This window comes from Halospina sp. K52047b, assembly GCF_008709855.1.
Lineage (GTDB): Bacteria > Pseudomonadota > Gammaproteobacteria > Pseudomonadales > Oleiphilaceae > Halospina > Halospina utahensis_B.
Genome location: NZ_VYJH01000001.1, coordinates 283,448 through 484,160 on the forward strand (window position 1 = coordinate 283,448; position 200,713 = coordinate 484,160).

At 60.9% G+C, this 200,713-nt stretch carries 198 protein-coding genes, 3 tRNA genes and 6 pseudogenes (1 of these 207 only partly in view); 116 read left to right on the forward strand and 91 right to left on the reverse strand.

Annotation, left to right across the window (positions count from 1 at the left end; translation table 11 throughout):
• The 5 genes in view from guaB to F3089_RS01405 are tightly spaced (at most 23 nt apart) and all read left to right on the forward strand, a layout consistent with a single transcriptional unit that may run on beyond the window.
• Positions 1-354: the final stretch of an IMP dehydrogenase gene (gene guaB, locus F3089_RS01385; protein ID WP_151439066.1), read on the forward strand. Its footprint begins 1,110 nt before the window's first position; the window shows 354 of its 1,464 coding nt (coding positions 1,111-1,464); its start codon lies off the left edge, out of view; its stop codon occupies positions 352-354.
• 23 nt (positions 355-377) lie between these two features.
• Positions 378-1,955, forward strand: coding sequence for a glutamine-hydrolyzing GMP synthase (gene guaA / locus F3089_RS01390; protein WP_151439067.1), 1,578 nt, complete (start codon positions 378-380; stop codon positions 1,953-1,955).
• 12 nt (positions 1,956-1,967) lie between these two features.
• Positions 1,968-2,471, forward strand: a complete 504-nt coding sequence (gene tadA, locus F3089_RS01395) for a tRNA adenosine(34) deaminase TadA (RefSeq protein WP_151439068.1) — start codon at positions 1,968-1,970, stop codon at positions 2,469-2,471.
• Positions 2,468-3,472 (forward strand): UDP-glucose 4-epimerase GalE, encoded by a 1,005-nt coding sequence (gene galE / locus F3089_RS01400; RefSeq protein ID WP_151439069.1) that lies wholly within the window; start codon positions 2,468-2,470, stop codon positions 3,470-3,472. The genes tadA and galE overlap by 4 nt, the downstream gene beginning before the upstream one ends.
• Positions 3,473-3,483: 11 nt before the next feature.
• Positions 3,484-4,827, forward strand: coding sequence for a UDP-glucose dehydrogenase family protein (locus tag F3089_RS01405; RefSeq protein ID WP_151439070.1), 1,344 nt, complete (start codon positions 3,484-3,486; stop codon positions 4,825-4,827).
• A gap of 120 nt (positions 4,828-4,947) precedes the next feature.
• On the opposite strand, the gene fabR is transcribed toward F3089_RS01405, so the two are convergent.
• Positions 4,948-5,559 (reverse strand): HTH-type transcriptional repressor FabR, encoded by a 612-nt coding sequence (gene fabR / locus F3089_RS01410; RefSeq protein WP_095617427.1) that lies wholly within the window; start codon positions 5,557-5,559, stop codon positions 4,948-4,950.
• Between the two features lie 200 nt (positions 5,560-5,759).
• On the opposite strand from fabR, the gene aspS reads away from it, so the two are divergent.
• The 15 genes from aspS to nadA all read left to right on the forward strand — a co-directional run bounded on the left by aspS (position 5,760) and on the right by nadA (position 17,322).
• Positions 5,760-7,544 (forward strand): aspartate--tRNA ligase, encoded by a 1,785-nt coding sequence (aspS, locus tag F3089_RS01415; RefSeq protein WP_151439071.1) that lies wholly within the window; start codon positions 5,760-5,762, stop codon positions 7,542-7,544.
• Positions 7,545-7,556: 12 nt separating this feature from the next.
• Positions 7,557-8,309: a YebC/PmpR family DNA-binding transcriptional regulator gene (locus F3089_RS01420; RefSeq protein ID WP_151439072.1), complete on the forward strand. Its 753-nt coding sequence runs from the start codon at positions 7,557-7,559 to the stop codon at positions 8,307-8,309.
• On the forward strand, positions 8,306-8,821 hold the full coding sequence (gene ruvC / locus F3089_RS01425) for a crossover junction endodeoxyribonuclease RuvC (RefSeq protein ID WP_151439073.1): 516 nt from the start codon (positions 8,306-8,308) through the stop codon (positions 8,819-8,821). The genes F3089_RS01420 and ruvC overlap by 4 nt, the downstream gene beginning before the upstream one ends.
• A gap of 12 nt (positions 8,822-8,833) precedes the next feature.
• The gene (gene ruvA / locus F3089_RS01430) at positions 8,834-9,457 is read left to right on the forward strand and encodes a Holliday junction branch migration protein RuvA (RefSeq protein ID WP_095617423.1); all 624 of its coding nucleotides are present in this window, start codon (positions 8,834-8,836) and stop codon (positions 9,455-9,457) included.
• A gap of 110 nt (positions 9,458-9,567) precedes the next feature.
• On the forward strand, positions 9,568-10,587 hold the full coding sequence (ruvB, locus tag F3089_RS01435; protein WP_151439074.1) for a Holliday junction branch migration DNA helicase RuvB: 1,020 nt from the start codon (positions 9,568-9,570) through the stop codon (positions 10,585-10,587).
• A complete protein-coding gene (gene ybgC / locus F3089_RS01440; protein ID WP_151439075.1) occupies positions 10,584-11,009 on the forward strand; it encodes a tol-pal system-associated acyl-CoA thioesterase in 426 nt (141 codons plus the stop codon). The genes ruvB and ybgC overlap by 4 nt, the downstream gene beginning before the upstream one ends.
• Positions 11,010-11,018: 9 nt before the next feature.
• Positions 11,019-11,705 (forward strand): protein TolQ, encoded by a 687-nt coding sequence (tolQ, locus tag F3089_RS01445; protein WP_151439076.1) that lies wholly within the window; start codon positions 11,019-11,021, stop codon positions 11,703-11,705.
• Positions 11,706-11,723: 18 nt separating this feature from the next.
• Positions 11,724-12,161 (forward strand): protein TolR, encoded by a 438-nt coding sequence (gene tolR / locus F3089_RS01450; protein ID WP_225741634.1) that lies wholly within the window; start codon positions 11,724-11,726, stop codon positions 12,159-12,161.
• 34 nt (positions 12,162-12,195) lie between these two features.
• Positions 12,196-13,128 (forward strand): cell envelope integrity TolA family protein, encoded by a 933-nt coding sequence (locus F3089_RS01455; protein WP_151439077.1) that lies wholly within the window; start codon positions 12,196-12,198, stop codon positions 13,126-13,128.
• A 6-nt stretch (positions 13,129-13,134) separates the two neighbouring features.
• Complete coding sequence (gene tolB / locus F3089_RS01460; protein ID WP_202405520.1) at positions 13,135-14,448, forward strand: Tol-Pal system beta propeller repeat protein TolB; 1,314 nt, start codon at positions 13,135-13,137, stop codon at positions 14,446-14,448.
• A 78-nt stretch (positions 14,449-14,526) separates the two neighbouring features.
• Positions 14,527-15,117: a peptidoglycan-associated lipoprotein Pal gene (pal, locus tag F3089_RS01465; protein WP_151439078.1), complete on the forward strand. Its 591-nt coding sequence runs from the start codon at positions 14,527-14,529 to the stop codon at positions 15,115-15,117.
• 4 nt (positions 15,118-15,121) lie between these two features.
• Positions 15,122-15,901 (forward strand): tol-pal system protein YbgF, encoded by a 780-nt coding sequence (ybgF, locus tag F3089_RS01470; RefSeq protein ID WP_151439079.1) that lies wholly within the window; start codon positions 15,122-15,124, stop codon positions 15,899-15,901.
• A gap of 51 nt (positions 15,902-15,952) precedes the next feature.
• Positions 15,953-16,028 (forward strand) — tRNA-Lys (locus F3089_RS01475).
• Positions 16,029-16,055: 27 nt separating this feature from the next.
• Positions 16,056-16,131 (forward strand) — tRNA-Lys (locus F3089_RS01480).
• A gap of 129 nt (positions 16,132-16,260) precedes the next feature.
• On the forward strand, positions 16,261-17,322 hold the full coding sequence (gene nadA, locus F3089_RS01485) for a quinolinate synthase NadA (RefSeq protein WP_151439080.1): 1,062 nt from the start codon (positions 16,261-16,263) through the stop codon (positions 17,320-17,322).
• A gap of 9 nt (positions 17,323-17,331) precedes the next feature.
• Here nadA and F3089_RS01490 read toward each other — a convergent pair whose 3' ends face one another.
• Positions 17,332-18,771, reverse strand: a complete 1,440-nt coding sequence (locus F3089_RS01490) for a M48 family metalloprotease (RefSeq protein WP_151439081.1) — start codon at positions 18,769-18,771, stop codon at positions 17,332-17,334.
• Positions 18,772-18,880: 109 nt separating this feature from the next.
• Here F3089_RS01490 and F3089_RS01495 point away from each other — a divergent pair, with 109 nt between their 5' ends.
• From F3089_RS01495 to bamC, 4 genes are all read left to right on the forward strand, one after another.
• Positions 18,881-19,138, forward strand: coding sequence for a sulfurtransferase TusA family protein (locus tag F3089_RS01495; RefSeq protein WP_151439082.1), 258 nt, complete (start codon positions 18,881-18,883; stop codon positions 19,136-19,138).
• On the forward strand, positions 19,138-20,208 hold the full coding sequence (locus F3089_RS01500; protein ID WP_151439083.1) for an AI-2E family transporter: 1,071 nt from the start codon (positions 19,138-19,140) through the stop codon (positions 20,206-20,208). Before F3089_RS01495 ends, F3089_RS01500 begins: the two co-directional genes overlap by 1 nt.
• A 72-nt stretch (positions 20,209-20,280) precedes the next feature.
• Positions 20,281-21,156 (forward strand): 4-hydroxy-tetrahydrodipicolinate synthase, encoded by an 876-nt coding sequence (gene dapA / locus F3089_RS01505; protein WP_151439084.1) that lies wholly within the window; start codon positions 20,281-20,283, stop codon positions 21,154-21,156.
• Positions 21,147-22,208 carry an NlpB/DapX family lipoprotein gene (gene bamC / locus F3089_RS01510; protein ID WP_151439085.1) on the forward strand — a complete coding sequence of 354 codons (1,062 nt, stop codon included), beginning with the start codon at positions 21,147-21,149 and terminating at the stop codon, positions 22,206-22,208. The genes dapA and bamC overlap by 10 nt, the downstream gene beginning before the upstream one ends.
• Before the next feature lie 12 nt (positions 22,209-22,220).
• Here the strand turns inward: bamC and F3089_RS01515 are convergent, their stop codons facing one another.
• The gene (locus F3089_RS01515; RefSeq protein ID WP_151439086.1) at positions 22,221-23,516 is read right to left on the reverse strand and encodes an MgtC/SapB family protein; all 1,296 of its coding nucleotides are present in this window, start codon (positions 23,514-23,516) and stop codon (positions 22,221-22,223) included.
• Positions 23,517-23,659: 143 nt separating this feature from the next.
• Here F3089_RS01515 and purC point away from each other — a divergent pair, with 143 nt between their 5' ends.
• From purC to F3089_RS01530, 3 genes are read left to right on the forward strand one after another with little or no spacing between them, the layout of a single operon-like run.
• Positions 23,660-24,379, forward strand: a complete 720-nt coding sequence (gene purC / locus F3089_RS01520) for a phosphoribosylaminoimidazolesuccinocarboxamide synthase (protein ID WP_151439087.1) — start codon at positions 23,660-23,662, stop codon at positions 24,377-24,379.
• A gap of 58 nt (positions 24,380-24,437) precedes the next feature.
• Positions 24,438-25,187 (forward strand): TIGR04219 family outer membrane beta-barrel protein, encoded by a 750-nt coding sequence (locus F3089_RS01525; RefSeq protein WP_192497241.1) that lies wholly within the window; start codon positions 24,438-24,440, stop codon positions 25,185-25,187.
• Positions 25,188-25,202: 15 nt separating this feature from the next.
• Positions 25,203-26,210, forward strand: a complete 1,008-nt coding sequence (locus tag F3089_RS01530; protein WP_151439089.1) for an NAD-dependent epimerase — start codon at positions 25,203-25,205, stop codon at positions 26,208-26,210.
• 5 nt (positions 26,211-26,215) lie between these two features.
• On the opposite strand, the gene F3089_RS01535 is transcribed toward F3089_RS01530, so the two are convergent.
• Positions 26,216-27,751 (reverse strand): SLC13 family permease, encoded by a 1,536-nt coding sequence (locus F3089_RS01535; RefSeq protein ID WP_225741635.1) that lies wholly within the window; start codon positions 27,749-27,751, stop codon positions 26,216-26,218.
• A gap of 86 nt (positions 27,752-27,837) precedes the next feature.
• Between F3089_RS01535 and F3089_RS01540 the strand changes: the two genes are divergently transcribed.
• Positions 27,838-27,914 (forward strand) — tRNA-Val (locus F3089_RS01540).
• A gap of 304 nt (positions 27,915-28,218) precedes the next feature.
• Positions 28,219-29,661 carry a M20 family metallopeptidase gene (locus F3089_RS01545; protein ID WP_225741636.1) on the forward strand — a complete coding sequence of 481 codons (1,443 nt, stop codon included), beginning with the start codon at positions 28,219-28,221 and terminating at the stop codon, positions 29,659-29,661.
• Positions 29,662-29,847: 186 nt separating this feature from the next.
• Here the strand turns inward: F3089_RS01545 and F3089_RS01550 are convergent, their stop codons facing one another.
• Both F3089_RS01550 and F3089_RS01555 read right to left on the reverse strand, forming a co-directional pair.
• A complete protein-coding gene (locus tag F3089_RS01550; protein ID WP_151439090.1) occupies positions 29,848-30,696 on the reverse strand; it encodes an SAM-dependent methyltransferase in 849 nt (282 codons plus the stop codon).
• A 75-nt stretch (positions 30,697-30,771) separates the two neighbouring features.
• A complete protein-coding gene (locus tag F3089_RS01555; RefSeq protein WP_151439091.1) occupies positions 30,772-31,542 on the reverse strand; it encodes a class I SAM-dependent methyltransferase in 771 nt (256 codons plus the stop codon).
• A gap of 150 nt (positions 31,543-31,692) precedes the next feature.
• Here F3089_RS01555 and F3089_RS01560 point away from each other — a divergent pair, with 150 nt between their 5' ends.
• From F3089_RS01560 to F3089_RS01570, 3 genes are all read left to right on the forward strand, one after another.
• Positions 31,693-33,132: an aminotransferase-like domain-containing protein gene (locus tag F3089_RS01560; RefSeq protein ID WP_151439092.1), complete on the forward strand. Its 1,440-nt coding sequence runs from the start codon at positions 31,693-31,695 to the stop codon at positions 33,130-33,132.
• Positions 33,133-33,260: 128 nt separating this feature from the next.
• The gene (locus F3089_RS01565) at positions 33,261-33,647 is read left to right on the forward strand and encodes an antitoxin Xre-like helix-turn-helix domain-containing protein (protein WP_225741637.1); all 387 of its coding nucleotides are present in this window, start codon (positions 33,261-33,263) and stop codon (positions 33,645-33,647) included.
• Positions 33,637-34,335, forward strand: coding sequence for an RES family NAD+ phosphorylase (locus F3089_RS01570; protein WP_225741638.1), 699 nt, complete (start codon positions 33,637-33,639; stop codon positions 34,333-34,335). Before F3089_RS01565 ends, F3089_RS01570 begins: the two co-directional genes overlap by 11 nt.
• Before the next feature lie 470 nt (positions 34,336-34,805).
• Here the strand turns inward: F3089_RS01570 and F3089_RS01575 are convergent, their stop codons facing one another.
• Positions 34,806-35,705, reverse strand: coding sequence for a LysR family transcriptional regulator (locus F3089_RS01575; protein ID WP_151439094.1), 900 nt, complete (start codon positions 35,703-35,705; stop codon positions 34,806-34,808).
• 162 nt (positions 35,706-35,867) lie between these two features.
• On the opposite strand from F3089_RS01575, the gene F3089_RS01580 reads away from it, so the two are divergent.
• From F3089_RS01580 to F3089_RS01605, 6 genes are all read left to right on the forward strand, one after another.
• Positions 35,868-36,323 carry a DoxX family protein gene (locus F3089_RS01580; RefSeq protein ID WP_151439095.1) on the forward strand — a complete coding sequence of 152 codons (456 nt, stop codon included), beginning with the start codon at positions 35,868-35,870 and terminating at the stop codon, positions 36,321-36,323.
• 107 nt (positions 36,324-36,430) lie between these two features.
• On the forward strand, positions 36,431-37,378 hold the full coding sequence (locus F3089_RS01585; protein WP_151439096.1) for a glutathione S-transferase family protein: 948 nt from the start codon (positions 36,431-36,433) through the stop codon (positions 37,376-37,378).
• 21 nt (positions 37,379-37,399) lie between these two features.
• Positions 37,400-38,227, forward strand: a complete 828-nt coding sequence (locus F3089_RS01590) for a DODA-type extradiol aromatic ring-opening family dioxygenase (RefSeq protein WP_151439097.1) — start codon at positions 37,400-37,402, stop codon at positions 38,225-38,227.
• Positions 38,228-38,422: 195 nt separating this feature from the next.
• Positions 38,423-39,481 (forward strand): flavin monoamine oxidase family protein, encoded by a 1,059-nt coding sequence (locus tag F3089_RS01595; RefSeq protein ID WP_151439098.1) that lies wholly within the window; start codon positions 38,423-38,425, stop codon positions 39,479-39,481.
• A 30-nt stretch (positions 39,482-39,511) separates the two neighbouring features.
• A complete protein-coding gene (locus F3089_RS01600; protein WP_151439099.1) occupies positions 39,512-40,063 on the forward strand; it encodes a DUF2058 domain-containing protein in 552 nt (183 codons plus the stop codon).
• Between the two features lie 197 nt (positions 40,064-40,260).
• Positions 40,261-42,363 carry a putative bifunctional diguanylate cyclase/phosphodiesterase gene (locus tag F3089_RS01605; protein WP_192497242.1) on the forward strand — a complete coding sequence of 701 codons (2,103 nt, stop codon included), beginning with the start codon at positions 40,261-40,263 and terminating at the stop codon, positions 42,361-42,363.
• Between the two features lie 18 nt (positions 42,364-42,381).
• Here the strand turns inward: F3089_RS01605 and F3089_RS01610 are convergent, their stop codons facing one another.
• The 3 genes and pseudogenes from F3089_RS01610 to F3089_RS16140 form a co-directional block, all read right to left on the reverse strand.
• Entirely contained in the window at positions 42,382-42,603 is a 222-nt protein-coding gene (locus tag F3089_RS01610; protein WP_151439101.1) for a hypothetical protein, read from the reverse strand.
• Positions 42,604-42,619: 16 nt separating this feature from the next.
• Positions 42,620-43,441, reverse strand: a complete 822-nt coding sequence (locus tag F3089_RS01615) for an enoyl-CoA hydratase (RefSeq protein ID WP_237416604.1) — start codon at positions 43,439-43,441, stop codon at positions 42,620-42,622.
• Positions 43,427-43,852 (reverse strand): annotated as a pseudogene (locus tag F3089_RS16140) (CoA-binding protein); the annotation flags it as partial. The pseudogene F3089_RS16140 and the gene F3089_RS01615, both read right to left, overlap by 15 nt.
• A 501-nt stretch (positions 43,853-44,353) precedes the next feature.
• Between F3089_RS16140 and F3089_RS01625 the strand changes: the two are divergent.
• Positions 44,354-44,857 (forward strand): MOSC domain-containing protein, encoded by a 504-nt coding sequence (locus tag F3089_RS01625; RefSeq protein ID WP_225741640.1) that lies wholly within the window; start codon positions 44,354-44,356, stop codon positions 44,855-44,857.
• Here the strand turns inward: F3089_RS01625 and F3089_RS01630 are convergent.
• Together F3089_RS01630 and F3089_RS01635 are read right to left on the reverse strand one after the other, a co-directional pair.
• Positions 44,850-45,194, reverse strand: a complete 345-nt coding sequence (locus F3089_RS01630) for a DUF6482 family protein (protein WP_151439102.1) — start codon at positions 45,192-45,194, stop codon at positions 44,850-44,852. The two genes, F3089_RS01625 and F3089_RS01630, sit on opposite strands and share 8 nt — an antisense overlap.
• A gap of 51 nt (positions 45,195-45,245) precedes the next feature.
• A complete protein-coding gene (locus F3089_RS01635; protein ID WP_225741641.1) occupies positions 45,246-45,929 on the reverse strand; it encodes an SOUL family heme-binding protein in 684 nt (227 codons plus the stop codon).
• Between the two features lie 101 nt (positions 45,930-46,030).
• Between F3089_RS01635 and F3089_RS01640 the strand changes: the two genes are divergently transcribed.
• On the forward strand, positions 46,031-46,504 hold the full coding sequence (locus F3089_RS01640; protein WP_151439103.1) for a nucleoside deaminase: 474 nt from the start codon (positions 46,031-46,033) through the stop codon (positions 46,502-46,504).
• A gap of 19 nt (positions 46,505-46,523) precedes the next feature.
• Here the strand turns inward: F3089_RS01640 and F3089_RS01645 are convergent, their stop codons facing one another.
• The gene (locus F3089_RS01645) at positions 46,524-47,132 is read right to left on the reverse strand and encodes a trimeric intracellular cation channel family protein (protein WP_151439104.1); all 609 of its coding nucleotides are present in this window, start codon (positions 47,130-47,132) and stop codon (positions 46,524-46,526) included.
• 110 nt (positions 47,133-47,242) lie between these two features.
• Between F3089_RS01645 and F3089_RS01650 the strand changes: the two genes are divergently transcribed.
• Positions 47,243-47,728, forward strand: a complete 486-nt coding sequence (locus F3089_RS01650; RefSeq protein WP_151439105.1) for a GNAT family N-acetyltransferase — start codon at positions 47,243-47,245, stop codon at positions 47,726-47,728.
• 14 nt (positions 47,729-47,742) lie between these two features.
• On the opposite strand, the gene F3089_RS01655 is transcribed toward F3089_RS01650, so the two are convergent.
• From F3089_RS01655 to pobA, 6 genes are all read right to left on the reverse strand, one after another.
• Positions 47,743-48,465 (reverse strand): ABC transporter permease, encoded by a 723-nt coding sequence (locus F3089_RS01655; RefSeq protein ID WP_151439106.1) that lies wholly within the window; start codon positions 48,463-48,465, stop codon positions 47,743-47,745.
• A gap of 3 nt (positions 48,466-48,468) precedes the next feature.
• The gene (locus tag F3089_RS01660) at positions 48,469-49,173 is read right to left on the reverse strand and encodes an ABC transporter permease (RefSeq protein ID WP_151439107.1); all 705 of its coding nucleotides are present in this window, start codon (positions 49,171-49,173) and stop codon (positions 48,469-48,471) included.
• An 18-nt stretch (positions 49,174-49,191) separates the two neighbouring features.
• A complete protein-coding gene (locus F3089_RS01665) occupies positions 49,192-49,944 on the reverse strand; it encodes a transporter substrate-binding domain-containing protein (RefSeq protein ID WP_151439108.1) in 753 nt (250 codons plus the stop codon).
• Between the two features lie 90 nt (positions 49,945-50,034).
• Entirely contained in the window at positions 50,035-50,823 is a 789-nt protein-coding gene (locus F3089_RS01670; protein WP_151439109.1) for an ABC transporter ATP-binding protein, read from the reverse strand.
• A 175-nt stretch (positions 50,824-50,998) separates the two neighbouring features.
• Positions 50,999-51,793, reverse strand: a complete 795-nt coding sequence (locus F3089_RS01675) for an IclR family transcriptional regulator domain-containing protein (protein ID WP_151439110.1) — start codon at positions 51,791-51,793, stop codon at positions 50,999-51,001.
• Positions 51,794-51,899: 106 nt separating this feature from the next.
• Positions 51,900-53,084, reverse strand: a complete 1,185-nt coding sequence (pobA, locus tag F3089_RS01680; protein WP_151439111.1) for a 4-hydroxybenzoate 3-monooxygenase — start codon at positions 53,082-53,084, stop codon at positions 51,900-51,902.
• A 172-nt stretch (positions 53,085-53,256) separates the two neighbouring features.
• Between pobA and F3089_RS01685 the strand changes: the two genes are divergently transcribed.
• The 9 genes from F3089_RS01685 to F3089_RS01725 all read left to right on the forward strand — a co-directional run bounded on the left by F3089_RS01685 (position 53,257) and on the right by F3089_RS01725 (position 63,114).
• The gene (locus F3089_RS01685) at positions 53,257-54,153 is read left to right on the forward strand and encodes a helix-turn-helix domain-containing protein (RefSeq protein ID WP_151439112.1); all 897 of its coding nucleotides are present in this window, start codon (positions 53,257-53,259) and stop codon (positions 54,151-54,153) included.
• An 86-nt stretch (positions 54,154-54,239) separates the two neighbouring features.
• On the forward strand, positions 54,240-55,574 hold the full coding sequence (locus F3089_RS01690) for a class-II fumarase/aspartase family protein (RefSeq protein WP_151439113.1): 1,335 nt from the start codon (positions 54,240-54,242) through the stop codon (positions 55,572-55,574).
• A gap of 124 nt (positions 55,575-55,698) precedes the next feature.
• Positions 55,699-56,529 (forward strand): CoA transferase subunit A, encoded by an 831-nt coding sequence (locus F3089_RS01695; RefSeq protein ID WP_151439114.1) that lies wholly within the window; start codon positions 55,699-55,701, stop codon positions 56,527-56,529.
• The gene (locus tag F3089_RS01700) at positions 56,529-57,308 is read left to right on the forward strand and encodes a CoA-transferase subunit beta (RefSeq protein ID WP_151439115.1); all 780 of its coding nucleotides are present in this window, start codon (positions 56,529-56,531) and stop codon (positions 57,306-57,308) included. The genes F3089_RS01695 and F3089_RS01700 overlap by 1 nt, the downstream gene beginning before the upstream one ends.
• Before the next feature lie 9 nt (positions 57,309-57,317).
• On the forward strand, positions 57,318-58,520 hold the full coding sequence (gene pcaF / locus F3089_RS01705) for a 3-oxoadipyl-CoA thiolase (RefSeq protein WP_151439116.1): 1,203 nt from the start codon (positions 57,318-57,320) through the stop codon (positions 58,518-58,520).
• 12 nt (positions 58,521-58,532) lie between these two features.
• Complete coding sequence (locus tag F3089_RS01710) at positions 58,533-59,717, forward strand: alpha/beta fold hydrolase (protein ID WP_151439117.1); 1,185 nt, start codon at positions 58,533-58,535, stop codon at positions 59,715-59,717.
• A 40-nt stretch (positions 59,718-59,757) separates the two neighbouring features.
• Positions 59,758-60,480 carry a protocatechuate 3,4-dioxygenase subunit beta gene (gene pcaH / locus F3089_RS01715; protein WP_192497244.1) on the forward strand — a complete coding sequence of 241 codons (723 nt, stop codon included), beginning with the start codon at positions 59,758-59,760 and terminating at the stop codon, positions 60,478-60,480.
• 14 nt (positions 60,481-60,494) lie between these two features.
• A complete protein-coding gene (gene pcaG, locus F3089_RS01720) occupies positions 60,495-61,130 on the forward strand; it encodes a protocatechuate 3,4-dioxygenase subunit alpha (protein WP_151439118.1) in 636 nt (211 codons plus the stop codon).
• Between the two features lie 16 nt (positions 61,131-61,146).
• Positions 61,147-63,114, forward strand: a complete 1,968-nt coding sequence (locus F3089_RS01725) for an FUSC family protein (RefSeq protein ID WP_192497245.1) — start codon at positions 61,147-61,149, stop codon at positions 63,112-63,114.
• Here the strand turns inward: F3089_RS01725 and F3089_RS01730 are convergent.
• Positions 63,109-64,821 carry a sigma-54-dependent Fis family transcriptional regulator gene (locus tag F3089_RS01730; protein WP_151439120.1) on the reverse strand — a complete coding sequence of 571 codons (1,713 nt, stop codon included), beginning with the start codon at positions 64,819-64,821 and terminating at the stop codon, positions 63,109-63,111. The genes F3089_RS01725 and F3089_RS01730 overlap by 6 nt on opposite strands.
• A 308-nt stretch (positions 64,822-65,129) precedes the next feature.
• Here F3089_RS01730 and F3089_RS01735 point away from each other — a divergent pair, with 308 nt between their 5' ends.
• From F3089_RS01735 to F3089_RS01760, 6 genes are all read left to right on the forward strand, one after another.
• Positions 65,130-65,507 (forward strand): c-type cytochrome, encoded by a 378-nt coding sequence (locus F3089_RS01735; RefSeq protein ID WP_225741642.1) that lies wholly within the window; start codon positions 65,130-65,132, stop codon positions 65,505-65,507.
• Positions 65,508-65,511: 4 nt separating this feature from the next.
• Positions 65,512-66,051 (forward strand): twin-arginine translocation signal domain-containing protein, encoded by a 540-nt coding sequence (locus F3089_RS01740; protein ID WP_192497246.1) that lies wholly within the window; start codon positions 65,512-65,514, stop codon positions 66,049-66,051.
• Between the two features lie 28 nt (positions 66,052-66,079).
• A complete protein-coding gene (locus F3089_RS01745; RefSeq protein WP_151439122.1) occupies positions 66,080-67,627 on the forward strand; it encodes an FAD-binding oxidoreductase in 1,548 nt (515 codons plus the stop codon).
• Between the two features lie 21 nt (positions 67,628-67,648).
• On the forward strand, positions 67,649-69,115 hold the full coding sequence (locus F3089_RS01750) for an aldehyde dehydrogenase family protein (RefSeq protein WP_151439123.1): 1,467 nt from the start codon (positions 67,649-67,651) through the stop codon (positions 69,113-69,115).
• A 72-nt stretch (positions 69,116-69,187) separates the two neighbouring features.
• Positions 69,188-70,114, forward strand: a complete 927-nt coding sequence (locus tag F3089_RS01755; protein ID WP_151439124.1) for a SphA family protein — start codon at positions 69,188-69,190, stop codon at positions 70,112-70,114.
• Between the two features lie 74 nt (positions 70,115-70,188).
• Entirely contained in the window at positions 70,189-71,277 is a 1,089-nt protein-coding gene (locus F3089_RS01760) for an NAD(P)-dependent alcohol dehydrogenase (protein ID WP_151439125.1), read from the forward strand.
• Between the two features lie 326 nt (positions 71,278-71,603).
• Here F3089_RS01760 and F3089_RS01765 read toward each other — a convergent pair whose 3' ends face one another.
• On the reverse strand, positions 71,604-71,978 hold the full coding sequence (locus F3089_RS01765) for an ArsR/SmtB family transcription factor (RefSeq protein ID WP_202405740.1): 375 nt from the start codon (positions 71,976-71,978) through the stop codon (positions 71,604-71,606).
• A gap of 135 nt (positions 71,979-72,113) precedes the next feature.
• Between F3089_RS01765 and F3089_RS01770 the strand changes: the two genes are divergently transcribed.
• From F3089_RS01770 to F3089_RS01780, 3 genes are all read left to right on the forward strand, one after another.
• Positions 72,114-72,734, forward strand: a complete 621-nt coding sequence (locus F3089_RS01770) for a protein tyrosine phosphatase family protein (RefSeq protein WP_192497247.1) — start codon at positions 72,114-72,116, stop codon at positions 72,732-72,734.
• Between the two features lie 237 nt (positions 72,735-72,971).
• Entirely contained in the window at positions 72,972-74,027 is a 1,056-nt protein-coding gene (locus F3089_RS01775) for a maleylacetate reductase (RefSeq protein ID WP_151439127.1), read from the forward strand.
• Between the two features lie 43 nt (positions 74,028-74,070).
• Positions 74,071-74,916, forward strand: a complete 846-nt coding sequence (locus F3089_RS01780; protein WP_151439128.1) for an intradiol ring-cleavage dioxygenase — start codon at positions 74,071-74,073, stop codon at positions 74,914-74,916.
• Between the two features lie 106 nt (positions 74,917-75,022).
• On the opposite strand, the gene F3089_RS01785 is transcribed toward F3089_RS01780, so the two are convergent.
• From F3089_RS01785 to F3089_RS01800, 4 genes are all read right to left on the reverse strand, one after another.
• Complete coding sequence (locus tag F3089_RS01785) at positions 75,023-76,885, reverse strand: FAD-dependent monooxygenase (protein WP_151439129.1); 1,863 nt, start codon at positions 76,883-76,885, stop codon at positions 75,023-75,025.
• Positions 76,886-76,928: 43 nt separating this feature from the next.
• A complete protein-coding gene (gene catA / locus F3089_RS01790) occupies positions 76,929-77,870 on the reverse strand; it encodes a catechol 1,2-dioxygenase (protein ID WP_151439130.1) in 942 nt (313 codons plus the stop codon).
• Between the two features lie 62 nt (positions 77,871-77,932).
• Positions 77,933-78,223: a muconolactone Delta-isomerase gene (catC, locus tag F3089_RS01795; RefSeq protein WP_151439131.1), complete on the reverse strand. Its 291-nt coding sequence runs from the start codon at positions 78,221-78,223 to the stop codon at positions 77,933-77,935.
• 12 nt (positions 78,224-78,235) lie between these two features.
• Positions 78,236-79,360, reverse strand: a complete 1,125-nt coding sequence (locus F3089_RS01800; protein WP_151439132.1) for a muconate/chloromuconate family cycloisomerase — start codon at positions 79,358-79,360, stop codon at positions 78,236-78,238.
• A 106-nt stretch (positions 79,361-79,466) separates the two neighbouring features.
• Here F3089_RS01800 and F3089_RS01805 point away from each other — a divergent pair, with 106 nt between their 5' ends.
• A complete protein-coding gene (locus tag F3089_RS01805) occupies positions 79,467-80,369 on the forward strand; it encodes a LysR family transcriptional regulator (protein ID WP_151439133.1) in 903 nt (300 codons plus the stop codon).
• 66 nt (positions 80,370-80,435) lie between these two features.
• On the opposite strand, the gene F3089_RS01810 is transcribed toward F3089_RS01805, so the two are convergent.
• Together F3089_RS01810 and F3089_RS01815 are read right to left on the reverse strand one after the other, a co-directional pair.
• Entirely contained in the window at positions 80,436-80,747 is a 312-nt protein-coding gene (locus F3089_RS01810) for a monooxygenase (RefSeq protein WP_151439134.1), read from the reverse strand.
• 54 nt (positions 80,748-80,801) lie between these two features.
• Positions 80,802-81,749, reverse strand: coding sequence for a sensor domain-containing diguanylate cyclase (locus F3089_RS01815; RefSeq protein ID WP_151439135.1), 948 nt, complete (start codon positions 81,747-81,749; stop codon positions 80,802-80,804).
• 229 nt (positions 81,750-81,978) lie between these two features.
• On the opposite strand from F3089_RS01815, the gene F3089_RS01820 reads away from it, so the two are divergent.
• Positions 81,979-82,551, forward strand: a complete 573-nt coding sequence (locus F3089_RS01820; protein WP_151439136.1) for an acyl carrier protein phosphodiesterase — start codon at positions 81,979-81,981, stop codon at positions 82,549-82,551.
• A gap of 9 nt (positions 82,552-82,560) precedes the next feature.
• On the opposite strand, the gene F3089_RS01825 is transcribed toward F3089_RS01820, so the two are convergent.
• On the reverse strand, positions 82,561-83,442 hold the full coding sequence (locus tag F3089_RS01825; RefSeq protein WP_151439137.1) for a LysR family transcriptional regulator: 882 nt from the start codon (positions 83,440-83,442) through the stop codon (positions 82,561-82,563).
• Between the two features lie 113 nt (positions 83,443-83,555).
• Here F3089_RS01825 and F3089_RS01830 point away from each other — a divergent pair, with 113 nt between their 5' ends.
• From F3089_RS01830 to F3089_RS01845, 4 genes are all read left to right on the forward strand, one after another.
• Complete coding sequence (locus F3089_RS01830) at positions 83,556-84,665, forward strand: S-(hydroxymethyl)glutathione dehydrogenase/class III alcohol dehydrogenase (protein ID WP_151439138.1); 1,110 nt, start codon at positions 83,556-83,558, stop codon at positions 84,663-84,665.
• Positions 84,666-84,674: 9 nt separating this feature from the next.
• Positions 84,675-85,517 carry an S-formylglutathione hydrolase gene (fghA, locus tag F3089_RS01835; protein ID WP_151439139.1) on the forward strand — a complete coding sequence of 281 codons (843 nt, stop codon included), beginning with the start codon at positions 84,675-84,677 and terminating at the stop codon, positions 85,515-85,517.
• A 198-nt stretch (positions 85,518-85,715) separates the two neighbouring features.
• Complete coding sequence (locus tag F3089_RS01840; protein WP_151439140.1) at positions 85,716-86,090, forward strand: DUF6746 family protein; 375 nt, start codon at positions 85,716-85,718, stop codon at positions 86,088-86,090.
• Positions 86,091-86,126: 36 nt separating this feature from the next.
• The gene (locus tag F3089_RS01845; RefSeq protein WP_151439141.1) at positions 86,127-86,501 is read left to right on the forward strand and encodes an ankyrin repeat domain-containing protein; all 375 of its coding nucleotides are present in this window, start codon (positions 86,127-86,129) and stop codon (positions 86,499-86,501) included.
• 27 nt (positions 86,502-86,528) lie between these two features.
• Here F3089_RS01845 and F3089_RS01850 read toward each other — a convergent pair whose 3' ends face one another.
• From F3089_RS01850 to F3089_RS01860, 3 genes are all read right to left on the reverse strand, one after another.
• The gene (locus F3089_RS01850; protein WP_151439142.1) at positions 86,529-87,788 is read right to left on the reverse strand and encodes a sensor domain-containing phosphodiesterase; all 1,260 of its coding nucleotides are present in this window, start codon (positions 87,786-87,788) and stop codon (positions 86,529-86,531) included.
• Between the two features lie 484 nt (positions 87,789-88,272).
• Complete coding sequence (locus F3089_RS01855) at positions 88,273-89,265, reverse strand: zinc-dependent alcohol dehydrogenase family protein (protein ID WP_151439274.1); 993 nt, start codon at positions 89,263-89,265, stop codon at positions 88,273-88,275.
• Between the two features lie 98 nt (positions 89,266-89,363).
• Positions 89,364-89,690, reverse strand: coding sequence for a DUF6522 family protein (locus tag F3089_RS01860; RefSeq protein WP_151439143.1), 327 nt, complete (start codon positions 89,688-89,690; stop codon positions 89,364-89,366).
• Between the two features lie 185 nt (positions 89,691-89,875).
• Here F3089_RS01860 and F3089_RS01865 point away from each other — a divergent pair, with 185 nt between their 5' ends.
• A complete protein-coding gene (locus F3089_RS01865; RefSeq protein WP_151439144.1) occupies positions 89,876-91,519 on the forward strand; it encodes a methyl-accepting chemotaxis protein in 1,644 nt (547 codons plus the stop codon).
• A 3-nt stretch (positions 91,520-91,522) separates the two neighbouring features.
• Positions 91,523-93,262, forward strand: coding sequence for a bifunctional diguanylate cyclase/phosphodiesterase (locus F3089_RS01870; RefSeq protein WP_151439145.1), 1,740 nt, complete (start codon positions 91,523-91,525; stop codon positions 93,260-93,262).
• A 22-nt stretch (positions 93,263-93,284) separates the two neighbouring features.
• Here F3089_RS01870 and F3089_RS01875 read toward each other — a convergent pair whose 3' ends face one another.
• The gene (locus tag F3089_RS01875) at positions 93,285-94,151 is read right to left on the reverse strand and encodes a LysR substrate-binding domain-containing protein (protein ID WP_151439146.1); all 867 of its coding nucleotides are present in this window, start codon (positions 94,149-94,151) and stop codon (positions 93,285-93,287) included.
• Positions 94,152-94,262: 111 nt separating this feature from the next.
• On the opposite strand from F3089_RS01875, the gene F3089_RS01880 reads away from it, so the two are divergent.
• The gene (locus F3089_RS01880; RefSeq protein WP_151439147.1) at positions 94,263-95,147 is read left to right on the forward strand and encodes an EamA family transporter; all 885 of its coding nucleotides are present in this window, start codon (positions 94,263-94,265) and stop codon (positions 95,145-95,147) included.
• A 21-nt stretch (positions 95,148-95,168) separates the two neighbouring features.
• Here the strand turns inward: F3089_RS01880 and F3089_RS01885 are convergent, their stop codons facing one another.
• From F3089_RS01885 to galU, 8 genes are all read right to left on the reverse strand, one after another.
• Positions 95,169-95,366: a hypothetical protein gene (locus tag F3089_RS01885; RefSeq protein WP_151439148.1), complete on the reverse strand. Its 198-nt coding sequence runs from the start codon at positions 95,364-95,366 to the stop codon at positions 95,169-95,171.
• Positions 95,363-96,511: a PepSY-associated TM helix domain-containing protein gene (locus F3089_RS01890; protein ID WP_151439149.1), complete on the reverse strand. Its 1,149-nt coding sequence runs from the start codon at positions 96,509-96,511 to the stop codon at positions 95,363-95,365. Before F3089_RS01890 ends, F3089_RS01885 begins: the two co-directional genes overlap by 4 nt.
• Before the next feature lie 15 nt (positions 96,512-96,526).
• Positions 96,527-98,695 (reverse strand): TonB-dependent receptor, encoded by a 2,169-nt coding sequence (locus tag F3089_RS01895; RefSeq protein ID WP_151439150.1) that lies wholly within the window; start codon positions 98,693-98,695, stop codon positions 96,527-96,529.
• Between the two features lie 111 nt (positions 98,696-98,806).
• The gene (locus F3089_RS01900; protein WP_151439152.1) at positions 98,807-99,040 is read right to left on the reverse strand and encodes a hypothetical protein; all 234 of its coding nucleotides are present in this window, start codon (positions 99,038-99,040) and stop codon (positions 98,807-98,809) included.
• A 5-nt stretch (positions 99,041-99,045) separates the two neighbouring features.
• Positions 99,046-99,375, reverse strand: coding sequence for a hypothetical protein (locus F3089_RS01905; RefSeq protein ID WP_151439153.1), 330 nt, complete (start codon positions 99,373-99,375; stop codon positions 99,046-99,048).
• A complete protein-coding gene (locus F3089_RS01910; protein WP_225741644.1) occupies positions 99,372-101,861 on the reverse strand; it encodes an efflux RND transporter permease subunit in 2,490 nt (829 codons plus the stop codon). The genes F3089_RS01905 and F3089_RS01910 overlap by 4 nt, the downstream gene beginning before the upstream one ends.
• Before the next feature lie 4 nt (positions 101,862-101,865).
• Positions 101,866-102,879 carry a hypothetical protein gene (locus F3089_RS01915; protein WP_151439155.1) on the reverse strand — a complete coding sequence of 338 codons (1,014 nt, stop codon included), beginning with the start codon at positions 102,877-102,879 and terminating at the stop codon, positions 101,866-101,868.
• 20 nt (positions 102,880-102,899) lie between these two features.
• Positions 102,900-103,745 (reverse strand): UTP--glucose-1-phosphate uridylyltransferase GalU, encoded by an 846-nt coding sequence (gene galU / locus F3089_RS01920; protein WP_151439157.1) that lies wholly within the window; start codon positions 103,743-103,745, stop codon positions 102,900-102,902.
• Positions 103,746-103,888: 143 nt separating this feature from the next.
• Between galU and zwf the strand changes: the two genes are divergently transcribed.
• From zwf to F3089_RS01940, 4 genes are read left to right on the forward strand one after another with little or no spacing between them, the layout of a single operon-like run.
• Positions 103,889-105,328, forward strand: a complete 1,440-nt coding sequence (gene zwf, locus F3089_RS01925; RefSeq protein ID WP_151439160.1) for a glucose-6-phosphate dehydrogenase — start codon at positions 103,889-103,891, stop codon at positions 105,326-105,328.
• On the forward strand, positions 105,312-107,120 hold the full coding sequence (gene edd / locus F3089_RS01930) for a phosphogluconate dehydratase (RefSeq protein WP_151439161.1): 1,809 nt from the start codon (positions 105,312-105,314) through the stop codon (positions 107,118-107,120). The genes zwf and edd overlap by 17 nt, the downstream gene beginning before the upstream one ends.
• Before the next feature lie 9 nt (positions 107,121-107,129).
• The gene (locus F3089_RS01935) at positions 107,130-107,621 is read left to right on the forward strand and encodes a GNAT family N-acetyltransferase (protein WP_151439162.1); all 492 of its coding nucleotides are present in this window, start codon (positions 107,130-107,132) and stop codon (positions 107,619-107,621) included.
• Positions 107,622-107,644: 23 nt separating this feature from the next.
• Entirely contained in the window at positions 107,645-108,751 is a 1,107-nt protein-coding gene (locus F3089_RS01940) for a glutathione S-transferase family protein (protein ID WP_151439163.1), read from the forward strand.
• 4 nt (positions 108,752-108,755) lie between these two features.
• On the opposite strand, the gene F3089_RS01945 is transcribed toward F3089_RS01940, so the two are convergent.
• Both F3089_RS01945 and F3089_RS01950 read right to left on the reverse strand, forming a co-directional pair.
• The gene (locus tag F3089_RS01945; protein WP_151439164.1) at positions 108,756-110,054 is read right to left on the reverse strand and encodes an NAD(P)/FAD-dependent oxidoreductase; all 1,299 of its coding nucleotides are present in this window, start codon (positions 110,052-110,054) and stop codon (positions 108,756-108,758) included.
• A 67-nt stretch (positions 110,055-110,121) separates the two neighbouring features.
• Positions 110,122-111,072, reverse strand: a complete 951-nt coding sequence (locus tag F3089_RS01950) for a DegV family protein (protein WP_151439165.1) — start codon at positions 111,070-111,072, stop codon at positions 110,122-110,124.
• A gap of 257 nt (positions 111,073-111,329) precedes the next feature.
• Here F3089_RS01950 and F3089_RS01955 point away from each other — a divergent pair, with 257 nt between their 5' ends.
• The 5 genes and pseudogenes from F3089_RS01955 (at position 111,330) to F3089_RS01975 (ending at position 114,831) form a co-directional block, all read left to right on the forward strand.
• Complete coding sequence (locus tag F3089_RS01955) at positions 111,330-112,337, forward strand: zinc-dependent alcohol dehydrogenase family protein (RefSeq protein ID WP_151439166.1); 1,008 nt, start codon at positions 111,330-111,332, stop codon at positions 112,335-112,337.
• Positions 112,338-112,732: 395 nt separating this feature from the next.
• A complete protein-coding gene (locus tag F3089_RS01960) occupies positions 112,733-112,996 on the forward strand; it encodes an SHOCT domain-containing protein (protein ID WP_151439167.1) in 264 nt (87 codons plus the stop codon).
• Positions 112,997-113,037: 41 nt separating this feature from the next.
• Positions 113,038-114,108, forward strand: a complete 1,071-nt coding sequence (locus F3089_RS01965) for a DUF2157 domain-containing protein (RefSeq protein WP_192497248.1) — start codon at positions 113,038-113,040, stop codon at positions 114,106-114,108.
• Between the two features lie 302 nt (positions 114,109-114,410).
• Positions 114,411-114,620 (forward strand): annotated as a pseudogene (locus F3089_RS01970) (GNAT family N-acetyltransferase); the annotation flags it as partial.
• Positions 114,574-114,831, forward strand: a complete 258-nt coding sequence (locus F3089_RS01975) for a hypothetical protein (RefSeq protein ID WP_151439168.1) — start codon at positions 114,574-114,576, stop codon at positions 114,829-114,831. The pseudogene F3089_RS01970 and the gene F3089_RS01975, both read left to right, overlap by 47 nt.
• Here the strand turns inward: F3089_RS01975 and F3089_RS01980 are convergent.
• The 5 genes from F3089_RS01980 to F3089_RS02000 are packed head-to-tail and all read right to left on the reverse strand — an operon-like array spanning position 114,776 to position 120,302.
• A complete protein-coding gene (locus tag F3089_RS01980) occupies positions 114,776-115,630 on the reverse strand; it encodes a M90 family metallopeptidase (protein ID WP_151439169.1) in 855 nt (284 codons plus the stop codon). The genes F3089_RS01975 and F3089_RS01980 overlap by 56 nt on opposite strands.
• Entirely contained in the window at positions 115,624-116,568 is a 945-nt protein-coding gene (gene arcC / locus F3089_RS01985) for a carbamate kinase (protein ID WP_151439170.1), read from the reverse strand. The genes F3089_RS01980 and arcC overlap by 7 nt, the downstream gene beginning before the upstream one ends.
• 15 nt (positions 116,569-116,583) lie before the next feature.
• A complete protein-coding gene (gene argF / locus F3089_RS01990) occupies positions 116,584-117,585 on the reverse strand; it encodes an ornithine carbamoyltransferase (protein WP_151439171.1) in 1,002 nt (333 codons plus the stop codon).
• An 18-nt stretch (positions 117,586-117,603) separates the two neighbouring features.
• The gene (locus tag F3089_RS01995) at positions 117,604-118,833 is read right to left on the reverse strand and encodes an arginine deiminase (RefSeq protein ID WP_151439172.1); all 1,230 of its coding nucleotides are present in this window, start codon (positions 118,831-118,833) and stop codon (positions 117,604-117,606) included.
• A gap of 23 nt (positions 118,834-118,856) precedes the next feature.
• A complete protein-coding gene (locus tag F3089_RS02000; RefSeq protein ID WP_151439173.1) occupies positions 118,857-120,302 on the reverse strand; it encodes a YfcC family protein in 1,446 nt (481 codons plus the stop codon).
• A gap of 161 nt (positions 120,303-120,463) precedes the next feature.
• Between F3089_RS02000 and F3089_RS02005 the strand changes: the two genes are divergently transcribed.
• Positions 120,464-121,384 (forward strand): DMT family transporter, encoded by a 921-nt coding sequence (locus tag F3089_RS02005; RefSeq protein ID WP_151439174.1) that lies wholly within the window; start codon positions 120,464-120,466, stop codon positions 121,382-121,384.
• On the opposite strand, the gene F3089_RS02010 is transcribed toward F3089_RS02005, so the two are convergent.
• Positions 121,385-122,125, reverse strand: a complete 741-nt coding sequence (locus F3089_RS02010) for a siderophore-interacting protein (protein WP_151439175.1) — start codon at positions 122,123-122,125, stop codon at positions 121,385-121,387.
• 112 nt (positions 122,126-122,237) lie between these two features.
• Here F3089_RS02010 and F3089_RS16145 point away from each other — a divergent pair, with 112 nt between their 5' ends.
• The 3 genes from F3089_RS16145 to F3089_RS02020 all read left to right on the forward strand — a co-directional run bounded on the left by F3089_RS16145 (position 122,238) and on the right by F3089_RS02020 (position 125,224).
• Entirely contained in the window at positions 122,238-122,372 is a 135-nt protein-coding gene (locus F3089_RS16145) for a hypothetical protein (RefSeq protein WP_286202755.1), read from the forward strand.
• 103 nt (positions 122,373-122,475) lie between these two features.
• On the forward strand, positions 122,476-123,534 hold the full coding sequence (locus tag F3089_RS02015; protein ID WP_502707319.1) for a 3-deoxy-7-phosphoheptulonate synthase: 1,059 nt from the start codon (positions 122,476-122,478) through the stop codon (positions 123,532-123,534).
• A 97-nt stretch (positions 123,535-123,631) separates the two neighbouring features.
• A complete protein-coding gene (locus tag F3089_RS02020; protein WP_151439176.1) occupies positions 123,632-125,224 on the forward strand; it encodes a BCCT family transporter in 1,593 nt (530 codons plus the stop codon).
• A gap of 57 nt (positions 125,225-125,281) precedes the next feature.
• Here the strand turns inward: F3089_RS02020 and F3089_RS02025 are convergent, their stop codons facing one another.
• Positions 125,282-126,427 (reverse strand): fatty acid desaturase, encoded by a 1,146-nt coding sequence (locus tag F3089_RS02025; protein WP_151439177.1) that lies wholly within the window; start codon positions 126,425-126,427, stop codon positions 125,282-125,284.
• Positions 126,428-126,709: 282 nt separating this feature from the next.
• Between F3089_RS02025 and F3089_RS02030 the strand changes: the two genes are divergently transcribed.
• Both F3089_RS02030 and F3089_RS02035 read left to right on the forward strand, forming a co-directional pair.
• Positions 126,710-127,345, forward strand: a complete 636-nt coding sequence (locus F3089_RS02030) for an HAD family hydrolase (RefSeq protein WP_353623140.1) — start codon at positions 126,710-126,712, stop codon at positions 127,343-127,345.
• A gap of 17 nt (positions 127,346-127,362) precedes the next feature.
• The gene (locus F3089_RS02035; RefSeq protein ID WP_151439179.1) at positions 127,363-130,638 is read left to right on the forward strand and encodes a carboxyl transferase domain-containing protein; all 3,276 of its coding nucleotides are present in this window, start codon (positions 127,363-127,365) and stop codon (positions 130,636-130,638) included.
• Positions 130,639-130,650: 12 nt separating this feature from the next.
• On the opposite strand, the gene F3089_RS02040 is transcribed toward F3089_RS02035, so the two are convergent.
• On the reverse strand, positions 130,651-130,836 hold the full coding sequence (locus tag F3089_RS02040) for a DUF2897 family protein (RefSeq protein ID WP_151439180.1): 186 nt from the start codon (positions 130,834-130,836) through the stop codon (positions 130,651-130,653).
• Positions 130,837-130,939: 103 nt separating this feature from the next.
• Positions 130,940-132,118, reverse strand: coding sequence for an NO-inducible flavohemoprotein (gene hmpA / locus F3089_RS02045; RefSeq protein ID WP_151439181.1), 1,179 nt, complete (start codon positions 132,116-132,118; stop codon positions 130,940-130,942).
• A gap of 174 nt (positions 132,119-132,292) precedes the next feature.
• Here hmpA and F3089_RS02050 point away from each other — a divergent pair, with 174 nt between their 5' ends.
• Positions 132,293-133,639: a DUF445 family protein gene (locus tag F3089_RS02050; RefSeq protein WP_151439182.1), complete on the forward strand. Its 1,347-nt coding sequence runs from the start codon at positions 132,293-132,295 to the stop codon at positions 133,637-133,639.
• Here F3089_RS02050 and F3089_RS02055 read toward each other — a convergent pair.
• Both F3089_RS02055 and recQ read right to left on the reverse strand, forming a co-directional pair.
• Positions 133,636-133,899, reverse strand: a complete 264-nt coding sequence (locus F3089_RS02055; protein ID WP_151439183.1) for a hypothetical protein — start codon at positions 133,897-133,899, stop codon at positions 133,636-133,638. The genes F3089_RS02050 and F3089_RS02055 overlap by 4 nt on opposite strands.
• 3 nt (positions 133,900-133,902) lie before the next feature.
• Entirely contained in the window at positions 133,903-135,756 is a 1,854-nt protein-coding gene (gene recQ / locus F3089_RS02060) for a DNA helicase RecQ (RefSeq protein ID WP_151439184.1), read from the reverse strand.
• Between the two features lie 327 nt (positions 135,757-136,083).
• On the opposite strand from recQ, the gene F3089_RS02065 reads away from it, so the two are divergent.
• The 5 genes from F3089_RS02065 (at position 136,084) to F3089_RS02090 (ending at position 139,251) form a co-directional block, all read left to right on the forward strand.
• Positions 136,084-136,737, forward strand: coding sequence for a hypothetical protein (locus F3089_RS02065; RefSeq protein ID WP_151439185.1), 654 nt, complete (start codon positions 136,084-136,086; stop codon positions 136,735-136,737).
• Positions 136,738-137,104: 367 nt separating this feature from the next.
• The gene (locus tag F3089_RS02075; protein ID WP_151439187.1) at positions 137,105-137,710 is read left to right on the forward strand and encodes a hypothetical protein; all 606 of its coding nucleotides are present in this window, start codon (positions 137,105-137,107) and stop codon (positions 137,708-137,710) included.
• 261 nt (positions 137,711-137,971) lie between these two features.
• Positions 137,972-138,601 (forward strand): LysE family translocator, encoded by a 630-nt coding sequence (locus F3089_RS02080; RefSeq protein ID WP_151439188.1) that lies wholly within the window; start codon positions 137,972-137,974, stop codon positions 138,599-138,601.
• Positions 138,602-138,811: 210 nt separating this feature from the next.
• The gene (locus tag F3089_RS16220) at positions 138,812-138,925 is read left to right on the forward strand and encodes a type II toxin-antitoxin system RelE/ParE family toxin (RefSeq protein ID WP_502707320.1); all 114 of its coding nucleotides are present in this window, start codon (positions 138,812-138,814) and stop codon (positions 138,923-138,925) included.
• Positions 138,926-138,936: 11 nt separating this feature from the next.
• Positions 138,937-139,251 (forward strand): HigA family addiction module antitoxin, encoded by a 315-nt coding sequence (locus tag F3089_RS02090; protein WP_151439189.1) that lies wholly within the window; start codon positions 138,937-138,939, stop codon positions 139,249-139,251.
• Between the two features lie 111 nt (positions 139,252-139,362).
• Here the strand turns inward: F3089_RS02090 and F3089_RS02095 are convergent, their stop codons facing one another.
• The gene (locus F3089_RS02095; protein ID WP_192497249.1) at positions 139,363-139,812 is read right to left on the reverse strand and encodes an oxidoreductase; all 450 of its coding nucleotides are present in this window, start codon (positions 139,810-139,812) and stop codon (positions 139,363-139,365) included.
• Between the two features lies 1 nt (position 139,813).
• On the opposite strand from F3089_RS02095, the gene F3089_RS02100 reads away from it, so the two are divergent.
• On the forward strand, positions 139,814-140,113 hold the full coding sequence (locus F3089_RS02100; protein ID WP_151439190.1) for a hypothetical protein: 300 nt from the start codon (positions 139,814-139,816) through the stop codon (positions 140,111-140,113).
• Between the two features lie 110 nt (positions 140,114-140,223).
• A complete protein-coding gene (locus F3089_RS02105) occupies positions 140,224-140,622 on the forward strand; it encodes a GFA family protein (protein ID WP_151439191.1) in 399 nt (132 codons plus the stop codon).
• A 27-nt stretch (positions 140,623-140,649) separates the two neighbouring features.
• On the opposite strand, the gene F3089_RS02110 is transcribed toward F3089_RS02105, so the two are convergent.
• Both F3089_RS02110 and F3089_RS02115 read right to left on the reverse strand, forming a co-directional pair.
• Positions 140,650-141,954: a ferredoxin reductase family protein gene (locus F3089_RS02110; RefSeq protein WP_151439192.1), complete on the reverse strand. Its 1,305-nt coding sequence runs from the start codon at positions 141,952-141,954 to the stop codon at positions 140,650-140,652.
• 118 nt (positions 141,955-142,072) lie between these two features.
• Entirely contained in the window at positions 142,073-143,251 is a 1,179-nt protein-coding gene (locus F3089_RS02115; protein ID WP_151439193.1) for a magnesium transporter, read from the reverse strand.
• 185 nt (positions 143,252-143,436) lie between these two features.
• On the opposite strand from F3089_RS02115, the gene F3089_RS02120 reads away from it, so the two are divergent.
• The 3 genes from F3089_RS02120 (at position 143,437) to F3089_RS02130 (ending at position 146,859) form a co-directional block, all read left to right on the forward strand.
• Positions 143,437-144,537, forward strand: a complete 1,101-nt coding sequence (locus tag F3089_RS02120; RefSeq protein WP_225741645.1) for a GGDEF domain-containing protein — start codon at positions 143,437-143,439, stop codon at positions 144,535-144,537.
• Between the two features lie 88 nt (positions 144,538-144,625).
• Positions 144,626-145,663, forward strand: coding sequence for a sodium:calcium antiporter (locus tag F3089_RS02125; RefSeq protein ID WP_151439194.1), 1,038 nt, complete (start codon positions 144,626-144,628; stop codon positions 145,661-145,663).
• An 80-nt stretch (positions 145,664-145,743) separates the two neighbouring features.
• Positions 145,744-146,859 (forward strand): site-2 protease family protein, encoded by a 1,116-nt coding sequence (locus tag F3089_RS02130; protein WP_151439277.1) that lies wholly within the window; start codon positions 145,744-145,746, stop codon positions 146,857-146,859.
• A gap of 7 nt (positions 146,860-146,866) precedes the next feature.
• On the opposite strand, the gene F3089_RS02135 is transcribed toward F3089_RS02130, so the two are convergent.
• From F3089_RS02135 to mltF, 4 genes are all read right to left on the reverse strand, one after another.
• Positions 146,867-149,974 carry an efflux RND transporter permease subunit gene (locus F3089_RS02135; RefSeq protein WP_151439195.1) on the reverse strand — a complete coding sequence of 1,036 codons (3,108 nt, stop codon included), beginning with the start codon at positions 149,972-149,974 and terminating at the stop codon, positions 146,867-146,869.
• Positions 149,971-151,191 carry an efflux RND transporter periplasmic adaptor subunit gene (locus tag F3089_RS02140; protein WP_151439196.1) on the reverse strand — a complete coding sequence of 407 codons (1,221 nt, stop codon included), beginning with the start codon at positions 151,189-151,191 and terminating at the stop codon, positions 149,971-149,973. Before F3089_RS02140 ends, F3089_RS02135 begins: the two co-directional genes overlap by 4 nt.
• Positions 151,188-152,567: an efflux transporter outer membrane subunit gene (locus F3089_RS02145; RefSeq protein WP_192497250.1), complete on the reverse strand. Its 1,380-nt coding sequence runs from the start codon at positions 152,565-152,567 to the stop codon at positions 151,188-151,190. The genes F3089_RS02140 and F3089_RS02145 overlap by 4 nt, the downstream gene beginning before the upstream one ends.
• A gap of 90 nt (positions 152,568-152,657) precedes the next feature.
• Positions 152,658-154,052 carry a membrane-bound lytic murein transglycosylase MltF gene (mltF, locus tag F3089_RS02150; protein ID WP_225741646.1) on the reverse strand — a complete coding sequence of 465 codons (1,395 nt, stop codon included), beginning with the start codon at positions 154,050-154,052 and terminating at the stop codon, positions 152,658-152,660.
• Between the two features lie 125 nt (positions 154,053-154,177).
• Here mltF and F3089_RS02155 point away from each other — a divergent pair, with 125 nt between their 5' ends.
• Positions 154,178-154,684 carry a DUF2244 domain-containing protein gene (locus tag F3089_RS02155; protein ID WP_151439198.1) on the forward strand — a complete coding sequence of 169 codons (507 nt, stop codon included), beginning with the start codon at positions 154,178-154,180 and terminating at the stop codon, positions 154,682-154,684.
• Between the two features lie 51 nt (positions 154,685-154,735).
• On the opposite strand, the gene F3089_RS02160 is transcribed toward F3089_RS02155, so the two are convergent.
• Positions 154,736-155,362: an Npun_F0296 family exosortase-dependent surface protein gene (locus F3089_RS02160; RefSeq protein ID WP_151439199.1), complete on the reverse strand. Its 627-nt coding sequence runs from the start codon at positions 155,360-155,362 to the stop codon at positions 154,736-154,738.
• 279 nt (positions 155,363-155,641) lie between these two features.
• On the opposite strand from F3089_RS02160, the gene F3089_RS02165 reads away from it, so the two are divergent.
• Positions 155,642-155,800 carry a YqaE/Pmp3 family membrane protein gene (locus F3089_RS02165; RefSeq protein WP_151439200.1) on the forward strand — a complete coding sequence of 53 codons (159 nt, stop codon included), beginning with the start codon at positions 155,642-155,644 and terminating at the stop codon, positions 155,798-155,800.
• Positions 155,801-155,853: 53 nt separating this feature from the next.
• Positions 155,854-156,426 (forward strand): NnrU family protein, encoded by a 573-nt coding sequence (locus F3089_RS02170; RefSeq protein WP_151439201.1) that lies wholly within the window; start codon positions 155,854-155,856, stop codon positions 156,424-156,426.
• A gap of 37 nt (positions 156,427-156,463) precedes the next feature.
• Here the strand turns inward: F3089_RS02170 and F3089_RS02175 are convergent, their stop codons facing one another.
• The gene (locus F3089_RS02175) at positions 156,464-156,862 is read right to left on the reverse strand and encodes a glutaredoxin family protein (RefSeq protein ID WP_151439202.1); all 399 of its coding nucleotides are present in this window, start codon (positions 156,860-156,862) and stop codon (positions 156,464-156,466) included.
• Positions 156,863-156,990: 128 nt separating this feature from the next.
• Between F3089_RS02175 and modA the strand changes: the two genes are divergently transcribed.
• Genes modA through F3089_RS02195 form a run of 4 tightly spaced genes read left to right on the forward strand, consistent with a single transcriptional unit; the run spans position 156,991 to position 159,941 of the window.
• Positions 156,991-157,746: a molybdate ABC transporter substrate-binding protein gene (gene modA / locus F3089_RS02180; protein WP_151439203.1), complete on the forward strand. Its 756-nt coding sequence runs from the start codon at positions 156,991-156,993 to the stop codon at positions 157,744-157,746.
• Complete coding sequence (modB, locus tag F3089_RS02185) at positions 157,746-158,426, forward strand: molybdate ABC transporter permease subunit (RefSeq protein WP_151439204.1); 681 nt, start codon at positions 157,746-157,748, stop codon at positions 158,424-158,426. The genes modA and modB overlap by 1 nt, the downstream gene beginning before the upstream one ends.
• Positions 158,423-159,490, forward strand: a complete 1,068-nt coding sequence (gene modC, locus F3089_RS02190) for a molybdenum ABC transporter ATP-binding protein (RefSeq protein WP_151439205.1) — start codon at positions 158,423-158,425, stop codon at positions 159,488-159,490. The genes modB and modC overlap by 4 nt, the downstream gene beginning before the upstream one ends.
• 4 nt (positions 159,491-159,494) lie before the next feature.
• Entirely contained in the window at positions 159,495-159,941 is a 447-nt protein-coding gene (locus F3089_RS02195) for a DUF2784 domain-containing protein (protein ID WP_151439206.1), read from the forward strand.
• Here the strand turns inward: F3089_RS02195 and amrA are convergent.
• Both amrA and amrB read right to left on the reverse strand, forming a co-directional pair.
• Positions 159,905-160,450, reverse strand: a complete 546-nt coding sequence (gene amrA / locus F3089_RS02200; protein WP_286202756.1) for an AmmeMemoRadiSam system protein A — start codon at positions 160,448-160,450, stop codon at positions 159,905-159,907. The genes F3089_RS02195 and amrA overlap by 37 nt on opposite strands.
• 28 nt (positions 160,451-160,478) lie before the next feature.
• Positions 160,479-161,273 carry an AmmeMemoRadiSam system protein B gene (amrB, locus tag F3089_RS02205; RefSeq protein WP_151439208.1) on the reverse strand — a complete coding sequence of 265 codons (795 nt, stop codon included), beginning with the start codon at positions 161,271-161,273 and terminating at the stop codon, positions 160,479-160,481.
• A gap of 130 nt (positions 161,274-161,403) precedes the next feature.
• Between amrB and amrS the strand changes: the two genes are divergently transcribed.
• Positions 161,404-162,498, forward strand: coding sequence for an AmmeMemoRadiSam system radical SAM enzyme (gene amrS, locus F3089_RS02210; protein ID WP_151439209.1), 1,095 nt, complete (start codon positions 161,404-161,406; stop codon positions 162,496-162,498).
• A 210-nt stretch (positions 162,499-162,708) separates the two neighbouring features.
• On the opposite strand, the gene F3089_RS02215 is transcribed toward amrS, so the two are convergent.
• The 3 genes from F3089_RS02215 to F3089_RS02225 form a co-directional block, all read right to left on the reverse strand.
• The gene (locus F3089_RS02215) at positions 162,709-163,908 is read right to left on the reverse strand and encodes a bifunctional alpha/beta hydrolase/OsmC family protein (protein ID WP_151439210.1); all 1,200 of its coding nucleotides are present in this window, start codon (positions 163,906-163,908) and stop codon (positions 162,709-162,711) included.
• An 18-nt stretch (positions 163,909-163,926) separates the two neighbouring features.
• Positions 163,927-164,796, reverse strand: coding sequence for a bile acid:sodium symporter family protein (locus F3089_RS02220; RefSeq protein ID WP_151439211.1), 870 nt, complete (start codon positions 164,794-164,796; stop codon positions 163,927-163,929).
• 161 nt (positions 164,797-164,957) lie between these two features.
• Positions 164,958-166,214, reverse strand: coding sequence for a M20/M25/M40 family metallo-hydrolase (locus F3089_RS02225; RefSeq protein WP_151439212.1), 1,257 nt, complete (start codon positions 166,212-166,214; stop codon positions 164,958-164,960).
• Between the two features lie 184 nt (positions 166,215-166,398).
• Here F3089_RS02225 and F3089_RS02230 point away from each other — a divergent pair, with 184 nt between their 5' ends.
• Positions 166,399-167,184, forward strand: a complete 786-nt coding sequence (locus tag F3089_RS02230; RefSeq protein WP_151439213.1) for a substrate-binding periplasmic protein — start codon at positions 166,399-166,401, stop codon at positions 167,182-167,184.
• Positions 167,185-167,233: 49 nt separating this feature from the next.
• Here the strand turns inward: F3089_RS02230 and F3089_RS02235 are convergent, their stop codons facing one another.
• The 4 genes from F3089_RS02235 to gltS form a co-directional block, all read right to left on the reverse strand.
• Positions 167,234-167,806: a nucleotidyltransferase family protein gene (locus F3089_RS02235; RefSeq protein ID WP_151439214.1), complete on the reverse strand. Its 573-nt coding sequence runs from the start codon at positions 167,804-167,806 to the stop codon at positions 167,234-167,236.
• The gene (locus tag F3089_RS02240; protein ID WP_151439215.1) at positions 167,806-170,151 is read right to left on the reverse strand and encodes a xanthine dehydrogenase family protein molybdopterin-binding subunit; all 2,346 of its coding nucleotides are present in this window, start codon (positions 170,149-170,151) and stop codon (positions 167,806-167,808) included. The genes F3089_RS02235 and F3089_RS02240 overlap by 1 nt, the downstream gene beginning before the upstream one ends.
• Positions 170,152-170,153: 2 nt before the next feature.
• Complete coding sequence (locus F3089_RS02245) at positions 170,154-170,621, reverse strand: (2Fe-2S)-binding protein (protein WP_151439216.1); 468 nt, start codon at positions 170,619-170,621, stop codon at positions 170,154-170,156.
• Positions 170,622-170,693: 72 nt separating this feature from the next.
• Positions 170,694-171,914, reverse strand: a complete 1,221-nt coding sequence (gltS, locus tag F3089_RS02250; RefSeq protein WP_151439217.1) for a sodium/glutamate symporter — start codon at positions 171,912-171,914, stop codon at positions 170,694-170,696.
• 145 nt (positions 171,915-172,059) lie between these two features.
• On the opposite strand from gltS, the gene F3089_RS02255 reads away from it, so the two are divergent.
• The 3 genes from F3089_RS02255 (at position 172,060) to katG (ending at position 175,949) form a co-directional block, all read left to right on the forward strand.
• Complete coding sequence (locus F3089_RS02255; protein ID WP_151439218.1) at positions 172,060-172,971, forward strand: glutathione S-transferase family protein; 912 nt, start codon at positions 172,060-172,062, stop codon at positions 172,969-172,971.
• Between the two features lie 75 nt (positions 172,972-173,046).
• The gene (locus F3089_RS02260; RefSeq protein ID WP_151439219.1) at positions 173,047-173,568 is read left to right on the forward strand and encodes a cytochrome b; all 522 of its coding nucleotides are present in this window, start codon (positions 173,047-173,049) and stop codon (positions 173,566-173,568) included.
• 203 nt (positions 173,569-173,771) lie between these two features.
• Positions 173,772-175,949, forward strand: coding sequence for a catalase/peroxidase HPI (gene katG, locus F3089_RS02265; protein ID WP_151439220.1), 2,178 nt, complete (start codon positions 173,772-173,774; stop codon positions 175,947-175,949).
• Between the two features lie 84 nt (positions 175,950-176,033).
• On the opposite strand, the pseudogene F3089_RS02270 reads toward katG, so the two are convergent.
• The 5 genes and pseudogenes from F3089_RS02270 to F3089_RS02295 form a co-directional block, all read right to left on the reverse strand.
• Positions 176,034-176,300, reverse strand: a pseudogene (locus F3089_RS02270) (CDGSH iron-sulfur domain-containing protein); the annotation flags it as partial.
• Positions 176,301-176,509: 209 nt separating this feature from the next.
• Entirely contained in the window at positions 176,510-177,658 is a 1,149-nt protein-coding gene (locus tag F3089_RS02275; RefSeq protein ID WP_151439222.1) for an OmpA family protein, read from the reverse strand.
• 77 nt (positions 177,659-177,735) lie between these two features.
• A complete protein-coding gene (locus F3089_RS02280; RefSeq protein ID WP_151439223.1) occupies positions 177,736-179,082 on the reverse strand; it encodes a hypothetical protein in 1,347 nt (448 codons plus the stop codon).
• 136 nt (positions 179,083-179,218) lie between these two features.
• Positions 179,219-179,545, reverse strand: a complete 327-nt coding sequence (locus F3089_RS02285; protein WP_151439224.1) for a hypothetical protein — start codon at positions 179,543-179,545, stop codon at positions 179,219-179,221.
• Positions 179,546-179,770: 225 nt separating this feature from the next.
• Positions 179,771-180,328: a DUF421 domain-containing protein gene (locus F3089_RS02295; RefSeq protein ID WP_151439225.1), complete on the reverse strand. Its 558-nt coding sequence runs from the start codon at positions 180,326-180,328 to the stop codon at positions 179,771-179,773.
• A gap of 170 nt (positions 180,329-180,498) precedes the next feature.
• On the opposite strand from F3089_RS02295, the gene F3089_RS02300 reads away from it, so the two are divergent.
• Complete coding sequence (locus F3089_RS02300) at positions 180,499-181,911, forward strand: wax ester/triacylglycerol synthase family O-acyltransferase (RefSeq protein WP_151439226.1); 1,413 nt, start codon at positions 180,499-180,501, stop codon at positions 181,909-181,911.
• 45 nt (positions 181,912-181,956) lie between these two features.
• On the opposite strand, the gene F3089_RS02305 is transcribed toward F3089_RS02300, so the two are convergent.
• Positions 181,957-182,682 (reverse strand): NYN domain-containing protein, encoded by a 726-nt coding sequence (locus tag F3089_RS02305; RefSeq protein WP_151439227.1) that lies wholly within the window; start codon positions 182,680-182,682, stop codon positions 181,957-181,959.
• Positions 182,683-182,759: 77 nt separating this feature from the next.
• The gene (locus F3089_RS02310; protein WP_151439228.1) at positions 182,760-184,211 is read right to left on the reverse strand and encodes a DUF3336 domain-containing protein; all 1,452 of its coding nucleotides are present in this window, start codon (positions 184,209-184,211) and stop codon (positions 182,760-182,762) included.
• Between the two features lie 155 nt (positions 184,212-184,366).
• Between F3089_RS02310 and arfB the strand changes: the two genes are divergently transcribed.
• Entirely contained in the window at positions 184,367-184,780 is a 414-nt protein-coding gene (gene arfB, locus F3089_RS02315; protein WP_151439279.1) for an alternative ribosome rescue aminoacyl-tRNA hydrolase ArfB, read from the forward strand.
• A gap of 48 nt (positions 184,781-184,828) precedes the next feature.
• On the opposite strand, the pseudogene F3089_RS02320 reads toward arfB, so the two are convergent.
• Positions 184,829-185,173 (reverse strand): annotated as a pseudogene (locus F3089_RS02320) (NYN domain-containing protein); the annotation flags it as partial.
• Positions 185,174-185,265: 92 nt separating this feature from the next.
• On the reverse strand, positions 185,266-186,192 hold the full coding sequence (locus F3089_RS02325) for an isoaspartyl peptidase/L-asparaginase family protein (protein ID WP_151439229.1): 927 nt from the start codon (positions 186,190-186,192) through the stop codon (positions 185,266-185,268).
• A 190-nt stretch (positions 186,193-186,382) separates the two neighbouring features.
• On the opposite strand from F3089_RS02325, the gene F3089_RS02330 reads away from it, so the two are divergent.
• Together F3089_RS02330 and cphA are read left to right on the forward strand one after the other, a co-directional pair.
• Positions 186,383-187,243, forward strand: a complete 861-nt coding sequence (locus F3089_RS02330) for a cyanophycinase (protein ID WP_151439230.1) — start codon at positions 186,383-186,385, stop codon at positions 187,241-187,243.
• Entirely contained in the window at positions 187,230-189,881 is a 2,652-nt protein-coding gene (gene cphA, locus F3089_RS02335; RefSeq protein WP_151439231.1) for a cyanophycin synthetase, read from the forward strand. The genes F3089_RS02330 and cphA overlap by 14 nt, the downstream gene beginning before the upstream one ends.
• A gap of 241 nt (positions 189,882-190,122) precedes the next feature.
• On the opposite strand, the gene F3089_RS02340 is transcribed toward cphA, so the two are convergent.
• Positions 190,123-190,587 carry a methyltransferase family protein gene (locus tag F3089_RS02340; RefSeq protein ID WP_225741647.1) on the reverse strand — a complete coding sequence of 155 codons (465 nt, stop codon included), beginning with the start codon at positions 190,585-190,587 and terminating at the stop codon, positions 190,123-190,125.
• An 84-nt stretch (positions 190,588-190,671) separates the two neighbouring features.
• Between F3089_RS02340 and F3089_RS02345 the strand changes: the two genes are divergently transcribed.
• Positions 190,672-191,109 (forward strand): DUF4174 domain-containing protein, encoded by a 438-nt coding sequence (locus F3089_RS02345; protein WP_151439232.1) that lies wholly within the window; start codon positions 190,672-190,674, stop codon positions 191,107-191,109.
• Between the two features lie 89 nt (positions 191,110-191,198).
• Here F3089_RS02345 and F3089_RS02350 read toward each other — a convergent pair whose 3' ends face one another.
• Positions 191,199-191,645 (reverse strand): GNAT family N-acetyltransferase, encoded by a 447-nt coding sequence (locus tag F3089_RS02350; protein ID WP_225741648.1) that lies wholly within the window; start codon positions 191,643-191,645, stop codon positions 191,199-191,201.
• 221 nt (positions 191,646-191,866) lie between these two features.
• Entirely contained in the window at positions 191,867-192,082 is a 216-nt protein-coding gene (locus F3089_RS02355) for a hypothetical protein (RefSeq protein WP_151439233.1), read from the reverse strand.
• Between the two features lie 244 nt (positions 192,083-192,326).
• On the opposite strand from F3089_RS02355, the gene F3089_RS02360 reads away from it, so the two are divergent.
• Positions 192,327-193,462 (forward strand): IS3 family transposase gene (locus tag F3089_RS02360; RefSeq protein WP_151439234.1). Its coding sequence is split into 2 segments (ribosomal slippage): positions 192,327-192,600 and positions 192,600-193,462, totalling 1,137 coding nucleotides; the frame shifts between segments, so codons are not numbered across the junction.
• Between the two features lie 18 nt (positions 193,463-193,480).
• On the opposite strand, the gene F3089_RS02365 is transcribed toward F3089_RS02360, so the two are convergent.
• Together F3089_RS02365 and F3089_RS02370 are read right to left on the reverse strand one after the other, a co-directional pair.
• Entirely contained in the window at positions 193,481-193,936 is a 456-nt protein-coding gene (locus tag F3089_RS02365) for a class IV adenylate cyclase (RefSeq protein ID WP_192497251.1), read from the reverse strand.
• Between the two features lie 206 nt (positions 193,937-194,142).
• Positions 194,143-194,439: a hypothetical protein gene (locus F3089_RS02370; RefSeq protein WP_151439236.1), complete on the reverse strand. Its 297-nt coding sequence runs from the start codon at positions 194,437-194,439 to the stop codon at positions 194,143-194,145.
• 364 nt (positions 194,440-194,803) lie between these two features.
• Between F3089_RS02370 and F3089_RS16010 the strand changes: the two are divergent.
• A pseudogene (locus tag F3089_RS16010) lies at positions 194,804-194,971 on the forward strand (helix-turn-helix domain-containing protein); the annotation flags it as partial.
• Positions 194,972-195,072: 101 nt separating this feature from the next.
• On the opposite strand, the gene F3089_RS02380 reads toward F3089_RS16010, so the two are convergent.
• From F3089_RS02380 to F3089_RS16015, 3 genes and pseudogenes are all read right to left on the reverse strand, one after another.
• Positions 195,073-195,639 carry an AMIN-like domain-containing (lipo)protein gene (locus F3089_RS02380; protein WP_151439238.1) on the reverse strand — a complete coding sequence of 189 codons (567 nt, stop codon included), beginning with the start codon at positions 195,637-195,639 and terminating at the stop codon, positions 195,073-195,075.
• Positions 195,640-195,776: 137 nt separating this feature from the next.
• A complete protein-coding gene (locus F3089_RS02385; protein ID WP_151439239.1) occupies positions 195,777-196,091 on the reverse strand; it encodes a HigA family addiction module antitoxin in 315 nt (104 codons plus the stop codon).
• Between the two features lie 10 nt (positions 196,092-196,101).
• Positions 196,102-196,185, reverse strand: a pseudogene (locus tag F3089_RS16015) (type II toxin-antitoxin system RelE/ParE family toxin); the annotation flags it as partial.
• Between the two features lie 228 nt (positions 196,186-196,413).
• Here F3089_RS16015 and F3089_RS02395 point away from each other — a divergent pair.
• Positions 196,414-197,202 carry a cobalamin-binding protein gene (locus tag F3089_RS02395; protein ID WP_151439240.1) on the forward strand — a complete coding sequence of 263 codons (789 nt, stop codon included), beginning with the start codon at positions 196,414-196,416 and terminating at the stop codon, positions 197,200-197,202.
• 56 nt (positions 197,203-197,258) lie between these two features.
• Here the strand turns inward: F3089_RS02395 and F3089_RS02400 are convergent, their stop codons facing one another.
• A complete protein-coding gene (locus F3089_RS02400; protein WP_151439241.1) occupies positions 197,259-197,555 on the reverse strand; it encodes a hypothetical protein in 297 nt (98 codons plus the stop codon).
• Positions 197,556-197,856: 301 nt separating this feature from the next.
• Here F3089_RS02400 and F3089_RS02405 point away from each other — a divergent pair, with 301 nt between their 5' ends.
• Both F3089_RS02405 and F3089_RS02410 read left to right on the forward strand, forming a co-directional pair.
• Positions 197,857-198,198, forward strand: a complete 342-nt coding sequence (locus tag F3089_RS02405; RefSeq protein WP_095617224.1) for a hypothetical protein — start codon at positions 197,857-197,859, stop codon at positions 198,196-198,198.
• Positions 198,195-198,689 (forward strand): hypothetical protein, encoded by a 495-nt coding sequence (locus F3089_RS02410; protein ID WP_151439242.1) that lies wholly within the window; start codon positions 198,195-198,197, stop codon positions 198,687-198,689. The genes F3089_RS02405 and F3089_RS02410 overlap by 4 nt, the downstream gene beginning before the upstream one ends.
• 83 nt (positions 198,690-198,772) lie before the next feature.
• On the opposite strand, the gene F3089_RS02415 is transcribed toward F3089_RS02410, so the two are convergent.
• Both F3089_RS02415 and F3089_RS02425 read right to left on the reverse strand, forming a co-directional pair.
• Entirely contained in the window at positions 198,773-199,468 is a 696-nt protein-coding gene (locus F3089_RS02415; protein ID WP_151439243.1) for an abortive infection family protein, read from the reverse strand.
• Positions 199,469-200,141: 673 nt separating this feature from the next.
• A partial coding sequence (locus F3089_RS02425) for a nucleotidyltransferase domain-containing protein (RefSeq protein ID WP_151439245.1) occupies positions 200,142-200,713 on the reverse strand: 572 nt, incomplete at its 5' end.

Consider the following 200,713-nt stretch of genomic DNA (forward strand, 5'->3'; position numbering starts at 1 on the left):
GGCGAAGTGGAGCTTTATCAGGGGCGCACCTACAAAGCGTACCGCGGCATGGGATCGTTGGGCGCCATGGGGCAGGGCTCCAGTGACCGCTATTTCCAGGACGCAGCCGAAGGCATCGACAAGCTGGTGCCGGAAGGCATCGAAGGCCGTGTCGACTGCAAGGGCCCGATGAAGTCGATCGTTCACCAGCTCATGGGTGGGCTGAAAGCGGCGATGGGGTACACCGGCTGTGGGGATATCCAGGAGATGCGCACCAAGCCCCAGTTCTCGCGCATTACCAATGCTGGCGTCCGGGAAAGCCACGTCCATGACGTGACCATCACCAAGGAAGCACCCAACTACCGCATCAGCTGAGTCCGCCACAACCAGAGGCCCGCATGACCCGGAACATCCATGATCACCGCATACTGATCCTTGATTTTGGTTCCCAGTACACTCAGCTGATTGCCCGCCGGGTCAGAGAGATCGGCGTCTACTGTGAGATCCGGCCCTTTGATGCCACCCCGGAGGAGGTGCGTGAGTACGCGCCGAGCGGGATCATCCTGGCCGGAGGACCTGAGTCCGTCACCGAGATGGGCAGCCCCCGGGCACCCGCCGGGCTGTTTGAGCTGGGCGTGCCGGTCCTGGGCATCTGCTATGGCATGCAGACGATGGCCGAGGAGCTGGGTGGGCGTGTTGCCGGCTCTGACAAGCGGGAGTTCGGGTATGCCCAGGTCCGCGTGACAGCGGAGAGCGATCTTCTGCATGGCATCTCCGATCACGTAACGGATGCTGGTGAACGCCTCCTGGATGTCTGGATGAGTCATGGTGACCAGGTTGTCGAGACACCAGAGGGCTTCGAGGTCCTGGCAGCGACCGACAGTGCGCCTGTGGCCGCGATGCAGAACCCGTCGCACCGGCTCTACGGCGTGCAGTTCCATCCGGAAGTGACCCACACGCTCCAGGGGCAGCGCATTCTCTCCCAATTCGTGCTGGACATCTGCGGCTGCGAGGCGCTCTGGACGCCGGCCGAGATTGTTGAGGACGCCATCCAGCAGATCCGCGATAAGGTTGGCAGCGATAAGGTCCTGCTCGGCCTTTCGGGCGGCGTGGATTCCTCCGTGACGGCGGCGCTGCTGCACCGGGCCATCGGTGACCAGCTGACCTGCGTGTTCGTCGACAATGGCCTGCTGCGGCTCAACGAGGGCAAGCAGGTGATGGATATGTTCGCCCGCAACATGGGCGTCAACGTCATCCACCACAATGCCGAGGATCGCTTCCTGTCCCGTCTCGAGGGTGTTCAGGATCCGGAAGAGAAACGGCGCCTCATCGGCAATACCTTCATCGAGGTCTTTGACGAGGAGGCGGCGACCATCACCGATGTGGATTGGCTGGCCCAGGGCACCATCTACCCGGATGTGGTTGAGTCCGCCCAGTCCCGCAGCGGCAAGGCCACCGTCATCAAGTCCCACCACAATGTGGGCGGGTTGCCCGAGACCATGAAGCTCAAGCTGGTGGAACCCCTGCGCGAGCTGTTCAAGGACGAGGTGCGGAAGATCGGGCTGGAGCTGGGGCTGCCCTATGACATGGTCTACCGGCATCCGTTCCCGGGGCCGGGGCTGGGCGTCCGGATTCTGGGCGAGGTGAGGAAGAATTACGCGGATATGCTGCGCGAGGCGGACGCGATCTTCCTTGAGGAACTGCACCGCTATGACTGGTACCACCACACCAGTCAGGCCTTTGCTGTTTTCCTGCCGGTCAAGTCCGTTGGCGTGGTGGGCGATGCCCGCCGTTATGAATACGTGATCGCCCTGCGCGCTGTGGAGACGCTGGATTTCATGACCGCCCGCTGGGCGCATCTGCCCTATGAGCTGCTCGAGACGGTCTCGAGCCGGATCATCAACGAGATTCCGGGCATCTCCCGGGTCACCTACGATGTATCCTCCAAGCCACCGGCGACCATTGAGTGGGAATAACCGGGTCCATCCATGACCACCGAAGGGGCTGATGAAGCCTGGATGGCCCGCGCGCTGGCGCTCGCGGAACAGGCGGAAGCGCGGGATGAGGTGCCCGTGGGGGCAGTGATCGTTCTCGACGGGGAGGTTGTGGGCGAGGGGTTCAACCAGCCCATTTCCGGCCATGACCCGACTGCGCACGCGGAGGTTCGGGCGCTCAGGGATGCCGCGCAGCGGATTGGTAATTACCGGCTGACCGATGCCACCCTCTATGTGACCCTTGAACCCTGTACCATGTGTGCGGGTGCGCTGGTGCACGCCCGTATTGGAACCCTGGTTTTCGGCGCCCGTGAACCCAAGGCCGGTGCCATCCGTTCCCGGGCCCGAATGCTGGAAGCGGAGCATCTGAACTGGCAGGTTGGGGTCCGCGAGGGCATCCGGGAACCGGAGTGTCGCGACCAGCTTACGGCCTTCTTTGCCCGCCGCCGGGCTGAGAAGAAAAAACGCCGGGATGATTCAGAAGGAGAGGATGAGTGACAGACAGGGTGTTGGTGACCGGCGGTGCCGGCTACATCGGAAGCCATGTGGTACGCCAGCTGGGTGAAGCGGGTTACGACGTGGTGGTGTTCGACAACCTCTCAACCGGCCATGAATGGGCCGTTACGCACGGGAAACTCGTGGTGGGTGACCTGGCGGACCCGGAGGCCCTGGAGGCGCTGTTTGCGGCCAACGAGTTCGCCGCCGTGCTGCATTTTGCGGCCCACATCATTGTGCCCGAGTCGGTCTCGGACCCGCTCAAGTACTACCGCAACAATACCCGTAACACGCTGAACCTGCTGGGGGCGATGAGCCGCCATGGCGTGAACCGCATCGTCTTCTCGTCCACCGCGGCCGTCTATGGCATGCCGGATCAGCAGGTTCTGACCGAGGACCTGCCATTGGCGCCGATTAACCCCTATGGCGCCTCCAAGATGATGAGCGAGCGCATGATCATGGATCTGGCGAGCGCCAGTGATCTGGACTATGTGATCCTGCGCTACTTCAACGTCGCCGGGGCGGATCCCCAGACCCGCCTCGGCCAGGCTACGCCGGAAGCCACGCACCTGATCAAGGTGGCCTGTGAATGCGCAACAGGCGCGCGGGATGGCATGCAGATCTTCGGAACGGATTACGGCACGCGGGACGGTACCTGCGTCCGGGACTACATCCATGTCGAGGACCTGGCCAGTGCCCACGTGCGGGCCCTGGAGCATATGCAGCAGGGGAACGGCTCCGAGATCCTCAACTGCGGTTATGGGCGGGGGTTCACCGTGCGTGAGGTCATTGATGTGGTAAAACGTCTCTCCGGCGCCGACTTCCCTGTGACGGAGGCGGAGCGCCGTGCCGGTGATCCGGAGGCGCTGATGGCGGATAACCAGAGGATCCGCCGGCGCCTTGACTGGGCGCCGGCCTACGACGACCTGGACACCATCGTGCAGACCGCGCTTGACTGGGAACGCCACTGGCAGGCGCGCCAGAACAACCCAACGGATCAGTAAGGAACAGCAGCATGCGCATCACCATTTTCGGAACCGGCTATGTGGGCCTTGTCACCGGCGCCTGCCTGGCCGAGGTGGGGCATCACGTCATGTGCATGGACGTGGACCAGGCCAAGATTGATCGCCTGCGCGAGGGCATCATCCCCATTTACGAGCCCGGCCTGGAGCCGATTGTCGCGCACAATACCGCCGCGGGCCGCCTGCAGTTCACCACGGATGTTGTTGAGGCTGTCGATTACGGCGAACTGCAGTTTATCGCTGTGGGCACGCCCTCGGACGAGGATGGCTCGGCGGATCTGAAGTACGTGCTGGCGGTGGCGGGCAGCATCGGCGAGCACATGAACGACTATAAGGTTGTGATCGACAAATCCACGGTGCCGGTGGGGACCGCGGACAAGGTGCGGGAAGCCGTGCGTGGCAAGCTCCTGGAACGGAGCGCCGACATCGACTTTGACGTGGTCTCCAACCCCGAGTTCCTGAAAGAGGGCGCGGCGGTTGATGATTTCATGAAGCCGGACCGCATCATCGTGGGCACCGACAGTGACCGCCCGCAGGAGCTGCTGCGTGAGCTCTATTATCCGTTCAACCGCAACCATGAACGTGTCATCTTCATGGACGTACGCTCGGCGGAACTCACCAAGTACGCCGCCAATGCCATGCTGGCGACCAAGATCAGCTTCATGAACGAGGTGGCCAACCTGGCCGAGCGCCTGGGGGCGGATATTGAGCATGTTCGCCGTGGCATGGGCTCGGACCCGCGCATCGGTTACCACTTCATCTACCCGGGCTGTGGTTACGGCGGTTCCTGCTTCCCCAAGGATGTGAAGGCGCTGGCCTGGACCGCCCGGGAATACGACTACGAAGCACGCCTCCTGGATGCCGTTGAGGCGGTGAACAGTGCCCAGAAGCATGTACTCTTCGACAAGGTCAGCCATTACTACGGTGGCGATCTGGCAGGGAAAACCGTGGCGCTCTGGGGACTGTCGTTCAAGCCCAAGACTGACGACATGCGCGAGGCGCCCAGCCGGGTGCTGATGGAGAAGCTCTGGGCGGCCGGAGCCAGTGTGCAGGCATTTGATCCGGAAGCCATGGAGGAGACCCAGCGCATCTATCCGGACCAGCCCGGTCTGCAGCTGTGCGGGACCAAGGAGCAGGCGCTCAAGGGCGCGGACTGCCTGGTGATCTGTACCGAGTGGAAGGAGTTCCGGTCACCGGACTTCGCCCAGATCGCGGCCGCCATCCGCTCGCCAGTGGTCTTTGACGGGCGCAACCTGTACGACGAGAAAATGCTGGGGCGTCACGGGCTGAGTTACTACGCCATCGGGCGAGGGCTCAACCAGTTCGGTACACGCTGAAAAAAAACGCCTGGTGCGGCGAATTTCTGCGTTGCGCGGTGCTCGCGAACTCGCCTACCAGGCAGGTATGTCTCCTTCGCTGCGCTCCGTGCGCCTTGAACTTCGCCGCACTAGGCGTTTTTAAGTTTCAGCCATGGTCTGGGCGCCAACCAGCACCATCCTGAGCTGGATCTTGAGCTTCTCCTTGAGGTTGGCGCGCTGCTTCGCCGGCGCGTCCAGCGCTTCCGCGCCCAGGTGGAAGACCAGTACCACCATGGATTCGGCAACCAGATGAGGGTCGGACAGGGGGCGCTGCTTGCCCGTGGCCAGCTTCTCCAGATCTTCCGCCAGCTCCGTGACGAAATGATCGATCTCGGCCTGGACCGCCGTGCGGAAGATGCGTGATACCCCGGTGCGCTCGCGCAGCAGAAGGCGGAAGAGGTTGGCGTTGTCCGTGAGGTACTCCATGAAGGTTTCCACGGACGTATTGATGGCCCCGCCCTCGCGCTCGATGCGCTTGCGGGCCTGGCGCATGAGCTGGCGCAGGGCTACCCCGGCCTCATCCACCAGTGCCAGCCCCAGTTCATCCAGATCCGTGAAGTGGCGGTAGAACGACGTGGGCGCAATGCCGGCTTCGCGGGCGATCTCGCGCAGACTCAGGCTGCCGAAACCCCGGTCGGCACTGAGCTGGCGCAGCGACGCGTCCATCAGGGCACGGCGGGTCTTGAGTTTCTGTTCGGCGCGGACGGACACCCTTAAGCCTCTCCTTCAAACGGGATGAATCGCCGGTAATGGTAGCCGTTGCGGGGGCCCGCGTCACGGATACAGGGGCGCTGGCTGTGCGCGTGCACCGGATCACGCTGTCATGGTCTGACTTCGCGGCCTGATGCCGTTATAATACCGGCCCTTTAACCACATCGGCGGAAGCCCCAGGCAAACAGGAACCAATGGGTATGCGCAGTCACTATTGCGGCGGAATCAACGAATCCCACATTGACGAGACAGTGACCCTCTGCGGTTGGGTTCACCGGCGCCGGGATCACGGCGGCGTGATCTTCCTCGACCTCCGGGACCGGGACGGCATCGCGCAGGTGGTGTTTGACCCGGATACCCCGGACAGCTTCGCCCAGGCCGACCGGGTGCGCAACGAGTACGTCATCCAGATCACGGGCCGTGTGCGTCGGCGTCCGGAAGGCACCGAGAACGATCATATGGCCACGGGCCAGATCGAGGTGCTGGGCAAGGAGCTGACGATTCTCAATGAGTCCGCCACACCGCCGTTCCCGCTTGATGAGTACACGGAAGCGGGCGAGGATGTGCGTCTGCGTCACCGCTACGTGGATCTGCGGCGCCCGGAGATGGCCCAGCGGCTGCGCTTCCGTTCCCGCGTGACCAGCTACCTGCGCAACTTCCTGGACGGCGAGGGCTTCATGGACGTGGAGACACCCGTTCTGACCCGCGCCACGCCGGAAGGCGCCCGTGACTACCTGGTGCCGAGCCGTACGCACGCTGGCAGCTTCTTTGCCCTGCCGCAGTCGCCCCAGCTGTTCAAGCAGCTTCTGATGGTCTCCGGCATCGACCGCTATTACCAGATCGCCAAGTGCTTCCGCGACGAGGACCTGCGGGCGGACCGCCAGCCCGAGTTCACCCAGGTGGACGTCGAGGCCTCCTTTGTCACCGAAGAGGACATCATGAACGCCATGGAACGCATGGTGCGCAACCTCTTCAGTGACCTGCTGGGCGTGAACCTGCCCGAGTTCCCGCGCCTGCCGTATGCCGAAGCCATCCGCCGCTTCGGCAGCGACAAGCCGGACCTGCGGATTCCGCTGGAGCTGGTGGACGTTGAGGATCTGGTCCAGAACGTGGACTTCAAGGTCTTCTCGGGCCCGGCCAAGGACCCGAAAGGTCGGGTTGCGGCCCTGCGCGTGCCGGGCGGCAGTGAGCTGACCCGCAAGCAGATCGACGACTACACCGAGTTCGTCGGCATCTACGGCGCCAAGGGTCTGGCCTACATCAAGGTCAACGACCGCTCCGCCGGTATCGAAGGCCTGCAGTCGCCCATCGTCAAGTTCCTGGGCGAGGAAGCAACCATGGCCATCATGGACCGGGTCGAGGCAGCCGACGGCGACCTGGTCTTCTTCGGTGCCGACAAGGCCAGCGTGGTGGACGAAGCCCTGGGCGCGCTGCGTGTTCGCCTGGGCCATGATCTGGGCATGGTGGAAGGCGAGTGGGCCCCGTGCTGGGTGGTCGACTTCCCCATGTTCGAGGAAGACGACGACGGCAAGCTGCACGCGCTGCACCACCCGTTCACCGCACCGGTCTCCGCCGAGGAGCTGCAGAACAACCCGGTGGGTGCATTGTCGCGGGCCTATGACATGGTGCTCAACGGCACCGAGCTGGGTGGCGGCTCCATCCGTATCCACGACGAAGCCACCCAGAACGTGGTCTTCAACAGCCTGGGCATCGGCAAGGAAGAAGCACGCGAGAAGTTCGGCTTCCTCCTGGATGCCCTGCGCTTCGGCGCGCCGCCCCACGGTGGCCTGGCATTCGGGCTGGACCGGCTGGTGATGCTGATGACCGGTGCCGGGTCCATCCGTGACGTGATCCCGTTCCCCAAAACCCAGAATGCGACCTGCCTGATGACGGATGCGCCTGGCGAGGTGGACGAGAAGCAGCTGCGTGAGCTGCACATCCGCCTGCGCCGCAGCGCCAAGGGTGATCAGGAAGGTAACAACTGAGCGAGGCAGGGCATGGCCGGACACAGCAAGTGGCACAACATCCGACACCGCAAAGCCGCGCAGGATGCGAAGAAGGGCAAGATCTTCACCAAGCTGATCAAGGAGCTCTATGTTGCCGCCAAGGAGGGTGGCCCCGAGCCGGAGGATAACCCCCGGCTGCGCAGTGCCGTGGACAAGGCGCTGAGCAACAACATGAAGAAGGACAGCATTGACCGCGCCATCGAGCGTGGGGCGGGCAATGCGGACGGTGAGAACTACGAGGAACTGGTCTACGAAGGCTATGGTCCGGGTGGCGTTGCCATCTACGTGGAAGCCATGACGGACAACAAGAACCGTACCGTCTCAGACGTGCGCCATGCGTTCAGCAAGTTCGGCGGTAATCTGGGCACGGACGGTTCCGTTGGGTTTCTCTTCAACCGTCAGGGCACGCTGAGCTTCAGCCCGGAGCATGATGAAGACACCATCATGGAAGCGGCACTGGAAGCCGGCGCCGAGGACGTGCGGGTGAACGACGACGGATCCAAGGACGTCATCACTACGCCGGAACAGTACATGGACGTTAAGGACTCCCTGAAGTCGGCAGGCCTGGAGCCGGACCATGCCGAGGTGAGCATGGTGCCCATGACCACGGTGGCGCTGGACGAGGATGGCGCTGATACCAACCTCAAGCTGATCGACTGGCTTGAGGATCTGGATGACGTCCAGAACGTCTACACCAATGCCGACTTCCCCGAGGCGGCGCTGGAGCGCTTCGGGTACGCATGACCATCATCCTGGGCGTGGATCCCGGCTCGCGGATCACCGGCTACGGCGTGATCCGCAGCAACGGCCGCCACCTGGAATACCTGGACAGCGGCTGCATCACCATGGGCGAGAAGGCCATGCCGGAGCGCCTGCAGACGATCCACGCCGGGCTCGCCGAGATCATTGAGACCTACCGGCCGGAAGAAATGGCCATCGAAAAGGTCTTTCTATCCCGTAATGTCGACTCCGCCTTAAAACTTGGACAGGCGCGTGGCGTTGCTATTGTGTGTGGCGCCAACGCGGGTCTGCCCGTGGCTGAATACTCTGCCCGCCAGGTCAAGCAGGCGGCGGTGGGCAAGGGCAGTGCCGACAAGCATCAGATCCAGCACATGGTTCAGGCCATCTTCAAACTCACCCGCCAGCCCCGCGAGGACGCCGCCGACGCGCTGGCCATCGCCTTGTGTCACGCGCACCTGCGCCAGGGGCTGGCCCGCACCGGGGCGACCGAAAGCCGCAACGGGCGCGCACGCTGAAGGAGACTCGCCATGATCGGTCGCATCCGCGGCATCCTGATTGAGAAACAGCCCGGTGACGCCCTGATCGAAGCCGGGGGCGTGGGTTACGAAGTGGACATTCCGTACACCACTTTTTTCCGCCTTCCGGATACGGGCCAGGAGGCTGTGCTCTACACGCACCTGGCCGTGCGCGAGGACGCCCAGCAGCTCTACGGCTTCGCCAATAAGGGTGAACGCGAGCTATTCCGTCTGTTGATCCGTACCAGTGGCGTCGGGCCCAAGCTGGCCCTGGCCATCCTCTCCGGGCTGGAGGCGGACGCCTTCATCCGGGTGGTGGAGGACAACGACGTGGCCGCCCTGGTCAAGGTTCCCGGCGTGGGCAAGAAGACCGCGGAACGGCTGCTGATCGAGGTGCGCGACCGTATACGCCAGCTGGAGAAGAGTCCGACGGGCACCACGCGCGAGGAGGCGGTCAGCGAGCTGCCCGGTATCGAGCCGGTGTCCGCCAGCCCCATGGAAGAGGCGGAGGCGGCCCTGATCGCGCTGGGATATCGCCCGCAGGAGGCGGGCAGGGCGCTGCAGGCGGTGGCCGAAGAGGGCATGACCAGCCAGGAGCTGATCCGTCTGGCGCTGAAGAATATGATGAACCGTTAACCCCCTTTAATTCTGGCTCCACAGCTGACATTCACGTAACGTGACCGTCTGATCAAAGTTTGTAAAATGCAGGCGCTGAACAGGGCGGCCTGGATGGGCTGAAAGGCGTTATGATTGAATCCGATCGACTGATCTCCGGCCAGTCAGGGCCGGGCGAGGACAACCAGGACCGGGCGATCCGTCCCAACACGCTGCGCGAATACGTGGGTCAGCCCACGGTCAGCGAGCAGATGGAGATTTTTGTCGGTGCTGCCCGTGGTCGGCGCGAAGCACTGGATCATGTCCTCATCTTCGGGCCGCCCGGCCTGGGCAAGACCACACTGGCCAATATCATTGCCAACGAGATGGGCAGCACCATCAAGGCGTCCTCCGGGCCCGTGCTCGAAAAGGCCGGGGATCTGGCAGCACTGCTGACCAACCTGGAGGAAGGCGATGTGCTGTTCATCGACGAGATCCACCGGCTCAGTGCTGCCGTTGAGGAAGTGCTGTATCCAGCCATGGAAGACTACCAGCTGGACATCGTCATCGGTGAGGGGCCAGCGGCTCGTTCCATCAAGCTGGATCTGCCGCCCTTCACGCTGGTCGGGGCCACCACCAGGGCGGGTCTGCTGACCTCACCGCTGCGGGACCGCTTCGGTATTGTCCAGCGCCTGGAGTTCTACAGCACCGAGGACCTGACGCACATCATTGAACGGTCGTCGGCGCTTCAGTCCATTGAGATCGAAAATGGAGGCGCCCGCGAGATCGCGCGCCGCTCGCGGGGGACACCGCGCATCGCCAACCGCCTCCTGCGCCGTGTGCGGGACTTTGCGGAAGTACGTGCGGACGGCCGGGTGACGGAAGCCATTGCGGATCAGGCGCTGAACATGCTCAAGGTGGACTGTCAGGGCTTCGACCACATGGACAGGCGCCTGTTGCTGGCGCTGATCGAGAAGTTCGGCGGCGGGCCCGTGGGGGTGGAGAGCCTCTCGGCGGCCATCAGCGAGGAGCGGGGCACCATCGAGGACGTGCTTGAACCTTTCCTGATCCAGCAGGGGTTCATGATGCGCACACCGCGGGGGCGCATGGCGACCCAGCACGCCTATCTCCATTTTGGGTTTGATGCCCCGGAAGGAGAGGCAGCCCGATGAGCGGTTTCCAGTGGCCGGTGCGGATCTATGTCGAGGACACGGATGCCGGGGGCATCGTCTTCTACGCCAATTATCTGAAGTATTTTGAGCGAGCGCGCACTGAGTGGGTGCGCTCGGAAGGTGTGGCCCTGCGTGGGCGACTGGAGAGCGAAGGGGTGGCCTTTGTGGTGCACAGCCTGAACGTCCAGTACCACCAGCCGGCCTTCCTGGATGATGAGCTGATGGTCTCAGCGGATCTCATTGCCGGTACTCGAACGGCCATGACATTCCGCCAGCAGGCGCACCGGAAGGCGGATGACGCACTGCTGGTCGACGGCGAGGTCAAGGTGGCCTGCGTTCAACTGCCCGCCGGGCGGCCGAGGCGCATGCCCGAAGACATCCAGGCCCTGGTGAACAGGACACTGCAACCCAACAACGAATAGGAGCATTCCGTGGAGGGAGATCTTTCGGTCTGGTCGCTGATCGCCAATGCCGGGATCATTGTGCAGCTGGTCATGCTGCTGTTGCTGCTGGCATCCATCGGATGCTGGGGGCTGATCTTTCAGCGTATCCGGATCTATCGCCAGTCCCGGCAGGAGCAGGCGGCTTTCGAGGAGCGCTTCTGGTCCGGCATGGACCTGGGGCAGCTCTACAAGGAGGTGACCGGAAGCCCGGCGCCCCATGGTGGTGTGGAGAATGTCTTCCGGGCGGGTTTCAAGGAGTTCACCCGGCTGCGCCAGCAGAGCCACGATGCCGAAGCGGTGATGGATGGCACCCAGAGGGCGATGAAGGTGGCCCTGGCCCGGGAGCTGGAGCGCCTGGAGTCCAATCTGCCGTTCCTGGCCACAGTTGGCTCCACCAGTCCCTACGTGGGTCTGTTCGGCACGGTCTGGGGGATCATGAACAGTTTCATCGGGTTGGCGCAGGTACAGCAGCCCACGCTACAGACGGTGGCGCCGGGTATTGCTGAGGCGCTGATCGCCACGGCAATGGGGCTGTTCGCAGCCATTCCGGCGGTGGTGGCCTATAACCGCTTCACCGCCCAGACGGATTCTCTGATCAAGAACTATGAGACCTTTGCCGAGGAATTCGCCAGCATCCTCCATCGGAGAGTGCACAGCCACGGAGCCAGCGGTTGACCGCCGGGAGGTGATGCCATGGATATGAGTCCACGCCGTTCGCGCCAGGCGCCGATGTCCGAAATGAACGTGGTGCCCTACATTGACGTCATGTTGGTACTGCTTGTGATCTTCATGATCACAGCGCCCATGCTGACCCAGGGGGTGGACGTGGATCTGCCGAGCACTGAGGCGGAACCACTGCCGGTGGATACTGAAAAAGAGCCGGTGATCATTTCGGTGGATTCCAACGGCGGTTATTTTCTGGAAGTCGGGGATGACCGGGGAAAGCCCAAGTCCCTGAGTACGGTTGTGGACGAGGTGGCCGCCATTCTTGCTGAGCGCCCGGATGCGGACGTCTTTGTGCGCGGTGATCAGCATGTGCGCTATGGCACTGTGATCCGCCTGATGTCGTCCCTCCAGAGTGCCGGGGCAAGCCAGGTGGGGCTGATTACCGAGCCACCGGAGGACGAGTGATGGTCGGATTCGGTCAGGGCGGTGCGTCAGCACGATGAAACGGGACTGGCAGCGCATCATCCAGGCCGCGGGCGCTCTGGGGGACCGGGCGATTCCGCTTTGGAGCCGGATTCTCGGGATGGACGAAGCCGAGCTCCGGGAGTGGAAGTGGCCCTTTATGGGGTCCGTCGGACTGCACCTGTTGATCGTGCTCCTGGCGGTGGCCGGCTGGGACTGGCAGACCCAGGAGCCGGAATTTCAGCAGCCCCAGGCCGTACAGGCCAGGGTTGTGCAGGCCCAGCAGCAGGAACCGGAGCCTGAGCCACAACCGGAGCCTGAGCCGGGACCGGAACCAGAGCCGGAGCCAGAACCAGAGCCGGAGCCGGAACCAGAGCCGGAGCCAGAACCTGAGCCGGAGCCAGAACCTGAGCCGGAGCCGGAGCCGGAGCCGGAACCAAAGCCAGAACCGGAACCAGAACCAAAGCCAGAGCCGGAACCGGAGCCGGAACCAGAGCCGGAGCCAGAGCCGGAGCCAGAGCCTGAGCCGGAAAAGGAACAGCAGGCGGACGAGCAGCGGGCTGAGCGTGAACAGCGGCTGGAGCAACTGGCACAGCAGGCCGAGGAGGCTGAAGCCCAGAAGGATCAGAAGCCGGAAGAGGGGGCTGATGTTGAGGCCTCGAGTATGGAGGGCGTTAACATTGCCGATGAACGTAAACGCTTCAACGCCCTGATCCAGCAGGAAGTACAGAACAGCTGGTACATACCACCGGGCAATGAAGACCGGGTGGTCAGACTGCGGCTTGAGATCCTGCCCACGGGCGAGCTGCGCTCAGTGGAACTGGTGGAAGGCAGTGGCAGTCAGCAACTGGACGAATCAGCGATGAGTGCGGTCAGGCGGGTCGACAGCTTCCCGACCCCGGATGAGTCGGCGCTGTTCGATGAACTGTTCCGTGGTGGTATCACAATTGAATTCAGCCCCGAGGAGTAGGCGAGCATGACCATGATCCATTGCCGAGCCGGCCAGGTGCTGACACTGATCTTTCTGATGCTGGCGTCCTCAGTGGTGCAGGCCGACATGGTGGTGCGCGTCACCGAGGGCGCGGATCGGCGCATGCCCATTGCCGTGGTGCCGTTCGGGGTCAACCACTCACAGGATGCCCCCGAGGACCTCGACAGCATCATCCGGGATGACCTGACCATGAGTGGTGACCTCAAGCCCCTGGAACCCTCCCGTATGCTCAGCCTGCCGACGTCCGGGGATGACATCCATTTCCGCGACTGGCGGGTTCTCGGCCAGCAGTTCGTGTTGGTCGGGGAGGTGGATTTTGATGCGGAACGCAATCGTTACATTCTCAGCTATGAGCTTTTCGACGTCAGCCAGCAGGAACGGCTGCTCGGCTCGCGGGCGTCGGCCGCGCCCTCGGAGCTGCGGACGCTGGCACACCATGTGAGCAACCGGATCTATGAGCGGGTTACGGGGATCCCCGGTATCTTCAACACCCGACTGGCCTTTGTGACGCGCACGGGCAGTGGCGAGGATGTTGAGTACCGGCTCAAGGTCAGTGACGTGGATGGGTACCGGGATCAGGTCCTGCTACGCTCCAGTGAGCCGATTCTGTCTCCGGAGTGGTCACCGGACGGTAAGGAGCTGGTCTACGCGTCGTTCGAGAGTGGTCGGCCTGCCATCTACCGGCAGGTGGTGAGCAGTGGCGAGCGGCGCCGGATCGCTCACTTCCGGGGGCTCAATTCGGCGCCGGACTGGTCGCCGGACGGGGAGTCGCTGCTTCTGACGCTGTCGAAGGACGGGAGCGCGGACATCTACGAGATGCCGCTGGACACACTGGAGCCGCGCCGGCTCACCCGCCACTATTCCATCAACACAGAGCCAAGCTGGTCACCGGACGGTGAACGCTTTGCCTTCACTTCCGACCGCTCGGGCAATCCCCAGGTCTACATCCAGTCACTGGGTGGTGGTGATCCCGAACGCCTGACCTTTGAGGGCAACTATAACGCCCATCCGATCTATGGGCCGGAGGGCGAGGAAATCTTCTACATTCACCAGGCCGACGGGCGCTTCCTGCTCGGCTCGGTGGATCTGGAGACCGGTGAGGAACGTGTGCTCTCCGGCTCCGAGATTGACGAGGCACCTGCTATGGCGCCCAATGGGCGTCTGGTGCTCTACGTCACCAATGCCGGCGGACGGACGGGAGCGTTGGAGATGACCACCGTTGACGGGAATGCGCGTTTCACGCTGCCTGTCAGGCACGATGGCATCCGCGATCCCGCCTGGTCACCGCTGGCTGAGTAGATCCTGATGTTTGCAGTATTATCAGGAACATCATACATTAAACGTAATCCAAAACCGGAAAACCAAAAAGGAAGGCCAATGACCGATCTTCTCAAGAACCGTGTACTGATGCTGGGCTTTGCCCTGCTCTTCGTAGCGGGTTGCAGTTCAACAGCAACCGAACCGGAGGGCTCCGGGGCCAACGGTATGGATGAGACGGATATGGAGCAGCAGAGCGATTCCGATGCTGACACCAGTGATGCCTACGGTGCTGGTGACGGCAGCGGCGTCTCTGAAGAGGCCATGACGGCGGAAGAGCGCGCGCGGAAGTCTCTGGAGCAGGCGAAGGAAAAAGCCATGCAGGCTGCTTCCACCATCTATTTCGATTTCGACAGCTCCGAGATCCGTCGCGAATCCCAGTCCATTCTGGAAGCGCACGCGGCATACCTGGCTGAAGACGATGACGTCACCGTCGTGCTCGAAGGTCACACCGACCAGCGTGGCAGCCGTGAGTACAACATGGCCCTGGGTGAGCGCCGTGCGGAATCCGTGGCCCGCTTCCTGCGTGTGAACGACGTGTCCTCTGACCAGATCGAGACCGTCAGCTACGGCGAGGAGCAGCCCGCGGTTGAAGGCAACAACGAAGAAGCCTGGGCTGAGAATCGTCGGGTTGAGATCAACTACGAATAAGCCCATGCGGAGTCTGTTGACAGCAGGCCTGATCCTGGCAGTGGTCGGAGCCTCTCCGGCCATTGCCCAGGATGACGGCGAAGCACCGCTGGTTTCCGGGGGTGACCCGGAACGTTCAGGGGGGAGTTCTGCCGGTGAGCTGTTTTTCCTGGTTGAGGATCTGAGGGTGGAAGTGCAGCACCTGCGCGGCCAGCTCGAGGAAACCACCCATCAGGTGAAACGCCTCAGGCAGCAGGCCCGTGAACGTTACATTGATCTCGACGAGCGACTGGTTGACCTCAATTCACGTCTGTCCGAGCTGGAAGAGGGCTCCGGGGAAACCAAAGACGGTGAGACTGCCAGTGACAGCGGTAATGACGGCGATGGAAACGGAAACACGGAATCCACGTCCTATCGCCAGCCTGATAAGGCTGAGCGTGAAGCCTATGCCTCGATCCAGTACCTGATCCAGGAAGAGCAGGACTATGAGGCCGCCATTGACGAGATCTACAGTTTTCTTGAGGAGTACCCGGAAGGGGATCTGAGCGTTAATGCCTATTACTGGCTGGGGGAGCTCTACCTGAGTCAGGGCAAGCATGAGCAGGCACAGCAGGCGTTCACGATCGTCACCTCGAAACACGGATCCCATCGCAAGGCACCGGACGCGCTGTTCAAGCTTGCGGTTGCCCATGATCGTGCCGGTAACAGCGAACAGGCCCGCAGAATTCTGGATCAGCTCGGAGAGCGTTACCCGGAATCCGAGGCTGCTGCCCTGGGACGTGAATACCGCAATGAAATGGGTTGATTCGAACGGGTTGCGAAAACCGAAAATTTAAGTACCATATGCGCCTCGTTTGGGTCGTTAGCTCAGTTGGTAGAGCAGTTGGCTTTTAACCAATTGGTCGCAGGTTCGAATCCTGCACGACCCACCACTATTTGTCGCTTCCCGGTTTTGTCAGGGGTCGTTAGCTCAGTTGGTAGAGCAGTTGGCTTTTAACCAATTGGTCGCAGGTTCGAATCCTGCACGACCCACCATTCCCACCCCCCGCTTTAACCCCCGCAGCCCGGCCGTTTGTATCCGACCATTGAAAAATGCGGGTGACAGAGGCATAAACGGGTAGGAGACAACCTTTAAACGGCTTACTCAAAGGGTGGTCAGAGTCCATGACGTACAGGCAGGACCGCATTCTGGTTCAGGAACATCTGGCGCACGAACAGGAAGCGCCAACGCTCGGCAGCGCCGAGGCGGAGGAACTGCGCACTGCGATCCGGCGTGAGCTTGAGGCGCAGGATGCGGTCCTGGTGGCTCATTACTATACCGATCCCCTGATCCAGTCGCTGGCTGAGGAGACGGGTGGCTGTGTCGCGGATTCACTGGAAATGGCCCGTTTCGGTAACGCGCATCCGGCTTCGACACTGGTGGTCGCCGGGGTGCGTTTCATGGGTGAAACCGCCAAGATCCTGAATCCGGAGAAGCGGGTGTTGATGCCGACTCTGGAGGCAACCTGCTCGCTGGACATCGGGTGCCCGGCCGATGAATTCGCGGCCTTCTGTGACCAGCATCCGGAAAGAACCGTGGTGGTGTATGCCAACACCTCGGCGGCGGTCAAGGCACGCGCCGATTGGGTTGTGACCTCCAGCTGCGCGGAGGCCATTGTTGATTACCTGGACTCGAAGGGTGAAACCATCCTGTGGGCGCCGGATAAACATCTGGGCGCCTACATCCAGCGCTCAACCCAGGCGGATATGCTGCTCTGGGACGGCTCCTGCATCGTGCACGAGGAGTTCAAGGGGCAGGGCGTTGAGGATCTGCGGGCCACCATGCCCGGAGCCGTGGTCCTGGCGCATCCGGAATCGCCGGCGGCCGTGGTTGAGCAGGCGGATGTTGTCGGCTCCACGTCCCGGCTGATTGAAGCGGTGCGGACCATGGACGCTGAGGACTTCATCGTGGCCACGGACAGCGGTATCTTCCACAAGATGCATGAAATGGCCCCGGAGAAAAACCTCATCGAAGCGCCCACCGCCGGGCAGGGCGCAACCTGCCGCAGCTGTGCCCATTGCCCCTGGATGGCGATGAACGGTCTGGATAACGTGCTGCGCGTGCTGCGCAAGCAGGATGAAGAAATCCATGTGGATGCCGCCACGCGGGAGAAAGCGCTCATCCCGCTGCAGCGCATGCTGGACTTTACTTCTGACCGCCAGCTCCAGGTGGCCGGTAACGCCTGAGGCTCCCTCTCAGCGCTGGCGGTTGGCACTGACCTGCCGGTTGGCCTCTTCCAGTCGGTCCCTGAGCAACGCCTTGCGGGTGTGGTTGGCCGGCGCCCGTTCCAGTGCCTGGCGGAACTGACGTGCCGCCGCCTCCGCATCTCCCAGAAGCAGCAGCCGTTCGCCCCGGGCGCGATGAACCTCGATCAGGTTGCCCGCACGCCCGGCGGCCTCGGAAAGGTCGTTCCAGAGCGTGGCGTCCCCGCCGTAATCCCGGGTCAGCTTCTCGTAGAGCCGTGCTGCGGCTTCCGGTTCGTTCAGCTCCATGCGGGTATCCGCCAGTGTCCGGCTCAGGGTCAGGTTGCCAGGGTGGCGCTGGAGGTGGCGCTCGAGCAGTTCCGCAGCTTCACCGGCCCGGCCATCGCCGCGCAGAGCCCTTGCCAGTTCCGCGACCAGGAAGATGTCGCCCTCGTAGTCCTCCAGCAGTTTCCTGAGATGCGGAATCGCCTCGCCCGCCCGGTCAGCGGCAATCAGTGCGGCTGCCAGGCCGTGGCGTGCCGCATCAGCCTCAAGCCCGGTCTGTGCCGCCTGTTTTTCCCGGAAGCGTGATATGAAGGCTTCCGGGTCCTCGCCGTGGTGCAGTCGGACCCGGTTGCGCACCAGGTGGTAGGCGAGCCGTTCGTCGTAACGGTCCCTGTCCCGGAAATCGGAAACCCGTGCCCGCGTATCCGCAACCCGGGATTCGGTGAGCGGATGGGTCGAAAGGTATTCCGGTGGGCGGTTCCCCTGCAGCCGGGCCTGGCGCAGCATACGCTCGAACATGGCTGGCATGCCCGCCGGGTCGTAGCCGGCCCGGGCCATGATCTCGATGCCAAGGCGGTCAGCCTCCTGCTCATGGGCGCGGCTGTGTCGCAGCATCTGGTCGATGGCCAGTGCCTGGGTGCCGGCAATGGCGGCAATACCGGCTTCCGAGCCGGTTGCAGCGGTGAGGATGAGACCGGCCAGCATGCCGGCAATGGTCAGGGGGGTGCTGCGTTCCTGCTGTTCCAGGCGGCGGGCGTAATGGCGCTGGCTGAGGTGAGCGATTTCGTGAGCCACCACGCCCGCGAATTCATGTTCTGTCTCGGCGGTGCGCAGCAATCCGGTGTGGATCCCGATGATGTTGCCGGGGACGGCGAAGGCATTGAGTGACGGTTCGTTAATGATCACGGGTGTGATGTCCCTGTCCTGCAGGGGGGCGTGAGGAATCATCCGGTGCAGGGTATCCTCGAAGTACTCCCGGAGCATGGGGTCCGATACCAGGGGGGCGCTGCGACGCAGCTGGGTGAGCACCTGCTGCCCTATGGCGCGCTCCTTCTGGCCCGCGATCAGCCCGCCACTGCCAATGGCCGGCAGTCTGTTGTCCTCGGCCGGTAGAGCCGGCAGGGCGATCAGGCAGAGGATCAGGAAAAAGACAATGGCGCGTCGCATGCTTTAACAATGCCAGATCGGAGGGGGTGGGTACAGGCGGTCACTCTCCGGTTTAACGCGCCATCCATGCTAGGATATCGGCCAGCGTCAAACCGAACGGAACCAGCCCATGAGCGACAGCGTGGACCAGCATCTTGATGCCAGCGGTCTGCAGTGCCCAATGCCTCTGCTCAAGACCAAACTCTGTCTCAATGGCATGAGTCCCGGTCAGTGCCTGCGGGTTGTTGCCACGGATCCGGGGTCAGCCCGGGATATCCCCGCCTTTCTCGCCCTCTCGAGCCATCAGCTTGAGCACCAGGAGGAGGGCGACGGCCACTGGGTCTTTGTCATCCGGTGCGGCCCCGCCAGTACGGGGGGGCAGGGCTGATGGTCCGGATACTGCGTGATTTCACCGCGCGTTACTTCTCGAATGAAGAAGCCCTCATCATCGTTCTGCTCCTGGCAGCCTCTTTCCTGGTGGTCGCGTTTCTCGGGCGGGTTCTGGCGCCCTTCATCGCCGGCATCATCATCGCGTATATCCTGCAGGGACTGGTTGCCAAGCTCTGTCGTCTGGGGGTGCCGCATCTGCTGTCCGTCACCCTTGTGTTCGTGTTTTTCATCGGCCTGTTCATCGCCTTCATCCTGGGCCTGCTTCCCCTGGTCTGGGGGCAGGTGTCCGGCCTGGCGTCGGAACTGCCCAGAATGATGCGGGCAGCCCAGCAGTACATTGAGACCCTGCCGCAGGAATACCCGCAGCTGGTCTCCATGGAAGAGGTCAATACCCTGTTCCGGCAGGTGACGGCGGAAATGGGCCAGATCACGCAATGGCTGGTGTCGCTCTCGCTCGAGAGCATTCCCGGACTCATCACGCTGCTGGTCTATCTGGTGCTGGTGCCGATACTGGTGTTCTTCTTCCTCAAGGACCGTCGGCTGATCCTGGAACGTCTCGGCAGCTTCCTGCCCCAGCAACGGCCGTTGATGGATCGCATCTGGCGTGAGGTGAACATACAGTTCGCCAATTTCGTCCGGGGCAAGGCCATAGAGATCCTGATCGTCGGGGGTGTCACCTACTTCGCCCTCAAGATGATCGGGCTGGAATACGCAGCACTTCTGAGTCTGCTGGTCGGTTTCTCAGTGGTCATTCCCTATGTGGGCGCCGCCGTGGTGACCATTCCCATTGCCATGGTGGGGCTGTTCCAGTTCGGTTGGAGCGAGGAGTTCTTCTGGCTCATGGTGACCTACCTGATCATCCAGGCGCTGGATGGCAATGTGCTGGTACCACTGCTTTTCTCCGAGGTCGTGGATCTGCATCCGGTCACCATTATGCTGGCGGTTCTGGTGTTCGGTGGCATCTGGGGCATGTGGGGGGTGTTCTTCGCCATCCCGCTGGCGATTGTGCTCAATGCCATCATGAAAGCCTGGCCGGTCCATGAAAGCCCCGGGACAACAGAAACCTGATGGCGCGGCGCAGCTCTTGTCTCGCCCTGATGCCGCGATTACCATTGCCCTTTTAACCGGTTCGGAGCGGATATGATCACTGGGAGTCTGGTTGCGCTGGTAACCCCAATGGACGCCGAAGGGCGTATCGACTGGGAATGCCTGGATAAACTGGTGGACTATCACGTCGATGCCGGTACGAGCGCCATTGTGGCCGTGGGTACGACCGGTGAGTCCTCAACGCTGAAGCCGGATGAGCACATCAGTGTGATCCGCCGGGTGGTGAATCATGCCAATGGCCGGATTCCGGTCATTGCCGGCACGGGTGGCAACTCCACCCATGAGGCGGTGGACCTGACCCGTGAGGCGGCCGAGATCGGTGTGGATGCCTGCCTTCTGGTGGTGCCGTACTACAACAAGCCCACCCAGGAGGGGCTCTACCAGCACTTCCGTACCGTGGCCGAGGCAGTCGACGTCAACCAGATCCTGTACAACGTGCCCGGCCGCACCTCCTGTGACATGCTCAACGAGACCACGAACCGCCTGGCCGACATTCCCAATATCGTTGGCATCAAGGATGCGACGGGTAATGTCAGCCGCGGGGAAGAGCTGGTTCGGATGGTGGGTGACCGTATCGCGGTCTATTCCGGGGACGACGGGACCTCGCTGGAACTGATGCTGCGCGGTGGCAGTGGCAACGTCTCGGTGACGGCCAATGTGGCACCGAAGCTGATGGCACAGACCTGTGCCGCCGCAGTGAGCGGCGATGAGGCGGAAGCCCGCCGGCTGGACGAGATTCTGACCCCTCTCAACCGCAAGCTGTTCCTGGAAGCCAACCCGATTCCGGTGAAGTGGGCCATGTGGGAGATGGGGCTGATCGGGCCGGGCATACGCCTGCCGCTGACGCCCCTGAGCGAGGAATACCGCGAGGATGTGCGCGAAGCACTCAGGGCTTCAGGATGCCTCTGAACCAGACAAACCGCCGACTGCGCCTGACAGCTGCCATAGCCGTTCTGCCACTTGCGGGTGGCTGCGGCCTGTTTCCGGACAGGTCGCTGGATTACCGTGAGGAACCGCTGGGCGAGCCGCTCCAGGTGCCGGAAGACCTTTCCAGGGCATCTTTCGAGAGTGAGTACGTGATTCCGCAGGTCCGCGGTGATGCCACCGTGGAGCAGGACGGGGAGTTTGAGATCCCGCGCCCGCCGGATCTGACCGGCCAGATCATGGAAAACAACTACCAGGTTTCCCGCTCCGGCGATCTGAGCTGGTTGATTGTCAATGATGTGCCGGGCCGCGTCTGGCCCGCCATTTCGGATTTCCTGAACGACCGTGGGGTTGAGGTGGCCTATGGCGATCCGCGCGCGGGCGTGCAGCAGAGCGGGGTTCTCAACCGTTCGGCCCGGGTCCGTGAGTGGCTCGGGATTGATCGGCTGGATCAGGAGCGCCCTCTGATTCTGCAGGTGCGGGTTGCGTACGGTGTTCAGAGCCGCAGCACCGAAGTCCAGGCCCGGCTGCGGGTTGTGGAGGGCAGCCCCGGGGAACGCCTGGAGTGGCGTGAAGACGTTGAGTATGCCGGGCGTGAACAGAGAGTGCTCAAGGACCTGGCGGATTACCTGGAAGCCAATGCGGATACCAAGACGTATTCCCGTGTGGCGCTGGATCTGCCCCGTGATGAACGCGTCAATCGTGATCGTGAAGGCGGAGAGACACAGGCGCTGGAGCTTGATCTGGCCTTTGATCGCAGCTGGGCCGAGGTGGAGCAGGTGCTGGGCAGCATGGAGCTGACCGTGGTGGACCGTAACCGCAGCGAGGGCGTCTGGTATCTGGATCTGCGTACCGAGGAACAACGCAGTCGTGGCTGGTGGCTCTGGCGTTATCAGGCGGAGGCCGAAATCAATGCGGAACTGCGGCTGCAGCAGAGCACAGGGGGTTACCGGCTCACCCTCGTTCCCCGTGAGACTCTGGAACAGGCGGATCGCCCCGCACAGGTGCTCGACAGCCTGTACGAAAGCCTGCGCTGAGCAGCTGCCCTGTCAGCCTGTGAGGCCTGCCTGAAGGCCGGCGACTGTCAGGCCGGCCACCAGGGACAGGCCCATGGGGACCGCGACCCGGGTGCCCAGGGCTGCTGGGCCGATCACGCCCGCCATTCCGGCTTTCACGATATTGTTCACGGCCGAGGCCAGAACGATGCCGATCACGGCAGTCTCCGCGGTGATGGCCGACTGGGACATACGCGTCAGTGACAGGGTGATGGCGTCCACGTCTGCAATGCCTGAGACGGTGGCCAGCGCATAGACGCCCGCATCACCGAACCATGCCTTGAGCCACTGCCCGACCAGCAGGATCAGCGTGAGCAGGAAACCGAACAGCAGCGCCGGCTTAAGGTCCAGCGGGTTGCGGTTGAGGATGGGCTGATCCACGTTCAGTGCGGCCCGGTTGCGGTGCCAGATGAGAACAGCTGGAACGTAGAGCAGTAACGCCATGGCCAGAACGGGCTGAACCAGGCTCGGCAGCAGGGCCGGGTTGATCACGGCGCAGTAGACCAGAATCCGTGGGAACATGGTACCGCAGGCGATCAGGATGCCGGCGGCCAGCTGTGGTGAGAGTGTCTGTGCGTCGCGTGCCTGGCGGGCGAACTGCAGCGTCAGTGCCGTCGATGAACTCAGGCCCGCGAAAAGGCTGGTAAAGAGAATCCCCTTACCGGTGCCGGCCACCCGGATGGCGAAGTAGCCTACGAAAGAGATGCTGGCAATCATCACCACCAGCCACCAGATTTCGTAGGGGTTGAGCACGCCGCCCGGGCCGAAGCCCTCATTGGGCAACAGCGGCAGCATCACCACGGAAATCAGCAGCAGCTTGAGCCCGGCATCCAGCTCACCGGCCTGGAGTTTGCCCAGCAGGCCGTGGATTTCCGCCTTGTTATCCAGAATGAGGGTGGTGACCACCGCCGCTGCGGCTGCCAGAGTGATATCCAGGCTCACGGCCATAACCCCGAAGCTGAAGGTCAGCATCAGTCCGATGGCGCCGGTGATGCTGTAATCGCCGCTGCGCGGTGCCCGGACCCAGTAGGCCAGCAGGTTCAGTGCTACCAGCCCCAGGAATACTGCGGGCAGAAGCCAGGGCGAGACCTCCCGGGCAAGCAACGCCGTGATACCACCGAGCAGACCGGTCAGCGCATGGGTGCGGATGCCGGCGATACGCTGGCCGGGATCACGGTCGCGAGCCTGCCACCCGCGCTGCAACCCCACCAGCATGCCCAGAAGCAGTGCCACCCCGAGGTGGAGGGCATCGCCATTGGCCGTGATAAACTCATTGAACAGTGACTGCATGCGGATCCTCCCTGCATGCAGAGTATAGGGGCCTGAGCGGTTACACGCATTGAGCAATCATGGCGTCGACTGGCGCTGATCGGCTATCATTCGCGCGTTCAGGGTCGGGTGCCGGCCCCGCAACCGCAATCTGGGAGAGCGTGATGGAAAAAGGCAGCGAACTCTACGCTGGCAAGGCGAAATCCGTATACCGGACGGACGATCCGGAGCGTTTCATACTGGCGTTCCGGGATGATACGTCCGCCTTCGACGGTGAAAAGGTCGCCCAGCTTGATCGCAAGGGGCGGGTTAATAACCTGTTCAATGCCTTCATCATGCAGAAGCTGGAGGACGCGGGCATTCCCACCCATTTCGAGCGTGTCCTGGCGCCCAATGAATCCCTGGTGCGTAACCTTGAGATGCTGCCGGTGGAGTGCGTGGTACGCAATTACGCTGCGGGCAGCCTGTGCCGGCGCCTCGGGGTCCAGGAAGGCCAGGAACTGTTGCCGCCGACCTTTGAGCTGTTTCTCAAGGACGACGCCCTCCACGACCCCATGATCAATGAATCCCTCGCGGAGACCTTTGGCTGGGCCCAGGCGGACGAGCTCAGGGAGATGAAGGAACTCACCTACGCGGTGAATCGTGTGCTCAAGCAGCTGTTCCTGGACGCGGGGATGCTGCTGGTTGATTACAAGCTGGAGTTCGGGCGTGCTGGCGGCGGTCTGGTGCTGGGTGACGAGTTCAGCCCGGACGGTTGCCGCATCTGGGATGCCGAAACCCGCCGTAAGATGGATAAGGACCGCTTCCGCCAGGACCTCGGTGATGTCATCGAAACCTATGAGGAAGTGGGGCGGCGCCTGGGGATCGACTTTGAAAGTGTCTGACTTCAGGTCGATACTGGGTGTGACTTTCTTCAAACGCCGACAGCAAGAGGATTCCGCAATGAAGACAACAACAAAAGCCGCTCTCGGTGCCCTGCTGATGACCAGTGCCGGCGCCGCCAATGCCGTGGTACCGCTGGTCGACGTGGATGTGACGGCAGGTTACTGGAATGCGGATGCGTCCGGGACTCTCCAGTCAGGAGGCGATCCGATCGATGTGGAGAATGACCTCGGTTACGACAGCGAGGGGCACAATAACTTCTCCATCCGTTTTGCCCATCCAGTTCCGGTGATTCCGAATCTGCGGCTGCGGTATAACGATATCGAGCACAAGGGTCAGGGAAAGATTGCCGAACAGTTTGAGGGGACAACCTACACCGGAGATGTCAGCAGTCGGGCCGACCTTACGCACTATGATTACACTGCGTTCTATACGGCACCTATCCCTGTTGTAACTCTGGATCTGGGTTTGAACGTAAAGCACTTCGATGGCGAGGTGTTCATTGAAGGGGATACGCCCACAGGCAACGAGACAGAAAGGGTCGAGGTGGATGAATTCCTCCCCATGGGCCACGTCCGAGCTGATGTGGATCTCCCCCTGACCGGCCTTGGCGCGGGCGCGGAGCTCAACTACATCTCCTATGACGGCGACTCGGCCACCGATGTGGAAGGCTACATCAGCTATAACGCTGATCCGGTCTATATTCAGGGCGGTTACCGCCAGTTTGATGTGGATGTGGACGCCTCCGGCGATCTCAACGTGGACACCGAGCTGAGCGGCCCCTTCGTACGCCTCGGCGTCGGCTTTTAATCAGGGAGAACGGAATTGCGGATACTGGTAACGGGAACGGCCGGGTTCATCGGCTCACACGTGGCCCATCGCTTGCTGGATCGCGGCGATGAGGTCATCGGCGTGGACAATGTCAATGACTATTACGACGTGTCCCTCAAGGAAGCCCGGCTGGCCCGGCTGACGCGCCGTGAAGGGTTCACGGAGGAGCGCCTGGACATCGCGGACCGCGAGGGCATGGCCCGGCTATTCAGCGAGTACCAGCCGCAACGGGTGGTGCATCTCGCCGCCCAGGCCGGTGTCCGCTATTCCATCGAGAACCCCAACGCCTATGTGGATGCCAACCTCGTTGGCCACATGAACATCCTTGAAGGGTGTCGCCACAATGGCGTGGAGCATCTGGTCTACGCCTCCAGCAGTTCGGTCTACGGGGCCAACGAGAGCATGCCGTTCTCGGTCCACGACAACGTGGATCATCCGCTCAGTCTCTATGCGGCCTCCAAAAAGGCCAACGAGCTGATGTCGCACACCTACAGCCATCTCTACCGGCTTCCCACCACCGGCCTGCGGTTCTTCACCGTCTACGGGCCCTGGGGCCGGCCGGACATGGCGCTGTTCATCTTCACGAAGCGGATCCTGAACGGCGAACCCATCGACGTGTTCAACCACGGTCATCACCAGCGGGACTTCACCTACATTGATGACATCGTGGAGGGCGTGATCCGCACGCTGGACCACGTGGCCACCCCGAACCCGGAATGGAGTGGGGCGGACCCGGATTCAGGCACCAGCAACGCGCCCTACCGGCTCTACAACATCGGCAGCAACAATCCGGTTGAGCTTTCCCGGTTCATCGAGGTGCTGGAAGAGTGCCTGGGCCGCAAGGCGGAAAAGAACTACCTGCCGATGCAGCCCGGAGACGTACCCGCCACCTATGCCGATGTCCAGGATCTGATCGAGGATGTGGGCTATCGGCCGGAGACCCCAGTGGAAACCGGGATCCGCAACTTCGTGGACTGGTACCGGGACTTCTACCAGGTCTGAACCACTCAGTAGCCGGTGACCCAGCCCAGCACCGGCGCTGCCACCAGCCATACCCAGAGCGCGATCAGCAGAAGTGTGATGCCACTCAGCCAGGCGCCCGCATGGGCCATCTGGCCGACGCTGATGCGTTCGCTGCTGAAGATGATGGCATTCGGCGGCGTGGCGACCGGCAGCATGAACGCGCATGAGGCAGCCATAGCCACAGGCACTGTCAGGTGGATCAGCGACAGATCCTGAGCAAGCGCAAATGAAGCGGTCAGAGGCAGCATGGTCGCGGCCGTGGCGGTGTTGCTGGTGACATGGCTCAACGTCATGATCAACGCCGCCACCGCGAGCATCAGTAGCAGAAGCGGCCAGTCCGCCATCCCGGAAAGCAGTTCCGCGGCCGCGGCTGCCAGGCCACTGGACTCAATGGCCGACCCCAGTGCCAGCCCGCCTCCCACCAGAATCAGGACACCCCAAGGCAGATTGCGTGCCTGCTCCCAGCTCAGCAGAAAGCTCGGGCGGCGCCAGTCGGACGGTATAAGGAACAGCAGCAGGGCGCCGGTGATGGCGATGCCCGCATCCGTGAGCTGTAGCGATTGGAAGAGAGTGTCGAGAAGCGGGCGCGTGAGCCAGGCCAGCGCCACCAGAAGAAACACGACCGCAACCATGACCTGCGGGAGCGTCATTGGGCCGAGGCTGTGGCGTTCCCGGTCCAGCAGGGATTCAAGCCCGTCAATGGGAGTGTGGCCCGGCTGGTAGAGCTTCCGGGTAAGAAGCCACCAGGCGGTCGCCAGCAGCGTGAGCGCCAGAGGTAAGGCAACGGCCATCCAGGAGAGGAAGGTGATATCCAGATTATGGCTGTCCCTCAGATAACCCGCCAGAAGGGCATTGGGCGGCGTACCGATGAGCGTTGCCATGCCCCCGATATTCGCCCCCATTGCGATGCCGAGCAGCAGCGCTACGTTCAGACTCTGATGGTTGTGGTCCTGATCGCTTTCTTCCACCAGAGTCAGCACAGAGAGCCCGATGGGCAGCATGAGTGCGGCGGTGGCGGTATTGCTGACCCACATGCTGAGAAGGGCCGTTGCCGTCATGAAGCCGCCAACAACGCGATCCGGGCGGGTTCCTGAGAGACTGAGAACGAGCAGTGCCAGACGCCGGTGGAGATTCCAGCGCTGGATGCCCTCCGCCAGCAGGAAGCCACCCAGGAAGAGGAACACCAGAGGGTTGGCATAGGAAGCCGCCGCCTGATCAATGGGGGCCACATTCATCAGGGGAATCAGGGCAACAGGCAGCAGGGCGGTAACGGCAATGGGCAACGCCTCGGTCACCCACCAGATGGCCATGAGAAGGGTCAGTGCGAGCACGCGCCAGCTGGCCATATCCATGGAATCCGGCGGCCCCGCGATGAGCAGACCCGCGAACACCAGCGGACCGAGCACAAACCCCAGCTGCAATCGCCAGTGACTGAGCCGCGCCAGAAGCGTGGGTTCCGTGGAGGTGAGGGCCGTTTCAGAGCGTGAGAACCAGTGTTTCATGGCGCCATTGAAGCGCATCACACCGCCGGATGCCAGCGCAATCAGCCGTCATGGTTGACCAGCTCGGGCCGGATCGCTATATTACGCACCCTGTCGCGCACAGCAGGACCGTAGCTCAGTTGGTTAGAGCGCTGCCTTGACATGGCAGAGGTCGGCGGTTCGAATCCGCCCGGTCCTACCATTTGATTCCCTCCCCCTCCGTTTTCAGTTCGATCCCGCTGACTGACGCCTATAACAGGTTATATCGCGTATTCATTCATGGCTCGCTGGGCCAGGTGGCCTAACGACTGTCACCCTGATCGGAAGTGGCGAGTGTGTTCAGGCATACGTCTATGTGCTGAAGGCGGCTGATCAGGATCCTGCCCAGGTTTGACAACCTTCGATTTCCCTGTCTAAGTAGAAATGCGAACAGATCGTCGTAATACGAACAAATTACAGTTGAGAACGGCATGTCAGAAACACAGCACGTTTAGAAGGGGACAACCATGAGAGTGGCTTTCCGAACACTTGACTACGTGGAAGACATCACCTCGAAGGGCCGGTGTAAGTATCAGGCATACGCCTTTTGGAACGGAATGGCCAGGCGCTTTTCCATCCCGGCAATGCTGCTCGCTCTGCTAGTCCTGTTCTGTGTACCATCCGCGATCGCCCAGAATACCCCTGGTAACCAGACCGCTCTGCCCGGGCCGTCGGAAGATCTGCTCGGTCAGCTGGAGGGAATCTACAAGGACCTTCATGCCAATCCCGAGTTGGCGTTCCAGGAGGAGCGCACTGCCGGTATTGCCGCTGATTGGCTGAACGATTATGGGTATGAGGTAACGGAGGAGGTTGGCCGAACGGGGGTGGTTGGCGTCCTGCGTAACGGCGACGGCCCCACGGTGTTACTTCGTGCCGACATGGATGCCTTGCCGATGGCTGAGAACACAGGCCTGCCTTACGCCAGCGACAAGACCGTAACCAGAGAGTCCGGACAGACAACCCCGGTTGCACACTCCTGTGGCCATGACATGCACGTGACCTGGCTGATGGGGGCGGCACGCATCCTCGCTGAGAACACAGATCAGTGGAATGGAACGGTGCTGGCCGTATTTCAGCCAGCGGAGGAAACCGGCGAAGGGGCTCGCGCCATGATCGAAGATGGCATGGTCGACCGGTTCCCGGCACCGGACGTGGTGCTGGGCCAGCACGTACTGCCTATGCCCGCGGGTCAGGTGGGAACGCGGTCCGGGGCTTTTTTGTCCATGTCGGACACAATGGAGGTGACCCTTTTCGGGCGCGGTGGCCACGGTTCATCACCTGGGACAACAGTGGATCCGGTGGTGATGGGAGCCGCCTCCGTGATGCGCCTGCAGAGCGTTGTCTCGCGTGAGATTGGGATGAGCGACGATGCCGTGGTCACGGTTGGCTCGCTCCAGGCCGGAAGCAAGGCGAACATTATCCCCGAAAAGGCGGTTCTCAAGATCAATACCCGCACGTATGACGAGCAGGTGCGCGAAACCGTGCTGTCTTCGATCAAACGCATCATCAGGGCCGAGGCAACTGCATCAGGGGCACCCAAGCCGCCTGCCTTCGATATGCAGGGGCACTTCCCTCTGACCCTCAATGATGACGAGGCGACACGCAAAGTGGTGGATGCTGTCGATGCTCGTCTTGATGGGCAGAGTGTGAAAACAATCGGGCGCCAGTCCGCAAGCGAGGATTTCAGTGTCTTCGCCCGCGCGTGGGACGTGCCTTCAGTATACTGGGCTGTTGGTGGCATCGACCGGGAAAGCTATGCCAAAGCCAGAAAAGCAGGTGAGATGAACGAACTTCCTTCCAACCATTCGCCCGAATTTGCGCCGGTCATTGATCCTACCCTGCGAGTCGGCGTCGAGGCGATGCTCGCCGCGGCTGGATCCTGGTTGACGTCCCCTGACGAGGAGCCCTGACGTTGGGCAGTGGGCTCGCGGAACAGGGCTGCGAGCCGCATCTGCGTTTTAACATCCCAAACTCCAGTCTGCCGCTCTTCTGCATGGAGCGGCTCATCACCTGTCCGACCACTGGAAGAAGGCCCGACCGCAGCTGTTTCAGCATGTCCATGGAGAGGGCATCGCGCCGCTCGGTGTCATCCAGGGTCAGGCGCAGGATGCCTTGGCCGCCTGTTTTTCGGCGACGTAGTACACCCAGCCGATGCTGTCGGCCTCGGCCTGGTCCACCCAGAACTGCAGGGCCTGCGAGGTGGCGTCGACCACGTCCCGGCCCACACGGTGCTCGAATTCCACGCGTCGACGTTCCAGTTCGGACCGTACCCAACCGTAGGACAGCGCGACATTGAGCGACCAGTCCTCGTGGCGCTGGATGGTAAAGCCGAGGTTGGTCAGGGCGTGCTCGTAATCGCTGTCGTCCCACATCTCGGGCGCGCCCACGCGCTCATAGATGCGACGGCGGTCGGTCTCCGGTGTCCCCTTGCGGACCAGAAGTTCTGAGAAAACCAGCTTGCCGCCGGGCTTGAGGACACGATAGGCTTCCTGCAACACCTTGTACTTATCGGCGGCATGCAGGAAAGCCTCCTGTGACCAGTAGACGGAGAAGCTCTCCGCTTCGTGGGGCAGGGCATGGAAGTCCGCCCAGGCGAAATCGACCCTGCTGTCGAGGCCCGCTTCGCGGGTGAGTTCACGACCCCATTCGAGTTCCTTTTCGGAAATGTTGGTCGCAAGCACGGAGCAGCCGTACTCGCGCGCCAGGTAACGCGCCATGGCGCCATAGCCGCAACCCACATCGAGCACCCGGTCGCCGGCACTGAGGCCCAGGTTTTCGCTCATGGTGCGGTTGGTGCGCTCCATGGCCGTGGGCAGATCCTCGTTCGTGTCCGCGAACAGGCCCATGTGGATGTTCTCGCCCCAGATGTCCTTGTAGATGGCATTGGCGGCGCCGTCGTAGTAGTCGCGCGTCTTCGCCACCACGTCTTCAATTGCAGTGTTCATGGTTGTCCTCCGGATTGGTCGGATTGACGGAAAGCCCCGGGTGTGGACCCGGGGTGGTCAAAGCGGAAGCTGTGTTCAGGCTTTCGGCTTGAGCGCGATCTGCTGGACGAAATCCACGTCATTGCGGTCAAAGGGCCTCTCGAAATCACCGTACTGCGTCACATTGCTAAAGCCGGTCTGTTCCAGAAGCTCGGACATGTAGTCCTGGCGTAGCGGGAACATGTTGAGCTGGAAGTGCGCGCCGTCGGCGAATCTGTACTCGAAACGCGCCAGCGTTGACGTCAGCTCGGCGGGGTAGGCTTCCACGCCCTTGCCGGTGTAGTAGTGCTCGTGCTTGGAGCTGTAGCCGCCGTCGAGCATGGAGTCATAGTTGCGGTGGTCGATGATGATGATCCCACCGGGGCGCAATACCCTGTAGAAAGCCTGCAGGGCCTGCACGCGGGCCTCGTGCTCGAACAGGTGAGTGAAGGAGTTGCCCAGGCACACCAGGGCGTCAAAGCGTTCCTCGCCCAGTTCCTCATCCAGCTTGACCCAGTCGGCCACCTGGCTGTGCGCGAAGGTCACGCCCATCTTGCTGGCGTTCTCGCGTGTGCGGGCGAGCATGTTCTCCGAGCCGTCGGTGGCGGTCACCTCGAGGCCGGAGCGGACCAGATTGATGCTGTTGAAGCCGGTGCCGCTGGCGACATCCACTACGTTGCTCGCGCCGGCCTCCTTTAGCAGCTTCTCGTAGAAGCCGCCCTCGGATGCGGTACGGCCTTCCCAGCCCACAAGGTCGTCCCAGTAATCGACGAAGTCGGGTGTGTACTGGCCGTATTGATTGCCGGTTCCGAGATTCTGAATAGTCATCTTACCTCCGTTGGTTTCGACGGTCCGTCCGTCAACGAGGTGTAGTCTGGCGGTGATCCGGTTATCATTACAGATTCAATGGACGAGTGATGTATCGGTACAGTTTTGTATTTAAACCAACTGTACCGATTGAAGGGGGCGGTAACTGCCATGAATGATGCAACGGAACCCTGGCGCTACGAGACGGTGGCAAATGCACTGGAAGCCCAGATCGAGGCGGGAACCTGGGGTGCCGGCGCGCGACTGCCGGGAATGCGCAAGCTGGCGACCCAGTTCGGAGTCAGTGTTTCCACCATCGTCTCCGCTGAGCAGCTGCTGGAGGATCGGGGGGTGATCGAGGCGCGCCCGCGTTCAGGCTACTACGTGCGCGAACTACCATGGCAGCCACCCGAGGCGCCGGAACGATCCACGCCCGAGAGCGCCCCCACGGCGGTGACCGGGCAGGAGTTGGTGTTGCAGGTGGTCAAGGCGGCCAACGCGCCGGACCAGGTACGCTTGGGCGCGGCGGTGCCTGACGCCAGTTTTCTGCCCGCGCATGCGCTTCAGCGCTGTTTCGCCGGGGTGGCGAGGAACTGGGGCGATCGTGCTCTGGAATACGCCTTTCCGCCTGGACCGCCGGAGTTGCGCCAGCAGATCGCCCAGCGCATGGCCGATGCCGGCTGCCAGCACGCGCCCGAGGAGATCATCATCACCAATGGAGCCCAGGAGGCTCTTGCCCTGTCATTGCGGGTTGTGGCCAATCCCGGTGATGTGATCGCGATTGAGTCACCGACTTTCTACGGCCTTCTCCAGACCATCGAGGCCCAGGGGCTGCGCACGCTGGAGATTCCCACGGATCCCGACGAGGGCATTGCGCCCGAGGCGCTGGCTCTGGCGCTCGATCAATGGCCAGTCGCCGCCGTTATGGTGATGCCCAACTTCGGCAACCCTCTGGGGCACTGTGCGTCGGAGGAGCGCAAGCAGGCTCTGGTGGAGCTCTGCGAGGCCCGGCAGGTACCGCTGATCGAGGACGATGTCTACGGCGATCTCAGCTTCGAGGCACCGCGCCCCTGGGCGGCCAAGGCGTATGAAACCAGTGGTGGGGTGCTCTACTGTGGTTCTTTTTCCAAGACGCTCTCGCCCGGGCTGCGTCTGGGGTGGGCTGTGCCCGGGCGTTTCCATGAGCGGTTGGAGTACCTCAAGTACGCCCACAGTGCGGCCACCCCCGCCTGGCCCGGCTTTGCCGTGACGGATTTGCTGGAACGCGGGGGCTATGATCGCTACCTGCGTCGCGTGCGCAGCGACTATGCACGGGCGGTGGAGGCCATGCGCCGGGCCGTGGCACGCTACTTTCCGGCAGGCACCCGGACGACCCGGCCCGTGGGTGGCTTCGTGCTCTGGGTGGAACTCCCCGAGAGCGTCGACGCCATCCAGCTCTACCGTCGAGCGCTTGCGGAGCGTATCAGTATTGCCGCCGGGCCCATGTTTTCCCCGACGGGCAGGTTCCAGCGCTGTATTCGGCTCAATTGCGCCCAACCCCGGGATGCGCGTCTGGAACGTGCTCTGGCTCGCCTTGGAGAGCTTGCCGGTGATCTGGCCTCAGCGGTCTGAATCAGTTCCATGAAGGAGGTTGTTATCCTCTGTTTACGCATTAACGATTGTTTGGTCGGGTAATTCGATAAATCGATCATGTGGTGGTAGTCTGGCAACTACAGTTCATGTGCCGATCGGGTAACGACATGCAACAGATGACAGCGGAAAAACAACGCGAGCTTGGCGCAGCAGGTCTGCGCGCCTATCCCAATGTGGCACGGGCATGGGGTTTGACGGAATCGCAGGCTGCGCGGTTGCTGGGGACTCCAGAGAGTACCTATCGGCGCTGGAAACGCCAGCCTGAGCGCGCAAGCTTGGATGTCAATCATCTTGAGCGGTTGTCGTTAATCCTTGGGATCTACAAGAATCTGCATATTCTGCTCCCGCGTGAGGATGCGGCAGACACTTGGGTAAAGCGCCCCAATAGCAATCCGCTGTTCGAGCAGCAGACGCCACTTGACCGGATGCTGTCGGGGCAGGTCGCTGATCTGGTGGCAGTGCGGCAGCATCTGGATGGTGCCCGTGGCTGGTGAGCTGGATCAGTTCCCGGTATCGCCCGTCCACTGGCCACGCTCTTATCGGATCGTACCCGCGCGCTTTCCGCCTGTTGCCCTGTTTGAAGGAGTTGCGGGCAGTCCCGATGACCTGGATGCCTTGAACGAACTTGAGGGATTGACCTCCAGCCGGCTACGGGAAGAGGCAGGGGAGATCCACCTGATCCAGCAGCAGGATCGGCGGTTCGGTCCGGGATGGTCCCCTGTGATGGCGGCACTGTGCTATCCGCGGGCGAGCCGATTTACCGAGGGCGTTTTCGGCGTCTACTACTGCGCAGATAGCGAGCGTACTGCGGTTGCCGAGACACGCTATCACCGGGAGCGTTTTCTGGCCGAATCCGGCGAGCCGCCGATGGCGATTGAAATGCGCGTCTATATTGCTGAACTCCAGGCTCCGTTGGTTGATCTGCGCTCTGATGCGGACAACGCTGCCCCGTATCTCGATCCGGAGAACTACGCAGCTGCTCGTCACCTCGGCGGAGTGGCTCGCAGCCACGGCCATTTTGGGTTGGTGTATCCCAGCGTAAGGGATCCAGAGGGGGGTGACTGCGCTGCTGTTCTGCGCCCGCCGGCGTTGGGCCCAACCAGGCAGGGAAAGCACTTTGAGTATCGCTGGAACGGGCAGCGCATAACGTCGATTGTCGAGCTCCGTCAGTCCAGCTATTAGAGAATCGATAAGAATCCAGCACACGATCCAGCACACGCAGGAAGTAAAGTGGCGTAAGACGGCGGGTGAACCTCCTGTGTAGGTTAGCTATTCCGGCTTAGAGCTTTATGGAGACGAGGCAACGGTCTCGTTAAGCGATTCACTTGGGGAAATGCCTTTGAAGTTGGCTATGATCCAGTAACCTTTGACTTTTTCGATATTGTTTTGCCGGACTTTGGGATAGGAGGAGAGATCGAGGCCAGTCTAGCCTTTAGCCAACCTGAGTAACTCAGCGGAGAAGGCAAGGCCGGCATGGGGTACGGGTCCGTATCGCTGCTTGGGGAGGTCTCGGCGAGCGGCCTCCACTGGTATGACGAACCAGACTTGCTGAAAACAGCCAATGGATCTGAGCTCAACCTGGCGGTCAGGCGAGCAAGTACTGGCGCAGCCCTATTACTTCAGGCCTTCTAAAAAGGTGAGAAGGGCGCAGCTCAATCCCAGTAAGGGGGATCACCAAAGTAGCCATCGATAAAGTCGATAAAGCTGCGGACCTTGCTCGCCAGCAGCTGTCGGTGGGCATACACCGCATAAAGCGCCATTGGTTCAGGTTCATACTCCGGAAGAATCACCTGCAGCTTGCCTTCCTTGATGGCGGAACCCGAAATAAAGGTGGGTTGAAGGGCAATCCCCGCCCCGGCAATAGCCGCTTCTACCAGCACATCGCCGTTGTTACAGACCAGATCGCTGCTGGGGTCGTGACCACTGCTCTGCAGCCACTGGTGGATTGCCTGACCGCCTTCCTGTTCCAGATAGCTGTAGCGCAGGTAGCGATGGTCCCTGAGATCTTCCGGGCATTGCGGTGTGCCATGGTGCTCCAGGTAAGACGGTGAGGCGCACATCACCAGTCGTGCCGGTGCAATCCGTTTGGCGATCAGCGACGAGCTTCTCAGGTGGCCTACCCGCAACGCGATATCAAACCCTTCCTCCACGATGTCGACCTTGCGGTCGTTCAGTTGCAAATCGATGCCTACCGCGGGATGCGCCCTTTGGAATTCACTCAGTAATGGCGCCATGTGGCGGATGGCAAAGGAGACGGGAGCACTGATGCGCAGCAGTCCCCGGGCTTCGGTTTGCAGGTCACCAAGCTGATTCTCCGCATCATCAATGTCGTTGAGTATCTGCCGGGCTTTGTCGTGATAGCTCGCTCCCGCCTCGGTCAGATGGATCCTGCGGGTGGTGCGGTTGAGCAGGCGTACCCCCAGGTGTTGTTCAAGTTGGGATACATACTTGCTGACCAGTTGCGGGGACATCGCCAGCCGGTCGGCGGCATGAGTGAAGCTGCCTTCACTCACAACGGTGATGAACGCTCGCATGGCATCAATGCGGTCCATGAGATCTCCAGACGGTGAGATTATCTCCGAATAACAACATATCGTTGATAATAAGGAAATGATTGGCGTCTTAGTTTCTTTTCATGGCGATAGTACAGTATCCATATCTTCTGGGGGTGGCTCCGGAAGCAAACTCACAAAGAAAGATTCGAGGTGACACTCATGAATTCCAGATTCGCGCAGACATTGTTCAACTCCAGCGCCGGCGTTGCCGCACTGGTTCTCCGGGTCCCGGTCGGGCTGATTCTGGCCGCCCACGGCGCCCAGAAACTCTTTGGCTGGTTTGGCGGCTATGGGCTGACCGGAACCGGGCAGTGGCTGGCCAGTATTGGCTTGGAACCCGGCTACCTCATGGCCCTGATGGCGGGGAGCGCGGAGTTCTTCGGTGGCCTGGCACTGGTGGTCGGGTTGCTGACCCGCCCGGCAGCCGTGGTTGCGGCCTTTACCATGTTGGTGGCCATTTTCGCGGTGCACATTGGGAATGGTCTGTTCATGGCCAATAACGGTTATGAGTATGCCCTGACGCTGTTTGTGGTCACCCTGACATTGGCGATTCAGGGAGCTGGGCGGTTTGCACTGGATAACCAGCTGCTCAAGCGTTTCGGTGGCGTCAACTGAGGGCCGCAGGTTGTCTTGCGACAAGCCGCTCGCTGGACAGTACGCAGATAACAGCTGGACGGGGTGCTCCGAAAATGGGGACACCTCCAGCCACGGGAGGAAACGCTATGTTGGTTAACGGTGTCTGGCAGGAAAACTGGCAGCCAGTGCAGGCCAAGGACGACGCGGGGCGCTTTGTACGTCAGACCTCTCAGTTCCGGAACTGGGTAACGCCGGATGGTTCGCCCGGGCCTACAGGCTCTGGCGGTTTCAGGGCCGAGAAGGGGCGCTACCACTTGTATGTCGCCTATATCTGTCCCTGGGCCTCCCGGACGCTGGCGGTTCGTGAGCTGAAGGGCTTGCGGGATGTTATCGGGGTCACGGTGGTCAACCCGCGGTTGAGTGATCAGGGCTGGCAGTTCGGGGGGTACCCCGGCGCGGATGAGGATGTGCTCAACGGTGCGCACTACATGCACGAGTTATACACCCGCGCGGATCCTGAGATCTCAGGCCGCGCCACTGTGCCGATGCTCTGGGACAAGCGCACTGGAACCATTGTCAATAATGAGTCCGCAGATATTGTTCGGATGCTGAACAGCGCCTTTGCTTCAATCCTGAACCTGGGGCCTGACCTCTATCCGGATGACCTTGCAACTGAGATTGATGTCCTTAACACCACTATTTACGAGAATCTGAACAACGGGGTCTATCAGGCTGGTTTCGCGTCCACCCAGGAAGCGTACGTTGAAGCCTACAACAAGGTCTTTAAGTCGCTGGACGAACTTGAGTCACGGCTGGCTGATGGTCGGGTCTACCTGTTCGGTGATTGCCTGACGGAAACCGATGTTCGACTGTTCGTGACGCTGGTGCGTTTTGATGCCGCCTACCACGGCCTTTTCAAATGCAACCGTAATACTCTCCGGGACATGCCATATCTGCACCGTTACCTGCGGCGTATCCTTGCGCTGGAGGGGATCAGCAACACGGTGGACCTGGATCATATAAAGGCGGGGTACTATTCCATCAAGGCGTTGAACCCCAGTGGCATTGTGCCCGCAGGGCCCGATCGGATCTGAGGCTACCCAGGAGCGCTTGTCATGAGGAATCCTACAGATGTTCTGTTCATCTCCCATGGTGGCGGCCCGATGCCATTGCTGGGCGACCCAGACCACCAGGAAATGGTGGACCGTCTTACGGACATCGCGTCTACGCTGCGTAAGCCCTCGGCCATACTGGTAATCAGTGCCCATTGGGAGGAAGCGGTGCCGACGGTTACGTCGGGTGCTAACCCGCCGCTGATCTACGATTATTCCGGCTTTCCGCCGGAGGCCTACGAGATCCAGTATCCCGCGTTCGGTGAGCCTGAGCTTGCCCAGAAGGTCTTCCTGGCGCTGGATGAGGCCGGGATTTCCGCGCGGCTCGATAATCAACGGGGCTTCGACCACGGCCTGTTCGTGCCGCTCAAGCTGATGTACCCAAACGCGGATATACCCTGTGTGCAGCTGTCATTGGTGAACAGCCTGGGTGCCAGTGTGCATCTTGAGATGGGGCGTGCGTTACAGGCACTCGACTGCGATGACCTGCTGGTGATCGGCTCTGGCTTCTCCTTCCACAACATGCGTGCATTCTTTGCGCCGAACAGCCCGGACATTCAGGCGCGCAACGAGGCCTTCAACGACTGGCTGGAACAGACCTGTAGCGCCCCAGAGATGGCGGAATCAGAGCGTGCCGACCGTTTGATTCATTGGGAGAGAGCACCCCATGCCCGGTTCTGTCATCCACGTGAGGAGCATCTTCTGCCGCTGCATGTGTGTTATGGACTGGCAGGCAGGGCCAGCGATACACACCTTTCGGCAACGATTCTCGGGAAAAGGTCGGGGATGTTTTACTGGGGGTTGCCAGTACGTAGGGGAGGAAGGGAATAGGTGAGAGGTTCAGTGCCCGGAAAGACGATCTGCTGGTGGTAAAATACAGCACACAAGTTGGTGATTGGGCGTGCTGCAAGGGTCTTTGGGAAAGACCGCCACCATTGTTCGGATGCTATAATAGCGCCACCGTCAATGTAGAGTAGGAGGCCATGTGGACACCGACACAGCGCCTTATTCTGATATCGAGGCCCCATGAACCAGACAGATATCGCCATCGTCGGCGGCGGACTGGCCGGCGTCGCGCTTGCCGAACAGCTTCAGCGCGAAGGCGTGGATTATCAACTCTTTGAAGCTCGCGACCGGCTTGGCGGTCGGATCGAGTCCACAGCCTATGATGGGGCCCGTTTTGATCTGGGGCCTGCCTGGTTCTGGCATATCCAGCCCCGGCTCATGGCCGTCTGCGAGCGACTCGGCGTCGGCGTCTTTGAGCAGTTCAGCAAGGGCGAACTGCTGTTCGAGGATAGTGTAAGACAGGTCCATCGTGGTCTCGGTTTCGCCAGCATGGCCGGTTCTCTCCGCATTGAGGGCGGCGTTTCCGCATTGATTGATGCCTTTGCCCGCGACCTGCCGATGGCCCGGCTGCATCTCGACGCAGCCGTGCAGTCCGTGTCAGATCGGGGCTACCTGCAGTTGAAGAACGGCAGCGTCTGGCAGGCACGACGGATTGTCCTGGCGATTCCGCCGCGTATTGCGGCTCAGCTGTGGTTTGACCCGGAACTCACCGCTGACCAGCAACGACGGCTCACGATGACGCCAACCTGGATGGCCGGACAGGCGAAACTCGTAGCCATCTACGACGAGCCTTTCTGGCGTCAGGATGGTCTGTCGGGTGATGCGATGAGTCAGAGCGGCCCGTTGATGGAAATCCATGACGCCTCACCAGCGGCCGGGCGTCCAGGGGCGTTATTTGGTTTTTTCGGTGTGCCGGCATCGGCGCGCAATGCCAACCGGCAAGCGCTGGTCTCGGCCTCACTGGCGCAGCTGGGGCGCCTGTTTGGCAATCGGGCGGAAGAACCCGTCAGAACCGCTATAAAAGACTGGGCAACGGAACCGGAAACCGCCACCGACGCCGACCAGGCATTTGGCATGGAGCATCCGTCTGCAGAGATCACAGGCAGTATTCAAAGCATCTGGCACGGAAAGGTTCTTTTCGGCGCCTCAGAGATGGCACCCCAATTCGGCGGCTACATGGAAGGCGCCCTGGAACAGGCAGAGCGGATCGCTCAACACCTGCTCGGCGATACAATCTGATCCATCCACTCAACCGGGAGATCTTCAGGAATGCCGTCACTCCAGGACCAATTGCTGAAACAGGGACTGGCCGATGAGAAACAGGCCAAGGCTGTTAAAAAGGAAAAGAAACAGCAGCAGAAGCAGCGTAAGCAGCAGCCCAAGGGGACGCAATCGGTCAACGAAACCCGTGAGCGGGCCCGGCAGGCACGGGAAGAGCAGGCTGCCAGGGATCGGGAACTGAATCGCCAGCGCGAGGAGGAATCGCAACGGCGGGCGGTTCAGGCGCAGATTCGCGAGCTGGTGGAAACCAACCGTTTGAGCCGGGAAGGCGCTGAGACCCCTTATCAGTTCGTGCATAACAGCAAGATCAAGAGGCTGTATGTGGACGAACAGGCCGTGGATGCCCTGGCCCGGGGGCAGTTGGCGGTAGTCTGCCTTGAAGGCACCTACGATGTGGTTCCGGAAAATATCGCCCGCAAGATTCAGGAGCGTGACGAGTCAGTGGTCATTGTTCTCCATCAGCGTTGTAAAGCTAAAGAGGACGATGACGAGGAAGATCCCTACGCGGGGTTCGAGATCCCCGATGACCTGATGTGGTAGTTCCCGCGCCTGACCGCCAGCCCCCCCCCGCTATCCGCACGCTGCGAGGGCAAGGGCCATACCAGCCGCCAGGAGTAAAGCGAGGAGCAGGTACGGCAGTGTCGCAGGGAGGTCTCTCGCATGGAACGCCTGGCTCGAGGGGGGCGTGTATGCCAAGGTGGAATAATCAGTCCCGTCATGCGAGCTTTGATAAAAGAATGGATAAGATTCCGGAACTGTCAGGGACAAATCTGATCGAGGCCGCCTTTCTGGCTCAGGACCAGGCTGTTTTTGTTGTGGGGTGGCAGACGCGCCGTATCTTCGCGGCCAGTGAGGCCGTATACCGTGTTTTCGGCTGGCGGCCGGAAGATCTGCGGGGCTGTACCACGGAACTGCTGCATGTGGATGATGACAGTTTTCGGCGCTTCGGCGAGATATCCGAGAGAATACTCGAGTCGGAAAAGGACACCTTCCATTGCTCCTATCGAATGCGTCGCCGTGACGGCTCCACGTTCGATACAGAGAACATGATCGGTATTATACGGGGAGAGGGCGATGCGCCAGTCGCGGTGGTAAGCGTCGTCTATGAAATTTCGGAGGGACGCTCTTTTAAGCTTCCCACCGAGCATAACCTGGAGCCAAGTTGGTTCGGTGATCGCCTGCCTGGTGGCATATTTCAGCGTGTGCAGCGCCCGGATGGCAGCGTCGTCTATAACTTCATTCACAACGCCCTGGCGGAACAATTTGGGATCGATCCTGGGCAGGGAAGGGTTGATTCGAGCGTCGTTTTGGAGCGTATCCATCCCGAAGATCGGGAGCGGCTCATTGATTCCACGGAGAGGGCCCAGAAAAACCTCTCGTTACTCGATATCGAAGTGAGCGCTTATACCACCAGCGGGGAACTCCGGTGCCTGCGTAGTATTTCACAACCCCGGCGGCTGGATGACGGCTCCACCGTCTGGGATGGCTTGATTCTTGATCTCACCGAACAGCGCTCGGCAGAGAGTCGAGTCCAGCATCTGGTTATGTATGACCGTGTGACCGGGCTGCCGAATGTGGCGACCTTTGAAGAACGCCTTCAGGGCGCGATGACTCATGCCTTAGAGCAGGGCAGCCTGCTGGCGGTCGGCGCGCTGAACGTTAATCGCTTTTATACGGTCAATGAAAGCCTTGGTTTTAAATGCGGGGACGACGCACTACGCAAGGTGGGTGACCGCCTTCAGTCGATGCTCCACGGGAATGACATGGTGGCACGTTATGAAGGCGCTGAATTTTTGTTTCTTGTCCAGGGCCTGGAGACGTGGGAAAGCATTCGAGGGTTGGGGCAAGAGGCTGCAACCCTCTTTGACGTGCCGCTGCAACTGGACGATGGCACCTCTCTGTCTGTATCGGTGAAGGTCGGTCTGTCCGTTTTTCCGGATGATGCCGAAACACCGGATGGGTTGCGCCGGAAGGCCGATCTGGCGTTGCAGCGGGTGCGCAAGGATCCGGACGGGCGTTTCGAGTTCTATTCCGAGGAAATGAGCCGGGCTGTGCTCGACGCGGTTGCGCTGGAAAAGGATCTGAAAGAGGCTGTGCACAACGGTGTTATTGTGCCCCACTATCAGCCTCAATTTGACACGGTCAGCGGCAGCCTCCGCGGCATGGAGGTATTGGCCCGCTGGCCACTGATACAGGGCGGCATGGTGTCGCCCGGTCGCTTCATTCCCCTGGCTGAGGAAACCGGGCTTATCCATCCACTGATGGAACATCTGGTGGAGGCAGTGCTTGGTCAGGTATGGCGCTGGCGTCAGGAAGGTCTTTCGGTGCCGCCGGTGGCGATCAATGTGTCCGCTCACCAGATTCGTCGGCAGGGGTTTTTCGACTGGTTATTTGAACGGCTTGCGCACTACGGTCTGGGCATTGAAGTGTTGACCGTGGAGATCACGGAATCAGCCTTTCTGCTCGATTTTGTGCATGTGCGGTCGATTCTGGACAGTCTTGCGGAGAAGGGGGTGCGTCTGTCCATCGATGACTTTGGCACAGGCTATTCCTCGCTGAGTTATCTGAGCCAGTTGCCCTTCCGGGAACTGAAAATCGACCGGGCTTTTGTCTCGGAAGTCGATTTGAGCCGCCGGCAACAGGCGGTAGTGAAAGGCATTATCGAGCTGGCCCGTGCATTGGAGCTTGAAGTGGTGGCGGAGGGTGTGGAAACGGAAAGTCAGTTGTCCGAGCTCAATGCTCTTGGCTGCGATTCGGTTCAGGGGTTTTATCTGGGGCGCCCCATGGATGCTGCTGCCTTGACGGACCTCTTGCGGGCCATGACATCCCCTGAGTCATAACCGTTCGCGAAGGATCGGTCAGCAGCCCGCTAAAAACCTATAGCTTTCCAGATACTCCGCCGCCTGATCTTCCAGCGGCATTGCTTGCCAAGCGGTCGACTGGATACGCCATGCTTCGTTCAGATCCTCGACTTCCAGTCCTACAGCCACCAGCGCGTTAGAGTCTCCTTCCAGGTAGCGCGCAGCCGCTTGATAAACGGCTTCAGCACCATGTGTATCAATCGCTTGTTCTACCTGCATGGTCATTCCTCTCGCTTCATTGATCCGACCATTGTGGTCCACGCTTTTCGATAAAAGCGTTGATGCCTTCTTCGGCGTCAGGTTTCATAAGATTATCGACCATGACCCTGGAGGTGTATTCATAGGCGTCGGCGAGTGACATCTCCTGTTGCCGGTAAAACGCTTCCTTACCGGTTTTCAGGGTCATGCTGGATTTCGAGGCAATCGTCTGTGCAATCCCGTGGGTGTAGTCACTGAGCTGTTCTTCCGGCACTGCCCGGTTGATGAGGCCAATGTCCGCCGCCCGTTCCGCCTCAATCATCTCCCCTGTCAGGAGCATTTCCATCGCTGCCTTGCTTCCAACATTCCGGGACAGCGCCACCATCGGAGTTGAACAGAAAAGGCCAATCGTGACACCCGGGGTTGCGAAACGGGCGGAAGGGGAGGCATAGGCCAGGTCACAGCTGGCAACCAGCTGGCAGCCGGCCGCCGTGGCAACGCCATTAACCTCGGCGATTATGGGTTTGGGGTTGGTCACGATCCCCTGCATGACACCACAGCAGGCGGCCATGGTTTCCTCGAAGAAGGCCCGGCCGCCATCCGGGGCCAGGCGTGCCTGTGTCATCTCGCGCAGGTCATGGCCGGCACTGAATGCGCGACCGTTCGCTGCGAGGATGATCACGCGGACGGAGGCATCCTCTGCGGCTTGTTCCAGAGCTGTCCCCAACTGGTTCAGCATGTCCATGGAAAGGGCATTGCGCCGTTCGGTGTCATTCAGGGTCAGGCGCAGGATGCCTTCACTGCTGGTCTCCCGCAGAAGGATGGGATCAGCCAGTTCGATCTTGGGGCACCGGTCCATGACCACCTTCATGCCACTCTGTTCGGCAATGCGTTCCGCCTCTTCATCGTGGATTCCGAGTTGTGCCCAGAATACGTTGGCTCCGATCTGCTGAGCGTCACGGACGATCCCCTTCAGCTCACTGGATGGCCGGAAGACGTCCACCATATCCACGGGCCGCTCGATGGATTGCAGTGATGGATAGACTCTGAGGCCGCAGATTTCAGTTACATCCGGCCGGGGATTGACCGGTATCACCTCGTATCCGGCTCCAGTCAGGAACTGCAGCACCTGGTTGCTTGGTTTGGCTGGGTCAGCGCTGGCACCCACCATGGCAATGCTTCTGACCGATCCCAGAAGCTGCTGAATGTAGTCATCTGAATATTTGGTACCATATCGGGTATTCGTCATAGGTCCTCTCCCACCATTCATTGCCCGACCTTAGCCCTCTGGCAGGAATGCCACAAGGTCAGTGCCTACGGAAGCTGGGTTCCGGCTCGGAGTGCATGGGGCCCGGAGCAGTCAAAGCGGAAGGTGTGTTCAGACTTTCCGCTTGATCGCTACCTGCTGGATGATTTGCCAGAGATGATTTCAATCAGGAGGCGGATACTGAGAAAGAGGCGGCTGACGTGTGCAGGGTCAATTACGGGGTCAGCTTCACCATGATTGCTCCCACGCCGGTAACCGGAGACAATGCGAATCCGCTTTTCAACATGATCCGATCTCCAGGGAGAAGGGCCGGAATGGAACTTCTACAAGTACGTCCTAAATCCGGAAGGGGCGCTGACGGCCAGCTTCCCCAGCCGGGTTGCGCCCTCAGACGAGGAACTGGTCGATGCTGTTGAGTCAGTGCTGAAACAGTAGTGTCTGAGCAGGATGCTCTCTGCTGATCGGTGTCTGACAGGGTCTGTTACAGGATAGGGAATAGCCGTCGTGTCAAAGTCAGAGTCTCTCACAACGCTTCTTGATACCCTGCCTCAGGTGGGGAAAGTGGGCTGGATCGGCATTCGTCCGGCCAGAGGCGAGCCCATGGAGTCACTGGAACGGGTAAGGGTTCATCAGGGCAGTGGCCTTGAGGGCGACCGGTATAATGGGCGGGCAACCAGCCGCAGGCAGGTTACCCTGATCCAGCAGGAGCACCTTCCGGTGATCGCCTCGTGCGCAGGTCATGAAAGCCTGGAGGCAGCAGCTTTGCGGCGTAACCTGGTGGTCTCGGGCATCAATCTTCTGGCCCTGAAGGATAAGCGGTTCCACGTGGGTGAGGTGCTTCTGGAATATACAGGGCCCTGTGACCCATGCAGCAAGATGGAAGCCCTTCTGGGAGCAGGCGGATACAATGCCATGCGTGGTCATGGTGGTATTACAGCCCGGGTTCTGGAAGAGGGCGAAATCGCGCTCGGCGATGATGTATGGCAGGCTGGTTCATCGCCTACCTGAAAGAGATCCTTGTGCCATTGGCCAGAAGTTCTTCCTGGCTCTGCGCCTGGCCCTCAATGCCAATCATTTCGTCCCCGCACTGGTCGCGCCATGTCAGTACCCCATGGGTCAGCCCAATGCTGCCGAGCAGCTCCCGAATTTTGCCTGTGCCGTGAAACGTCAGAGTGCGACCCTGGTCGTTGCTGAGCTGTGTATTACTCTCACCGTCATGCAGGCGCACGGTATAGATGCCATCCATTGACTGAACCTCAACAAGAGGCGCTAGTCCATTGCTCATCGCCTGGGACAGTTCCTTGAGGGTCGCGTGATCGCCCAGTTCATATTTTTGAATTGCCATGGTTGTGCCTCAGCTGATTGTTATTGGGTAGACCTGATTGCACAGGCCCATTTATTCATTGTGGACTGGGATCATGATTTCATTTCGCCGTAAAAACCAGGGTGTGAATGGCGGATTATAGCGCGCCCACACTGGCTCGCCCTCTATCTCCAGATTCTCCTCAGCGATCCATTCCCGGAGTTTTTCAAGGTGGCGGCGGTAGCGTTCTCCCGTCCAGGTTCCCGAGTACTCGATCACTGCGACACGGCGTGCAGGAACAACCCTCAGTGTCACCTCCGGGTTAGTGGGTTCCGGCAGGCTTTCAAGGGTGTAGGAAGCTGGCATCACGAATGACACAGCCCAGCCTGTGCCCGTTTTCCGCTGTTCCACTGGCGCGGTCATATCGATTTCCACTGGATTCGCGGACTGCGTGACCGGTGCCGTCATTGAAATATCGGCGCGGGCCCTGTTGTCGCCGGATATGTAGCCGAACAGACGCTCGAACGCTTTGCCTCCGGCCTCTTCAAACGGAGTATCGACGATGGTTTCGGCGACGATGGTGCTGTCGTAGTCTCTGACCTGAAAGTCGCCCTTTCCCTGTACAACCCTGTAGGCGGGCTGATCCACAAACATTGAACACCCAGAGCCACAGGTAACAATCACGCCGAGTAGTAGAAGTTTTGAAACGTATCTCAAAGGCATTGCATCTTCTCCAAGAGTAAAGGTAAATACGTGGCCTGAGAGAATGTCGATCATTACGAATCCGGCCGATTGATCACTGGTGATATCCGTTTCTGTTGTGCACTATCGGTTTCATACCACTCCGACCCATGAGGTCTCCAGCTAAGGGGCATGCCATGTTGAAAGAAAGTGATACCCAGCACCTGAACCGATGCATTGAACTGGCCCGGGAGGCGCTCGAGGCGGGGGATCTGCCTTTTGGTTCAGTTCTGGTCGATGGCAGGGGCACTGTGCGGGCAGAGGCGCGAAACCAGAGCATTACCGGTGATCCCACCCGGCATCCGGAGTTTGATCTGGCTCGCTGGGCGGGCATCAACATGACGGCTGAGGAGCGGGCGGAAGCTACTGTGTACACTTCGGGAGAACATTGCCCCATGTGCTCAGCCGCGCATGCGTGGGCCGGCCTTGGGCGGATTGTCTTTGCCAGTTCCGGGGAGCAGCTGAAAGGGTGGCTATCGGAGCTGGGTGTTGAGGCATTCCCCGTGCATCTCCTGCCGGTTCAGGACATTGCACCCGGGGTTCGGGTGGACGGGCCGGTCAGCGGACTGGCAGAGCAGGTCCGTGAGCTCCATTACCGATGTCATGAGTAAAGGCTGGATCAATGGGGGTTTAACGGCCCTTGGGAATGGAGGGAAGATGCAGGCCGCGGCGGATCGCGACCAGACGCAGAGCAATAACAACCACCACACCGGCGGAAAATGCCAGCGTTCCCGGAGTGGATAGTGCCAGCAGTGTGAGATACACCGCGATCCCTGCGATCGCGGCAGTGGCATAGATTTCCTTCTGCAGGACCAGTGGCACACGGGCTGTAATCACATCCCGGAGCATCCCGCCCATGACGCCTGTCATTGCGCCCATGATGACCACAATCAGCGGTGAATGACCCGCTTCCATGGTCAGCTTTGCCCCGGACATCGCGAAAATGGCCAGTCCAAAGGCATCGGCAACCAGAAAGAGGAACCCGGGAGGCGGTCGCCTGGCAAGATACAGAACCGTGGCTGCAACAGAGGCCAGTATCGTAACCAGGTACCACTCGTTGACCACCCAGAAGATCGGATGGTGCCCGAGGATCAGATCCCGGAGTGTGCCACCGCCAATCGCCGTCAGTGTGGCGACAATGACCACCCCGAAAATATCGAGGTTACGGTCACGGGTAGCAAGTACGCCACTGGCGGCGAACACGGCAACCCCGGTCAGATCCAGGTAATAGAGAAGCATGGGGGCATCGTCATCAACTATGAAACTTGGCTCGGTCCGTTAGTATAATGCGCTCAACTGTCTACTGTATCAGGGTCCTGGCAGTGTTCTGTTGGTTACAGGAGTAGTAAGTGTCCGAAATAGAAATCCGCCCGGCCACCATTGAGGATGCGGAACTGATCCTCGGATTTGTCCGGGAACTCGCGATCTATGAAAAAGCGGAGCGAGAGGTATCGGCGACAGTGGCCGATATTGAAAAGGCGCTTTTCCGCAGTGAAACACCAACGCAAGCCTTGATCTGCAGCGCTGCCGGCAGGCCCATCGGTTTTGCGGTCTATTTCTTCAATTTCTCAACGTGGCTGGGCAAGCATGGGCTCTACCTTGAGGATCTCTATGTATCCCCTGAATACAGGGGGAGGGGAGCCGGCAAAGCACTTCTCAGGCACCTCGCTCAGATCGCCGTATCAAAGGGGTGCGGTCGCTTTGAATGGACGGTGCTGAACTGGAACGAACCGGCAAGACGGTTCTATGAGTCCATCGGCGCGGAACCCCAGAGCGAGTGGGTGAACTATCGGCTGGCGGGGCAGGCGCTGGCGGACTTTGCCGCCAGCTCGTAGGTCTGACGTAAAGGTTACTGGTTCAGAGGGCTCTGGTGCTTGAGCAGATGGCGCTCCAGACGCCGGAAGGCATAGACGATCAGGAATGTCAGCGCCATATAGATCAGGGCAACGGCAATGAACGCCGTGAATGGCGCGTAGAAGCGGGAGTAGATGTCCCGGGCGGCACCGGTCAGATCCACGATGGTGACCACGCTGGCAATGGCGCTGGCGTGGAGCATGAAGATGACTTCGTTGGAATAGGCCTGGATAGCCCGGCGGAACGCACTTGGCAGGATGATACGGCGCATGCGCAGGGCCCAGGACATCCCGTAGGCTTTGGCCGCCTCGACCTCGCCCGGGGGCGTTGCCATCAGCGCGCCGCGGATGATCTCCGTGGTGTAGGCCGCAGTGTTGAGTGTGAAGGCCAGAAGCGCCGGGTAGAACGGATCCCGGAAGATATCCCACCAGAAGGTCTCCTGGATGCCCTCAATCTGGCCAATGCCGTAATAGATGATGTAGAGCTGGATGAGCAGTGGCGTGCCCCGGAAAAGGTAGGTGTAGAGCCAGACCGGGCCTGACACGAACGGGTTTCTTACGGTACGCAGAATGGCCAGGGGGACGGCCATCAGCAATCCGATCACCAGCGACAGGAACACCAGCTGGACGGTCGTGGTCAGCCCGCCCCAGTAGTGCATCACCGTGGTCGCAGTGAAGATCTCGTTCTGGTTGAGCAGCTCCGAGAGGAATTCGGGCATGGCTCAGATGCCTCCCACGACGCCGGCATTGGCGCGCCGGTTCAGCCACTTGATGGCCAGCTCGGTGATGGCCGTCAGGGACAGGTACATCACGGCGACCGGAATGAAGAACTTGAACGGGGCGTGCTCCGCCTTGCTGGCCTGTTCGGCGATGCGGACCATGTCCGACAGACCAATGACCGAGACCAGGGCCGTGGTCTTGAGCAGCACCTGCCAGTTGTTGCCGATGCCGGGCAGGGCATGGCGCAGCATCTGGGGGAACATGATCCGGAAGAAAACCTGGAGGCGGTTCATGCCATAGGCCCGTCCCGCCTCGATCTGACCGGTCGGGACGGCCAGGAAGGCACCGCGGAATGTCTCCGTCATGTAGGCACCGAAGATCAGCCCTATGGTCAGCACCCCGGACATGAAGGGATCAAACTGAACAAAGAAGTCGATCCCGTGGTTGTAGTAGAGGTAGTCCGACAGCTGGTTCATCAGAACCTGGCCGCCGTAGTAGAACAGCATCATCATCACCAGATCCGGAATGCCGCGGATTACCGTGGTGTAGAAGGTAGCGACGCCCCTTGCTGACCGGCTGCCCGAGAGCTTGGCGGAGGCTCCGAGCAGCCCGATGGCGAGGGCCAGCGCCAGGGCGGCGAAGGCGAGCTCCGTGGTGACGATGGCACCGCGGAGCAGCTCCGGGCCATAGCCGTGGAAATCAAGCATGGATATGGCCATCCGTGACTACATCTTGATGCTGTAATCGAAATAGCGGTTCATGATGGCGTCATAGGTACCATCGTTTTTCAGCGTCTCAAGCGCCTTATTGATTTCTTTCGCCAGCGCCTTGTCACGCTTGCGCATGGCCACCGCCACGCCCTTGCCAAGCTTGACCGGTTCGCCGATTTCCTTGAAGTTGTCCCGGGTCAGGAAGTATTCCTCGCCCACCGGGTAATCCACGAACACCAGATCAAGCCGGTCGCTCTCAAGATCCAGCGCCATATCATCGGCGGTGGTATAGCGCTTGACCTCAACAATGTTGCCCAGGTTCTCGGTCACGTAGTTGTCCATGGTGGTGCCGCGCTGCACACCGACAACCCTGCCTTCCATCGCAGAGCGGTCGGTAACGTCCACACTGGTGCTTTTCTTCGCGAACCAGCCGCCCGGTGTACGGTAATAGGGCTCGGAAAACAGTACACGTTTCGCGCGCTGCTCGGTGATGGACATGGAGGACATGATGGCGTCGTACTTGCGCGCCATAAGGCCGGGAATCATGCCGTCCCAGGCCTGAACCACGAAGTCACACTCACGGTTCATCTCTTCGCACATGGCTTCTGCAAGTTCCACTTCGAAGCCGGTCAGTTCGCCTTCCGGCGTCCTGTACTCAAAGGGTTCGTAGGGAACGTCAAACGCGATGCGGAGCGGGCGCTCCTGGGCCTGTGCCAAGCCGGTCACCATGGCAAGGATACAGCCTGCGGCGATCAAGAATTGTTTCATGGTGGTGACTCCGTGGTTCTGTGATTGAGACGTTGAGTGATTGTTCGAAAAGCGCGCAGGATAGCAAGGATCAGGCCAGCCCGGGAAACATCAGAATGTCGATCTCTGAAAGTTGGGGGCCAGGAACTGCTTTACGCGCTCTGAGGACGGGTTGTTGAAGACCTGTTCCGGAGAGCCCTGTTCCTCGATCCGGCCCTGATGCAGGAACATGACCTGGCTGCACACATCCCGGGCAAAAGCCATTTCATGGGTGACCACGATCATGGTGCGGCCTTCTTCGGCCAGCTTCTGCATCACCCGCAGGACATCCCCGACCAGTTCCGGATCCAGTGCCGAGGTGGGTTCATCGAACAGCATGACTTCCGGCTCCATGGCCAGTGCCCGGGCTATGGCGGCGCGCTGCTGCTGCCCGCCTGAGATCTGGGCCGGGTAATAGTCCTTGCGTTCACGGATGCCCACTTTCTCCAGGTAGGCTTCGGCGCGCTCGATGGCTTCCTTCTTCGGAACCTTCAGAACGTGCACTGGCGCCTCGATGATGTTCTCCAGAACGGTCATGTGGGACCAGAGGTTGAAGTTCTGGAACACCATGGACAGGCGAGCGCGGATCCGCTCCACCTGGCCCTGATCCGCCGGAACGCGGACCCCCTTGCGGTTCTGTCTGAACTGGATGGGCTCCCCGTGGACGATCACCTCGCCGGACGTCGGCGTTTCCAGCAGGTTGAGGCAACGCAGGAAGGTGCTCTTGCCGGAGCCGGAGCTACCGATCATGGACACGACGTCGCCTTTGCGCGCCTCCAGGTCCAGTCCCTGAAGAACCGGCGTGTCCCCGAAAAACTTGTGGATATTGCGGCAGACGAGAGGCGCACTGTCATCGGCCATGGGGAGGCTCCTGAGTTTGTGGTAGGCGCTTTTTACGGACTGTGACGGCAAAAATCAATAGTGCATTGGCGAAGTAACGGGAGCCGGGAAGCCATCATGACTCTGAGCGTGAGGATGGTGGATTGACAGATGGCGACTGACGGACCTTCAGGTGGAGCCTGTGGCAGGCGCTCCGTTATGAGGAGATGGACGACTGGATCGCCTTAGCCTTGTCCCGGAGCAGCGTCAGGTACTCGCTGGTGAGTGTCTCCATATCCACCCGCGCTGCGTTGGTGCTGATGTTGATGGCGCCCAGGAGACGGCCATTGGCGTCGAACGCGGGTACGGCCAGGGAGCGCAGTCCGGAGTCCAGTTCCTGATCGGTGATGGCGTAACCGTGACGCCGCACCGATTCGATACAGGCTTTGAGCTCCCCTTTGTCCGTGATGGTTTTCGCCGTGTGGGGCTCCAGAGTGATCCGTTCGAGATAGGCATCGAGCTCCGGCTCCGGGAGTTGGGCCAGCAGGGCACGCCCCATGGAGGTGTAGGCCGCGGGCAGGCGCGTACCCACCGAAAGCGTGATGGCCATCAGCCGGTGCGGTGCGGAGGAGCGGGCCACGTAGATGACGTCATCGCCATCCAGTACGCCAAGGGACGATGATTCACCGCACTGGTCCGTGATCTCCTCGAGATACTTCTGGATGACGTTGCGGTAGCTGTTGGAAGCCAGATAGGAGTAGCCCAGCTGCAGGACCCGGGGCGTGAGCTCAAAGTAGCGCTGGGTCTTGCGCACGTAGCCCAGCGAGTGCAGCGTCAGCAGAAAGCGCCGGGCCTTGGCGCGGTTCATGCCGGTGCGCTCCGCCACTTCGCTCAGTGTCATGCGCGGATGCGCGTCATCAAAGGCCATGATCACATCCAGGCCGCTGGCCAGCGCCGTTACGTAATCGCGGTTCTCGGGCTTGATAACGTCGTCCGGTGAAGTATCAGGCATGGGTCTCCAGTCGCTGTCTGTGCAGGTTGATCATCAGGAACAGCGGATGGTAGCACGATGTTCGTATGGCGAACAAATGGTTGTGCCATACGAACCCCCGCGCTGGTTACTCCAGTGACTCGTAGGGCAGTCCCACGTAGTTCTCCGCGATGGTCTTCAGCCCTGCTTCGGAACTGGTGACGTAGTCGATCTCTGCCTGCTGCATACGCGTGGCGAAATCCTCCTCCTCCGTGAAGCGGTGGAGCATGCTGGTCATCCACCAGGAGAACCGCTCCGCCTTCCAGACGCGCTTGAGGCAGGTGGGGGAGTAGTTCGGGATCAGGTCCGTCCGGCCCTCGTGATACACCTTCACCATCAGGCGGTACAGGGTGTTCACATCACTGGCGGCCAGGTTGAGCCCCTTGGCGCCGGTCGGGGGTACGATGTGTGCTGCATCCCCGGCCAGGAACAGCCGGCCGTGCTGCATCGGCTCGGCAACGAAACTCTTCAGCGGCGCGATGCTCTTCTCCAGCGAGGGCCCGGTGACCAGGTTGGCTGCCACATCGCTCGGGATCCGGCGCTTGAGCTCTTCCCAGAAGCGTTCGTCCGACCAGTCCTCAACCTTTTCGTTTGAGGGCACCTGGAGGTAGTAGCGGCTGCGGGTTTCAGAGCGCATGCTGCACAGCGCAAAACCGCGCTCGTGCTGGGCGTAGATGAGTTCCTCCGTCACCGGGGGCGTATCCGCCAGCAGGCCCAGCCAGCCGAAGGGGTAGACCCGTTCGAACTCCTTCAGCCGGTCCTGCGGGATGGATTTGCGGGAGACGCCATGGAAGCCGTCACAGCCGGCCACGTAGTCGCAGTCCAGGCGGTGGGTCTCGCCATCCTTGTCGAAGGTCAGGTAGGGATGATCGGTTTCCAGATCATGGGGCTGGACATTCGTTGCCTCATAGATGCTGCGACCCCCGGTGGCCTCCCGGCCCTCCATCAGATCCCGGGTGATCTCGGTCTGGCCATAGACCATGACCGTGCTGCCTCCGGTCAGTCCCGCCAGATCAACCCGCACGCGGCGATTGTCAAAGGCCAGCTCCACGCCGCTGTGGGGCAGACCCTCGCGGTCCATGCGCTCGTGGACGCCCGCCTCCCGCAGCAGGTCCACCATGCCCTGTTCCAGAACGCCGGCCCGGATCCGACTGAGCACGTAGTCGCCGGATTTGCGCTCGACGATGACGTTGTCGATGCCCTGGCGGGTCAGAAGCTGGCCAAGCAGCAGCCCCGAGGGCCCTGCACCGATGATGGCGACCTGGGTTTTCATGGTGTTTGCTCCGTTGTGTCCCGGTTGATCGAATTAACGGACATTTGTTCGTTATGCGTATTGTATTTTTCAATGAAAACGATCGATAATTTAAGGCACAATCCCAATGGGATTTTGGACATTTCCAATATCCGGGGCGTTTCCTGCTCCGGATGGCTCAGACGGAGGTCCCATGGCCGGCGCCAGCGTTCCCGTTTTCAAACTCTATGGAGAAACCCATCACTGGCCCACGCCGGATCTTCTCCACTGCGAGTCCATCCCGGAGCGCAGTCAGCTGCACGACTGGCATATCCACCCGCACCGTCATACCGACCTGGTGCATCTGCTGTATGTCTCGGCGGGCAGACTCACGCTGGAAATGGAAGGTGAGAGTCGGGAACAGGTGGCACCGCTGCTGATTGTGGTTCCGGCCATGAGTATCCATGGGTTCCACTTCTCGCCGGATACCGATGGGGCAATCCTGACGCTGGCCCAGCCCATGGTGGAACAGCTTGAGTCACGCCTGGGATCCGTGGCCCGGGTGCTGCTGCGCCGGGGGGCTTACCCGGCCGGAGGTACTGTTCAGGGAGGGCGTATTGCGGCGCTGTTCCGCCAGCTGCGCGAAGAGTACCTCCAGCCAGCACAGGGCAGGGAACTGATTCTGGAGTCGTTGGCGTCAGCGCTGACCGTGGAGGCTTGCCGCCTGATGGAGACACAGGCGCCGCGGGGATCGGTCCATTCCGGGCCATCGGATCGCGCCGAGGAACACATTCACAACTACCAGGCGCTGATCGAGGGCCAGTTCCGGCAACAGCCCAGCGTGGAGGCTTTTGCGGGCCAACTGGGGCTGACCGGGGCGCACCTGAACCTGCTGTGCCGGCGGCTGGTGGGGCGCAGTGCCCTGGAGCTCCTGCATGAGCGGCTGCTGCTGGAGGCCAAGCGCCAGCTCACCTACACCAACATGGGCATCGGGCAGGTCGCTGAGAGCCTGGGGTTCTCGGAGCCTGCGTATTTTACCCGTTTCTTCAAGCGCCTGACCGGGTATGCGCCCCGTGATTTCCGTCAGCGTCAGCGTTCGCTGCCAGCCTGATTCCTGCCCGGGGGATGGCATCCGCAATCCGAACAAATGTACGCTATAAGTCTGTCCAGACACATCCGCCGCCCGGGAGGTTTGCAATGACGGCGTCTTTCCTGAAACACCCCTTCATGGGGCAGAGCGCGCTCAGTGAGTGTGATGATCAGGCCATGGTCTCGGCCATGCTGGAAGTGGAGCTGGCGCTGACCCGTGCCCAGGAGGACGCGGGTGCGTTTCCCGTCGGCGTGGCGGACCAGCTCAGGGAACATCTGGAAGGGGCGGATTTCGATCTTGCCGGTATTGCCCGGGAAACCCTCAATGGCGGCAATGCGGCCATCCCGTTTGTGAAGCAGGGCCGGGCGCTTCTGCCACAGGAGCTCAGGTGCTACTGGCACCAGGGCGCTACAAGCCAGGACCTGGTGGACAGCGCGCTGATGCGCCTGATGGTGCCCCGGCTAAGGGCGGTGGACGGGCTGCTGCAGCGCTGCGGCAGTGCGGCTCTGACGTTGATGGAACGGCACGCGGCAACGCCCATGGTCGGCCGTACCCTGATGCAGCAGGCACTGCCGATCACCTTTGGTGTGAAAGTGGCCCATTGGGCCGTCGGGCTGGAGCAGTGCCGTCGCCGGCTGATGGCTGTTGAACTGCCGGTGCAGTTCGGAGGTGCGGTCGGTGTGCATTCAGGCTGGGACAGCACAGGGCTTGGTTTGATGGATGCCATGGCCCGACAGCTTGGGTTGAGCGCTCCGGTGATGCCCTGGCATACCGATCGTTACCCCATCCACACGCTGGGCACCGCTCTGGACGCCGTTGCCGGTGCGGCCGAGAAGGTGGCGCTTGATGTGGCGCTTCTCACCCAGACCGAGATTGGTGAGGTCGCGGAACCGGCCGCCCCGGGGATGGGGGAGTCCTCCTCCATGCCGCACAAGCGTAACCCGGTACGCAGCGCCCTGATCCGCAGTGCCGCGCGTCAGGTCCATGGCCACGCCGGCACCCTGATGAACGCCGCAGCCCAGCCGCTCGAGCGGGGGCTCGGTGAGTGGCACGCGGAGTGGGCGCCGTTGATGGAAAGCGCTCTGCTTGTGGAGGGTGCCCTGGAGCAGCTGGTGCCGCTTCTGGAAGGCCTGGAGGTTCACCCGGAGGCCATGCGGCGCAACCTTGCGGTGACAGGGGGCGGCATCATGGCTGAACCGGTTGCCCGCCTGCTTACCCCCGCTCTGGGCGCGGAGGCGGCCAGGGCCGTGAGCGCCGAGGCCGCGGAAACCGCCCGCAGGGAGTCGCGTCCCTATGCGGAGGTCCTTGCGGCGCATCCCCGTGTTGCGGGCCAAGTGCCCGCAGAGGAACTGCACACCGCCTGTGATCCCGCAGCCTATACCGGGAGCAGCGGCGCCCAGATTGAGCGGGCCAGGCAGTGGCTCACGGCTCCAGCGCGCTGAGGGTCTTTTTTCGGCCATTTGACTTGGCAGGGTGTTCGGGAGTAACTTGTTCGTATAAAGAATATATGTTCGTTGAGCGAACTTATAGTCTGCGAGTCCCAACAAGTCAGAAGAGGCATCCACCATGGCCGAGTTTCTCAGCCTTCATGACGCGGTGGCGCGCTACGTTCAGGACGGTTCCACCGTGGCCATGGAAGGCTTCACCCACCTGATCCCCTTCGCCGCGGGCCATGAGGTCATCCGGCAGAAAAAGCGGGACCTTACCCTGATCCGGATGACGCCGGACCTGATCTATGATCAGCTCATTGGCGCCGGCTGCGCCCGGAAAGTGATCTTTTCCTGGGGCGGCAACCCCGGGGTCGGCTCACTGCATCGCCTGCGCGATGCCGTGGAAAAGGGCTGGCCGCATCCGGTTGAGATTCTGGAACACAGCCACGCCGCCATGGCCTGTGCCTTTGAAGCTGGCGCGGCCGGCCTGCCGATGGCGGTGTTGCGCGGTTACATCGGCAGTGAACTGCCGAGCGTGAACGAGCAGATCCGGTTCATCGAGTGCCCGTTCACCGGTGAGCGGCTGGCTGCCGTGCCCTCCGTCCGTCCGGATACTTCCATCGTTCATGCCCAGAAGGCGGACCGTCACGGCAATGTCCTCATCGAAGGCATTGTCGGGGTCCAGAAGGAGGCGGTGCTGGCGGCGAGTCAGAGCATCATCACGGTTGAGGAGATCGTCGATGAGCTGGATACACACCCGAATGCATGCGTGCTCCCCAGCTGGGCCATCGATGCCATTGCGGTTGCGGAGAAGGGGGCGCTGCCCTCTTACACTCACGGCTATTACGAGCGCGATAACCGCTTCTACAAGAAGTGGGATGAAATCGCCCGCGACCGTGACAGCTTCACCCAGTGGCTCAACGATCATGTGCTGAACAGCGCCGAAAGCGTGGGAGGTCAAGCCTGATGGGTTCCGAGTACACCAACTCTGAAATGATGACGGTAACGGCGGCCCGCGCGCTGGAGAACGGCACAACCTGCTTTGTCGGCATTGGTCTCCCTTCAGAGGCGGCCAATCTGGCCCGGCTGACCCATGCCCCGGACGTGGTGCTGATCTACGAATCCGGCACCCTGCAGACAAAACCCGACATCCTGCCCTTGTCGATCGGCGACGGCGAGCTCAGTGATTCCGCGCTGACCACGGTGGCGGTTCCGGAGATGTTCCGGTACTGGCTCCAGGGCGGCAAGGTCGATGTGGGCTTCCTGGGCACGGCACAGATTGATCGCTTCGCCAACCTCAACACCACGCTGATCGGCGACTACAGGGAACCCAAGGTTCGCCTTCCGGGCGGCGGTGGTGCCCCGGAGATCGCAACCAGTGCCGGGGAGGTCTTCATCACCCTCAAGCACTCGAAGCGGGCGTTCGTGAAGGACGTGGATTTCATCACCACGGTTGGCTTTGGTCGTGACGGCAAGGCGCGCGACGGTGTCCCGAACATCGGCCGTGGCCCGAGCCGTGTGATCACGGACCTGTGCGTGATGAAGCCGGACGCAGAGACCCGGGAGCTGGTAGTGGTGTCTCTGCACCCCGGCGTGACCCGGGAGGACGTCGTTGAGGCCACCGGCTGGGAGATCCGGTTCGCGGAGCAGCTGGAAACCACGCCGGTGCCCGATGAGAATGAACTGTCGATCCTGCGCGAGCTCAAGGCGCGTACGGAACGGGCCCACTCCGGTCAGCAGGAATAGGGAGGCATCATGGAAAATGTTTATCTGTGTCATCCGCGCCGCACGGCGGTCGGTCGTTTCGGCGGGACCCTGGCGAGTGTGCGCCCGGATGATGTTGCCGCCACTATTTTCAGGGCTGTGCTGGAGCAGGCGCCCGGGCTCGAGCCCGCGGCTATCGATGATGTCTTCATGGGCTGCTCCAACCAGGCGGGCGAGGATAACCGTAATGTGGCGCGCATGGCGTCGCTGCTGGCCGGCCTGCCGACATCGGTACCCGGAACAACCATGAACCGCCTCTGCGGATCCGGTATGGATTCCGTGGGCACCGCCTTCCGCGCCATCCGCGCCGGCGAAATGGGCGTGGCACTGGCTGGTGGCGTGGAGTCCATGTCCCGCGCGCCCTATGTGATGGGCAAGGCCGAAAGCGCATTTGCGCGCGGGCAGAAGATCGAGGACACAACCATCGGCTGGCGCTTCGTCAATCCGGTCATGAAGCGCGACTTCGGCATCGACTCCATGCCCGAGACGGCCGAGAACGTGGCCGAGGAATTCGGCATCGCCCGGGAGGATCAGGACGCCTTTGCCCTGCGCTCCCAACAGAAGGCCGCCAGCGCCCAGCAGTCAGGGCGGCTGGGGCAGGAGATCACCCCCATCGAGGTGCCCCGTCGCAAGCAGGACCCGCTGATCTTTGATCAGGACGAACACCTGCGCGAAACCAGCCTGGAGAAGCTGGCGGCCCTGCCCACCCCCTTCCGTGAGGGTGGGACCGTGACCGCCGGTAATGCCTCCGGCGTGAATGACGGTGCCGGTGCGATGCTGGTCGCCGGTGAGCAGGCCGTTAATACACACGGTCTCAAACCCATGGCCCGGGTCATCGGCATGGCGACAGCCGGGGTCGAACCGCGCATCATGGGCTATGGGCCGGTACCGGCGGTGAAGAAGCTGCTGGCGCGCACCGGCATGAGCCTGGATGACATCGACGTCATCGAGCTCAATGAGGCGTTCGCTTCCCAGTCGCTGGCGTGCATGCGCGATCTCGCCCTGGCGGACGACGACCCCAGGGTCAACCCGAATGGTGGCGCCATCGCCCTGGGTCATCCACTGGGGATGTCCGGCACCCGCCTGCTGGTGACCGCCATGCATGAACTGCAGAACACCGGCAAGCGCTACGCACTGTGCACCATGTGCATTGGCGTTGGGCAGGGCATCGCGACACTGATTGAGCGGGCATAAACGGAGGCTTCCATGGCGTTTCTTTCTCACAATGGCCGCAGCGTGGCCTACCGCCTCCTGGGCGCCGAGGCGAATCCACTGGTGGTGCTGGCCCATCCCCTGGGCATGACCCAGGCCGTCTGGGACGACATCCTGCCCATGCTGCTGCCCCGTTACCGGGTGCTGACCTGGGATCTGCCGGGCCATGGCGCCAGCGAGGCCGTGGGTGGCGATCGGGTGAGCCCGGAGGATCTGGCCGCCGAGGCACTGGCGCTGGTGGATCATGCAGGTGCTGGCCGTTTCCATTTCGTGGGCACCTCCATCGGGGGCGTGGTGGGTCAGCAGCTGATCGCCGCCCACAGTGACCGGCTTCTTTCCGCCACTCTGACCAACACCGGTGCGGTCATCGGTAATGCTGAACTCTGGAACACGCGCGCCCAGCGGGTGCGCACCGAGGGTCTGGCCACGGCGGCCGCTGACATCGTGCCCCGCTGGTTCGCGCCATCGGCGTTTGAGGTGGAACCCGGACTGGAAGCGGGGTGGTGTGTCCAGATGGGGCGTGGCGACGATGAATCCTACGCCCAGCTCTGCGAGCTGCTGGGGCGTGCCTCGTTCATGGGGCAGTTCAAGGGCGTTGCTTCCGATGCCGCGGCACCGAAGGTCTGCCTTTTCGGGGGCACCGAAGACCAGGCAACGCCCTCCGCGACTCTGGAAACCCTCGCGGGTGAGCTTAATGGGGCTCCCCTGGAGATCCTGCAAGGCGTCGGGCACGTGCCTTCCGTCGAGGTTCCCCGGCTCTTCGCAGAGAAGCTGGTGAAGGTTCTGGCGGTCGAGTGTGGGGATGTGGGCGCGAACGGCGTTGACTACGCCACCGGCCTGGAAACCCGCAAGCAGGTGCTGGGTGAGGAGCACGTGGCCCGCTCCACCCAGAACATGAACAGTCTCGATGCCCCCTTCCAGCAGATGATCACCCGCCTTGCCTGGGGCGAGCTGTGGGGCAATGAGGATCTTGGGCGCCGAGAGCGCAGCCTGATCACCACCGGCATCCTGGCCGCCCTGGGGCGTGAGGAGCTGGAGCTGCATCTGAAGACCGCGAAACGCATCGGCATCACCGAGGCGGAGATGCGCCAGGTTCTGATGCATGTAGCGGTCTACGGTGGGGTGCCCGCGGCCAATCATGCCTTTGCCATGGCGAAGGAACTGGGCTGGGGCGAGTGATCCCGGAGACCGTCAGACACAACGTTTGAGGATGATGACAATGCACGATGAGAAAACGCGCTTTGTGGAGCGCGACCGCAACTGGCACCCGCCGGCCTACGCACCCGGGTACAAGACCTCGGTGGCGCGGTCCCCCCAGCAGTCGCTGGTCAGTATGCAGAGCCCGAGTGTTTCCGAGATCGGCGGCCCGGATTTCAGCGGGCTGCGCATGGGCCGCTACGACAATGATCTGCTCCTGAACTTCACCCAGGGCCAGGCGCTGCCGGTGGGTGAGCGCATCATCATGTTCGGCCGCGTGATCGACCAGTTCGGCAAGCCTGTACCCAATACACTGGTTGAGATGTGGCAGGCGAACGCCGGCGGCCGCTACCGGCATCGCAATGACAACTATCTGGCACCGCTGGATCCGAACTTCGGCGGTGTGGGCCGGACCCTGACGGATGAGCAGGGCTGGTACCGCTTCCGCACCATCAAGCCTGGGCCCTATCCCTGGCCGAACGATCCCAACAGCTGGCGTCCGGCGCATATCCATGTCTCCGTAATGGGGCCGTCCATTTCGACCCGGCTGATCACGCAGATGTACTTCGAGGGCGATCCCCTGATCCCCCGCTGCCCGATCATCAACACGGTCAACGATCCGGACGCGGTTGAGACCATGATCGGACGCCTGGATATGGCGCACAGCAAGCCCATGGACTGCCTGGCCTACCGGTTTGATCTGGTGGTGCGGGGTAGACTTCAGACCTATTTTGAGAATCAGTGAGGGAGGGGAAACGCATGCAACAGCCCAACACCCAGTCCACCAGCGAGCTGATTCTGCGGGAGACGGCGTCACAGACCGCGGGTCCCTATGTCCACATCGGCCTTGCCCCATCCGTGGCCGGGCTCCCCGCCCGCGATGAGGAGATCTGGAACCGCATGGCCGGGCCGGAGGCTGAAGGCGAGCCGATTGAAGTCGTGGGCACCGTCATCGACGGCAATGGCGATCTGGTGCGCGATGCGCTGATCGAGGCCTGGCAGGCGGATGCGAAAGGGGTCTATCAGCCGTTCTTCGATCTGCGCAACGCCTTCAACAGCTTCGGACGCACGGCGACCACCTTTGAGGGCAGCAGTGAATGGTCCCTCCAGACCATCAAGCCCGGGCCGGTCGCCCATGCCAGTGGTCAGCCCATGGCACCGCACATCAACCTGTCCATCTTCGCGCGTGGCGTTAACGTGCACCTGCAGACGCGCCTCTACTTCGATGACGAGACGGACGCCAACGCGCACTGTCCGGTCCTGAGCCGGATTGAATCCCCGACACGGCGCCAGACGCTGATCGCCTCGCGGGAAGCGGGTGATGGCGATCGGGTACGCTACCGTTTTGATATCCGTTTGCAGGGTGATGGAGAAACCGTTTTCTTCGACTTCTGATGGTGGCCGATACAGCATGACCAGCCCACGGAGCCTGCCGGACTGGTTTGCCGGCAAGGGATTTGACGTTGAGCGTCTGCGGTTCGGTCTGCAGACTGCACTCACCGCCTGCCTTGCTCTGGCCCTGGCCTGGATCCTGGGGCTGGAGCATCCCCAGTGGTCCGCCATGACGGTATGGGCCGCCTCCCAGCCCCTGCGCCAGCAGCTGATAGCCAAGAGCCTCTACCGGATGCTCGGAACGGTGATTGGCACGGGCGTGGGGCTGGTGCTGCTGATGGCCGCCGGCGATCACCTGATCTGGCTGGTGGTGGGTCTTTCCCTGTGGGTGGGCCTCTGCGCCGCCGTCGGCAATGCCCTCTACAGCCTGCTCTCCTACGCAACCCTGCTTTCCGGCTATTCGGCCGCAATGGTTGCGCTGCTGGGGATGTCCGCCTCCATGAGTGTCACAGAGCTGGGCATCGACCGGCTCCTGACCGTTCTGCTCGGCGTTGTAATGGCCATGCTGGTGGGGCTGGTGTTCACGCCCAAGGCCTCCAGCAGTGAACTGATCATGCGCGGCCGGCGCCTGACCTCCGGGGTCCTGCATCAGCTCGTTGCCCGCCTGGACGGCATCTATGACGACGAACCCCGGGATCCGAACAAACTGGCGGTCGGGATCGCCTCCCTTGAGGTGAAGCTGGAAACCGTGGCAATCGGCCTCCGGAAAGCCTCGCATTCGGCGCGCTCCCAGCGGGCCATTCTCTCGGCGCTGATCGCGATTCTTCTGTGGCTCAGACGCGGTCGTCTGTCGCGCCTGCCGGGTCCGCAGACCCGGGATGCCGTGCGTGAGGCGGCGGTCGCCATGGACCGCGGGGCGCCACCGGCTGAAGTGGCGGCGGCGGTCCAGCGCGCCAGTGACCTTGCTACGGACACCACGCCGGCTCTGGCCGACGCACTGGGCCGGCTCGCCCATGCGCTCAGGGAGCGCCAGTATTTCCGGGATACTGGCCGGATCCGCCTGGAGAATGACCGGCGCCACATCATCCGCCACCGCGACTGGATCCATGTGCGCCAGGTGATGCTGCGCACCACCGGTGTGCTTCTGATTGTGGGTCTGTGCTGGATTGCCTCGGGGTGGTCCGCGGGCGCCTATGTGATGCTGGGGACCTCGGTCAAGGTGACCCTGTTTTCGACCTTCGAGAACCCTGCCTGGATCATGCGGCGCATCTTCGCCTGGCAGTCGGTGGGTGGCACTTGCGCGGTAGTGCTGCAGGCACTGGTCTGGCCGCTGGCGGGGTACGAGTGGGTCCTGGTTCTGTCGATGCTGCCGTTCATCCTGTTAACGGTGATCCCATTCTCCCATCGCAGGACCCAGAGTGGATCCATGGATGTGGTGATGATCTTCCTGCTGCTGTCCCAGCCGGATCTGCCGCTGACCGCGACCTTCGCGGAGTCCCTGACCAAGGCACTGGCGGTTGTGGCCGGGCCATTGCTCGCGCTTCTGGCATTCCGCACGATCTACCCGACAGACGCACGCCGTCGACAGCAGCAGCTGCACCGGATGATGACCCGCGAACTGGTGGCGCTCGCGGGTAAGGACAGCCGGGAGGGATTGCGCTTCTGGCAGGCCCGCTTCTATCACCGGGTCATGCGCCTGCTGTACTGGGCCCACCTGCGTGGCTTACCCACCCACCAGTTCCTGGATGGCAGTCTCGCCGCCCTGATCCTGGGGCAGGCTCTTCAGGCACTGCAGCAGTATCGGCTGAGTGCGGATGTGGACCCTGGGACTGCCAGGCGTGTGGAGGCGGTGTTGCGCCGGGTAGGGGATCTGCAGACCCATCCGCGGCAGGCGGCAAGGGCGCTTGAGCGCCTGGCGGATACGCTGGAGCGGCGCCAGCACCTGGAGCTGGCCCGGCTGACGCGCCACGCGGCACGGGAGCTCCAGCGCCATCAGGCCTTCTTCGTCAGTGAGGCGGACCCGGCGGAGGCGTTGCCTGCCTCATGAACGAATCCCGTATTTCTTAAGCCGGTAGGCATAGGCTGCCCGGGTCATCCCCAGGCGCCGGGCCGCTGCCGTGACGTTGCCGTTGGCTTCGGCGTGCGCGGTCTCAATGAGTTTCTGTTCCACCTCTTCCAGCGTCATGCCGGCGTCGAGCAGGGGCTGGATACGCTCTTCCGCGGTTGGCTCGGGTGTTGCAGTGCTGTCACCGCCGGTCAGCATGCCGGCGTTATCCAGTCCCTGTGCGTGGTCCCGTTCGACCGTGGGAACACGGTAGGCTCCGAACAGGGTCTTCTCGGTGATGTGCTTGGAGTCGGCGGTGAGTATGACCCCCCGCTCGATGGTGTTCTTCAGCTCGCGGACATTACCGGGCCAGTGGTACTGCTGCATGGTTGAGCGGGCCTGGTCCGAGAATCCCTGGGTGCGGCGCTGGTAATGCTGTTCGGCCTGCTGGAGGAAGTGCTGTGCCAATGGCAGGATGTCGTCCACCCGCTCGCGCAGTGGGGGCACTGTGACGGTGAAGGCATTGAGCCGGTAGAACAGGTCCTCCCGGAACTGGCCCTGGGCGACACGATCGGGCAGGTCGGTATGCGTGGCCGCAACAATGCGCACATTCACGTCGCGCACGCTCTCGCCGCCCACCCGTTCAATCTGGTGTTCCTGCAGCGTGCGCAGCAGAGCGGCCTGGGCACGCGGTGGGAGTTCCGCGAGCTCATCCAGGAACAGGGTGCCACCGTTGGCCCGCTCAAACCGCCCCATGCGTGACTGGTTCGCGCCCGTGAAGGCGCCCTTCTCGACACCGAAAAGCTCGGACTCGATCAGCTCCGGCGGTATGGCGGCACAGTTCATGGCCACAAAGGGGCCATCTGCCCGCGGGCTGTGGTCGTGCAGGCGCCGGGCCAGGATCTCCTTGCCGGTGCCGGTCTCGCCAAGCAGCAGTACCGGCACCTCGGAGGGTGCCGCACTGTCGAGCATGGACAGCATCTCACGGAAGGCTGGAGCGGTGCCGATCGGGCCCCAGCTCTCCTGGTCATGGCTGCGCGCCAGGTTGCTTTCCAGGGTCGCGATCCGGTCCTGGAGTTCATAGAGCTCGTCGATCAGAGGGGCTTCGCGCAGCATATCCGCGAATGCCTGGTAGTCGGACCACTCCCCGGCGAGGCGGCCCACGATGTGGCATTCATCGTGACCACAGGCCCGGCAGGCAACCTCCCGGTACTGGACTTCCCGCCCCAGAAGCTGGGTGGCGTAGCCCGAGGCATAGCCCAGCAGTGTCCAGCAGGCCGGCTCGTCCTGGATGCCCCGCTGGCGCGCGGCATCCGCCTCGAAGGAGCCTTCCCAGATGAACTCGCTGTAGAAACGGTCGTTGGCCAGATCCAGCTCGAGGTTGACCGGTACCGCCTTGACGTGCCCCTTGAGCGCATGCAGCTGCGGCCCCGCGAAGAACTGTTCCTCCAGACTCAGTGTCTGCCCCCTGAGGGACTCACTCAGTTCCGCGTCCATGCTCCCGGAGTAATAGCCGAGGCGCATGAACAGCCCCTTCGCGCGCTCCACGCCCAGTGTCTTGATCAGTTCATTACGGAAGAAACTGGATGCCGCAACCGGCATGACCAGCATGCGCTGCTCGCCCAGCCAGACCTGGCCCTGCTCGGGAAGAAAGCGCAGGGCATCCATCAGGTCCCGGGCACTGGGATAGTCGGAGGATGAGAGACGCATAGAACTCCGGTGCGTTGGTGAAGTGTGAAAGCCTACCACGGCGCTGCTGATAACAGGGATTTGATCATTTCGTTAAGTGTTGATCATATCATTGATCATGACAACGAACATGTGTTCGTAAAGCGTACCATAATAGGGTGAGGTCATAGCCAAGTTACCGCACAACGGACTGTTTCAGTTTTGTGGCATGGAGGTTGTATTCCCCTCAGGGGATGCGCAGTGCCTGCCTTCCGGAGCGTTCAGGCCGGTGCCGCACTGCGTGGACAAGCCGATCACATGCCCCTGGCGAAATGACGGGTGACAACGCTATGAAGAACACAACAACCGCACCACTGCGATCCATTTCCAGGATGAGGCCGCTACGCCTTGCCCTGATCAGCGGCGCCGCGCTCACCGCGGTGTTCTCAGCAACCGCTGCCATGGCTTCCGAGCCGCGCGAGCCGGCCGAGGTTTACGACCAGGTCTGTGCTCACTGCCATGACCCTGCCATGGGAGTCGGTCCGGTCATCACCCAGAAGGTACCCAAGTCATCAAGGGAAGAGCGCGCCTCCTTTATCCGGACCATGGTGCGCCATGGCAATGCCGCCATGCCCGCCTTCCGCAAGTCCGAAATCAGCGATCCGGAGCTGAAGGCGCTTGCCGAGGCACTGGCACGCGGTGAGTTCGCGCAACAGGATGGGGAGTAGAGCCATGACCATGACGCGCAGACAGCTTCTCCGCAATGGTGCTGCACTGGGAGCCGCCGTGCCGGTGTCACTGAGCACTGGCTGGGTTGGGCAGGCCATGGCGGAGGGCCTGGCAATCAACGGTGAGATCCGGGTTTTTGGCAGTGACCGCTCCAGCTCGGAGCTGGCCCGCGGGCTCCGTGGCGCCGGCTGGCGGCCCGTGGAAGCGGGGCGCTTTGACCCGCTGGTGCTGGCGGATCTGCCCAGGGGAACTCTGGCTGCCGGCTTTACCGACGAGGCGGGAATGGCTCTGCTGACCAGCCAGCTGGTGGGTCGCGGTCGGATTCTGGCGCTTGGTCGTCACGGCGCGGACGGTCACCAGTTGGTGAGCCAGCGCGGGGCCGTTGTCGACAGCCTCGCACAGGCGGACAGCAGCTGGCAGACGGCGCTGGGCCGCGAATACGCCCGCCTGGCGCAGAACCCGCCATCCGGACGCCGGGACCATAACCTCCGCGAAGCCGGCACAGCGGGTACCCGCGAACTGAGTTTTCTGGTCCGGGTCTGAGCCCAATCACAATAAAGAGAGATGAACCATGAGTACGCAGCGAATTCTTCCCAAAGGCGTATCCGAGGCGGACTTTGACAGGGCCCTGGCAGGCCTGCGCGAGGCCCTGGGCGCTGACAATGTCCTGACCGAAAGCGATGCACTGGCCCCCTACACCAAGATCATGATGGCAGGCGCGGACGAGGACTACATCCCGTCAGCGGCCGTGATGCCGGGCACCACCGAGGAAGTGCAGGAAATCGCCCGCCTCTGCAACGAGTACACCATTCCCATCTGGACGATTGGCACGGGCAAGAACCTCGGCTATGGTTCTGCCGCACCAGGCGAGACCGGCCAGGTCATTCTTGATATGAAGCGGATGAACCGGATCATTGATGTGGATCCGGAAGTCTGCACCGCCCTGATCGAGCCGGGCGTCACCTACCAGCAGCTTTACGACTACATCCAGGAGAAGGGCTACCGCCTGATGCTGGATCCGCCGGCGCCGTCAGCGATCGCCGGCCCCGTGGGCAACACCCTGGACCGGGGGGTGGGCTACACCCCCTATGGTGACCACTTCATGTTCCAGTGCGGCATGGAGGTGGTGCTTGCCAATGGCGAGAAGGTCCGCACCGGTATGGGCGGAATCGAGAACTCCAGCTCCTGGCAGGTGTTCAAGTGGGGTTATGGCCCCTACATCGATGGGCTGTTCACCCAGTCCAACTACGGCATCGTCACCAAGATGGGTCTCTGGCTCATGCCTGAGCCGCCGGCGTACCGGCCGTTCGTGATCCAGTACCCGGATCTCGAAGACCTGGACGAAATCGTTGAAACCCTGCGCCCGCTGCGTATCTCCCAGATCATTCCGAACGCTGTGGTGATTGTACATACCCTATGGGATGCGGGTACCCACGTTGAGCGCAAGAACTACTACACCGGTGATGGCTCCATCTCCCGCGAGGCGCTTGAAGCGATCAAGCAGGATGAGGGCATCGGTGAGTGGAACGTCTATGCCGCGCTCTACGGCACACCGGAGCAGATCGAGGTCAACTGGAAGATTGTCGAGCAGGCCTTTGGCAAGAGCGGCAAGGCCAAGATCATGTACGGCGAGGAGGCCGAGCAGCGCGGCGGTGGCTTCCGTTACCGCTCAGAGCTGATGAAGGGCGAGATGAACCTGGAAGAGTTCGGCCTCTACAACTGGCGTGGTGGCGGTGGTTCCATGTGGTTCGCGCCGGTGTCCCAGGCCAAGGGCAGCGAAACGGCCGACCAGACCCAGTTGGCTCTGTCGATTCTGGACAAGTACGGGTTTGACTATGTGGCTGAGTACATCGTTGGCTGGCGGGAGATGCACCACGTCATCGACCTGCTCTACAACCGCCAGGACCCGGAGGAGACCCAGCGGGCGCATGACTGCTTCTCTGAGCTCATCGATGAGTTCTCCAAGCGCGGCTACGGCCTCTATCGGACCAACACCGAGTTCATGGAGAAAGTAGCTGGCACCTTCGGTGAGCCACTGCGTGAAGTACACAAAACGCTGAAGAACGCACTGGATCCGAAGGGGATTCTGTCGCCTGGTAAGTCGGGGATCCGGCAGTAACCCCAGCTGAGGAGGGTAATGATGAGTAATACCTATACGGGTTTCGAACGCCAGTTCATCGCCGGCGAGTGGTCTGAGGGCAGCAGTCAGCGCAGCGTCGAGGTGAACAACCCTTACAGTGGCGACACACTGCTGTCGATCGGGCTGGCTGATCGCGCCGATCTGGATAGAGCCTTCAGTGCTGCCGAGAAGGCACAGGTGGAGTGGGCTGCGCGCGGCCCCTCCGAACGCAGCGCCGTGCTCAAGCGGGCGGTGGAGATCTTTGATGAACGCCAGGAGGAGATCATTGACTGGCTGATCCGCGAGTCCGGCAGCACACGCCTCAAGGCCACCATCGAGTGGAGTTCCGCCCGTGGCATCACCCAGGAGGCAGCCGGTATGCCGTTCCGTGTCCACGGGACCACCCAGCCATCGGATATTCCCGGTAAGGAGAACCGGGTGTATCGCGGGCCACTGGGCGTGGTGGGCGTCATAAGCCCCTGGAACTTTCCGCTCCACCTTTCCCAGCGTTCAATCGCGCCAGCGCTTGCCCTTGGTAACGCGGTGGTCGTGAAGCCGGCGGGTGATACACCGGTCACCGGTGGGCTGTTGATCGGCAAGATCCTTGAGGAAGCCGGCGTTCCCGCTGGTGTGTTCAATGTGGTGGTCGGTGCCGGCAGCGAAATCGGTGATGCCTTTGTTGAGCACCGGGTCCCCCGATTGATTTCATTCACTGGCTCCACGGAAGTGGGCCGGGGCATCGGCCGCGCCGCCAGCGGCGGTCAGTTCATCAAGAATGTGGCGCTGGAACTGGGCGGCAACAGCCCCTTCGTCGTTCTGGACGACGCGGATGTGGACCAGGCCGTCAGTGCTGCGGTCACCGGCAAGTTCCTTCACCAGGGCCAGATCTGCATGGCCATCAACCGCATCATTGTCGACCAGAGCGTCTATGACGACTTTGTCGAGCGGTTTGTCGCCAAAGTGAAAACGCTGCAGGTGGGTGATCCCGGTGACATTGCTACCGCGGTGGGTCCGGTGATCAATCCGAAGCAGCGCGAGGGTCTTGAAGAGAAGATCGCCACCGCCCGGAAGGAGGGTGCGACCGTGCTTCTCGATGGCGAGATCCATGGCCAGCTGGTGCCACCGCATGTTTTCGGTGACGTGACACCGGACATGGACATCAGTCGGGAGGAGATCTTCGGTCCCCTGGTCGGGATCCAGAAAGCACGTGATGAGGCCCATGCGCTGGAGCTTGCCAATGATACTGAGTACGGCCTTTCCAGCGCGGTATTCAGTGGTGACCTTGAGCGCGGCGTACGGTTTGCTCAGGGCATCCAGGCGGGTATGACTCACGTCAATGACATGCCGGTCAACGACGAGCCCCATGTGCCTTTTGGTGGCGAGAAGAACTCCGGGCTGGGTCGCTTCAACGGTGACTGGGCCATTGATGAGTTCACCACCGACCACTGGATCAGCGTCCAGCACACACCCCGCGACTATCCGTTCTGAATTTTCCTCTGAGACGTACCGGCGCCTCCCGGGCGCCGGATTCATCAGGCTGAACAAAAGAGACAACAGGCCATGAAAAAGACTACAGCAATCTGCCTCGCCGCACTTGGCGCCACCACCGCAATGCCCGCCGCAGCACTGAACGGGCACTACCCACTGGGCATCGAGGGGCTGGGCGCGACCGCTACACCACCCGAGGGGCTGTATTACCGCGGTTACCTGTTCCATTACGACATTGATGAGTTCAAAACCACCTCCGGCGATGCCGCGCCCGGTAGTAACACCGGCTCCGTTACGGCTCTGGCACACCGGTTCATCTGGATGACGGATGTGGATGTACTCGGGGCTGATTACGGCATGGAGGCGATTATTCCCATGCTGGATAACGAGTTTGAGCTTGATGTGGCCGGCGGTAATACCTTTGACGATGACGGGGTGGGGGATATCTTCCTCGGGCCTGTCATCCTCGGCTGGCACGGCAAGCAGTGGGACGCCACCTTCGCGGCCGGGCAGTGGTTTGATACCGCTGATTTCGATCAGAACAACCCAGCCTCGGTCGGCAAGGGCTATCAGACCACCATGATCACCCTGGGTGGCATGTGGCATTTTGATGAGGCCAAGCGCTGGAACTTCTCGGCGCTGTCTCGCTACGAGGCCAAAGGCGAGCAGGAGGATACCGGCATTACGCCCGGCGACAGCTGGCTTGTCGAATGGGGCTTCGGGCATCGTCTCAGTAACGGCGTTGAACTGGGCCTGGTGGGTTACAACGCCTGGCAGCTGGAGTCCGACGATGATGCCGTGGCTATGGATGGTAGCCCCATTACGGAAAAGGCCGGGCGGCATGCCGTGGGCGCCGAGATTGGCTACGGCTGGCGCTCCCTGGGGCTGAACCTGAAGGGTGCCTATTACCATGAATACGATGCCAGTGCGGGCGGTGTGAAAGGTGGGCTGGAAAGCCAGGGTGATACCCTGAGGCTGCAACTGACCAAGGCGCTGTAAGCACTGGACCCATGGGGCGGACCAGTGGCCCGCCCCGGTTCCCGCAATGGGATTACTGGAATGAGGAGCTACTGATGCAGATTCAGGCTGCTGTAACAACGGGTCAGGGCGAGGACTTCGCGCTCGACACAGTGGAGCTGGCGGAGCCCGCCCTGGGTGAGATCCGGGTCCGGATCGTGGCCACGGGTGTCTGCCACACCGACGCCGTGGCGCGTGATCTCGGCATTTCCCCGTATCCGATAGTCTTGGGCCACGAAGGGGCCGGGGTGGTTGATGCGGTCGGGGAGGGCGTGACCGATCTTGAGGTCGGGGATCACGTTGCTCTGTCGTTTGCGCACTGTGGCCAGTGTGGGCGCTGCCTCACAGGTCATCCCACGGTGTGCTCGACCTTCAATGAGCTCAATTTCGGCGGTGCCATGGATGATGGCAGTCACCGGCTGCACAAGGACGGTGAAGCGATCTCAACCTTTTTCGGGCAGTCCTCGTTTGCCACCCACTCCGTGGTGAGTGCGCACAACGCGGTGAAGGTGGATAAGGATGTGGACCTGGCCCTTCTCGGCCCTCTGGGCTGTGGCATCCAGACCGGTGCGGGCACGGTGCTCAACCGTCTCAAGCCGGAGTTTGGGACCAGCTTTGTGGTCTATGGCTGCGGTGCGGTTGGCCTGAGCGCAGTCATGGCCGCGGCCATTGCCGGGTGTCACCACATCATTGCCGTTGATGTTCACGACAGCCGTCTTGAACTGGCTCGTGAGCTGGGCGCGACCCACGTGCTTAATGGTGGAAAGGACGACGTGGTTGAGGCGATCCGCGGGATCACCGGCGGCGGCAGTGAGTACGCTGTTGAGACCACCGGAGTGCCGGCCGTGGTCCGCCAGTCGCTCCAGGCCCTGCGTCCGCTCGGGGTATCAGCGATCGTGGGTGTCACGCCGGACGTGACGCTGAATGTGCACGAGGACCTGATGGCCGAGGGCAAGTCCATGATCGGCGTGATCGAGGGGGATTCGGTGCCCCGGGTCTTCATCCCGCAGCTGGTGGATTATTACCGGGACGGCCGCTTTCCGTTCGATAAGCTGGTCCGTTTCTACAGCTTCAGTGAGATCAGCCAGGCGTTTGAGGACTCGAAGAACGGGACTACGGTCAAGCCGATCCTCCGACTGGAGTGAGTCGGGCCCGGATCATGAAGATTGTCGTATTGGGGTCTACCCTGTGAACAGAACCCTCAGTTCTCATGGATAGTCCTCATGCGGCTCGCCCCTCTGGTTCTTGGTCTGGTACTGGTAGCGGCTTCCTGCTCTGCGAGGAGCGGTGATTCCGCTACTGACAGGGTGGAAGTTGCCGTCATCAAGGATGTGCCCAGTACCTGCTCCGTGTGCCCTCTCCCTTACTGCAGGGCAGGCTGATGGCGGTATTCCCGGATAAAGCCCCTGGCGGAGATCATGGAGCGCCAGTCTGTTACCCGCCAGTGCCGCGGCAGAGAAAGCGCGGGTGATCAGTCCTCCCCCCGACCTGTTGAATCGGGCGCGCAGTAGAGCTCGTACAAGCGGCTCATAAGCGCCACAATCCTCGGGTCGCGGATCCGGTAGAGCACCGACTGTCCCTCCTTCCTGAAGGTGACAAGGTTTTCATCCCTGAGACGTGCCAGATGCTGGGAGAGCGCTGACTGGCTGAGCGGTACACTGCTGTTGATAGACCCCACGGACTTCTCGCCCTCAGTCAGCGTGCACAGAATCATCAACCGGTTGGGGTTGGCGATCGACTTCAGGACCTGGGTCGCCTCGGCCGCGTGCTCAGCCATTTCATCCGGCGTAAGGGCGGATGTGTCGCTGAACTGCTGCAGGGTACTGGCGTAGTCGTCTGGTTCCATGTGTCGCTCCCCGGGTTTGGGCCCCAATTATACTGCGTTGAACGGCTCTTGTATTTGCATTGGATGCTCTTCAGTCTTTATATTAGAAATTATTAATATAGAGAAAGGAGAGAAACGATGATCAGGAATCGCGTGATGAAAGCAGCACTGCCCGTTGGTCTGGTGCTCACTCTCAGTCTGGGGGCCACAGGCTGTGCCCATTTCCAGGCAGACGATGCTGACCGTCATCAGGCATCCGTAGCGGAGAAGGTCGCCCAGCGGGGGCTGCCTTTCGATATCAGCCGTGATATCGGCTTGGCGCCATACGGTGACGAAATGACCCGAGCGGTGGGCAACTATAACCGCCCGGCGCCGTTCATCGGAACTGGTGGCCAGCTGGCCGATGGTGCGATGGCGGAGCTGAAGGGTATGGGCTTCAAAACGGTTGTGAGCCTGCTCAATCCCCGCGAAGGCCTGGAAGCGGAGCGTGAAGCCGCCCATGACGCCGGGCTGAATTTCTACAGCATCAGTGTCTCCAGCAAAGCTCCGACCGAAGAGCAGGTGCGAGAGTTCGCAGGGATCGTCTCCGCGACGGGCAATTACCCCATTCTCGTGCACTGCGCCAGCAGTAACCGGGTAGGCGCGATGTGGGCACTGTATCGCCATCAGATGGGCGTGCCGGCCGAGATCGCTCTGGAGGAAGGCAAGGCCGCCGGGCTGAAGACCAGCCGGGAGCCGGCCGTGCGTGAACGTCTCGGGCTGGCAGGTTCGCAGTAGCGGTCGCAAGCCGCGGGTCCGAAATATCGGAGGGGGGGGCAGGGTAACGGCCTGAAAGGCGGTTTTCCACGAGCTCCTCCAGGATCGTATTGGTCAGACGCATGATGGCATTGGGGGGAATCACTTCGAGCTCCATACCTCCAGGGTATTGTTTGGTACCCAATCAATATTGGTTGACGGCCCCAAATCCCCGTAGCTTGTGTCCTGCTCCTCTCTACCTTGGTTATGGGGTCTTATATGCAGGCGTTCACCTATAGTGCCAATCCCGCACATATTGTTTTCGGGGCAGGTAGCTCCAAGAGCGTGGCCGATGAAGTCCGTCGGTTGGGCGGTAATCGTGCACTGGTTCTCTGCACTCCTTCTCAAGAGGAAAATGCTCGACTGATCAATGCGCAGCTGGGTGAACTGGCGGGCGGGGTATTCAGCGGTGCGGTGATGCACACGCCGTTGGAGATTACCAGGCAGGCGATTGATGTCTATGAAAGGACTGGAGCTGACTGTCTGGTCGCGTTTGGAGGTGGCTCCACCATAGGGTTAGGCAAGGCGGTTGCTCATAGGACCAATGCAGTACAGATAGCAGTTGCAACCACCTATGCCGGATCCGAAGTCACTCCGATATTGGGCGAGACTGAAAATGGCGTAAAGACAACTGTCAGAGACGCTTCCATTCTTCCTGATGCGGTCATCTACGATCCCGAACTCACAGTTGATCTACCGGTGTCGACGAGTGTGACCAGCGGCCTGAATGCTATGGCCCATGCAATTGGAGGCCTGTATGCCAGGGATCGTAATCCCATTACAACCCTGATGGCCCTGGAAGGAGTCCAGAGCCTTAAGGAGGCGCTGCCGGTTATCGCTGACCGGCCTAACAATGTGGACGCCCGCAGTAATGCCCTATACGGGGCTTGGCTTTGTGGCAATGTGCTGGGCTCGGTAGGGATGGCTCTGCACCACAAGCTCTGTCATACCCTGGGTGGGAGCTTCGGTCTTCCCCACGCTGAAACCCACGCCATTCTGCTGCCCCACACCACGGCTTATAACGCCCGGTTGGCGGCAGATGTGCTGGCTCCGGCAGCAAAACTCTTTGGCGATGATCTTGCCGGGGGGTTATACGATTTTGCGGAGTCCATTGGTGCGCCACTGGCGCTTAAAGAGTTGGGCCTTGCTGAAGCCAATCTGGACAGGGCTGCAGACCTGGCAATGAAGAATGCTTACTGGAATCCGCGCACACTGGAACGCGGTGCGATCCGTGGGCTTTTGCAGTGTGCCTGGAGTGGAGACCGTCCTGGATGACCCAGGAGCACCTCTGAACACAACTACGTTAAAGGAATACGGCATGGCCTATATCGACAGTTTCACTGAGGAATGCTCCGCAGAGGCGGTCAATGCGCGCATAGACGAGGCTGTAGAGCCTCGTTTTCGTGAGGTTATGGAGTCATTGGTCAGACATCTTCATGACTTTGTTAAGGAGGTTGAGCTGACACAGCGGGAATGGGAAGTCGCGATCGACTTCCTTACCCGAGCCGGGCACATGAGCGACGACAAGCGTCAGGAGTTCATTCTGCTTTCGGATACCCTGGGCGTTTCAATGTTGGTTGACGCCATTCAACACCGTCGCCCGAGTGGAGCGACGGAGAACACCGTCTTTGGTCCCTTTCACCTGGACGGGGCTCCGGAGCGGGAGATGGGCGCCAATCTATCGCTCGATGGTAAGGGAGAGTCATGTCTCTATGCGGGGCGTGTTCTGGATCTCGATGGTAACCCGATAGAAGGAGTTCGGATCGACGTGTGGTCCGATAACAGTGATGGGTTTTACGACGTCCAACAACCAGATGAGCAACCAAAATGGAATAATCGCGGTGTCTTTACCACTGGTGCTGACGGACGCTATTGGTTTGCTGGCATCAAACCAGTTCCTTATCCGATTCCTGATGACGGTCCTGTTGGCCAGATGCTGTCATGTCTTGGGCGCCATGCCTGGCGGCCCGCTCACATGCATTTCATGCTTGATCACCCACAGTTCGAGCGTATCGTCACCCACACTTTTGTGTCAGGGGACCCTTACCTGACTTCCGATACGGTTTTCGGGGTCAAGGACTCGCTTATACTCAACTACCTTGAAAACACAGGAGGGGATACTCAGTGGAAGGCTAACTTCGATTTTGTGATGGTGCCGAAATAACCTGGCTCAAGGCCCTAAACAGTTTCTTCAGTGATGACCGGAGCCATCCTGACTCCGGTCATCATGGGCGCAGGTGCGTCACCGTCTCATGATTGAGAGGTGATGCTTAAGGATGGATTGCAGGGAAAACCCCACTGAGAAACGACGTCAGCTCCTTTGTGTCATCCAGAGGGAAGATGCCTGCTACGTACTGATCTGGACGTACGACCACCACAGCACCATTTCTGGAGATTGAGCGCTCTTCGAAGATGTCGTGATCCTCAAGGATACCGAAAGCATGCTCCATGTCCGTCAGCTGGAAATGGCCAACCTTGGGTTTGAACACGGACGGTACATCTGACATATCGAAGTCGGTGTAGGCTTGCTGATGGATCAGCTTGAGGTCGAAAAGCTCAGGAGACAGAGTTTTCTCCGCCCACTCTGACCAGTTCCTCAGAACTGGCGACTCTCCGGGCGCGGGCGTATCGGCGAATACATACACGCGCCAGCGACCATCAGCCGTGTGCTGGTGGCCGATGTGAAGAGGTACAAGGTCGCATATCCGACCTACCTCTGCCGACTTGAACCGGCGCCCCAGCGGGTACCCTGCTGCGAGATCTTGGTATCGGTGATCTGACGTGATCAGCGATGGTTCGTATTCCGTGAGGTAGCCGGCGTTGAATTCGGCGGTTTGCGTGTAGAATTTCTCCATTTCCTGTGGGTCCTGGAGCTGATCGTTCGATTCAGCCATGAGAGAGGACCACTGTTTGTCGAACTCGATGAGGCGGTATGCCACATCCCTGCGTTCGTCAGCATAGGTGTGCAACAGTTCCTCGGGGCTGTTGCCAGAAAGCACATGGCCCAGCTTCCAGGCAAGATTGAAGCCGTCCTGCATGGAAACGTTCATCCCTTGGCCTGCCTGTGCCGAATGGGTGTGGCATGCGTCTCCCGTAATGAATATGCGGGGATCGTTGCTGTCGGTTCGATCCGAGCTCCGATCATCGAAATCGTCCGTGATGCGGTGGCTGACCTCGTAGATCGAGTTCCATACCACGTGTTTAACATCCAGTTTATAGGGATGCATGATCTCCTGAGCTTTGGCGATCACATCCTCAAGTGGGGTTTGCCGGACGCCTCCACTATCGCCTTCAGCAACCTCTCCAAGGTTCACGTAAAGGCGGAAGAGGAATCCACCTTCGCGGGGGATCAGCAGAATGGAATGGCCATTGTTGGCTTTAATGGTGCATTTCTTGCGCACATCAGGGAAGTCTGTATCTGCGAGCACATCCATGACACCCCATGCCTGATTGGCCTGGTCGCCACGGAGCCTGTATCCCAATGACTTGCGAACATTGCTACGCGCGCCATCGGCTCCAACTACGTATTTGGTATGTACCTTGAGCTCGCTGCCTTCGTCAGGGCCTGCTGATCGGCGGAGTGTGACGGTGACTGGATATTCAGCGTTCTCATCTTCAGAGACCTCAAAATCAACGAACTCATAACCGTAGTCCGGCTCCATTCGAGTAGGAGCGTTCTTCATGAAACGGTTGAAGTGATCAATGATACGCACCTGCGTGATGAGCATCATGGGCCATTCACTGAATTTGGTTGGAAGCTCCCGGACACTGCTCTCACGAGCGACGTTCCGGGGATCATCAGGATCCGGTTTCCAGAACGCCATGTCCGTTATGGTGTGTGCTTCCTCATATATTTCATGGGCAAACCCGAATGCCTGGAAGGTCTCCATGGTCCGGGAATGGACGCCGTCGGCATTGGCCAGTTCCAGGCGGTGGCCGCGCTTCTCTATCATGCGTGTATTGATATGCGGGAACTGTGACAATTGTGCTGCCGCGATTGAGCCAGCAGGCCCACAGCCCACGATGAGAACATCCATAGTCTCTGGCAGGTCCTGGGGGCGATCAACCCCCACACCCTCAGCCGGCATAGTGAGAGGATCGCCGGTTTGATAGCCCGAAACGTGAAACTGCATGGGAAAACTCCTTACTTGTTTTTGTACTGGTTATGTCGTGTATTCAGCTGTTGGTCTCTTCCTGGGCCCGCGGGCGTTCGTGGCGGGTCTGCAGTGATTCGTCCTCGGTCGCCACCAGCTGCACATCGAAGCGCACTTCCTTGTAGGGGACTTCGAGACCATTGGCGCGGATTGTCTCCGGATCGTCGATTCTTACGGCATCCCGGACGAGTTCACCGCGGGTCGCGAAGGCGAAGTCGTCGTAGGTGTAATCGTCATCCGACAGGTTGATCTGGGTCGTCAGGTGCTTGTACCCGGGCCGGGAAATGAAGAAGTGGATATGCGCCGGGCGCTGGCCGTGGCGGCCGACCAGGCTGAGCAGCTTCTGGGTGGGGCCATCCGGGGGGCAGCCATAGCCTGAAGGAATAATGCTGCGGACCTTGTAGCGCCCATCACTGTCCGTGCGGATGCGCCGGCGCAGGTTGTAGTCACTCTGGGAGGGATCAAAGTAGGAATAGGCTCCCTTGCTGTCCGCATGCCAGATATCCACCACCGCGCCTGGCAGGGGCTGACCGTTCTCATCGGTTACCTGGCCGGAGAGGATCATGGTTTCGGCCTGGGTATCGGTGCCGTCATCCATGCGGTCATAGCCATCCTTGAGAGGTGCACCGGCCACATAGAGCGGCCCCTCAATGGTGCGCGGCGTCCCCCCATCGCGGCCAGCCTGTTCGTCCTCGGCATCCATGCGGATATCCAGGTACCGGTCAATGCCCAGCCCCGGGGCAACCAGGGCCGCCTCGCCACTCTGGCCCAGTTCGCCAACGTAATAGACCGCGCGCCAGAGCTCTTCCGGTGTGACATCAAAGTCCTCAACGATCTGAAAAAGGTCGTGCATCACCCGGTGCAGGATCTGTTTGACCCGCTCCTGGCCCTCCGCCTGATCGAAGCCGGCAACCTTATGGAGCAGCTCTCTGACGTCGTCTGTGTGCATTGTGCTGACTGACATGGTTTTCTCCTCGCGTCTTTTATTGTTGTCTGGCAACAGGTATTAACCGGGAACGGCCGCGCTCAGCGGTCGTCCTCGTGGATGGATGACGGGTGGCGGTTAAGCGCCGTCACTTCGATATCCATGTAGGGAAACAGCGGCAGGCCGCTGATCAGTTCGTGCAGCTCCTGGCTGTCCGTGACATCAAAGATGCTCACGTTCGAGTAGGTGCCACTCACCCGCCACAGGTGCCGCCACTTGCCCTGCTGCTGCAGCTCTTGGGCATAGGCTTTCTCCCGGCCCTTGATGGCCTGGGCGGTGGCATCCGGCATATCCGCCGGCAGATTCACGGTCATCTCAACCTTGAACAGCATCGTTTTGCTCCTTCAGACGCTCTGGCGCCGGTATTCGCTGAGTTTGCCCTCATCGATCCCGACACCCAGTCCGGGACCGCAGGGAAGGGCCACGCCGTTGTCGTGGAAGGTCAGGGGGTGGTCGACGATGTCGTCCTTCATGAGTAACGGACCGAACATCTCCGTGCCCCAGTGCAGTGGTTCGAGGGTGGACCAGGCATGCAGGGCGGCGACCGTACCTATAGTGCCCTCGAGCAGCGTGCCCCCATACAGACCGATGCCGGCCGAGCGGGCCACCACAGCCTGCTCCAGGGCCCGTGCCGGGCCACCGGCCTTGCCGATCTTCATGGCCACGGCGCCGCCGAAACCGGCAGCGGCAAGGTTGTAAAGATCGGTTCCATCAGCCACGGATTCATCCGCAAGGATCGGGATCTGGAACTTCTCGGCAAGCCGCACCAGCACAGCGGGGTGCCGCCTGGAGGTCGGCTGTTCGACGAGGTCAACACCGGCCGCCTGAAGCTCTGCCATGCCGCGCGCTGCTGTCGCCTCGTCCCAGGCCTGATTCACATCAACACGGATGCTGGCGCGGTCACCGACAGCCTTCTTGATGGCCGCAACATGACGGACGTCCTCCATGAGCGCACCGGACCCAATCTTGAGCTTGAAATCGCGATGCCATCCGCTTTCAAGAAGCGTCCGCGCTTCATCGATATCGCGTTCGGTATCCCCGCTGGCGAGAGTCCAGAGCACGGGTATATGGGAATGGACCGCGCCACCCAGCAGCACGGACAAAGGCTGGTTGAGCCGCTTCCCCTGCAGGTCCAGCAACGCCGTCTCCACACCGGAACGCGCCAGCTGATTGCCACGGATGACAGCATCCAGCCTTACCTTTAGGGTATTGATACTGTCCAGTGACTGACCAAGCAGCCAGGGAGTGATGTAGTGATCAATGGTCAGCTTGATCCCCTCAGGGCTTTCCGGGCCGTAGGCGAGTCCGCCGATGGTGGTGGCTTCACCCAGGCCCTGGCAGCCATCCGAATCGGTTACGCGCACGATCACCATGGTCTGAAGCCCCATGGTTGTCATGGACAGCCTGTGGGGCCTGATGGTCGGGATGTCGACCAGTATGGCCTCGATGGACTGGATGGTGGCCTGCATTGGCGACTCCGCAACAAAACTGAAGAATGTCTGACATCCAAGCTACGATGGTTGAAGCTGCCCGACCAATATTGATTAAGTAGTAAGGAATACCTTGGAGGTATGGATGGAGCTGAGGCACCTGAGATATTTCGTTGTCGTGGCGGAGGAGCTGAACCTGACGCGGGCATCAGAGAAGCTGTTCATCGCGCAGCCACCGCTGACACGACAGATACGGCAACTGGAGGATGAGGTTGGAGCACCGCTGTTCCATCGCCACTCAAGAGGGCTGGTTCTGACCGAGGCGGGTCAATATTTCCTCGATCAGGCGCGCCAGATACTGGGACGGATCGATGCGGCAACGGAGGACGCGCGGCGCATCGCGCAGCATGGCAAGACCATCTTCGGCATTGGTTTTGTTCCGTCAGTGTTCTATGGACAGCTGCCAATGATGGTCCGGCGCCTGAGGCGTAATCAAAATCTGGAAATCGTACTGGAAGAGAGTAAGACCCGGGAGCAGGTGGAGGCGCTCAAGGCCGGAAGGATTGATATCGGATTTGGAAGGCTGCGCATCGACGATCCGAACGTGGAGCAGGAGGTGCTTTCCAACGAACCAATGTTGGCCGCTCTGCCGGCATCTCACCCCTTGGCCGAAGGTTCGCCCTCCATGGCGGAATTGTCCGGAGTGCCAATGCTCACGTTTCCCAGCGGTCCGGGTCCTAACCTCGCCGATTTGATGCTTGGCCTGTTCCACCGTCGAGGCCTGCGCGTTAACGTGGTCCAACAGGTCAACGATGTGCAGACCGCACTGTCTCTCGTCGCGTCCGAATTGGGATTTACCTTGGTTCCCGAACAGGTCCAGTGCCTTCATCGGGATGGAGTGTGCTATGTCCCGCTCGCGGACGACGACATTACGATACCTGTTATCGCGTCTCGCCGCCGGGGTGAGCCGCCGAGCGCAATCATGCGACTAACCAACACCATCCTCGATGATTTTTTTGATAACCGCTTGTTTGGTCGCGATCCGTGAATCAAATAAGCCGGTTGTTGTGAGAAAACACCCAAACCTGCTTGAGTAATAGATGATGTGCCGTCTCTAGGCGGGGCCAACGGGCCCATCATCAATCGCGGTGAGGGCCTCGTTGACCCGGAACAGCTTGGCGTTCACCTCTGTGATGCCGAACGCCTCGAGCCGGGCCCGGTGCTTCTCAAGGTAGGCCCGGGCGCTGGCGTCATCATGGAACAGGTAGATCCCACCGGCCTCGTTGGTTTCCGGGTTCTCGGTCCATATCTTCCAGATGAGGCCGGGCTCCTCGGCGATAGAGATGGCCAGATCCTTCATGGCGTCGGTCATGCCCTCACCAAAAGGGCCGGGGAACGGGAAGTCGATCTGTAGCAGTGTTTTCATTACACGCTCCTGCCGATGACTGGATGCTGTGGTTAATGTTAGCAGTGCGGGGCTTTATGGCGTCATCTGCCCGGGGTGCCCTTCGCCCTGGGATTCAATCCTGTTGCGTCCGTTGGCTTTTGCCAGATAAAGCATGTCATCAGCCTGTGCAACCAGCTGGTCCATGTCCGAATCCGTGGTGGGGACAATAGATGTCAGCCCGATGCTGGCCGTGAGGTACTTCTCGGTGGGCGAGTGTATGTTGAGAATCCTTGAATCACTCAGGTTCCGAAGGAACTGGTTCAGCAGCTGCCTTGCCTGTTCCTGTGCCGTGTCACCCCAGATCAGAGCGAATTCCTCACCACCGTATCGGGCGCAGAGATCGCTTGGCCTGTTCACGGTTTCCTGTAGAAGGGCGGCCGTCTGGCGCAGGCACTCGTCCCCCACCTGATGGCCATAGGTGTCATTCAGCAGCTTGAAGTGGTCCAGATCCACAATGGCGAGACTGATCGGTTTCCCGAGCCTCATACACCGGCGGCATTCCTCATGAAGGAAATCGTCAAAGGCGCGGCGATTGGGGATGCCGGTAAGCCCGTCGATTCTCGCCAGCGCGCTGACTTTTTCCTCGGCAAGTTTCCGTTCAGTGATGTTGTGGTGGACGATCACGAAGTAACCAGCCTCGTTCAGCTGGAGTGGGGCGACCCGCATCATGAACCAGCGTTTTTCATCAGGACTGTGGCAGGGGTATTCAAGATAGAATTCAGGTTGGCCGCCATTCAGGACACTCCGTATGCCCTCAGCGGCATTCGCGCCGAATTCATCCCCCATGGCGGATGCCTTGTCACACTCCGCGAGGTAATTCAGTGTTTGCCAGTCATCGCCGGACATACAGGCATTGTTGCTGTTACCGAAAGCGCTCCAGGATCTGTTCACGTACTGAATATCGCCAGCCGGATCAATGACCACGATGTTCTCGTTAATGGAATCAAGTATCGCGTGTAAGAACCCCGGTGTGTGTTCCACTATCAGCTTCCTTCAGGACTGGGGCAGCAACGGGACATAAGTGGATACGCTTCCCTCAGATTGGTGGTCCCTGACGTTCTGATTGTATTGTCGCTTCTGTCGCTGCCCAGCGCCACCCGGGCGATGGAGATGGCGAGCCTGTATGCATCATCAATTATATTGGGCTGGAAGCCATCTTTATCGGTGACGGTCAATTGCCGTCGGCTCCCGGGGCGGGCACCATGGACATATGAATCATCTCGCGCATGTTTTCCTGGCCCCGGATACGCCGCAGGCACGCGTTGGCAGTATCATGGGCGACTTCTGCCGGGGCATCGCCATGGATCAGCTGCCTGGCAATGTCCGCCGTGGCGTTGAGCATCATCTTGCGGTTGATGGGTACACGGACCGTCATCCGCAGGTCTGTGCCAGCAGGCGCCTGTTTTCCCCGCAGCGTCGCCGCTTTGCGGGCGTCGCGCTCGACATCCTCTATGACCATTATCTTCTCAAGCATTGGAACCGGTTCTCGGATGTGGATGCTGATCGCTTTATCCGGATGGTCTACCAGGAGCTGCCCGAGCACGAACACCTGATGCCCCGGCGGATGCTGTGGGTCACCCGCCGAATCACTGAGGACGACTGGTTCGGCCATTATCGTCGACTCGACAACATCGGCTACGCGCTGGATCGCGTCGCCGGGCGCATCCGGTTCCCCAACCGGTTTGGCGGTATTATTGAGGAAATCGAACGCCACAATGAGGAGCTGGAAGCACGTTTTCTCGGGTTTTTCCGGGAGTTGCAGCGTGACGCCAGAGAACTCTGAGGTGAGGCGTCAGTTGGGATAGTCACTCATGTTCGCCACCAGAAAATCCACGAACTGCCGTACTTTCGGGGAGATGTGCCGGTGTCGCGGGTAGACCACCCAGACAGCGGTGTGAGTGCACATGTAATCATCCAGTACCGAGACAAGTCGGCCACTGGCCAGATCCTCCCACACGTAGTAGTCCGGTAACTGGGCGAGCCCCAGGCCCTTGCGGACCGCGTCCAGAAGGGCCTGCCCGGAATTTCCCCGCCAGTTGCCATGAACCCTTACAGAGCGGTGCTGCTGTCCAACGTCGAAGCTCCAGTGGTCGTTGGAGCCCAGCAGGCAGTTATGCGCCGACAGTTCGTCCAGTGTCCGGGGAGTCGGGTACTGCCGCAGATATTCCGGCGACGCCACAACGTACTCATGACGTTGGCACAGACGCCGCCCGATCAGTGATGAACTCGGCATGGAACCGGCCCGGATGCCCACGTCAAACCCTTCGCTGACAATATCCACCCAGCGGTTGGTGAACTCCTGATCGACCGTCAACTGAGGGTGTTGCTGTAAAAAGTCGTTGACCAGTGGCGCAATGTAGCGCTCCCCGAAGGTGGCGGCACAGGTCAGCCTGAGCACGCCACTGGGCCGTTGCTGGTAATCACCAATGGCGTTGAGCGCTTCCTGGAAGCCGTCGAACAGGTGCGAGCAGTGGTTGAAGTACACCTCGCCCGCGTCCGTGAGCCTGAGCTGGCGGGTCGTGCGGTACAGGAGCTGGGTGTCGAGCTGGGTCTCCAGACGCGTGACCAGCCGGCTCACGTGGGAACTCGAAACGTCGAGTTGACGAGCGGCGTTGGCGAATGACCCCTGGCGGACCACCTGAACGAACGCCTCGATCCGGTCCCAGTGTTGCATTGTTGCTCTCCAGCAATAATCCCTTGCCGTATGGTGCCTTAAAGCGGTGATTGTTGGTACCTATACTGAGTCAACTGAAACGCAACCAACCATCGCCTTATTGGAGAATAATCATGAAATCCCGTGCAGCGCTTGCCATGGAGGCCAACAAGCCTCTGGTTCTCGAGGAAATCGATGTGCAGGGCCCGAAGCAGGGCGAAGTCCTGGTGCGCATGGCCGCCACCAGTGTCTGCCACACTGATGCCTATACGCTCTCCGGCGCGGATCCCGAAGGCCTGTTCCCCTCCGTTCTGGGCCATGAAGGCGCTGGCGTGGTTCAGGAGGTCGGTCAGGGCGTGACCAGCCTGCAGCCTGGTGACCACGTTATTCCGCTCTATACGGCGGAATGCGGTCAGTGCAAGTTCTGCCGTTCCGGCAAGACCAACCTCTGCAGCGCCGTGCGGGCGACCCAGGGGCAGGGCGTGATGCCCGACGGCACCTCGCGTTTCTCCCTCAACGGCAAGCCGCTGCACCATTACATGGGGTGCTCAACCTTCAGTGAGTACACGGTGCTGCCGGAAGTCTCCCTGGCCAAGGTCTCGAAGGAGGCGCCGCTGGACAAGATCTGCCTGTTGGGCTGTGGTGTCACAACCGGCATTGGTGCCGTGCACAACACGGCCAAGGTGGAACCGGGCTCGACCATCGCGGTATTCGGTCTCGGCGCCATCGGCCTGGCCGTGATCCAGGGCGCGCAGATGATCGGCGCTGAGCGGATCATTGCCATTGATGTGAACCCGGAGAAGTTTGACCTGGCGCGCCAGTTCGGCGCGACCGACTTCGTGAACCCCAACGACTACGACGACCCCATCCAGCAGGTCATCATCGACCAGACCGACGGCGGTGTGGACTACTCCTTTGAGTGCATCGGCAATGTGAACGTCATGCGTTCCGCCCTGGAGTGCTGTCACAAGGGCTGGGGTGAGTCCATCATCATCGGCGTTGCCGGCGCCGGCGAGGAGATCAGCACCCGGCCCGTGCAGCTGGTTACCGGGCGCGTCTGGAAGGGCTCCGCCTTCGGTGGTGTGAAGGGGCGCAGTGAGCTGCCCACCTATGTGGATGACTACATGAAGGGCAAGGTGAAGATCGACGAGTTCATCACCCACAACATGCCCTTCGAGCAGATCAACGAGGCGTTTGAGCTGCTGCACCGTGGCGAAAGCATCCGTACCGTGCTGCATTACTGAGGAGTACCCATGACCGACACACTGGAACTGGTTTCGGAAAACAAGAGCTTCGGCGGCTGGCTTCGGCGGTACCGCCACCGCTCGGAGGTTCTCGACTGCGATATGGTCTTCGGGATCTACCTGCCACCGCAGGCGGAAAGCCAGTCCATCCCGCTGCTCTGGTGGCTCTCGGGCCTCACCTGCACGGATGAGAACTTCATGCAGAAAGCCGGCGCGCACCGCGTGGCGGCGGAGCTCGGGATGGCGATCATCTGCCCGGACACCAGCCCGCGCGGTACGGATCTGCCCGGCGAGCATGAAAGCTACGATTTCGGATCCGGCGCTGGCTTCTATGTTGATGCCACCGAAGCGCCCTGGAACCAGCACTATCACATGTACAGCTATGTAGTGGATGAGCTGCCGGACCTGGTGCACAACGCCTTCCCGCTCAGCGGGCAGGAGGCCATTTCAGGGCACTCGATGGGCGGGCATGGTGCCCTGGTCTGTGCCCTCCATAATCCCGAGCGCTACCAGTCCGTTTCCGCGTTTGCGCCCATCTGTCACCCGGTTAACTGCCCCTGGGGCGAGAAGGCGTTCGGGGGCTACCTGGGCGATGACCGTGACGCCTGGAAGGTATGGGATGCCAGTGAGCTGATCCGCTCCCATGGCACGGCGCACTCGGTGCTGGTCGACCAGGGGAATGCGGACAACTTTCTTGAGGCGGGCCAGCTCCAGCCCGAGGCCCTAGAGGCTGCCTGCACCGAGGCCGGTGTTGATCTGAACCTGAGGTACCAGCCCGGGTACGATCACTCCTATTTCTTCATCGCAAGCTTCATCGAGGACCATCTCCGGTTCCATCACGCCCGCATGTAACCTCCGAAGGCGCTTTGATGCCACCTGCCCGTGCAAGCGCACGGGTGGGTACTGACCTCCGTTCCTGCTGACTCTGGATCCTTTTAATCTTTCGCTATCGAGGTGTTAGTCAAGCACAAAGATTCAGTGGTTCTAATGTTAGAATAATCTGATATATTGCCTGCTGCGTTGAATGAAAAATCACGTCTGGGAGGCGCTATGAAAATATTGGCCCGGTATGCTGTTGTTCTCTCACTGGGGTTGAGCGTGCTGAGTGTCAGCGCGGAGGATCAGCCGGATCACTTTGAAGGCAAGGATTCTGAGACTCTGGAGGAGGCTATTGAGAATCTTGAGTCGTCAAGTGAGCGGATGGAAGAACTTCTGGAGGAAGAAGATCTGCGCGGTTCGCCGATGGGTGAGATTCACAGGCTGACCTATACGCTTGAGAAAGCAATGGCAAAAATCCGTGAGGAGACCGGTTTGATGGCTGAGGATCTTGAACAAGCGCATCTTGGGTCGGAAGCTGGTGATGTGGAGCGCGTTCGGCGCTATGGGGAGAAGTTCCTCGAGAAAGCTGAGATCCTGGCGGATTGAAGCGTTGCGCACCCAGTAATAACCGGTTGATCCGCTGTGACGGTATTTGAGCGCTGGGCTGGGCTCTGGGGCGCTGTTCTGATGCTGGCGGTTTTCGCTGGCATGGCGTTCTGGCTTTTCAGCGATACGGATCTGGAAAGTCGTGATAATCGGGGGCGTACACCGCTGATTGTGGCGGCAGAAGAGGGCGATGCCGTACGTGTACGGCAGCTGCTTGAGCGAGGCGCCAGGATTGAGGCGCAGGACAGCTGCCAGTGGACGCCACTTATGAGGGCTGCTTCCCACGGGCATCTGCCAATCGTCAGGACACTGCTGGAGCACGGTGCCTCGGTCAATCATCAGGGCGAGATTGGATTCAGTGCTCTGATGGCTGCGGCCATGATCGAACTTCTTCTCGACGCTCGATCATGAGCTCTCCGCAATGCAGTGCCAGACGCTCTAGATATGATGCGGAAGGTGGTGGTGAGACCCCGGAAACGCCTGTTCCGGATGGATATCGAGGCACAGGATCCGGTAGCCGTAATACGTGAAGGTCATGTGTGAAACGGTGACCGTCCTCGCCGAATCCGGGAGTGCCACATAAGGGCGTGACAGATGGATCTCGCCGGGCCTGTTCGTCGCACTGCGGAAGTATTCCCGGTGAGACCAGCTGGCGCCCTCGGCGCTCAGGAGAGGGTTGAATGCGGCGCCCCTGCTTGCATAGCCGGCGGCGAAGGCGGTCTCGCCCTGTTGCACGCCCCGGGTGTCCAGCAGGTAGCACCGTTTGGCGCCAGGGCTCGTGAGCAGATGCGTTGCGGCTTCTGCGAGGGCAGTGCCACCAGCGATCTGGTGACAGGTCTCAAGCACCTCGTGACGCAGGTTCCGCAGGCACTGGATCTGCTCCGATTCCTGCTGGTCATTCAGGGCCGTAAAGTGTTGCTGGGCCAGGAAAAGCCGCGGTTCCGCTTCCGCCGAGGCCGTTCTCAGTTCAGTACGGGGATGGCTGTACCAGAATCCCTGGTAGAAATCCGCCTCGGATTCCCAGGCAAGGGCTGCCTGTTCGCGGGTTTCCAGTCCCTCCACAAGGACCAGGCTGCCGTTCTCGCGGATCATCCTGATCAGGCTCAGGAAGAGTCTGGAAGCGCGGGCGTTCTCGGCGGCGTGGACCACCATCGTCCTATCCATTTTCACGATGTCCGGGCGGATGCGCCAGATCCGTTCGAAGTGGGCATCACCGGCGCCGAAGTCATCAATCGCGATCCGGAATCCGTGGTTCCGGCACCCGGCCACGAACCGTGCCAGCGCTTCCTGGTCACTGACGGCGTCTTCCACGATCTCGAGCACAATCCGGTCGCAGGAGAGGCCGGACTGGTGTACGAGTTGCGCCAGGATATCCGGTGCGGTGCGCGAATCCACCACGCTTGCCGCGCTCAGGTTCAGGAACAGCCATGCATTAGGCCTGGTTTTCGCATAGGTGCGGAGCGCCTGTTGCCAGAGAACGATATCGAGACAGGGCTCATCGCCCTCTGATTCGGCTTCCGAGAACAGGACTGCGGGTGAGACCGGATCGTTGCAGCGGCGGGCCCTGGCCAGTGCCTCGAAGCCAACGGTCCGACGGTGCGTTGGGCTGACGATCGGCTGGAATTCACAGGAAAGCTCGAAATCCCCAAACCATGGGCAGGCAGCTGCCCTGTTCGTACATACAACCAGTGAGATCATTCATCGGGTTTCGCCTTGGATTCTCCAGTCAACGACGATTCAATGAATAAGCAACAGAAGTACCAGGCAGGGCGGGGCAATGTTTCTGTTTGTTACCTGTGTTGCTGGGGCTTGAGGGGTTTTCCTTATTATTCATTTTTTTGGCTGTGCCTGTTGATCTTTTTTCGGGGCTGTTATTTGGGTGATAAACACTTGGAGTCTGTATGTCTGCTGCAACAATCCGTGGATCTCGGGGATTTAGTGAAATCGCGTAAAGCGGTCATGGGGCCGTGTTCCAAAAAGGTGCACGGTGCATGGGGCCGGTGCATATTTCATCGAGGAAAATCTCAGAGTGCATCTGGCGGGCAAGTGTTCGAAGGGGATCCTTCGGGGATCAGCAGCAACAGGTGCCGGTTACACGGACGCTGGTCCAGGACCCCGAGATCCTGCTTCTGGATAAGCTTATGTCAGAACACCTGATCGTATAGACGTGATCGCTGAGCCCCTATGGGGTCAGCACCGCCGCACCGGCGAACCGTCCTTCCCTCAGATCCTCAAGGGCCTGGTTGGCCTCGCCGAGCGGGTAGGCGTGCACTTCGGTGCGCACGGGGACTCTGGGTGCGACCTCGAGGAAGGCGCGACCATCCTCACGGGTGAGGTTGGCGGTTGATTTCAGGCTGCGTTCTTCCCACAGCAGGCCATAGGGAAATGAGGGAATATCACTCATGTGAATGCCGCCGCTGACCACGCTGGCCCCACGATCCACGTGCTTCAGGGCACTGACCATCAGTTCACCCACCGGGGCAAAGACGAGCGCGGCATCCAGAACGTCTGGTGGATCCTCGGTGCTTGAGCCCGCCCAGACGGCACCCAGGTCCCGGGCCAGCTTCTGCGCCTGTTCATCGCCGGGGCGGGTGAACGCGTACACGGACTGGCCGTACCAGCAGGCGATCTGGCACAGAATATGGGCGGCGGCGCCAAAGCCATAGATACCGAGCCGCTGGATGGTCTCGCCGCCCGCAAGGCGCCATGTGCGGAAGCCGATCAAGCCGGCACACAGAAGAGGCGCAATATCCAGCGCTTCGGCTTCCGGCGGCAGGGGATAGCAGTAGGGCGCGTAGGCAAGGGCGTATTCCGCGTAGCCGCCATCCAGCGTGTAGCCTGTGAACCGGGCCTGCTCGCAGAGGTTCTCCTGGCCGCGGCAGCAGTAACGGCAGGTGCCGTCGGTGTGGCCGAGCCAGGGAACACCCACGCGGTCCCCGACCTGAAGATCGGTAACGTCATTACCGGCAGCAACCACTTTTCCCACAATCTGGTGCCCGGGGATCAGTGGCAGTGAAGGCTCCGTGAGCTCGCCATCAAGAATGTGCAGATCCGTCCGGCAGACACCACAGGCCTCAACTCTGAGAAGGACCTGATCCGGTTGGCTGATCTCTGGAACGGGCAGTTGACGGTGCTGCAGTGCCTGGCCCTGATGCTCCAGCACCATGGCGTTCATTGTCTGCGGGAGCTGATTGTGCTGACCCATGATGTTGCCTCATTCAGGATGGGTTGTACCCAGATCTAAAGAATACGCGGTGCCCGGTCAATCACCGCTCAGTCGTCCAGCAGCTGCATCAGAGAGGGTTTCACCGGGCGCTGGGAGTCCGGAGGGGGTGTGGTCGGCGTCAGGCGGCCATCCACCTCCAGGATCATGCAGGCCTGTTGCTCACCGTAACGCGCAGTCAGCCGCATCCGGCCAGCGTCCTCTCCTTCACCTTTCTCCACAAGCGTTCGCACAGCGCCGGACTCAATAGCGCGAGTCAGTGTCTCCAGGTCAATGTTCAACCACTCCGCAAGCGTGGCTGCATCAATGACCGCATCGCCGTTATCGATGCTGATGGAAGCGGTTTCGTGCATATCGGGGTCCTGTTCACTTGTCATAACGGTGCCGTCACGTCATTGGAACACAGCTCTGTCCGCCCATGAAGATGCGGGCCCGTGTTTGAGTAGAGGTCCTGATTGTCGCGTGAAATGTAAAAACATGTTCGCCCCCGTCAATCTGCAACAGAATCGTCACACAGCATCCCTAATCTCTTCGCCCGATCAGCAGTCGTTAAGGAGTCCCCATGCTGGGAACCGTGCGAGGTCGGATCCTCCTGTTTGCGTTTCTGTCACTCTTTGCCCTTTCGGCCCTGGCGACGCTTTCCTGGGTCATCATAAACCGGGCGGAGACCGCCTCTGAGCAGCTGGTACGGAACAATCTGAAGGAATCCTGGCTCCTGGAGGATTTCCAGAGAGACATGCGGGATCTGCAGGACCTCTCCTTCCGGATTAAGGGGCAGATGCTGCTCTGGGATGAGATCGGGCAGACGTTCCAGCGCCTGAAGGAGAGGATCCCGGAGCACTGGCAGGCCATTAAGCAGCACCCTGAACTGTCCGGCTGGGCAGAGGATAACGCCGAGCATTACGCGCGTGTCCTCGAACTGATCGAGGCCATGCGTCCGGCCATTGAAGACAGGAGCTACTACGAGGCCGGCAAGGTCATCGACTTCAGGCTGTTTTCGGCGATGGATCCCATCCTGAAGGCGATTTCAGCACGCCAGGAAGCAAGCCGGAATTCCATTGATGAGGGGAGCATCGAGCTTCTCGGCTTCCTCGAAGTCCAGAAGAGGCGGGTCATCATTGGGTCAGTGGGATTTCTCGCCGTGATCGTTGGCATGACGTTCTGGCTCAGGCACAGCGTGATCCGTCGACTCCGGCAGCTGGCGGCGGATCTGGAGATGATGGAGCAGGAATCGGATCTGACACGACGACCCGCGGTCCGGGGAAGGGATGAGGTCGCTGGCGTCACCCGGGCGTTGACGTCACTGATCACCAGGTTCGAGGACTTCATCGGTGGGATCCGGGATGTGTCCGCGCGTGTGGATCAGCGCTCAGCCACGCTGGAAGCTCAGGCCGGTGAGGTCCAGGCGGCTGCAGGCCAGACCAGCGAGCAGATCCGGGACGTGAATCACTCCATGGAGGCGATGACCACACAGGCCTCCGAGATTGAGGATGCCACATCCAGGTCCGAGGCTACGGTGCGTGAAGCAGTGGCCGCCAACAGCGAGGTTCAGAGCGCTCTGAAGAGCAGTGAAAAGGGGGCTGAGCACACCGTGGAGGTGATCACACGGGTGGCGGATTCGGTCCAGGTTTTCCGGGACTCCATTGCCCGCATTGAGAAGGTCAGTGGTGTCATAGCGGACATCGCGGAGCAGACCAATCTCCTGGCCCTGAATGCGGCCATTGAGGCGGCCAGGGCCGGAGAGCACGGGCGCGGGTTCGCGGTTGTTGCCGATGAAGTCCGGACCCTGTCCCAGCGCACTTCGGAATCAACCACCGAGATCCAGCAGTGGATTGGGGAGCTGGTGGGCGCGTTCTCGGATGTTGATGGGCTTCTCGAGGAAATGCGCAGTGCCGGCACCCACAATCAAGACAATCTGCAGTCTCTGAAGGCCCACCTGGAGCAGCTGGGGGACCGCTTCACGGAGCTTGAGCGCTGGAGTGCCGGTATCAGTGAGTCCGTGGCGCTCCAGCGCCATGAGATTGAACAGGTTGAGAACCGCATTGGCATGCTTGATGACAGTTCGGATGCCCTCGGGCGGAGTGTTTCCAGAGCGCTTGAGATCAGCGAGGCGCTGAGACAGGAATCCGGGCGTATGCGCAGCCTGATTGCAACCTTCCGTGTTTCCGGGAACCCGCATGAATCCACCCAGGCCGTTATGGAGTAGGTTATGGGCTTTGAGCAGCTTGAACAGGAACTGGAGAATCTGCTGGGACAGGGTGGCATCCAGACACTGTTCCAGCCGATCGTGGATGCCAGGGAGGCTCTGGTGGAAGGCTATGAGGCCCTGAGTCGAGGGCCCTCGGACAGCCCCCTGCATCCCGCGTCGGTTCTGTTTGAAACGGCGGAGCGCTGTGGCCGGACACTGGAGCTGGAAAACCTCTGCCTGCGCACCACCCGCGCCAGCTGGACCTCCACACGCAGAACCCAGAAGCTGTTCGTCAATGTCAGCCCCGACAACCTTCTGCCCGGTGCCTACGAGCATCGCTTACTGGAGGCGTTGCTGGAAGACGGCGCCATTGCGCCCGGGCAGGTGGTGGTTGAGCTGTCGGAGCGTTATCCCGCCCTCGACATGGAAGAACTCAAACGCTCCCTGACCTGGCTGAAGCAGTCCGGTTTCCAGGTGGCGATTGATGATCTGGGCGCCGGCTATTCCGGGCTCAAACTCTGGTCCGAGGTTGAGCCTGATTACGTGAAGATCGATCGGCATTTCGTGCGTGATATCCATGAGGATCTGGTCAAGCGAGAATTCGTTCGCTCGGTGATGCAGCTCTCCTCAAGGCTCAATTGCCGTGTTGTCGCAGAGGGCGTTGAGCGCAATGGCGAACTGGAACTGCTGCGAGACCTGGGAGTGCGCTATATCCAGGGGTTTCTTTTCGGTCGCCCGCGCAGCGTTGCCAATGCGAATCTGGAGCCACTCAAGGCAGTCAGCAGGATGCCGGAAAACGGCACTGTGAGCGCAGCGAGTCTGGTCCATCATCCGCCCACGCTGCATGGTGACAATACGCTGGAGGAGGCCTGGACGATGCTGCAGGCCCAGGCGGGTGTCTTCGCCCTGCCGGTGTTGGACGATGATGGCCGGGCGCTTGGACTGATCCACAAATGGCAGATTCTTGAGGCGTTCGGGTCAACGTTTGGTCGGTCGCTGAACGAGAAGAAACCCGTTAAGCAGATGATGAAATCCGATGCGCTGCTCTTTGAGCACGACCAGCCACTGGAGGAGCTGAGTCGGCGCCTGACCGAGGATGAGGATGACTACCTGCGCCAGCATTTTCTGGTAACGCGTGACGGGTTCTACGAGGGCATGGGAGCAACCCGGGCATTGCTCAAGCGCATGACGGAACAGCGTATCGAGAAAGCCCGTTACGCCAATCCGCTGACCCTGCTGCCTGGCAATGTCCCGATCCACGAGGAGATCGAGTCCCGCCTCGCAGAGGGTGCCCCGTTTCTGATGATCTACTTTGATATCAACGCCTTCAAACCCCTCAATGACCATCTGGGCTTCAGAACAGGCGACCGCCTGATCGTCCTGCTCGGGAGGCTTCTACAGCAGTATTTCGGGAAGGAAGGCGATATGGTTGGCCATCTCGGCGGGGACGATTTCATCGTCTTCTGTGACGATATCGATCATACGGTCTGCAGCAGTACGGCCGTGATGGACACCTTCAATGCTGAGAGCCGTTCTGTGTACCGGGATGAAGACAGGTTCAGAGGCTTCGTCAGGGCAGAGGACAGAGGAGGACGTGTCTGTAATTGGCCCCTGGCGACGCTGGCGGCGGGTGTTATCCGTGTGTCTCCAGAGTCAGTGATGGATACAGAAGAGGTTGTTCATAGGGCCGCGGAAGCCAAAAAGGCCTCGAAGCCCGCTGAATGGTGCGACACCACTCCTGAACTCTGCCAGGTGAGCTGACAGATCGGAGCCTGGGGAGTCGCTACTGCTTGTCGGAACCCACGTGTTCGCGTATCAGCTCCGCCAGCTGCCTTGCGGGCTCCGATGGCCGGCCTGGGGCGCGGTGCAGGGTGATCTCCACGGAGGGAAGCGCGGGGAGGCCGCTTTTCTCGTCCAGGGCCCTGAGTTGTGGATTGAGCATGTCACGGGTAATGAGTACCACGGCAAGCCCTGCCACGACGACGGGCATCAACCCCGTCATGGACTGGCTTGAGTAGGCAAGGCGCCAGTGCCGACCTGCAGAGCCCAGAGCGTATTCGGCTACCTCCCGGAAAACGTCTGCGCCGGGGCTGTACAGGGCCAGGGGCAGGGGGTCCACCAGCGACGGTTGCTGGTTGGCACCCACAGCCCAGACCAGGGGATCCCGGCGGATTACTTCGCCGCCCGGTGAGTGGGTCTGGCGGGTGACCACCGCGAGGTCCAGCTCCGAGGCCTGTACCTGTCTGGCCAGATCGGTACTGGCGCCACAGATCACCTTCAGCTGCATGGCGGGGTACATCTGATGGAAATAGGCCAGTGCGGGCGTGAGCAGAAACGCGTAGTCCTCGGGAATACCCAGGGTGAGACTCCCGGTGACCGTGCGCGCCTTCATATCGTTCAGCGCCTCGTTGTTGAGGGTCAGAAGCCGCCTTGCATGGCCAAGAAGCCTTTCTCCCTCGGGCGTGAAACGGATCCCCCGCCCCTCTTTCTCATGCAGTGTCACGTCGAGCATGGACTCAAGCCGGTGGAGCTGCATGCTCACCGTTGACTGGGTATAGCTGAGCCGTTCGGCAGCGGCCGTCACCGTTCCGGTGTCGGCCACGGCCAGGAATGTCTGCAGGAGGTTGAGGTCCAGTACGGGTGCTCTCATATATCACAAACCTTGATGGATTAATTCAAATAAAATTGTTTTTGTGATCATTATGCTGGCCATAGACTGCTCCTGTCACTGAAAGGTTGTGAGAGGTCAAGGAGGTAGTTCATGCAGGTATTGAGCACTCAGAGAATGCCGTTGCCCGTCGGCCCGCTTGCGGGTCTGTTCGCTGTTGTGCTCTGGGCGTCAGCGCCGCTGTTGATTGATCTGGCGACGACCATTCCACCCCTGCGGCTGACCACGATTGCGCTGCTCGCGGGGTCGCTGGCTGCACTTCCTCTCAGCCTGGGGAAAAATTCCAAAGCGGAAATCCCGCCCGGCTTTGAAGCGATCATCTATGGGGTCATCCCGCTTCTGGTGCTGGGTGCTGTTGGTTCCTATCTGGTCGGGCTGGGAATGGCGCCGACGGCGGAAGGGGCATTGATCACCTACACCTGGCCGGTGATGTTCGTTCTGATCAGCCAGTGGTTCACCCATGGCCGGCTGTCGGGGCCGGTGCTGGGAGGAGCAGCCATTGCCTTTGGCGGCGCCGCACTGCTTCTGGCGCCGGATGCCCTGAGTGGCGGGCTTTCCGGCAATATGGCCGGGTATGCGTTCGCATTGATCGCCGGTTGCTGTTGGGCGCTTTACTCCTGGCTGTGCCAGAAAACATCCGTGACGCTAACTCCGTTCATGCCTACGATCTTTCTGATCGCGGCCATCGTGGCTGCCGCGATGGGGGTTGTGCTTGAGCCTGAAGTTGTTTCCCTTCCCTACAGCGGCATTGCCGCGGGCGCGGCCCTGGGGTTGGGACCCTACGGCGTTGCCATGGTTGCCTGGGATGTCGCCATCCGCAACGGACCCACAGGACTGGTGGGCAGTCTGGCCTACGGCGTCCCGGTTCTGGCGGCATTCTTTTTGGTGGTGGCGGGGGTTGCAGCCCCCAGCTGGGAACTGCCGGCGGCCGCTTTGCTGGTAATAATCGGCTCCATTGTCGCCCGAAAGGACACCTGAGCGGACTGGCGGCCAAGGGAGTCAACGGGCTCTGTAGTGCAGGGTGTAGGCGGTTACGAGCGCCGGTACACCCAATCCGACCCAGGAGAGAAGGTTCCAGATGCCTTCACCCATCAGCGCTGATGCCAGCCCGATGAGGCTCGCCAGCGCGATCCAGATGGGAGCTGCAAAGATCCTCCAGAGTGATCGGTGATTGCGGGTCGTGTTCTTATGGCTCATGAGGTTGCCGTAAGAGAGGGGGAGTTCGCTTCCCGGGAGTCGCGGATCTCGCTGGTAACGGGGCGCCGGCGGGAGGCCCAGAGATAGAGCCCGCTGCCGAGCACCACGATGGTGAGTACATCGAGTACCGCCCACAGGATCTTCAGCGGCAGCCCGCCGTAATCACCGAAATGCAGGGGGCCGGACAGGGCCAGGGTCTTCACGTACCAGGGCATTTCCCGCATGGCGGTGAACTCACCTGTGCGGGCATTGATCAGCGCCGGCGTGATCAGGTGCTGGGTCAGGGAGGTGTTGCCGTGCAGAAAGACCGCGTAATGGAAGTCCGTGGACCACATGCCGCCCGGGAAGGCCACGAACTGCAGCGTTTTATCCGGCGCGGCCTTAACGGCCTCGTTTACTGCTGAGTCCAGAGAGGCCATCTCCCCCGGGTCCGGCACGCTCTGGTCGTCGTAGCCCTGCGCCAGGTCCGCAAGCGACTGCTCCCGCCAGGTATCCAGTATCGGCGTTGACAGGGTATTGACCACCCCGGTCAGGGTCACGACGGCCAGCCAGGCGATAGTGATCACCCCCAGCAGATTATGGTAGTCCAGCCATTTGATGCGGCGCGTTTTGCTCTTTCGGACGGTGCCGAAATCCAGTTTCCGCATGAACGGCGCATAGAGCACTACCCCTGAAACGATGGCCAGGAACAGCAGGACGCCCATCGCACCCAGGAAGAGCATGCCGGGCAGTCCCAGGAACATGTCGGTATGCAGTTGCAGGATGAAATCCATGACGCCGTTTTCGTGAGCCGGGACGGTCTCGCCGCTGGTCCGGTCATAGGAGGCGAAGTGCATATCCCCGGCGGCTGCATCGGGGCTGGGGCCAGTAGTGACGTTGACCACTGGCCGCTCCTTGTCGAAGCTCATGAACAGCGGGGTGCCGCCCGGTTGGCTCTCCAGCGCGATCGACAGGATCCGGTCAAGTGGCAGCAACTCGCCATTGGGGTTCGCCGGTTGCCACTGCTGGGTATCCAGCGCCTCGTCGATCTCGTCGTGAAAGATCAACGGCAGCCCGGTGATGCAGAGCATCAGGATGAAGGCGGTGCAGATCAGGCTGGTCCATTTGTGGATGCCTGACCAGACACGGATGGTTCGTTGCTGCATTGGGAACCGGGTCTCCTAGAAGTCGACGGTGGCTGACAGCATGAAGGTACGCGGAGCACCTACAGTCAGGTAACCCTGGCCCGGATACCCGCCTGCGGAGGCCCAGTAATCATGATCCGCCACGTTCTCGACCCGGGCCCGCACTGTCAGCAAACGGTCATCCCCCATGGGGACAAGGTAGCGGGCACCAATATCGAGCCGGGTCCAGGAGGGCACCTTCTGCTGGTTGTTGGAATCCGCATACTGTGAGCTGGTGTAGATAAGGCGGCTATCGAGCGCCAGGTCGGGCAGGGCGGGGACGTCGTACTTCAGGTTGAGGTTGGCCTGGGTGTCCGGAGAGCCGATGGCTTCGTTGCCATCCGCATCAGCATCCAGAAAACTGACGCCGCCCAGGAGGGTGAGGTTCTGGGTGGCCTTGCCATAACCGCTGAGTTCCAGGCCTGTATTGCTTTGGTCGTAAAGGACGCGGTAAATACTGTTATTGTCCAATCCGGCCGTCGGTTTTTCGCTGCGGTAGATGGAGACGTTCCCGCCCAAAGAGTTGCTCTCGTACTTGATGCCTAGCTCACTCTGGTTGGTGGTGTAGGGTTCAAGGGCTTCGCCCGGGTTTGCGACAGCTTGATTTCCAACAAACGATGGCGCGTTTTCTGTGTCTACGCCCTCAATGTAGTTTGCGTAGGTTGAAATGGTTTGGCTCAACTTATAGAGCACACCGAGAGTGGGTGTAATGAAGCTGTCGTCGTACTCGGTGTTTTCTGCTCCGGTGTTGTAGTCATAGCTGTAGTTTTCGATCCGTTGGTGCCTGGCGCCCAAAGTGATCAGCAGACGCTCATCCATCAGTGAAAGCTGATCGGCAAGCGCAATACTTTCTAGGTGTTTTTTTATTGTGAGCCCAGGGTTTCCAAGCTCACCGCCTGAGTAATTGTAGGCAGGCTTAGGTTCGCTGGTGGGCGCGTAGATGTTGCTGCTAACGCCATCTTGGACTCCTGCATAGGCATTCTTCGATTCGAAATCATGTACTGAGCCCACCAGGGTAACTTCGTGGCCGATACTGCCGGTTTTGAAGTTTGTTCGGAGCCCCATTTCGCCAGTTTTCACGGTGTCTTCGCGGGTATTGTCGAAAAGGTTGGCTTTATAGTCACCGTTGGGGTTATCCACCTTAGGGTTGGCGAAACTGGCTTCTTCCTCGCCCTGGCGCAGACCGAAAGCCAGCCAGCCGTTTATTGCCTCGTTGAAGTCGTATTCGCCCCGAACCGTCCCGAACACATCCTCTGATTCCGAGTAGGTCCAGGGCTGGCCGATGCTCTCGGAGGCGTCCGGCGCATCCGGGATAGCCAGTCCACTTTTGATCGTGATGTTCGGCTGGCTCGCGTCCATCAGGTGATCCTGGTACCCCAGGTCTGCAGACAGCCGGAGGTCTTCGCCCTGGTAATCGAGCCCAATGTGGGTCATGGAGAGTTCGCGGGATTCGCCGTCCACGGCCGTATCCCCATCACGGCGGGCCGCATTGACCCGTACCCCGTAGCGCCCGTCCTCGGAGCGTCGCGCCACATCCGCCGCCGCGTAGGCCTGCCCGCCGCTCTGGACACCCGTTGTCACCTGGGTGAGGGGATGATTCGGGGCACGTTTGGGCACCACGTTCACGGCGCCACCGAGGCCACTGCCGCCCGGCGCTGCCCCCTTGAGGAAGGTGTTGGCACCACGGAAAACCTGCACCCGCTGGATGAACTCGGACGCCAGGTACTGCCGGGGCAGGAGGCCGTAAAGGCCGTTGTAGGTCATGTCGTCCGAGAAAACGGGCAGACCGCGCACCAGGTAGACCTGCTGGAAGTTCCCGAAACCCCGGGCGACACGTACGGCCGGATCATTAAGCAGTACGTCTCCGACACTGGCCGCCTGTTGGTCCTCGATCAGGAGTTCGGTGTAGTTGGTGAAGTTGTAGGGCGTTTCCATTACGTCCTGATTGCCGAGCAGCCCAACGCGGCCTCCCTCGGCCACCTGTCCTCCCGCAAAGGCGGGGCTCAGCCCCTCTTCCGAGGCATCGGCGCTGGCCTGGACTTCCAGTGTTGGCGCGGAAAAGGTTCTCTGGCTGGCCGCTCCCTCCTGGGCAATAACGGCGCCCGGAACGGTGCTTAGTAGGGCAATGCTGATCGAAAGCAGGCTTGGTCCCTGGCGGACATTCATGTGGTCACCCCATAACGAATTGGTAATAGGGCGGAACGTTAAACTAAATAATAAATATTCGCAACGGACAAATGTGTGCGAAAGAGTAGCAGTAGCACTATGTCGGGAGGGTCAGCGCCGCCGGGTCAGCTGGTCGATGATCCGCCTTGGCAGTGTCTCAAAGGCCGGCGTGATCGGCTCTTCGTAATTGCTGTGAATGACGCGACCCTGTTTGGGGCGTCGCTCGTGGGCGGCGTACTGTTCCAGGCGCTGGATCAGCTGTTCCTGGTGATGGAGCTCGCGCACGGCCAGACCTGACAGGGTCAGCGCGGTGGCGCCAAGCAGCAGGTTGAGAAGCATCATCATGGCGATCACCTGTATTCAACGCTGATTTCGGACTCGATGCCACGTTCCGAGAGGGCTTCATCAAGCTCCGAAGTGAGCTGGCGGAACACGATGCGGCGGACGGTCTCGGGCATGTAGTCACCCACCAGGCGAGCGCCGGCCGACTCCCTGCGGGCCACCTCAATCGGGTTGAGCACGCGTACGGTCATCAGCATCTCCGGCGGTGGCAGCTCCGGGTCCGCCACCCGTGCCAGTGCATGTTCCACGCGGCGGCGCTGCTGTCGGAGACAGTACAGCGTCCAGCCACTCAGGCCCACCATGATCAGTAGCACCAGGGTCGTCAGAAGGGTCATCATCCGTTCTCCGTTGCTGCTCCCTGATCCGGCCCGAAGGGTTTTACCATCAGCAGCAGCCTTGGCAGCAGCGTCAGTGCGCCGAGCAGGGCGATCGCCATGGCAAGGCCTGTGAAGACCCCGAAGTAGATGGTCGGGATGAAGTTCGACAGGGCCAGGATCGAGAAGCCGACAATGATGGTCAGCGAGGTGTAGAGCATGGCGCGGCCGATGGTCTGGTGACTGCGGTGCATGGCGGCCTGGTAGTCGCCATCACGATGGATCTCCTCGCGGAAGCGGTAGATGTAGTGAATGGTGTCGTCCACGGCAATGCCCACCGTTATTGCGGCGACCGTAATGGTCATCATGTCCAGCGGAATGCCCATCAGCCCCATGATGCCCAGGACCGTGCCCGCGGCCAGAAGGTTGGGCACAATCGCCACCACCGCCACGCGCAGTGATCGGAACAGGACCAGGAACATGGCCATGATGGCCAGGAACACGGCGCCCAGTGTCTTGATCTGGGAGCTGAACAGGCTCTGCAGCATATTATTGTAAAGGACCGCCATGCCGGTGAGATTGACCTGTTCGTCCTCGAGGCCGATCTCGCCGGTCAGGTGTGAACGGATGCGCTCGAACAGGGCATCCCGGTTCAGCTCCGGCGAGGATTCGATCAGGCGGATGCTGAAGCGGGCCTCGCCGGTTTCCTCGTTGACGTAGGGATCCAGCAGCAGTCCCTGCAGGTCCTCGGGGAAGGCGCGGCCCATCAGCCCCAGCTGCAGCGGGTTCAGCTTGCCCTGATTGACGCGCTCCGCCAGCCGGATGGTGGTGGCCAGGGAGATCACCTTGCCCGTCTGGGGCTGCTCGTCCAGGAAATCATGAATGGTCTTGACCAGCTCAGCGCCATCGGTGCTGAAGAAACTGTCAATCTGCTCCCGCGGCTCACACTCAGGGTCCACGAAGGGATCGCAGTCCTCGGTGGGCGCGCCGTCATTCTGCTCAAGACTGATGATCACATCCAGTGGCGTGGTGCCGCCGAGTTTCTGGTCGATCACGACCATTCCCTGGTGGATCTCGGTATCCGACTTGAAGTAGTCGATGAAACGGTTCTCCACCGACAGCCAGGACACACCCACGGCACAGACCACTGCCAATGCGGCACTGAAGGCCAGAATTGTGCCTCGGTAGTTATCGGTAACCCGGGCCAGGTACTCCGTGACCGGTGTGCGGTGCAGCGCACCTCCGGGCTGGGCAGCGCGCGGCAGCAGCATGAGCACCGCCGGCAGGACCAGAAAGACCACGGCATAGCCGATCAGGATGCCCACGGTCATCATAAGCCCGAAGTCGATCACCGGCCGGATTGAACTGAAAATCAGGGAACCGAACGCAACGACGGTGGTGATCACCATGTAGAAGCAGGGCCGGCCCATGGCGCTGACGGTTTCGGCTACCAGCTGGTAGCGGTTGGCGTCAGGCTGCACCTGCTGGTACTCACGATGGCGCACGATCAGGTGGATCGTCAGCGACATGGTGATGATCAGCAGCAGCGACACAAAATTCGAAGAGATAACGGTCACCGGCCAGTGCGTCCAGCCCAGGTAGCCCAGGGTGAGCCATACGGTAAGAGCGCAGCACAGCAGCGGCAGCAGCACCCAGCGCGGCTGGCGGAAGATGATGCCCAGCATCAGGATGATGAAAGCCAGGACGCCGAGACCGAAGGTCACCAGATCGCTCTCAACGAAAGCCATCATGTCGGCCACGATCATGGGCACGCCGCCCAGGTGGATGCGGGCCTGATCCCCGTAATTGGCAAGGACGTCGCGCACGTCCCGGATGATCCGGTCCTGCTGGGCGTTCAGGGCTTCCTTGCGCTGGCGGTAGTCGGCCAGCACCTGTGAAAGCTCGCTTTCCTCGGCTTCAGAGAGCCCCTGGTCGCTTTCCTTCTGCTGGAGGGCGTCGCGCCGGTCGCGCAGCTCGTAATAGCGTTCGTCCGTGGGCAGCAGCAGCTGGATGGCGGTGGTGGTACCGTCCTCGCTGACCAGCATGTTCTGGTAGAGCGGGTTCTCCATCAATGCCTTGCGGGCGGTATCCAGCGGCACATCATCCCCGTCCAGGGTCTTCATGTGCTTGCTCACGGTCATGAGCGTCATGTCCGGGCTGTGCAGCAGCGGCACGTTGAGGATGCTGTTGCTCTCATCAATGCCCTCAACGGCCATAAGATCGTCGCGCAGTTGCTCCAGCCGGTTGAGCGCGTCGTCGCTGAACAGCTCGCCTTCCGGCTGGTAGCTGACTACCAGGAAGTCATCCGTGGTCTCAAACCGCTGATAGGTCTGCTGGTAATACTCGAAGGACTCATCGCCCTCCATGACCAAGGTGTCCGGTGACGCATCGAGCCGGAACTGGTCCAGGCGCAATCCGGCTATCACGGCGGCGATGAGCACCAGGAGCAGGGTAAGCACTGGATGGGACAGAACGGTTCGATCGTAAAGATGGAAAAGTCGGTTACCCAAGGTACTACCTCTTTGATGGGTTGAACGTGAGGGCCTTAAAGCGTTGCTGCTCATCCAGGGCCAGATGGATATCGGACGCGGGTGGCGATTCAAGCAGCCGTCGGGTGATACGCTCGTAATGCGCCATGAAGGTAGCGAAGGCATCGCCTTCGTCCAGGTGGGCGCGGTAGCTGTCGCTGCGATTGCGGATCAGCTTTGCCTCCTGGAGCAGCCGCCAGCGCTGCACGGCGTCCCAGGATGGGGCCTGCAGGAAGAGTGAGCGGTCGAAGCGCTGGAACAGATCCTGATAGCGACCGGCCAGCTGTTCATTCACATAATGCCGCCAGAGCCCGCTCGGATCCTGTTCAGCCTCCAGGCTGTTGACCGGTGTGTCGAGCTCACGCTCGTCGACGGCCTGGGCGCCCAGGCACCAGCCCTCCAGCAGGATAATGCCGGGGCGCCCCTGGAAGCTGTGCCACTGGGACTCGGGCAGCCGGTCATCCGCGCTTTTGTCGAAGAGTGGCAGGGGCGTGCGGGTATCATGGCTGGCACCGTGCAGCCTCTCCACACATTCCAGCAGCCCCTCGATGTCGTGGGTGCCGGGAACCCCACGGGTCGCCAGCAGTGGGTGCACGGTGTCCGCAAGTTCGCGGCGGGAATGCCGGCTCAGGTAGAAGTCGTCCAGGCTGAGCACGCAGGAGGAGACGGCAAAGCAGTGGTGTAGAACCAGCCTCAGTGCCCGTGCCAGGGTGGTCTTGCCGCTGCCCTGGCTGCCACCAATGGCCATGACCAGTGGGCGGCCAAGCCGGCGCCGGTCGGTGAGCAGCCACGCGGCCATGGGGATGACCAGGCGCGGGAAAACACTCATCCACCCCTGGGGGAGCTGTTCAGCGGCGAGGAACCGCTGCAGCGCCAGCACCGCATGCTGGCGAGCCTCGGTGATGCTCCGGGTCGGGAGAGGGGTATCGTCGGGCCAGCTGGCCTCCGGAAAGATGACCGTCCCTGGTCTGTGTTCTCTGCCTGCCGTGTGTTCCGCCATGCGCCAGCCTGTGTTTCCGCTCAGAGGTTGCGTTCGCCGCGGCGATAGACGTTTTCGTACACGTGGTTGGTCGCCTCGACAAAACCGTCAATGCTGCCACAGTCAAAACGCCGGCCCCGGAATTGGTAGGCAAGAACACAGCCGTTCTTTGCCTGTTCCAGCAGGGCGTCTGTGATCTGGATTTCGCCGCCCTTGCCAGGCTTGGTCCGCTCCAGGATGTCGAAAATATCCGGCGTCAGGATGTAGCGCCCGATGATGGCCAGGTTTGAGGGGGCCTGATCTTTTGGTGGCTTTTCCACCATGTCGGTGATCCGGTACAGACCGTCCTTCATGGTTTCGCCCTCGATGACCCCGTACTTGTGGGTTTCGTCCTCGGGCACTTCCTCGATGGCCACGATGCTGCACCGGAACTGGTTGTAGAGCTTGACCATCTGGGCCATGACACCGTCGTCATTGTCTCCGGCAACACAGAAGTCATCCGCCAGGATGACCCCGAATGGATTGTCACCGATCAGGTTGCGGCCGGTGAGGATGGCGTGGCCCAGGCCCTTCATCTCGTTCTGCCGAGTAAAGGCGAAGCGGTGGTTCTCGATCAGGTTGCGGATGCCCTTGAGGTTATCTTCCTTGCCGGTACCCGCGATCTGATGTTCCAGCTCATAGCTGATGTCGAAATGGTCTTCGATGGCACGCTTGCCACGGCCTGTGACGAAGCCGATATCCTGAATGCCCGCCTCCGAGGCCTCTTCCACCGCGTACTGCACCAGCGGTTTGTTGACGATGGGCAGGATCTCCTTGGGCATGGCCTTGGTGGCCGGGAGAAAGCGGGTGCCGTAACCGGCGACCGGGAAAAGGCATTTGCTGATCATGGCTTGCGTTCCCTGTTGTGTGTTCGCTGATGCACGGATGATTCCAGAAGCCACCAGTGTAAACAATCCGTTGCACAAAAAAGAGGGTGCTCATTGCGGTTCTTTGATTTGCGCTGCCCGCAGGGATTGCTCATGCTGTAATCATGAACCCAAACGATGCCACGCCCTTCACCCTGGTCCTTTTCGGCGCCGCAGGCGACCTGGCCCGGCGGCGGCTGGTGCCGTCCCTGTATGCGCTCTGGTGTGACGGGGCCCTGCCGGAGCACTGGCAGCTTGTGGGCGTGAGCCGCAGTGCCCGTACCCGCGATGAATGGCGCGCGGAACTCGTCGATGCGCTGGAAGGCCATGTCGCCGATGAGTTCCTGGCCCATGTGGACTATGTGTCCGCGGATGCCACGGATCCGGGCGTGCTGGGGCGTCTGCGTGGGAGTCTGGACGGGCAGCACTGCATCTTCTACCTCGCCACCCGCGCTGACCTGTACGCTGGTATCACCCAGGCGCTGGATGAGGCGGGCCTGGTCTCCGGGCGGTCCAGGATTGTGCTGGAGAAGCCCATAGGGCTGGATTACGCCTCGGCGGAAGCAATCGAGAGCAGTGTGCGGGAATGCTTCAGCGAGCGCCAGATCTTCCGCATCGACCATTACCTGGGCAAGGAAACCGTCCAGAACCTGCTGGTTCTGCGTTTTGCCAATTCCATCTTCGAGAGTCAGTGGAATCACCGTTACATCGATCACATCCAGATCACCATTGCCGAATCCGGCAGCGTGGCCGGCCGCGGTGCCTTCTATGATGAGGTTGGGGCCCTGCGGGACATGGTGCAGAACCATCTGCTGCAGCTGCTGTGCATGACGGCCATGGAACCCCCGAACACCCTTGATGCGGATGCGGTGCGCGATGAGAAAGTGAAGGTGCTGCGAGCCCTCAGGCCCATGGAAGCCGCCTCCATCGCCGAAGAGGTGGTGCGAGGGCAGTATGTCTCCGGAGCTGGCGGTGAGGCCGGCTACACGGAGGATGCCGATGTCCGTGAGAGCGCCACGGAGACCTTTGTGGCCATGCGTGTTGCCATTGATAACTGGCGCTGGGCCGGGGTGCCGTTCTACCTGCGCACAGGCAAGCGCCTGCCGGAACGCACCTGCGAGATTGTGGTCCACTTCCGGCCCGTGCCGCATTCGATTTTTCCGCAGCAGCGCGCGAGCATGGCCAACCGCCTGGTCTTCCGCCTGCAGCCGGACGAGGGCATCCAGCTTTCATTCAGCGAGAAACGCCCCGGGGCGGCCATGGACATCCGCATGTCCGAGCTCAGCCTCAACCCGCAGACCCTGAGACGGGAGCGGGCACCGGACGCCTACGAGCGGCTGCTCAGTGACGTGATCCAGGATAACCAGACGCTGTTCGTTCGCCATGATGAACTCATGGCGGCCTGGGAATGGGTGGACCCGATCCTTCAGAACTGGCGTGATTCAGGCGCCCGTCCGGAGCCTTACAGGGCGGGAACCTGGGGGCCCTCAGCAGCGACCATGCTGCTGGCCCGTGACGGACGACTCTGGGATGAAAGGGAGACAGACGATGCACCCGACGGTTGAGGCAGTTACACGGCGCATACGCGAACGCAGCGCCACCGACCGGGACCGCTACCTGGCGCTGATGGCCGGTGCCCGCCGGGACGGGCCGCAGCGCGAGACCATGAGCTGTACCAACCTGGCGCATGTGATGGCGTCCAAGCCCGATTCCGACAAGTTGATCCTGCGCCAGACGCAACGCAGTGCCAACGTCGGCATCATCTCCGCCTACAACGAGATGCTCTCCGCGCATCAGCCCTATGGAGACTTTCCGGACCAGATCCGGCGTGCGGTGGCGCGGGCCGGGCATGTGGCCCAGTTCGCCGCTGGCGTGCCCGCCATGTGCGACGGTATTACCCAGGGGCAGCCGGGGATGGAGCTGTCGCTGTTCTCCCGGGACCTGATCGCCCAGGCCACCGCCATCGGGCTCAGCCATAACGTGTTCGACGGCGTGCTCTGCCTCGGCATCTGCGACAAGATCGTGCCCGGGCTGCTGACCGGCGCCCTGCGGTTTGGCCACCTGCCCACGCTCTTTGTACCGGCGGGGCCGATGCCCTCGGGCATGTCCAACGCTGAGAAATCCCGCATCCGGGAACAGCACGCGCGCGGTGAAATCAGCCGCGATGAACTGCTGGAAGCGGAGTCGCGCTCCTATCATTCGCCGGGCACCTGCACTTTTTACGGTACCGCCAACTCCAACCAGGTGCTGATGGAGGTCATGGGCCTGCAGTTGCCAGGGTCCTCTTTTATAAACCCGGGTACGGACCTGCGCGAGGCCTTCACCCAGGCCGCGAGCCGTCGGATCACCGAGGTCACCGACCTGGGGAACGACTACCGTCCCCTGTCGCAGGTGGTCTCGGAGAAGACGCTGGTCAACGCCATGGTGGCGCTGCTGGCCACCGGCGGTTCCACCAACCACAGCATCCACCTGGTGGCCATCGGGCGCGCGGCCGGCATCCGTATCGACTGGGAGGACTTCCACGAGCTCTCGCGGGTGGTGCCTCTGCTGTGCCGCCTTTATCCCAACGGTGAGTCGGACATCAACGACTTTGACCGTGCCGGTGGTGTGCCCTTCCTGATGCGGGAGCTGCTGGGCGCAGGGCTGATGCACGAGGATGTGAGCGTGATGTTTGGCGACTCCATCCACGACTACACCCGCCCGCTCGGCCTCGATGGGGCCGGGCGCCTGGTCCAGGGCGCGCCCCGCGAGGCCACCGGCGATCCCCAATGTCTGCGTTCGGCGGATGACCCCTTCCTGGCGGACAGTGGCTTTCACCGGCTGGAGGGCAACATGGGCCGGGCCATCATCAAGACATCCTCGGTGCCGGACAATCGTTGGTGCATCGAGGCGCCCGCCCGCGTCTTCGCGGATCAGCAGGCACTGATGGATGCCTACGAGGCCGGGGAGCTCACCCATGACGTCGTGGCCGTGCTTCCGGGGCAGGGGCCCGCCGCCAACGGCATGCCGGAGCTGCACAAGCTGATGCCGGTGCTCGCCAATCTGCAGAATGATGGCCTGAGGGTGGCACTGCTCACGGACGGACGTCTGTCCGGCGCCTCGGGTAAAGTGCCCAGCGCGATCCACGTGTATCCGGAAGCTGCCCGTGGCGGTGCCATCGGTCGCATCCGTGATGGCGACCGTGTCCGTATTGATGCCGCTGCCGGTAAGCTACACTGGGAGGCAGGGCGCGACCATGGCCAGCCGGTGCACTGGGGCCGGGGTAATGAAGGGCTTGGCCGTGAACTCTTTGCCGGCTTCCGGGACCAGGTTACCCACGCCGAGGCCGGCGCCACCATCTTCCGCTGGGACGATTGAGGAGCCTCCATGCCTGAGATCCGCCACTTCCTGCCGGACGACTGGCCCGGAATCTGGCCCATGCTGGAGCCGGTCTTCCGTGCCGGAGAGACTTACGCCGTCCCCACCGACATCAACGAGGACGACGCCTTCACCTTCTGGGTGGAAAAACCGGATTGCACCTACGTCGTGCTGGATGACGATGAGACCTATCTGGGCACCTATTTCCTCAAGACCAACGCGCCCGGGCCGGGCAGCCATGTCTGCAACTGTGGCTACCTGGTGGCTGAAAATGCTCGTGGGCGCGGTCTGGCGGACCTGATGTGCCAGCATTCCATGGAAGAGGCGAAGCGGATGGGCTACCGGGCGATGCAGTATAATCTGGTGGTGTCCACCAACCTGGGGGCCATCAAGGTCTGGGAGCGCAACGGCTTCGAGGTCACAGGCACCCTGCCGGGCGCATTCGAACATCCCGAGTATGGGTTTGTGGATGCACACGTCATGTACCGCTGGCTGAGCTGAACAGCCCGAGAAAGGGAGTTCCGATGACCACAACCTACGCCTTTACCCACTATGGAACCGGGTTTTCCCTCTACAGTGGCAAGACCCGGTCTTACCTGCGATACAAGGGGATCCCGTTCGAAGAGCGTCTTGCCACTCTCTCCGTGTACCGCCGGGTGCTGATCCCGAAGACAGGCGTGTCGATGATCCCGGTTCTGGAAACCCCCGAACACGACTTCATCCAGGACACCGTTGAGATCATCGACACCCTGGAGGCGCGGTTTCCCGAACGCGGCATCTACCCGAGCACACCGAAGCAGCGGCTGGTGTCGCTGCTGGTGGAACTGTACGCGGACGAATGGCTGTTGATCCCGGCCATGCACTTCCGCTGGAGTTTCCCAGAGGAGAACCGGCGGTTCATACACGGGGAATTCGGCAAGATCGTCTCGCCCTGGCTGCCCGAGCCGCTGCGGCGGCTGGCCGGCAGCCGACTGGCGAAACGCTTCTCGGGTATGCTGCCCATGCTGGGCATTACGGAAAAGACCAGCTCCGCCATCGAAAACTGGTACTACTCGGTTCTGGACCAGCTTGACGCCCACTTCGCCCAGCACCCCTACCTGTTGGGCGAACGTGCCAGCATCGGGGACTTTGGCCTGATGGCCCCACTCTACGCGCACCTTTACCGGGATCCGGCGCCCGGGCGCATCATGAAGCGCCGTGCCCCGCACCTGGTTGAATGGATCGAGCGCATGAACACCCGCAAACCCCGCGTGGGCGACTGGCTGACGGATGACCAGATACCCGAGACCCTGTATCCGCTGCTGAAGCATCAGTTCGGGAGCCAGTTTCCGGTGCTGCGCGAGACCGTGGACGCCGTGGCGAAGTGGATTGATGAGCACCCCGGGAAGAAAGTGCCCCGCAAGCTCGGCGTACACCAGTACCACCTCAGTGGGGTGGATGAGACACGGGCCCTGATGAGCTTCCCCCAATGGAAGCTGCAGCGGCCCCTGGATTTCTATCAGGGGCTGGCGGAGGACCAGCGCGGGCCCGTGGATGAATTGCTGGATGAAGTTGGCGGCCGGGAGGCCATGAACATGAGGATCCCGCGCCGGGTGCGGCGCGAGAACAACCGTCTGGTGCCGGACGACTGACGTTTCAGTGCAGCTTCATCTTGGGCTTGAAGGCCCGGTGCAGGCGGTCCGTCAGGGCCATCAGCAGCCCCCGGAACCAGCCGAAGACCGCGATCTGGTGCATCCGGTACAGCGAGATGTAGACCAGCCGTGCCAGCCGGCCTTCCACCCGCAGGCTGCCCTTGGAGGTGCCGCCCATCAGGGTGCCGACCGCGGAATACTGGCTCAGGTTCACCAGTGACCCGTAGTCCTGGTACTGGAACGCTTTGAGTTCACGCCCCTGCATGGCCCGGCGCAGATTGCCGGCCAGGTGGTCCGCCATCTGGTGCGCGCTCTGGGCGCGTGGCGGTACGAAGCCCTGCTCCTGGGGGCAGGCCGCGCAGTCGCCCAACGCAAAAATGTTCGGGTCATCCACGGACTGCAGTGTGGCGGCGACCTTGAGCATGCGGTTAGGCTGCAGGCTCAGGCCGTCAAGGTGTTCCATCAGCGTTGGGCCCTGTACGCCGGCGGCCCAGACCATGATGTCACCGGGGATCTCGCGGCCATCCTGATCCACCAGGGCATCGTCCCGGGCTTCGGTGATCCGGGCCTCCAGCCGTACGTCCACCCCGAGTTCGCGGAGCTCCCGCAGCGTGTCCCGAGAGATCCGCTCGGGCAGGGCGGGCAGAAGACGTGGCCCGGCTTCCAGCAGGGTGATGTGAAGCATGCTGCGGTCGGCCTGGGAGAAACCGTATTCGTGTACCGTTTCCGAGGCATGCACCAGCTCGGCCGCAAGCTCTACCCCAGTGGCGCCGCCGCCCACAATGGGAATGCGGGCGCAGGCATCGGGGTCCGTGCGGCGCTGGCTGTTCACCCGCATCAGAGTGTTCAGGAAGTTCTGGTGGAAATGCTGTGCCTGCTCTGGAGAGTCCAGGAACTGGCAGTGGCGGCGCACTCCGGGAATGCCGAAGTCATTGGTGATGCTGCCGATGGCCAGTACCAGGTAGTCATAGGGAATCTGACGTTCGGGCAGTATCGTCTGGCCCTTTTCATCGAGAATGGCATTGAGCGTGATGGTCTGCGCGTCGCGGTCCAGCCCCGCGAATTCACCCAGCACAAAATGGAAACCCCGGTGGCGCGCCACGCCCCGGTAGCTGATCTGATCTACCGAGGAATCCATGGCCCCGGAGGCCACCTCGTGCAGAAGTGGCTTCCAGATGTGGGTAGGGCTACGGTCGACCAGAGTGATGCGCGCCTCACCCCGGCGCCCCATGCGGCGGCCCAGTTTGGTGGCCAGTTCCAGCCCCCCGGCACCGCCGCCAACAATGACGATCTCCGCTGTCATGACGGCTCCGCTGTGTTAATTAGTGTGCGAATCGTAACACAGCGGAGGCGGGCATCCGCAGGCCCCATTACTGGAAGTCGCTGAACGCGTGCGGTTCCGCCGCCAGCGCCAGGCACAGGCTGCCCGGCCCAATGTAGATGGTGCTGGTAATGCCCATCTGGGAAAGCAGCAATTCCACGCCATGGGCTCTGCAGGTATCACGCAACCGCTGCAGCCCGGGCAGGGCCTCAATCTCTTCCCAGCTCATGCCGCAGGAGAGTGATACATAGGGGGTGAGCAGCCCTGCCTCCACACGGGCCACGGCGTAATTCATCACCTGCTCGACCGCCGGCTCAAAACCGCGCGTCTTGGTGGCCGGTTTGCCCTCGGCGCCCTTGCCAAAGATCACAGGCGTGATGTTCAGGGCCTTGCCCAGGAAGGCCACCAGCCCGGAGACGCTGTTATCACCCCTGCGGCGGGCACGTTCGCGGATGTAGTGGAGATCCCTGGGGATCACCACGCTGTAGATCTTGTCCGTGAAGGTGTCGATCTCGTGGCGCAGCGCGTTCTTGTCCAGGTTCTGCTGCATGAGACGGATGGTGTGGGCAGCCAGCAGGCCCTGGCCAGCAAAGATCTGCTTGCTGTCGACCACCCGCATCGAGAAGTTGCCCGTTTCACCGGCAGCGTCACGCTTGCGGCGGTATTCGGCCAGCACGGTATTCATGGCGACACTGGCGTTCTCGTAGATTTTGCTTCGGGAGCGGGTGACCGTCTCGCAGATCGCCAGGTCGTAGTGGTCCACGATCTGTTTCATGAACAGTTGATGGATCTGCTCCGCCGAGAACGCCTCGGTTTCGGCATGGTGGCCCTTCTGTAGGAGCCCCTGCTCGTAGAACTCCTGGGTCAGTTTGGGGTCGTGGGTGTCGGTGTAGGTCTGGTCATCAATGTGTGCCGTTACCGGTAGAACGAAGAGCCCGTGCTCCCTGCTGAACTCATGGGGTATGTCGCACGCGGAGTCGACGATAAGCCCTGTCTTCATGGTCAGCCTCCTCAAGCCGCACTGCATTACGCGGACTTTTGTCATCCAATGTCCGATGTAACATAACCGACTGGCAAGTTTCCGTGGTGCAGTTCCGCTTTTCAAGGAACTTTGAAAAGCTAACCGAAATCGGGAACGCAATGGCCTGTGCGGCCAATCACGGTGTGGAATTTCCGGCGTGTCTTGACGCCAATGCAGTGACGCCCAATGATGAACCTCGTCATCCCAAAACCCGCAACGGAACAGGAGTGCACCTCATGAAACAGGTCACCGTCACCAGCCCTGGTGGGCTCGATAACCTCAAGGTCGCCGACCAGGCCGAACCCGGTCAGCCCGGCCCCGGCGAAATCCGCGTGCGGGTGCACGCCAACTCCCTCAACTTCCACGACTACCTGGTTGCCAATGGCGGCATCCCGACCGAAGATGGCCGCATCCCCATGTCCGACGGCGCCGGCGTGGTGGAAGCCGTGGGCGAGGGCGTTGAGGAATTCGCTGTGGGCGACAACGTCGTCTCCACCTTCTTCCCGCCCTGGCTCGATGGCGAACCCCAGGAAGGCAACTTCACCAATGTGCCCGGCGACGGCCTCGACGGCTACGCCCGCGAACAGGTGGTGCGGGCCGCGACCGCCTTCACCCGCGCTCCGGAAGGCTACAGCCACGCCCAAGCCGCCACGCTCACCACCGCCGGCCTCACCGCCTGGCGCGCGCTGACCGTGGACAACCACATCAAGGCTGGCGACACCATCCTCGTGCTCGGCACCGGTGGCGTCTCGATCTTCGCGCTGCAGTTTGCCCGTGCGATGGGTGCCAACGTCATCGCCACCTCGTCCTCCAACGAGAAGCTGGAACGCCTCAGCAAGATGGGTGCCCAGCACACCATCAACTACAAGGAAGACCCCAAGTGGGGCAAAACGGTCAAGAAGCTCACCAACGGCCACGGCGTGGACCAGGTGATTGAAGTGGGCGGCCCCGGCACCGTGGCGCAGTCCATCGAGGCCATCCGCGTGGGCGGGCTCATCTCACTGATCGGCGTACTCACCGGCAGCGGGGGCGAAGTCCCCACCGCCAAGCTCATGGCCAAGCAGGCACGCCTCCAGGGCCTGCTCGTGGGCAGCCGCCGCCACCAGATGGACATGGTCCGCGCCCTCGAAACCACCGGTATCAAGCCCGTGATCGACAGCAGCTTCAAGCTTGAGGAGATCGCGGACGCGTTCCGGCATGAGGAAGCGGGTAAGCACTTCGGGAAGATCTGTCTGGAATACTGATCCAGAAACCTGCCTTCCGCGCCGCAGTCTGGCTGCGGCGCTGCTTCCTTATAAGTAAGTGTGTCTCCAGGCTCACTGCTGTCACTCTCAAAAAGAAGGGTAGACATCGCTATGCCAGGTAATGCTGACAGAACCGCTATTGTCAGAAAGGCCTTTACTGTTGGTTTTATAGAAAAAAAATGGTTCTTCTCCGTCCGTGTTGTTTTCGATGACTTCATTGGAAAAAATTGCAATTAATGATCCGATATAGGGTTTTTTTCAGGAAAACAGTCGGGTATCTAGGCTCCCTATGTTGCTGTCAGTCCTACATGTAAAAAATACTGACGAAAACGCGCCCTAGCGCACCTGCTACGCTGGGAGTGCCATAATGGCGGGAATGAATAAGGAGAACACTGATGGGGCCTGAACATTTCTGGTGGGGTGGATGGGGCATGTTTCCCATGATCATGCCGATCACCATGCTCATCATCGCTTTGATCATGATCTACCTGCTCTTCGGCAGAGGGGGGCCTCGATCCCCGGGATGGGAGAATGATGAGAGACGGTCCCCGCGTTCCCGGGAGTCCGAATCGGCGATCGAGATTCTCAAGAAACGATACGCTCGAGGAGAGATCAGCCGGGAAGACTTCGAGCAGATGAGGAAAGACCTTGAGGACTAGCATGGGCTGGTTTGTCGGGGAGTGAACGCAGGGAGTGAGGAATGAAGGTCGATCAGGAGGTACTGGCGAGTGCCGAGCGGGAAGGGATTCTGGGGCCGGGGCAGGCCGAGAGACTCTGGGGTTTCCTGGCCGAGGGGCAGGCGGCGGCTGGTGAGAGGCCCCAGTTCCGGGCTGCACACCTGCTGTACTATTTCGGCGGCCTGTTGGCGATTGGCGCCGCCTCTCTGTTTCTCAATGCTGCCTGGAATCAACTCGGGCCCTGGATGGGCGCGGCGCTTGCGATTGGGTACGCGATCGGGTGCTGGCATGTGGCCGCCTGGCTGCTTGAACAACGCCGGCTGGCGATCCCGGCGGGTGTCCTCGGGGCGTTGGTTACTGTGTGCACCCCGGTTGCGATCTTCAGCCTCCAGAAGGCGTTGGGCTGGTGGCCGTCCGGCCACGATGTCTACACCGATTACCATCGCTGGGTCGACTGGCACTGGTGGTTCATGGAGCTGGGAACCCTGGTGGTGGGGACCAGTGTGTTCTACCGGTTCCGTTTGCCGTTCCTGACGCTGCCGATCGCGGTAACGCTCTGGTATATCGGGATGGACCTGGCCGCGGTTGTGACCGGAGGCGAAGCGGACTGGGAACTTCGCCGCCAGTTCACTCTGTTGTTCGGGCTGGCAACGATCATGTTGGCGCTGTGGATTGATCTGCGCCAGTGTGGTCCACGTGATCAGGCCTTCTGGATCTATCTGTTCGGGCTGATCGGATTCTGGGGCGCACTTTCGGCGACCTCCAGCGACAGTGAACTGGCCAAGCTCGGGTATTGTGCGATCAACCTTGGCTTGATCCTGGCCGGCGCCATACTGGCGCGCCGTACATTCGTCGTGTTTGGCGGTCTGGGGGTCGCGAGTTACCTGGGGCATCTCGCCCACAACGTATTCGAGGACTCGCTGCTGTTTCCGTTTACGCTCACACTCATAGGATTGGCGGCTATTGGAGCCGGCGTCGTGTGGCAACGCAACGAAGACGCTATCGAGGGACGACTGCAGCGGGTACGCCCGGGTCTTCTGGCGCGGGCGCTGCAAGCAAGGGGTGCGGGTAACCCGCCGGGGGCGTTGTCCTAACGCAAACCAGGAAAGGAAAGAATCGCCAGAACAATGACGACGGCACCGACGAGATAGGCAATATTGTTCATGGTTGCGTCTCCTTTCCACCGATCCGAAATCGGGATGCGCCGTCTTCCATGCGGCGCTCGATGTAACGTCCTGTTCAGGCGTATCCTTTGCCTCATCTGGAGCCAGAATGGGCGTTGCCATTTGCTCCGTCTGTTCGCTGGCGCACTGAGTTGTAAAAAGAACGGCGATTGGCTCTGCCCATGTCATGGGATCTTGTCGTTTGATGGGATGCCCGGGATCAGCGGAAGGGAGCAGGGAGGGCACTCTTCCAGGCGGGCGTTAGTGCATTGCGGGAAGACGGCTATGGGTCAATGTGCCTCTGGGTATTGCCTCAGAATGCGGCCTGCAGGTTCTATGAGATGATGGGTGGGGTTCAGGTAAGAACACGCACGATCGCGATTGGGGGGCAGAGTTATGAGGAGATCGGGTACGAATGGATGGATCTCCTGGAAAAACAATAGACTCAAGGACTTGGAATCCATCCCTGATGTGCGTGACGGCCTGACGTACACGGAACGGATCATCCTGTATGTGCTGCAGGAGACCCAGCATGAGGTGAACGGGCGCAACGTGCCGACCGCAATGCTCTATGGCCGGGTGGTGGAATACGTCAATCTCACCGAGGCGGAGCTTCACGATTACCTGAACCGGCTGGGTGTTCAGTCAGATTGAGTGGGTCGAACCGGAAGTACCCGCCCAGTGTCTTATAGACCTCCGGTTGCTGCTCTTTGAGATGGCTGGGCCTCTGAAAGAAGGTTTCCGTCAGCACGGCAAAGAATTCCGCCGGTTCGGTTGCCCCATAAGGGTCGAGCCAGGGTTTCCGGTGATGGTGGAGGGAGTCGCGCAGGTGTTCGTAGGCGCGGGTCATGGTTTCCTGCCAGTGCCGCGCCTGTTCGCCGCTCAGGGGTGGCGCGCCGTCGGCGGTGCCGTCCAGATAATCCAGCTGGTGGGCGAACTCGTGCAGGATCACGTTGTGCGCGCCGTGTGGGTGGATTGCGCCTTCCTCGCAATCGGTCCACGCCAGGACCACCTGGCCCAGGCTGGAGGCTTCCCCGGCACGAATCTCGTTGCTTTCGCTGACCACCATGCCGTCGCTTTCCATGTCCCTGACGCGGTAACGGTCGGGGTAGACCAGGATGCTGTTGATCCCGTCAAAATCCGAGAAGTTCCGGGCAATGATCAGCAGGCAGGCGTGCCCGGCAATGGTGAGGCGTACAGTGTCGTCCACCTCAAATCCGTCGCAGCCATAGAAGGGTTTTTCCGCCAGGAACAGCTGTACGTGCTGTTCGAGCTGGCGTTTGAGCTGGGCGGGCAGCCGGCGGTATAGCGGTACCCGGGTTTTCAGTGTTTTCCGCCAGTGTTCCGGGAAGGGGTGCTGGAGCTGCCTGTTGCGCCACCAGCTGCGATAGAAGAACAGGTAGAAGATGAGTGCGCCAATCAGCGCCAGGGCGCAGAGCAGGTAGATCAGCATGGGTGGGAGTCCGCTACCTCCTGGTTCAGGGAGTGGATGCTGATGCGGGTGCCCGCCTGGCGATCCAGAATCGCCTCTGCGTCTTCCAGCCGGCCGATACCACTGAGGCCGCCGCTTCCAGCAAAATCGCAGGCTGCAGCGAGCTTGGGGCCCATGGAGCCGGCGGGCAGGTCCAGCTGGCGGGCTTCGTCCAGGGTCAGTTCGTGGATGGGGGCGGCGGTATCCTTGCCGAAATCCCGGTAGATGGCGTCCACATCGGTGAGCAGAAGCAGGGCATCGGCCCCCAGCTGGCGGGCCAGCAGGGCGCTGGCGGCATCCTTGTCGATCACGGCTTCAACGCCAATCATGCTGCCGTCATCCCGGCGCAGGATGGGAATGCCGCCACCCCCAGCGCAGATGACCACCACGCCCTGTTTCAGCAACAGCTCGAGCACCCGGGTGTCCGGGATTTCGAGGGGGCTGGGGGAGGGGACGACCCGCCGCCACTTGTCGCCGTCCTGGGCGATCTGCCAGCCAGCCGCCTCGGCGCGGGTCTCTGCTTCTTTCCTGTCGTACACGGGTCCCACGAATTTCGTGGGGTTCTGGAAGGCCGGGTCGTTCCTGTCCACCAGTACCTGGGTCAGCAGCGTGGCCACGGCCCGGTCGTGGCCCAGGGCATTCTCCAGCTCCTGTTCAATGATGTAGCCGATCATGCCTTCCGTTTCGGCGCCGAGTACATCCAGGGGGTAAGCCTCATCCGGTCTGTAGGCGGCGCCCTGAAGTGCCAGAAGTCCTACCTGCGGACCGTTGCCGTGGGTGATGACCAGCTGGTGGCCGGCGCGGACGATGCCGGCGAGTGATTCAGCGGCAACCTTAACGTTGGCCCGCTGGGCCTGGGCTGTCAGGGGTTCGCCGCGCCGCAGCAGGGCGTTGCCTCCGAGGGCTGCTACCACAAGCATGTCAGGCTCCCCTGTTCAGGTTCCAAGAGTGGCGACGAGCACCGCCTTGATGGTGTGCATCCGGTTTTCCGCCTGGTCGAACACGATGGAGGCGGGGCTCTCAAAAACCGCTTCAGTCACCTCCATGGCATCAATGCCGAACTCGCTCTGTATGTCCTTCCCAACGGTGGTTTCGGTATTGTGGAAGGCGGGCAGGCAGTGCATGAACCTTGCCCGGGGGTTGCCGGTTTTCTCCATCAGGGCGGCGTTCACCTGGTAGGGCATCAGAAGCTTGATCCGCTCCGCCCATTTCTCCTTCGGCTCCCCCATGGAGACCCACACGTCCGTGTAGACGAAATCCACGCCCGTCACGGCGGCGTCAACATCCTCGGTGATCATGATCCTGGCACCGGTATCACCGGCAATACTCCGGGCCTCGGACTGGACGGCCTCCCCGGGCCAGCAGGCCTGGGGGGCACAGAGCCGGACATCCATGCCCATTTTGGCAGCGCCGATCAGCAGGCTGTCGCCCATGTTGTTGGCGGCATCCCCGATGAATACGAACGCCACCTCCCGCAACGGCTTCTCCACATTCTCCTGCATGGTCAGGAAATCCGCCAGGATCTGGGTTGGGTGGAATTCATTGGTCAGGCCATTGTAGACGGGCACTCCGGCATACTGGGCCAGTTGCTCAACAACCTCCTGCCCGAAGCCCCGGTATTCGATGGCGTCATAAACCCGGCCCAGAACCCGGGCGGTGTCCTTTACGGACTCCTTGTGGCCGATGTGGGTACCCGTCGGCCCCAGGTAGGTGACGCGGGCGCCCTGATCAAAGGCCGCGACCTCAAATCCCACACGGGTCCGGGTGGAGTTTTTCTCAAAGATCAGGGCAATGTCCTTGCCCTGTAACCGGGGCACCTCGGTGCCGGCGTATTTGGCGGTTTTGAGATCGGCGGACAGTTTGAGCAGAAAACTGATCTCCCGGGGGCTGAAGTCCCGCAGGGTCAGGAAATGCCGGTTCTTGAGATTGAAAGCCATGATTCTGTTCCTTGTCAGTCAGACGGGGTCGCGCAGGGTCGGGCAGCTCATGCAGCGCCCGCCGCCCCTGCCTCGCCCCAGCTCCGCCCCGGGGATGGCGAGGACCTCGATGCCGGCGGCCTGGAGCGCGGCATTGGTGTCGTCGTTGCGGTCGTAGCCAATGACCACGCCCGGGCTCAGCGCCAGCACGTTATTGCCGTCGTTCCACTGTTCCCGCTCGCGTTCGGCCGGGCTGTCACCGCCGGTGGGGATCACCTCCAGGGAGCGGTAACCCATTGCGTCCGCGACCACATCAAACAGGGGCCTGGAGTCCTGGTGAAACGACAGGTGTTTGCCGTTACTGCCGGGGCGCAGCTCATAACAGACCATTTCATCAGCGACTTCCTTGAAGCTGGTCACCACGTTGCCGCCACAGAAGGTGAACACCGTATCCAGGTGCATGGCGGAGCGGCTCCTGGGAATCTGGCAGGCAATCACGCGTTCCGCTGCTCCGCTGTCGAACAGGGCTTTGGAGAGTTGGCCGATGGCCTGCGGTGAGGACCGTTCCCCCATGCCCACCAGGACAACGCCATTGCCGACCGGCATGACGTCACCGCCTTCCAGGCTCGCCAGGGCATGGTCCTTGAGCGGATCCCCCCAGTGCACATTGACCTTGCCCGCGAATGCCGGGTGATACTGATAGATCGCGCTCATCAACAGGGTTTCCGGTTTGCGCGCTGCCCAGTACATGGGGTTCAGGGTGACCCCGTTATAGATCCAGGCGCTGTTATCCCGGGTGAACAGGAAGTTGGGCAGCGGTGGCAGCACGAATCCGTGGCGCCCAAGGTGGTTACCAAAGAGCCCGGAAGGGTCGAAAGGAAGGTCGCCGACTTCCAGTCCGCCAATCAGGAATTCCGCCAGGGGCCGGCCGGGGAGTTCGTCCATCCACGCGCGCAGGTCGGACACCATGCCCACCCCGATATGGTTCCAGGTGATCCGGTGGTCCAGGATCCAGGCCCGTGCCTCGGGGATTTCGAGGGTTTCGGCCAGCAGTTCATCGACGTCCAGCACCTCCACGCCGCGGTCGCGCATGACCCCGGTAAAGACATCGTGGTCTTTCTGGGCCTGCTTGACCCAGAAGACGTCGTCAAACAGCAATGCATCGCAGTTGGAAGGGGTCAGCCGCCGGTGCGCCAGCCCGGGGCGGCAGACAATCACCTGCCTCAGCGTGCCGGTTTCAGAGTGAACCCCGAGAGTGTTTTCCGCCATCTCGCATGCTCCCTTGCCTTGGATTACACAAGCGCGCCGATACTGATCACGGCGGTGATGAACACCGTCAGTATCAGCAGCAGCGGCCATATGAATGCCAGCCAGCGGTCGTAGGAGACGCGGCCTATGGCCAGGCCGCCAACCACCACCGCAAACGTTGGGTTGATCAGGTTTACCAGGCCGTTGGCGGACTGGTAAGCCGTCACCACCAGATCCCGTCCCACGCCGGCAAAGTCCGCCAGCGGTGCGAGGATGGGCATGGAAAGCACAGCCAGGCCGGACGAGGACGGTACAAAGAAGCTCATGCCCACCTCGATCCAGAACATCAGGTTGATGAAGGCCAGTTGCGGCAGCCCACCCAGCGTTGTCTCCGCACTGTGCAGGATGGTGTCCGCGATCATGCCCTGCTCCATGATCACCACGATACCGCGGGCCAGCCCAACCACCAGGGCGACACCCAGCAGGTCCCGTGCGCCGTCAACAAAACTGCTGGTGAGCTTTTTCTCGCCCAGCCGGGCGACGATGCCGATGACGATGGCGGAGCCAAAGAAAAGCGAGCCCATCCTGGCCATCCACCAGTCCTGGGTGGAAACCCCCCAGATCATCACAATGAACGTAAGCGCGAAAATGGCCAGGGCAATCTGCTGGGTGCGTGTGAGTTCAAAATCCTCCAGCTCATCATGGCCCTGGAGGAAAAGCTTGCGGTGGGCGTCTTTCTGCCTGGCAACCACAGAGCGGGATGGGTCGGCCTTAACCCGCCGGGCATACCGCATGACGTACGCGGCACAGATGATGAGGCCACCGACCAGCAGCACGAACCGCAGTACGATGCCGTCAGTAAAGGGAATATTGGCGGCGTTGGAGGCGATGACCGTGGCAAAGGGATTGATGGTCGATCCCAGCACGCCGATGCCGGCGCCGATGAGAATCACCGCGACTCCGGTGACGGCGTCATAGCCTGCCGAGATCATTACCGGGATCAGGATGGCGTAGAACGCCAGGGTTTCCTCGGCCATGCCGTAGGTGGTTCCCCCCAGCGCGAACAGCGTCATGAGTATGGGTATCATCCAGATCTCATGGCCTTCCAGATGGTGCATGGCGCTTCGGATGCCCGTGTCGATTGCACCGGTGGCGTTCATTACACCCAGGAAGCCGCCGAGAAAGAGCACGAACAGGGCTACGTCGATGGCGTTGGCGGCATAGCTGTCGGGGTCGTAGAAGCCCGCCGTGGGCGCGAGCATCACATCGACAAAACCCTGGGGATTGGGTTCAACGGTTTCGTAAGTGCCTGGTACTGCTACTTCACGCCCGATCTCTTCATTCATGGCGCGCTCATACTGGCCCGCGGGAATGATCCAGGTGAGTGCGGCAATCAGGATGATGAGGAGAAACAGAATGGTATAGGCGGTCGGGAATCGCGTTGAGAGGTCATCTTCAGGGTTCGATGAGGGGGGCAGTTCATCAGTCATCTGGCGCCTCCTGTCCTTTGCGGCTTGCTGATGTAGATCCTCATCCCGAGTATGAACTTCCTGGGGCCACGGTAAAGTGATGATTGTCAACTCGACACAAGATCGACATCACCCCATAATCCGCTTCTTTTATGTCCACTTCCCTGTAGTCAGGAGTTCCAATGGCAGGCGCAACGGCTCTCGTGATGCTCGCTTCCCTGTGCTGGGGGCTGTCCGGCGGTATCGGCGGTATCCTTATGGCGGACGGCTGGGATGCGTTCGTGGTCTCGTTCTACCGGGGGGCGATTGGTCTTGTATTCGTCCTGGGCTGGCTGGCGATCCGCCCTGGCAACAGCGGGCTGGCCAATCGCAAGCTGTGGTTCTGGTCAGCCATTGCCGGGCTGGGCGTGGCCGGCAACTTTTCGTTCTACTTCCTGAGCATCTCCGAGGGCAGTGTCGCGGTGGCCGCGACGCTGATGTACTGCGCGCCGGTGTTTGTCTACCTTCTGTCTTTCGCGCTTAAGCTGGAAAGCCCAACGCCGCTCAAATGGGCGGCCATCGTGATGGTGATGGTGGGGATTGTGCTGCTCACCCGCATCTATGACGTCAACGCGGGCGGTGTTACGGCGCTTGGCGTTGGCGCGGGGCTGCTGGCAGGGCTCTCCTATGCCATCTTCATATTCGGCTTCAAATACGCCGCGCCCCATGGCACCCCGCAGGCCATTCTCACCATCGCCTTCACGGCCCTGGTGATCATCCTTGGCGCCTTCGGGGATTCCAGCGAAATCGCCATTGCCCTGAGCACGCCGGACTGGCCCCTGTTCGTCACGCTGGGAATTCTGGGCGCGGGGCTGTCGTTCATCTTCTACATCATCGGCCTGAATCACACGGCCCCCGCCGTCGCCTCCATTGTAGCCATGGTTGAGCCGGTCACGGCCTCACTGTTCGGCGTGGTTGTCCTGGAGGAAACGCTGGTTGCGCTGCAGATTGTGGGGATGGCTCTGATCCTGGCTACGGTGACGGCGTTGAGTGTCTTTTCCGGACCCCCGGCGGCGGCGCTGCCAGAGCCCGAGGGCGGAGAAGATGGAGAGCAGGCCGATTAATCAGGCTTCCGGGTCAAGCTTCTTGGCCCGCTTCATCCCTTCGTCAGTATCACCCATCTTCCAGTAGCAGCTGCAGTACATGGCGTGCTTGTCGATGCCGCTTTCGTCCCGGAAGTAGCGGCGCATGCTGCGCATGGTGCTGAATTCGCCCGCGAACCAGGGATAGGGGGTGCCGGGCAGCCAGGGCAGGGCACGTACCCGTTCGTTCAGCAGGGCGTTAGGGCGCTCAGTGTCCGGATTCACGAGCCACCTCAGCTCGACACCCTCGGGGTGGTCGATGGCCTGTCTGTCGGCCTCGGAAAGCACCTCGATGAGAGCGTAGCCCTGCGCATTCTTCGGGAGGCGTTCAAGGTTGACGGCCAGCGCCGGTAGGGCGCTCATGTCGCCGGCCAATAGGAACCAGTCGGCGTCAGGGGCGGCCAGTTTCGGCTCACCCGGGCCACGGATGGTGATGGGGTCGCCGGGGCGCGCTCGGCTCGCCCAGGCGGAGGCGGGGCCGCCGTCGCCGTGGTCCACGAAATCCAGCATCAGTTCCTGCTGTGCCGCATCGAAGGCGCGGATGGTGTAGGAGCGCAGGGTTGGTTTGCCGCCTTCCTCTGCCGGGTCAAAAAGCAGCTTAACGTAGCCGCCCTCCTGGTCTGCCGGGAACCCCGCCAGTTCCGGCCCCTGCAGCACGATGCGGCGCATGTTAGGGGTGAGGCGGTTGTTGCTGAGTACTTCAAGATCGTATTCGGCTGGCATTGGCCTCTCTGACAGTCGGGCATTTGGGTCTGAGCTGAGATATTCCCATCTTCCCGGCTTTTCGAAAAGGCCTGGTGTTGCAACGCTGGCTGGGTGCGTTATGATCCCGGTTATGAAGACATTAACCGCAGCATCCACGTCCATGACCCTGAAGTCTGCCGGTGTTCCGGCTGGCTCGGTGGCTGCTGTGTATTTCCAGTGGTTTGGTTTTGGCTATTTCTATAGCCATACGCCGGGCCACGTCTGACACCTCACACCCCAGGAGGCGGCCCGGCAGAAAGCCAGGCTGCCACCGGAAGAAAAACCCCGACTGGCAGCCGCCGTCGGGGTTTTTTTATGGGAGATCAATTATGGCTACAGCAATGACGGACTCACAGACGACCAGTGAACAACCACAGCCCGTGCATGATTCCGCAGCGCTCCAGAGCCTGCCAACACCAGCGGAACTCAAGCAGCAATTACCTTGTCCGGACGAACTGCAGAAGCAGGTGGAACAGCACCGGGAGGCGGTCCGCGCCATTCTCAGGGGCGAAGACGAGCGCCTGCTGGTGGTCGTGGGGCCCTGCTCCGTGCATGACGAAGTAGCGGCACTTGAGTATGGCGAACGACTCGCGGAACTCGCCGTGACCCTTCAGGATCGCTGTCTCATCGTCATGCGGGCATACCTCGAGAAGCCCCGCACCACCGTGGGCTGGAAAGGGCTGCTGTACGACCCTGAGCGCACGGGAGAAGGGGATCTGGCCCAGGGACTGGTCCGAAGCCGGCGCCTGCTTCTGAATCTGGCGCAGCTGGGGCTGCCGCTGGCGACCGAAGCCCTCCATCCAATGGCCGCGGATTATCTGTCGGATCTGGTGAGCTGGACGGCTGTCGGGGCGCGGACCACGGAGTCACAGCTCCATCGCGAGATGGCAAGCCAGCTGCCCATGCCGGTGGGCTTCAAGAACGGTACCGATGGCAGTCATGGGATGGCGCTCAATGCCATGCGGTCTGCGGCTTCTTCCCATTACCGGTTGGGCACGGACCTTCACGGCCGGCCGGCCATGATGCAGACACCGGGCAACCCGGATACGCATCTGGTACTGCGCGGTGGTCGTGGCGTTACCAATTACGACCAGACCAGTATCGCGACCGCCCAGGAAGAGTTGCGGGAGAGTGGGCTCAACCCCTCTTTGATGGTGGATTGCAGCCATGACAATGCCTGCAAGGAGCACCAGCGCCAGACCGGGATTGCCCGCGAACTGCTGCACCAGCGCCAGGCGGGCAATCACCGGATTGTCGGTATCATGCTCGAGAGCTTCCTGGTGGATGGCAAGCAGAAGGATGAAGGCGAGCTGACCTACGGCCAGTCCATTACGGACCCCTGTCTGGGATGGGATGAGACGGCGCATCTGTTGATGCAGATGGCCTGAAGGGCTCTGAATCCCTATCATACGCGCGACATGATGATCGCGCAGGGTAACGAGGGCATTCGTTACCGTTATCGGGATACCGGATGGGGTTCAGAGTATGGGCGCACTCAGGACAGGGCTGACACAAGGGTGGCATCGGTTTACCCAGAAGATGTCACCGCCGGTCTTCATTGGCTCGGCGCTCTGCGTCATTGGCTTCTGTATTGTCGGTGGCCTTTTTACCGCTACGGCGAGTGACGCTTTCTCAAGCGCGCAACAGACGATTTCCCGGACGTTTGGCTGGTATTACGCGCTGATTGTCACCTTGTTCGTTCTCTTTGCCTTCTGGCTGATGGTCAGTCCCTATGGCCGGTTACGGCTGGGACCTCCGGATTCACGGCCTGAGTTCCGCTATCACGCCTGGTTTGCCATGCTGTTCAGTGCCGGCATGGGAACAGGTCTGGTGTTCTGGGGGGTGGCCGAGCCCCTCTATCACCATGCCGATCCGCTGTTTGCCGAGGGCGGCTCACCTGAGGCAGCGAAGGAGGCGATGCGTTACACCTTCTTTCACTGGGGGCTGCATCCCTGGGCCATCTATATCCTGTTCGGCGCCTCCATTGCCTATTTCCATTTCCGCCATGATCTTCCGCTCGCGCCCAGATCCATTCTGCATCCGCTGATTGGTCGTCATATCTGGGGGCCGATTGGCCACGGTGTGGACATTCTCTGCACGGTGGGGACCCTGCTGGGGGTTTCCACATCCCTGGGGCTGGGCGCGATGCAGATCAACAGTGGCCTTGCCCAGTACATGGACATTCCGCTTCAGACCAACGTGCAGGTAGGGATCATCGCCCTGATCACACTGGTGGCCACTATCTCAGTCGTGTCCGGTATCAAGGCTGGCATACGGCGACTGAGCCTCATCAATCTGGCGTTGGCGTTCGGCCTTATGGTGTTTGTTTTCCTAGCCGGCCAGACGGTCTATATTCTCGAAACCCTGGTGGGAACCCTGGGCATCTACATCCAGAAACTGCCTGAAATGAGTCTCTGGGTCGAGTACACCAGCAACACCGACTGGCAGGCAACCTGGACCATGTTCTACTGGGGCTGGTGGATTTCCTGGTCGCCCTTTGTCGGGGTGTTTGTGGCCCGTATTTCCCGGGGGCGCACCCTGCGTGAGTTTGTTCTTTCAGTGATGCTGGTCCCGACGCTGGTCACGTTCGTCTGGCTGTCAGTTTTCGGTGGTTCAGCACTGCACATCGAGCTTTTCGGCAACGGGGGGCTGAGCGCGATCGTTCAGGATGATGTCTCGCTGTCGCTGCACGCACTGCTGGAAGCGCTGCCGCTGGCGGGTGTGACCATGATGTGGGCGACTCTGGTCGTTGTGATCTTTTTTATCACCTCTTCGGATTCTGGATCGCTTGTCGATGACATGGTCACCTCCGGAGGCCACCCGAATCCGCCGCGTGCGCAGCGTGTTTTCTGGGCCGTATCCGAGGGGTCGGTTGCTGCCATACTGTTGATCGTCGGTGGGCTGCGGGCGATTCAGGATGCTTCCATTTCCCTTGGTTTCTTCATGTCCTTCCTCCTGTTGGCGATTTGCCTGAGCCTTTACAAGGCGCTGCGGTCCGAGCGTCACATGACCCAGGGCGCCAGCCAGGAGGCGTTCAGAATACTGCCCTGGGCCAAAAAGCAGCCAGTACCGGAATAAGGCTGATCCTCAATCGGGGATTGCAGGGGGATTATACTGGGTGGGTTAGGCACTTCGTCAGGTATATGGCTCCGAAACGGCCATATTTCCGCCCACCCCCTGCGTGACTTGCTCGACCGAGGTGATGCGCTGGTGATGCCGGTCCCAGAGATTGTTCCGCAGTGCCTTCGGCACATCACGCAGTGAAATCCGGGTGACGTCCTCAAACAGGTGCGCGTAGGCCCGGTGACACTCAGCCAGCTGGTAGTTGGGAATCGAGGCGGACAGGTGATGAACGTGGTGATAGGCAATATCCGCCGTAAACCAGTTCAGCCACGCAGGCAGTACCAGAAAGCTGGTGCCCTCGATCGCCGCCCGGTTGTAATCCCAGTGTTCCTCGTCAGCTGCCCATGAATCCTCGAAGTTATGCTGCACGGTGAACAGAATGATGCCTCCCGCACCGGCCAGGGAGAGGCTGATCAGGTAGATCGTGAAGAACAGGATCGGGCCGATGGCCAGACTCATGAGCACCCAGATCGTCAGCAACACCAGGTTGTTGGCCGTCATGTGCTGGTAGTCTTTCCACGTTTTCCAGTAACGCGGCTGAAAGTCATCCGCAATCGAGCGCAGCGACCGGGAAGGCGCACGCAACTTATGCCTGGCGACAAACACCAGTAGCGCCAGGCTGCCCTTGATCCAGGTGAAGCGGGGATTAAAGATCAGGTAGAGGAAACCGCCGACCGGCGCCATGGTGATGTGACGCAGCACCCGGTAGCGGATCTGCTGTGCCGGGGTCAGTTCGTTGAACTCCTCAATGGAAAGCGTCGCCAGCGGTCCCCGGTAGCGGTCCCAGTTGCCGTTGGTGGAATGGTGGAACGCGTGGTTCTTCGACCAGACGTACTGCGGCATACCGCAAAGCACACCCAGAAAAAAGCCGGCTGCGCGATTATAGGAGTTCTTGGCGAACAGGGCGTTGTGCCCGCAGTCGTGCATCAGCACGAACACGCTCAGGAGGAAGAGGCACAGTACCGCGATGCAGACGGCTGTCAGGCCCCATGCGGCCAGAGCATTGTCCAGCGAGGCGCTTTCAATCGCCAGGTACCAGACCAGTGCGAAGGGGATCAGTGTCGTGGCAATCTGGCGGCATGCAATGGCGTTATTCTTTTTGGCAAAGCGGGCGGTGATCTCTTTTTTCTGGTCAGCGGATAGCCCGGAATCGGTCATAACGTCCACTTCTATTTATTATTCTAAGTGTCCCTGCGAATAAGTTGGGTACCTCCTCCGTCCCGTGGAGACCTTTTCTTTTCAACAGTACACTGCTGAACCGGTGACCCGATCAAGCGTCTGGACGTTATCATGGGCTTCTGAATAAATGTCAATTGCAACATTTTTCAAAGTGTTCCCCGTCACAAATCTGTATTGCCTGCGGAAGGTGAACGGAAGCTTGGGAATGTCATTCCGGGAGAGTGTAGAAGCACGCTGAGAAGATTGGAGGCTGATATCGTGATGAATCAGGGCACTGTTGATACCAGCGCGATAACAACGCTTACTTTCGATGTGGTGGGCACTGTGATCGATTTTGAAACTGGGATCCTGGAATGGTGGCGGCCGCATCTGGAGGGCCAGGGCATTCGCGTTGACGATGCCGGGATACTGGCTGCGTTCGCGGAAGCCGAGGACCGCCTCCAGCGGCAGCGCCCGGATCTGCCGTTCACCGATATGTTGCCGCTGATCTACCGCGATCTCGCGGAAACCTGGGCACTAAATGGCGACGAAGAGGCTGCCGGGGACTTCCAGAGTTCCATCGCCCACTGGCCCGCCTTTCCGGATTCGGAAGAAGCACTCCGCACGCTGGGCCAGCACTTCCGGCTGGTCGCCATGACCAATGCGGATGCCTGGGCCACAAGGGCGATGAACCGAACCGTCGGGAACGTATTCGATGACCAGGTCACATGCGACGAGGTGGGCGTCAACAAGCCGGACCAGCGGTGTGGGACAACAGGAACTTTGATCAAAAACAGATGCCGTTATCTCTATAAGAACTGCTTATTCCGGTGTCTGAAATGGATTCATTGGTTTCATTCCATCAAGGCTCCTAGGCTGAACACAGGATTTGGCCTCTTGGCCGTCCATCAGGCTTAAAACCGGGGAGCCCTTCGATGTCGTTTTCCTCTGTCCTCATCGCCAACCGCGGTGAGATCGCCATCCGTATCGCGCGGGCCTGCAATGAGCTGGGTATCCGGTCCGTGAGCGTGTTCGCGGAAGATGATGAGGCGTGCCTGCATACCCGTAAGTCCGATGAGGCCGTTGCACTCCGGGGGCGGGGCTCCAAGGCCTATCTGGACATGGATCAACTGATTGCCATTGCCCGGGACCGGGGGTGCGATGCCATCCATCCCGGCTATGGGTTCCTGGCGGAGAACGCGGTGTTTGCCCGCCGGTGTGCGGAAGCCGGCATCGTATTCATCGGGCCGGCGCCGGAGGTGCTGGAGCGTTTTGGCGACAAGTCAGCGGCGCGGGCGCTTGCGGAGCAGAATCATGTGCCGCTGGTTGCGGGGATCAACCGGGCCATAACGCTGGACGAGGCCAGAACCTTCTTCAGCGAGCACGGGCCACTGATGCTCAAGGCAGCTGCGGGCGGCGGTGGCCGTGGCATCCGTGCGGTTGCCTGTGAAAGCGAGCTCGAGGAAGCGTTCACCCGTTGCCAGTCCGAGGCGCAGTCCGCCTTCGGTGATGGCGCGCTCTACGTGGAGCGGTTGATCGAGCGGGCGCGCCACATCGAGATCCAGGTGCTGGGGGATGGCACCGGCGCGGTCAGCCACCTTGGGGAGCGCGACTGCAGCCTCCAGCGCCGCAACCAGAAACTGCTCGAGATGGCGCCCAGTCCGAGCCTGGAGGCCGGAACCCGTGATGCCATGATCGAGTGCGCACTGGCCATGGCGCAGTCCGTGAACTATCACGGCCTGGGTACATTCGAGTTTCTGGTCGATGCGGATCAGCCGGAGCGGTTCGTCTTTATGGAAGCCAATCCAAGGGTTCAGGTGGAACACACGGTGACCGAGGAGGTGACCGGCGTTGACCTGCTTCAGACCCAGCTGGAGCTTCTGGCGGGCCAGACCCTGGCGGACCTGGCGCTTGAAATGGCGCCGACACCACGAGGCTTTGCCATCCAGGCGCGCGTCTGCGCCGAAACCCTGCAGGCGGACGGTAGCGCTATGCCGGCCGCTGGCACGCTCACCGCCTACGAGCCACCCAGCGGTCCTGGCCTCCGTGTGGATGGCCACGGCTACGTGGGCCTGCCCATCAGTCCGTCCTACGACTCACTGCTGGCCAAGCTGATCGCCCATGGCAACAGCTACAGGGCAGTCCTCAAGCGCCTTTATCGTGCCCTCTGTGAATTCCGGCTTGAGGGCGTGGCGACCAATATGGGCCTGCTCCGGAACCTTCTGCAGCGGCCGGAAGTGGAAGACTATGACGTCACGACGCGCTTTTTCGAGGCTCACCTGGAGGCGCTGATCGCGGCCGACGATCAGGCTCACCCGCACCTGCATGTAGACGCCGCCGCGCCGGCGTCCGTGGATCCCGTGGCCAGTGTTGAGGCGCCGGCTGGCACCGTCGGCATCGAGTCGCCCAGCGCGGGCCAGGTGGTCAGCGTTGACGTGGCGGAAGGGGATGCCGTGGCCGCTGGCCAGGTGATTGCGGTACTGGAGGCCATGAAGATGGAGTTCGTGGTCAGGGCGAGCCAGTCCGGCATCGTGCGTGCGCTCGCCGTGCAGCTCGAGGCCATGGTGGCGGAAGGGCAGGCGCTGCTGTTCATTGAGCCAGCGGAGGTAGATGATCAGCAGCTCCAGACCGAAGAGGCCGTGGATCTTGATTACATCCGGGCGGACCTTGAGGAGGTGTTCGAACGTCACGCACAGCTCACGGACGAGCGCCGCCCGGCGGCGGTGGAGAAACGCCACAAAGCCGGGCAACGCACTGCCCGTGAGAACGTTGAGGATCTGCTCGATGAGGGCAGTACCAACGAATACGGTGCCCTGGCGGTGGCCGCGCAACGCCGCCGCAAGTCCGTGGAGCAACTGGCGGAGCTGAGCCCGGCGGATGGCCTGGTTACCGCCATCGGCACGGTGAACGCGGATGTGTTCGGCGCTCCGGATTCAGGCTGCGTTACGCTGGCCTACGATTACACCGTCTTCGCGGGCACCCAGGGCGTGGCCGGGCACAGGAAGGCGGATCGGATGCTGGCGCTGGCGGAGCAGTGGCGGATTCCCCTGGTGCTTTTCGCGGAAGGCGGGGGAGGGCGGCCCAACGATACCGATGCCAACGGTGTGTCCTTCCTGGATTGTCATAGTTTCGCGGCAATGGCTGCACTTTCCGGAAAGGTGCCGACCATCGGCATTGCCTCGGGCCGGTGTTATGCCGGTAATGCCGCCATGCTGGGCTGCTGCGATGTCATCATCGCGACCCGCGGCACGACCCTGGGCATGGCCGGGCCGGCCATGATCGAAGGGGGCGGACTGGGCAGCTACAGCCCCGAGGAAGTCGGGCCGACATCGGTCATGGGTCCGAATGGCGTGATCGACGTACTGGTCGAGGATGAAGCGGAAGCGGTCCAAACCGCCAAGCAGTACCTGGCCTATTTTCAGGGGCCGATTGATGACTGGCAGGAACCGGACCAGCGCCGGCTCCGCCATCTGATCCCGGAAAACCGCATGCGCGTCTACGACATCCGGGACGTGCTCGGGACCCTTGCAGACGAGGGCAGCGTGCTGGAACTGCGCCGGGAGTTCGCGCCCGGGCTGGTTACCGCACTGGTGCGCATCCAGGGGCGGCCCTTCGGGCTGATCGCCAACAACCCGGCGCACCTCGGCGGTGCTGTGGATGCCGCCGCCGGCGACAAGGCCGCGCGCTTCATGCAGCTGTGCAACGCCCATGGTTTGCCCATGGTGTCACTGTGCGACACGCCTGGTTTCATGGTGGGCCCGGAAGCGGAAAAACAGGCCACCATCCGCCATGTGTCGCGCATGTTTGTGGCGGCGGCCAACCTTTCGGTTCCCTTTTTCACGGTGGTGCTGCGCAAGGCCTATGGGTTGGGTGCCCAGGCGATGGCCGCCGGCAGCCTGCATGCGCCGTTCTTTACCGCCGCCTGGCCGAGCGGGGAGTTCGGGCCCATGGGCTGGGAAGGCGCCGTCCGGCTGGGCTTTGCCAAGGAACTCGCGGCCCAGCCCGATGAGGCGTCCCAAAAGAAGATGTTCGATACCCTGGTCGCGAAGGCCTACGAGCAGGGCAAGGCCCTCAACGTGGCCAGCTACCTGGAGATTGACGCCGTCATCGACCCGCAGGAGACGCGGGCCTGGCTGCTGCGCGGGCTGAACGCCGCCTATGTGGGGCGGCAGGGAGAATCCGGGCAGAGCGGGTTTGTGGACACTTGGTAAGACCGTCCTTGATTATGGCCCATCATTTTTCTCCTGCTGCTCCTTTTCTTCTGCCTCCAGCTCCGCCTTGCGTTTGCGGATCCTTTCCATCTGCTCACTGGACATATTGAGCTTGCGGGCACTGTCGCGCAGCCAGAACAGTCCTCCGAGCATGGAGCCGATAACAAGAACGAAAATGATCCATTCGGTGGCGGACATGAGCGCTCCCCCGGACTGGTGGCATGGCAGGGCCGGAACCCTGCCTTAACGGTACCACTGTTTCAACTTGCCAGGTATGAATGGCGGGAGCGTCGAGTCTCTTTCAGGCAGCCCTCAGCGGGCGAGCCGGGCCGAAGTGCTCGTAGTGGCGCCGGCTCTCGCTGACCCCCAGTGCTTCGAGTGCGGCATCCACTGTCTGCATGAAGGGTTCCGGCCCCACGAAGTAGCACCGGGCGGACGGGGCGGGCAGGTGCTGTGAAAGCAGTGTCTGGTCGACCATGCCAATGGCGTCCGCCCCTTCGCTTATGTCGCCTTCTTCGTAGATGACAACCGGGTTGAAGTGCTCCGGGTACTGGGCCTGGAGGGCCTGGATCTCGTCCGAGAAGGCATGGTGCTGGCGACTGCGCGCGGCGTGCAGGTAGGCGACTGGGCGCCCCTGCTCCAGAGCCTGCTTCGCCAGGGGCAGCATTGGGGTCTGGCCGACGCCGCCGCTGATCAGCAACAGCGGTTCCTGGCCGGTGAGCGTCAGTTCGCCGGCCGGGGGCAGCAGTTCCAGTTCAAGGCCCTTCTGCGCTTCGTCATGGAGGAAGCGGCTGGCATGGCCCTCTGATTCGCGCTTGACGGAGATGCGGTAGGTGCGGCCGTTGGGCACATCGGACAGGCTGTAATGGCGATAGACGGGCTCACCGTTGATCTCGAGCCGGACACCGATGTACTGCCCCGGCTGGAAGTCCGCTACCGGCTCACCGTCCACGGGCTCCAGCTCAAAGGAGGTGATGACCGCGCTCTCTGGTCGGCGGCTGCGGATGCGGAACGCGCGCCGCCCCTGCCAGCCGCCCGGGCGGTTGGCAAAGTCGTGGTAATGCTGTTGTTCCACGTCGATCAGAAGCCCCGCCAGTTCGTTGTAGAGTGCTTCCCAGGCATCCGCGACGTCCGGCGTCACCGCATCACCCAGCACATCACCAATGGCCGCCATCAGGCATTCGCCCACGATGGGGTAATGGTCCGGCTGGATGCCGAGCGAGATGTGTTTGCCGATGGCGGTTGAAAGGGCAGCCCGGGCTTCCGCCGGGTTGCTGCGCAGCTGAACATACTGCAGAACCGCTCCGGCCAGCGCGCGCGCCTGGTTGCCACTGGCCTGGTGGCTGGCGTTGAACAGCGCGTTGACCTCCGGGTAGCGTTCAAACATCAGCGGGTAGAACCGGGCGGTAATGGTTTCAAGGTGTTCCGCCACGATGGGGGCCGTGTCTGCGAGGATCTGTTCCTGGGTCGAACTCAGCATAGGCACTCCTGTTGATTGCTGGGGTATTCTTTAAGCGGCACGAATAATACATCTTTTTTGATTAATGTAAAAATGATGAATCAATAATGTTGCCATGCAATGGGGGTGGTTCATCTGTATCGTGAGGCAGTGACCGGTCGCCGCTGAATACCAACCTCAAGGAGGTGAATCGCTATGGATGTGGACCTGACCCGTTGGGACAGCAACTTCCGTCGTGGGCTGCTGGCCTCGGCCCTGGTGTTCGGCCTGCTGGACTATTGGTTTGCCGGGGACAACATCTGGGCGCGTGCCGGGTTCGTGATCACGGTGGCGGGCCTGGTCGGGTATTTCACCAATTTCCTGGCCATCAAGATGCTCTTCCAGCCCAAGCAGGGCCAGGTCCTCGGCTGGCAGGGGCTGGTGCCCAAGAACAAGGATCAGATCGCCCGCAGCCTGGCCGAGAGTGTGCAGGAGCAACTGCTCTCGCCGGAAATCATCCTGGACTACATCCGCGAACGCCGGCTGATCGAGACCGGTACCGAGACGATGGCCCTGTGGATTGACGACCACCTGCAGGATCCCGAGGTGCGTAAACGCATCACGGAAGTGGTGGTGGATCTGATGCGCGAACGTGGCCCTGAGGCAATGACACGCTCTCTGGATTTTGTTGAAGCTGCCCTGAAGGATCTGGCCCGCGACCCGGAAAACATTGACCAGTGGTGGGGCCAGATAAGGGAGACGCTGAACACGTTTCTCCAGTCCCGGGAGAACCGTGAGTGGCTCGCCGGAAAAGCGCGCCACTGGCTGCAGCAGGAAGTTCCCCGGATCTCGGGCTGGCTGAACAGGGCGCTTGAGGATTACCTCAGGCAGAAACGCCGTATGGGAGCGCTGGGCCTTGGCATCAAGAACATTTTTTCGTTCGATCAGGATGCGATCAGCGACATTCTCGACCGTTTCATCAATGATCCCGAGGTTTCCGATGACTTCATGACGATGCTGGATGCCGTGGTGGATGGCATCCAGGAGGAAATGGAAAAGCCCGAGGTGCAGGCGCTGATCCAGGCCCGTCTGGGCACCTGGATTGAGACACTGGGGACCACGACGCGGGACCGGATCCTGCCGTTGCTGGTGGCACAGACCGACCGGTACCTGCAAGACGAGACCAACTGGGTACGTATTGAGGAATCACTGATCAGTACCCTGCAGTGGCTGAAGAAGCAGGGCCTGAACGTGCTCCATTCCGGGAAGGGGCAGGCCTGGGTCAGCCAGGGTATCGAGCTGGCGGTCAAGCGCCTGGATGTGACCAACGTGGTGGAGCAGCAGGTGCGCCGGCTCGATACGGACGAGCTGGAGAAGATGGTGTTGGACAACACCGGCGGCAACCTGACCGTGATCCAGCTCCTCGGGGGCTGCCTGGGCCTGATTCTCGGGACCGTCCAGGTGCACCTGGCCTTTGCGGTGCCAATCGGGGCCCTTCTGGTGGTGGTCTGGCTCGCGTGGCAGCTGAATGAGCGGCGCAATGCCCGTAATGCGGCGGGTTAGAGACGCTGCAGGCGCTCGTACCCCTGCCGGGTCAGCAGCACCAGGTGCTGGGAGGTCTGATAGACCTTGCCCTCGGCCTTGAGCGTCTCGATCCACTGCCCGTAGTCAGGGGCCGGGCAATAGAAGAAATCACGCCCTTCCTGTAGCGCGTCACCGGAGTGCTTGAACCGCCGGAAGGCGGTGCCCTTGGTGAAGCCGTTCATCTCATCCACCTGGCGGAAGCTCAGGGTCGGGGTGCCGTTACAGTCGATCGGCTCCATGGTTCAGGCTTCCTCGGGCGCGTCCTCAAGTTCCTTCAGCACATTGAGGAACTGCTCCCCATACCGCTCCAGCTTCGCCTGGCCGATGCCGGGCACCGAGGCCATCTCATCCAGGCTCTTCGGCCTGGCATGGAGCATCTCCCTGAGGGTGGCGTCATGGAAAATGATGTAGGGCGGCACGCCTTCCGCGTCCGCGAGCTCCTTGCGGAAGCGGCGCAGTTCCTCCCATTCCGGCCCGGCCACATCCGGCGGGGCACTGCGTCTGGTGCTGGTGCCTGAGGTCTTGCGGGCGGCGGGCAGTATGTCCTCACGCAGCGACAGGCCGACTTCCCCCTTGAGCAGGGTGCGGCATGCGGGGGCGAGTTGAAGACCACCGTGGCCCTCGGGGTCGCTCTGCAGGTGGCCGTGGGCCAGGAGCTGGCGCAACACGGAGTGCCAGGCCTGCTTGGAAAGGTCCGCGCCGATGCCGAAAGTGCTGAGCTGGTCGTGGCCCAGGCGGCTGAGGCGGTCGTTGGTCTTGCCCATGAGCACGTCCGTAACGTGCGCCGCGCCGAAGCGCTGGCCGGTGCGGTAGACGCAGGAAAGCGCCTTGCGGGCCGGGTCGGTGGCATCCCAGGTTTTCGGGGGCTGCAGGCAGTTGTCGCAGTTGCCGCATCCACCATCGTGTTCCTCGCCGAAGTAGCGCAGTAATACCTGCCGCCGGCAACCGGTCGCCTCACAGAAGGCCAGCAGCGCCTCAAGACGCTCGCGTTCCGCCTTCTGCTGGTGTTCGTCCGCGCCGGACTGGGCCAGCATCTGGCGCACCTGGTAGACATCCTGCAAGCCATAGACCATCCAGGCCTCCGCGGGCTCCCCGTCACGCCCGGCGCGGCCCGTCTCCTGGTAGTACGCTTCGATGCTCTTGGGCAGATCCAGGTGGGCCACAAAGCGCACATCCGGCTTGTCGATGCCCATGCCGAAGGCCACGGTCGCCACCACAACTAGCCCTTCCTCGTGCAGGAACCGCTCCTGATGGTGTTGGCGGGTCTCATTGTCCAGCCCCGCGTGGTAGGCCACCGCCGGCACCCCCTGGCTGCTCAGGTACTCCGCCGTGGACTCGGTGCGCTTGCGGCTCATGCAGTAGACAATGCCGGAATGCCCGGTATGGCGCTCGCGGATGAAGGTCAGTAACTGCTCGCGGGCGTTGCCCTTGAGGCCGACACGGTAATGGATATTGGGGCGGTCAAAGCTGGCGACGTAGGTCTCGCCCCCATCCGGCAGCAGCTGGCGGCCAATCTCCTCGCGGGTGCGCTGGTCCGCGGTGGCTGTGAGGGCGATGCGTGGCACCTGCGGGAAACGCTGGCGCAGCACATCCAGTTTCATGTACTCCGGCCGGAAGTCATGCCCCCACTGGGAGACACAGTGCGCCTCGTCGATGGCGAACAGGCCGATCTCCGAACGCTCCAGCAGCCCCAGCATGTTCTCGGTGAGCAGCCGCTCCGGCGCCACGTAGAGCAGGTCCAGTTCGCCTGCCAGCGCGGACTGCTCGATATCCCGCTGCATCACCGGGTCGAGGCTGGAATTCAGGCAGGCCGCCCGTACCCCGTTGTGCTGCAACGCCTCCACCTGGTCCCGCATCAACGCAATCAACGGCGACACAACCACCGCCAGCCCCGGCCGCAACAGCGCCGGAATCTGGTAACACAGCGACTTGCCGCCACCGGTGGGCATCAGCACCAGCGCATTACGCCCCTCAACCAGCGACTGGATGATCTCCAGCTGGCGACCCCGGAACTGCTCGTAACCAAAGACGTCCCGCAGGGTACGGTGCGCGGCCTGTTCGAAATCCGTTTCCGGGGCGGCGCTGTGATCGGGCATCAAGAGGCGACTCCATTCAGTGGGATTGGACGGGCAAAGGGTACTTGGTTCGGGGGTGTGGGGGAAGGTGGTGCGGGTGACGAAAAGACCGTGGGCGGGGTCGCAGAATGAGGCTGATAAGCGGTAATCTGGAGAGCGTTCGGGTGTGGGCTCTGCTAGGGTGGTGAGTGATATTGAGAAGTCAGGATATTACGAGAAGGTGCTGGGTTATCTTCGTAAAAAACTGAAAGTAAAAGGGTTTGGCGTTCAGGATTATTGGCGCTATACAGAATTCAGGGATATTGATATCGCTGCGTTCTAGATATTATCTGTTAAATGCCATCAAACATGACGATACTGATCAGAATAGTCTTCGGGATTTTGGCGGCAGGCGTTATTACCGGCCTGATCATGTTATCAGCCGGAATGTATGGGCCCACATATCGAACACAGGTTGCTAAGCTACCAATTGATCTAGAGTCACCCTCGCAGCATAGAACAACGTTCACAGTCGATCACTCTGACCAATACATGATTGAGCTTCATTTAAATGCTGTTTTTCCTGATGAAAAAATGGAGCGAATTCTCGGAGACTTTGCAGAGAGGGAACGGGGCGAAGTTGAAGTGGCCTGGAAGGTCGAGTCAGATAGTTCTGTGATTGGAAGCGGATCGAATACCGAATTTGGCTACTCGCCAATATGGAGCGGATCACGCTGGGGGCTCTCAATAGGAACGGTCAATGCGAATGAGGAAGTCGAATATACTTTGTCAGTGTTTACTAAAAACGTAAGTTCTGACTGGAATCGGACGGATCCATATGTCGAAGTCGGCCTCCATCCAAATAGGCTAGAGGGTTTTCTAGTTCTTGGTATATATGGCTTTTTGCTGTTGATCTTGTCTGGAATTCCCTTGGCCTTTCTGGTTGTTCTACAGATTGTTCGGAAGAGACGCCAGGCATTTAACCAGTCGCTCCAGCCGACGCCCGAAAACGGGCGCGGCTGAGCTTTTCGTTATACCTCTATGTAGCCGCTCATCAAAATAATCTGACACTGGTTTTTTAGGTCCGCTACAGTATTGCTTACCAGTAAGTCACCTAAAACCAGAGGAAAGAATGACTATGTACAAATGTCCCAAGTGCGGTTCATCGGACACCAGCAAAGAACGGTTGCAGGGGTGGGATACCGGCGACAGAATCTGCGCCAATTGCGGTTGCACTACTGCGGCTGTGGATTTCCGGAAAGCAGCTGAGTCCGCAGAGACTGACCAGCCGAAAGTTCAGGCATAACACTCCGCATCAGTAAGCGACCGAAGGTCGCCGGGCGCCCCTGTTGGGGCGCCGCTGTTCTCCGCGTTGTACCAGAGAGGTGAGATGAATACTGAGGAAAAACCATCTCTATACCATGCAAAGCGAGAATTGGTCGCCGCTCAGAGGGCCATTGAGCGCATGAGTGAGGCCCAGTCTGTCGAGGATCTTGAAGACGAGTGGAAGGTATTTCTCACTGCAATTGAAAAGTGTTGGATTAAAGTTGAACGATCCTGCCAGCACGTTCGAAACAAATTCCAGCCTTGGCAAGGAAGGTATGCGAGCGAGAGAAGAAAGGACCCTCTTTTGAAGTACCTGAAACATGCGCGAAATTCAGATCATCATTCGATCCAAGAGAACATGGATAAAAAGGCGGCATCGAGCTCTATGTACGTGGAAGGAGGTCCTGGGGTTACGCACATCGAGCACCTCGAGATTAAGGATGGTAAAGTCCTTGAATACCGCGGTAACAAGCCGCTTGTAATTGAGAACCTTCCTAATCGAGTTGAATTAATACCAGTAAAAGACGGTAGCAAGTGGTATAACCCGCCGAAACAGCATAAAGGCACAAAGTTGGCTTGGCCGGCACCGCTGGATGTTGCGCAATTAGGGCTTGAGTACTACAAGCAGTTTGTTGAAGCGGCGGAGGAGGAGTTCTTTGAGAGGGTATAACCAAACGCGCCACACGGATGCCCTTTTCTCCGCTTCGCTCCAAAAAGCGCACCGGTGCGCTCTGCGTTGAGACTGTAGAAAAAGTCCAAGGGTTCAGAATGACCGTGCCCAAGCGTGAAATCTGATGAAGCTTTCGGGAATTGAGGCCTCAGGTTTTGCGAGAGAGCGCGATATTGCGCACAAATATTGTCCAAATTAAGGCGCTGGAGAAGACTTGACCTTTCTCTATAGCCTCGTTAGACAGTACACTTTGGAGCATACATGAATATCGAGGTTTGGATCACGTTCGTTTTAGTGGCTGTAGTAGCTACTGCCAATCCCGGCCCTGCGATGTTGCTTGTGTCGTCACATAGCATTGGCTTCGGTGTTGCAAAAACCGTTTTCACTATTGCCGGCAATGTCACCGGGCTTGCCATTCTATCTACGCTATCAGTGCTTGGGGTCGGTTCACTACTTGTGCATACTCCAATGGCGTTCACTGCTGTCAAAATTATGGGAGCCATGTACCTCATTTACTTGGGGGTGAGATTGTGGAGAAAGGGCTTATCACCTTTGAATGCAAAAACTGATAGTAATCAAAAAAGTGTGATTTCGTTGTACGCTCAAGGAGTTGCCGTCGCTCTGTCAAACCCAAAAGCAATTTTGTTTACAACGGCACTATTCCCACAGTTTATTGATCCTAATACAAATTTGTTACCGCAATTCCTATTGCTGATATCAACATTCATATCTCTTTCGTTTTCATGTTTACTTATTTGTGCAGTTGCAGTGCGTCGAACGTTCACAGCGATAGGCAATTCCACGCTATACAGAGTTATAGGAAAGCTATTTGGCGGCACATTCATAGGTGCGGGTGGTATGCTTTTGATCTCGAAAAACAACCCGACCTAACAAGTGCAGGCACGGCGAAACGGGGTAGAACCCCTCTACGGCGACCGTCTTTCCGGCGCTGCGCGCCTACAAGCCGGCGCGTAAGCCTTGCCGTAGTAACGCTTTGCGTTATTAACGCGATGCGTCACTGTTGAATCATGATCATCTCGTTCAAGTGTAGGGATACCGAGAAACTGGCCAGCGGGCGTCGCGTTAAACGCTTTGTGAATTTTGAGTGGTGATCGCCGAGGCGAGTACAGCATCCGGATTAACCAGCAATTTCGATTGTGCTTCCGGTGGACGAAAGCTGGCGCGGAAGATGTCGAAATCGTTGATTACCATTAAGGGGGTGACTTATGCGCGATATTGATCCTGTAACGCCTGGCGAGTTGCTGAAGGAAGAGTTTCTTGAGCCTATGGGGATCTCACAGTATCGCCTAGCCAAAGAAATTGGAGTGCCGGCTCAGCGTATTGGACAGATCATTGTCGGGAAGCGCTCTATAACCGCCGATACGGATCTGCGACTCTATCGTTTCTTTGGGCTATCCAATGGCTATTGGCTTCGGGCGCAAGCTGCTTATGATACTGAGGTGACTGAAGAGGCTTTGGCCGAGCAGCTGAGTAATATTCGACCCTGGAATTCGGGCTCACCCACAGATCGTAGGGCATAACCAGTCGCGTCACGCGGACGCGCACCGGTGCGCTTCGCCGTTATGTATAGATGAACCCACATGGAAATAGGTGCATGGAAGCTGCTGAGTACACCGTTACAAAGGGTCGTTTTAGGCACTGTCGCTTCCTTTATAAGTGCGTGCTTTGAGCTGAATGCCTAGACTCTCGATCTTTTCGCTGGCGTCTCCCCGCATGAGCTTCAGCAATTCGTCCCTGGCAGTTTTATTGTCCATTCCACGGCTTTCCAAGTGGGCCAGCAATTTACCGAATACCTGGCGTCGTTTTAGTCCCGACCGGGATGTATCTCGCCGGTCTGAGAAAAAGTCCATCAGGGTTGAACCACATACACAGTTGCGAAACAGTTCAACCACCGGGCGCTCGTCATCGTCGTAACCGAGCTTGAGACCGGATCGGCCAGCAATGTCATCTGACTGTTGCACAAAATCCTGCGGTGACCGGTAAACGCGACCGCAAGTGGCGCATTCCTTTGGAAAAGAACTGTCAGACAGGGCTTTGAGTCCTTCGAACAATTCCTCCTCGTTGGAGAGGGGGTTGCTCATAATGATTATTCTCCACTCCCTCGGGCTTTTTGGCGTTGATGGGCGGAAACGCCCGAGTGCTACAGGGATGATTACTCGCAGTCTAGCATTGGCTCGTAAACAGGACAGAAAGCGCCAGCGGGAAGCATTCTGGGAGGTTCACAGACAAAAAGCGGTGATCGGTCTAGTGGGCTTTGGTCTGGCCGGTACCGTGGGCTACTACGCTGTTGGGGATGTGTTTCCCTGGAATATGTTTGGGCTGGGTGCTGGATTTGCGTTGGCCACGGTCTGCCGAGAGCTCGGTATTCCAATTAACCAGTAGCCCCCGATAAGCCCTGCACGAGAGGATGATTGGTCACCAAGTTGGCGGGTCGTGTCTTGAGGGGAAGCCGCAGGTGGCTACGCTTTGTTGTACCAACCAAGGAGGCGTTTATGCATCATGGAAGCTGTCTTTGCGGAAATATCCAGTACCGGTACTCTGGGTCCATTGACGAAGTGTCCCGCTGCCACTGCAAAGAGTGTCAGAAGTCGTCGGGCTCGGCTTTCGTCGCCGTGGCGCCGATCGAGAGTCAATACTTCGAGATCCTGAAGGGCGAAGAGTTTCTGAAGGAATTCAGGGCTACACCCCAGAAAGCGAGGGTGTTCTGCAGTAATTGCGGATCCCCACTGTACAGTGCCCGCGATGATGCGCCGGAGTCCAAGCGCTTGCGAATCGGCACCCTGGATACGGCACTGAACCCCTCACATCAATACCAGGGTTTTGTTTCAGAAAAGCCCTCCTGGTATGGGGTGTCGGATGCCTGGCCACAATATGACCGGTTTCCAGGTTAGAAGTTGGTTCGTAGTAGTGAGTAGTGCTCAGCGCATCCTGAACAGTTCCTGATGGAAGTCTTTGGGCCGTAGACCATTGGCCACCAGGTCACGCTTGAGGGCGTGGCCGAATCCCGTCGGGCCACAGAACCAGATGCTCGCATTGTTCCATTCGGGTACTGTGGCGCGGATTCGGTCGCCCGTAAGGAAGCCATCCCTTGGTGTGTAGTAGAGATGGAGTTGCACCTCGGCGGCTCTGGCATCCGCGATGAGTTTCTCGGCAGCTTTCTGGTCGTATTCCTCGGTGCAGAAGAAAAGGTCAATCCGGCTGTGTTCCCCCGGGTTATGGGCCAGGTATTTCATCCGGGCCACAAAGGGGGTGATGCCGATGCCGCCGGCGATCCAGATCTGGCGGCAGTGGTTATCCTCAAAATCGAAGCAGCCGTAGGGGCCTTCAACGGTGACCGGCATGCCTTCCTTCAGCACTGCTGGCATTTCTCGAGTGTGGTCACCGAGTTCCTTCACAAAGAACGTCAGGCGGTGCTCTTCCGGTACCCAGTCGGAGGCGATGGTGTAGGGGTGGGCGCCTTCGCGCTTTTCATCGGTGATGAAGGCGAACTGGCCGGGTCTGTGGCCGGGCCATCCCTCGTCCAGGTTCACTGTGCCCTCAAGAACCTCGAGGCGCGGATAGAAAGTGAGGGATTCAATGGTGCCGTTCACCTTGCGGCTGTGACCGATGCGCCCTGAGAGTACAATCACTGTGGAAACCAGGCCGGCTACTATCAGGGCGGCAACCAGCCAACCGATGGGCTGGGTCCAGTAGTTTGGGGGCATCAGGACCAGGCTGTGGTACACGATGAACACGTAGGCGACGGCCAGAAGCCTGTGGACTTTCTGGAACAGGTGGTAGGGGAACCAGCGCACGATTGCCAGGAGCAGCAGTACCACAACCGCGTAGAAGGTCCATTCACCAACGGCTTCGGCCATGCCTTCCTGCTGCTGGAGCCAGGCCTGCAGCGCGGCTGGCGCCTCCTCTGCCCACCCCCTGCGGAGCCGCAGATGTTTGCCGGAAGACACCCACCAGTGAACGAGCATGAACCCCAGGCCCGTGATGCCGAGCCATTTGTGTAGGCGGTACATCCTGTCGAGCCCATTCAGGGGGCGTTCGAGCCATTTCGGGCGGGTGGCCAGGACCATGGCGAGACTCATCAGGGCCAGAGCCATGGTGCCTGTGTACTGGGTGACCAGGGGCTGAAGACTGCGGCCGGTGTCCGGCGCGACTATTCCGGGGGCCAGCCAAAGTGCTGTGAAACCGGCGAGAACAAATGTAAGGGCCAATCTGACAGTCGTCATAGCCAAACCTGGTCTTAAGTGTCGCCCCCAGTGTAGAGGCCGCCCTGTTCGGGCCTTATGATTTTTGTCAGCAATCCGCTCGGGATTCGGTGGCCAGCGCTGGTGGAATGCCTGCCTGTTACAGCACCAGCGTGGAAGCCAGGAACAGCATCAGGCCCATGCCGATGATGTCGGTGAAGGTGGTCAGGAAAATACTGCTGGCGGTGGCCGGATCCGCTCCGAAGCGCTGCAGCAGCAACGGCACGGCGACACCGAAGATACCGCTGCCCATACAGGCGCCGATCATGGCGATGAAGATGACGAAGCCGAGCATGGCCGGATTGGCGGAATCGGTGGAAACCGCATAGGCAAACATGGCAACGCCGGCGATCACGCCCACGGCGGCACCGTTGAGCGCGCCCAGCAGGATCTCCTTACGCAGCAATCGGCTGATGGGATAGTCCTGTATCTTGCCCAGAGTGATGCCGCGCAGGGTGATCGCCAGCGCCTGGCAGCCAGTGTTACCGCTCTGGCCTGCGAGCACCGGCAGGAAGGCGGCCAGGGCAACGATCTGCGCAATGGTGCTCTCAAACATCCCGACCACGAAGGCTGCGGCAAAGGCGGTGATCAGGTTTACCTGCAGCCAGGGGTGGCGCATGCGGAAGGCGGCGAACACCGGCGTGTTGATCTGCTCTTCCTTCGCCACACCATACTGGGAGCCGGCCTGGGCGCTGAGCTCCGAGGCAAGGCGCTCGTACAGTTTCCAGCCACGCACTTCGCCCACCACACGCTGCTGCTCGTCCACCACCGGATACATGCGGTAGTGGCGTTGCTGCACTTCGTCGATCGCTTCATCGAGCGGCGTGTCCTGCCGGAAGGCGAAGGGCTCGTGGACCATGATGCTGGCCAGGGTTTCGGAGGGCTTGGCCAGGATCAGGTCGCGCATCCCCACAATACCCACCAGGCGATCCGCGTCGGTCACGAACATGTAGCTGATCCCGGAGACATCAGAGCTTTTCACCATGAAGGTCAGCGCTTCGGCGACGGTGTAGTCCGACGGCAGCGTTGCCGTCGGGCCTGTCATCAGCTCCCCGATGGTTTCTTCCATGCCTGAGAGCACAGCACGGGTGGCCGCCTCGCCCGGCGCGGCCGCTTCGCCCATATGGGAGGCTATGGTGACTGCCTGCTCCGAGGGCAGCCCAGAGAGAATGAACTGGATATCATCGGCGGGCAGTCGCACCAGCTCCTCGGCGGCATCCAGCGGGGTCTGGTCACGGATATGCTCAACCCGCTCGTTCAAACTCATACTCTGCGGCATGTCTCGCTCCGGCTTGTCAGTCGTTGGACAGACTATAACAATTGAGTGACTTTAATGAGTGGCATCAGTGGTGCCAGTTCGGGTACAAAAGAACTTCTGCAATTGCGGCTTACAACAGCAAGGGTGGGCCACTCGGAAGGGTCGCCCCGATGGTCGTTCATTTTTCTTTGAAGTGGTAGTGCTCCGTGCGTTTTTATTATCGTTCTCTGCCGGCTGAATGGCAGGCGGATTTCCGCGAGTACCAACGATCTCTTGCGCGGCGCTTTTGCGTTCTTGCCTGTGCTGCAGGGCTGCTGATCATTCCCCTGTTCCAGGTGGCCGATCTCTGGCTCTATGATTGGGCGGACCACCACTGGTGGGAACACATGGCCTGGCGGCTGCCCCCAGTGGTTACCGCCGTGGGGGCTCTGTTCCTCAACTGGCGCTTGCCCGAAGGCAACTGGCCACGGCCTATGCTGGTGCTGTACTGCCTTTCGGGGATGCTCATGATGACCGGACTCATGGCTGAGCACCTTGGTGGGGCGGGAGAAGGCGAGGGGTTCATGGCCAAGGGGCTTGTGGTCGTGATCGCGCTGGTCGCTGTGCTGGCCACTGCGGGTGCGAGAGACCTTGTGCTGACCTATGGCATCCCCGCGTTGGCGTTGGGTTGGGTGGTGATGGGTCAGTCCCTGTCCGCTGTTGAATGGTTTAGCGCGCTCATTCATCCACTGCTCATGGCTGTTCTCGGAATTGTGGTTGCGGAAGAATTGTTGCGTGTGCGACTTGCCGCCTTCGCGGCGCGCCAGGAACTGGCGCGTAATGCCAGTACCGATGTGCTGACCGGGCTTGCTAACCGGCGGGCCTTTGACGAACGACTGGAGGCCGAGCATGCCCGCAGCCTTCGGGTCGGTTCCGGGTATGCCCTTGTGATGACGGATCTGGATCACTTTAAGCACGTCAATGACACCTGGGGCCATGAGGTGGGTGATGAGGTTCTCAGGGAATTGGCCCAGCGTCTTGTCAGTGTTCTTCGGACCGAGGATATGCTCGGCCGATGGGGCGGGGAGGAGTTCATGGCACTGCTGCCTGGCGCAGGCGAGCGGGAGGCGATGACCGTGGCGGAAAAGCTGCGTCACGCGGTGGCCGATACGTTATTTGCGACCAGTGCCGGCTCCATTCCGGTGACCACCAGTCTGGGCGTTGCCGTGTTTCGGGGAGAGCAGCTTCCCGGTATGGTGGCGAGGCGGGCGGACATCGCACTTTATGCCGCTAAGGAGAATGGTCGAAACCGGTCTGAGACCGCCTAGATGATCCACGGAGGACCGGTCCGGGAGCACGGCTGAAAGGGCTTGAGCCTTCCGTAAAGCCACGCAGTGCCGGAAATGGAGAGCGCCGGTGTCGATTCTCAACCCTGAAACCTGGACGCTGCTGCAGAGTATTGTCGTATTCAGTCTCTGCGCCCTGGTGATTGCCATTGCGGGAACACGCATTACCCGCGTGGTGGACCAGCTTGCCGACCGGACAGGGCTGGGTGAGGCCACTGCCGGCGCCGTGCTTCTGGGGGCTGCAACGTCACTGGCCGGCTCGGTGCTCTCCGTGACGGCCGCTTACCGGGGGCATCCGGAACTGGCGGTGAGCAACGCCCTGGGTGGCATCGCGGTACAGACCTTTTTCCTGGCGATAGCAGACATGGTGTATCGCCGCGCCAACCTGGAACACGCCGCTGCTTCCGCCCCGAATATGATGCAGAACGGACTGCTTATCGGACTTCTGGCGTTGATCCTTCTGGCGCCGACCCTGCCGGATGCCACAGTCTGGCGGATCCATCCCATCACACCGATCCTGATTGGTTTCTACCTCTACGGCACGCGACTGATCCAGGGGGCCTGGGAATCACCCATGTGGCGCCCCTCGATTACCCGGGATACGCGCGAGGACAAGCCCGAGGCCATGAACCGGCTGCCCCCACTGGCCCGGCTATGGACGGAGTTTCTGCTGTTGATGGCAATCCTCGGGGCGGCGGGCCTGGTGCTGGAACCGGCAGCAACCACCATCAGTACCAAGGCGGGACTGAGCCAGACCATCGTCGGGGTCCTGTTGACCGCCGTCAGCACGTCCATCCCGGAACTGGTAACCTCGGTGGCTGCGGTCAGGCGTGGGGCACTGACGCTGGCGGTGGGCGGCATCATCGGTGGCAACGCCTTCGATACGCTCTTCATGGCTGCCTCGGACATTGCCTACCGGGAGGGCTCCATCTACCACACCATGACCACCGATACGGAACGCTGGGTGGCACTCACGCTGGTCATGGCCGCCATCCTGATCATGGGCTTGATCCGGCGGGAGCGCTACGGCCTCGGGCGGATCGGCGCGGAGAGCGTGGCGATCATGGTGCTCTATATTCTGGGGGTCGGCTTGATGTTCGGTGGCTGATCCCCCACACCTGAAAGACAACAGACCCATTACTGATTAAGAGAGAACGCATGGATCATTCACAGCACGAGCCAAGGGGTATGTTCCGTTCCGTGATGTCCCTTGGGCACATCCGGGGTATCCGTATCGAGCTTCACGCGAGCTGGCTGGTCATCTTCGCGCTGTTGCTGTTCACCATGACCACGGGGCTGAGGGATCAGTTCGCGGCCTGGTCGTTCAGCCAGGCCGTGGTCACTGCGCTGCTTACTTCGCTTGCGTTTTTTGCCTCGATCGTCGCCCATGAACTGGGCCACAGCCTGGTGGCCATCCGGAGGGGCGTGCCGGTCAGGGCGATCACGCTGTTCATATTCGGCGGGGTCGCCCAGCTGGATAAGGACAGTGAACGCGCCGAGGATGAGTTCTGGATCGCCATCGCCGGGCCAGCCGTGAGTTTTGTGCTGGCGCTTGCGTTCGGGATACTTTCCGGGCTGGCTGTGTCCGAGTCCTGGGCTGTCGGCCTGGGCTGGCTTGCCGTGATCAACCTGATGGTGGCGGTGTTCAACCTCGTTCCCGGGTTCCCGCTGGACGGTGGTCGTGTGCTGCGGGCGCTCGTGTGGAAGATGACAGGGGATGCCGGCAAGGGCATGCGCGCGGCCGTGGCCGGTGGTCGACTGGTGGCCTATGGACTGTTCGCCTGGGGGCTCTGGCGCATTCTGGTTGAGGGCAATCTGCTTGGTGGATTCTGGCTCATGCTGCTGGCCTGGTTCCTGCTCAACATGGCGGAAGGGCACGGCCAGCAGTTCAGCCTGCAGAAGCAGCTCCGCGGAATCCGGGCAGGGGCGCTGGCGGCTCCGGATGTGCCGCGTGTGGCGCCCTCAACAACCGTTGAAGAGTGGATCCACAGCCGTGTGCTCCCTGAAGGCCAGCGTTCCTACATGGTGGATGACGGGCACCGTGTCCTGGGGCTGGTCAGCCTCAGTGACACCAGCGCCACCGACCGTGAACGCTGGTCTGAGCTCCGGATCGCGGATCTCATGACGCCCATCGAGCAGGTGGTGCGCGTTGCCCCCGAGACGGAGGCAACCGAGGTGCTTGCCACCATGACCGAGCACAACCTCAACCAGCTGCCGGTCATGGAGGGTGATCGCGTTGTGGGCTGGATTGACCGGGAGCGCCTGCTCAGGACGGTGAACCTGCATCTGGAACTCAAGGCCTGAGCCGGGCTCAGGCCGTTCCCGTGTATCGCCGGATAGTGGCCATCAGGTCTTCCAGAACCAGGTAGAAGCAGGGCACCAGGAAGAGGATCAGCGCGGTGGCGAATATGATGCCGAAGCCGAGCGAGACCGCCATTGGGATCAGGTAGGTGGCCTGCAGGGAGGTCTCCAGGATGATGGGCGTCAGGCCGCCGAAGGTGGTCATGGTGGTCAGAAGGATCGGACGGAAACGACGCACCCCCGCCTCATAGATGGCCTCAAAGGCGGTGCGGTCACCTCGCCGGCGGTTGGCGTAGTCCACCATGATCAGCGAGTCGTTCACCACCACGCCCGATAGGGCGACGATGCCCATCATGCTGACCAGCGAGATATCGAGGCCCAGGATCATGTGCCCGATGATGGCGCCCACGGCGCCGAAGGGAATGGCCAGCATCACGATGACGGGCTGTATGTAGCTGCGGAAGGCCACGGCCAGCAACGCATAGATCACGCCCATGGCCAGCATGAAGGCGCCGTAGAGCGTGCCGGTGGATTCGCGCAGGTCCGCCTGGCTGCCCTCGAAGCTCCAGGTGATGCCGGGGAAGTCCGCCTGAAGCTGGGGCAACACCTCGGACTGGATGGCGGTCAGCACGCGGGAGATGTCGCTCTTGGGCTCCACATCTATACCCACCGTGATCACGCGCCGGCCGTCACGCCGGTCGATGGACCGGAAAGCCGAGCCCATCGAGCTGTCCGCCACGTCCATCAGGGGCACCTCGCCGCCGTCGGGCATCTGGATCACGAATTCCTGCAGGTGGCGCAGGTCCTGGCGTTCGTGCTCGGGCAGGCGCACCCGGATCTCGTTCTCGTTGGTGCCCCGCAGCTGGCGCAGGGCCACGGCGCCGTAGAAGGCATCCCGAACCTGGCCCCCTACCTCCGCGGGGCTGAGCCCCAGTGCGCGCCCCTGGGCGTTGAGCGTCATATCCAGCTGTGGCTTGCCGGCGGCGTGGCTGTCCGAGACATCACGGGTGGAGCTGAATGCCTCCATGCGCTCCAGGAAGGTTTCGCTCGCGCGGGCCAGCACGTCAATGTCCGAGTGGCTGAGGTCCACGGCGATGTCATCCCGCCAGGAGCCCGGGCCCTGTTCGGCCTCGAAGGTGATCTGGTCGATACCGCGGAAATCGCCGATCTCGCTGCGCCACAGATCCACGATCTCCTTCACGCTCATGCCGCGCTCGTGTTCCGGGCGCAGGACAATCTCCACATCAATGGCCCGTTCGCCGCGCACGTTGGTCTTGATGCCCTCGGCGTGCTCATCGAGGTTGTGTTCATCAAACAGGCGCTGGGTGGACTTGGTGATCTGCATGGCGATCTCACCGGCGCGGCGGGTGGTGGTGCCCACGGGGAGGGTGACGCCGGCCTCGATCTGGTCAGCCGGCACCTCCGGCATCATGATCATGCCCATGTGATCACTGATGGCGTAGGAGCCCACCACGGCCATTACCGCCACCGCCATGCTCAGTGTGGCATAGCGGAAGCGCAGGCTGATATCGAGCAGGGGCCGGTAGAAGCGGTTGATTACGCCCTCAAAGCCCCGCGAGAACACGCGCTGGACACTGTGCAGCGCGTGACCGTAGACGGTGACGGTGCCGCGGCCGCTGTGCCCCAGATGGGCGGGCAGGATGAACAGGGCCTCGAACAGGGAGATGGCGAGCACGACGATCACCACCGCCCCCATGGGCCACCAGAAACTGCCCATCACGCCGGGAATGAACAGCAGCGGCAGGAAGGCCACGATGTTGGTCAGGATGCTGAAGGTGACGGGCCCGGCGATGTCCTTTGTGCCCTGGATGGCGGCACTCATGAAGTCCATGCCCTGTTCCCGGTACTCGTAGATGTTCTCGCCTACCACAATGGCGTCATCCACCACGATCCCGAGCACCACCAGGAAGCCGAACATGGAGATCATGTTGATGCTGACCCCGAGCAGAGGTAGGAACAGCATGCCGCCAACGAAGGAGATGGTCATGCCCATCATGATCCAGAACGCCAGGCGGTATTCCAGGAAGAGACTGAGAATGACCAGCACGATCACCATGGCCAGGATCCCGTTCTCCAGGAGCATGGTCATGCGGTCCTCGAAGTGTTCCGCGCGGTTGCTGTCGATGCGCAGATTGACACCGTCGGGAAGGGTCTTATCCAGCTCCGCCATAACCTCCTTGCCCGCAGCCGCCACGGTCAGTGGTGACTGGGTGCCGGTGCGGAAGATCTCGATTTCCACCGAGGGAAGGCCATTGAAGCGGGAGTGGAAGCCGGTTTCATCGAAGCCGTCTCTGACCGAGGCGATATCACCCAGGGTGACGGTGCCGCCGGAGGCATCGTTGCGGATGACAATGTCCTCGTAGGCGTCGGCCCAGAGGCGGCGTTCCTCCATGCGCAGCAGGATGTCACCGCCTTCGGTGGCCACCGAGCCCGCCGGGATGTCCTTAGCTGAGGCTTCGATGCGCTGGGCGATCTGTTGCAGGGTAAGGTCGTATTCCCGCAGCCGGTGCCGCGAGACTTCCACTTCCGTCAGGTAGTCCGGCACATCGCTGATGGTGGCTTGGGTGATGCCGTTCTCGGCCAGCAGCCGGTCGCGGACCTGCTCGCCGAGCTGGCGCAGGGTCCAGATGTCCACGTCGCCATAGAGTACCAGCTCCATGACGTCATGGGAGCGATTCTGCAGGCGGACACGGGGCTCTTCCGCCTCATCCGGGAAGGTGCGGATCCGGTCCACTTCCTGCTCAATATCCTGGAGCGCCTTCATGCGGTTGGCGCCGTTGATCAGCTCCAGTGTGATGGTGCCGCTGCCCTCCCGGGCCGTGGAGGTCATCTCCTTGATGTTCTCCAGCCCCTGTACGGCCTCCTCAACCGGCAACAGGATGCCCTGTTCCACTTCTTCGGGGGCGGCCCCGGGATAGGTCACGGAGACCTGGACGATATCCGGCTCGAATTCCGGGAATACTTCCTTCTGGAGCTCAAAGGCCATCCAGAGGCCGCCGCCCAGAAGCAGGACCATCAGCAGGTTGGCAGCGATGGAATTGCGAGCCATCCAGGCAATGGGGCCGGTCCAGCCTCCGTTGTTGGAGTCGCCGCTCATCCGTCATCCTCTTCGGTACGCAGGTCGGCGCCATCGACCACGGTGGCCAGATCACTGGTGACGATGGCCTCACCGTCTTCAACGCCTTTGCTCACGTAGGCGTATTCGGCATCACGGAAGGCGATAGCCACGTCCCGGATGGAAAGCGCACCGTCCTCCATCACCCAGACCGTGTCATTGCGGCGGATATGGTTACGATCCAGGCGCACCACATCCTGGATCTCCCTTCCCTCAATGGCAGTGTTCAGAAAGGAGCCGATGAGCAGGGGCGGTTTGTCGGGCGAGTCGGCGTCCAGGGCGAGCGGATCCTGAACCGTGATCAGCACACGGGCCAGCCGTGTGTCTTCGTTCAGCTCCCCCACCAGGCGCTGCAGTTGCCCCTCGCGATGCTGGCCCTGGGGCCAGGCACTGTCATTACGGATGGTGGCCGGTGCGCCGGCCTCACCACTGCGTTCCTCGAACCGCAGCCAGGGGAGTTCGCTCTGGGGCACCGTTGCCTCCACCCAGTATTCATCCACACCCACCAGGCGCCCCAACGCCTCGCCGGCATTGACCTGGGTGCCCAGACTGATGTCACGGCTCAGCACACGGGCATTGAAGGGGGCGGTGACGCTCGTGCGGTCAAGATTCAGTTGCGCCTGCCGGAGGGCAGCCTTGGCGGACTCCACCTGTGCCCGGGCCTGCTCCAGCTGGGGTTGGCGCAGGACCAGGGCCTTATTGGTGCCTTCCAGTTCCTCGCCCAGAAGTTCGAATTCCTGTTCCGCCACATTCTGGCGGCCCTGTTCGATGTCCAGATCCGCACGGGCCTGGCGCAGCTCGCTGCGCCGCTGCTGGAGGGTGGCCTCATAGTCGGCGGGATCAATCCGCACCAGCATGTCGCCTTCATCGACCATGCCTCCGGGGGTGAACGCCGAGGCGCGCTCGACAATCTGGCCGCTGACCCGGGGCCTGAGTGTGAGTTCCCGGGCGGCGCGGACCTGGCCCATGGCGGTGATGGTCGGGTGGTAGTCGCCCTTTTCGGCCGTGGTGACGTCCACCAGCATCGCGGTTTCCCGTGCAGTGTCCGGCCCACGTGTGGCAGTGGGCTCAGTGCGGAATACCAGCCATACCAGGGCGGCCCCCAGTACCAGTATCGCCAGGGAGATGAACGCGGTCTTGATGCGGCCGGCGCGGCCGGTTTCCGGGCGTGCTGCGCTGTCGTTGATCGGTTCGTTCATCCTGTTTCTCTCGCAGAGTCTTCTCGGAGGTCAAGGCCGCCGGCCAGCGCCCGGTAGAGGGCGATGCGGTATTCCAGCAGCTGGCGCCGGGCGCTGATCAGGCTGCGCTCCAGGTCCTGGCGGTCGGTCAGGGCGGTCAGTACATCAATGTAGCCGACCTGCCCGTTGAAATACTGTTGCCGGAGTTGCCCGTAAGTGGTCTCGGCAAGCTCCAGCTGGCGCTTGATGCGCTCTATCGCCTGGCGTTGCTTGCGTTCCTGGACCAGCGCGTTTTCCACCTCCTGGAAGGCGGTAAGGACGGTCTGCCCGTAATCGTACAGACGCTGGCGGCGTACCGCCCGGGACTGGCGCACCTGGGCATCGCGCTGGCCGGCATCAATCAGTGGTGCAACCAGGTTGGCGGCCAGGGTTGTGGCCCAGTTGTCAAACAGATCCTGGACGCTGTTGTCCTGCGTTGAAGCGGAAGCCGAGAGCGTCAGGCGCGGGAACTGGTTGCTGATGGCGGCGGCCAGGTCCGAGTCGGCGGCCTGCAGCTGGTTGTAGGCCTGGCGCACGTCCGGGCGGCGCTGGACCAGTTCGGCCGGCACGCCGGTGTCCGGCAGGGGCGGCAGTTCAGAGGGCAGGCCGCGCCCTGCCGGCAGGTCCGTGTTCCGGGGTGCCCGGCCCAGAAGGACAGCCAGCTGGTTCTCCAGCACCCGGAGATCCGATTCCGTGCCCAGGCGCTGTTCCTCGGTGGATTCCAGCAGCTGGCGCTGGCGCAGCACATCCGCGCTGCCGGCCTGCCCACTGGCGAACTGGGTCTCCAGCAGTTTCATCACGCTGCGGTTGGTCTCGATCTGGGACTCGGCCAGATCAAGCTGGGCCCGCTGGGCGCGCAGCTGGTACCAGGTGCGGGTGACCTCGGCGGCAAGCGAGAGTGCCGCCGTCTGATAGTCGGCCTGGGTGGCCCGGGCGCGGAACTGCTCTGCTTCGACCTGTGAATTGATCCGGCCCCAGAGGTCCACTTCGTATTCGGAACCCAGCCCCAGTCGCAGGCTCTCTTCTGAATCGCTGCTGTCGCTGTTGCTGATCTCTCCGTCAGCGGTGGCGTTCAGGTCCGGGTAGAGATCCGCGGACTGCTGGTTGACAGCGGCACGGGCTTCGCGCAGGCGCTGCCAGGCGCTGAGCACGTCCAGATTGGCATCCAGCCCGTCCGCCACCAGCTGATTGAGGCTGTCATCCTCAAAACTCCGCCACCAGCGCTCAGGCGCCGGTTCATCGCCGGAGACCGAGAAGGTCTCGGGGACGGTAACCGGTGGTTCCGCCACGTCTTGCGGCTGGGAGGCGCAACTGGCCATGAGACCAGCCAGCAGCAGTACCATCAGGCGTTCAGGCATGGATCCCAACATTGGTTTCAGGGGCGATTCGACCCGGGCAAGCCTATCAGCCTGCCGGGGGGATGGCTATTCCCGCTCTGGCTATCGGTACTATTTGAATTCCTTACTGATCACGTCCCTGTAGTTCCGGATCCGCTGAACGTAGTGTACGGGCTCGTAACCCCGGGCGTAGCCGTAGCGGGTGCTGGGGTAGTAGCGCTTATCCGCCTTAAGGGGCAGCACCTGGCGCATCTGCTCCCAGGAGTCGGGATTCCGGTCCAGGTCCCGTGCCAGCTGGCGGGCGTCCAGCAGGTGACCGCGCCCGATGTTGTAACTGGCCAGGGCCAGGAAGGTGCGGTCGGGTTCCGGGATGGTCTCGGGCAGGCGGGCGTGACGATCCGCCAGGTAGCGGGCGCCGCCATCAATGGCCTGGACCGGATCAAGCCGATTCTCAACCCCCAGTGAACCGGCCGTACGCCGCGTCAGCATCATGATGCCCCGCACCCCGGTGGGCGAGACCGCGTCCGGATCCCAGTGGGATTCCTGGTAGGCGAGGGCGGCCAGCAGTTCGGCGGGCATGCCGGTCTTCTCCTCGGCCTTGATGAACTCATCCTTGAATTCCGGCAGCCGTTCCTCGATGCGGCGGGTCAGGGCCCGGAGGTCCACAAAGTCGAATTCACCGATGTAGGAATAGTACTTGTTCTCCATGGCGGTGATGGCTTCATCGCCAGCGCGGCTGTTCATCCACTCGCGCGCGCTGCCGGCCAGCTCATCAGCGCCCGCAGGCAGGTACCAGCCCAGGTTCTGTCCCTGGGTCAGGTTCATGGCAACTTCCAGGTGAGGCCAGTGCCTGCGGGTGAGCTGGACGATGTTGGAGTCCGCGACAGTGCAGTCAAACTGCTGTTCGGCGACCTGTGACAGCAGTACCTCCGTGGTTCGATCACTGGTGCTGAAGGTGATGCCCTCATGTTCCGCGGCCAGTTCATTGAGGGTTTCCACATAGCTGGAGCTGGCCGTCACCCGGATTTCAAACCCGGCGATGTCCTCGGGAAGCCGTGGCAGTGGGCGGCCCTCCCGGTGGCACACCAGCTGTTCAGTGACTTCGCTGTGCGCGGGCCCCTGCGTAAAGCGCTCATTCCGGGAGGGGCGATGGGTCAGCCCGGATGCGGCCAGGTGAGCGGTGCCTTTCTCCAGCGCCTCAATCACGGCGGCAGTGGATTCGTGCATGGTCCACTCCACGTCCCAGTCCTGTGCCTCAGCGAATTCATGGACCAGATCGTATTCCGGGCCAGAGGGCTGCTCGTGGCGGTTCAGGTAATAGGTGGTGGCACCGTTACGGGTCGCCACCCTGAGAACGCCGTCCTCCTCCACGGACTCCATCGAAACGGGTTCGTGGGGGCTGTCGCCGCAGGCTGCAAGCAGTGCGGCTGCAACCGGCAGCATCAGGGCGGAAAGGAAACGCATCCGGAACTCCTTGATCATGGAATCGACGTTATTGTAGCTCATCGCTGAGTACGACCAGCTCCCGGTTCCGGATTGCAACAGGGGGTGTCTGGCGCCTGCGGGGGCGCTAGTATGGGTTGACCCCGCAAGGAGTAATCGCGGGTTGGTCTAGGCAAGTCGGTGGCATCATGCTGGAGTACCTGGATTACGAGGAGGGCAGGGCACTGCGCCTGACCCCCAACCGATCCCTGAGTTGGCAGGGGAACATCATCTTCTTTGGGTTGATCGCCGTGGTCACCCTGATGGTGGCTGTTGGCTGGTCCCTGGCGGGCGCCTGGATGATCCTGCCGTTCGCGGGCCTGGAGTTGGCGGTGGTGGCCTATGGGCTGTACTACACCTCGCGCCAGTGTTATCGACAGGAGGTCCTGGTACTGACGCCGGACACTGTGAGGCTCGAAAAGGGGATCAACCAGAAGGATTCCGAATGGACCATGCCTCGGCACTGGGTCCGGGTGATCATGGAGATGCCCCGTCATGGTTTTGCGGTGCCCAGGCTGATGCTGGCCTATCACGACACGCGCGTGCCTCTTGCCCGTTTTCTCAACCCCGAGGATCTGGAGGCGTTCATTGACTTTCTGGAAAACGCTGGTATCCGGGTTGAGCGGCATCATCCAGCCGGGGTCTGGTGGTTTTGACATAAAAAAGGCCGCCCCTTTCGGAGCGGCCGTGGCAGCAGCCTGAATCTTTCAGGTGCGCCGGCGACGCATGCCCAGGCCGAGCAGGCCAGCGCCAAGCAGTGCCAGTGTGCCCGGTTCGGGGACCGTAGCGTAGGCGTGGTTGTCGCTTTCGAACGCGTACTGCGTGCTGCTGAAACTGACGGTGTCGAAGAACTCGGAGCCGAAGTGGAAGTTCACATAACGGTTGTCGTCGAACGATTCCTGGTCACCGCCTGATGGCGGCAGAACGTCGTTACCGCTATAACTGCTCCCCACCTGTGAACCATCGAGGAAGAAGCTGATGGTGTTGTAATCGTCAATGGAGCCCCAGTACAGGCCAAAATAGTTGGCGGTTGTCCCCAGTGCCAGAGCTGCCGAGCCATTGCTCTGTTCATAGGGCACGGTCAGGTACTGGTTGTCCTCGGGGAAATCGTGGGGCTGGGCGTGCTGTCCGCCGGCGGTTCCCTGAACAACGTTATAGTCGCCGGAGCAGGTCGCGGAGCCGCAGTCACCGCTCTCAAAGTCGATTTCGGTAGCGCCGTTGACCTGGGTGTGATAGACACCGGCAGCTTCAATTGAAATGGAAGCACCCGAGGCCGCGGTTGCCGCGCCTGCCGCCAGGATGCCCAATGCGATGGCTGATTGTTTGATGGTCATTTCTTCGATTCCCTTGCCAGTAGTGAGATGGGGTCGGTCCGTCGGTGAGACCACTTAAGCTTCAGCAAATGGTGTTCCAGTGCGTTAAAAAATCTTCAGATTTATCGCTTTGCGACAGACTCGCGGGGAGAGTGGGACTGGCGGGCAGTGGAAAGTGTAAAACTGTTCGACGCCGTTTGGCCCCGGTACGCGAAAACATGGCACACTCGGTCTGCTGCGAGGCCGGTGGGCTGTCACCGCTTAATTTGAGTCATAGGTCATTCACAGGAGTGGGCTGGTATGGACGTGGTCCGTCTTATTCTTTCCATACTGCTGCCGCCGCTGGGGGTCTTCTTCCAGGTCGGACTTGGGCTGCAGTTCTGGATCAACATCGTGTTGACGCTATTCGGTTATCTACCGGGCGTTATCCACGCGGTCTATATCATCGCGCGTCGTTAGCTTACGGGGCTGGGATCGTGCATCACCGAATTGAACAAAAAAGGATCTGACCCATGACACTACTTCTGCTCGGCTTGGTGCTCTTTCTGGGCATTCACTCGCTGTCGATTGTGGCCCCGGCTCAACGTGACGCTATGGCGCGGAGTATGGGGGAATGGCCCTTCAAGGGCATTTACTCGGTCATAGCGATCATCGGCCTTGTGCTCATCGTCAAGGGATACGGTATCGCCCGCATGGACCCGGTGGTGCTCTATACAACGCCGGCCTGGACATCCCACATCACCATGCTTTTGATGCTGGTTGCGTTCCCGATGTTCATCGCGACCTACCTTCCGGGGAAGATCAGCAGCACGCTGAAACACCCCATGCTGGTGGCGGTTAAAGCGTGGGCACTCGGGCACCTTCTGGCCAACGGCATGCTTGCGGACGTGCTTCTGTTCGGTGGTTTTCTGGCGTGGGCTGTAGCCGACCGCATATCGCTGAAGCGCCGCACACCAAGGGCCATTCCGCGCTTGCCGGCATCGCGCTTCAACGACGCGATAGCGGTCGTGCTGGGGCTTGCAATCTATGTGGTCTTCACAATCTGGCTGCACCCGGCCTGGATTGGCGTTTCCGTCATCGGCTGATGCGCGAGCGATGCAGGTGGTCCCTGCATCGCTCACATCAGCTTGATGCAGGTTCGAACTGCTTCCTCAGCCAGGCGTTGATGTCATCGGATTCATACAGCCACTGCTGTTCGCCGTTGTCGTGCTCAATCAACAGACAGGGCACTTTGACCCGCCCGCCGCCGGCTTCGAGGGCAGCCCTGTGATCCGGGTCGTTCTGGGCATCGCGGGTTTCAATGGCAAGCCCCAGGCGTGACATTTCCTTGCGGACCTTGATGCAGAACGGGCAGGCCTTGAACTGGTAGAGCGCCAGCTTGCTTGCGGCCTGTTTAACGCGTGCCTGATCTTCAGAGCTTCGGGATACGGCTCTGGGGCTGGTCAACTTTTCGTTGATCAGGACGATGGGGGTAAGGATCAGGCGCAGTGATCGGAAGAAATAACGGATAATGACGCGCATAAAAGCCTTGTTCCTTGAGAAATGATGGCCTCTGAAATGGTGTACCAGCGTAGCATTTCTGAGACCCTGCGTAAGAGTCGGGTCTGGTAGACTCTGGCCTGCTATCAGCATTGTTGGGAGAGTTAGCGTTGCGTCGTGCTGCTCAGGTGCCGGTTTGGCTGAGTATTCTGTTGTTTGCCGGAGGGTCATCCCTTGTCGGGGCGGATGAAATCCGGGTCGCTGTCGCCAGTAATGTTGTTGGAGCAGCCAGAGTTCTGGTTGATCGGTTCGAAGCAGCTACTGAGCACAGCGTGGTCCTCGCCTCCGGCTCAACCGGAAAGCACTACGCCCAGATTCTGCACGGCGCTCCTTTCCAGGTCTTCCTTGCCGCGGATGAGCGCCGGCCCCGGCTTCTGGCTGAGTCCGGCAGGGCCGTTGAGGGAAGCCGGGTGAGCTATGCCCGTGGCCGGCTCGTCCTCTGGAGCCCCGGCGAATCGCTCGTGGATGCGGAAGGCGGGGTCCTGGCTACCGGGGATTTCGCCTATCTGGCGCTGGCCAACCCGCGTCTGGCGCCCTACGGCAGGGCGGCAAAGCAGGTGCTGGAGAACCGGGGGCTCTGGGAGGCCCTGGAAGGTCGGCGGGTGATGGGCGAGAACATCGCCCAGACGTTCCAGTTCGTGCGCACGGGCAATGCAGCGCTGGGATTTGTGGCGCTGTCCCAGCTTGAGGCGCCGGAGCGCAGCATGGGTGGCTCACGCTGGCTGGTTCCGGAGACCCTGCATGAGCCCATTGAGCAGCAGGCGGTGCTGTTGGCGGATGAACCGGCGCCCAGGGCCTTCCTCGAGTTCGTGACAGGGGAACAGGGGCAGGCGATTCTCCGTGACCATGGCTATGAGGTGCCCTGATGCCGGGCTCCGATGATCTCACGGCACTGTGGATTACGCTGCAGCTGGCGGCTGTGAGCACCCTGATTCTGCTGGTGGTGGGCACGCCTCTGGCCTGGTGGTTGGCGCGCACACAATGGCGCTTCCGCTTCGTGGTCGAGGCGATGGTGGCGCTGCCGCTGGTCCTGCCGCCCACGGTTCTGGGGTTCTATCTTCTGATCGCGCTCGGACCGTCGGGGCCCATTGGCGGTTTGATGCAAGCCCTGGGCGGCCAGCCGCTGGCGTTCACCTTTACCGGGCTGGTGATCGGCTCAGTGATCTACTCGCTGCCGTTCGTGGTTCAACCCCTGCAGAACGCGTTTTCCGCCGTAGGCCGCAGGCCGATGGAGGTGGCCGCTACGCTGCGTGCCTCGCCAATGGACCGGTTCTTCACCGTGGCAGTGCCCCTGGCCGCGCCGGGGTTCCTGACGGCGGCTGTGCTCGGTTTTGCCCACACCCTGGGCGAGTTCGGTGTAGTGCTGATGATCGGCGGCAACATTCCGGGCAGCACCCAGGTGGTGTCCATTGCGGTCTATGACCATGTGGAGGCGCTGGATTACACCAGCGCGCATTGGCTCTCCGGTGGTCTGTTGGCGATGTCCATGCTGATGCTGATGGCGGTCTATGCGCTCAACCGGCGTTTCCTGGTGGTGCGGCTATGAGTATTGAGCTGGCGTTCCGGCTCGACCGGGGGGACTTCAGCCTGGACCTGTCACTGGCGCTGCCGGGGGCAGGGGTGAGCGCGGTTTTCGGGCCCTCGGGCTGCGGCAAGACAACCCTTCTGCGGATCATGGCGGGGCTGGAGCGCTCGGCCGTGGGCCACCTCCGGGTAGGGGGCCGGACGTGGCAGGACGTCAACCAGTTCGTGCCGCCCCATCGGCGCGCCGTGGGCTATGTGTTCCAGGAGCCCAGCCTGTTTCCCCACCGCAGTGTGGAAGGCAACCTGCGTTATGGGCTGCGCCGGAGCCAGGGCACCGGGGATAACTCACGCCTGGAGCAGTCCATTGAGCTGCTGGGAATCCGCCATCTCCTCGCACGCAGGCCGCATCAGCTCTCCGGCGGAGAACAGCAGCGCGTGGCCATCGCACGGGCCCTGGCCATGGAACCTGCCCTGTTGCTTCTCGATGAGCCCCTTGCCGGTCTGGATGAGGCGCGGCGCCATGAAATCCTGCCATACCTTGAGCGGCTGCACCGGGAGCTGGTCCTGCCGATGATCTATGTAAGCCACTCCAGGGAGGAGGTGGCCCGGCTGGCGGACCACCTGGTGGTTATGGATAACGGCAGGGTACAGGCGGAAGGTTCCCTCACTGACGTGTTCGCACGCCTGGACCTCGCTATCGCGGGGCAGCCGGGGGCGGAGACGGTTATCGAGGGCGTGGTGGACGATTACGACCCACGCGACGGCGTGGTGCGGGTGAACTCGGACGCAGGACCGCTCCATGCGGTACTGGGGCAGCTGGAAACCGGGCAGCCCGTGCGGCTCCAGGTCCAGGCCCGTGACGTGAGCGTGGCCCTGACGGCACCGCAGGACAGCAGTATCCTGAACGTGATGCCGGCCCGCATTGAGGACCTGGCGGAGCAGGGGGCCGGGCACGTGATGCTGCGGTTGCGGGTGGGGGATGCGGTACTGCTGGCGCGGGTGAGCCGCCGCTCTGCCCGCGAACTGTCTCTGGAGCCGGGTCTGGAGGTCCACGCCCAGGTCAAGAGCGTGGCGCTGCTGGGGTAAGCCCATGAACGCATCGCGCAGCCTCTATCAAACGCTTCCCGCCCCGGGCCTTCTGGCGGACCTGGTGCTGTTGCTGCATGGCCTGATCGTGGCCTTCGTGGTTGTCGGTCTGGTGCTGTTCATTATCGGTGGCATGCGTGGCTGGTTCTGGGTCCGCAATCCCTGGGTCCGCTGGGTGCACCTGGTGACGATCGGTTTCGTGGTGATCCAGACCTGGCTGGGGCGACTGTGTCCGCTGACTGTCTGGGAGCACGAGCTGCGCCTTGCGGCCGGTCAGCCCGTGCACGATCAGGGGTTCATCGAATACTGGGTGAGTGCTCTCATCTTCCATGACCTGCCGGGCTGGGTGTTCCTGTTCGGGTACACGGTTTTCGGGGCCCTGGTGGCCGCCACCTGGTGGTGGCTGCCGCCGCGTCAGCGCTCATCCTCGCCGAAGGACTCGGTGCGGTAGCGCTTGATGGTCAGTGAAGGGGACCAGTAATCCGATGGCAGGCCCGCCTTGCGCTTGAGCTGGCGGACAAAGTCCACGGGCTCCGGCAGCGATTCCCAGACTGCGGGGAGAAAGGTTCCCCGGTGGACGCCGTCCTCAAGAATGAGCCCATCCTCGCCGGGTTGGAGAGCCGCGAGCAGTTCCGCTTCCGAGGCCACAGGCAGCGGTTCGGGCCGGGACAGGATCGAGAGTTCCAGGTGCACCTTCTCCAGTTCATGGGCCGCCAATGGCTGGAAGCGCGGGTCGCGGAAGGCGGCGGCATGGGCATGCTCCGCCACATCCGTCACCAGTGGCTGGCGGGCCTCAAGGGTGCCGATACAGCCGCGCAGGCTGTCATCCGGGCGCTTGAGTGTGACAAAGCTGGCGCCGTTACGCTGCAGAACCTCAGGCCACTGCGCCGGCTCAACGGTCAGGGCACGACCGGTCTCAAAACCCTCCCGGATGCTGTCCCGGGCGAGGGTCAGCAGCATCCCGCGGTGCTCGTGTGTTATCGGGGTGTCAGTGGAATACATAGGCGCCATACCCTACAACGCTGTCCCTGGGAGCTCCGGCATCCCCCGAGTTGCGCAGATCCAGGATGCGGCCTTCCAGGCCCTTCTGGCGGGCCAGCCACAGAAGCCCGTTGATGGGGTGGCGGCCACAGGCATCGCCATCCCGGACCTTCTCCCACGCCAGGTTCTCAATAGCCTCGGACGTGGCCCTGTCCCGGCGTACCGCGCTGTCGTAATCCATGAAGTGGCTCAGATCCGAGCTGATGGCGATCAGTGTCTCGGGCCCACCCCAGAGTGAATCCAGCAGTGTTCCGACTTCCTCCGGCGTAGCGTCGCCCACGACCAGCGGGACAACACTGAAGTCATCCATCAGCGCCTGAAGGAAGGGGAGGTGTACTTCAAGACCGTGTTCGCGCTCATGGGCGTCTTCCCGATAGACCACGTCGGAGCGCTGGGCCACCAGGTCCGCCTGAGTGGCCTGGTCAACGCGCACATTCCCCATGGGCGTGGCGAAATAGTCCGCGCTGCTGGCGGCGATCCCCCGGAAGGGAATGCGGTGACTTGGCCCCAGCAGGATGACGCGCTCAATGCGATCCGCCATGGCGCGGACGGTTGCATAAGCCTCCCCGGCGACCGCACCCGAGAACGGGTAACCCGCATGGGGCGCGATCAGCGCTTTGGGCGGCGCTACGTTATCGGTGCCCGCCTTTTCGAGGAAACCGGCAACCTGCTGCTGCAGTACGCCGCGCTCGGCGGGGTAGAAGAGCCCTGAAACCGCCGGTGGCCGAACTGTCTGTTCCATGGTGCACCTCCCTTGGGGCTGGCTTCTTTTGCACTTATATGGGGGCGATCGACGCCATCAACAAGGCTGGGCAAGAGCCCGGGTCGCGCCCTATACTCGGAGTATAACGCCAGCACCGGGAGGTGAGACCATGGGCGTCACAATCTCCAGCGACCGTTTCCCAACCGTCTACTGGCATGAGCTGGAAGACGGTCGGATCCAGTGCGACCTGTGTCCTAGGGCCTGTAAGCTGAAAGAGGGTCAGCAGGGCCTGTGCTTTGTGCGTGCCCGGCATGACGACCAGATCGTGTTGACCACCTACGGGCGCTCCAGCGGGTTCTGCGTGGACCCGATTGAGAAGAAACCCCTGAACCATTACCTGCCCGGCACCTCGGTCCTGTCGTTTGGTACTGCCGGCTGCAACCTGTTCTGCAAGTTCTGCCAGAACTGGGATATGAGCAAGTCCCGGGAGATGGATACGCTGGCGGACCAGGCGGAGCCGGAGACCATCGCGCGCGCCGCCGAGGATCTGGGCTGCCACAGCATCGCCTTCACCTACAACGATCCGGTGATCTTCCACGAATACGCCATCGATGTGGCGCAGGCGTGCCACGAACGCGGCATCAAGGCGGTAGCGGTGACCGCCGGCTACATCTGCGAGGAGCCAAGGAAGGAGTTCTTCCGCTATATGGACGCGGTCAACTTCGACCTCAAGGCGTTCACTGAGCGCTTCTACCGCAAGATTACCGGCAGCGAGCTGCAGCCGGTGCTGGATACGATCGAGTACGTTCACAACGAGACGGATGTGTGGTTCGAACTGACGACGCTGCTGATCCCGGGCGAGAACGATTCCAGCGAGGAGATTGAGCGCATGAGCCAGTGGGTGGTGGAGCATCTGGGGCCGGATATTCCCATGCATTTCACCGCCTTCCATCCGGATTTCAAGATGATGGAGCATCCGCGTACGCCGGCGGAGACGCTGACCAATGCGCGTGAAGTAGCCATGAAGAACGGCATCCGGTACGCCTACACGGGGAACGTGCACGATGAGGCCGGAGGCAGCACCTACTGCCATCACTGTGGCCAGAAGCTGATCGGGCGGGATTGGTTTGTGCTCAGTGACTGGAACCTGACCCACGATGGGCATTGCACCAGCTGTGGGACTCGGTGTGCCGGGGTGTTTGATGGGGATCCCGGGCGTTGGGGCGCCCGGCGTGTGCCTGTGCGGCTGGCGGAGTGGCGTTAGCGGTTGTCCCAAGACTGAGGTGCTTCTGCAGGAGGGGAGGCGGGTAACGCTCTCCGGGAATCGCCACAAGTACATCCATGTAGGCTGCGCGGTGGCCATCCATGGCCACCGAGCTTCCCTCCGAGCGTTCCCCGCCTCCCCTCATCAAACCCTGATGATGTCGCTAACACGCAATCACAGCGTTGCCTTTTCCTCCTCGCTCCTTGCTTCTCACTCAACCAACTCGTCGTGCATCCGGATCTCGTTCTTCAGGGTCTGGTGCACCGGGCAGCGGCCGGCGATCTGGAGCATGCGCTGGCGCTGCTCGTCGGTGAGGTCGCCTTCGATGGTAATGTGGCGGACCAGTTCATCCACCTTCCCGGACTTTGTCTCGCACTCCTCGCAGTCTTCCGCGTGGACCTTGCGGTGGGTGACCTCGCAGGTGACGCGCTCCACCGGGAGTTCCTTGTGGCGGGCGTACATGTTGATGGTCATGACGGTGCAGGCGCCCAGTGAGGAGGCCAGGAGGCCGTATGGGTCCGGGCCACGGTTGGTGCCGCCGTTGTTCTTGGGTTCGTCGGCAACCATCTCATGCGGGCCGGCCTGGACACGGCAGAGGAAGCCGTCCTCGGTGCGGCCGGTAACGCGGGCGCCCTCCGGGGCCGGGGTCGTTTCGGGTTCCAGGAAGCGGGCGGCCCAGGCGGAGACCACCTGGGCGGCGTACTGGGCGTCGGAGCGGCGCGAGAGCAGGTGGTCGGCGTCGTCCAGGCTGATGAAGCTCTTGGGGTGCAGGGCCGCAGTGTAGATCTGCTCGGCGTTGTCGATGCCCACCGTGCGGTCATGCGGCGCGTGCATGACCAGCAGGGCACGCCGGAGTTTGTGCAGGCGCTCGGTCAGGTCGTGGCTGCGGGCGTCGTCGATGAAGTCTTTGCGGATGCGGAAGGGGCGGCCGGCGAGATCAACCTCGGCGCTGCCGCTTTCCTCGATCCGCTCCAGGTCCGTGCCGAACTGCTTGAGAATGTGGTCCGGGCTCGCCGGGGCGCCTATGGTGGCGACGGCGCGCACGCTGTCCAACCGCTCGGCGACGGCGAGAGCCGCAGAGCCGCCCAGGGAGTGGCCAAGCAGCAGTTGGGGCGCGGCGTAATGTTCGGTGAGCCAGGCGGCGGCATCTTCCAGGTCATCAAGGTTGCTGGAGAAATTGGTATCCGCGAACTCGCCCTCGCTTTCACCCAGACCGGTGAAATCAAAGCGCAGCACAGCGAAGCCGGTGCCGGCCAGGGCCGAGGTGATGGTGCGGGCGGCGCGGACCTGGCTGCCGCAGGTGAAGCAGTGGGCGAAGATGGCCGTAGCCCGCCAGATCCCGCCGGGGGGCAGTTCAATCGTGCCCTTGAGGGTAAGGCCATTACGGGACTGGAATTCAATGGCGGGCATGGCGGATCTCCTTGCGGGTCAGCTTGGCTGCGGGATGTATTTGCGCCCGTACAAGGTTAACAGAAAGCCGAAGAAGAACATCAGCACGCCGTAGACCGCCGAGGGCACGGACATGGCCTCGGATTCCAGAAGGTTGAGGGTTACCAGCAGGCCGATGGTGCCGTTTTTAATGCCGAGTTCCACGGCCACTGCCATGGATTCCCGCTGGGTGAGGCCAGTCAGACGGCTGAGACCCAGTGCGATGCCGATGCCCGCAAGGTTCAGGGCGATGGCCGCGGGGCCCGCCTGACTGAGCAGTTCACCCAGCTGATCGCGCACGTTGTACACCAGCGCCACCACCAGCATGGCCAGTACAACACCGCCGAAGACGCTGACCGCGCTTTCCGCTTTCTGGGCCTTCTCCGGGAATCGGCTCTTGAGCATCATGCCGATGGCGATGGGCAGCAGCACGATCAACCCCAGCGTCATGATGGTGCGTTCCACGGGCAGCCGTATGGCTTCGTTTTCACCCATGTAGAGATCCAGCGCCAGGTTGGTGAAAAGCGGCAGCGACACGATGGTGATCAGGTTGGCCAGGACGGTCAGCACGATGGACAGCGCCACGTTCCCCCGCGCCATGAGCGCGAACAGGTTGGAGGTGGTGCCGCCCGGGCAGGCAGCGATGATCACCAGTCCCACGGCGATCATGGGCGACAGGTTGAAAATCGCGATGATCAGGAACGCCAGTGCTGGCATCACCAGGATCTGGGCAATGGTGCCGACGATGATCCCACGTGGGTACACCGCGACCTGGCGGAAGTCCCTGGGCGTCAGGGTCATGCCGATGCCGATCATGATAATGAACAGGGAAAGGGGCAGTCCGATGGAAATCAGCGGGCTGGCTTGCATGGGGTGCGTCCTTTTTGACTTTTGTTATTGTGAATCCGGGTTCAATAATGCCGGACCCATTGGGAAAAGCCAATCAGGGCGAACTGGAATCTGGAAACGGAATGTAGCAGCTGAAGGAAGGATGGAAACTGAGGGCGTCCATGCCCTCATGTTCCTGTGGGTCAGTCTTTTTTCTCTTCGCCTTCAGGCTTGTCGGAACCCTGGTGGCCAAGGGGAGAGGCCGTATCCAGCCGCGGGTGGTTGTCCATGAACTCACGGTGCGGATCGTCCAGCGCATCCAGCTTCTGCAGCGTGCCCTTGATGGCGTGAATGGCTGCCAGAACGTCCTGGGTATTCCCGGACTCGGAAATGGTGTGCATGTTCCGGATCGGGAAGCCGATGGAGGTGGCTGCGCAGTCCACGCTTGCCAGCACGCCGGCCATGCCGTCAGTGCCGGTGTCCGGGCCCACCACGTCGCGCTGGAAGGGGATTTCCTGCTCGCGTGCCGTGGTCTCAAAGAAGCGGTTGAGCTGTTCGCTGGCGATGGCGCCCACGGACATGGTGAAGCCCTTGCCCATCTCCTGCGGGTTCATGCGCCGGTCCCCGATGCCCGGAGCGGCCTTGTAGTCGTGGTTCACGTCCACGCCGACCAGCGCATCCGGCTTGAGTTCACCGGCCAGGACGCGGCTGCCGAAGCGCCCGATTTCCTCATAGGTGGCCATGGCGTAGAGCACCCGGATCTTCTCGGTGCCGCCGGCTTCCGCCATCAGGCGCGCCACTTCCGCAGTGGTGAAGCAGCCCAGGCCGTTGTCCAGGTAGGCGCCATAGAAGGTGTTGGGGCTGAAGCCCTTGCGGATGGGGCGGTCGAGCAGGATGGAGTCACCGGGGCGCACACCCAGGTTCTCGACCTGCTGCTTCTTGTTCTCGCCATGGATCTGCAGCTCCAGGTAGAGCTGTTCCTTCTTGATGCCCTTGTCGCCACTGCGCACATTCGGGTCCGCGAAGTGGATGGCGCCGAGGGCTTCCACTGTGCCGCCCTCGATCACGCGATAACTGCCCGGGTTCTCGGGGTCCTCGCTGAACAGCTTCACCTCGTGGCCGATCAGCGTGGTGGGCAGGAAGGAGTCGCTGTTGATCCAGATCTTGCCATCATCGCCGATGCTGCGCACCTGCATGCGGATCTTGTCCGCATGGCCGATGATCATGACCTTGAACATGTCCTCCCGCCCCGGGTGGGTGTCCAGCACAATGCCCGCATGGCCTTTGAACTGGTGGATGTGCCAGTCCTTGGGCGATACACGCTCAAGGTAGGGCTTGAGCACACCATAGGTCATGGCCGCCTCGATGCCGATCGGACTGGGCGCGGCCAGGATGTCGCGCATCAGCTCGAACTGGTCATCGGGCATGGGAGTATTCCAGGGCTGGGTCGATTCGGTCATCGCGTTGTCTCTGCCTTCTTTTTCAGGGGTTTCCGGTTCTGGAGTGAGTCTACCAGCCTGAAAGGATACCCCCTAATCCCCGAGACTGGCCAACCGTAAATTAAGATGCGCAATGCAAATAATATGGTGGAAAATGATGGCTCGGTGTAGAGTAAAAGTGCCATTCCATGTTCAGTGAATTCTGATGATGAAACCGCCAGTGCTGGTCATTCTGGGCCTGTTTTTGCTGCCCCGCCTCGTTTTTCCGGAAGACCGGCCGGAGATAGTGATTGCCGCGGATCAGTGGTGCCCCATCAATTGCCTGCCGGATAGTGATCGCCCGGGGTTCATGATTGAGATTGCGGGTGAGATCTTCAATGAAGCGGGCTACCGGGTCGTCTATCGGCTTATGCCCTGGTCCCGGGCTATTGTTTCCGGGCGTGAAGGGACGATTAATGCCATTGTCGGCGCTTACCGGGGCGATGCGCCGGGGTTCGTGTTTCCGCGTAACGAGCAGGGGCGGATCGGGTCTGCGGCACTGTTTACCCGTGCCGGGAGTGACTGGGTCTACCAGGATCTGTCGTCACTGGAGCAGGTCCGGCTCGGGACGATCCTGGACTACGACTATGGCGAATCGCTCAACGGCTATATTGAGGCGCATTCCCAGAGTTACCGGGTCCAGGTGATGACTGGCAATGACCCCCTTGCCAAGAACATTGAGAAGCTTCTGAGGGGCCGCATTGATGTGGTTGTGGAGGCGAAGCCCGTGTTCCGGTATCTCAGCCGTGAAATGGGCGTGGAGGGCGAGGTTCGCCATGCGGGTGAGGCCGCGCCTTCCGAGGACGCCTACATCGCTTTTTCCCCAGGGGTTGAGTCATCGCCTGAGTACGCCCGGATCCTCTCCGAAGGCATGGAACGTCTGCGGGCCAGTGGGGAACTGGCTCGGATCCTGGCACGCTATAATCTTGACGACTGGAAAACCGGAGAGTGACCAGGGGCTTTTGGGGGGGCGGTGTGGAGTGGATTGAGAGCGGAGCTCTCTAGGGATAATCGAGATCGGTAAGAACACCGGCGTCCTCGACCGTCAGAAACCAGCATTGGGCTGGGTACTTCTGGATGAGCTCTCGGGCCCCCTGGTCGCCCGAGAGGCTGCACAGCTGTGACCAGTAGGCGCGTCCGAAGATGACCGGGTGGCCGGGCTGCCCCTGGTGGATCGGGCGGGTGATGCCGTCCTCCGTCGCCTGCTCACAAAGGGCGTTCAGGGTTTCGAGCTGGACCCAGGGCATGTCCCCGAGACAGATGGCTGCTGCTCCGGTCCCGGACAGTGACGGGTCGGCACTCAGGGCCCGGAAAGCATCGGCGATGCTGCTGCCCATGCCGTCGCCGGCATTGGGAGCCCTGATGGTGGGAACATCCGGTGGCAGGTTGAGGTTGGCCGGGACGTCAGTGGCGCCAATCACCACGCGTACATCCCGGAACCCCATGCGGAGGTTTTCAAGCGAAGCCGCCAGCAGCGTGCGTCCGTCCGGCAGGGCAGCCACACGCTTATCCGCATCGCCGAAGCGCCGTGAGGCGCCCGCCGCAAGGACGAGCGCGACCACGTCATTGCTCATCAGCCCGCAAGCTGATCATTAACGGGCAACTGGCGGATACGCTTGCCGGTGGCGGCGTAGATGGCGTTACAGACCGCCGGCGCCACCGGTGGCAGCCCCGGTTCACCCACACCGCCCATGGGCAGCTCCGGATCGTTATTGACCAGGTGTGTGCGGACCTGCTTAGGGGCATGTTCCATGCGGGGCACGTTGTACTGGTGGAAGTTGTTCTCCTGCACACGGCCCTCCCGGAAGGTTATCTCGCTGTGCAGGGCAATGCCGATGCCCATGACGCAGGCGCCTTCGAGCTGGGAGCGGATGCGCTCCGGGTTCACCTGGAAGCCGCAGTCGAAGGCGATGTCCGCGTTGTGGATGGTCACGCTGCCGTCATCGCCGACTTCCGCATCGATCACGATGGCCGTGTAGGACTGGAAGCTGTGGTGGAAAGCAAGCCCCAGGCCACGGCCCTTGGGCATGTCACGCCCCCAGTCCGCCTTTGCGGTCACCGTCTCGATGACATTGCGCATACGCCCGGTGTCAATCACGTAGACCGATGGATCCTCGCCGTAATTCCAGCTGTCGCCGAAATCGCGGGGATCGATCCTGCGTGCTGGACCCAGCAGTTCCAGCAGGTAGTCCCGGTGGTCCTTGCCGGCCGCCTCGGCCATCTCGGCGGCAAAGCTCTGGATGGCGAAGGCATGGGGCAGGTTGTAGACCGAACGGAACCATCCGATACGGGCGTGGGACTCGGCCTCCGGGTTCTCGAGCTGGATGGCGGGTACATCGAACGGCATGGTGTTGAAGCCCATCCCGAGCTCAAAGCCTCCCTTGTGCTCCGGGTCCTCCTGGAACAATGAGGTGATGGTCGGAGACAGCGTGCGGTGACGCCAGCCTTTGGCCTTGCCGTCCGCGTCCAGGGCACCTTCCAGCCGGTCCACGGACAGGGCATGGAAATAGGCGTGATGAACGTCGTCTTCGCGGCTCCACTGAACCTTGACCGGGCGCCCGCCGGTTTCCTTTGCCAGAAGACCGGCTTCCAGAACATAGTCGGGCTTGGACTTGCGGCCGAAACCGCCACCCAGGAGCGTCACATTCAGCGTGACGTCCTCCTTGTCCAGGCCCAGCACGCCGGCCAGCCCCTCGCGGCCGGCGCGGGGGTTCTGGATTGGTGCCCAGGCTTGGGCCTTGCCGTCCCGGAGCCGCACTACCGCGACCGGGGGCTCCATGGGCGTCTGAGCCATGTGGGGCATGTAGTAGGTGGCTTCGATGGTCTGGTCGGCACCGTCGAGAGTCTTCTGGATGTCGCCACTGCTGCGGATGACCTTGCCAGGGGACTGGGCGGCCTTTTCCAGAGCCTGGCGGTAGTCATCCGTGTTATAGCGCGCGTTGTCGCCCGCTGCCTCCATGTCCCATTCGATCTTCAGCGCATCCCGCCCCTGCATGGCGGACCAGGTGTTGCTGGCGATCACCGCCACACCACCCATTGGCTTGAAGCCGGCGGGCTCGCTGTTGGTGTCCAGGGTAACAACCTTCTCTACACCTGTGACTTTCAGCGCCTCGCTGTCATCGACACTGGCAACTTTGGCACCGAGTACCGGCGGCCGGGCGATCACGGCATGGACCATGTCGTCGAACTGGATATCCGCGCCAAAGGTAGCGCTGCCCTCGACGATCTCCTCGCCGTCGATGGCCATGGGGCGTTCAATGTTGCCGCTACCCCGCTGCCGGACCGGATCGGCCTCCTGACCGATGTAGCGGTGGGCCTCGATGGGCTTGAGCTCGATGGCACTGCGCTCCGGTACCGCCAGTTCCCGGGCGGCTTCCGCGAGCTCCCCAAAGCCAAGGGTGCGACCGGAGGCTTTGTGGGCCACTTCATGGATGCCCGCCTCGCATTCAGAGGCCGGAACACCCCATTCATTCGCTGCGGCCTGTTCCAGCATCATGCGGGCGGAGGCGGCCGCGCGGCGCATGGGGTCGTACCAGTGGCGCATGCTGCGGGAACCGTCGGTGTTCTGGTTGCCGTAGCGGTCCTGGTCGGCCCGGGCCTGCTGAACAGCAACCCGGTCCCAGTCGGCACCCAGTTCGTCGGCGGCCACCATCACCAGACTGGTACGGATACCCTGGCCCATTTCGGAGCGGTGGTTGATGATGGTGACTGACCCATCGGGGTCGATCTGGATGAAGACGTTGGGATCATCCACCCAGCCACCGGGCATGCCGGCAGCGCCGTATTGCTTCTCCTCGTCGCTGGCCAGGGCTATGTCCCAGCGGGCCGCCAGTACCAGTGCGGAGGCTCCTGCCATACCGCCAAGAAAGCGCCGGCGGCTGACGTTCGCGATCATCAGTGAGTCGTTTGATTCCGTCATGATCAGGAGTCCTCCTGCATCGCGTCGGCGGCGTAGTGGATGGCGTGCCGGATGCGGTTGTAGGTGCCGCAACGGCAGATGTTGCCGGTCATCGCGTCTTCGATCTCGGCGTCGGAGGGGGTCGCGTTCTGCTTGAGCAGCGCGGTGGCGCTCATGATCTGGCCCGCCTGGCAATAGCCGCACTGGGCCACGCCCAGGTCAAGCCAGGCATTCTGTACCTGCTGGCCCACCGGGTCTTCCTTCATGGCCTCGATGGTGGTGATCTTGCCGCCGGCGGCATTGCCCACCGTTGTGGTGCAGGAGCGGATGGGCTCGCCATCAAGGTGGACAGTGCAGGCCCCGCAGAGGGCCATGCCGCAGCCGAACTTGGTGCCCGTGAGCTGGACGATGTCGCGGATGGCCCAGAGCAGTGGCATGTCGTCCGGGACATCCAGCTCGTGGGTGGTTCCGTTGATGGTCAAGGTGGTCATGGCATTGTCTCCGCCGGTCGAATGGGTGTCTTTACGGCGTGAAAGGGCTTCCGGATTGTCGCATCAGTATAGTCATGAAAACCAGCCAGAGCCCAGAAGCAGCTGTATCAGGGTGGCATTGGCGATATCGATCAGGAACGCCCCCAGCAGGGGAATGACCAGGTATGCCTTGGGGCTGGCGCCAAAGCGTGAGGTGAGGGTGTTGATATTGGCAATGCCAACCGGGGTGGCGCCCAGGCCCATGCCGATGAAGCCGCCGCTGATACAGGCGGCGTCGTAGTCCCTGCCCAGCAGCGGGTAGACCACGAAGACCGTCAGGAGGGTGATAACGATGGCCTGAATAACCAGTACAAGGCCGATCAGGCCGATGGCGTCCTGGAGCGAGAGCAGCGGCAGGCTGATCAGGCTCATGCCCAGAAACAGCTGGAGGCTGAGGTCGCTGGCGAGCTGGATAGGGGCCGGGTCGATGGGGCGGCGGAGCAGTGCCAGCCCGTTGGAAAGCGCAATCCCCAGCAGCATGGCGGTGAGGAAGGCCGGCACACGGATGCCCATTTCCCCGAGCCCTTCATACATCCAGGAGCCGAGCGCGAAGCACAGGGCAATCAGAAGCACAGCCTGCAGCAGGCTGTTCATGTCGATCAGGTAAGACGGCGCAGTGCCGGGTGCCAGGCTGGCGACGCGCGGTTCCGTTCCACCGGGTGCGAGTCCGTGGCGGCGGATGAGCCAGGCCCCGACTGGGGCGCCCACCAGACCACCCAGTATCAGCCCGAAGGTGGCGAAGGTCATCCCCAGCGTGCGCGCATCAGAAAGGCCGAAATGATCCTCGAAAAGCTGGCCCCAGGTGAGCGCTGTGCCATGGCCGCCGGCCAGTGAGATGCTCCCGCCCACGAGCCCGTAAAGCGGGCTCTGGCCGCTCAGCCAGGCCATGAGGGTGCCGGCCAGGTTCTGGAAAACCAGCAGGACAACGGCCAGGCCAAACAGGAGCGCGAGCGCGCGTCCCCCCTCGATCAACTGCCGGAGCTGCGCGGACAACCCGATGGTGGAGAAGAAAACGATCAACAGGAGGTCGCGCAGCTGGAGATCGAAACGGATGTCCAGCTGCGTCAGCACTTCGGTCAGGGCAACCAGGCCACTGACGGCGAGCCCGCCACTGACACCCGGCGGCACATTGTAGCGGTGCAGCACCCCGGTCCAGAGGTTGAGGCGAACACCAAGCCACAGGGCCACGATCGCCAGTGCCAGGGTGACGGGGGTGCTGAGAGTCAGGAGTGTGGGGTCGGTGGCTGTATCCATGGGATCCAAGAATACGCCAGTTGTGGGTAGGAGAAACAGTCCGACGTTCACAGTGACGGCCCGGTGCTGACGCGCGGGTCTGGCCTCGCGGGCGTGGATTGGCTAGGGTCTGGCGTCTTCATTCACGGACAGAAAAGGTATTTCCATGGCTGATCTGATACTGCATCACTACCCCATGTCCCCGTTTTCGGAAAAGATCCGAGCCATGCTCGGGTATGCCGGCCTCGGCTGGGAATCCGTAACGGTGCGCGAGATGCCGCCGCGCCCGAACCTGGAAACGCTTACCGGCGGTTATCGAAAGATTCCGGTGGCCCAGGACGGCGCGGACGTGTTCTGCGATACCCGCGCCATTGCCAGGGAGATCGCCGCCCGGGCCAACCGGCCGGAACTGGTGCTGGAGGACAGCAGCGAGGCGGTGCAGGCATTCGTCCGGGAAGCGGATCTGGAGATCTTTCTGGCCTGTGTCATCGGGGCGAGTGGGCCGGGGATGATGGTCAAGCTGGCGAAGAGTACATCCACGCTCAACGCGCTGCGTTTCCTGAAGGACCGGATATCAATCGGGCGCACCGCCAGGGTATCAGCCATGAAACCGAAGCAGGCCCGCGCGAAGATCCGCGAGCACCTGGACCGGATGGAAGGCATGCTGGATACGGCGTTCCTGTTCGGCGACACGCCCTGCATTGCGGATTTTTCCGCCTACCATGGCCTCTGGTACGTGCGCGATCTTGCTGAACATTCGGTGATGAAAGGGTATCCGAAGGTGAATGCCTGGATGGACAGGATCCAGGCGTTCGGCCACGGTACGGCACGTGAACTCAGCCAGAAAGGTGCCCTGGAGAAGGCCCGCGCGACCCAACCGCGGCCAATCGAGACGGAAGGGGACGACCCAATGCTGGGCAAACAGGTCGCCATCGCCCCGGATGACTACGCCCGGGATCCGGTAGAGGGCACCCTTGTGGCGTCCAGCGCGCATGAGAGCGTCCTCAGGCTGGAGAATGAGGGGACGGGTGTGCTGCACCTGCATTTCCCGAAGGAAGGCTTCCGGATAGAGTGTTGATATCATCGGTTGCACGATGATCGCGGATCATGAAGGGTAGGGCGAGCAACGGTCACCCATGAGAGGAGGAGCGACATGATCAAGGATAACCCTGAACGCTATGGGACGATCTCCCGGGTGCTTCACTGGCTGTTTGCCGTGCTGGTGCTCTGGCAGTTCATGAAGTTCTTTGACCGTATTGGGGAAGGGGAGCACTGGGTCGGTGAGACATTGGTCCCCTGGCACGTCTCGATCGGTACCCTGCTGCTGGTGCTGATTGTGGTGCGCGTTGTCTGGGCTCTGTCGCAGGCGTCCCATAGGCCCACGCACGAGCCCCCAATCAGGTACCTGGCACGGGGTGGGCATATCCTGCTCTATGCGGCACTGGTGATCATGCCCATTACGGGCATGCTGTACATGGTCGGTGAAGGGTATGGCGTTGAGGCTTTCGGCATCACCCTGATTGCCGAAGGTGAGGAAATCGCCTGGATGCATACCGTTGGCGGCCTTCACTCGATCACTGCCTGGGTGCTTCTGGGCCTGACGCTCGCCCACATTGCGATGGCTTTCTACCATCAGTTTGTGCGGCGTGACGGCACCCTCAGGCGCATGAGCTAGGCGCTACCGGCAGGTTCTGGAGCTCATAAAGAAAAACTATTGAAATGGTCAACAAATGCAACTCTATCAATAGAGCAAGAGCCCCAGTGAATGTCGTATAGTGTCTGCAACGATGACGTCGCTCCGGGCGCGGGCAAGCCCGGGGGCGGTCGTTGTGAGTGGACCTGCTTCATTCAACACTATAGTCACGATCGGAGAGATCTATGAGCGGAAACGAAAGCAGCGGTAAGTGCCCCGTTGTCCATGGTGGTAATACCCACGTGAATGACGATGTCATGGAGTGGTGGCCGAACAGCCTGAACCTGGACATCCTTCATCAGCACGACACCAAGACCAACCCGATGGGCGAGGACTTCGACTATCGCGAAGAAGTCCGCAAGCTCGATTTCGGTCAGGTCAAGCAGGACGTTATGGACCTGATGACCGACAGCCAGGACTGGTGGCCCGCAGACTGGGGTCACTATGGCGGCCTGATGATCCGCATGACCTGGCACGCTGCAGGCAGCTACCGTGTATTCGATGGTCGTGGCGGCGCAGGCACCGGTAACCAGCGTTTCGCGCCCATCAACAGCTGGCCCGACAATGGTAACCTGGATAAGGCACGCCGCCTGCTGTGGCCGATCAAGAAGAAGTACGGTAACCGCCTGAGCTGGGCCGACCTGATCACCCTGGCGGGCAACGTTGCCTACGAATCCATGGGCTTCAAGACCTTTGGTTTCTCCTTCGGCCGCGAAGACATCTGGCACCCTGAAAAGGAAACCTACTGGGGTAGCGAGAAGGAATGGCTCGCCACCAGTGACAATGAGAACAGCCGCTACGACGAAGACCGGAACCCGGACTCCCTCGAGAACCCGCTCGCGGCGGTGATGATGGGGCTGATCTACGTCAACCCGGAAGGCCCGGATGGCACGCCGGACCCGGCGCAGACGGCGCAGGACGTGCGCGTTACGTTCCAGCGAATGGCCATGAGCGATGAGGAAACCGTTGCCCTGACCATTGGCGGACACACTGTTGGTAAATGCCATGGCAATGGCGATCCGGATAACGTTGGTCCGGCACCCGAAGGCGCAGACGTAGAGGAACAGGGCCTCGGCTTCAACAACCATGTCACGCGGAGCGTTGGGCGCGACGCAGTGACCAGTGGCCTTGAAGGCGCCTGGACCACCAACCCGACCCAGTGGGACCATGGCTACCTCGAAATGCTCCTCGACCATGAGTGGCAGGTTGTCCAGAGCCCGGCAGGCGCTAACCAGTGGGAGCCGGTGGACATCAAGGAAGAGGACATGCCGGTGGACGTGGAGGATCCGTCGATCCGCCGCAAGCCGATGATGACCGACGCCGACATGGCATTGAAGGTGGATCCGGAGTTCCGCAAGGTTTGTGAGAAGTTCAGGGCGAATCCGAAACTGCTGGATGATGCTTTCGCCCGCGCCTGGTTCAAGCTGATCCACCGTGATCTGGGCCCGAAAGACCGTTACATCGGTCCGGAAGCTCCGACCGAGGACCTCATCTGGCAGGACCCGGTACCCGAGGGCAGCTGGAACTACAACGTTGAGGCGGTGAAGAAGCAGATCGCCGAAAGCGGCCTCAGCATCAGCGACATGGTAGCCACGGCCTGGGACAGTGCCCGTACCTTCCGCCAGTCCGACAAGCGCGGTGGTGCCAACGGTGCCCGTATCCGCCTGGCGCCGCAGAAGGATTGGGTCGCCAACGAGCCGGAGCGTCTGCAGCGTGTGCTCAAGGTACTTGAGCCGATCGCGAAGCAGAATGGCGCCAGCGTGGCGGACGTGATCGTTCTGGCCGGTAACGTGGGCATCGAAAAGGCCGCGAAAGCCGCTGGGCATGATATTGCCGTGCCGTTCCGGCCCGGTCGTGGCGATGCCACCGAGGAAATGACCGATGTGGATTCCTTCCAGTGGCTCGAGCCGCTGTCGGACGCCTATCGCAACTTCCTGAAGAAGGACTACAGTGTTCAGCCGGAAGACCTGATGCTCGACCGCACCCAGCTCATGGGGCTGACCGCGCCTGAGATGACGGTGCTGATCGGCGGCATGCGGGTCCTCGGTACCAACCACGGTGGCAGCAAGCACGGTGTGTTCACGGATCGTGAGGGTCAGCTGACCAACGATTTCTTCGTGAATCTCACCGACATGTCCTACAGCTGGGTACCGACCGGCGACAACCTGTATGAGATCCGCGACCGCAAGACGGACAAGGCGAAGTGGACCGCGACCCGGGTAGACCTGGTGTTCGGCTCCAACTCGATCCTGCGTTCGTACGCGGAGGTCTACGCTCAGGACGACAACGAAGAGAAGTTCGTACAGGACTTCGTGAAGGCCTGGAACAAGATGATGAACGCGGATCGCTTCGATCTGGAATGATCATCCCAGCCTGAGCTGAGACGTAAAAAAAGCCGGGTGTGGCGTGAGCCGCACCCGGCTTTTCTGTTTCAGGGCCCCCGGTCAGGGCGCTTCGGCGCCTACATCCTCCGGACCAAATCGCTTGTGGGTGCCATCGCAGTAGGGCGCGTTGCTGGTGTGCTTGCAGCAGCACAGCGCCGCATCACCACTTTCCTCAGGGGTGAACTTCTCGGGTGTAATGCCTGTGCCTTTGTGGGAACCATCGCAGAATGGCTGGCTTTCAGACCGGCCACAGGCGCAGAACATGTAGCTCTCGCCAGCCGTAAGGCTGACCTTCATCGGCTTGTTATCCGCAACAACGGGTTGGGTCATGGTAATCCTCTCTTCTTCTCTGGGTTTCAGGGCAGCTCCGTGCACCTTCTGTGTAACGCGTACGAACGCATGCCGTCCAGAGGTCATCACGGCGTCGTCTGCTGGTGGTAGAGAATGGTCAGAAGGAAGGGACGAGGAGGAGGGAGCAGGAACGGGAGCCGGCTGGGCCGGCTCCCGGGGGTCATCCAGGGATGCGGTGGAAACGCCGCTTACTGCTGGACTTCCCGGCTGGCTTCCAGAACGGATTCCACACGGCGATTCCTGGCACGGCCTTCAGCGGTGTCGTTGTCAGCAACCGGCTGCGATTCACCGTAGCCTTCAGCACTCACCCGCTCCGCGTCGATGCCCATTTCCTCCACGAGGATCTGCTTGACGGCTTCCGCGCGGCGCTGGGAAAGGGCCCGGTTGGACTCTGCGTTGCCAACACTGTCTGTGTGGCCTTCCAGTACCAGGGTACTTTCAGGGAACTCACGCATGGCTTCGGCCACGTCGCGGATCTCCGGAAGGGAACCCTCAGTGACGTTGGCGCTGGCGGTCTCAAAGCGCACATTGAGAGTCTCGCGCACGCTTTCCTCAAGGGTCTCGTGGCAGCCCTGATCATTGACCTTCGCGCCTTCCGGCGTGTCCGGGCACTGATCGTTGCGGTTGGTTACGCCGTCATTGTCGGAGTCGCGCTCAATGGCGCAGCCCGCGTCATTCACCGGGGTGCCGGCGGGTGTGTCAGGGCAGTCGTCACGGCTGTCGGGGACGCCGTCATTGTCCGAGTCCTGCGGCTTGGCGGGCTCCTGCTGCGGGGTCGGAGCCGGTTCGTCACCGCCGGTGCCAAAGGCGTAGTTCACACCCAGATAGACCTGCGTATCCTGGCGGCTGTTATCAAGGATGAAGTCGTGGCGCGCGCCCACATCGATGAAAACATTGCTTGCGACCGCACGCTGAACGCCCACACCGATGCCGGTCAGGGTTTCAGTGTCGTCGCTGCCATTGGCGGAAAACTCATGGTGCCCGACGGCAATCCCGGCATAGGGCTCGAACCCGGCCAGGTCAAAGCTGCCAAAATGGCGGCGGCCCTCGATCACTGCGGTGTCGAGATCTGTCTCACCGCTGCCCTGTTCCGCGTCCAGCTCGCCAGTCTCATACAGTGCCTGTACGGACCAGTCGGACTGGAAGCGGTAGCCGATCTGGAGACCGGGCAGCAGGGCACTGTCGAGATCCGCGCTGTCCTGGCGCTGGCCGTTGGTGTCATGGAAGAACTGGGTGCCATGGATGCCCAGGTAGGCGTATTCTTCTGGCAGCTCCGGGGTCGCTGCTACTGCTCCGGTAGCTGTCATCAGCATGAGGCCGGCAATGGCTTTTTTCATCGGTATCTGTGTCCTGTGGTTGAATGATGCCTTTGCAGTCTATCAACCGTTAAACGGATCACAAAATGTAACCGGCGCTACCAGATCCGGCTACCGCCCTCACCGCCGGAACTGATGGAAAGCAGCACCTGGTAATCATCCAGGGAACCGCCGCGATTGAGGCGGGATTCGTACCGGTCAGCGCTGAAGCTGAGGTTAACATCCAGGCCCGTACGGTTGTGGGTGGGGGCGAGCGCCTGCCACTGCAGTTCACCGCCCAGGTACTGCCGACGCCTGTCCCGGATCTGCAGGGAGTCCACCGGTTCACGGGTGCGGCTCAGCTTGAACGTGTTGCGGTACACGAGTTCGTCCGGGATCAGCCAGGCGTCCGCAGTGAGGCGGAACAGACTCTGTTGGCCCGTCATATCCAGACTCCCGTATTCCCGGTGCTCGAACTCACCGTAAGGCTGCAGGCTGAGCCAGCCCCAGGGGGAAAGGGTGAGACCCGCAAAGAGTTCGTTGCCATGGCTGGTGACCCTTTGCGGGCCATAGCTCTCCTTGAGCTGACGGTAGCTGTAGCCCAGGGAACCGTTGTCAAAGGGGGTCAGGTTGAGAAATACCCGCCGGGAGGAGCGGGCGCCTGTCATGGACAGGTTACCAGGCGTATGGAAAGCGTCGCCCACGTGCTTTGCCTCCGCACCGAACTCCCAGCCAAGGAACGGCAGGTGCGTTTCCGGACGGTACCGGAGGGCTACCGTGTGTGCGGTATCCGAGACCTTGCGGTCCGGGCGCTGGTCAAGAGCGGAGCGCCGGCTGATGGCCTGTTCCAGTGTCAGGCGCAGCCGGTTGTCGTCCCAGCCACTCTGAATACCGACCGAGTACCCCTGCTGGTACGCCGCCCGGGAACTCCGGGAGCCGGCCACATAGCCCGCCCAGAAGGTTGTATCGGAGCCGGCGATGGGCAGTGTCGCTTCCCAGACACCCCCGGTATACCAGGGAGTATCGCCGGAAAGCTGCATCTCACGGACGGTATCGGGTGCTTCGCCAGCGCTGACAGCAAAAACCGAAAGATTGCTGTTCAGCGGCTCCAGTTCGCTTGTGGCGGAGAGCCCCCAGTCCGTATCCCCGTCAAAGAGAAGTCCCTGTCTGGCCGCCTGGTGGTGACCAAACTGGATACTCAGGTTGTCCATGCGGCTTGAGAAAAGGAAACGATCAAGGTTCAGCTTTGTTCTGGATTCTGTCTGGGCGTGGCCCTTATCCGGCGCATCTGCCGGGTCCAGCGCCCCATCCATCGTCAAGCTGAAGTTCCATTGCTTGAGGCCGCCCAGCCCCAGATCGCCGTGCGAGGCATTGAGGTTCAGCTCTCTTGGCTCCCCGGCCCACGCAAACGCCGTGGCCACCATCAGGAGCGCGATCAGGGTTGTGGCTGTGGTTTTCCGTATCATTAACAGCGCGCAGCGACCGGGAAGTGGGCTGGCATTGAGCCAACAAAGTTAGAGAGAGTATAAACTATATCCCGGAGATCGTTGATTACGAAATACAATTCGCTACAGACGGTAAGATTGTGAAGGGAATGGATACTTAATCAGAGAAATAGTCCTGCATCCAGTCAAATAATGTATCCGCGCCCACTTCGGTCAGGGGGATACTCCGGAAGGGACCGCCGGGCTCCTCGTCCAGTCCAATGAACTCAAACAGCAGGGTGCCGGGCTGCTCATCGTGAAGGATCAGCACAATCCGCCGGCGTGTGCGCAGGCAGTCAATGGTCATCACGTCCGCAGGGATGCCGCTGTTGCGCATGCCCTGGCGGACTTCCACAACAGGGTTGATGTGCTCATGCGCCTGCTGGATGCGGGCATGGGCCTCGCTGGCCAGGTCGGACAGGGTCTTGAGGGGATCTTCGGACATTGAGATACCTTAATGGCAGACATTTCGGTCAGCGTAGCAGAACGATGTAATCTGCATTGTAAGGCAAAGCGCTGGTGCGTAATCGGAAAACAGCAACAGAAGAGGAGGTGTGCCGTGTTTGATTCTGAGATTCCCCCCTTGGAAATGCTGATCCGGCTTTCGGCCGCAGTCGGGCTGGCGTTGCTTCTGGGGCTTGAGCGCGAGGTCATCAAGGGAGGCTGATCGTCAGGTCCTCCCCTCGAGCCTCGATCCGGAATAGTCCCGCACATTCCCAAGAATCCAGGAATCGGGCGCCGGGGCGGTTCCGTGGCCCCGCAGGACATGGACCGTCCCGGTGCCCTCCATGATCACCGCTTCCACATCGGCGGGATCAATCACGTTGGCCTTGCGCAGCTGGCAGCGCAGGTCGTCCTCCGTCACACGGGCCACCTGCATATTCTCGTGCAGAAGCTCCCCGCCAGGGCCCATCAGCAGGATCGGGTCATTATCGAAGGTCCTGCGGGTTGCCTCGTTGCGGCGGCGAAGCCGTGACACAACCAGTTGCAGCCCATAGAGGGTAGCGGCCGCTGTCATCCCCTGAAGCAGGGGCGGGTCGGTGGAAACGACCGAGGTTGCGAGCAACGACCCAATGGCGATGGTGACCGCCACATCGAAGGCCGACATCTGGGCAAAACTGCGCACGCCGGACCAGCGGGCGAGGAGCAGGATGGTGACGTACATCCCGGTTGAACTGAGTACGACGCCCAGCAGGGGCACAGGCGTACTTGCGAACCACTCATTCATGAGGTGTCATCCTTATTCGGCTGTGTCGGTCAGATGGGCCATCATAAATCGGGCGCGGTCATTTTCTCGATGATTGAGCCAGCTCAACATTTGCCGCCATCAACAGGCCTATAATCGAAGCCAGGGAGCCGGTGAAGCGCATCGGTTACAGCGCAGCGGGAGTGTTGGTGATGGGTGATGCACGGGAACAGATGACGGCGGTCGATACGGCCTGGTGGCACATGGAGAGTGAAGATAACCCCATGATGATCACGGGGGTACTGGTTCTGGATCGCCAGGTGGACATCCAGGCGTTCCGGGAACTGCTGGAACAGCGGCTGCTGCGCTACAGTCGGTTTTCCCAGCGTGTTACTGAGGATGACGGCAGGGCTTTCTGGGAAGAGGATCCGCATTTTTCCCTGGATAACCATCTCCATCATATAGCGCTCGCGGAGCCGTGTGATCAGCAGGCACTCCAGGATCTCGTGGGGGACCTCGCCAGCACCCCACTGGACGTCCGGCATCCCCTCTGGCAGTTCCATCTTGTGGACCATTACGAGGATGGCGCGGCCATTGTGGCACGTCTGCACCACTGCATCGCGGACGGGCTCGCGCTGGTCCAGGTGCTCATGTCCCTGGCCAGTGAAGGAAGGCTTCCTGAAGCAGAACATGTGGACCAGCTGCCCGCTGGTGGTCTGGTCAGATTCCTGACCGGATCCATGCGACGAATAGCTCAGCAGGGCGTTCACCTGGGTCATGAACTGTTCGAGGAGGGTATGGAGCTCGCTCGCCATCCTGAGCATGTCACGCACTGGTTCGAGGAAGGCCGGGCGATTGTCGGGGAAGTGGCTCATCTGGGACTGATGCCGCGGGACCCGAGCACTCACCTGCATGCCGAACTGTCGGGGCGTAAGCGCGTAGCCTGGGCTGATCCCCTGCCGCTGGCGCGGGTCAAGGAGCTTGCGCATCAGATGGAGGGCACGGTCAACGATGTTCTGGTGGCTGCTGTTACCGGTGCGCTCAGGCGGTATCTGAGCGAGGCGGACCGATACATCAAAGGGAATATCCATGTCACTATTCCCTTCAACCTGCGCCCGAAAGATCAGCCCGTTAAGTCTCTGGGCAACCACTTTGGTCTTGTGCTGGTTGAGTTACCCCTTGATGAGCCGGATGCCATAAAGCGTTTCAAAAAGGTGAAAAAGGCACTGTCGGAGATCAAGAATTCCCAGCAGCCACGGGCAACTTTTGGCCTGCTGGAACTGTTTGGCTACGGTCCCGCGGCTCTGGAGAAATTCGCTCTCAACACGCTCAGCGACAAATCGTCACTGGTTTTGACCAATGTGCCGGGCCCGCGGTCGCCTCTCAGCATTGCCGGGGCTCGAATCCTGCAACCGCTTGTCTGGGTGCCCCAGTCCGGCCACCTCGGGGTGGGGCTCAGTATCCTCAGCTACGCTGGAACCGTGCAGTTCGGCCTCATCTCGGATGACAACATGGTGCATGCACCGAATCGGGTCGTGCGGTACTTCGTTGAAAGCTTTCAAGAGCTCTATGAACAGAGTTTCGGCAACATGGGGCAGAGCCATGCCACCCCGAATCTCAAGTGATACCGCTCCGTTGGCTCTGGCGACGGAGTGGGCCCCGGACGGGCGTCAGGCGGTGGCCTTCACGTAAATGTGGGTGATCGGGGAGTCCGGCTGTGGCTTCCTCTCATCCACGGTAATATAGTCCAGTGACTTCATGAGCTGCCCCAGCTTTTCATACCCGTAATTGCGTGAGTCGAACGAGGGGTACTTCTTGTTGAGGTAGGAGCCCACCCCGGAAAGCGGTGCCCAGCCATCGTCCTTTGAAACGGTGTTTACCGCCGGAATGAGAATGTTCCGGAGATCACTGGTCTGTTCCGCATCGACGGGCTGCGGCTCGTCAGCGCTGTTGCGGCTTTTCAGTATCTCGGTGTAGATGAACTTGTCGCAGGCGGAGACGAAGGGTTCCGGCGTCTTGCGTTCACCAAAGCCGTACACCGTGAGCCCTGACTCCCGGATCCGTGTTGCCAGCCTTGTGAAATCACTGTCCGATGAGATCAGGCAGAACCCGTCGAGCTTGCCTTCATGCAGCAGGTCCATGGCGTCGATGATCAGTGCGGAGTCCGTCGCATTCTTACCTACCGTGTAACTGAACTGCTGGACCGGCTGGATGGCATGCTTGTGCAGATGCTCCTTCCAGCCCTTGAGGTTGGTTGTGGTCCAGTCGCCGTAGGCGCGCTTAACGCTGGCAACGCCGAAACGTGCGACTTCCGCGAGCAGTTCGGCGCAAAGGGAGGCCTGGGCGTTGTCTGCGTCGATCATGACAGCGAGGCGCTGGTTTTCGGTATCAGCCATTGGGGGTCCTGGTAAGATGTGTCCATTGGAACGAAGGATAGTTGCGCGGGTCATAGCATCCGGCAGGGAGTGCTGATCTACTGTTGTCGCAACTTTGCCTGAAGTCGCGCTATGCAGTCGGTGAATATCCGGCTGACCCGGGTCTGGTCGCGGATCATCGGGATGCGTGGCCAGGTGGCGCGCTCGCCCATCCGGATGTACATGGCCAGATCCTGTTCATCCGGGTTGGACAACACCTTGCGGTAAAGGCCGGGCTGAGCGGGGAACTGGATATTGATATCGCCCAGGTAGGGCTGAGTGGCCACCGAGTGGGCCTGATCCAGCAACGGCCGCAACAGTGAACGGGACCATACATTGCGGCTGACCTGAAGGGATGTGGCCAGTTGTGCCTTCAGCACGGACGTGGTCGCCTGCTTGAGCGAGGCCCTGGCGCCACTGTTCTCATGATGGTTGATGAAAGGCAGTACATGGGGATTGGCCTGGCTGACAATGGTGCGATTGACGTTGTTCAGCCGGGCCATGCGCATCAGCGGCAGGTCCCCGTGAACACTGCCGTCAATCCAGCGCTCGGTGCCCATGTAGGGCTTTTCCGCGCTGCGCTCGCCGTTGGGATCCCGCGCCCGGAGTGTTACCGGCGGATAGATCCCCGGCACCGCACAGGAGGCCAGAACGGCGGAGGAAACCAGTACGTCCGGAGCCGCCAGTGCATTGAGAAGTCGTGGCTTCTGCCGGGTGCGGGTAGGTGAGACGGAAATATTCAGAGTGCGCCCGCTGTGTTCGGCCGCTTCCCGGAAACTCATGTCGCCGACATTGCTCCGGATGTGGCGCAGCAGCTGCTGCGGGTCCATGAGATGGCGGTGTCGCCAGATCTGACCGGGTTCCAGCCACCGGAAGGCCTCAAGGTGGATGTAGTCGGGCTCATAGAACAGCCGTTCCAGCTCCTGATTGTTCCGGGAGCACACGCCACCGGCAACAATCGCGCCCATGCTCGAGCCCGCAATAACTCCAGGGAGAAGGCCCTGTTCCCAGAGGGCACGTGCAACGCCGATGTGATAGATGCCGAAAGCAGCACCGCCACTGAGCAGCAGCGCCGGCCGCCCGAATACCCGCTCGGCCTCCTGGAAAAGCTGCAGCTTGTGCGCCTCGGAAACGCCCGGCATGGGGTGGTCGCAGATGAAGTTCATGGCGTTTTCCACTTCATCCAGAAATTCCGTGGCCAGTTTTGTGGTGCCCGTGCGGGCCACGCTATAGAGCTCGGGGTTGGACAGTTCCCCGAGATGCCGGTAAAGACTTTCCTGGAGAACCCGGTTCAGCGCCGCCACATCGCCTTTTTTACGGTGAACGCGCATGGCGTAGAGGTGCTCGCGGATCAGCTTTTCATGCAGAAGATCCGAGCCCGGCCCTTCACGCCAGTCCAGCAGGCCCTCGGCTTCGTCCAGGGCCTCCGCGGCGGCGAACCATTGGTCGTAGGTTTCAGCGCGGGCCAGTTGTTTCTGCAGGTGTCTGTGATGGGTACTGGTTCTGGGCATCTTTGCTTACAATGAACGGCGTTGTGGCAACCACTGATGACGGTTGTCTGAATGGGTGGTGCTTCCAGTCAACGCATTATGCCACAAGCTCCTGGATTTCCTCGTAGATGGCCACGGCCGGACGCCGGTCAGCGCCCGCGGCAGATGATGTTGTTATGCTCAGAATATCGAACACCGTTGAAGTTGCTGACTGGGAGATCGAAATTACCCAGATCCGTGCCCAGGGGGCGGGTGGCCAGAACGTCAACAAGGTTGCCTCGGCGGTGCACCTGCGTTTTGACATCCCCAACTCCAGCCTGCCGCCGTTCTATAAGGAACGGCTGATGGCGCTCTCCGACCAGCGCATCAGTAAGGAGGGCGTGGTGATCATCAAGGCACAGTCCCACCGCACCCTTGAGCTGAATAAAGAGGACGCGATGCAGCGCCTGAAGACGCTGATCCAGGGCGCCGTGAAGCAACAGAAGGTGCGCCGGCCCACCAGACCGACCAGGTCAGCGCGGCGACGCCGCGTTGACAGTAAGACGCGGAAAGGCAAAACCAAGGCTCTGAGGGGCAAAGTCGACCCTTGATGGTGGGGGGGGCGCTGGCCGATCCCGTCGCCATGGCGATCTCCTGGCGCGTTCACCGAACCCGTACACGGTCAGCCCCGATTCGCGGATCCGTGTGGCGAGGCGCGTGAAATCGCTGTCCGATGAGACCAGGCAGAAGCCATCCAGCTTGCCTTCGTGGAGCAGGTCCATGGCATCAATGATCAGCGCGGAGTCCGTGGCGTTCTTGCCCGTGGTGTAACTGAACTGCTGAACCGGCTGGATCGCGTGCTTGTGCAGGTGTTCCTTCCAGCCCTTGAGGTTGGTGGTGGTCCAGTCGCCGTAGGCGCGCTTCACGCTGGCAACGCCGAACCGCGCCACTTCCGCCAGCAGTTCGGGGCAGAGCGAGGCTTGGGCGTTGTCCGCATCAATCATCACGGCGAGGCGGTCGTTGTCGTTTTCAGCCAAGGGGGTTCCTCTGGAATTGGGGGAAGATGGGGAAACTATATCTGATATGGCCGGGAACCTCAGTAAATGGCTGTTTTTCGACCGTCCCCTTCGACGCTCCAGCCGCGATACATGCCCTCGCAGTTGAAGGGCGTCGTGATGGCACCGTTGCGGTCCAGCGCGATGATGCCTCCGGTTCCGTTCAGGGCTGTAAGCTCGGTCATGATGACGTCCTCGGCGGCGCGTTCCAGTGACACGCTGGTGAGCCGCATGCGGGCGTCGATCTCATGGGCGGCACACAGGCGTAAAAAGGCTTCGCCATCGCCGGTTGCGGATACCGCACAGGTGGCGTCGTCGGCATAGGTGCCGGCGCCGATGACCGGGCTGTCGCCGACACGACCGGATCGCTTCGCCGTCATGCCGCCGGTGGAGGTCGCCGCTGCAAGATGGCCGTTCCGGTCGCGCGCCACAGCGCCGACGGTACCGTGACGGCGGGAGGGGTCATCGTCGAGCGTCCCTTCCGCTTCCATCTTCAGCGTTTCCTGCAACGCGTCCCACCGTTCCTGCGTGAAGAAATAGTCCTGCTCTTCGAAATCGAGCCCGGCGGTGCGTGCGACGGCAAGTGCGCCCTCGCCAATCATGAGAACGTGATCGGTGTGTTCGAGAACGCTACGGGCAGCCAATACTGGGTTCTTCGGCCCGAAGATTCCGGCGACGGCACCCGCCTGGCGATTGCGGCCGTCCATCAGGGCGGCATCCATTTCCTGCTGCTCATTGCGCGTGAAGACGGCGCCGCGACCCGCATTGAAAAGCGGTTCGTTTTCAAGGGCGCACACCGCCTGCGTCACGGCGTCGAGCGCGGAGCCATCGGCGTCGAGAACGGCTTCACCCGCGCTCAACACCCGCTCCAGGGCGGCGTGATAGTCGGCCTCACGCTCTGGCGTCATTTGATCGCGATGCAAAACGCCCGCGCCGCCGTGAACTGCGAGACTGAAGCCGCCCATCATGTCGATTCTCCAGAAGGTTCAGGTTACCTGTTGCGCATTCGACACACGGAAGCCCCGGGATTGGATGATTCCCAGTCTGTGTCGGCGCTGCAGCGACAATGAGATTCAAGCACCGCCGGCAACCAGTGTGCTATACATAGAGATGTATGATTCGGCGGACATCGTCATTTTGGGGTTTGGAGTGCAGTCAATGAGTACACCCGCCAAGAGTACCCCTGGAGGGCCGCTTGTCGCAATTGGCGGCGCGGAGGATAAGACCTCCGAGGCGGAGATACTGCGCCGTGTCCTGTCGTTGTCGAAAAAGGATGCGCCTGTGGTTGGCGTCATCACGACGGCGAGCAGCGTTCCCGACGATGTATTCGGTGAGTATCACGAGGTGTTTTCGGGCCTGGGCGCGTCGGAGGTTCTGGACATCCGGATCCGCGAGCGCAGCGACGCGGCGTCGGAACAATTCGTTGAAATGATCCGGAACTCGGACATTGTTTTCATCTCAGGCGGCGATCAGATGCGGCTGACGAACATTCTCGGCGGTTCTCCGGTTTTGGAGACGATCCGTGCGCAGCGTCAATCGGGCACCGTGATCGCGGGGACGAGCGCGGGGGCGGCCTGTCAGTCCCAGACGATGGTCTATGGCGGACCGGCCACCGATTCCCTGCGCAAGGGTGCGGTGCAGATGGCCGCCGGCTTCGGTCTGGTTGATGGCATCATCATTGATACCCACTTCCTTGAGCGTGGACGCTTTTCGAGATTGATGGAAGTCGGCGCCACCAACCCCGAATACCTGGGCGTCGGCCTGGGCGAGGATGCGGCGGTCCTGTTCGAGGGCGATGTCATGCGGGCTTTCGGGCCCGGCCATGTCATCATCGTAGACAGTTCCCAGATATCAGGCTCGAATGTGTTCGAGCTTTCGGATGGTGAAGCGGTCACCGTACACAACGTCATCATGCACGCGCTGGTCGATGGTTATGGGTTTAACCTGAAAGACCGGCGGGTCCTGGGCCCTGACGAGCTCAGGGCGGCAGGTCTGGAGCACTGGATTGCGAATTCTTGAACACCGCGCTCTGCGCGGGCCGAATTACTACAGCCGCTATAAAACCATCTACATGCGGCTCGCTATCGACCAACTGGAAGAGCGGCCGAGCGACAAGGTTCCAGGGATAGCTGACAAGCTTGAGAAGCTGATTCCCAGCATCCACGATCATCGTTGCTCGGTCGGGGAACCAGGGGGCTTCCTGAAGCGGCTCAGGGATGGTACCTGGGCTGGGCATCTGGTCGAGCATCTGGCGATCGAGTTGCAGAATCTGGTCGGCTTTTCGGTCGGCTACGGAAAAACCATCGATAGCTATGACCCCGGAATCTACAACGTAGTCTATCGCTACCGGGACGAAGCCACAGGCCTCGCCGCGGGCGAGGCTGCGGTCGAGATCGCCCAGAAGCTCTACGACGGCGAGGACGTGGACCTCGATCCCACTATCGATCGTCTGAAAGAGGTTCGCGATGCCAATGCCCTCGGCCCCTCCACCGGATCGATCGTCAATGCCGCCAGGGCTCGAAGCATTCCGGCCTATAACCTTACCGAAGGCACCAGCTACACGCAGCTAGGCCATGGCGTCAAACAGCGGCGGTTCCAGGCGACGGTGACGGATTCATCCGGAATCATCGGCCACTCGATCGCGGATGACAAGCAATGGACCAAGCAGATACTGGACAACGCCGGAGTCCCGGTGCCGCGAGGGCAAGCCTGTTATTCCTTCGAGGAGGCGCGAAGCGCGGCGGACTGGATCGGGTGGCCGGTCGTCACCAAACCACTGTCGGGCAATCATGGACGCGGCGTGACGACCGACATTACCTCCATCGAAGACCTGAAAGCCGGATATGAAGCGGCCTATGCGCATCATGAAACCGTGCTTGTGGAACGCTACATCAAGGGCGAGGACCACCGGATTCTGGTGATCGGCGGCAAACTCGTGGCCGCGGCCCGCCGTCGGCCCGCTCATGTGACGGGCGATGGAACGAACACCATCCAGCAACTCATTGATATCGAGAATTCGGATCCGCGCCGTGGCGTGGGTCATGAAAACCTGCTGACCCAGATCCATGTGGACGAACAGACCCACCGGATGCTCGAGCAGGCGGGCTATACACTGGATACCGTGCTGCCGGAAGGCGGGATTGCGTATCTGAAATCGACCGCCAATCTCTCAACGGGCGGAACCGCGACGGATCTGACCGACGACGTACACCCGGAAGTGCGGTTCACGATGGAACGGGTGGCCCGGCTTGTCGGGCTCGACGTGATTGGCATCGATCTTCTGGCTGAAAACCTGGTCTTGCCGCTGGACCAGCAGTCGGCCGGTGTCGTCGAAGTCAATGCCGGACCGGGTTTCCGCATGCACATGGCGCCGACCCACGGCACGCCCCGTCCCGTGGGCGAGCATGTGGTGGATATGCTCTTCCCCGACCCGACGAATAACGGCCGGATTCCGATAACCGCGATCACCGGCACCAACGGCAAGACAACGACGACGCGCCTGACCACGCATATTCTCCGCCAGGCAGGGCATTCCGTTGGCATGGGGTGTACCGGTACGGTCGAGATCGACAACCATGTCATCCTGCGTGGTGACTATTCCGGTCCCGGGGCAGCACAGGCCGTGCTTCAGGAGCCGACCGTCGAGCATGCCGTGCTCGAAGTCGCGCGTGGCGGCATCATGCGGCGCGGGCTGGGCTTTGACGAGAGCGATGTCGGCGTCCTGTTGAATATCGCCTCCGACCACCTGGGCGAGCGCGATATCCATACCCTGGATGAACTCGCCCGCTGCAAGACCGTCGTCGTCGATTCGGTGAAGAAGGAGGGCGGGTACTGCGTTCTTAACGCCGACGATCCACTGGTGATGGAGCACGGCACCTATTGGGCGCGCGGTGAAATCATATACTTCACCATGGATCCCGATCATCCGGAGTTGGGCGAGCACCTCAGTGACCACCGCATGGTGCTGTCCGTGAAGAACGGGAAGATCGTTCTGCTGAAAGGCAAGGTCACGGTCGACATCGTCGACGTCAACGATGTGCCGATCGCCTTCGAGGGCCATGCCCTATTCAACGTACAGAACGCGATGGCCGCGGCCGGGGCCGCCATCGGCCACGGGGTAGAGATCGATGACGTTCGTGCGGGGCTTCTGACCTTCCATCCGACACCGGCGCAGATGCCGGGCCGCACGAATTATTTCGAGGCGGATGGTGTGAAATGCCTGATCGACTACGGTCACAACGTCCCGGCGCTGGAGGCGCTTGAATCCCTGGTCAGGGGGCTGGCCACCAAGCGCCGGATCGGTGTCGCCACGGCACCGGGCAACCGGCGGGACGACGATCTACGGGCCCTGGGCGGGCAGCTCGCCAGTATGTGCGATCTTCTCTATGTCTATGAGACGGACGCCCGTGGGCGCGAGACCGGCGAGACGGCGAAGCTCATTCACAGTGGTGCCACGGATGCCGATTCGTCCGTTCAGGTGGAAACGATCCTGAGTGAACAGGAGGCAGTGGCAAAGGCCTTTGCCGAGGCGGAGGAGGGGGATTTCCTGCTGCTTCTTGTCGATGACATCGAAGGCACGACGGAACGTCTCAAGGGTCGAAGCTTCCCGACACAGGCCGAGATCGCCTCTGGTTCAAGGCGTGAGCGCACGATCTGAGCTTCGAATGGAAAGCTGTAGCTTGCAATCGTCACAAGCATCGGCCCCTACCTTCTATGGTCATATCAACGGGATGCCCTGAAACCCTCCGGGCGCCTCAGGGCCGCATACAGCACTAGGACAAAGCAGGCCAGGACAAAAACCTTGTTAACGAACCAGTTGGTCCGCCAGATCGACCACTCCGGGTCGGCCAGGAAACGCGGGCCATTCAACGCCCCTTCTTGAGCAACCAGGTTTTACATCAGATCCAGCGCCTTACCCGAGCGGCGTACTCGTCAAAGGGCTGGCCGAACAGCGCCCGCATGTGGCGTTCCTCCGGCAGGATCTGGAACCGGTTGATGTAGACGATGAATCCCGGGATAAGAAGCAGTGACAGGGCATTGGTCAGGTACAGGGCCCAGGCCAGCAGCACCACAGCAAGCCCCAGGTACATCGGGTTGCGGCTGAAGCGGTAGATCCCGTGCTCCACCAGCTGGGCGGATTTCTGGGGCGTATGCGGATTGATCGTGGTACTGGCACGCCAGAACTGCAGGACACCAATCAGGGCAATGCCGAAACCAAACGCTGCCACCACAATTGCCAGCGTCGCTGAACGCGGGAATGGCAGGGCCGCGCCGGGAACGAGCTGCGCGACACTCCACATCAGCACAGCGACGGTCAGAGCAATCAGGGGTGGGGGGATTGTCAGTTCAAGTCCTTTCTTCATGAAGCCTCCTTCGCATGAGCCTATCGTAAACCTGAATCTCCTCCAAGCGTATAACTGAAGAGGTTTGCAGAGGGAAATAGCGGGATGAAATGGTTAAACGAGGTGATCAGTCGGCCGGCCGTTCTGGCTCTCGGTTTACTCTGGTTTGGCCCAGTCATTGCGGGAGAACAGGGGATGCGTTCACTTTCGGATTTCCAATGGCGTAACCGGCTGATTCTCGTTGAAGGTGCCAATGAGCCCGATCAGCGTGTTGAGACCCTAAGGCGCCATGCTGCAGGTATCGATGATCGGGACATCGTTTGGTTTGTCGTCGGGGATCAGGGCATCCAGTCGAATCTGGAGGAGCCGGGCAGGGATCTGCAGCGGGATGTCCGCAAAACGCTCGACGCACAGCCGGAAAACGTAAGCGTTGTTCTGATCGGCAAGGATGGCGGGATTAAGCAGCGGAGCCAGGGTCTGGATGTTGCCGGGATCTTTGCGTTGATCGACACAATGCCAATGCGCAAACGGGAAAAGCGCTGAACCGGCTCAGCCATCGCTCCGGGGCGTACTGATACGCGATACCAGGCGCTGTCTCAGTGCCGTATGTCGATGACGAGCCGCGGTAACCGTCAATCCCTTAAGCTCAGGGCTGCGCTCATGTGATGCGAATTGAGTACAAAGCCCTTGTTCAGATACAACCGATGGGCGTCATGGCGCTGGTGGCCCGTGTCCAGGTGAGCGGCTCCACATCCAAGCCGCCGGCCCTCCTCAAGCAACCAATCCAGAAGCGCGCTACCGAACCCAGACCGCTTGTTCTGTGGATGGGTAATGAAGTCATCAATGTACAGGACCCGCCCCCAGGCCAGGAAGGTAGCGACGCGGAAGCCGGCGGCGGCCACGATTTCTGCGTTCTGCTCAATGAACACAATCCGATAGCCTTCCTCCGTCTGGGCACGTACCTGATCAATAAAACCGGTCTTGCTGAGATGCGGTCGTAGAACCGAAAAGACCTCGTAGGCTGCTTCAATAGCCTGAGGGTCTTCCGTGTCCAACTCCTGGATCGCGTGGTCCATCATCGTCTCCGTGGATCCTTGTAAATTACCCGTATTATTAACGTGACGGGCATTCTTGGTTCGCCATTTCATTCCTCTGTGCATTTTTCCCAGAGTCGATCGTAATGCGCGCAAGCATGCTCAAAACCTCGAGACCGGTAGAGCATGAATGCTCCTAGGGAAAAACAGTCCTGCAAGAGCGATCAGATCACTGAGCAAAGAGGTTTCGTTCTTCTGATTACCCATTACTCCGTCACCTCATAGATTCCGATGGCAATGTTCCGGACAATGCCACTGGTACCACTGCCTGCAAAGGAAAAAGTTGCGCCTGCAGCCTCTTTGATCTGCAGCAACGTGGCTTTCTTTACCTGCTCGCTTGTTAAGCGCTTTGGGTATTTCCCGGCACGTCGCAGGACCTTGATCATGGCATTCGAGGCGGTTGGGTGGTTAGAGCGTGCCATTCTTTGTCTTCGTTTTCGGGTGAGGACTTCTCGTCCACGATTCTTCTTGAGATCTTGCTTAACGTGAGGCTTCGTTCGCCAGCAGATCCACATACGCGCCAGCGACTAAATCTGACGACTGGATGCCCAGCTCTGACATCAACCTGTCCGCAATTGCCCGCCCCTCCGTCTCGCTCTTGAAGTGGACCCCGATTTTTGGACAGGCCGCTAAGCTATGATTCACCCTCGCCACAGGAGGCGAATCATGAGCAAGAAACGCAAGCAGTACAGTTCCGCATTCAAGTCCAAGGTCGCGCTGGCGGCGCTCAAGGGCGAAGAGACCACGTCCCAGATCGCGGCCCGGTTCGGGGTCCACCCGACCATGGTCAGCACCTGGAAGCGCGAGCTCCAGGACAACGCGTCAGACATCTTTGATACCAAATCCGCCAGCTCACGCAAGGATGCCAATGAGCCGGATACAGACCAGCTGTATCGCGAGATCGGCCGGCTGACGGTGGAGCGCGATTTTTTGTCGCGCAAGCTCGATCAGTAAGGCGTCAGCAGCGGCTGACGATGATTGAGCTCGACCACCCTGAGGTCAGCATCACGCGCCAATGCGAGCTGCTCAGCGTGAGCCGCTCATCGGTGTATTACCGGCCTCAGCCACGGACCCAGAAGGAACTTGATCTGATGCGTGAGATCGACGAACAGTACCTTCACACGCCGTTCTATGGCTCGCGCCGTATGGCGGTGCATCTACAGCGTGAGGGCCACTCAGTGAACCGCAAACGGATCCAGACCCTGATGCGGGCCATGGGCCTTCAGGCGGTCTACCCCAGGCCCAGAACCTCTTTGGCAGGCGCGGGACACACCGTGTATCCCTACCTGCTCAAAGGGCTGATCATCGATCGTCCCAACCAGGTGTGGGCCGCTGATATCACCTACGTGCCGCTGGCCCGCGGGTTTATGTATCTGGTCACCATCATGGATTGGCACACCCGCAAGGCACTGGCCTGGCGGGTGTCCAACACCATGGACGCGGACTTTTGCGTGGAAGCACTGGAGGAGGCGTTGCAGCGCCATGGCACACCGGAAATCTTCAACACGGACCAAGGCGTGCAGTTCACCAGTGAGGCCTTCACAGACGTCCTCAGGCACCACAGCGTGAGCATCAGCATGGACGGCAAGGGCTGCTACCAGGACAATATCTTCGTGGAGCGGCTCTGGCGCAACGTCAAATACGAGTGTGTTTACCTCAAGGCGTTCAACGATGGGAAAGAGCTGCGCCAGGACCTGACCCGCTACTTCCACTGGTACAACCAACACCGGCCTCACCAGGGACTGGACTACCAAACCCCGGACGAGGTCTATTACGATCAACCACTGAGGATGGCAGCTTGAGTCATCAAACCAATCGGGTCATAGCTTAGCAGAGCCCTCAAGTTGTCCAGACGAATGGGTCCACCTCATCTGGTCTGGTCCGAGCACGACCTCAAGCTCGACGAACCAGCCAAGCCCTTCTACCTCGTCCAGGTGAATTCGTGTCTGGTCTGTAAGAAACAGCATACGCCTCTTCTTGACCACCGCACGGACGCCAAGGGCGGCCGCCAATGCCGCCTTGAGGGAATGGGGCTCGTATACGGGGGAACGGATATAAGTTGATTGTTTAGCCTCTGGTGAATCTACCCGCTCGTACTCAATCAGCTCGCCTGTACCGTCGCCGAACGCCCGGAGCTTTAGCCGTCCCCGCGGTACATGGAAGAACGTATCCTCCTGTTCGAGCAGCACCGGTGCGCTATCCGCAAGGCGGGAGGCAATGCGCTGCTGGGAGGCAACGTCGCTTGAGCGCGCCTTTATCTCTATATTACGTGCCACTGCCCATTCCTGAATTCAGATAAAAACCGCTGGTATATTGTTGACGGTACCATCTGTACTGGCGGTGCCACCTTGTGAGGGTAGGCCGGCGGTGCTCACAAATGGGCTGGATGCGCGCCACGAGCTCATTGATCGGCACCAGGAGGCGTAGAAAGGCTGCGAGGACGCCGGAACCGAGGGATTCCGGCGTTACCGATACGGCGTTGTTACGGGGTGTGGGGGTGGGTTTCATTCGATGTTAGAACCAACCGGAATTCCCCGAAATCCTTACCGAGGATCATCTTCATCGGAATGATCGAGATCAGTAGCCCGATTACGCCGCCTATGGGTGCGGTAATCAGTTGAATGGTGTCAGGGCCTACGCCCGCGGCACCAAGAACAAGCCCGATCACGAACCCAACGATCGCTCCCAGTATCATGGCGGCAACCATAGCGAGGAGACTCCTCCACAGATAGGCCCACCAAACTTTCACGGTCCGTTGCCAGGTTACATCCAATTCCATTAAGTAGCCTCCTTTCCACTGGCTTGTTGATCCTAGGTTGGCTCTGGCGGCCTGCCTCGTTTAGCCGAATGGCCACCAGAGCATTCATTATGATGGTTGGGTATGTGCAGCGACAAGATCCTACTCACCCAGTCGATGCCATCAGCGAGGGCGGAAGGCCAGCGGGAACAGGTATTTGATGAACACTCTCCAGGCGGTGAGCAGAAACAGCATTTACCGATCACTTGAACCCAGGGGGTTCAGCCAGTAACTTTCTGAAATCCTGAGTTCAGATAATAACTGCAGCACTTTGGAATAGCCGGGTAGAGGTAGGAGGGCCGCCGCCGGTACCCTCATCGCCTTTACCGACCAAAGTGAAGAGCAGATGGGATACCGACAACTGACCCAGCGACGACGATACCAGATCGAGGCCGGTTTGCAGCACCAGTGCAGCCTTGGTTCGATAGCCCAGACCATTGGGTGCAGCAGTAGCACGGTCTCGCGGGAAATTCGGCGCAACAGCGGTGCCAGTGGCTACTGCCCAGAAGTGGCATCAGTACCGATTCACGCAGGCCCCCGTTGGCGATGGCCAGCACGGGGATGACAAACCAGATGGCGAGTGCCTTGACGAGATGACCGTAAGCATGACTTCCCTCAGTGCTTGATGTCGATGACGAGCCGCGGTGGACCATTAAGCTCGCGGAGCCGATAGCGGTTCGGCGACTGGACGCCCAGGACCCATGTCACAACGGCCTCGAAGTCACACGTCAGCTCCAGTTCGGAGAGCACGGGCAGGTTCAGATTGCGTTCCCGCTCGGCAATCGTCGACTGGCCCTCGCTGGTGTGCGCGTTCGCCGGGTACATCCGGATCTCGAGCCAGCCATCACCGGCGATCGGGGCGACTTTGCCGGAACCGCACTTTCTTACCGGCTGGCCGATGTACTCCAGGTGGTAGCCCGGAACCCGCTCGTCGAACTCGAAAACAACCCGGTCTAATTCTTCATGGGTGGCGGTGCGGACGGCGACAAGCGTGGAGGCGGGGGCGTCGGATTTCGACTGGTCGATGATGCCAGCTGTCCACGCAGTCTCGTGGGTGGTATCCGGCTCGGCTTTGGCCTGCGGTGAGTCGTGCTGCTCATTGATAGCCCCGGCGCCGCATCCGGCCAGGACCGCAGAGGCGATTACAGCAATTGCCGCAGCGAGATTTCGGGCCTTCGTCATCCTGTTTCCTCGTTTGTGCGATCAGGGGGAAACCGTACTCCTTGCAAGCAAAGTTTCGAGTTCACACTTCTCCCGGAGACCCTGCTTAACCGCGAAGCGAACCGGTACCCTTCAGTGCGTTCGGGTAGCATGACTGGTTATGCTCTGTGATCCACGGTGGAACCGGAATTCCAGGGGCGAATATTGTTCAGCTGCTCGGCCAGAGCATCTTCGGCCAGTTCAGTGTCATAAGCGGCCTGTGCCCGCAACCAGTAACCATTGGAAAGCCCGAAGAAACGACAGAGTCGCAGGTCGGTATCGGCCGTTATAGAGCGCTTCCCGGCAATGATCTGTCCGATACGCTGAGCAGGGACTCCAATCTCTTTAGCGAGGCGATACTGCGAGATCCCCATGGGCTCAAGAAATTCCTCCTTCAGCAGCTCGCCAGGTGTTACAGGATCAATATCGCGCATGACTCAGCCCCTAATGGTAATCAACGATTTCAACATCTTCCGCGCCAGCTTTCGTCCAATGGAAACACAATCGAAGTTGCTGGTTAATCCGGATGCATGACTCAGTCAGGCTCCTCAGCGAAGGAACACCCACGCTGTTTCTATAGCAACTGCAAGAACCAGCTCTGGAACCAGGACCGGATTGGCAGATTGCCATAAAAAGGTGTGTAAACCGGGTGTTCAGAAAGTCCCTATAAGCGTAGGTTGAGGAGCATTCAATGCGAGTGAACAACAGGAGTTCGTTACATGCAAACCATTGTGGTGGAGCGCAGGAACTGAGCCTATGGATTACCCAAAGCGCATTGTCTGCCTGACCGAGGAAACCACTGAAACGCTCTACGCCATTGGTGCCGAGGATCGCATTGTTGGTATATCCGGCTTTACCGTGCGCCCCGAACGGGCGCGGCAGGAGAAACCAAAAGTCTCCGCTTTCACTTCCGCCAAGATTGGGCGGATTCTTGAGCTGGAGCCGGATCTGGTGCTGGGATTTTCGGACATGCAGGCTGATATCGCCGCCGAACTGGTACGCGCCGGGGTCGCCGTACACATCTTCAACCACCGCACTGTCGCCGGCATTTTCTCCATGATCCGCACCCTCGGCGGCATGCTCGGCCTGCATGACCGCACCGAACCCTATGCGGATGAACTGGCGTCACGAGTGGAGGCGATACGGGCGAAGCAGGCTCAGGGGCCACGTCCGCGTGTTTACTTCGAGGAGTGGGGCGACCCGATGATTACGGGTATCGGCTGGGTCTCGGAGCTGATCCATATCGCCGGTGGCGAAGACGTCTTTCCCGAGCGGGCCGCGGAGCCCGGTGCCAGGGAGCGTATTATCGAAGACCCCAATGAGGTTGTTGCGCGCCAGCCGGACCTCATTATCGGCTCTTGGTGTGGCCGCAAATTCCGCTCGGAGCAGGTGGCGGAACGACCGGGCTGGGATGCCATTCCCGCCGTTGCCAACAACGCGCTTTACGAAGTGAAGTCACCGTTGATTCTGCAGCCGGGGCCTGCTGCGCTCACGGATGGGCTGGATGCACTCTGTGAGCTGATTGATCGGCACCGGGAGGTGTAGAAGAGCTGCGAGGAACGCCGGAACCGAGGGGGTCCGGCGTTACCGTTGCGGCCTTGTCAGGGGCTCTCGGGGCGGGTTTCATTCGATGTTAGAACCAACCGGAATTCCCCGAAGTCCTTGCCGAGAATCAACTTCATCGGAATGATCGAGATCAGGAGCCCAATCACGCCGCCAATGGGTGCGGTAATCAGTTGAATGGTGTCAGGGCCTACGCCCGCGGCACCAAGAACAAGCCCCATCACGAACCCAACGATCGCTCCCAGTATCATGGCGGCAACCATAGCGAGGAGACTCCTCCACAGGTAGGCCCACCAAACTTTCACGACCCTTTGCCAGGTTACATCCAATTCCATTAAGTAGCCTCCTTTCCACTGGCTTGTTGATTTTAAGTTGGTTCCGGTGGCCTGCGTCGTGTCGCGCAAGGCCCGCCAGGGCGCTCATTATGATGGTTGGGCATGTGCAGCGACAAGCTCCTACTCATCCAGTCGATGCCCTCGGCGAGGGGAACGCCAGCGGGGAACAGGTATTCTCCAGGCCTCTCCTGATGAACGCGCTAAGTATTGCACACCAACGTGAAATCGATCACTTGAACCTCTAAAGCTCAGACAGTAACCTTCTGAAATGACAAGGCAACCAGGGAAGGAGAGAGACGCAATGGAGTGTACTCCCGTCAGAAACCTCAAGCTCGACAGCAAAGACCGAGAAGCGCTCAAGACCATCCGCAAGGCCCAGCGAAATGGGAAGATGCTGGAAGTTGTGCTGCCCGCCGGCGTCATGGCGAGCATCTTTCTGGGCAACAACAGCGCGGAAGCCGCATTCAACATCAAATCGACCGACTGGGTCCGTTTTGCCAAATCCATGCAGGCGATCGGACCCATGGTGAGGAAAACCATCATCAAGGTCGCGCGGATGCAGCTTCTCAGGCACGAGCTGTCCCCAAAACAACGCCAGTTCTGGAAGAATATCGAGAACGGCTGCGAAGGAGCGCTGCAATGAAATGGTTTACACGTACTGCAGTGTGGGTCTTTGCAGTCGTTTCAGCTGCGCCTGCGGTGGCCTCTGAGGCACGAACCTATCTTGGAGAGCGGGTAGAGGCTTATGAGCAGGCGATCGAGCGGTGCGAGAAGCAGGTCAGAGCACGCTCTTTGCCCGGCGACGAGTTGCTGGAACAGTTGAGGCAGTATGAACTCAAGCAGGTGAGGGTGTTCCTGATCGCGCGTGCCCAGCTGCTGGAAAGCCAGTGTGAACGCCCGGAGCTGACGGAACTCTCATACGCCATCGGAATGCTCAAGCGACTGGACCTGTCTGGAAAGACGGCAGGAAGACTGAAGGCAGTGGAGGATCTGCTTTATACGCCTTCGCCCTGGCGATTCAGGGAGCGTTACGAGTCTCTGCCTGAATCAATGCGGGAGGCGCTGGAGGGTGAGGCCTATTTTCAGGAGCCGTTTGACGGCGTTGCCGTTCTAGAGGCAATGAGAGCGGAATAAAAGCATGAAGTTCCACAAGTCGGTGGCCCTTTAGTAGGGCAAGTCCACAGTCCGCTTTAGCGAAAGGTTATGTGTCTGCGCCCCTAACCTGAGAATCGTTCACGATAAGTTTCCACGATCAATACCCCCACGGTGGCGCAAGCGTTGACAGCCAATCGGGCGTGCCGATCCGTGAGCCGCCTGCGCTTCTGATCGCCCCCTTTCCCGTGAAAGCCGGAATATCTAGTTCGCAGTACACCTATACCGACAGAAGTGTTCACTAATCCACCCAGGACACGCTTAATATCGGGATCCGCGTGACCGTCAGGTGACAACTGAAGTTGTTCAAAGACCGCTTTGAGCAACGGTTGCAAGCTTTCGTCCCTTGGATACGTCACTCCAAACTCGTCTAGTACGCCCTTGCATATGCTCTCGAGTGTGGACGAGGCACTCCCGAGCGCCTGTTCCGCATCGGTTTCGACATACGCGAGCGCACGCTCAAAATCGTGAGTCGCCGCCTGATAGCCTGCTTGCGACAAATAGCCGGCCAATTCTCTAGTCGAGTTTAGTGTCGTGCTCGGTATTGGAACATCGAGATCCTGTGCAATTTGCACGACCAAAGCATCACCCGCAGAAGCGAGTAGATTCTCAACATACACTCGCTTGCTCGGGACAATGCTTACCTGCTCGTGCTCAATCCCAAACCCGCCGAGGAATACATTTATACCGGTTGTATTCATGCGCTCCTGAAGCGTTAGCGCAATCTTCCCAATCAGGTTGTAGCGCTCAATCTGTTTCACGATCGATCGGCTCTCGTAGTATGGCCTACATAACGCAAAGCTGAGCGGTGGGCTTGGAGCGGAGCGTACTCAAGCGACTGGTTAAAAGGCATCGAATTTACTCCAGTTCTCCGACAGGTACTTTTGGATGCCCCGTCCAGGCATATAGCGTGGAAACAGCTGGAGAAAATCCGCCCGCGCACGCTCAGCACTTTCGTTCGAGATCGCCCCAACATGCTTCGCTAGAAATACTATCGCTAGTGAAGGCGCGCGGGACTCCCCTTGATTGCAGTGAACCCTTAATGTGGCCCCCGAGTCCCATACTTCTCTAGCAAATGGTAGATAAACTCGAAAAAGATCATCAGGGAAAAGAGGGATCTGAGGATCAATTATGTTCAAATACAAATCATTACCCTGGCGCAGTGACAGGTAATTCGGGTGATCCTTGGGAAGGCTCCCTCTGTAACCAACTGCCCGCTGGTGACAAGGGCTTTTACAAGCATGAACTACACCGAGTCCCGGCTGCCCCAGCGCACAGATTGCTTCACTTCCAACCTCAACTCGATCGTGCACGTTATCCATATGTGTCCTTTTAACGCTTAGGTAACCGGCGCCGGAGCGCTAGCGGAGGGAACCAAAAGCGGCACGCTTTTGGCGTCCGGTTGACCGACTTGTTGGGCGCTTTTCATCTGAGTCACGAGGCGTAGACCTTTGTCAGGTTATCGTGGTCCAACTTAAGAGCCGAGAACTCTTCGGAGGAACATACAGTTATGTCCAGCTTGTGGGATTGCTCTCTTAACTCTTTTTTGAGAACTTCCGAAACTTCATCGACAGAATTTCTAGCTGTGTCATTTGAATAGACAATTGCCGCATCAATATCCTGGTATAACTTGTTCCGCATATATGATCCAAAAAGGTAGACCTTTAAACCTTTGGGTAGTTTTGTCCGTTCGAGAGGTCTTTTGAACGAATTTATGCGAAGCTCTCGCTCGTCTCTGAGCAAAAAGTTTAAGAATCGGTCACCATTGTGGCGTAGGGCACCCATAAATTCTTTGAACATGAACAGCCCAATACCGTTTTCAATACACAGCTGCTTGGCACCTTCCGAGTATTGGCCTGCAGGACAAGAACAAATTATAGCCTCTACCTGGGGATCTACAGCCATCACTTTTTCAAAGGTATACTCAGTGAAAAAATAGGTATTCGTAACAAAGACTCGTAGCTCTCTACCATCCTTTAGCGTGATGGACATTGTTGCTTTATTTA

What these genes read in the sequence shown, in the direction of transcription:
- F3089_RS02100 (WP_151439190.1), top strand. Translation starts at nt 139,814, where the DNA reads ATGATTATTCTCCACTCCCTCGGGCTTTTTGGCGTTGATGGGCGGAAA.
- F3089_RS01730 (WP_151439120.1), bottom strand. Translation starts at nt 64,821, where the DNA reads ATGCGTCTCTCATCCTCCGACTATCCCAGTGCCCGGGACCTGATGGAT.
- ruvC (WP_151439073.1), top strand. Translation starts at nt 8,306, where the DNA reads ATGACCATCATCCTGGGCGTGGATCCCGGCTCGCGGATCACCGGCTAC.
- F3089_RS02170 (WP_151439201.1), top strand. Translation starts at nt 155,854, where the DNA reads ATGACACTACTTCTGCTCGGCTTGGTGCTCTTTCTGGGCATTCACTCG.
- F3089_RS02395 (WP_151439240.1), top strand. Translation starts at nt 196,414, where the DNA reads ATGGATTACCCAAAGCGCATTGTCTGCCTGACCGAGGAAACCACTGAA.
- pcaG (WP_151439118.1), top strand. Translation starts at nt 60,495, where the DNA reads ATGCAACAGCCCAACACCCAGTCCACCAGCGAGCTGATTCTGCGGGAG.
- F3089_RS01665 (WP_151439108.1), bottom strand. Translation starts at nt 49,944, where the DNA reads ATGAAACAATTCTTGATCGCCGCAGGCTGTATCCTTGCCATGGTGACC.
- F3089_RS02400 (WP_151439241.1), bottom strand. Translation starts at nt 197,555, where the DNA reads ATGGAATTGGATGTAACCTGGCAAAGGGTCGTGAAAGTTTGGTGGGCC.
- F3089_RS02310 (WP_151439228.1), bottom strand. Translation starts at nt 184,211, where the DNA reads ATGCCCAGAACCAGTACCCATCACAGACACCTGCAGAAACAACTGGCC.
- F3089_RS02175 (WP_151439202.1), bottom strand. Translation starts at nt 156,862, where the DNA reads ATGCGCGTCATTATCCGTTATTTCTTCCGATCACTGCGCCTGATCCTT.
- edd (WP_151439161.1), top strand. Translation starts at nt 105,312, where the DNA reads ATGCACCCGACGGTTGAGGCAGTTACACGGCGCATACGCGAACGCAGC.
- gltS (WP_151439217.1), bottom strand. Translation starts at nt 171,914, where the DNA reads ATGGATACAGCCACCGACCCCACACTCCTGACTCTCAGCACCCCCGTC.
- F3089_RS01740 (WP_192497246.1), top strand. Translation starts at nt 65,512, where the DNA reads ATGACCATGACGCGCAGACAGCTTCTCCGCAATGGTGCTGCACTGGGA.
- F3089_RS01955 (WP_151439166.1), top strand. Translation starts at nt 111,330, where the DNA reads ATGAAACAGGTCACCGTCACCAGCCCTGGTGGGCTCGATAACCTCAAG.
- F3089_RS02350 (WP_225741648.1), bottom strand. Translation starts at nt 191,645, where the DNA reads ATGATGGACCACGCGATCCAGGAGTTGGACACGGAAGACCCTCAGGCT.
- F3089_RS01880 (WP_151439147.1), top strand. Translation starts at nt 94,263, where the DNA reads ATGCAGGTATTGAGCACTCAGAGAATGCCGTTGCCCGTCGGCCCGCTT.
- F3089_RS01900 (WP_151439152.1), bottom strand. Translation starts at nt 99,040, where the DNA reads ATGATGATGCTTCTCAACCTGCTGCTTGGCGCCACCGCGCTGACCCTG.
- F3089_RS16145 (WP_286202755.1), top strand. Translation starts at nt 122,238, where the DNA reads ATGAAGACATTAACCGCAGCATCCACGTCCATGACCCTGAAGTCTGCC.
- F3089_RS01885 (WP_151439148.1), bottom strand. Translation starts at nt 95,366, where the DNA reads ATGAGCCATAAGAACACGACCCGCAATCACCGATCACTCTGGAGGATC.
- F3089_RS02355 (WP_151439233.1), bottom strand. Translation starts at nt 192,082, where the DNA reads ATGGCACGCTCTAACCACCCAACCGCCTCGAATGCCATGATCAAGGTC.
- ruvA (WP_095617423.1), top strand. Translation starts at nt 8,834, where the DNA reads ATGATCGGTCGCATCCGCGGCATCCTGATTGAGAAACAGCCCGGTGAC.
- F3089_RS01735 (WP_225741642.1), top strand. Translation starts at nt 65,130, where the DNA reads ATGAAGAACACAACAACCGCACCACTGCGATCCATTTCCAGGATGAGG.
- F3089_RS01750 (WP_151439123.1), top strand. Translation starts at nt 67,649, where the DNA reads ATGAGTAATACCTATACGGGTTTCGAACGCCAGTTCATCGCCGGCGAG.
- F3089_RS01805 (WP_151439133.1), top strand. Translation starts at nt 79,467, where the DNA reads ATGGAGCTGAGGCACCTGAGATATTTCGTTGTCGTGGCGGAGGAGCTG.
- zwf (WP_151439160.1), top strand. Translation starts at nt 103,889, where the DNA reads ATGAACCCAAACGATGCCACGCCCTTCACCCTGGTCCTTTTCGGCGCC.
- F3089_RS02385 (WP_151439239.1), bottom strand. Translation starts at nt 196,091, where the DNA reads ATGCGCGATATTGATCCTGTAACACCTGGCGAGCTGCTGAAGGAGGAA.
- F3089_RS02275 (WP_151439222.1), bottom strand. Translation starts at nt 177,658, where the DNA reads ATGAAAAAAGCCATTGCCGGCCTCATGCTGATGACAGCTACCGGAGCA.
- catC (WP_151439131.1), bottom strand. Translation starts at nt 78,223, where the DNA reads ATGCTGTTCAAGGTTGAGATGACCGTGAATCTGCCGGCGGATATGCCG.
- F3089_RS01765 (WP_202405740.1), bottom strand. Translation starts at nt 71,978, where the DNA reads ATGGAACCAGACGACTACGCCAGTACCCTGCAGCAGTTCAGCGACACA.
- F3089_RS02020 (WP_151439176.1), top strand. Translation starts at nt 123,632, where the DNA reads ATGGGCGCACTCAGGACAGGGCTGACACAAGGGTGGCATCGGTTTACC.
- F3089_RS01500 (WP_151439083.1), top strand. Translation starts at nt 19,138, where the DNA reads ATGGTCCGGATACTGCGTGATTTCACCGCGCGTTACTTCTCGAATGAA.
- F3089_RS02345 (WP_151439232.1), top strand. Translation starts at nt 190,672, where the DNA reads ATGAAATGGTTAAACGAGGTGATCAGTCGGCCGGCCGTTCTGGCTCTC.
- F3089_RS02405 (WP_095617224.1), top strand. Translation starts at nt 197,857, where the DNA reads ATGGAGTGTACTCCCGTCAGAAACCTCAAGCTCGACAGCAAAGACCGA.
- F3089_RS02105 (WP_151439191.1), top strand. Translation starts at nt 140,224, where the DNA reads ATGCATCATGGAAGCTGTCTTTGCGGAAATATCCAGTACCGGTACTCT.
- F3089_RS01550 (WP_151439090.1), bottom strand. Translation starts at nt 30,696, where the DNA reads ATGAACACTGCAATTGAAGACGTGGTGGCGAAGACGCGCGACTACTAC.
- mltF (WP_225741646.1), bottom strand. Translation starts at nt 154,052, where the DNA reads ATGAGCTACAATAACGTCGATTCCATGATCAAGGAGTTCCGGATGCGT.
- F3089_RS01760 (WP_151439125.1), top strand. Translation starts at nt 70,189, where the DNA reads ATGCAGATTCAGGCTGCTGTAACAACGGGTCAGGGCGAGGACTTCGCG.
- F3089_RS02295 (WP_151439225.1), bottom strand. Translation starts at nt 180,328, where the DNA reads ATGAATGAGTGGTTCGCAAGTACGCCTGTGCCCCTGCTGGGCGTCGTA.
- tolR (WP_225741634.1), top strand. Translation starts at nt 11,724, where the DNA reads ATGGATATGAGTCCACGCCGTTCGCGCCAGGCGCCGATGTCCGAAATG.
- tolB (WP_202405520.1), top strand. Translation starts at nt 13,135, where the DNA reads ATGACCATGATCCATTGCCGAGCCGGCCAGGTGCTGACACTGATCTTT.
- F3089_RS02065 (WP_151439185.1), top strand. Translation starts at nt 136,084, where the DNA reads ATGACGATACTGATCAGAATAGTCTTCGGGATTTTGGCGGCAGGCGTT.
- F3089_RS02325 (WP_151439229.1), bottom strand. Translation starts at nt 186,192, where the DNA reads ATGATGGGCGGCTTCAGTCTCGCAGTTCACGGCGGCGCGGGCGTTTTG.
- F3089_RS02330 (WP_151439230.1), top strand. Translation starts at nt 186,383, where the DNA reads ATGAGTACACCCGCCAAGAGTACCCCTGGAGGGCCGCTTGTCGCAATT.
- F3089_RS02220 (WP_151439211.1), bottom strand. Translation starts at nt 164,796, where the DNA reads ATGCAAGCCAGCCCGCTGATTTCCATCGGACTGCCCCTTTCCCTGTTC.
- F3089_RS01755 (WP_151439124.1), top strand. Translation starts at nt 69,188, where the DNA reads ATGAAAAAGACTACAGCAATCTGCCTCGCCGCACTTGGCGCCACCACC.
- F3089_RS02015 (WP_502707319.1), top strand. Translation starts at nt 122,476, where the DNA reads ATGGCTACAGCAATGACGGACTCACAGACGACCAGTGAACAACCACAG.
- F3089_RS02095 (WP_192497249.1), bottom strand. Translation starts at nt 139,812, where the DNA reads ATGAGCAACCCCCTCTCCAACGAGGAGGAATTGTTCGAAGGACTCAAA.
- F3089_RS02040 (WP_151439180.1), bottom strand. Translation starts at nt 130,836, where the DNA reads ATGTCCGCCACCGAATGGATCATTTTCGTTCTTGTTATCGGCTCCATG.
- F3089_RS01745 (WP_151439122.1), top strand. Translation starts at nt 66,080, where the DNA reads ATGAGTACGCAGCGAATTCTTCCCAAAGGCGTATCCGAGGCGGACTTT.
- F3089_RS01945 (WP_151439164.1), bottom strand. Translation starts at nt 110,054, where the DNA reads ATGACAGCGGAGATCGTCATTGTTGGCGGCGGTGCCGGGGGGCTGGAA.
- F3089_RS02240 (WP_151439215.1), bottom strand. Translation starts at nt 170,151, where the DNA reads ATGACGGAATCAAACGACTCACTGATGATCGCGAACGTCAGCCGCCGG.
- F3089_RS02140 (WP_151439196.1), bottom strand. Translation starts at nt 151,191, where the DNA reads ATGAACGAACCGATCAACGACAGCGCAGCACGCCCGGAAACCGGCCGC.
- F3089_RS01525 (WP_192497241.1), top strand. Translation starts at nt 24,438, where the DNA reads ATGAAGACAACAACAAAAGCCGCTCTCGGTGCCCTGCTGATGACCAGT.
- catA (WP_151439130.1), bottom strand. Translation starts at nt 77,870, where the DNA reads ATGTCAGTCAGCACAATGCACACAGACGACGTCAGAGAGCTGCTCCAT.
- F3089_RS02000 (WP_151439173.1), bottom strand. Translation starts at nt 120,302, where the DNA reads ATGACTGATGAACTGCCCCCCTCATCGAACCCTGAAGATGACCTCTCA.
- F3089_RS02090 (WP_151439189.1), top strand. Translation starts at nt 138,937, where the DNA reads ATGCGCGATATTGATCCTGTAACGCCTGGCGAGTTGCTGAAGGAAGAG.
- F3089_RS01840 (WP_151439140.1), top strand. Translation starts at nt 85,716, where the DNA reads ATGAAAATATTGGCCCGGTATGCTGTTGTTCTCTCACTGGGGTTGAGC.
- F3089_RS01545 (WP_225741636.1), top strand. Translation starts at nt 28,219, where the DNA reads ATGAGAGTGGCTTTCCGAACACTTGACTACGTGGAAGACATCACCTCG.
- F3089_RS01960 (WP_151439167.1), top strand. Translation starts at nt 112,733, where the DNA reads ATGGGGCCTGAACATTTCTGGTGGGGTGGATGGGGCATGTTTCCCATG.
- F3089_RS01820 (WP_151439136.1), top strand. Translation starts at nt 81,979, where the DNA reads ATGAATCATCTCGCGCATGTTTTCCTGGCCCCGGATACGCCGCAGGCA.
- F3089_RS01870 (WP_151439145.1), top strand. Translation starts at nt 91,523, where the DNA reads ATGGGCTTTGAGCAGCTTGAACAGGAACTGGAGAATCTGCTGGGACAG.
- F3089_RS02080 (WP_151439188.1), top strand. Translation starts at nt 137,972, where the DNA reads ATGAATATCGAGGTTTGGATCACGTTCGTTTTAGTGGCTGTAGTAGCT.
- amrA (WP_286202756.1), bottom strand. Translation starts at nt 160,450, where the DNA reads ATGCTGCTGACCCTCGCCCGGGACAGCATCCGGGAGGGTTTTGAGACC.
- fghA (WP_151439139.1), top strand. Translation starts at nt 84,675, where the DNA reads ATGACCGACACACTGGAACTGGTTTCGGAAAACAAGAGCTTCGGCGGC.
- F3089_RS02255 (WP_151439218.1), top strand. Translation starts at nt 172,060, where the DNA reads ATGGCTGATCTGATACTGCATCACTACCCCATGTCCCCGTTTTCGGAA.
- galU (WP_151439157.1), bottom strand. Translation starts at nt 103,745, where the DNA reads ATGATCAGCAAATGCCTTTTCCCGGTCGCCGGTTACGGCACCCGCTTT.
- F3089_RS02260 (WP_151439219.1), top strand. Translation starts at nt 173,047, where the DNA reads ATGATCAAGGATAACCCTGAACGCTATGGGACGATCTCCCGGGTGCTT.
- F3089_RS01555 (WP_151439091.1), bottom strand. Translation starts at nt 31,542, where the DNA reads ATGACTATTCAGAATCTCGGAACCGGCAATCAATACGGCCAGTACACA.
- F3089_RS01830 (WP_151439138.1), top strand. Translation starts at nt 83,556, where the DNA reads ATGAAATCCCGTGCAGCGCTTGCCATGGAGGCCAACAAGCCTCTGGTT.
- F3089_RS01630 (WP_151439102.1), bottom strand. Translation starts at nt 45,194, where the DNA reads ATGGCAATTCAAAAATATGAACTGGGCGATCACGCGACCCTCAAGGAA.
- F3089_RS02245 (WP_151439216.1), bottom strand. Translation starts at nt 170,621, where the DNA reads ATGACCACCTTGACCATCAACGGAACCACCCACGAGCTGGATGTCCCG.
- amrB (WP_151439208.1), bottom strand. Translation starts at nt 161,273, where the DNA reads ATGGAACAGACAGTTCGGCCACCGGCGGTTTCAGGGCTCTTCTACCCC.
- amrS (WP_151439209.1), top strand. Translation starts at nt 161,404, where the DNA reads ATGGGCGTCACAATCTCCAGCGACCGTTTCCCAACCGTCTACTGGCAT.
- tadA (WP_151439068.1), top strand. Translation starts at nt 1,968, where the DNA reads ATGACCACCGAAGGGGCTGATGAAGCCTGGATGGCCCGCGCGCTGGCG.
- F3089_RS01865 (WP_151439144.1), top strand. Translation starts at nt 89,876, where the DNA reads ATGCTGGGAACCGTGCGAGGTCGGATCCTCCTGTTTGCGTTTCTGTCA.
- F3089_RS01890 (WP_151439149.1), bottom strand. Translation starts at nt 96,511, where the DNA reads ATGCAGCAACGAACCATCCGTGTCTGGTCAGGCATCCACAAATGGACC.
- F3089_RS01685 (WP_151439112.1), top strand. Translation starts at nt 53,257, where the DNA reads ATGGCCGGCGCCAGCGTTCCCGTTTTCAAACTCTATGGAGAAACCCAT.
- pobA (WP_151439111.1), bottom strand. Translation starts at nt 53,084, where the DNA reads ATGAAAACCCAGGTCGCCATCATCGGTGCAGGGCCCTCGGGGCTGCTG.
- F3089_RS01640 (WP_151439103.1), top strand. Translation starts at nt 46,031, where the DNA reads ATGTTGAAAGAAAGTGATACCCAGCACCTGAACCGATGCATTGAACTG.
- hmpA (WP_151439181.1), bottom strand. Translation starts at nt 132,118, where the DNA reads ATGCTGAGTTCGACCCAGGAACAGATCCTCGCAGACACGGCCCCCATC.
- F3089_RS01515 (WP_151439086.1), bottom strand. Translation starts at nt 23,516, where the DNA reads ATGCAGTCACTGTTCAATGAGTTTATCACGGCCAATGGCGATGCCCTC.
- F3089_RS01490 (WP_151439081.1), bottom strand. Translation starts at nt 18,771, where the DNA reads ATGCGACGCGCCATTGTCTTTTTCCTGATCCTCTGCCTGATCGCCCTG.
- F3089_RS02225 (WP_151439212.1), bottom strand. Translation starts at nt 166,214, where the DNA reads ATGACCGAATCGACCCAGCCCTGGAATACTCCCATGCCCGATGACCAG.
- F3089_RS01995 (WP_151439172.1), bottom strand. Translation starts at nt 118,833, where the DNA reads ATGGCGGAAAACACTCTCGGGGTTCACTCTGAAACCGGCACGCTGAGG.
- F3089_RS01660 (WP_151439107.1), bottom strand. Translation starts at nt 49,173, where the DNA reads ATGCTTGATTTCCACGGCTATGGCCCGGAGCTGCTCCGCGGTGCCATC.
- nadA (WP_151439080.1), top strand. Translation starts at nt 16,261, where the DNA reads ATGACGTACAGGCAGGACCGCATTCTGGTTCAGGAACATCTGGCGCAC.
- F3089_RS02300 (WP_151439226.1), top strand. Translation starts at nt 180,499, where the DNA reads ATGGGTGATGCACGGGAACAGATGACGGCGGTCGATACGGCCTGGTGG.
- F3089_RS02145 (WP_192497250.1), bottom strand. Translation starts at nt 152,567, where the DNA reads ATGCCTGAACGCCTGATGGTACTGCTGCTGGCTGGTCTCATGGCCAGT.
- F3089_RS02155 (WP_151439198.1), top strand. Translation starts at nt 154,178, where the DNA reads ATGCTGGAGTACCTGGATTACGAGGAGGGCAGGGCACTGCGCCTGACC.
- F3089_RS01975 (WP_151439168.1), top strand. Translation starts at nt 114,574, where the DNA reads ATGAGGAGATCGGGTACGAATGGATGGATCTCCTGGAAAAACAATAGA.
- F3089_RS01420 (WP_151439072.1), top strand. Translation starts at nt 7,557, where the DNA reads ATGGCCGGACACAGCAAGTGGCACAACATCCGACACCGCAAAGCCGCG.
- F3089_RS01690 (WP_151439113.1), top strand. Translation starts at nt 54,240, where the DNA reads ATGACGGCGTCTTTCCTGAAACACCCCTTCATGGGGCAGAGCGCGCTC.
- F3089_RS02280 (WP_151439223.1), bottom strand. Translation starts at nt 179,082, where the DNA reads ATGATACGGAAAACCACAGCCACAACCCTGATCGCGCTCCTGATGGTG.
- F3089_RS01965 (WP_192497248.1), top strand. Translation starts at nt 113,038, where the DNA reads ATGAAGGTCGATCAGGAGGTACTGGCGAGTGCCGAGCGGGAAGGGATT.
- F3089_RS02370 (WP_151439236.1), bottom strand. Translation starts at nt 194,439, where the DNA reads ATGGAATTGGATGTAACCTGGCAACGGACCGTGAAAGTTTGGTGGGCC.
- F3089_RS01565 (WP_225741637.1), top strand. Translation starts at nt 33,261, where the DNA reads ATGCAACAGATGACAGCGGAAAAACAACGCGAGCTTGGCGCAGCAGGT.
- F3089_RS01405 (WP_151439070.1), top strand. Translation starts at nt 3,484, where the DNA reads ATGCGCATCACCATTTTCGGAACCGGCTATGTGGGCCTTGTCACCGGC.
- F3089_RS01615 (WP_237416604.1), bottom strand. Translation starts at nt 43,441, where the DNA reads ATGGACCGGTGCCCCAAGATCGAACTGGCTGATCCCATCCTTCTGCGG.
- F3089_RS01695 (WP_151439114.1), top strand. Translation starts at nt 55,699, where the DNA reads ATGGCCGAGTTTCTCAGCCTTCATGACGCGGTGGCGCGCTACGTTCAG.
- F3089_RS01670 (WP_151439109.1), bottom strand. Translation starts at nt 50,823, where the DNA reads ATGGCCGATGACAGTGCGCCTCTCGTCTGCCGCAATATCCACAAGTTT.
- katG (WP_151439220.1), top strand. Translation starts at nt 173,772, where the DNA reads ATGAGCGGAAACGAAAGCAGCGGTAAGTGCCCCGTTGTCCATGGTGGT.
- F3089_RS01575 (WP_151439094.1), bottom strand. Translation starts at nt 35,705, where the DNA reads ATGGACCGCATTGATGCCATGCGAGCGTTCATCACCGTTGTGAGTGAA.
- F3089_RS01585 (WP_151439096.1), top strand. Translation starts at nt 36,431, where the DNA reads ATGTTGGTTAACGGTGTCTGGCAGGAAAACTGGCAGCCAGTGCAGGCC.
- ybgC (WP_151439075.1), top strand. Translation starts at nt 10,584, where the DNA reads ATGAGCGGTTTCCAGTGGCCGGTGCGGATCTATGTCGAGGACACGGAT.
- recQ (WP_151439184.1), bottom strand. Translation starts at nt 135,756, where the DNA reads ATGCCCGATCACAGCGCCGCCCCGGAAACGGATTTCGAACAGGCCGCG.
- dapA (WP_151439084.1), top strand. Translation starts at nt 20,281, where the DNA reads ATGATCACTGGGAGTCTGGTTGCGCTGGTAACCCCAATGGACGCCGAA.
- F3089_RS01825 (WP_151439137.1), bottom strand. Translation starts at nt 83,442, where the DNA reads ATGCAACACTGGGACCGGATCGAGGCGTTCGTTCAGGTGGTCCGCCAG.
- F3089_RS01605 (WP_192497242.1), top strand. Translation starts at nt 40,261, where the DNA reads ATGGATAAGATTCCGGAACTGTCAGGGACAAATCTGATCGAGGCCGCC.
- F3089_RS01850 (WP_151439142.1), bottom strand. Translation starts at nt 87,788, where the DNA reads ATGATCTCACTGGTTGTATGTACGAACAGGGCAGCTGCCTGCCCATGG.
- F3089_RS01725 (WP_192497245.1), top strand. Translation starts at nt 61,147, where the DNA reads ATGACCAGCCCACGGAGCCTGCCGGACTGGTTTGCCGGCAAGGGATTT.
- aspS (WP_151439071.1), top strand. Translation starts at nt 5,760, where the DNA reads ATGCGCAGTCACTATTGCGGCGGAATCAACGAATCCCACATTGACGAG.
- F3089_RS02075 (WP_151439187.1), top strand. Translation starts at nt 137,105, where the DNA reads ATGAATACTGAGGAAAAACCATCTCTATACCATGCAAAGCGAGAATTG.
- F3089_RS01610 (WP_151439101.1), bottom strand. Translation starts at nt 42,603, where the DNA reads ATGCAGGTAGAACAAGCGATTGATACACATGGTGCTGAAGCCGTTTAT.
- F3089_RS01655 (WP_151439106.1), bottom strand. Translation starts at nt 48,465, where the DNA reads ATGCCCGAATTCCTCTCGGAGCTGCTCAACCAGAACGAGATCTTCACT.
- F3089_RS02230 (WP_151439213.1), top strand. Translation starts at nt 166,399, where the DNA reads ATGATGAAACCGCCAGTGCTGGTCATTCTGGGCCTGTTTTTGCTGCCC.
- F3089_RS01905 (WP_151439153.1), bottom strand. Translation starts at nt 99,375, where the DNA reads ATGATGACCCTTCTGACGACCCTGGTGCTACTGATCATGGTGGGCCTG.
- F3089_RS02005 (WP_151439174.1), top strand. Translation starts at nt 120,464, where the DNA reads ATGGCAGGCGCAACGGCTCTCGTGATGCTCGCTTCCCTGTGCTGGGGG.
- F3089_RS01700 (WP_151439115.1), top strand. Translation starts at nt 56,529, where the DNA reads ATGGGTTCCGAGTACACCAACTCTGAAATGATGACGGTAACGGCGGCC.
- F3089_RS02030 (WP_353623140.1), top strand. Translation starts at nt 126,710, where the DNA reads ATGAATCAGGGCACTGTTGATACCAGCGCGATAACAACGCTTACTTTC.
- F3089_RS01875 (WP_151439146.1), bottom strand. Translation starts at nt 94,151, where the DNA reads ATGAGAGCACCCGTACTGGACCTCAACCTCCTGCAGACATTCCTGGCC.
- F3089_RS02055 (WP_151439183.1), bottom strand. Translation starts at nt 133,899, where the DNA reads ATGGAGCCGATCGACTGTAACGGCACCCCGACCCTGAGCTTCCGCCAG.
- F3089_RS01580 (WP_151439095.1), top strand. Translation starts at nt 35,868, where the DNA reads ATGAATTCCAGATTCGCGCAGACATTGTTCAACTCCAGCGCCGGCGTT.
- F3089_RS01590 (WP_151439097.1), top strand. Translation starts at nt 37,400, where the DNA reads ATGAGGAATCCTACAGATGTTCTGTTCATCTCCCATGGTGGCGGCCCG.
- F3089_RS01600 (WP_151439099.1), top strand. Translation starts at nt 39,512, where the DNA reads ATGCCGTCACTCCAGGACCAATTGCTGAAACAGGGACTGGCCGATGAG.
- F3089_RS01810 (WP_151439134.1), bottom strand. Translation starts at nt 80,747, where the DNA reads ATGAAAACACTGCTACAGATCGACTTCCCGTTCCCCGGCCCTTTTGGT.
- F3089_RS01595 (WP_151439098.1), top strand. Translation starts at nt 38,423, where the DNA reads ATGAACCAGACAGATATCGCCATCGTCGGCGGCGGACTGGCCGGCGTC.
- pcaH (WP_192497244.1), top strand. Translation starts at nt 59,758, where the DNA reads ATGCACGATGAGAAAACGCGCTTTGTGGAGCGCGACCGCAACTGGCAC.
- F3089_RS02285 (WP_151439224.1), bottom strand. Translation starts at nt 179,545, where the DNA reads ATGTCCGAAGATCCCCTCAAGACCCTGTCCGACCTGGCCAGCGAGGCC.
- F3089_RS01935 (WP_151439162.1), top strand. Translation starts at nt 107,130, where the DNA reads ATGCCTGAGATCCGCCACTTCCTGCCGGACGACTGGCCCGGAATCTGG.
- F3089_RS02160 (WP_151439199.1), bottom strand. Translation starts at nt 155,362, where the DNA reads ATGACCATCAAACAATCAGCCATCGCATTGGGCATCCTGGCGGCAGGC.
- F3089_RS01635 (WP_225741641.1), bottom strand. Translation starts at nt 45,929, where the DNA reads ATGATCGACATTCTCTCAGGCCACGTATTTACCTTTACTCTTGGAGAA.
- F3089_RS01940 (WP_151439163.1), top strand. Translation starts at nt 107,645, where the DNA reads ATGACCACAACCTACGCCTTTACCCACTATGGAACCGGGTTTTCCCTC.
- F3089_RS01800 (WP_151439132.1), bottom strand. Translation starts at nt 79,360, where the DNA reads ATGCAGGCCACCATCCAGTCCATCGAGGCCATACTGGTCGACATCCCG.
- F3089_RS02050 (WP_151439182.1), top strand. Translation starts at nt 132,293, where the DNA reads ATGGATGTGGACCTGACCCGTTGGGACAGCAACTTCCGTCGTGGGCTG.
- F3089_RS02165 (WP_151439200.1), top strand. Translation starts at nt 155,642, where the DNA reads ATGGACGTGGTCCGTCTTATTCTTTCCATACTGCTGCCGCCGCTGGGG.
- ybgF (WP_151439079.1), top strand. Translation starts at nt 15,122, where the DNA reads ATGCGGAGTCTGTTGACAGCAGGCCTGATCCTGGCAGTGGTCGGAGCC.
- F3089_RS01980 (WP_151439169.1), bottom strand. Translation starts at nt 115,630, where the DNA reads ATGCTGATCTACCTGCTCTGCGCCCTGGCGCTGATTGGCGCACTCATC.
- F3089_RS01780 (WP_151439128.1), top strand. Translation starts at nt 74,071, where the DNA reads ATGGCCTATATCGACAGTTTCACTGAGGAATGCTCCGCAGAGGCGGTC.
- purC (WP_151439087.1), top strand. Translation starts at nt 23,660, where the DNA reads ATGGAAAAAGGCAGCGAACTCTACGCTGGCAAGGCGAAATCCGTATAC.
- F3089_RS01770 (WP_192497247.1), top strand. Translation starts at nt 72,114, where the DNA reads ATGAAAGCAGCACTGCCCGTTGGTCTGGTGCTCACTCTCAGTCTGGGG.
- ruvB (WP_151439074.1), top strand. Translation starts at nt 9,568, where the DNA reads ATGATTGAATCCGATCGACTGATCTCCGGCCAGTCAGGGCCGGGCGAG.
- F3089_RS02215 (WP_151439210.1), bottom strand. Translation starts at nt 163,908, where the DNA reads ATGCCCGCCATTGAATTCCAGTCCCGTAATGGCCTTACCCTCAAGGGC.
- F3089_RS02135 (WP_151439195.1), bottom strand. Translation starts at nt 149,974, where the DNA reads ATGAGCGGCGACTCCAACAACGGAGGCTGGACCGGCCCCATTGCCTGG.
- F3089_RS02340 (WP_225741647.1), bottom strand. Translation starts at nt 190,587, where the DNA reads ATGAAGAAAGGACTTGAACTGACAATCCCCCCACCCCTGATTGCTCTG.
- F3089_RS01675 (WP_151439110.1), bottom strand. Translation starts at nt 51,793, where the DNA reads ATGCCTGATACTTCACCGGACGACGTTATCAAGCCCGAGAACCGCGAT.
- F3089_RS01950 (WP_151439165.1), bottom strand. Translation starts at nt 111,072, where the DNA reads ATGAAGACAGGGCTTATCGTCGACTCCGCGTGCGACATACCCCATGAG.
- F3089_RS02305 (WP_151439227.1), bottom strand. Translation starts at nt 182,682, where the DNA reads ATGGCTGATACCGAAAACCAGCGCCTCGCTGTCATGATCGACGCAGAC.
- F3089_RS01860 (WP_151439143.1), bottom strand. Translation starts at nt 89,690, where the DNA reads ATGACAAGTGAACAGGACCCCGATATGCACGAAACCGCTTCCATCAGC.
- arfB (WP_151439279.1), top strand. Translation starts at nt 184,367, where the DNA reads ATGCTCAGAATATCGAACACCGTTGAAGTTGCTGACTGGGAGATCGAA.
- F3089_RS01855 (WP_151439274.1), bottom strand. Translation starts at nt 89,265, where the DNA reads ATGAACGCCATGGTGCTGGAGCATCAGGGCCAGGCACTGCAGCACCGT.
- F3089_RS01785 (WP_151439129.1), bottom strand. Translation starts at nt 76,885, where the DNA reads ATGCAGTTTCACGTTTCGGGCTATCAAACCGGCGATCCTCTCACTATG.
- guaA (WP_151439067.1), top strand. Translation starts at nt 378, where the DNA reads ATGACCCGGAACATCCATGATCACCGCATACTGATCCTTGATTTTGGT.
- modC (WP_151439205.1), top strand. Translation starts at nt 158,423, where the DNA reads ATGAGTATTGAGCTGGCGTTCCGGCTCGACCGGGGGGACTTCAGCCTG.
- F3089_RS01775 (WP_151439127.1), top strand. Translation starts at nt 72,972, where the DNA reads ATGCAGGCGTTCACCTATAGTGCCAATCCCGCACATATTGTTTTCGGG.
- F3089_RS01915 (WP_151439155.1), bottom strand. Translation starts at nt 102,879, where the DNA reads ATGGCGGAACACACGGCAGGCAGAGAACACAGACCAGGGACGGTCATC.
- F3089_RS01535 (WP_225741635.1), bottom strand. Translation starts at nt 27,751, where the DNA reads ATGCGCTTCAATGGCGCCATGAAACACTGGTTCTCACGCTCTGAAACG.
- F3089_RS01560 (WP_151439092.1), top strand. Translation starts at nt 31,693, where the DNA reads ATGAATGATGCAACGGAACCCTGGCGCTACGAGACGGTGGCAAATGCA.
- modB (WP_151439204.1), top strand. Translation starts at nt 157,746, where the DNA reads ATGCCGGGCTCCGATGATCTCACGGCACTGTGGATTACGCTGCAGCTG.
- F3089_RS02110 (WP_151439192.1), bottom strand. Translation starts at nt 141,954, where the DNA reads ATGACGACTGTCAGATTGGCCCTTACATTTGTTCTCGCCGGTTTCACA.
- F3089_RS02195 (WP_151439206.1), top strand. Translation starts at nt 159,495, where the DNA reads ATGAACGCATCGCGCAGCCTCTATCAAACGCTTCCCGCCCCGGGCCTT.
- F3089_RS01455 (WP_151439077.1), top strand. Translation starts at nt 12,196, where the DNA reads ATGAAACGGGACTGGCAGCGCATCATCCAGGCCGCGGGCGCTCTGGGG.
- arcC (WP_151439170.1), bottom strand. Translation starts at nt 116,568, where the DNA reads ATGCTTGTGGTAGCAGCCCTCGGAGGCAACGCCCTGCTGCGGCGCGGC.
- F3089_RS02010 (WP_151439175.1), bottom strand. Translation starts at nt 122,125, where the DNA reads ATGCCAGCCGAATACGATCTTGAAGTACTCAGCAACAACCGCCTCACC.
- F3089_RS02130 (WP_151439277.1), top strand. Translation starts at nt 145,744, where the DNA reads ATGTTCCGTTCCGTGATGTCCCTTGGGCACATCCGGGGTATCCGTATC.
- pal (WP_151439078.1), top strand. Translation starts at nt 14,527, where the DNA reads ATGACCGATCTTCTCAAGAACCGTGTACTGATGCTGGGCTTTGCCCTG.
- F3089_RS02035 (WP_151439179.1), top strand. Translation starts at nt 127,363, where the DNA reads ATGTCGTTTTCCTCTGTCCTCATCGCCAACCGCGGTGAGATCGCCATC.
- F3089_RS01710 (WP_151439117.1), top strand. Translation starts at nt 58,533, where the DNA reads ATGGCGTTTCTTTCTCACAATGGCCGCAGCGTGGCCTACCGCCTCCTG.
- F3089_RS02115 (WP_151439193.1), bottom strand. Translation starts at nt 143,251, where the DNA reads ATGCCGCAGAGTATGAGTTTGAACGAGCGGGTTGAGCATATCCGTGAC.
- F3089_RS02380 (WP_151439238.1), bottom strand. Translation starts at nt 195,639, where the DNA reads ATGACGAAGGCCCGAAATCTCGCTGCGGCAATTGCTGTAATCGCCTCT.
- F3089_RS02235 (WP_151439214.1), bottom strand. Translation starts at nt 167,806, where the DNA reads ATGAGCAATGACGTGGTCGCGCTCGTCCTTGCGGCGGGCGCCTCACGG.
- F3089_RS01645 (WP_151439104.1), bottom strand. Translation starts at nt 47,132, where the DNA reads ATGCTTCTCTATTACCTGGATCTGACCGGGGTTGCCGTGTTCGCCGCC.
- F3089_RS01495 (WP_151439082.1), top strand. Translation starts at nt 18,881, where the DNA reads ATGAGCGACAGCGTGGACCAGCATCTTGATGCCAGCGGTCTGCAGTGC.
- F3089_RS02025 (WP_151439177.1), bottom strand. Translation starts at nt 126,427, where the DNA reads ATGACCGATTCCGGGCTATCCGCTGACCAGAAAAAAGAGATCACCGCC.
- argF (WP_151439171.1), bottom strand. Translation starts at nt 117,585, where the DNA reads ATGGCTTTCAATCTCAAGAACCGGCATTTCCTGACCCTGCGGGACTTC.
- F3089_RS01895 (WP_151439150.1), bottom strand. Translation starts at nt 98,695, where the DNA reads ATGAATGTCCGCCAGGGACCAAGCCTGCTTTCGATCAGCATTGCCCTA.
- pcaF (WP_151439116.1), top strand. Translation starts at nt 57,318, where the DNA reads ATGGAAAATGTTTATCTGTGTCATCCGCGCCGCACGGCGGTCGGTCGT.
- bamC (WP_151439085.1), top strand. Translation starts at nt 21,147, where the DNA reads ATGCCTCTGAACCAGACAAACCGCCGACTGCGCCTGACAGCTGCCATA.
- F3089_RS02410 (WP_151439242.1), top strand. Translation starts at nt 198,195, where the DNA reads ATGAAATGGTTTACACGTACTGCAGTGTGGGTCTTTGCAGTCGTTTCA.